The 227,993-nt window shown below is 62.9% G+C and carries 208 protein-coding genes, 1 other RNA gene and 33 pseudogenes (2 of these 242 cut by a window edge); 110 read left to right on the forward strand and 132 right to left on the reverse strand.

The window, feature by feature from the left end:
* Positions 1–518, forward strand: partial view of a MarC family protein gene (locus tag ACFQDL_RS08610; RefSeq protein ID WP_379908644.1) — the 3' portion only. Its footprint begins 91 nt before the window's first position; the window shows 518 of its 609 coding nt (coding positions 92–609); its start codon lies off the left edge, out of view; its stop codon occupies positions 516–518.
* Positions 519–594: 76 nt separating this feature from the next.
* Positions 595–783, forward strand: a complete 189-nt coding sequence (locus ACFQDL_RS08615; RefSeq protein WP_379908645.1) for a hypothetical protein — start codon at positions 595–597, stop codon at positions 781–783.
* On the opposite strand, the gene ACFQDL_RS08620 is transcribed toward ACFQDL_RS08615, so the two are convergent.
* The 8 genes from ACFQDL_RS08620 to grpE form a co-directional block, all read right to left on the reverse strand.
* Complete coding sequence (locus ACFQDL_RS08620; protein WP_379908646.1) at positions 777–3,062, reverse strand: bifunctional diguanylate cyclase/phosphodiesterase; 2,286 nt, start codon at positions 3,060–3,062, stop codon at positions 777–779. The two genes, ACFQDL_RS08615 and ACFQDL_RS08620, sit on opposite strands and share 7 nt — an antisense overlap.
* On the reverse strand, positions 2,969–3,649 hold the full coding sequence (locus ACFQDL_RS08625) for a cache domain-containing protein (protein ID WP_379908647.1): 681 nt from the start codon (positions 3,647–3,649) through the stop codon (positions 2,969–2,971). The genes ACFQDL_RS08620 and ACFQDL_RS08625 overlap by 94 nt, the downstream gene beginning before the upstream one ends.
* A 155-nt stretch (positions 3,650–3,804) precedes the next feature.
* On the reverse strand, positions 3,805–4,122 hold the full coding sequence (locus ACFQDL_RS08630; RefSeq protein WP_379908648.1) for a YqfO family protein: 318 nt from the start codon (positions 4,120–4,122) through the stop codon (positions 3,805–3,807).
* A 149-nt stretch (positions 4,123–4,271) separates the two neighbouring features.
* Entirely contained in the window at positions 4,272–5,075 is an 804-nt protein-coding gene (gene dapB / locus ACFQDL_RS08635) for a 4-hydroxy-tetrahydrodipicolinate reductase (protein WP_379908649.1), read from the reverse strand.
* 43 nt (positions 5,076–5,118) lie between these two features.
* Complete coding sequence (cysE, locus tag ACFQDL_RS08640) at positions 5,119–5,922, reverse strand: serine O-acetyltransferase (RefSeq protein WP_379908650.1); 804 nt, start codon at positions 5,920–5,922, stop codon at positions 5,119–5,121.
* 49 nt (positions 5,923–5,971) lie between these two features.
* Positions 5,972–7,102, reverse strand: coding sequence for a molecular chaperone DnaJ (gene dnaJ / locus ACFQDL_RS08645; RefSeq protein WP_379908651.1), 1,131 nt, complete (start codon positions 7,100–7,102; stop codon positions 5,972–5,974).
* A gap of 110 nt (positions 7,103–7,212) precedes the next feature.
* Positions 7,213–9,138 (reverse strand): molecular chaperone DnaK, encoded by a 1,926-nt coding sequence (gene dnaK / locus ACFQDL_RS08650; RefSeq protein ID WP_379908652.1) that lies wholly within the window; start codon positions 9,136–9,138, stop codon positions 7,213–7,215.
* Positions 9,139–9,259: 121 nt separating this feature from the next.
* Complete coding sequence (gene grpE, locus ACFQDL_RS08655) at positions 9,260–9,880, reverse strand: nucleotide exchange factor GrpE (protein ID WP_379908653.1); 621 nt, start codon at positions 9,878–9,880, stop codon at positions 9,260–9,262.
* 28 nt (positions 9,881–9,908) lie between these two features.
* Between grpE and ACFQDL_RS08660 the strand changes: the two genes are divergently transcribed.
* From ACFQDL_RS08660 to ACFQDL_RS08670, 3 genes are read left to right on the forward strand one after another with little or no spacing between them, the layout of a single operon-like run.
* Positions 9,909–10,058 carry a hypothetical protein gene (locus ACFQDL_RS08660; protein ID WP_379908654.1) on the forward strand — a complete coding sequence of 50 codons (150 nt, stop codon included), beginning with the start codon at positions 9,909–9,911 and terminating at the stop codon, positions 10,056–10,058.
* 7 nt (positions 10,059–10,065) lie between these two features.
* The gene (gene recN / locus ACFQDL_RS08665) at positions 10,066–11,313 is read left to right on the forward strand and encodes a DNA repair protein RecN (RefSeq protein WP_379908655.1); all 1,248 of its coding nucleotides are present in this window, start codon (positions 10,066–10,068) and stop codon (positions 11,311–11,313) included.
* On the forward strand, positions 11,301–11,732 hold the full coding sequence (locus ACFQDL_RS08670) for a DNA repair protein RecN (RefSeq protein WP_379908656.1): 432 nt from the start codon (positions 11,301–11,303) through the stop codon (positions 11,730–11,732). The genes recN and ACFQDL_RS08670 overlap by 13 nt, the downstream gene beginning before the upstream one ends.
* A 316-nt stretch (positions 11,733–12,048) precedes the next feature.
* Here ACFQDL_RS08670 and fur read toward each other — a convergent pair whose 3' ends face one another.
* The 5 genes and pseudogenes from fur to ACFQDL_RS08700 form a co-directional block, all read right to left on the reverse strand.
* Positions 12,049–12,474 (reverse strand): ferric iron uptake transcriptional regulator, encoded by a 426-nt coding sequence (fur, locus tag ACFQDL_RS08675; RefSeq protein ID WP_379908657.1) that lies wholly within the window; start codon positions 12,472–12,474, stop codon positions 12,049–12,051.
* 488 nt (positions 12,475–12,962) lie between these two features.
* A pseudogene (locus ACFQDL_RS08685) lies at positions 12,963–13,256 on the reverse strand (RnfH family protein); the annotation flags it as partial.
* A gap of 30 nt (positions 13,257–13,286) precedes the next feature.
* Positions 13,287–13,718, reverse strand: coding sequence for a type II toxin-antitoxin system RatA family toxin (locus ACFQDL_RS08690; protein WP_379908658.1), 432 nt, complete (start codon positions 13,716–13,718; stop codon positions 13,287–13,289).
* A 10-nt stretch (positions 13,719–13,728) separates the two neighbouring features.
* Complete coding sequence (locus ACFQDL_RS08695) at positions 13,729–15,093, reverse strand: sodium-dependent transporter (RefSeq protein WP_379908659.1); 1,365 nt, start codon at positions 15,091–15,093, stop codon at positions 13,729–13,731.
* Positions 15,094–15,178: 85 nt separating this feature from the next.
* A complete protein-coding gene (locus ACFQDL_RS08700) occupies positions 15,179–15,382 on the reverse strand; it encodes a hypothetical protein (protein ID WP_379908660.1) in 204 nt (67 codons plus the stop codon).
* Between ACFQDL_RS08700 and smpB the strand changes: the two genes are divergently transcribed.
* On the forward strand, positions 15,345–15,818 hold the full coding sequence (smpB, locus tag ACFQDL_RS08705) for an SsrA-binding protein SmpB (protein ID WP_379908661.1): 474 nt from the start codon (positions 15,345–15,347) through the stop codon (positions 15,816–15,818). The two genes, ACFQDL_RS08700 and smpB, sit on opposite strands and share 38 nt — an antisense overlap.
* Positions 15,819–15,949: 131 nt before the next feature.
* Positions 15,950–16,308, forward strand: a transfer-messenger RNA (tmRNA) gene (gene ssrA, locus ACFQDL_RS08710).
* Between the two features lie 243 nt (positions 16,309–16,551).
* Here ssrA and ACFQDL_RS08715 read toward each other — a convergent pair.
* The 9 genes from ACFQDL_RS08715 to ACFQDL_RS08755 all read right to left on the reverse strand — a co-directional run bounded on the left by ACFQDL_RS08715 (position 16,552) and on the right by ACFQDL_RS08755 (position 24,509).
* On the reverse strand, positions 16,552–17,568 hold the full coding sequence (locus tag ACFQDL_RS08715; RefSeq protein ID WP_379908662.1) for a hypothetical protein: 1,017 nt from the start codon (positions 17,566–17,568) through the stop codon (positions 16,552–16,554).
* A 102-nt stretch (positions 17,569–17,670) separates the two neighbouring features.
* A complete protein-coding gene (locus ACFQDL_RS08720; RefSeq protein ID WP_379908663.1) occupies positions 17,671–18,306 on the reverse strand; it encodes a DUF6680 family protein in 636 nt (211 codons plus the stop codon).
* Between the two features lie 329 nt (positions 18,307–18,635).
* Positions 18,636–20,252 carry a UvrD-helicase domain-containing protein gene (locus ACFQDL_RS08725; protein ID WP_379908664.1) on the reverse strand — a complete coding sequence of 539 codons (1,617 nt, stop codon included), beginning with the start codon at positions 20,250–20,252 and terminating at the stop codon, positions 18,636–18,638.
* Positions 20,253–20,257: 5 nt separating this feature from the next.
* Positions 20,258–20,899: an ATP-dependent endonuclease gene (locus tag ACFQDL_RS08730; protein WP_379908665.1), complete on the reverse strand. Its 642-nt coding sequence runs from the start codon at positions 20,897–20,899 to the stop codon at positions 20,258–20,260.
* Entirely contained in the window at positions 20,830–21,957 is a 1,128-nt protein-coding gene (locus ACFQDL_RS08735) for an ATP-dependent nuclease (RefSeq protein WP_379908666.1), read from the reverse strand. The genes ACFQDL_RS08730 and ACFQDL_RS08735 overlap by 70 nt, the downstream gene beginning before the upstream one ends.
* 866 nt (positions 21,958–22,823) lie before the next feature.
* Complete coding sequence (locus tag ACFQDL_RS08740) at positions 22,824–23,114, reverse strand: addiction module antidote protein (RefSeq protein ID WP_379908668.1); 291 nt, start codon at positions 23,112–23,114, stop codon at positions 22,824–22,826.
* A 118-nt stretch (positions 23,115–23,232) separates the two neighbouring features.
* Entirely contained in the window at positions 23,233–23,487 is a 255-nt protein-coding gene (locus ACFQDL_RS08745; RefSeq protein ID WP_379908669.1) for a hypothetical protein, read from the reverse strand.
* Positions 23,488–23,790: 303 nt separating this feature from the next.
* Positions 23,791–23,940 (reverse strand): DUF2798 domain-containing protein, encoded by a 150-nt coding sequence (locus ACFQDL_RS08750; protein ID WP_379908670.1) that lies wholly within the window; start codon positions 23,938–23,940, stop codon positions 23,791–23,793.
* 38 nt (positions 23,941–23,978) lie between these two features.
* On the reverse strand, positions 23,979–24,509 hold the full coding sequence (locus ACFQDL_RS08755) for a hypothetical protein (protein ID WP_379908671.1): 531 nt from the start codon (positions 24,507–24,509) through the stop codon (positions 23,979–23,981).
* 177 nt (positions 24,510–24,686) lie between these two features.
* Here ACFQDL_RS08755 and ACFQDL_RS08760 point away from each other — a divergent pair, with 177 nt between their 5' ends.
* The 6 genes and pseudogenes from ACFQDL_RS08760 (at position 24,687) to cynS (ending at position 29,460) form a co-directional block, all read left to right on the forward strand.
* Positions 24,687–26,009, forward strand: a complete 1,323-nt coding sequence (locus ACFQDL_RS08760) for a nitrate- and nitrite sensing domain-containing protein (RefSeq protein ID WP_379908672.1) — start codon at positions 24,687–24,689, stop codon at positions 26,007–26,009.
* Between the two features lie 348 nt (positions 26,010–26,357).
* A complete protein-coding gene (locus tag ACFQDL_RS08765; protein ID WP_379908673.1) occupies positions 26,358–27,200 on the forward strand; it encodes a formate/nitrite transporter family protein in 843 nt (280 codons plus the stop codon).
* A 51-nt stretch (positions 27,201–27,251) separates the two neighbouring features.
* Positions 27,252–28,424, forward strand: a complete 1,173-nt coding sequence (locus ACFQDL_RS08770) for a protein phosphatase 2C domain-containing protein (RefSeq protein ID WP_379908674.1) — start codon at positions 27,252–27,254, stop codon at positions 28,422–28,424.
* Positions 28,421–28,528: pseudogene (locus ACFQDL_RS08775) on the forward strand (protein kinase domain-containing protein); the annotation flags it as partial. The gene ACFQDL_RS08770 and the pseudogene ACFQDL_RS08775, both read left to right, overlap by 4 nt.
* 119 nt (positions 28,529–28,647) lie before the next feature.
* Positions 28,648–28,971, forward strand: a complete 324-nt coding sequence (locus ACFQDL_RS08780; protein WP_379913488.1) for a serine/threonine-protein kinase — start codon at positions 28,648–28,650, stop codon at positions 28,969–28,971.
* A gap of 39 nt (positions 28,972–29,010) precedes the next feature.
* Positions 29,011–29,460 (forward strand): cyanase, encoded by a 450-nt coding sequence (gene cynS, locus ACFQDL_RS08785; protein ID WP_379908675.1) that lies wholly within the window; start codon positions 29,011–29,013, stop codon positions 29,458–29,460.
* Between the two features lie 54 nt (positions 29,461–29,514).
* Here cynS and ACFQDL_RS08790 read toward each other — a convergent pair whose 3' ends face one another.
* The 3 genes from ACFQDL_RS08790 to ACFQDL_RS08800 are packed head-to-tail and all read right to left on the reverse strand — an operon-like array spanning position 29,515 to position 31,528.
* A complete protein-coding gene (locus ACFQDL_RS08790) occupies positions 29,515–29,928 on the reverse strand; it encodes a GGDEF domain-containing protein (protein WP_379912974.1) in 414 nt (137 codons plus the stop codon).
* Positions 29,847–30,362 carry a GAF domain-containing protein gene (locus ACFQDL_RS08795; RefSeq protein ID WP_379908676.1) on the reverse strand — a complete coding sequence of 172 codons (516 nt, stop codon included), beginning with the start codon at positions 30,360–30,362 and terminating at the stop codon, positions 29,847–29,849. The genes ACFQDL_RS08790 and ACFQDL_RS08795 overlap by 82 nt, the downstream gene beginning before the upstream one ends.
* Positions 30,314–31,528 (reverse strand): cache domain-containing protein, encoded by a 1,215-nt coding sequence (locus ACFQDL_RS08800; RefSeq protein WP_379908677.1) that lies wholly within the window; start codon positions 31,526–31,528, stop codon positions 30,314–30,316. The genes ACFQDL_RS08795 and ACFQDL_RS08800 overlap by 49 nt, the downstream gene beginning before the upstream one ends.
* A gap of 264 nt (positions 31,529–31,792) precedes the next feature.
* Here ACFQDL_RS08800 and ACFQDL_RS08805 point away from each other — a divergent pair, with 264 nt between their 5' ends.
* A complete protein-coding gene (locus tag ACFQDL_RS08805; protein ID WP_379908678.1) occupies positions 31,793–33,493 on the forward strand; it encodes a diguanylate cyclase domain-containing protein in 1,701 nt (566 codons plus the stop codon).
* On the opposite strand, the gene ACFQDL_RS08810 is transcribed toward ACFQDL_RS08805, so the two are convergent.
* Positions 33,488–33,949: a GNAT family N-acetyltransferase gene (locus ACFQDL_RS08810; protein WP_379908679.1), complete on the reverse strand. Its 462-nt coding sequence runs from the start codon at positions 33,947–33,949 to the stop codon at positions 33,488–33,490. The genes ACFQDL_RS08805 and ACFQDL_RS08810 overlap by 6 nt on opposite strands.
* Before the next feature lie 223 nt (positions 33,950–34,172).
* Positions 34,173–34,418: a YdcH family protein gene (locus ACFQDL_RS08815; protein WP_379908680.1), complete on the reverse strand. Its 246-nt coding sequence runs from the start codon at positions 34,416–34,418 to the stop codon at positions 34,173–34,175.
* Positions 34,419–34,737: 319 nt separating this feature from the next.
* On the opposite strand from ACFQDL_RS08815, the gene ACFQDL_RS08820 reads away from it, so the two are divergent.
* From ACFQDL_RS08820 to ACFQDL_RS08865, 10 genes and pseudogenes are all read left to right on the forward strand, one after another.
* Complete coding sequence (locus tag ACFQDL_RS08820) at positions 34,738–35,562, forward strand: HAD-IIB family hydrolase (RefSeq protein ID WP_379908681.1); 825 nt, start codon at positions 34,738–34,740, stop codon at positions 35,560–35,562.
* 27 nt (positions 35,563–35,589) lie between these two features.
* Positions 35,590–36,818, forward strand: a pseudogene (locus ACFQDL_RS08825) (glycosyltransferase family protein).
* Positions 36,815–38,554, forward strand: coding sequence for an alpha-amylase family glycosyl hydrolase (locus ACFQDL_RS08830; protein WP_379908682.1), 1,740 nt, complete (start codon positions 36,815–36,817; stop codon positions 38,552–38,554). The pseudogene ACFQDL_RS08825 and the gene ACFQDL_RS08830 overlap by 4 nt, the downstream one beginning before the upstream one ends.
* A gap of 95 nt (positions 38,555–38,649) precedes the next feature.
* Positions 38,650–40,437: an acetate--CoA ligase gene (gene acsA / locus ACFQDL_RS08835; RefSeq protein WP_379908683.1), complete on the forward strand. Its 1,788-nt coding sequence runs from the start codon at positions 38,650–38,652 to the stop codon at positions 40,435–40,437.
* A complete protein-coding gene (gene pdhA / locus ACFQDL_RS08840; RefSeq protein ID WP_379908684.1) occupies positions 40,434–41,432 on the forward strand; it encodes a pyruvate dehydrogenase (acetyl-transferring) E1 component subunit alpha in 999 nt (332 codons plus the stop codon). The genes acsA and pdhA overlap by 4 nt, the downstream gene beginning before the upstream one ends.
* Positions 41,429–41,910 (forward strand): annotated as a pseudogene (locus tag ACFQDL_RS08845) (alpha-ketoacid dehydrogenase subunit beta); the annotation flags it as partial. The gene pdhA and the pseudogene ACFQDL_RS08845, both read left to right, overlap by 4 nt.
* Positions 41,911–42,048: 138 nt before the next feature.
* Complete coding sequence (locus ACFQDL_RS08850) at positions 42,049–42,414, forward strand: transketolase C-terminal domain-containing protein (RefSeq protein ID WP_379912976.1); 366 nt, start codon at positions 42,049–42,051, stop codon at positions 42,412–42,414.
* A gap of 11 nt (positions 42,415–42,425) precedes the next feature.
* A pseudogene (locus tag ACFQDL_RS08855) lies at positions 42,426–42,623 on the forward strand (biotin/lipoyl-containing protein); the annotation flags it as partial.
* A gap of 302 nt (positions 42,624–42,925) precedes the next feature.
* Positions 42,926–43,582, forward strand: coding sequence for a 2-oxo acid dehydrogenase subunit E2 (locus tag ACFQDL_RS08860; protein ID WP_379908685.1), 657 nt, complete (start codon positions 42,926–42,928; stop codon positions 43,580–43,582).
* Positions 43,583–43,596: 14 nt separating this feature from the next.
* Positions 43,597–43,842, forward strand: a complete 246-nt coding sequence (locus ACFQDL_RS08865) for an acyl carrier protein (protein WP_379908686.1) — start codon at positions 43,597–43,599, stop codon at positions 43,840–43,842.
* A gap of 152 nt (positions 43,843–43,994) precedes the next feature.
* Here ACFQDL_RS08865 and ACFQDL_RS08870 read toward each other — a convergent pair whose 3' ends face one another.
* Both ACFQDL_RS08870 and ACFQDL_RS08875 read right to left on the reverse strand, forming a co-directional pair.
* Positions 43,995–44,570, reverse strand: a complete 576-nt coding sequence (locus ACFQDL_RS08870; protein WP_379908687.1) for an Hsp20/alpha crystallin family protein — start codon at positions 44,568–44,570, stop codon at positions 43,995–43,997.
* Positions 44,571–44,765: 195 nt separating this feature from the next.
* Positions 44,766–45,980, reverse strand: a complete 1,215-nt coding sequence (locus tag ACFQDL_RS08875) for a cyanate transporter (protein ID WP_379908688.1) — start codon at positions 45,978–45,980, stop codon at positions 44,766–44,768.
* A 195-nt stretch (positions 45,981–46,175) separates the two neighbouring features.
* Between ACFQDL_RS08875 and ACFQDL_RS08880 the strand changes: the two genes are divergently transcribed.
* The 6 genes from ACFQDL_RS08880 (at position 46,176) to ACFQDL_RS08905 (ending at position 49,445) form a co-directional block, all read left to right on the forward strand.
* Positions 46,176–46,727, forward strand: a complete 552-nt coding sequence (locus tag ACFQDL_RS08880; protein WP_379908689.1) for a LysR family transcriptional regulator — start codon at positions 46,176–46,178, stop codon at positions 46,725–46,727.
* Complete coding sequence (locus tag ACFQDL_RS08885) at positions 46,652–47,047, forward strand: LysR substrate-binding domain-containing protein (RefSeq protein WP_379908690.1); 396 nt, start codon at positions 46,652–46,654, stop codon at positions 47,045–47,047. Before ACFQDL_RS08880 ends, ACFQDL_RS08885 begins: the two co-directional genes overlap by 76 nt.
* A gap of 152 nt (positions 47,048–47,199) precedes the next feature.
* The gene (locus ACFQDL_RS08890; RefSeq protein ID WP_379908691.1) at positions 47,200–47,607 is read left to right on the forward strand and encodes a DUF6627 family protein; all 408 of its coding nucleotides are present in this window, start codon (positions 47,200–47,202) and stop codon (positions 47,605–47,607) included.
* A gap of 113 nt (positions 47,608–47,720) precedes the next feature.
* A complete protein-coding gene (locus ACFQDL_RS08895) occupies positions 47,721–48,599 on the forward strand; it encodes a PA2778 family cysteine peptidase (protein WP_379908692.1) in 879 nt (292 codons plus the stop codon).
* A 98-nt stretch (positions 48,600–48,697) separates the two neighbouring features.
* Complete coding sequence (locus ACFQDL_RS08900) at positions 48,698–48,907, forward strand: hypothetical protein (RefSeq protein ID WP_379908693.1); 210 nt, start codon at positions 48,698–48,700, stop codon at positions 48,905–48,907.
* A gap of 232 nt (positions 48,908–49,139) precedes the next feature.
* Positions 49,140–49,445, forward strand: coding sequence for a c-type cytochrome (locus tag ACFQDL_RS08905; RefSeq protein ID WP_379908694.1), 306 nt, complete (start codon positions 49,140–49,142; stop codon positions 49,443–49,445).
* Positions 49,446–49,572: 127 nt separating this feature from the next.
* Here ACFQDL_RS08905 and ACFQDL_RS08910 read toward each other — a convergent pair whose 3' ends face one another.
* Positions 49,573–50,502: a flagellar motor protein MotB gene (locus ACFQDL_RS08910; protein ID WP_379912978.1), complete on the reverse strand. Its 930-nt coding sequence runs from the start codon at positions 50,500–50,502 to the stop codon at positions 49,573–49,575.
* Between the two features lie 7 nt (positions 50,503–50,509).
* Positions 50,510–51,273 (reverse strand): annotated as a pseudogene (gene pomA / locus ACFQDL_RS08915) (flagellar motor protein PomA).
* 158 nt (positions 51,274–51,431) lie between these two features.
* Between pomA and ACFQDL_RS08920 the strand changes: the two are divergent.
* The 3 genes and pseudogenes from ACFQDL_RS08920 to dxs all read left to right on the forward strand — a co-directional run bounded on the left by ACFQDL_RS08920 (position 51,432) and on the right by dxs (position 54,345).
* Entirely contained in the window at positions 51,432–51,674 is a 243-nt protein-coding gene (locus ACFQDL_RS08920) for an exodeoxyribonuclease VII small subunit (protein WP_379908695.1), read from the forward strand.
* A 3-nt stretch (positions 51,675–51,677) separates the two neighbouring features.
* Positions 51,678–52,562: a polyprenyl synthetase family protein gene (locus ACFQDL_RS08925; protein ID WP_379908696.1), complete on the forward strand. Its 885-nt coding sequence runs from the start codon at positions 51,678–51,680 to the stop codon at positions 52,560–52,562.
* Positions 52,562–54,345, forward strand: a pseudogene (gene dxs / locus ACFQDL_RS08930) (1-deoxy-D-xylulose-5-phosphate synthase). The gene ACFQDL_RS08925 and the pseudogene dxs overlap by 1 nt, the downstream one beginning before the upstream one ends.
* Positions 54,346–54,492: 147 nt before the next feature.
* Here the strand turns inward: dxs and ribA are convergent.
* The 15 genes and pseudogenes from ribA to glyA form a co-directional block, all read right to left on the reverse strand.
* Positions 54,493–55,104 carry a GTP cyclohydrolase II gene (gene ribA / locus ACFQDL_RS08935; RefSeq protein ID WP_379908697.1) on the reverse strand — a complete coding sequence of 204 codons (612 nt, stop codon included), beginning with the start codon at positions 55,102–55,104 and terminating at the stop codon, positions 54,493–54,495.
* Between the two features lie 99 nt (positions 55,105–55,203).
* Positions 55,204–56,568: an ATP-binding protein gene (locus ACFQDL_RS08940; protein ID WP_379908698.1), complete on the reverse strand. Its 1,365-nt coding sequence runs from the start codon at positions 56,566–56,568 to the stop codon at positions 55,204–55,206.
* Between the two features lie 94 nt (positions 56,569–56,662).
* Complete coding sequence (locus tag ACFQDL_RS08945) at positions 56,663–57,325, reverse strand: response regulator transcription factor (protein ID WP_379908699.1); 663 nt, start codon at positions 57,323–57,325, stop codon at positions 56,663–56,665.
* Between the two features lie 16 nt (positions 57,326–57,341).
* A complete protein-coding gene (locus tag ACFQDL_RS08950) occupies positions 57,342–57,650 on the reverse strand; it encodes a PepSY domain-containing protein (protein ID WP_379908700.1) in 309 nt (102 codons plus the stop codon).
* A gap of 245 nt (positions 57,651–57,895) precedes the next feature.
* Complete coding sequence (locus tag ACFQDL_RS08955; protein WP_379908701.1) at positions 57,896–58,372, reverse strand: phosphatidylglycerophosphatase A family protein; 477 nt, start codon at positions 58,370–58,372, stop codon at positions 57,896–57,898.
* The gene (locus tag ACFQDL_RS08960; protein ID WP_379908702.1) at positions 58,372–58,716 is read right to left on the reverse strand and encodes a thiamine-phosphate kinase; all 345 of its coding nucleotides are present in this window, start codon (positions 58,714–58,716) and stop codon (positions 58,372–58,374) included. Before ACFQDL_RS08960 ends, ACFQDL_RS08955 begins: the two co-directional genes overlap by 1 nt.
* A gap of 41 nt (positions 58,717–58,757) precedes the next feature.
* Positions 58,758–59,234 (reverse strand): thiamine-phosphate kinase, encoded by a 477-nt coding sequence (locus ACFQDL_RS08965; RefSeq protein ID WP_379908703.1) that lies wholly within the window; start codon positions 59,232–59,234, stop codon positions 58,758–58,760.
* Positions 59,132–59,344 (reverse strand): hypothetical protein, encoded by a 213-nt coding sequence (locus tag ACFQDL_RS08970; RefSeq protein WP_379908704.1) that lies wholly within the window; start codon positions 59,342–59,344, stop codon positions 59,132–59,134. The genes ACFQDL_RS08965 and ACFQDL_RS08970 overlap by 103 nt, the downstream gene beginning before the upstream one ends.
* A 2-nt stretch (positions 59,345–59,346) precedes the next feature.
* Positions 59,347–59,814, reverse strand: coding sequence for a transcription antitermination factor NusB (nusB, locus tag ACFQDL_RS08975; protein WP_379908705.1), 468 nt, complete (start codon positions 59,812–59,814; stop codon positions 59,347–59,349).
* 4 nt (positions 59,815–59,818) lie between these two features.
* A complete protein-coding gene (ribH, locus tag ACFQDL_RS08980; protein WP_379908706.1) occupies positions 59,819–60,292 on the reverse strand; it encodes a 6,7-dimethyl-8-ribityllumazine synthase in 474 nt (157 codons plus the stop codon).
* A 12-nt stretch (positions 60,293–60,304) separates the two neighbouring features.
* Positions 60,305–61,420, reverse strand: a complete 1,116-nt coding sequence (gene ribBA / locus ACFQDL_RS08985) for a bifunctional 3,4-dihydroxy-2-butanone-4-phosphate synthase/GTP cyclohydrolase II (protein ID WP_379908707.1) — start codon at positions 61,418–61,420, stop codon at positions 60,305–60,307.
* 32 nt (positions 61,421–61,452) lie between these two features.
* Complete coding sequence (locus ACFQDL_RS08990; protein ID WP_379908708.1) at positions 61,453–62,124, reverse strand: riboflavin synthase; 672 nt, start codon at positions 62,122–62,124, stop codon at positions 61,453–61,455.
* Positions 62,125–63,262: pseudogene (gene ribD / locus ACFQDL_RS08995) on the reverse strand (bifunctional diaminohydroxyphosphoribosylaminopyrimidine deaminase/5-amino-6-(5-phosphoribosylamino)uracil reductase RibD).
* Complete coding sequence (gene nrdR / locus ACFQDL_RS09000) at positions 63,259–63,735, reverse strand: transcriptional regulator NrdR (protein ID WP_379908709.1); 477 nt, start codon at positions 63,733–63,735, stop codon at positions 63,259–63,261. The pseudogene ribD and the gene nrdR overlap by 4 nt, the downstream one beginning before the upstream one ends.
* 142 nt (positions 63,736–63,877) lie before the next feature.
* Complete coding sequence (gene glyA, locus ACFQDL_RS09005; RefSeq protein ID WP_379908710.1) at positions 63,878–65,134, reverse strand: serine hydroxymethyltransferase; 1,257 nt, start codon at positions 65,132–65,134, stop codon at positions 63,878–63,880.
* Between the two features lie 289 nt (positions 65,135–65,423).
* Between glyA and ettA the strand changes: the two are divergent.
* Positions 65,424–67,081, forward strand: a pseudogene (ettA, locus tag ACFQDL_RS09010) (energy-dependent translational throttle protein EttA).
* Between the two features lie 99 nt (positions 67,082–67,180).
* Entirely contained in the window at positions 67,181–67,549 is a 369-nt protein-coding gene (locus ACFQDL_RS09015; protein ID WP_379908711.1) for a PilZ domain-containing protein, read from the forward strand.
* 125 nt (positions 67,550–67,674) lie between these two features.
* Here the strand turns inward: ACFQDL_RS09015 and radA are convergent, their stop codons facing one another.
* Positions 67,675–69,054: a DNA repair protein RadA gene (gene radA, locus ACFQDL_RS09020; protein ID WP_379908712.1), complete on the reverse strand. Its 1,380-nt coding sequence runs from the start codon at positions 69,052–69,054 to the stop codon at positions 67,675–67,677.
* A gap of 132 nt (positions 69,055–69,186) precedes the next feature.
* Here radA and ACFQDL_RS09025 point away from each other — a divergent pair.
* Positions 69,187–70,462 (forward strand): annotated as a pseudogene (locus ACFQDL_RS09025) (O-acetylhomoserine aminocarboxypropyltransferase/cysteine synthase family protein).
* Between the two features lie 35 nt (positions 70,463–70,497).
* Here ACFQDL_RS09025 and can read toward each other — a convergent pair.
* On the reverse strand, positions 70,498–71,160 hold the full coding sequence (gene can, locus ACFQDL_RS09030) for a carbonate dehydratase (RefSeq protein ID WP_379908713.1): 663 nt from the start codon (positions 71,158–71,160) through the stop codon (positions 70,498–70,500).
* A 132-nt stretch (positions 71,161–71,292) separates the two neighbouring features.
* Positions 71,293–72,359 (reverse strand): annotated as a pseudogene (hemE, locus tag ACFQDL_RS09035) (uroporphyrinogen decarboxylase).
* Positions 72,360–72,549: 190 nt separating this feature from the next.
* Between hemE and ACFQDL_RS09040 the strand changes: the two are divergent.
* From ACFQDL_RS09040 to putP, 4 genes and pseudogenes are all read left to right on the forward strand, one after another.
* On the forward strand, positions 72,550–73,326 hold the full coding sequence (locus tag ACFQDL_RS09040; protein ID WP_379908714.1) for an AraC family transcriptional regulator: 777 nt from the start codon (positions 72,550–72,552) through the stop codon (positions 73,324–73,326).
* 267 nt (positions 73,327–73,593) lie between these two features.
* Positions 73,594–76,704 (forward strand): bifunctional proline dehydrogenase/L-glutamate gamma-semialdehyde dehydrogenase PutA, encoded by a 3,111-nt coding sequence (gene putA, locus ACFQDL_RS09045; protein ID WP_379908715.1) that lies wholly within the window; start codon positions 73,594–73,596, stop codon positions 76,702–76,704.
* Between the two features lie 22 nt (positions 76,705–76,726).
* Positions 76,727–77,428 (forward strand): 1-pyrroline-5-carboxylate dehydrogenase, encoded by a 702-nt coding sequence (locus ACFQDL_RS09050; protein WP_379908716.1) that lies wholly within the window; start codon positions 76,727–76,729, stop codon positions 77,426–77,428.
* Between the two features lie 118 nt (positions 77,429–77,546).
* Positions 77,547–79,075: pseudogene (gene putP, locus ACFQDL_RS09055) on the forward strand (sodium/proline symporter PutP).
* Between the two features lie 451 nt (positions 79,076–79,526).
* Here putP and ACFQDL_RS09060 read toward each other — a convergent pair.
* The 13 genes and pseudogenes from ACFQDL_RS09060 to pilM all read right to left on the reverse strand — a co-directional run.
* Positions 79,527–79,727, reverse strand: a complete 201-nt coding sequence (locus tag ACFQDL_RS09060; protein ID WP_379908717.1) for a DUF2061 domain-containing protein — start codon at positions 79,725–79,727, stop codon at positions 79,527–79,529.
* Between the two features lie 302 nt (positions 79,728–80,029).
* Positions 80,030–81,463 carry an FAD-dependent oxidoreductase gene (locus tag ACFQDL_RS09065; RefSeq protein WP_379908718.1) on the reverse strand — a complete coding sequence of 478 codons (1,434 nt, stop codon included), beginning with the start codon at positions 81,461–81,463 and terminating at the stop codon, positions 80,030–80,032.
* Positions 81,464–81,551: 88 nt separating this feature from the next.
* Positions 81,552–85,939, reverse strand: a pseudogene (gltB, locus tag ACFQDL_RS09070) (glutamate synthase large subunit).
* Positions 85,940–86,211: 272 nt separating this feature from the next.
* Complete coding sequence (locus ACFQDL_RS09075; protein ID WP_379908719.1) at positions 86,212–87,015, reverse strand: SPOR domain-containing protein; 804 nt, start codon at positions 87,013–87,015, stop codon at positions 86,212–86,214.
* Entirely contained in the window at positions 86,945–87,805 is an 861-nt protein-coding gene (locus tag ACFQDL_RS09080; RefSeq protein ID WP_379908720.1) for an AAA family ATPase, read from the reverse strand. Before ACFQDL_RS09080 ends, ACFQDL_RS09075 begins: the two co-directional genes overlap by 71 nt.
* Positions 87,806–87,813: 8 nt before the next feature.
* Positions 87,814–88,902 (reverse strand): 3-dehydroquinate synthase, encoded by a 1,089-nt coding sequence (aroB, locus tag ACFQDL_RS09085; RefSeq protein WP_379908721.1) that lies wholly within the window; start codon positions 88,900–88,902, stop codon positions 87,814–87,816.
* 30 nt (positions 88,903–88,932) lie between these two features.
* The gene (gene aroK, locus ACFQDL_RS09090; protein ID WP_379908722.1) at positions 88,933–89,451 is read right to left on the reverse strand and encodes a shikimate kinase AroK; all 519 of its coding nucleotides are present in this window, start codon (positions 89,449–89,451) and stop codon (positions 88,933–88,935) included.
* Positions 89,452–89,468: 17 nt separating this feature from the next.
* Positions 89,469–91,064 (reverse strand): type IV pilus secretin PilQ, encoded by a 1,596-nt coding sequence (locus ACFQDL_RS09095; protein WP_379908723.1) that lies wholly within the window; start codon positions 91,062–91,064, stop codon positions 89,469–89,471.
* Positions 91,013–91,579 carry an AMIN domain-containing protein gene (locus ACFQDL_RS09100; protein WP_379908724.1) on the reverse strand — a complete coding sequence of 189 codons (567 nt, stop codon included), beginning with the start codon at positions 91,577–91,579 and terminating at the stop codon, positions 91,013–91,015. Before ACFQDL_RS09100 ends, ACFQDL_RS09095 begins: the two co-directional genes overlap by 52 nt.
* Before the next feature lie 19 nt (positions 91,580–91,598).
* Positions 91,599–92,168 (reverse strand): pilus assembly protein PilP, encoded by a 570-nt coding sequence (locus ACFQDL_RS09105; RefSeq protein WP_379908725.1) that lies wholly within the window; start codon positions 92,166–92,168, stop codon positions 91,599–91,601.
* Positions 92,152–92,748 (reverse strand): type IV pilus inner membrane component PilO, encoded by a 597-nt coding sequence (locus ACFQDL_RS09110; protein ID WP_379908726.1) that lies wholly within the window; start codon positions 92,746–92,748, stop codon positions 92,152–92,154. The genes ACFQDL_RS09105 and ACFQDL_RS09110 overlap by 17 nt, the downstream gene beginning before the upstream one ends.
* A gap of 34 nt (positions 92,749–92,782) precedes the next feature.
* Positions 92,783–93,301: a PilN domain-containing protein gene (locus ACFQDL_RS09115; protein WP_379908727.1), complete on the reverse strand. Its 519-nt coding sequence runs from the start codon at positions 93,299–93,301 to the stop codon at positions 92,783–92,785.
* Positions 93,302–93,379: 78 nt separating this feature from the next.
* A pseudogene (gene pilM, locus ACFQDL_RS09120) lies at positions 93,380–94,300 on the reverse strand (type IV pilus assembly protein PilM); the annotation flags it as partial.
* 223 nt (positions 94,301–94,523) lie between these two features.
* Between pilM and ACFQDL_RS09125 the strand changes: the two are divergent.
* Positions 94,524–96,920 carry a penicillin-binding protein 1A gene (locus ACFQDL_RS09125; protein WP_379908728.1) on the forward strand — a complete coding sequence of 799 codons (2,397 nt, stop codon included), beginning with the start codon at positions 94,524–94,526 and terminating at the stop codon, positions 96,918–96,920.
* Between the two features lie 310 nt (positions 96,921–97,230).
* On the opposite strand, the gene ACFQDL_RS09130 is transcribed toward ACFQDL_RS09125, so the two are convergent.
* The 3 genes from ACFQDL_RS09130 to rpmE form a co-directional block, all read right to left on the reverse strand.
* Positions 97,231–98,499, reverse strand: coding sequence for a malic enzyme-like NAD(P)-binding protein (locus tag ACFQDL_RS09130; protein WP_379908729.1), 1,269 nt, complete (start codon positions 98,497–98,499; stop codon positions 97,231–97,233).
* A gap of 153 nt (positions 98,500–98,652) precedes the next feature.
* Positions 98,653–99,225: a thermonuclease family protein gene (locus ACFQDL_RS09135; protein WP_379908730.1), complete on the reverse strand. Its 573-nt coding sequence runs from the start codon at positions 99,223–99,225 to the stop codon at positions 98,653–98,655.
* Between the two features lie 216 nt (positions 99,226–99,441).
* Positions 99,442–99,657: a 50S ribosomal protein L31 gene (rpmE, locus tag ACFQDL_RS09140; RefSeq protein WP_379908731.1), complete on the reverse strand. Its 216-nt coding sequence runs from the start codon at positions 99,655–99,657 to the stop codon at positions 99,442–99,444.
* A gap of 305 nt (positions 99,658–99,962) precedes the next feature.
* Between rpmE and ACFQDL_RS09145 the strand changes: the two genes are divergently transcribed.
* The 10 genes and pseudogenes from ACFQDL_RS09145 (at position 99,963) to ACFQDL_RS09190 (ending at position 108,755) form a co-directional block, all read left to right on the forward strand.
* Positions 99,963–100,646 (forward strand): primosomal protein N' family DNA-binding protein, encoded by a 684-nt coding sequence (locus ACFQDL_RS09145; RefSeq protein WP_379908732.1) that lies wholly within the window; start codon positions 99,963–99,965, stop codon positions 100,644–100,646.
* Between the two features lie 50 nt (positions 100,647–100,696).
* A complete protein-coding gene (locus ACFQDL_RS09150) occupies positions 100,697–100,990 on the forward strand; it encodes a DEAD/DEAH box helicase (RefSeq protein WP_379912980.1) in 294 nt (97 codons plus the stop codon).
* Complete coding sequence (gene priA, locus ACFQDL_RS09155; RefSeq protein WP_379912982.1) at positions 100,987–102,060, forward strand: replication restart helicase PriA; 1,074 nt, start codon at positions 100,987–100,989, stop codon at positions 102,058–102,060. The genes ACFQDL_RS09150 and priA overlap by 4 nt, the downstream gene beginning before the upstream one ends.
* A 76-nt stretch (positions 102,061–102,136) precedes the next feature.
* Positions 102,137–103,896, forward strand: a pseudogene (gene argS, locus ACFQDL_RS09160) (arginine--tRNA ligase).
* A gap of 455 nt (positions 103,897–104,351) precedes the next feature.
* Positions 104,352–104,528, forward strand: coding sequence for an SPOR domain-containing protein (locus tag ACFQDL_RS09165; protein WP_379908733.1), 177 nt, complete (start codon positions 104,352–104,354; stop codon positions 104,526–104,528).
* 142 nt (positions 104,529–104,670) lie between these two features.
* Entirely contained in the window at positions 104,671–105,201 is a 531-nt protein-coding gene (gene hslV / locus ACFQDL_RS09170; RefSeq protein ID WP_379908734.1) for an ATP-dependent protease subunit HslV, read from the forward strand.
* Between the two features lie 22 nt (positions 105,202–105,223).
* Entirely contained in the window at positions 105,224–106,555 is a 1,332-nt protein-coding gene (gene hslU / locus ACFQDL_RS09175) for an ATP-dependent protease ATPase subunit HslU (RefSeq protein ID WP_379908735.1), read from the forward strand.
* 369 nt (positions 106,556–106,924) lie between these two features.
* Positions 106,925–107,275 carry a gamma-butyrobetaine hydroxylase family protein gene (locus tag ACFQDL_RS09180; protein ID WP_379912984.1) on the forward strand — a complete coding sequence of 117 codons (351 nt, stop codon included), beginning with the start codon at positions 106,925–106,927 and terminating at the stop codon, positions 107,273–107,275.
* Between the two features lie 72 nt (positions 107,276–107,347).
* Positions 107,348–108,106 carry a bifunctional demethylmenaquinone methyltransferase/2-methoxy-6-polyprenyl-1,4-benzoquinol methylase UbiE gene (ubiE, locus tag ACFQDL_RS09185; protein WP_379912986.1) on the forward strand — a complete coding sequence of 253 codons (759 nt, stop codon included), beginning with the start codon at positions 107,348–107,350 and terminating at the stop codon, positions 108,104–108,106.
* A 16-nt stretch (positions 108,107–108,122) separates the two neighbouring features.
* Positions 108,123–108,755, forward strand: a complete 633-nt coding sequence (locus ACFQDL_RS09190) for a ubiquinone biosynthesis accessory factor UbiJ (RefSeq protein WP_379908736.1) — start codon at positions 108,123–108,125, stop codon at positions 108,753–108,755.
* Between the two features lie 277 nt (positions 108,756–109,032).
* Here ACFQDL_RS09190 and ACFQDL_RS09195 read toward each other — a convergent pair whose 3' ends face one another.
* Positions 109,033–109,446 (reverse strand): CopD family protein, encoded by a 414-nt coding sequence (locus tag ACFQDL_RS09195; RefSeq protein WP_379908737.1) that lies wholly within the window; start codon positions 109,444–109,446, stop codon positions 109,033–109,035.
* A 149-nt stretch (positions 109,447–109,595) separates the two neighbouring features.
* Here ACFQDL_RS09195 and ACFQDL_RS09200 point away from each other — a divergent pair, with 149 nt between their 5' ends.
* The 3 genes from ACFQDL_RS09200 to ACFQDL_RS09210 all read left to right on the forward strand — a co-directional run bounded on the left by ACFQDL_RS09200 (position 109,596) and on the right by ACFQDL_RS09210 (position 112,396).
* Entirely contained in the window at positions 109,596–110,429 is an 834-nt protein-coding gene (locus ACFQDL_RS09200) for a pirin family protein (RefSeq protein WP_379908738.1), read from the forward strand.
* A gap of 177 nt (positions 110,430–110,606) precedes the next feature.
* Positions 110,607–111,137 (forward strand): hypothetical protein, encoded by a 531-nt coding sequence (locus ACFQDL_RS09205; protein ID WP_379908739.1) that lies wholly within the window; start codon positions 110,607–110,609, stop codon positions 111,135–111,137.
* Complete coding sequence (locus tag ACFQDL_RS09210) at positions 111,137–112,396, forward strand: di-heme-cytochrome C peroxidase (RefSeq protein ID WP_379908740.1); 1,260 nt, start codon at positions 111,137–111,139, stop codon at positions 112,394–112,396. Before ACFQDL_RS09205 ends, ACFQDL_RS09210 begins: the two co-directional genes overlap by 1 nt.
* A 213-nt stretch (positions 112,397–112,609) precedes the next feature.
* Here ACFQDL_RS09210 and ACFQDL_RS09215 read toward each other — a convergent pair whose 3' ends face one another.
* The 3 genes and pseudogenes from ACFQDL_RS09215 to ACFQDL_RS09225 form a co-directional block, all read right to left on the reverse strand.
* On the reverse strand, positions 112,610–113,353 hold the full coding sequence (locus tag ACFQDL_RS09215) for an SDR family NAD(P)-dependent oxidoreductase (RefSeq protein WP_379908741.1): 744 nt from the start codon (positions 113,351–113,353) through the stop codon (positions 112,610–112,612).
* 101 nt (positions 113,354–113,454) lie between these two features.
* Positions 113,455–114,116 (reverse strand): annotated as a pseudogene (locus ACFQDL_RS09220) (fumarylacetoacetate hydrolase family protein).
* Positions 114,117–114,179: 63 nt separating this feature from the next.
* Positions 114,180–115,372, reverse strand: a pseudogene (locus ACFQDL_RS09225) (MFS transporter).
* Positions 115,373–115,476: 104 nt separating this feature from the next.
* Here ACFQDL_RS09225 and ACFQDL_RS09230 point away from each other — a divergent pair.
* The 4 genes from ACFQDL_RS09230 (at position 115,477) to ACFQDL_RS09245 (ending at position 118,886) form a co-directional block, all read left to right on the forward strand.
* On the forward strand, positions 115,477–116,355 hold the full coding sequence (locus ACFQDL_RS09230) for a LysR family transcriptional regulator (protein ID WP_379908742.1): 879 nt from the start codon (positions 115,477–115,479) through the stop codon (positions 116,353–116,355).
* A gap of 320 nt (positions 116,356–116,675) precedes the next feature.
* On the forward strand, positions 116,676–116,957 hold the full coding sequence (ppnP, locus tag ACFQDL_RS09235; RefSeq protein ID WP_379908743.1) for a pyrimidine/purine nucleoside phosphorylase: 282 nt from the start codon (positions 116,676–116,678) through the stop codon (positions 116,955–116,957).
* A 161-nt stretch (positions 116,958–117,118) separates the two neighbouring features.
* Positions 117,119–118,351 (forward strand): phosphoglycerate dehydrogenase, encoded by a 1,233-nt coding sequence (gene serA / locus ACFQDL_RS09240; protein WP_379908744.1) that lies wholly within the window; start codon positions 117,119–117,121, stop codon positions 118,349–118,351.
* A gap of 97 nt (positions 118,352–118,448) precedes the next feature.
* On the forward strand, positions 118,449–118,886 hold the full coding sequence (locus ACFQDL_RS09245) for a host attachment protein (RefSeq protein ID WP_379908745.1): 438 nt from the start codon (positions 118,449–118,451) through the stop codon (positions 118,884–118,886).
* A gap of 630 nt (positions 118,887–119,516) precedes the next feature.
* On the opposite strand, the gene ACFQDL_RS09250 is transcribed toward ACFQDL_RS09245, so the two are convergent.
* The gene (locus ACFQDL_RS09250; RefSeq protein WP_379908746.1) at positions 119,517–120,482 is read right to left on the reverse strand and encodes an alpha/beta hydrolase; all 966 of its coding nucleotides are present in this window, start codon (positions 120,480–120,482) and stop codon (positions 119,517–119,519) included.
* 117 nt (positions 120,483–120,599) lie between these two features.
* Here ACFQDL_RS09250 and ACFQDL_RS09255 point away from each other — a divergent pair, with 117 nt between their 5' ends.
* The 4 genes from ACFQDL_RS09255 to ACFQDL_RS09270 all read left to right on the forward strand — a co-directional run bounded on the left by ACFQDL_RS09255 (position 120,600) and on the right by ACFQDL_RS09270 (position 127,008).
* Positions 120,600–123,860 carry a mechanosensitive ion channel domain-containing protein gene (locus ACFQDL_RS09255; protein WP_379908747.1) on the forward strand — a complete coding sequence of 1,087 codons (3,261 nt, stop codon included), beginning with the start codon at positions 120,600–120,602 and terminating at the stop codon, positions 123,858–123,860.
* The gene (locus tag ACFQDL_RS09260) at positions 123,861–124,271 is read left to right on the forward strand and encodes an acyl-CoA thioesterase (protein WP_379908748.1); all 411 of its coding nucleotides are present in this window, start codon (positions 123,861–123,863) and stop codon (positions 124,269–124,271) included.
* A gap of 24 nt (positions 124,272–124,295) precedes the next feature.
* Positions 124,296–124,679 carry a DUF4870 family protein gene (locus tag ACFQDL_RS09265; protein WP_379908749.1) on the forward strand — a complete coding sequence of 128 codons (384 nt, stop codon included), beginning with the start codon at positions 124,296–124,298 and terminating at the stop codon, positions 124,677–124,679.
* Between the two features lie 148 nt (positions 124,680–124,827).
* Positions 124,828–127,008 carry a malate synthase G gene (locus ACFQDL_RS09270; protein WP_379908750.1) on the forward strand — a complete coding sequence of 727 codons (2,181 nt, stop codon included), beginning with the start codon at positions 124,828–124,830 and terminating at the stop codon, positions 127,006–127,008.
* Positions 127,009–127,124: 116 nt separating this feature from the next.
* Here ACFQDL_RS09270 and ACFQDL_RS09275 read toward each other — a convergent pair whose 3' ends face one another.
* Entirely contained in the window at positions 127,125–128,726 is a 1,602-nt protein-coding gene (locus ACFQDL_RS09275) for a methyl-accepting chemotaxis protein (protein ID WP_379908751.1), read from the reverse strand.
* A 252-nt stretch (positions 128,727–128,978) separates the two neighbouring features.
* Here ACFQDL_RS09275 and ACFQDL_RS09280 point away from each other — a divergent pair, with 252 nt between their 5' ends.
* The 9 genes from ACFQDL_RS09280 (at position 128,979) to ACFQDL_RS09320 (ending at position 136,488) form a co-directional block, all read left to right on the forward strand.
* Complete coding sequence (locus tag ACFQDL_RS09280) at positions 128,979–129,464, forward strand: hypothetical protein (protein ID WP_379908752.1); 486 nt, start codon at positions 128,979–128,981, stop codon at positions 129,462–129,464.
* 130 nt (positions 129,465–129,594) lie between these two features.
* Entirely contained in the window at positions 129,595–130,440 is an 846-nt protein-coding gene (locus ACFQDL_RS09285) for an NAD-dependent protein deacetylase (protein WP_379908753.1), read from the forward strand.
* A 34-nt stretch (positions 130,441–130,474) separates the two neighbouring features.
* Positions 130,475–131,851, forward strand: coding sequence for an ATP-dependent RNA helicase DbpA (dbpA, locus tag ACFQDL_RS09290; protein WP_379908754.1), 1,377 nt, complete (start codon positions 130,475–130,477; stop codon positions 131,849–131,851).
* Between the two features lie 103 nt (positions 131,852–131,954).
* Positions 131,955–132,614, forward strand: coding sequence for a 2OG-Fe(II) oxygenase (locus tag ACFQDL_RS09295; protein ID WP_379908755.1), 660 nt, complete (start codon positions 131,955–131,957; stop codon positions 132,612–132,614).
* Positions 132,615–132,704: 90 nt separating this feature from the next.
* Positions 132,705–133,622, forward strand: a complete 918-nt coding sequence (gene osmF, locus ACFQDL_RS09300; RefSeq protein ID WP_379908756.1) for a glycine betaine ABC transporter substrate-binding protein OsmF — start codon at positions 132,705–132,707, stop codon at positions 133,620–133,622.
* The gene (locus tag ACFQDL_RS09305; protein WP_379908757.1) at positions 133,622–134,779 is read left to right on the forward strand and encodes an ABC transporter permease; all 1,158 of its coding nucleotides are present in this window, start codon (positions 133,622–133,624) and stop codon (positions 134,777–134,779) included. Before osmF ends, ACFQDL_RS09305 begins: the two co-directional genes overlap by 1 nt.
* 28 nt (positions 134,780–134,807) lie before the next feature.
* Complete coding sequence (locus tag ACFQDL_RS09310; RefSeq protein WP_379908758.1) at positions 134,808–134,939, forward strand: hypothetical protein; 132 nt, start codon at positions 134,808–134,810, stop codon at positions 134,937–134,939.
* On the forward strand, positions 134,897–135,751 hold the full coding sequence (locus ACFQDL_RS09315) for an ABC transporter ATP-binding protein (protein WP_379908759.1): 855 nt from the start codon (positions 134,897–134,899) through the stop codon (positions 135,749–135,751). The genes ACFQDL_RS09310 and ACFQDL_RS09315 overlap by 43 nt, the downstream gene beginning before the upstream one ends.
* A 2-nt stretch (positions 135,752–135,753) precedes the next feature.
* Positions 135,754–136,488, forward strand: coding sequence for an ABC transporter permease (locus ACFQDL_RS09320; RefSeq protein ID WP_379908760.1), 735 nt, complete (start codon positions 135,754–135,756; stop codon positions 136,486–136,488).
* Positions 136,489–136,492: 4 nt separating this feature from the next.
* On the opposite strand, the pseudogene ACFQDL_RS09325 reads toward ACFQDL_RS09320, so the two are convergent.
* From ACFQDL_RS09325 to ACFQDL_RS09340, 4 genes and pseudogenes are all read right to left on the reverse strand, one after another.
* Positions 136,493–138,036: pseudogene (locus ACFQDL_RS09325) on the reverse strand (GNAT family N-acetyltransferase).
* A gap of 106 nt (positions 138,037–138,142) precedes the next feature.
* A pseudogene (locus ACFQDL_RS09330) lies at positions 138,143–139,242 on the reverse strand (ABC transporter permease).
* Complete coding sequence (locus ACFQDL_RS09335) at positions 139,242–140,189, reverse strand: ABC transporter ATP-binding protein (protein ID WP_379908761.1); 948 nt, start codon at positions 140,187–140,189, stop codon at positions 139,242–139,244. The pseudogene ACFQDL_RS09330 and the gene ACFQDL_RS09335 overlap by 1 nt, the downstream one beginning before the upstream one ends.
* Positions 140,186–141,154 (reverse strand): HlyD family secretion protein, encoded by a 969-nt coding sequence (locus ACFQDL_RS09340; RefSeq protein WP_379908762.1) that lies wholly within the window; start codon positions 141,152–141,154, stop codon positions 140,186–140,188. Before ACFQDL_RS09340 ends, ACFQDL_RS09335 begins: the two co-directional genes overlap by 4 nt.
* Positions 141,155–141,321: 167 nt before the next feature.
* On the opposite strand from ACFQDL_RS09340, the gene ACFQDL_RS09345 reads away from it, so the two are divergent.
* From ACFQDL_RS09345 to ACFQDL_RS09365, 5 genes and pseudogenes are all read left to right on the forward strand, one after another.
* Positions 141,322–142,146: an ATP-grasp domain-containing protein gene (locus tag ACFQDL_RS09345; RefSeq protein WP_379908763.1), complete on the forward strand. Its 825-nt coding sequence runs from the start codon at positions 141,322–141,324 to the stop codon at positions 142,144–142,146.
* A gap of 533 nt (positions 142,147–142,679) precedes the next feature.
* The gene (locus ACFQDL_RS09350) at positions 142,680–143,591 is read left to right on the forward strand and encodes a DMT family transporter (protein WP_379908764.1); all 912 of its coding nucleotides are present in this window, start codon (positions 142,680–142,682) and stop codon (positions 143,589–143,591) included.
* Between the two features lie 357 nt (positions 143,592–143,948).
* Positions 143,949–144,267 (forward strand): annotated as a pseudogene (locus ACFQDL_RS32945) (hypothetical protein); the annotation flags it as partial.
* 360 nt (positions 144,268–144,627) lie between these two features.
* Positions 144,628–144,768 (forward strand): annotated as a pseudogene (locus tag ACFQDL_RS09360) (disulfide bond formation protein B); the annotation flags it as partial.
* A gap of 122 nt (positions 144,769–144,890) precedes the next feature.
* Entirely contained in the window at positions 144,891–145,082 is a 192-nt protein-coding gene (locus ACFQDL_RS09365) for a disulfide oxidoreductase (RefSeq protein ID WP_379908765.1), read from the forward strand.
* 36 nt (positions 145,083–145,118) lie between these two features.
* Here the strand turns inward: ACFQDL_RS09365 and leuA are convergent, their stop codons facing one another.
* Positions 145,119–146,798: a 2-isopropylmalate synthase gene (gene leuA / locus ACFQDL_RS09370; RefSeq protein WP_379908766.1), complete on the reverse strand. Its 1,680-nt coding sequence runs from the start codon at positions 146,796–146,798 to the stop codon at positions 145,119–145,121.
* A 566-nt stretch (positions 146,799–147,364) separates the two neighbouring features.
* On the opposite strand from leuA, the gene ACFQDL_RS09375 reads away from it, so the two are divergent.
* Positions 147,365–148,312, forward strand: coding sequence for a LysR family transcriptional regulator (locus ACFQDL_RS09375; RefSeq protein WP_379908767.1), 948 nt, complete (start codon positions 147,365–147,367; stop codon positions 148,310–148,312).
* Positions 148,313–148,543: 231 nt separating this feature from the next.
* Here the strand turns inward: ACFQDL_RS09375 and ACFQDL_RS09380 are convergent, their stop codons facing one another.
* From ACFQDL_RS09380 to ACFQDL_RS09500, 25 genes and pseudogenes are all read right to left on the reverse strand, one after another.
* Positions 148,544–148,900, reverse strand: a complete 357-nt coding sequence (locus tag ACFQDL_RS09380) for a glutamine amidotransferase-related protein (protein WP_379908768.1) — start codon at positions 148,898–148,900, stop codon at positions 148,544–148,546.
* A gap of 53 nt (positions 148,901–148,953) precedes the next feature.
* A pseudogene (locus ACFQDL_RS09385) lies at positions 148,954–149,247 on the reverse strand (type 1 glutamine amidotransferase family protein); the annotation flags it as partial.
* Positions 149,248–149,269: 22 nt separating this feature from the next.
* A complete protein-coding gene (locus tag ACFQDL_RS09390; protein ID WP_379908769.1) occupies positions 149,270–150,439 on the reverse strand; it encodes an iron-containing alcohol dehydrogenase in 1,170 nt (389 codons plus the stop codon).
* Between the two features lie 50 nt (positions 150,440–150,489).
* Positions 150,490–151,886 (reverse strand): annotated as a pseudogene (locus ACFQDL_RS09395) (aldehyde dehydrogenase family protein).
* Between the two features lie 14 nt (positions 151,887–151,900).
* Positions 151,901–153,280, reverse strand: coding sequence for a glutamine synthetase family protein (locus tag ACFQDL_RS09400; RefSeq protein WP_379908770.1), 1,380 nt, complete (start codon positions 153,278–153,280; stop codon positions 151,901–151,903).
* An 89-nt stretch (positions 153,281–153,369) separates the two neighbouring features.
* Positions 153,370–154,801: pseudogene (eat, locus tag ACFQDL_RS09405) on the reverse strand (ethanolamine permease).
* 425 nt (positions 154,802–155,226) lie between these two features.
* Positions 155,227–155,688, reverse strand: a complete 462-nt coding sequence (locus tag ACFQDL_RS09410) for a hypothetical protein (protein ID WP_379908771.1) — start codon at positions 155,686–155,688, stop codon at positions 155,227–155,229.
* A gap of 129 nt (positions 155,689–155,817) precedes the next feature.
* Positions 155,818–157,184 (reverse strand): annotated as a pseudogene (locus tag ACFQDL_RS09415) (NADH-quinone oxidoreductase subunit N).
* A 34-nt stretch (positions 157,185–157,218) separates the two neighbouring features.
* The gene (locus ACFQDL_RS09420; protein ID WP_379908773.1) at positions 157,219–158,670 is read right to left on the reverse strand and encodes a complex I subunit 4 family protein; all 1,452 of its coding nucleotides are present in this window, start codon (positions 158,668–158,670) and stop codon (positions 157,219–157,221) included.
* Entirely contained in the window at positions 158,667–159,128 is a 462-nt protein-coding gene (locus ACFQDL_RS09425; RefSeq protein WP_379908774.1) for a proton-conducting transporter membrane subunit, read from the reverse strand. The genes ACFQDL_RS09420 and ACFQDL_RS09425 overlap by 4 nt, the downstream gene beginning before the upstream one ends.
* Before the next feature lie 50 nt (positions 159,129–159,178).
* A complete protein-coding gene (locus ACFQDL_RS09430) occupies positions 159,179–160,297 on the reverse strand; it encodes an NADH-quinone oxidoreductase subunit L (protein ID WP_379908775.1) in 1,119 nt (372 codons plus the stop codon).
* The gene (locus tag ACFQDL_RS09435; RefSeq protein WP_379908776.1) at positions 160,294–160,476 is read right to left on the reverse strand and encodes a hypothetical protein; all 183 of its coding nucleotides are present in this window, start codon (positions 160,474–160,476) and stop codon (positions 160,294–160,296) included. The genes ACFQDL_RS09430 and ACFQDL_RS09435 overlap by 4 nt, the downstream gene beginning before the upstream one ends.
* Before the next feature lies 1 nt (position 160,477).
* A complete protein-coding gene (nuoK, locus tag ACFQDL_RS09440; protein ID WP_379908777.1) occupies positions 160,478–160,786 on the reverse strand; it encodes an NADH-quinone oxidoreductase subunit NuoK in 309 nt (102 codons plus the stop codon).
* On the reverse strand, positions 160,767–161,297 hold the full coding sequence (gene nuoJ / locus ACFQDL_RS09445) for an NADH-quinone oxidoreductase subunit J (protein ID WP_379908778.1): 531 nt from the start codon (positions 161,295–161,297) through the stop codon (positions 160,767–160,769). The genes nuoK and nuoJ overlap by 20 nt, the downstream gene beginning before the upstream one ends.
* A 9-nt stretch (positions 161,298–161,306) precedes the next feature.
* Positions 161,307–161,822, reverse strand: a complete 516-nt coding sequence (gene nuoI / locus ACFQDL_RS09450; protein ID WP_379908779.1) for an NADH-quinone oxidoreductase subunit NuoI — start codon at positions 161,820–161,822, stop codon at positions 161,307–161,309.
* Positions 161,823–161,841: 19 nt separating this feature from the next.
* On the reverse strand, positions 161,842–162,708 hold the full coding sequence (nuoH, locus tag ACFQDL_RS09455; protein ID WP_465264013.1) for an NADH-quinone oxidoreductase subunit NuoH: 867 nt from the start codon (positions 162,706–162,708) through the stop codon (positions 161,842–161,844).
* Between the two features lie 69 nt (positions 162,709–162,777).
* The gene (locus ACFQDL_RS09460; RefSeq protein WP_379908780.1) at positions 162,778–162,963 is read right to left on the reverse strand and encodes an NADH-quinone oxidoreductase subunit H; all 186 of its coding nucleotides are present in this window, start codon (positions 162,961–162,963) and stop codon (positions 162,778–162,780) included.
* Entirely contained in the window at positions 162,956–164,344 is a 1,389-nt protein-coding gene (locus ACFQDL_RS09465; protein ID WP_379908781.1) for a molybdopterin-dependent oxidoreductase family protein, read from the reverse strand. Before ACFQDL_RS09465 ends, ACFQDL_RS09460 begins: the two co-directional genes overlap by 8 nt.
* 75 nt (positions 164,345–164,419) lie before the next feature.
* A complete protein-coding gene (locus ACFQDL_RS09470; RefSeq protein ID WP_379908782.1) occupies positions 164,420–164,641 on the reverse strand; it encodes a hypothetical protein in 222 nt (73 codons plus the stop codon).
* 35 nt (positions 164,642–164,676) lie between these two features.
* Positions 164,677–165,768 (reverse strand): NADH-quinone oxidoreductase subunit G, encoded by a 1,092-nt coding sequence (locus ACFQDL_RS09475; protein WP_379908783.1) that lies wholly within the window; start codon positions 165,766–165,768, stop codon positions 164,677–164,679.
* Positions 165,769–165,991: 223 nt separating this feature from the next.
* Positions 165,992–167,278 carry an NADH-quinone oxidoreductase subunit NuoF gene (gene nuoF / locus ACFQDL_RS09480; RefSeq protein ID WP_379908784.1) on the reverse strand — a complete coding sequence of 429 codons (1,287 nt, stop codon included), beginning with the start codon at positions 167,276–167,278 and terminating at the stop codon, positions 165,992–165,994.
* 5 nt (positions 167,279–167,283) lie between these two features.
* Positions 167,284–167,802, reverse strand: a complete 519-nt coding sequence (gene nuoE / locus ACFQDL_RS09485) for an NADH-quinone oxidoreductase subunit NuoE (protein WP_379908785.1) — start codon at positions 167,800–167,802, stop codon at positions 167,284–167,286.
* Positions 167,803–167,936: 134 nt separating this feature from the next.
* A complete protein-coding gene (gene nuoC, locus ACFQDL_RS09490) occupies positions 167,937–169,691 on the reverse strand; it encodes an NADH-quinone oxidoreductase subunit C/D (protein ID WP_379908786.1) in 1,755 nt (584 codons plus the stop codon).
* Between the two features lie 2 nt (positions 169,692–169,693).
* Positions 169,694–170,335: an NADH-quinone oxidoreductase subunit B gene (locus ACFQDL_RS09495; RefSeq protein ID WP_379908787.1), complete on the reverse strand. Its 642-nt coding sequence runs from the start codon at positions 170,333–170,335 to the stop codon at positions 169,694–169,696.
* Complete coding sequence (locus ACFQDL_RS09500) at positions 170,332–170,745, reverse strand: NADH-quinone oxidoreductase subunit A (protein ID WP_379908788.1); 414 nt, start codon at positions 170,743–170,745, stop codon at positions 170,332–170,334. Before ACFQDL_RS09500 ends, ACFQDL_RS09495 begins: the two co-directional genes overlap by 4 nt.
* A 155-nt stretch (positions 170,746–170,900) precedes the next feature.
* On the opposite strand from ACFQDL_RS09500, the gene ACFQDL_RS09505 reads away from it, so the two are divergent.
* The gene (locus ACFQDL_RS09505) at positions 170,901–171,497 is read left to right on the forward strand and encodes a L,D-transpeptidase family protein (protein ID WP_379908789.1); all 597 of its coding nucleotides are present in this window, start codon (positions 170,901–170,903) and stop codon (positions 171,495–171,497) included.
* A gap of 85 nt (positions 171,498–171,582) precedes the next feature.
* On the opposite strand, the gene ACFQDL_RS09510 is transcribed toward ACFQDL_RS09505, so the two are convergent.
* From ACFQDL_RS09510 to tkt, 8 genes and pseudogenes are all read right to left on the reverse strand, one after another.
* Positions 171,583–171,795, reverse strand: coding sequence for a hypothetical protein (locus ACFQDL_RS09510; protein WP_379913490.1), 213 nt, complete (start codon positions 171,793–171,795; stop codon positions 171,583–171,585).
* A 99-nt stretch (positions 171,796–171,894) separates the two neighbouring features.
* Positions 171,895–172,170 (reverse strand): Lpp/OprI family alanine-zipper lipoprotein, encoded by a 276-nt coding sequence (locus tag ACFQDL_RS09515; RefSeq protein WP_379908790.1) that lies wholly within the window; start codon positions 172,168–172,170, stop codon positions 171,895–171,897.
* Between the two features lie 100 nt (positions 172,171–172,270).
* Complete coding sequence (locus tag ACFQDL_RS09520) at positions 172,271–172,513, reverse strand: L,D-transpeptidase family protein (RefSeq protein WP_379908791.1); 243 nt, start codon at positions 172,511–172,513, stop codon at positions 172,271–172,273.
* Positions 172,514–172,545: 32 nt separating this feature from the next.
* The gene (locus tag ACFQDL_RS09525; protein WP_379908792.1) at positions 172,546–172,776 is read right to left on the reverse strand and encodes a L,D-transpeptidase; all 231 of its coding nucleotides are present in this window, start codon (positions 172,774–172,776) and stop codon (positions 172,546–172,548) included.
* A 211-nt stretch (positions 172,777–172,987) separates the two neighbouring features.
* A pseudogene (gene fba / locus ACFQDL_RS09530) lies at positions 172,988–174,053 on the reverse strand (class II fructose-bisphosphate aldolase).
* 79 nt (positions 174,054–174,132) lie between these two features.
* Positions 174,133–175,298: pseudogene (locus tag ACFQDL_RS09535) on the reverse strand (phosphoglycerate kinase).
* Positions 175,299–175,385: 87 nt separating this feature from the next.
* Positions 175,386–176,416: pseudogene (locus ACFQDL_RS09540) on the reverse strand (type I glyceraldehyde-3-phosphate dehydrogenase).
* Positions 176,417–176,467: 51 nt separating this feature from the next.
* Positions 176,468–178,460: pseudogene (tkt, locus tag ACFQDL_RS09545) on the reverse strand (transketolase).
* A gap of 288 nt (positions 178,461–178,748) precedes the next feature.
* Here tkt and metK point away from each other — a divergent pair.
* Together metK and ald are read left to right on the forward strand one after the other, a co-directional pair.
* Positions 178,749–179,938, forward strand: a pseudogene (gene metK, locus ACFQDL_RS09550) (methionine adenosyltransferase).
* Between the two features lie 307 nt (positions 179,939–180,245).
* A complete protein-coding gene (gene ald, locus ACFQDL_RS09555; protein WP_379908793.1) occupies positions 180,246–181,364 on the forward strand; it encodes an alanine dehydrogenase in 1,119 nt (372 codons plus the stop codon).
* 304 nt (positions 181,365–181,668) lie between these two features.
* On the opposite strand, the pseudogene ACFQDL_RS09560 reads toward ald, so the two are convergent.
* Positions 181,669–182,578: pseudogene (locus ACFQDL_RS09560) on the reverse strand (ISAs1 family transposase).
* 253 nt (positions 182,579–182,831) lie between these two features.
* On the opposite strand from ACFQDL_RS09560, the gene ACFQDL_RS09565 reads away from it, so the two are divergent.
* The 12 genes from ACFQDL_RS09565 to ACFQDL_RS09620 all read left to right on the forward strand — a co-directional run bounded on the left by ACFQDL_RS09565 (position 182,832) and on the right by ACFQDL_RS09620 (position 193,046).
* On the forward strand, positions 182,832–183,566 hold the full coding sequence (locus ACFQDL_RS09565) for a 16S rRNA (uracil(1498)-N(3))-methyltransferase (protein ID WP_379908794.1): 735 nt from the start codon (positions 182,832–182,834) through the stop codon (positions 183,564–183,566).
* A gap of 81 nt (positions 183,567–183,647) precedes the next feature.
* Positions 183,648–184,607 carry a glutathione synthase gene (gene gshB / locus ACFQDL_RS09570; protein ID WP_379908795.1) on the forward strand — a complete coding sequence of 320 codons (960 nt, stop codon included), beginning with the start codon at positions 183,648–183,650 and terminating at the stop codon, positions 184,605–184,607.
* Between the two features lie 327 nt (positions 184,608–184,934).
* The gene (locus ACFQDL_RS09575) at positions 184,935–185,582 is read left to right on the forward strand and encodes an energy transducer TonB (RefSeq protein ID WP_379908796.1); all 648 of its coding nucleotides are present in this window, start codon (positions 184,935–184,937) and stop codon (positions 185,580–185,582) included.
* A 33-nt stretch (positions 185,583–185,615) separates the two neighbouring features.
* A complete protein-coding gene (locus tag ACFQDL_RS09580; protein WP_379908797.1) occupies positions 185,616–186,191 on the forward strand; it encodes a YqgE/AlgH family protein in 576 nt (191 codons plus the stop codon).
* A 9-nt stretch (positions 186,192–186,200) separates the two neighbouring features.
* Entirely contained in the window at positions 186,201–186,677 is a 477-nt protein-coding gene (gene ruvX, locus ACFQDL_RS09585) for a Holliday junction resolvase RuvX (RefSeq protein WP_379908799.1), read from the forward strand.
* Positions 186,658–187,167, forward strand: coding sequence for a bifunctional pyr operon transcriptional regulator/uracil phosphoribosyltransferase PyrR (pyrR, locus tag ACFQDL_RS09590; protein ID WP_379908800.1), 510 nt, complete (start codon positions 186,658–186,660; stop codon positions 187,165–187,167). Before ruvX ends, pyrR begins: the two co-directional genes overlap by 20 nt.
* Positions 187,168–187,181: 14 nt before the next feature.
* Positions 187,182–188,186 carry an aspartate carbamoyltransferase catalytic subunit gene (locus ACFQDL_RS09595; RefSeq protein ID WP_379908801.1) on the forward strand — a complete coding sequence of 335 codons (1,005 nt, stop codon included), beginning with the start codon at positions 187,182–187,184 and terminating at the stop codon, positions 188,184–188,186.
* A gap of 21 nt (positions 188,187–188,207) precedes the next feature.
* Entirely contained in the window at positions 188,208–188,522 is a 315-nt protein-coding gene (locus ACFQDL_RS09600) for an amidohydrolase family protein (protein WP_379908802.1), read from the forward strand.
* 8 nt (positions 188,523–188,530) lie between these two features.
* Positions 188,531–189,478 carry an amidohydrolase family protein gene (locus tag ACFQDL_RS09605; protein WP_465264014.1) on the forward strand — a complete coding sequence of 316 codons (948 nt, stop codon included), beginning with the start codon at positions 188,531–188,533 and terminating at the stop codon, positions 189,476–189,478.
* A 294-nt stretch (positions 189,479–189,772) separates the two neighbouring features.
* A complete protein-coding gene (locus ACFQDL_RS09610; RefSeq protein ID WP_379908804.1) occupies positions 189,773–190,282 on the forward strand; it encodes a putative pterin-binding protein in 510 nt (169 codons plus the stop codon).
* Positions 190,283–190,313: 31 nt separating this feature from the next.
* On the forward strand, positions 190,314–192,263 hold the full coding sequence (locus tag ACFQDL_RS09615) for a putative bifunctional diguanylate cyclase/phosphodiesterase (RefSeq protein ID WP_379908805.1): 1,950 nt from the start codon (positions 190,314–190,316) through the stop codon (positions 192,261–192,263).
* A gap of 69 nt (positions 192,264–192,332) precedes the next feature.
* Entirely contained in the window at positions 192,333–193,046 is a 714-nt protein-coding gene (locus ACFQDL_RS09620) for an SDR family NAD(P)-dependent oxidoreductase (RefSeq protein WP_379908806.1), read from the forward strand.
* On the opposite strand, the gene ACFQDL_RS09625 is transcribed toward ACFQDL_RS09620, so the two are convergent.
* The 4 genes and pseudogenes from ACFQDL_RS09625 to ACFQDL_RS09640 form a co-directional block, all read right to left on the reverse strand.
* Positions 192,939–193,448 carry a 2-amino-4-hydroxy-6-hydroxymethyldihydropteridine diphosphokinase gene (locus ACFQDL_RS09625; protein WP_379908807.1) on the reverse strand — a complete coding sequence of 170 codons (510 nt, stop codon included), beginning with the start codon at positions 193,446–193,448 and terminating at the stop codon, positions 192,939–192,941. The genes ACFQDL_RS09620 and ACFQDL_RS09625 overlap by 108 nt on opposite strands.
* Before the next feature lie 187 nt (positions 193,449–193,635).
* Complete coding sequence (locus ACFQDL_RS09630) at positions 193,636–194,841, reverse strand: MFS transporter (protein WP_379908808.1); 1,206 nt, start codon at positions 194,839–194,841, stop codon at positions 193,636–193,638.
* Positions 194,842–194,965: 124 nt separating this feature from the next.
* Positions 194,966–196,132, reverse strand: a complete 1,167-nt coding sequence (locus ACFQDL_RS09635; RefSeq protein WP_379908809.1) for a PilT/PilU family type 4a pilus ATPase — start codon at positions 196,130–196,132, stop codon at positions 194,966–194,968.
* Between the two features lie 27 nt (positions 196,133–196,159).
* Positions 196,160–197,193: pseudogene (locus ACFQDL_RS09640) on the reverse strand (type IV pilus twitching motility protein PilT).
* 92 nt (positions 197,194–197,285) lie between these two features.
* Here ACFQDL_RS09640 and ACFQDL_RS09645 point away from each other — a divergent pair.
* The 10 genes and pseudogenes from ACFQDL_RS09645 (at position 197,286) to hemW (ending at position 204,210) form a co-directional block, all read left to right on the forward strand.
* Positions 197,286–197,987 carry a YggS family pyridoxal phosphate-dependent enzyme gene (locus ACFQDL_RS09645; protein ID WP_379908810.1) on the forward strand — a complete coding sequence of 234 codons (702 nt, stop codon included), beginning with the start codon at positions 197,286–197,288 and terminating at the stop codon, positions 197,985–197,987.
* Positions 197,988–197,999: 12 nt separating this feature from the next.
* Positions 198,000–198,830 carry a pyrroline-5-carboxylate reductase gene (gene proC / locus ACFQDL_RS09650; protein WP_379908811.1) on the forward strand — a complete coding sequence of 277 codons (831 nt, stop codon included), beginning with the start codon at positions 198,000–198,002 and terminating at the stop codon, positions 198,828–198,830.
* Between the two features lie 93 nt (positions 198,831–198,923).
* Positions 198,924–199,091: a YggT family protein gene (locus ACFQDL_RS09655; protein WP_379908812.1), complete on the forward strand. Its 168-nt coding sequence runs from the start codon at positions 198,924–198,926 to the stop codon at positions 199,089–199,091.
* A complete protein-coding gene (locus ACFQDL_RS09660; RefSeq protein ID WP_379908813.1) occupies positions 199,088–199,465 on the forward strand; it encodes a YggT family protein in 378 nt (125 codons plus the stop codon). Before ACFQDL_RS09655 ends, ACFQDL_RS09660 begins: the two co-directional genes overlap by 4 nt.
* A gap of 1 nt (position 199,466) precedes the next feature.
* Positions 199,467–199,757 carry a DUF167 family protein gene (locus ACFQDL_RS09665; protein WP_379908814.1) on the forward strand — a complete coding sequence of 97 codons (291 nt, stop codon included), beginning with the start codon at positions 199,467–199,469 and terminating at the stop codon, positions 199,755–199,757.
* A 94-nt stretch (positions 199,758–199,851) separates the two neighbouring features.
* Positions 199,852–201,008 (forward strand): annotated as a pseudogene (metX, locus tag ACFQDL_RS09670) (homoserine O-succinyltransferase MetX).
* A gap of 1 nt (position 201,009) precedes the next feature.
* Complete coding sequence (metW, locus tag ACFQDL_RS09675) at positions 201,010–201,600, forward strand: methionine biosynthesis protein MetW (protein ID WP_379908815.1); 591 nt, start codon at positions 201,010–201,012, stop codon at positions 201,598–201,600.
* Positions 201,601–201,804: 204 nt separating this feature from the next.
* Positions 201,805–202,266 carry a DUF4426 domain-containing protein gene (locus ACFQDL_RS09680; RefSeq protein ID WP_379908816.1) on the forward strand — a complete coding sequence of 154 codons (462 nt, stop codon included), beginning with the start codon at positions 201,805–201,807 and terminating at the stop codon, positions 202,264–202,266.
* The gene (rdgB, locus tag ACFQDL_RS09685; protein WP_379908817.1) at positions 202,263–202,877 is read left to right on the forward strand and encodes an RdgB/HAM1 family non-canonical purine NTP pyrophosphatase; all 615 of its coding nucleotides are present in this window, start codon (positions 202,263–202,265) and stop codon (positions 202,875–202,877) included. Before ACFQDL_RS09680 ends, rdgB begins: the two co-directional genes overlap by 4 nt.
* A gap of 199 nt (positions 202,878–203,076) precedes the next feature.
* The gene (gene hemW / locus ACFQDL_RS09690) at positions 203,077–204,210 is read left to right on the forward strand and encodes a radical SAM family heme chaperone HemW (RefSeq protein WP_379908818.1); all 1,134 of its coding nucleotides are present in this window, start codon (positions 203,077–203,079) and stop codon (positions 204,208–204,210) included.
* 188 nt (positions 204,211–204,398) lie between these two features.
* Here hemW and ACFQDL_RS09695 read toward each other — a convergent pair whose 3' ends face one another.
* The 6 genes from ACFQDL_RS09695 to lptM are packed head-to-tail and all read right to left on the reverse strand — an operon-like array spanning position 204,399 to position 208,941.
* Positions 204,399–205,124, reverse strand: coding sequence for an HAD family hydrolase (locus ACFQDL_RS09695; RefSeq protein WP_379908819.1), 726 nt, complete (start codon positions 205,122–205,124; stop codon positions 204,399–204,401).
* Positions 205,121–206,017, reverse strand: coding sequence for a tyrosine recombinase XerC (xerC, locus tag ACFQDL_RS09700; RefSeq protein ID WP_379908820.1), 897 nt, complete (start codon positions 206,015–206,017; stop codon positions 205,121–205,123). Before xerC ends, ACFQDL_RS09695 begins: the two co-directional genes overlap by 4 nt.
* Positions 206,017–206,706: a DUF484 family protein gene (locus ACFQDL_RS09705; RefSeq protein ID WP_379908821.1), complete on the reverse strand. Its 690-nt coding sequence runs from the start codon at positions 206,704–206,706 to the stop codon at positions 206,017–206,019. The genes xerC and ACFQDL_RS09705 overlap by 1 nt, the downstream gene beginning before the upstream one ends.
* Positions 206,703–207,530 (reverse strand): diaminopimelate epimerase, encoded by an 828-nt coding sequence (dapF, locus tag ACFQDL_RS09710; RefSeq protein ID WP_379908823.1) that lies wholly within the window; start codon positions 207,528–207,530, stop codon positions 206,703–206,705. The genes ACFQDL_RS09705 and dapF overlap by 4 nt, the downstream gene beginning before the upstream one ends.
* Before the next feature lie 14 nt (positions 207,531–207,544).
* Positions 207,545–208,804, reverse strand: a complete 1,260-nt coding sequence (gene lysA, locus ACFQDL_RS09715; protein WP_379908824.1) for a diaminopimelate decarboxylase — start codon at positions 208,802–208,804, stop codon at positions 207,545–207,547.
* Positions 208,804–208,941, reverse strand: coding sequence for an LPS translocon maturation chaperone LptM (gene lptM, locus ACFQDL_RS09720; protein WP_417568590.1), 138 nt, complete (start codon positions 208,939–208,941; stop codon positions 208,804–208,806). Before lptM ends, lysA begins: the two co-directional genes overlap by 1 nt.
* A gap of 400 nt (positions 208,942–209,341) precedes the next feature.
* On the opposite strand from lptM, the gene cyaY reads away from it, so the two are divergent.
* Positions 209,342–209,665, forward strand: coding sequence for an iron donor protein CyaY (cyaY, locus tag ACFQDL_RS09725; protein ID WP_379908826.1), 324 nt, complete (start codon positions 209,342–209,344; stop codon positions 209,663–209,665).
* A 124-nt stretch (positions 209,666–209,789) separates the two neighbouring features.
* On the opposite strand, the gene waaA is transcribed toward cyaY, so the two are convergent.
* From waaA to ACFQDL_RS09740, 3 genes are read right to left on the reverse strand one after another with little or no spacing between them, the layout of a single operon-like run.
* Entirely contained in the window at positions 209,790–211,064 is a 1,275-nt protein-coding gene (gene waaA, locus ACFQDL_RS09730; protein WP_379908827.1) for a lipid IV(A) 3-deoxy-D-manno-octulosonic acid transferase, read from the reverse strand.
* Positions 211,064–211,405 (reverse strand): ATP-binding cassette domain-containing protein, encoded by a 342-nt coding sequence (locus ACFQDL_RS09735; RefSeq protein ID WP_379908828.1) that lies wholly within the window; start codon positions 211,403–211,405, stop codon positions 211,064–211,066. Before ACFQDL_RS09735 ends, waaA begins: the two co-directional genes overlap by 1 nt.
* Complete coding sequence (locus tag ACFQDL_RS09740; RefSeq protein ID WP_379908829.1) at positions 211,318–212,832, reverse strand: ABC transporter transmembrane domain-containing protein; 1,515 nt, start codon at positions 212,830–212,832, stop codon at positions 211,318–211,320. Before ACFQDL_RS09740 ends, ACFQDL_RS09735 begins: the two co-directional genes overlap by 88 nt.
* 206 nt (positions 212,833–213,038) lie before the next feature.
* Here ACFQDL_RS09740 and ACFQDL_RS09745 point away from each other — a divergent pair, with 206 nt between their 5' ends.
* The 6 genes from ACFQDL_RS09745 (at position 213,039) to ACFQDL_RS09770 (ending at position 219,074) form a co-directional block, all read left to right on the forward strand.
* Positions 213,039–214,208 (forward strand): nucleotide sugar dehydrogenase, encoded by a 1,170-nt coding sequence (locus ACFQDL_RS09745; RefSeq protein WP_379908830.1) that lies wholly within the window; start codon positions 213,039–213,041, stop codon positions 214,206–214,208.
* Positions 214,209–214,282: 74 nt separating this feature from the next.
* Positions 214,283–215,230: an LpxL/LpxP family Kdo(2)-lipid IV(A) lauroyl/palmitoleoyl acyltransferase gene (gene lpxL / locus ACFQDL_RS09750; protein WP_379908831.1), complete on the forward strand. Its 948-nt coding sequence runs from the start codon at positions 214,283–214,285 to the stop codon at positions 215,228–215,230.
* On the forward strand, positions 215,223–216,233 hold the full coding sequence (locus ACFQDL_RS09755) for a hypothetical protein (RefSeq protein WP_379908832.1): 1,011 nt from the start codon (positions 215,223–215,225) through the stop codon (positions 216,231–216,233). Before lpxL ends, ACFQDL_RS09755 begins: the two co-directional genes overlap by 8 nt.
* Positions 216,230–217,243: an N-acetylneuraminate synthase family protein gene (locus ACFQDL_RS09760; RefSeq protein WP_379908833.1), complete on the forward strand. Its 1,014-nt coding sequence runs from the start codon at positions 216,230–216,232 to the stop codon at positions 217,241–217,243. The genes ACFQDL_RS09755 and ACFQDL_RS09760 overlap by 4 nt, the downstream gene beginning before the upstream one ends.
* Entirely contained in the window at positions 217,240–218,391 is a 1,152-nt protein-coding gene (gene neuC, locus ACFQDL_RS09765; RefSeq protein ID WP_379908834.1) for a UDP-N-acetylglucosamine 2-epimerase, read from the forward strand. Before ACFQDL_RS09760 ends, neuC begins: the two co-directional genes overlap by 4 nt.
* Entirely contained in the window at positions 218,391–219,074 is a 684-nt protein-coding gene (locus tag ACFQDL_RS09770) for an acylneuraminate cytidylyltransferase family protein (RefSeq protein ID WP_379908835.1), read from the forward strand. Before neuC ends, ACFQDL_RS09770 begins: the two co-directional genes overlap by 1 nt.
* Here ACFQDL_RS09770 and ACFQDL_RS09775 read toward each other — a convergent pair whose 3' ends face one another.
* The 9 genes from ACFQDL_RS09775 to ACFQDL_RS09815 form a co-directional block, all read right to left on the reverse strand.
* A complete protein-coding gene (locus ACFQDL_RS09775; RefSeq protein WP_379912988.1) occupies positions 219,075–219,992 on the reverse strand; it encodes a sulfotransferase family protein in 918 nt (305 codons plus the stop codon).
* Positions 219,874–221,661, reverse strand: coding sequence for a hypothetical protein (locus ACFQDL_RS09780; RefSeq protein ID WP_379908836.1), 1,788 nt, complete (start codon positions 221,659–221,661; stop codon positions 219,874–219,876). The genes ACFQDL_RS09775 and ACFQDL_RS09780 overlap by 119 nt, the downstream gene beginning before the upstream one ends.
* Before the next feature lie 57 nt (positions 221,662–221,718).
* The gene (locus ACFQDL_RS09785; RefSeq protein WP_379908837.1) at positions 221,719–221,886 is read right to left on the reverse strand and encodes a glycosyltransferase; all 168 of its coding nucleotides are present in this window, start codon (positions 221,884–221,886) and stop codon (positions 221,719–221,721) included.
* The gene (locus ACFQDL_RS09790; RefSeq protein WP_379908838.1) at positions 221,865–222,683 is read right to left on the reverse strand and encodes a glycosyltransferase; all 819 of its coding nucleotides are present in this window, start codon (positions 222,681–222,683) and stop codon (positions 221,865–221,867) included. The genes ACFQDL_RS09785 and ACFQDL_RS09790 overlap by 22 nt, the downstream gene beginning before the upstream one ends.
* A gap of 143 nt (positions 222,684–222,826) precedes the next feature.
* Complete coding sequence (locus ACFQDL_RS09795; protein ID WP_379908840.1) at positions 222,827–223,852, reverse strand: ELM1/GtrOC1 family putative glycosyltransferase; 1,026 nt, start codon at positions 223,850–223,852, stop codon at positions 222,827–222,829.
* Positions 223,853–223,882: 30 nt separating this feature from the next.
* Positions 223,883–224,692: a polysaccharide deacetylase family protein gene (locus ACFQDL_RS09800; protein ID WP_379908841.1), complete on the reverse strand. Its 810-nt coding sequence runs from the start codon at positions 224,690–224,692 to the stop codon at positions 223,883–223,885.
* Positions 224,689–225,024: a glycosyltransferase gene (locus ACFQDL_RS09805; protein ID WP_379912990.1), complete on the reverse strand. Its 336-nt coding sequence runs from the start codon at positions 225,022–225,024 to the stop codon at positions 224,689–224,691. Before ACFQDL_RS09805 ends, ACFQDL_RS09800 begins: the two co-directional genes overlap by 4 nt.
* Positions 225,015–225,788: a glycosyltransferase gene (locus ACFQDL_RS09810; protein WP_379908842.1), complete on the reverse strand. Its 774-nt coding sequence runs from the start codon at positions 225,786–225,788 to the stop codon at positions 225,015–225,017. Before ACFQDL_RS09810 ends, ACFQDL_RS09805 begins: the two co-directional genes overlap by 10 nt.
* Entirely contained in the window at positions 225,785–226,588 is an 804-nt protein-coding gene (locus ACFQDL_RS09815; protein ID WP_379908843.1) for a mitochondrial fission ELM1 family protein, read from the reverse strand. Before ACFQDL_RS09815 ends, ACFQDL_RS09810 begins: the two co-directional genes overlap by 4 nt.
* Before the next feature lie 410 nt (positions 226,589–226,998).
* On the opposite strand from ACFQDL_RS09815, the gene ACFQDL_RS09820 reads away from it, so the two are divergent.
* Positions 226,999–227,993 carry the 5' portion of a branched-chain amino acid aminotransferase gene (locus ACFQDL_RS09820; protein WP_379908844.1) on the forward strand. Its footprint extends 1 nt past the window's final position, so 995 of the gene's 996 nt are visible here — the first part of the coding sequence; the start codon lies at positions 226,999–227,001; only part of the stop codon is in view: it crosses the right edge, with 2 bases visible at positions 227,992–227,993.

Genomic DNA, 227,993 nt, shown 5'->3' on the forward strand with positions numbered 1-227,993 from the left:
ACAGCCGCGCCGAACGACGCTCCATCGCCAACCGCGCTGTCTTCGCCGCCTTCTGCATCTGTCTGCTGCTGTTCTTCTTCGGCACGCCGATGTTCGAGGCGCTGGGCATTACACTGGATTCGTTCCGTATCGGCGCCGGCATCCTGCTGTTCCTGTCCGGTGTCAGCCTGGTGCGGGACGGCGTGCGCTCCCATGCCGAAGTGCCCAACGAGCAGCGCGACGATGTCGCGGTCGTGCCACTGGCCCTGCCGACCATTGTCGGCCCGGCCACCATCGGCACCATTCTGGTCTATGGCGCCGAGCTGCGCGGACTGGAACTGGCCTGGGGAATCGCCGGCATGATGCTGGCGCTGGGCTGCCTGCTCGTCTTCCTTCACATGGCCAGCGCCATGGAACGCCTGCTTGGGCGCACCGGCCTGAATATTCTCAGCAAGGTCACCGGGCTGATCCTGGCGGCCATGGCATCCCAGATCGTGCTGACCGGCATTCACGGTTTTATCCGCAGCAACAGCCTCTGAGCGGCCCGGACTCGCCGCGCGCCCGTCTGGCGTCTAGGCTGTATGCAGACGGACGGACAGGGAGCGCGGACTCGATATGCTGAGGTTGATGATGGTTGTGGCGGTGATCGCGGTCGGCTTTGTCAGCATGAAAAGCTGTGACAGCGCCGTGTCACTGAAAACCGAGCAGACCCTGATGCGCAAGGAAAAGCTGCAGCAGAAGGTGCAGGAGAGCGAGGATATCGCACGCGAACGCCTCGAGCAGGCACTGGAACCCACTCAGTAAGCCGGGATCTGCGCCTCGCGCATGAAATCGGTCGCCTGTTCGGCCGGCATGGGCCTGGCATAGAGATAGCCCTGCCCCTCGGCGCATCCCACCCCGTCGAGAAAAGCCTGCTGCTGCGGCGTTTCGATGCCTTCCGCCACTGTTTCCAGCCCCAGGTGGCGGGCCACATCCAGCATGGCCCGCACGATTGCCGTGTCGTCGCTATCGTCCGGCAGGCTCTGGATGAACGCACGATCGAGTTTCAGCTTGTCGAGCGGCAAGCGCTTCAGATAGGCGAGACTGGAATAGCCGGTGCCGAAATCGTCCAGCGCAATCCTGACCCCGAGAGCCCTGAGCTGCAGCAACATGGCAGCCGTCTGCTCCAGGTCCTGCATCAGCGCCGTCTCGGTCACCTCGATCACCAGCAGCCCGGCGGGCAGCCCGGTGGACTCCAGCGCCGACGCCACCAGATCCGGCAGGTCGTGCCGGAACTGGCACGCCGAGACGTTGACCGCGATCGCCACCTCCATGCCCTCGGCCCGCCAGCGCGCGCCCTGCTCACAGGCACTGCGCAACACCCATTCCCCGATCGGCGCGATCAGTCCGGTCTCCTCCGCCAGCGGAATGAAGCGGTCAGGCCCGACGTAGCCCAGCTCGGCCGAATGCCAGCGCAGCAGCGCCTCGAAACCGGTCAGGGCACCGGTACGCAGACTGTATTGCGGCTGATAATGAAGGCTCAGCTCGCGATTGCTCAACGCCAGGCGCAACGCCTGCTCCATCTTCAGCCGCTGCGAGATATGGTCATTGATCCCCGGCTCGAAGAACTGCAACCGGTGCCGTCCCTGCGCCTTGGCATGGTGCAAAGCGGCGGCGCCGTTGCGCAGCAGCGTCTGGACATCATCGCCATCGCCCGGGTAGGCGACGACACCGATGCTGGGCGTCACCACCAGATCGAGCCCGTTGTGGTGTATCGGGGCCGCCATCTGCGACAACAGCCGGCGCGACAGGTTTGCCGCCTCGACCGTCGACTGGTCGTCCTGTATCAGCACCGCGAAGACGTCGCCTCTGAGGCGGAACACCGTATCCTCGCGCCGCACCCGCCGGCACAGCCGCTGCGACAGCATCTTCAGCAGACGATCGCCGGCCTGATGGCCAAGGGAGTCATTGATGTATTCGAACCGGTCAAGCCCCACCAGCAACAGCGCAAAACCGAGTTCGGGATGACGCTGCGTCAGCGCAATGGCCTGACCAACGCGCTCCTCGAGCTGACGCCGGTTCGGCAGATCGGTCAGGGGATCGAAGTTCGCCAGATAACTGAGCCGCTCTTCGATACGCTTGTGTTCCGAGAGGTCACTGATGGTGGCGATATAATTTTCGACCTCGCCGGCATCGCTGCGACAGGCACTGATCGACAGCCATTCGGGATAGATCTCCCCGCTCTTGCGCCGATTCCAGACCTCGCCCTGCCAATACCCCTGGCTCTGCAACGTATTCCAGAGCTCACGATAGAATGCCTTGTCGTGGCGCCCCGAAGACATGAATCCCGGGTCCTGCCCAATCGCCTCGCCGGCACTGTAGCCGGTGATCGTCTCGTAGGCCCCGTTGACGGCACGGATACGATTGCCGGCATCGGAGATGATGATGCCTTCGCGGGAAGCATCGAACACACGCGCAGCCAGTTGCAACTGCTGGGCATTGCGCTCCAGCACCGACTGTTTTTCGTCGATGCTGGCCTGATAGCGGCCGAACAGTCCCCGCAACCAGCGTGCGTAGAGCAGCGACAGCAGCAGCGCCACCAGGGCGGCAACGCCCAGGGCCACCAGCAGCCGGGTTGCATTCTGGGTCAGATCGCCGCGCAGCTCGTCACGCTGCTGTTGCAGCAACGGACTGGCTTCGTTGCCGAAGATGCCGGCCACCAGCAACCAGCCGGCCTGCGGCAACGGCTCGACATGCAGCAGCACCGGCGCAGGGACATCCGTCAGCGGATGCCGCCACTGCTGCTCAACGAAGCCCCCGCCCGCCTCGCCCGCCGCGACCAGCGGTTCGAGTACCGCCGGATCGGCCAGCGCCTCGACCGGGTGGATCTCGTCCGAGCCGGATAGCCGTACATCGGGGAACCGGACCAGGCGACCGTCCGTACTCAGGACTGCGAAGAAGGCGCCCCGGTCGAGACGCCTCTCGGCCAGCCGCGCCAGTACGCTGCCTTTCAGATCGTCAAGAATGCGGAACAGGTAGTCACCGGTGCCGATGATCCAGCCCAGCGGCTCGAAATGGCGCACATAGGTGATTTTCTCCGACACCCGCTCTTCACTGCCGGGCACCCGCCAGTGATAACGGGAATAGCCGTCCTGCCGGGGGTGTCGATGGCGTCGAGAACACCCTGAATGGCCGTGCGCACTTCCCGGTCCGGGTGTTCGAGTAACTGTCGCCCCTCGAGGTCGGGCAGCACCGGCAGCAGAACCGACTTGCCGGCCAGGTCGGTGATGAAGAAATAGCCGCGTCCATGGAAGAAACGCTGGTCGCGCAGCGCCTCGGCGATAAGTTCGCCGGTTTCCCGGTCGGATCTTTGGCCCTGTTCGCGCCGGTATATCGACATGGCCATCGCATGGGCCTGGTCGACCCGTTCGCGGGTCTCGGTCATCAGGATCGATTCGGCACGATCAAAGACGAAAGCGGCGAAAGCGCGGATCGCACCGGTCTCATGCTGCAGCTGTTCCTGCATCTGGAGTCTGAATTCCCGGCCGCGCAGCTCCAGGCGCTGTTCGCGCTCCAGGTAGCTGGAGATCATCAGATAGCCGAGAATGCCCAGCAACAGCACCAGCACGGTGCCGACCATGCCGACCACGAGCAGGCGAGGCAGGGAAGAGGCGTCGATTCGTAAACGCATGCAGTAAAACAGCTTCCATCAGTTACGGCACGCGTCCCTCGCACCCGAAGATCCATCGGTCGCCGCCCGGGGCGGGATAAAGATGCCTTGAACCGGCCTTTTTACCAGAGCGGCGGGGCGTCGTCGAGTCGATGACAGCTGTTTATTGACGCCTGTCAGTCCTGGAAGGTTTCGAGCCGCCAGACATCATAGGCGACCTCCTCGTAGGGGTGGGTTCGTTTCAGTGCAGCGATGGCTTCGCGGATGTGGCCATCGGCGCAGACCATCTCGACCTTCCATTCATCGAGCTTTTCCAGCTCGCCATGGCTGCCGATATGGGGCCTGCTGCCGGCCAGCGGCCGGAACTGGCCATGGCCACGGGTCTGCCAGCAGCAGCAGTCATAATCGCCGATACGCCCGGCGCCGGCCTCGAACAGCGCCTGCTTGACCGTTTCCAGGTTCTCTTCCGGTACATAGAAGCAGAGTTTGTACATGGTGCGAGTCCTCGTCCAGTCCGGCGATGGTGCAGATACGTAGACTGGAATGAGCGAAGCGAATTCCGGAGCCGGTCGCCGTATCGATCGACCGTCGGAATTCGCTCCTTCGGATCTCATTCCAACCTACATAAACACAAGGTTACAGCTTAGCGCAGATTCAGCACATCCTGCATATCGTAGAGGCCGGGCGCCTGCTCGCCGAGCCAGCGTGCGGCGCGCACCGCGCCCTTGGCAAAGGTCATGCGGCTGCTCGCCTTGTGGGTTAGCTCGATACGCTCGCCTTCGGTGGCGAAGAGCACCGTATGGTCGCCGACCACATCGCCGGCGCGGATCGTCTCAAAGCCGATCTCCTTGCGGGTACGCGGGCCGATCTGGCCTTCGCGCCCGTAGACCGCGCATTCCCTGAGGTCGCGTCCCAGGGCATCGGCGACGACTTCACCCAGGCGCAGCGCAGTACCGGATGGCGAATCGACCTTGTGGCGGTGGTGCGCCTCGATCACCTCGACGTCGTAGTCGTCACCCAGGGTGCGGGCGATCAGGTCCAGCACCTTGAAGCAGACATTGACGCCAACGCTCATGTTGGGTGCGAACATGATCGGGATCTGGCGCGCACGCAGCTCCAGTTCACCCTTCTGGGCCTGATCGAGACCGGTCGTGCCGATAACGATCTTCTTGCCGTTCTGGGCGCAGAGGGCGACGTTTTCCATCGTGGACTGGGGGGTGGTGAAATCGATCAGCACATCGAAGTCATCGAGCACTTCACCGAGATCGCCGACAAGCGCAACGCCCAGGCGCCCAACGCCCGCCAGCTCGCCGGCATCGGCTCCGATCAGGGAACTGTTGGGCTCGACGATGGCGGCGCTCAGCTTGACACCCTCGGCCAGATGCAACGCCTCGATATTGGTCTTGCCCATTCGACCGGCCGCACCGGTCACCGCTACTCGAATCATCTGTTCACTTTCTCTGTCAGAAAAGGGTGGTTGAGGCGGCGCCTCAGACGTCGTCCTTCGGAAAGGACTGGTTCATATCGAGCGCCGGCTTGTCACAGCCCGGATGACCCACCACCCGCGCCGGCACGCCGACCACGGTGGTATGGGGCGGCACGTTTTCCAGCACCACGCTGCCGCCACCGACCTTGGCGCCGGCACCGATCTCGATATTGCCGAAAATCTTGGCGCCGGCGGCGATCAGCACGCCCTCGCGAATCTTCGGATGTCGGTCGCCGCTCTCCTTGCCGGTACCGCCGAGGGTCACGTTCTGCAGGATCGAGACGTCGTCCTCGACCACGCTGGTCTCGCCGATGACGATGCCGGTGGCATGGTCGAACATCACGCCGCGGCCGATCCGCGCCGCCGGATGGATATCCACCTGCATCACCGAACTGACGCGACTCTGAATGTAAGTGGCCAGTGCGCGCCGGCCCTCGCCCCAGAGATAATGCGCCACGCGGTGACACTGCAGGGCGCGAAAGCCCTTGAGGTACAGCAGCACGGTACAGAGACTGTCGACCGCCGGGTCACGGGTCGTCACCGCCAGCAGATCCTGGCAGGCGCAGTCGATAATGGCCGGATCCCGGGCATAGGCGTTCTCGATCAGCTCGCGCAACGACACCGCCGACATCACCTCGTCGGCCAGCTTCGACGCCAGCAGGAACGACAGCGCCGACGACAGGTCCTTGTGACTGATGATCGCGGCATGGTAGAAGCTGGCAAGGAAAGGCTCACGCTCCACTTCCAGCCGGGCTTCCTCCTGGATCCGGGCCCAGAGCGCTTCGGGCTCGACGGCTATGCTGTTCATGCTTCCCCCAGAATGGGTCGCCGGGGTGCCTGGCCGGCACCCCGCATTGTCAGGTCATGTCTTCGAAAAACTGCTTCACCGAATCGAAGAACGAGTGCTTTTTCGGGCTGTGCTTCTTGTTGCCCTCTTCGGTCGCCTGCTGGAACTCCTTGAGCAGTTCCTTCTGACGACCGGTCAGGTTGACCGGCGTCTCCACCACCACCCGCACCAGCATATCGCCGGTCGGGCCGCCGCGCACCGGGCTCACGCCCTTGCCGCGCAGCCGGAACAGCTTGCCGGTCTGGGTTTCAGCCGGCACGCGAAGCTTCACGCGGCCATCGAGGGTCGGTACTTCGAGTTCGCCGCCAAGCGCCGCGTCGATGAAACTGATCGGCACTTCGCAGTAGAGGTTGCGACCGTCGCGCTCGAAGATCGGATGCTGCAGCACATTGACCTGGACGTAGAGATCGCCCGCAGGCCCGCCATGGCTGCCCGCCTCGCCCTCGCCCGACAGACGGATGCGGTCGCCGGTATCGACACCGGGCGGAATTTTGACCGACAGTGTCTTGACCCGCTCGACCCGGCCGTGACCGTGGCAGCTGCCGCAGGGATCGGAGATCACCTTGCCTTCGCCGCGGCAGGTCGGACAGGTCTGCTGCACCGAGAAAAAGCCCTGCTGCATGCGTACCTGGCCGTGACCGCCACAGGTGCCGCAGGCTTTGGCGCTGGTGCCGGGCTTGGCACCGGAGCCGTCGCAGGTGTCGCAGGGCACCAGGGTCGGCACCTTGATGGTCTTCTCGACGCCGCGCACCGCCTCTTCGAGGCTCAGGTCGAGGTTGTAACGCAGATCGGCACCGCGCTGCACCGAGCTGCGACGCCGGCCACCGGCACCGCCGAAGATGTCGCCGAATACGTCGCCGAAAATATCGGAGAAGCTGCCGTCCATGCCACCGTGACCAAAGCCACCGGCGCCCTGGTCGACGCCGGCATGGCCGTACTGGTCGTAGGCGGCCTTCTTCTGCGCATCGGACAGCACCTCGTAGGCCTCGTTGACCTCCTTGAACTTGTCCTCGGCCTCGGCATCACCGGGATTGCGGTCCGGGTGATATTTCATGGCCATGCGGCGGTAGGCTTTCTTGATATCGCGGTCGGCGGTGTCGCGGGACACCCCCAGCACTTCGTAATAATCTCGTTTCGACATAAGCGGGTCTGTCATGTTTCAGCGGTCGGGGCCGCCGTGAACCGGACACGACAACGCGGGCTATCGCCCGCGCTGCCTCGTTTCAGAGCTTTTTGAACGCAGGGAACGACTTACTTCTTGTCGTCCTTGACCTCTTCGAACTCTGCATCGACGGCGTCATCGCCGGCTTTCTCAGACGCCTGCTCGCCACCGGCCTGGCCGGCTTCGGCTTCCTGCGCGGCTTCCGCGTACATCTTCTGCGCGATGCCGGAAATCGCTTCGGTCAGCGCCGCAGTCCTGGTCTCGATGGCATCCTTGCTGTCGCCCTTGAGCGCTTCTTCCAGCTCGGAAATCGCCTTCTCGACCTGCTCCTTCTCCTCGGCGGTGGCCTTGTCGCCCGCTTCGGTCAGGGTCTTGCGGGCCGAGTGGACCATGGCATCGCCCTGGTTGCGGGCCTGCGCCAGTTCCTCGAACTTCTTGTCCTCTTCGGCGTGGGACTCGGCATCGCGCACCATCTGGTCGATCTCGTCATCCGACAGGCCGGAGGACGCCTTGATCACGATGGACTGCTGCTTGCCGGTCGCCTTGTCCTTGGCGGACACGTTGAGGATACCGTTGGCGTCGAGGTCGAAGGTCACTTCGATCTGCGGCACGCCGCGCGGCGCGGTCGGGATATCGGCCAGATCGAAGCGACCCAGCGACTTGTTCTGCGCTGCCTGCTTGCGCTCGCCCTGCACGACGTGAATGGTCACGGCGCTCTGGTTGTCTTCGGCGGTCGAGAAGATCTGCGACTTCTTGGTCGGGATGGTGGTGTTCTTCTCGATCAGCGGCGTGGCGACGCCACCCATGGTTTCGATACCCAGGGTCAGCGGTGTCACGTCGAGCAGCAGCACGTCTTTCACGTCGCCGGACAGGACAGCGCCCTGGATCGCGGCACCGATGGCCACCGCCTCGTCCGGGTTGACGTCCTTGCGCGGTTCCTTGCCGAAGAACTCGGCCACGGAGCGCTGCACCATCGGCATGCGGGTCTGACCGCCCACCAGGATGATCTCGTCGATGGCGGATGCGCTCAGATCGGCGTCCTGCAGCGCGATGCGGCACGGCTCCAGCGAACGCTTGACCAGTTCCTCGACCAGGGATTCCAGCTTGGAGCGGGTCACCTTGACGTTGAGGTGCTTGGGCCCGGTGGCGTCGGCGGTGATGTACGGCAGGTTGACGTCGGTCTGCTGCGCGGAGGACAGCTCGACCTTGGCTTTCTCGGCCGCTTCCTTCAGACGCTGCAGCGCCAGCGGATCGTTGTGCAGATCGATGCCGGACTCTTTCTTGAACTCGTCCGCCAGGTAGTTGATCAGCTTGAGGTCGAAGTCTTCGCCGCCGAGGAAGGTGTCGCCGTTGGTGGCCAGCACTTCGAACTGGTGCTCGCCGTCGACATCGGCGATCTCGATGATGGAGATGTCGAAGGTACCGCCACCGAGGTCGTAGACGGCGATGGTGCGGTCACCCTTGCCCTTGTCGAGTCCGTAGGCCAGCGCCGCCGCGGTCGGCTCGTTGATGATGCGCTTGACGTCCAGACCCGCGATGCGGCCGGCATCCTTGGTGGCCTGACGCTGGGAGTCGTTGAAGTAGGCCGGCACGGTGATGACCGCTTCGGTGACCTTCTCGCCCAGGTAGTCCTCGGCGGTCTTCTTCATTTTCTTCAGCACTTCGGCGGAGATCTGCGGCGCGGCCAGTTTCTTGTCCTTGACCTCGACCCAGGCGTCGCCGTTGTCGGCTTCGATGATCTTGTACGGCACCATCTTGATGTCTTTCTGCACGACATCGTCGGTGAAGCGGCGACCGATCAGGCGCTTGATCGCGAAGAGAGTGTTTTTCGGGTTGGTCACGGCCTGGCGCTTCGCCGGCTGGCCGACCAGGGTTTCGCCATCGTCGCTGTAGGCGATGATGGACGGCGTGGTGCGATCGCCCTCGGCGTTTTCGATAACCTTGGTCTTGTCACCATCGAGGATAGCCACGCAGGAGTTGGTGGTCCCCAGGTCGATACCGATGATTTTACCCATTCGTCTTCACTCCAGTTTTGCAGTGGCCGCCCCGGGCGGCTCACGAAATCCGATTAAACTTGCTTGAATCTCTATATGAGTCCGACGCAGCCGGTTTCAAGGGCTGCCGCACAATCTTTGATCAGCCCTTAGCCACCATCACCATTGCCGGACGCAGCAGACGGCCGTTCAGGGTGTAGCCCTTCTGCACCACGGTGACCACGGTGTTGGCCGGGGTATCCGGCACTTCGACCAGCGACATCGCCTGGTGCAGCGCCGGATCGAATGCCTCGCCCTGGGGGTCGACCTGTTCGACGTTGAACTTCGACAGCCCGGACACCAGCATACCCAGCGTCATCTCGACGCCTTCGCGAATCGCCTTGGTCGCCTCGTCCCCGGCACTGCAGGCCTCGACCGCGCGCTCCAGGCTATCGACGATCGGCAGCATCTCGCCGGCGAATTTCTCAACGCCGAACTTGTGGGCCTTCTCGACATCCTGCTCGGCACGGCGACGGACGTTCTGGACGTCCGCCTGGCTGCGCAGCAGCTGATCGCGCAGCGTGGCCGCCTCGACCCTGGCCGACTCCAGCTCGGAGGCCAGCGTCGCGGCGTCGGGCAGATCATCAGCGCCGGCGCCCTCGGCGTCGGAGGCCGCTGCGGCGGCCGGGGTTTCCGCTTCGGCCGCTGCGGCCTGGGTCACGGATTCTTCGGTTGCCGGGGTCTCGGGCGCGTCGTCCGCCGGGTGCTTCTGTTGCTCTGCCATTCGTTTTCTCCACCACCAGGATGATTGGATGCGTTCATTACTGCCCCTGTATATGGGGTTATTCGGTGGCGATTCAAGCGTCGCGAAAGAAAAATTTTGCCGCCTTGCCGAGGCCCCGATTGCAACGGCCGTCGAAATGACCTATACAGTGAAATACTGTATGAAAACACAGGTGTGAACAGATCATGCTCAGTCAGCTGACAATCCGCAACTACGCCATTGTCGAAAGTCTGGACCTTGAACTGCTGCCAGGGATGACCGTCGTCAGCGGCGAAACCGGGGCCGGCAAGTCCATCATGCTCGACGCCCTCGGGCTCGCCCTGGGCGATCGCGCCGAAAGCGGCGCCGTGCGTACCGGCGCCGAAAGGGCCGAAATCGTCGCCACCTTCGACCTCGCCCAGCTGCCCGATGCGGCCGCCTGGCTGCGGGAACACGACCTGGATCTGGACGGCGACTGCCTGCTGCGCCGGGTCATCACGGCCGAGGGGCGTTCGCGCTCCTATATCAACGGCCAGCCCTGCCCGGTCAGCGCGGTGCGGGAGCTGGCCGACCACCTGGTCGACATCCACGGCCAGCACGAGCACCAGCGCCTGCTCAAGCGCGACTATCACCGCAGCCTGCTCGACGAGTACGCAGGCCAGAGTGAGCAGGCCGCCCGGCTGCGGGAGCACTTCAACCACTGGCGCCGGCTCGACCAGGAGCTGCGCACCCTGACGGAACAGAGCGAAGAACAGACCGCACGCCTGCAGCTGCTGAGCTATCAGACCGAAGAGCTGGACCAGCTGGGCCTGACCGACGGTGAACTCGAGCAGCTCGAGGAGGAGCAGAAAACACTCGCCAACGCCGGCCAGATCCTGCAGACCGGGCACCAGTTGCTGGAACTGACCGCCGACAGCGAGCAGGAGAACTGCCTCAGCCTGCTGGCCCACTGCGAGCAGCTGCTGGCCTCGATCGACAGCCAGTCACCGGCCCTGCAGCAGGCCGCGGATATGCTCGGCAGCGCCCAGATCCAGATCGCGGAAGCCAGCCAGGAAGTACGTCACTTCCTCGATCGTGTCGAGATCAATCCCGGCCGCCAGCAGGAGGTCGAGGAGCGCCTTTCGAGCATCTACGACATCGCCCGCAAGCACCGCATACAGCCGGAAGAGCTGACCGCCTTCCAGCAGCGTCTGCAGCAGGAACTCGACTCCCTGAGCCGGTCCGACGAGGAACTCGATGCGCTGGGTGCAGAAGTGGATGCCGCCTATACGGCTTATCTGAAGAGCGCGAAGGCGCTCAGCGCAGCCCGCCAAAAGGCTGCCCGCAGACTCGGCAAGGCCGTCGACGGCCAGCTCCATGAACTTGGGATGCTCGCAGCCCACTTCGAGGTCAGCCTCGTCGAGCTCCCGGCCGAGCGCCAGGCCCTCACGGACTGGAAGAGGTGGAGTTCCTGATCACCGCCAACCGCGGCCAGCCGCTGCGCCCGCTCGCCAAGGTCGCCTCCGGCGGCGAGCTGTCGCGCATCAGTCTGGCGATCCAGGTGATCACCGCCGAAACCTCGGCGACGCCGACCCTGGTGTTCGACGAAGTGGACGTCGGCATCGGCGGCGCCATCGCCGAAGTGGTCGGGCGCAAGCTGCGTCAGCTGGGCGAGCGCGCCCAGATCCTCTGCGTCACCCACCAGCCGCAGGTCGCCTCCCAGGGCCACCAGCACCTGTTCGTCAGCAAGAACGCCGGTGCCGCCAGAACCCACACCCGCATTCGCAACCTCGGCCGCGACGACCGTGTACAGGAAGTTGCCCGCATGCTCGGCGGCATCGATATCACCGAACGCTCGGTGGCCCATGCGAGGGAAATGCTTGGAATGGGGTGAGGAGGAAAGACGTTACAGGTTAGGCGTGACGGTTGACGCGTAAAAGCCCCCTCCAGACGTCCCGGATCCACGGACGGGAGGGTGGGTGAAGCGATGCGGCAGTACGGATTTGACCGTTTGGGGCATGGCCTGGGCATCGCGAGAACCCGCCATATCGATCGCTGTACAGATCGATTGATTTCGGTTGGCATTGTGCACCCCGATGCCTCCGGTGTTGGGTTACGAGCCTCCGGCCCACCACCCAACCTACGATTCGGGGGCGTTATAGCGCACAAAAGCCGGCAATCGCCGGCTTTTGTATTTATGCCTCATACCCTTATTTCTTCTCGCAGCCGTCCTTGCAGACCCCGTACAGATAGAGCGTACGGTCGGTAATGTGGAAACCGAGCTCTTCGGCAATCTCATTCTGGCGCCGCACCAGGTCGGGGTCGAAGAACTCCCGCACCTTGCCGCATTTGACGCAGACGACATGGTCGTGATGCTCGTCGCGCGCCAGTTCGAAAACCGAATGACCACCTTCGAAGTGGTGGCGGGAAACGAGGCCGGCGGCCTCGAACTGAGTCAGCACGCGATAGACAGTCGCCAGACCGACATCCTCTCCGTGCTCCATCAGCAGCTTGTAGATGTCTTCGGCACTGAAATGATCACCCTCACCGGCACGTTCCAGAATCTGGTAGATCTTGACCCTAGGAAGGGTGACTTTCAGTCCTGCTTTGCGCAGTTCCTGATTTTCGAGCGACATATTGATTCTCTATGCTGTTCGCGTTTTGAAGTGACTGAGTCCTTGAACAAATTGACACCCAACCAGCGTCTCCTTAGACTCCATTATCTTTATTTATGCACGAAAGTGGAAGTTAATTGCAGATGCGAAAGTTTCTTATCAGCATCGCCGCCAGTCTTCTGATCGCCGGCTGCTCCGAATTCCCTGGCGTCCACAAGATCGATGTCCCCCAGGGCAATGTCGTGACCCAGGAGATGGTCGATCAGTTGAAGCCCGGCATGTCCCGCAGCCAGGTCCGTTTTATCATGGGCACCCCGCTGGTGACCGACACTTTCAGCCCGGACCGCTGGGACTATATCTACAGCCTGAAGAAAGGCGGCGAAGCCCGGTCTCAGAAAACCGTCTCGCTGTTCTTCGACAATGACAGCCTGACACGCATCAGCGGCGACTACCGCCCCGGCGCCAGCCAGTAAACCGGAGGTGCCGCCCGGCACCTCTGGCCTAGCCCCCGCTTCCTTTTTCGCTTTCATCTTGGCGGCACGTTTCGCACGGGCCTCCTTCGGATCCGCGATCAGCGGCCGGTAGATTTCCACGCGTTCGCCGTCCCGCAGCACCTGGCTTCTGGGGTCCCGCATCGCCTTGCCGAAGATACCCATTGGCGCGTGCGCCGGATCGATCTCCGGAAACAGCTCCACGATGCCCGAACGCACCACCGCTTCATGGGCGGTACAGCCCTCCTCGACCTGCATCGAGATGATTTTCTGCTCGTGCGGCAAGGCGTAGGCGACTTCGACTGTGATCATGATCTGCTTCCTTTGTTAATCGTCGCGCCATCAACCATACAGCTGGTCGGCCCGTACCACGAAGGCATCGACCAGCGTCGTGGCCACCTGATTGAAGACCTTGCCCATTGCCAGCCCCGTCAGCTTACCGGTGAAGTCGAAGCTCAGATCCAGGCTGACCTTGCTGGCTTCGTCGCTCAGCGGCTTGAAGGTCCAGATGCCGCTGAGGGACGAAAAAGGCCCTTCCACCAGCTCGATCTGCATCCGGTCCGGACGCTCGAGGCGATTGCGGGTGGCGAAGCTGTACTTCAACCCGGCCTTGGACAGGTGCAGCCGGGCCACCAGTTCGTCGTCGTGCTCGCTGATCACGTCGACCGAGGCACACCAGGGCAGAAACTCCGGATAGCGCCGGACGTCGTTGATAAGGTCGAACATCTGTTCGGCACTATGAAACACCAGCGCGCTGCGCTCGACTCGGGTCATGGTTCTCTCTTCAGGCCAGTTTCTCGTAGAGATTCAACGCGAAAATAATGGCGACTGCAACCGGCGCGACGAAACGCAGCACCAGGTACCAGATCTGGAAATACCGGGCGTTTACGACCGCAAGCTCATTCTCGGCGACCGCTTTTTTCATGAACCAGCCGACATAGAGCGCGAGGAAAAGCCCGCCCATCGGCAGCATGATATTGGCGGTGATGAAATCGAGGAAGTCGAAGGTATTCATCCCCATCAGCTTGAAGTCCGACAGGAAATTGAAGGAACCGAGACAGGCGATCCCGACCGCCCAGCCCGCCACGCCCAGCAGCATGCAGGCCGGCAGGCGCTCCAGGTCGAACCGCTCCACCAGCCAGGCCGTTGCCGGCTCCATCAGCGAGATCGCCGAGGTCCAGGCGGCGACGCCGACCAGCAGGAAGAACAGGAAGCCGAATATCTGTCCGCCCGGCATCTGGCCGAAGGCCACCGGCAGAGTGATGAACATCAGACCGGGACCGGCACCGGGGTCCAGCTCGTTGGCAAATACGATCGGGAAGATCGCCATCCCCGCCACCAGTGCCACGACCGTATCGAGCAGGCCGATCGTCAGCACGGTACCGCCGATCGAGGCATTCTTCGGCATATAGGCGCCATAGGCCAGGATCGCCCCCATCCCCAGCGACAGTGTAAAGAAGGAATGCCCCAGCGCCACCAGCACACTGTCCCAGGTCAGCGCCTCGGGCGAAAAGCTGAACAGGAAGCTCAGACCCTCACCGAAGTGACCGGTGGTAAAGGAGTAGCCCAGCAACAGCAGCAGCAGCACGAACAGCGCCGGCATCATGATGCGGGTCGCGCGTTCCAGCCCCTTGTTGACGCCGCCGGCCACGACCAGCATCACCAGCACCACGAAGACCGAATGCCAGATCACCATGGTTTCCGGCGCGGCCAGCAGGGCCTCGAACCGGCCGCCGGCCTGGTCGCGACCGATATCCACGAAATCGCCGGCAGCCATGCCGGCAATGTAATGCAGCACCCAGCCGGCGATAACGGAATAGAAGGTGAAGATAAGGAAGCCGGCCAGCGCGCCCATCCAGCCGACCAGCTGCCAACGGCTCGACAGTCCGGACTCGCGTGCGGTCTCTTTCATCGAGTTGATCGGGCTGCAGCGGCCGCGCCGCCCCACCAGCACCTCGCCCATCATGATCGGAATACCGACCAGCAGGATGCAGAACAGATACACCAGCACAAAGGCACCACCGCCGTTTTCGCCGGTGATGTAGGGAAACTTCCAGATATTGCCGAGCCCCACCGCCGAGCCAGTCGCCGCCAGGATGAAGATCCAGCGATTAGCCCAGGTACCATGTATCGATTGTCTTTCCTGCATACTCCCCTCTTCAAGCCGCTATAACCGGTAAACGCTGCTGCCCGGTTCCCTGGGCGGCTGACCATCCTCCGATCAGGATGCCTGTTCAGCGCAAAGCCGGGCATTGTTCATATTTCAGACGGATCAGGCAACTCTTTTGCGCAATTCCCGCCGGGCGAAGGCTCGCCGGACGCAGCCGGTACCACAAAAGCCCGCCGAAACCGCGGTCGCTCTCTTTCCAGTCACCCTGCACGCCGATATAATCGCCCGCCATGGCAAAGAAAAAATCACAGAACAGCAGCTCGACCATCTGTCTCAACAAGAAGGCGAAGCACGAATACAGCATCGAGGAAAAATTCGAGGCTGGAGTCGCACTCACCGGTTGGGAGGTGAAGAGCCTGCGCGAAGGCCGCGGCCAGCTCGTGGACTCCTACGTAGTGCTCAAAAACGACGAGGCCTGGTTGGTAGGTGCCCATTTCACGCCGCTCATCAGCGCCTGCACCCATGTGGTGGCCGACCCGCGACGTGACCGCAAGCTGCTGCTGCACCGCCGCCAGATCGACAAGTTGAGCGCGGCGGTCCAGGCCAAGGGCTACACCTGCGTGGCGCTGGCGCTGTACTGGAAGCAGGGTCGCGTCAAATGCGAGATCGCCCTGGTGAAGGGCAAGAAACTGCATGACAAGCGTGCCGCCGAGAAGGAAAAGGACTGGGACCGCGAAAAACAGCGCGGCCTGGCCGCCCACTGATTTTTTTTCGCCGGCGCTGAACTTTCCTCAACGACCCGTTGTCATATTAACAACGCTGGAGAATGGGACTCGCGCAGATCCACCGGGGGATACCACCGGAGCTGCAAATCCCGTATACTGGCGTCCAGTTCGGGGGTGACTTGGCTTCGACGCCGATTGCGAACCCTTGGGTGCATGTCGAGTTTGTAGTGAATCTCGTAAATCCGTCACTACACAGTTATAGTTGCTAACGACGATAACTACGCTCTAGCTGCTTAAGCCAGCTAGCGCCGCGCTCTAAGGTGTCTGTAACTCAGAGATTTTGCGGTGTCATACGAGACAGAATCGCCCGGATGCTTTGTCTCAAGCTGAACGGTTAAAACTAAAGAGGCTCGCCCACAGCACCCTGGCTCTCGGGTCGCGACGGGTTAACTAAATAGAGATGCCTAAACATGTAGAGCTTAAGGCAGAGGATTGGCGGACGCGGGTTCGAAACCCGCCACCTCCACCAAACACCGAAAGATAAAGGCCTGTTTTTACAGGCCTTTTTCTTTTCTTGCCCCACTCTAATCGCCGAAGTGTCGAAATAGTGTCGATACCGACTGCTGAGTCGTACAATGGCTAGGCGAATCCAACGACCCAGAGGCCCTGAGGCCCTGAGGCCCTGAACCTGAACCTGAACCTGAACCTGAACCTGAACCTGAACCTGAACCTGAACCTGAACCTGAGCCTGAGCCTGAACCTGAACTAGTTGCTATGAGCCGTTCTCAGCATCACATCCCCATTCTTCCCTAGTCAACAGCAGTGGTTCCCCTTCCGGACCATTCATCCAAGTTGAGACCAGATCAGGGGGAACAAACACACTATCCAGGGCAACCTCTCCCCTCAACCAAGGACGTATATGGCACAGCAGACATTCGGCAAATTCTTGTTGGTCCCACTTTCGTATTGGCCCGCCCGCAAACGTTGATGTCACAGCCTCATTCTTGCCCTCAGTATGGCTACTCGTTATATACTTAAGCGAATACTCCACAAGACTTAACTGATAACACACTTTAGCATACAACTCATCAAACTGTATGGGGTGGAGTTTTCGCCCTCTTATCTCTTCAACGTAGCGCCCAAAAGTTGAATCAATTAACCCAGCATCTTCAAAGCTTACTATTACCCCCACCTCGCCCATTCTAATTGCAATAGAGAAATTCAAAAAATCGTCTTTAAAGTGGTAACTTAGTCCAGAACCAAGATCATGAAGATTGCAAATTAGTACTGTATATGGAGTTTGACCATTAAAACGAAGCTTATGTCTTGCAGCTTGAAGAAATAGATGAAGATTGTCGAACGACCTCATGACTTTCTCATTAATAATAGGACCTTTACCGGCTTCTTTTTGATCAGCCAACAAAGTCATCTCTTTTCTCAAAACTGAATAAAAAATCTTACCTGCCCACAAATACCAATCCAAAGAACTAGCACTAACTGATTCTTCGTAACCAGCATGAACAGCCTGTCTAATCCTATTCTCAATTGAAGACAAGTGCTCATTATTACATTCTGAACAACATGGAACCTTTAACTTTTTATATTGAATCAATGTGCGATTCAATAAAGTCAATCTTTCCGTCCACAGATTATATTTTTTTTGCAGCCATTTTGGAAAAATATGCTCTTGAGTAATATCTGCAGAGCTCGACCCACAAAGAAAACAGCAGTCTTCCTGAAACAATTGCATCCCATATTCGCTGTGGAGCATTTCACGGAAAGAGTCCATCGTCTTTCTACCTCCTAAGAGCCACAGCTGATATGAAAAGCCGAACTCACCAGTCTAATAAAGGACATAATCTTAGCTTTCCAACAGTATATTTATCTAAACCTATCGACTTCCATCGACTGGCGTTTCGTCCGCCGCCCCTGTGCCTTCTCCTTCGGCTACACTTTGTTCCGACGTTCCTTCCATGCCAGGAAAATATGTAACAGCCATTGGAAACGATCTTTCATTTTTTAAAACACTGGCGAAACCAGTAAGCACATCTAATTGAGCATTCTCAATGTTCACATGCGCTTCAGGACGATAACAATCTCGCTTCAACTGCACCTCATCGAAGTCGTACCCTAAAGCCACAGACATTTGATATAAAACTTTAGTGCACAATGTATCACCATCCCTAACCCAAGAGTCCACTGAGTCATATTCACTTCTTCTGTTTAGATGATCATTGTAGTTCTTCCAAGCATTTGTAACATTCTTTTCCGTTGGCATTTGATAACGAGTACCCAATATCCGACGCCCATAAAACTCGATATCAATCATATTTAACGATTGTACATGTTCCTTAGAGAGCCTCTCTGCTCGAGTAGACATAAGCGTCTTAAATATTGTAAGACGACGAGAGCGGCGCTCCCTTAAAGCCTCGAGAAATTTCTGAGCTTGTACGGCTAGAACAGGACCCAATAAAACCGCACCAACTGTAACCCAGTCCTTCGTAGCCATATCTAATGATTCAAACACCGTTCTTCCCCATAAAATAATGTACACCTCTAAAATAGGAATAAACCTATACATAGGGCTATGGGGTCAGGTATTGCCTTTTTCCTTTCTGATCCAAGGCTGGAGTAAAAGACAAGACATGCCCCATTTTATTGTGTTGTCAACCACTAAGACTCCTGAACCAATTTAGAGGCCTCAACAGAAATAACCATAACGAGATTTATAGGGTCATGAAACTGATCCCAGTCTCTTTCATTGCCAAATTTTTGAATATGCTCTTGTATAGCTTTGATATCCATAAGCTTACCTATCCCTACAACCACTAAAATTAAAATTCATACCAATCTGAATTACCTATATAGACCCTCTAGCTCTTTCAGACCTAAAAAATAAGATGGCTGTGAATTCTTATAATATCCTTGTGAATTTCTTCTTAGAGTTGTTCTAATTAATATACAACAGTCAATCGCTCTTGTAATACCAACGTAATGTAAATTTGTATCCTGATCCAAACTTGGATAATTTATATCATCCCAATTAACACCAGGAATACGATGAGGAAAAGACCATTCTTCAAGATCAAAATGCATTACTACTTTAAACTCCAATCCTTTCGACTTGTGAAGCGTCATAATCTGCACTTCATTATCATTTAACGGCCGATATAAATTAATTAGCTCCTTGCTATTTAGAATTAATAAAATTGCCTCATCAGACCTCCGAGTATCAATTATAGAAAGCATGGACGCTAGCTTTCTAAACTTATCAAGCACCGCTTCAATAGAATGAAAATTTCTAATTTCTTTTATATTTTTCCTTAGCTCCGAAATCTTGAAATTCCTACTATTAAGTAGATAAAAGTAATGCTTATCTATTATTTCCTGAATGGTATCAATTAGCCTAAATTTATATGCCATCAAATCTGAATAAAGATCTGAACAAGGATTACCAATCTTATCAAGCGGAGACTCCGTATAAAGACGGTATTTGATAAGCATGCCATCAGCAAGCTCTTTAATCGAGCCCTCCTTTTTGCCCAAAAGAGCGACATCAGATTCTTTCGAAATAGTACCGTCTTTTAGCCACTCACTTGTCCATCCAGAAACTACCTTACCTGCATCCCGCAAATTACCATTTAGGAGTCGCCGATAGACCCTAATATCATCTTCATCACAGACCAACAATTTAGAATCTGGGTCAGCTAGCCTTGCAGCATAGTTAATTATAGACGGATGTGATCTATGGTTAATATCTATGGCAAAACTCTTAAATCTCTCAGAGTCCTCGGATAGTTCCAGTAAGTATTCCGGTTTACTACCTCGAAACCCATATATAGACTGATCTACATCTCCTACTGCGACCGATATTAAACCCAACTCAAAAATCTTTAGAAAGAGTTTATGCTGTGACTCCGAGGTATCTTGATACTCATCAATAAATACATGTGAATATCTTGCCTTAATATATCGCTGCGCAGCAAGTGACTCCTCCAATATCAAAAGCGCGATAGCTGAAAAAGACGACATCCACAAAAATCCATCGTGGTAAAGATTCTGGAAACCATCATCTTTCAATATGTCACTAAGCGTTGGCGATTTATAATGTTCAGAAAAATACCCCTTTTGCTTTTCATCCAGCTTCTTAACTATCTGACATTCAGAAATATCTCCGCCCCAATGCCTTGATATAAAAGGCACTATGATTTCATTTAAACAAAAACTATCGATTGTACCAAAGAAACTTTGTTTTGTATCATGGCCATCCTTTTTACAACGCTCCTTTAATTCCTGGCTGGATTTTATTGTAAATGTAATCGCGATCACACCTTTATACGCAGGCAGATTGCATGTAATACGCCTAATCTTTTCTTTTATTACTGTTGTTTTACCACTTCCCGGGCATGCAGATATAATCATACTACCATCATATTCAATGGCTTTTATCTGCTGTGATGTAAATTGATGCATTATATTTAGTCCTTAGAACTTATATTAGTAAGACAAAAAAGAGGCTTTGCGATTTCCCCACTTTTTAGCCGCATCAAATCACCACCTATGCCTTTAAGCAACTCTCGCATTCTTATCGCTTTCTTACTCTGAAGATAATCCACAGACGCTTTTTCACTTGTCTTCCCAAGCGACTCCAATATAGGCCCTGGCAATTCGGAAACTAAATCATTTTCCAAATCAATTTTCGATAAGAATATTCCTTTACAGTTAACAATATCAGAGACCGCCTTCCAACTACCATTACTCAAAAGCTCAAATGAGGAAATTAGCTTATTACTATGTGTAAAGGATTCATAACCAGCCAAAGAAAGACACCTATTTATACCAGAGTATTGCCATAAATCTTTATTTGGTAATTTTGATACGTCATTATCCGTTCGCATTACCCATGGAATCTCCAAAGCATTTAGAATATTTACATAAACACTAAATGATATTCCATCAACAGATAAAATTGTTAGATTTAAAAAGTCGAGATCTATACCAAGTTGATTTGCAAGCTCGTGGTAGAAAAGAACTTCTGATGGCCCCTCAACTAGAAAAACTCCATTTGAAAAAAAGATTCTGCTGGTAAAACACTCATCCGATAACTCATTTTCTCCCAACTATCTGCAATACAAGGCGAGCAACCTTCACTAGCTGCCACAGTTGCAGCATTCTTCAAAAGTAGCCTTATTATAGAGTCAGGCGAGAATTTAGCTGCAATCTGAGGCGAATGCGAAGAGATAATTGACTGTCCAGGAAGTTCATCAATCAAATAGCTTGCAAGCTTTCTCTGTTGATGCGGATGTAGGTGGGCTTCAGGTTCTTCAATTACATAGAAAACAACTTCATTATCAAGATCATGCTCTCTAGCACTTTTTGCCTTCCACAAAGCTAGAAGAATTTGGTTATTTCGACCATCGCCACCAAGCATAACACTTGAACCATTGTTGTTAGCGCCTAACTTTAACCTATCAATAAAGTCGCTAACTTGTATAGCTCCAGTGTCCAGCTGAACTTCATAGTCTGAATAATGATGCGCCAACTTTTTCAGTTCATTATTTACATCTTTGGTAGCTCTATCCACATAAACAAGCTGAGATATTTTATCATTCAGAGTCACCAAATCCCGACTAATCTCAGAGAAAAGATCCTCATCCTCTTTAATTTCATCATCTGTTAGTGACTGTTGTGCAATCTTTAGCAGCTGTCTTTTCTCTCTACTAATGAAGCGCTCGAGATCTCGCTGAGATTCAATATATTTTAGATTGACGTACTTAAGATAAAATCTACTATTTATTGCCTGTAGCTCATCTAACGAATACCCCAAAAGAATTTGGAAGCTCAAATCACTTCGATTAGCAACATAACGAATGTATACTTCTCCATCATCACTTACATTTCCCTTTAATACCGATAGAACGGCATCTTCCACAACATCAACGAAATGGATTGTAATTTCAGCCTTATCACAGACGCCGCTACCTTTTATATGAAAATCCAGTTCCGATGGTTCTAGTTCTGTCTCAGATATACTCTTATCTAGAAGTATTCTAAGAGCATGTAACATATTGCTTTTCCCTATATCATTTCCTCCGATAATAAGGGTACTATCGTTAAACCTGACTAAAGCGTCGTTAAAGTTTCGGAATCCTTTCAAACTTACTGATGAGATTTTCACAATATTCCCTTATGAACTCTAAAAACAATCAATCTTTAAATGCAAGACAAACAAAAAACACTATAGAAGTAAAAATGCTTTAGTTAATTATTCATAAATATCTCACTCGTTTAATATACATAAACCAAACAAAAACTATACTAAAGTTAAAACACTACTGCCTTATAAAAAATAGGCAGCAACGTTCTAGAATGATTATTTGGCAAGCAATACATTATAGCTAACTCCCCATACATTTATGAACATTAATTGGCTAGACTTAAATATTAGACTTTATAATTATCAGCCAATTCTAGTACTTGACAGGTCTTAAATCGAGCAAAAAATAAACACTAACTAGATATAGAACCACTAATCTTTTTACATGACATCTTAATCTTATCCATATTTCTGAATTTTCTTATTGTTCTGTTTTTTTTAGCAATGATGAACGAGTCTTAAGGGGCTTAGTTTCATCGCGTCTTGAAGGTGGTCGGGCGCAAGATGAGCATACCTCATTGTTACTTTTACTGATGAATGCCCCAAGATGCGCTGCAATGTAAGGATGTTACCTCCCCCATCACGAAGTGTGACGCAAAGGTGTGGCGCAGCACGTGGGAAGCTTGGCCGTCAGGGAGTTGTATCGACGTTCGCTCCAGAACACGCCGGAATGCCCCAATACTGCTGGAAAAGGGGCCATAAGCGACCCAGTGAGCATGCAACCTTTCCTCCAGCTCCCTCGCAATGGGCACAGTCCGAACCTTCCCCGTTTTTGTGTTAGTAAAGGTTACTGTGGGTAATGTGGGTAATGGGGTCATGGGTAATGGGGTCAGGTCTTGTCTTTTGCCTTTCAAATATAGGGCCTGCCCCCAGTTTCCACAGCCCTTTCAATGCGCCTTATGCGGATGCGCCGACAGATCGACACCCAATGCCAAAACCACCGCCAGGAAGCTTTGCAGCGTAGGATTCCCCTTCTCGCTGAAGGAGCGATACAACTGCTCACGGGACAGGCCAGTTTGTTTCGAAACGGCGCTCATCCCCTTGGCACGGGTAACGACGCCCAGTGCCTTGGCGATATACTGGGCGTCGCCGGTTTCAAGGGCATCTGACAGAAATTCAGCAACAGCCTCAGGACTGTCCAGGTGCTCTGCCGGATCGAATCCTGTAAATTTGGTCATCGCTGAAACCTACACTCTTTCAACACTTCATGCGCCGCATCGATGTCGCGCTGCTGCGAACCTGTGATTCCAATAAATCGTTGGCTTATTCCCGCCCACGGCTTATCGGCATTATCCGTTACTGGCTTGGACGACGATACAGCGTGAGCACCAAAGCCGCCGCCGGGACGTAGCGTGGGCCATCCGGCACCAGGGTGCCGGCCTCGATCAGTGCCAGGGCCTCGCTCGCGTGCGCCGCTTGCATCGGTACCGCATCCTCGATCCCGTGGCCTATATGCCCAATCCAATACGGCGTCCCATCGTCATCGAGCGCGACATGGAACTGAAGCCCGGTGCGGTCGTCGAGAATCTCCAGCACGGTCAGGGATTTCATAGCTGCTTCCATCAACTATAACGGTTGTTGGCAATGGGGCCTTTCGACAGGACGATTGACGTTTGGAGCGGTCAAGAAAGCCGCGATACCGGACCGGGCTCAACTGCAGCCGGAAGATGTTCGCACATCCCTCTTCGTTACCCTGGCCGACGACGATCCAGTATAGATTGCACTGCCGTCTCCCATCATGAAAAGAAATGCACAGCCATCTTCAGCAGCGGGTTCGGGTACTCGATCTTCTGGTGAAGCCGCCAGTCGCTGCACGCGTTTGCCGATTATCGCAATGAAGGTGAAGGCGATCGGTCAGGCGACCCGGTAGGCGCCCGCCCAGCGGGCGATGAAGTCGCCATCGATTCCGGAGTTGTAGCCGGTGATGATCGCGGTCATGACGAACACCATCAGTATCGACATCAGCAAGGGCGTCACGATCGGCAGGTATTTTTTCGGCAGCATCAGAGGGTCTCAAAAAGACCCCCAATTTCCCCCAAAGCTCACTCCTGAGCGGCAATCTTGACCATTATGTGGGCGTATGGTGTTCCTTTCCACATCACATAGACGGGATCATTCGGATTGGTCGACAGGCCCTCGAGCATGGCGCTGTCGGGTACGATGATCATGAGGTGCGGACCTTCCTTGACCCAGTCGTCAGTCGATTCGGGATCACTGGCGTAGGGGTCGCTATTGCTCAAACCGATCGCCGTGCCTTCACCGGCGAGCATGTAGGACACACTGAGCTTGTCGGGCTTGAAGTCCTCCTTGTTCATCATCGCGCTGATCAGCGCATCCCAGATCGGCTCATTGCACATCGGGCCAATCGCTTCCTGCTGTGGATAACAGCTGTAGCCGTTCGAGCCTTCCCGCAGAACGGTGCCATCGGGGGCCTTGATGGTTGCATTCGCTGTGACGGACGGTGGACCTGCGCTTTCTGCACTGGCGATCATGGCGTCCTTGTCGCTTGCCAGGAGCAGACTACTTCCAAGCAGACCCATGCACGCACAAGCGATAATGGACTGGCTGTACATGGTAGTCTCCATTTGGGAATGATTTTGACGTGCTCGACCAGAGCACTCATGCAAAAGTATAGGAGACCGCCTCAGCTTATTGACCTGGCGGCAGACCACCGATAAGCCTTCCTCAATACCCATAAAAGGTACAAGCCTTGCATAGACACCCTGTCATCACCCGACAGGCGGATTCCCATGCATGGACATCTCAGGACTGCAGAAGATTTCTTCCTCGCATCCAGGCGATCGGAGATCGCGTCACTCAGGCAACTGACGGCCAGTTGCGAGCTGGTTACCCGGGTCAGCGCGCTGATTCACGAACTGCAGCGCGAGCGCGGCCTGTCGAATGTCTATCTGAAGTCCCGGGGTGCCCGCTTTCGTCAGCAGCGCGCGGGACAGATCGACGCCTGCGTGCGGGCGGAAGCGCAGCTCAGGCAGGGGCTGCAGACACTCGATTTCGACGACTCCCCGGCGGCCGCACGCGCACGCCTGTTCAACACCATCGCCTATTGCCTGCACGGCCTCGATGCGCTCCCCGGGCTGAGAACGGAAGTCGACCGGCTTGCTCTCAGCGCGACGGACAGTACCCTGGCGATGGGCCGTCTGATTGCAGGGCTGCTGAGCCTGATCTTCGAGACGGCCGACCTTTCTGACGACCCTCAGATCACCCGTGCCCTGGTGGTCAAGTTCAATTTCCTGCAGGGCAAGGAGTATGCGGGACAGGAGCGGGCCTGGGCCGCGATCGGTTTCGCCGCGGGGGAGTTCACCGAAATACAGCTCGACCATCTGGCCGGGCTCGTCGAGCTACAGGGCGGCAGTTTCCGGGTTTTCGAGGAGCTCTCCGAACCGGAGCCGATCAGGCTCTGGCGTGAAACCGAACACGCCGAAAACACCCGGGAACTCGACCGCCTGCGCCGGGTGATCAGTCGGACCGAGGCCCGGCAACCGGTTCCTTCGGCCCTCAGCGAGGTCTGGTATGAGCTGGCGACGGCGCGTATCGACTCGATGCAGCGGATCGAGGAGCTGCTTTCGGCTTCGCTGCTGCGGTTGTGCCAGCGGCGCCTGAGCCTGGCGGAAGCGGAACTGGCGCGGCACCAGGACTGCCTGCAGCAGCTCGCGTCCCTGGCAGCGCCGGCGGGGACGCCGCTGATCCGGCGGCCCGGGCGCGAAGGCGCGCACCTGCGGACGCCGGATGATGCTGCTGCCATCCAGGCCCATTACAGCCGGGAGCTGGTCAGGTCCCTGCACGATCTGGTCGAGCAGCAGTCGGAAAGACTCGACCGCCTGGGAGACGAGTTGACCGAAGCACGACAATCCCTGTCCGAGCGCAAGCTGATCGAACGCGCCAAGGGGTTGCTGATGCAGCACCAGGGCCTGGACGAGGAACAGGCCTACCGGACACTGCAGCTGACCTCGATGCGGCTGAACCGACGCCTGGCCGAGGTTGCCGAAAGCCTGATCGGCAATGCCACACAGCTGAACATCACAGCAGCGGATGGCAACCTGACGACTGACTGAATAAGCGAACATTTTGCGGGCATACCGCGGTTGCGCTGCACAGTTGCGGCGCACAGCCTGGTTCGAAATCCTCCCCTTTTCTATCAACTTGTTGATTTTTATAGACTTTAAAAGCACTGCCTTTCTGGTACGTCAATTGCTTTGTACTGAATACCCTTAGGGCCAGGGCAGGCCCTGACAGTTCGAGAGTTTCTGGATAACGGCGTCCAGCACTGACCTGCTACAGGCGGGAAAGGTGCGGGCGCCGTTTTTTTGGCTCCGGTCTGTCCAGGCATCAATGAAGCCGTTGCTGCAGTAAGCCGGCATCGAATGAACCTGTAGATTTCCAACGCTGAACGAGGCAATAACATGGCTTATTTAATTCCGTCAGAATTTGTAACCAAGATGGTGGATGCGGGTGAATCCAAGGTCTTCATGTCGACCCGGGATACCCTGATCCGAGCCTATATGGCCGGCGCGATCCTCGCCCTGGCCGCGGTATTCGCGGTCACCGTTGCGGTGCAGACCGGCGTCTTCCTGATCGGCGCGATCCTGTTCCCGGTCGGATTCTGCATGCTCTACCTGATGGGCTTCGACCTGCTGACCGGTGTCTTCATGCTGACGCCGCTGGCCTGGCTCGACAAGCGTCCCGGCGTCACGCCCCCGCAGATCCTGCGCAACTGGGGCCTGGTGTTCGTCGGCAACTTCGCCGGTGCACTGACCGTGGCCTTCATGATGTCCTATATCTTCACCTATGGGTACAACACCGACGGCGGCGCCATTGCCGAGAAGGTCGCGGGTATCGGCGAAGCCCGCACCCTGGGTTATGCGCAGTACGGTCTGGATGGCTGGCTGACAATCTTCATCCGCGGCATGCTCTGCAACTGGATGGTGTCCCTGGGTGTTGTCGGGGCGATGATCTCCACGACCGTCAGCGGCAAGGTGCTGGCGATGTGGATGCCGATCATGCTGTTCTTCTTCATGGGTTTCGAGCACTCCGTGGTCAACATGTTCCTGTTCCCGTTCGGCCTGATCATGGGCGGTGACTTCTCCATCATGGACTACTTCATCTGGAACGAGATCCCGACCGCGCTGGGCAACCTGGTGGGCGGCCTCGCCTTCACCGGCCTGACCCTGTACAGCACCCACGTCCGCACCGCGGCCAAACGCCGGGTCGAAGCGACCGGCGCCACCCGGCCCGCGAACGCCTGAATCGGCTTCCCGACCTCAGCCACCTCCGGCGGCTGAGGTCGGGCGATGACCATGAGCAGTCGACTCAACGTCAGCCTCGGCCAGTGCTCCGACAGGGGCCTCAAAGAGCACAATCAGGATTTCCACGGCGCCCTTGTTCCCGCCGAACCTCTGCTGAGCCTCAAGGGTGTGGTCCTGGCGATGGCCGACGGCATCAGTACCAGCACTGTCAGCCAGGTCGCCAGTGAAACCGCCGTCAAATCCTTTCTCGATGACTACTACTGCACATCCGACGCCTGGACCGTGCGCAATGCCGCGCAAAGGGTTCTGACCGCCACCAACAGCTGGCTCCACGCGCAAACCCGTCGCAGCGAATTCCTCTACGACAGGGACAGGGGATATGTGTGCACCATCAGCGCGCTGGTGATCAAGGCCGCCACCGCGCACCTGTTTCATGTCGGCGATACCCGCGTCTACCGCGTGCACGGGAATGCACTGGAACAGCTGACCAGGGATCACCGGCTCTGGGCCTCGCGGGAGCAGAGCTGCCTGAGCCGCGCGCTCGGCATGGACGAACAGCTGGAGCTGGACTATCAGGCGGTTCCGATCCAGCCCGGCGACATCTTCATTCTGGCGACCGACGGCGTCTACGAGCATGTCGATGCCGGGTTCATGACCCGCTCGATCCGCGACGGTGGCGCCGACCTGGACGCCGCGGCCCGGACCATCGTCGAGCAGGCCCGCGAGCGGGGCAGCCCCGAAAATTTGAGCATCCAGATCCTGCGCATCGACAGCCTTCCCGGGCACGAGGGTCCGGACCTGCAGCTTCAGGCCGAGGCGCTGCCGTTGCCCCCGATGCTGGAGCCGCGCATGCACTTCGATGGCTACCGCATCCTCCGCGAGGTCCACGCCAGCAGTCGCAGCCACGTCTTTCTGGCACTGGACGAACAAAGCGACACCGAGGTCATTCTCAAGATCCCGTCGATCGACCTGAGCACCGATCCGGCCTATCTGGAGCGTTTCCTGATGGAGGAGTGGATCGCCCGTCGCCTCAGCAGTGCACAGGTGCTCAAGGCGGCTCTCCCGTCACGGCCGCGCAACTATCTCTATACGGTCACCGAACATGTCGACGGCCAGACACTGGCGCAGTGGCTGGTCGATCACCCCCGCCCCGATCTGGAAACCGTACGCACTATCGTCGAGCAGATAGCCAGGGGCTGCGGGCTTTCCACCGCATGGAGATGATTCATCAGGACCTGAAGCCCGACAACATCATGATCGACCGCAGCGGCACGGTGAAGATCATCGACTTCGGCTCCACCCGCGTCGCCGGCATCGTCGAATCCGCCCGGACACCCGACCAGCCGCATCTGCTCGGCACCGCGCTCTTTTCCGCCCCCGAGTATTTTCTCGGCGAAAGCGGCAGCCCCGCTCGGACCAGTATGCCCTTGGCGTCATCACCTACCAGATGCTGTCGGGGCGCTTTCCCTACGGCACCCAGGTGCCGAAGGCGAAAACGGCGGCGGCTCAGCGCCGGCTCAGCTACCGGTCGGTTCTGGATGAGGAGCGGGAGATTCCGGCCTGGGTCGACGAAACGCTGAAAAAGGCCGTACATCCCGATCCCTGGAAACGTTATGACGAGCTGTCGGAGTTCGTCGTCGACCTGCGCCGGCCCAGCCAGGCATTTCTGAACAGGACCCGGCCACCGTTGCTGGCGCGCAATCCGGTGCTGTTCTGGCAGGGCGTCTCCCTGACGCTGTCGCTGGTGATCGTCCTGCTGCTTGCACAATGAAACCGAGTCAACACCGCAATCGAAACCGAGGAAGCCACCATGATCAGTTGTCGTGAAGAAGTAACGCAGATGATACTGGCCGCCAGGGTCAGCAAGGGAATCAGCTGGAGCGAGGTTGCCGCCGCCGTCAATCTGTCCAAGGAGTGGACGACCGCAGCCTGCCTGGGGCAGATGACCTTCGACAGGGAGCAGGCCGCAATCGTCGGCCGGCTGTTCGATCTTTCGGACGAAGCGATCGCCTGGCTGCAGATAGCGCCGTCGAAGGGCTCGCTGCCCACCGCCGTGCCAACCGATCCGCTGATCTACCGCTGGTACGAAATCGTGAGCGTCTACGGCAGCACCATCAAGGAGCTGATCCATGAAGAGTTCGGCGACGGCATCATGAGCGCCATCGATTTCTCCCTCGATATCCGGCGCGAAGAGGATCCGAAGGGCGATCGCGTCCAGGTCCTCATGTCGGGCAAGTTCCTGCCATACAAGCGCTACTGAGCCACGAGAGGACAGGCGCCAGCCGGGCAGGAAGCCCGGCACTGAAACGATGCTCTAACCGTTCAGGGCCGTTGCGGTATCGCTGCCCATCACGCGATTGCGGCCCGCGTTCTTGGCGCGGTAAAGCGCCTGATCGGCCCGGTTGTAGAGGCTCTTGAAATCGTCGTCGGCTCTGAATTCCGACACGCCGATACTGATGGTGACGCCGACCTCGCCGGCCCGGGTCGGAATCACCCGCAGCGCGACCTGCCCTCTGAGTCGTTCGCTTACGGCTCTGGCTTCACGCTCGGTGGTACTGGGCAGCAGCGCGGCAAACTCCTCTCCGCCGACACGGGCGAAGAGGTCACAGTCGCGCAGCGTTTCCTGACACAAACGGGCGACCGCTCTCAGCGCCTCGTCTCCGGTCTGATGCCCGAAGCGATCGTTGACCGCCTTGAAGTGGTCGATATCGAGCAGCAGCATCGACAGCGTCTGGTCGTAGCGCCGGGCCCGGCTGAGCTCCTGCTCGACGGCCTGAACAAAGACCCCCGGCTGCTGACGCCGGTCAGGGAATCGGTCGTCGCCAGTCTCTTCAGCTCGTCGAGCGAGTGCTCCTCGGCGATCGACACCCCGACCCAGCGACCCAGCAGGCGCATGAATTCGAGGTCGCTGGCATCGAAGTGCCGCTCGTAGGGTTTGGACGATGAAAAGTTCAGGGTACCGTACAGCTCGCCATTCACCCAGACCGGCACGCCGATATAGCACTCCAGGCGAAAGGCGTCGAAACAGGGGTGCCCGGCATACTCCGACTGGCTCATGTGATCAATGGCGATGACGTCGCCGGACGCAAGCACCATCGAACAGTAGGTGGTGCTCAGCTCGAAATCGTCGCCGTTACGCAGCGCGGCACCCGGCGGTGCCACGCAGGCCTCGACACGATAAAGCCCCCGGCGACCTGGCTGATGATACCGAACTCGACGCCGAGATGACGACAGCCGAGCGTCAGCGCCCGCTGCAGCTTGGCAGCCAGATTGTCGCCGGAGTGGGTCGCGATGTCATTCAGGGTCCGCAGGCTGTCGTTGGCAAACTGCAGCCGTGCCTGCTGCTCCACCAGCCGGTTCTGGTAACGCTGTTGGAAACGCAGCGACCGTGCCAGCAGATAGCCGCCAACGAACATCAGCAACGAGATCAGGCCGGCCCCCAGTTGGTAATAACGCCAGCGCTGCTCGTGGGCGGCGAACACCTCATCGACCGCCTTGGTCACCGCCACCACCATCGGATAGTCCGCAACCTGGCGGTAGCTGATCAGCCGCTCGATACCGTCAACGGAGCTGCGTACCCGATAGTATCCGGCAGCAGGCGCATCGGCTTGCATGAAGGGCCGGCCGGGTGGCACCGATCGGCCGATAGCCTCGACGTCCATCTGCGACCGACTGCCCCGGGCGCGGAAAATGCCGTCGGTACCGATCAACGCGATGGAGCCGTTCTCGCCGAGATCGATGGTGGCAAAGAATTCGGAGAAATAGTCCGGGCTCAGCGAGATCACCAGCACGCCGCCGAAGCCGCCCCTTTCGTTCGGAATCGGCCGGGTCATCTGGATGCTGTAGCGTCCCGACACCCGGCCCTTCACCGGCTTGCTGATAAAGAGGGCATCTTCCGTGCGATCCTTATGGACACGGAAATGCTCGCGATCGCTCAGATCGACCGGCTTCGCGTCCGGATCGAGATTCGAGTAGGCGAGCCTGCCGCCGGGGCCGATCACAGCAATCTGCACCAGCAGGGCTTCGTCATACGCCTCCCCCAGCAGCCGCACCCACTCCTCGAAGGTACCACGGTCGGTCTCCCAGGCTCTGCGCAGCAATAGCAGGGCCGCATCGACATCGTGGAAGGTGCGAACCACATGTTCCTCGAAGGTACGGGTCAGGTTCGCCGCCCCGTTCAGTGCCTCGCGCTCGACGGCTTCGCGATTGCGGGCCTGCTCATACATCAAGACCAGCCAGAGCAGAGCCACCAGGACCAGGGTGACGATGCGGATCGTGCAGGGGCGGCCAATAAGCGGATGTCGGGGTGGCGCCGGCGGTTCTGACATCGGTATTTCTATGACCTTGTCGGCTGTAGGGGCAAGTTGAGACCGCTAGCTTAGCCAAATTCAGGTGTAGATGTCATACATTGATCAAGGACTCAGACTTTAGTCGAATATCCCGTTCTGCGGCGACCATGGCGCCTCAGGAGCCTACGGCCTCCGGGTGTCGCCGGTTCCCCGCTCCGGGACAAGGTCTGCGACTTGTGCGACCGGAAAGCTTGCCGGTATGCTCACAACTTGATCGGACGGACGCGTAGCAGGTTACCGCCAATGGAGCTGGGATGGGTATTGGTACTGTTGTTGTCACTGCTGCTGGCACACCGGCTTTGGCGACGGCAGGGCGCTGCAACGAGTCCGCCCCCGGAGATCGCGGACTATCTGGCGGACGCGATCCTGACAGTGGAGGCCGATGGCCGGATAGGTTACGCCAACCCTGCGGCTTCGCATCTGCTCGGCTACGATCGACAGGAGCTGATCGGCCTTTGCGTGGAGAGGCTGGTACCGGAACAGCAGCGCCACCACCACCAGCATTGGCGCAGCGCCTTTGCCGCAACCGGACAGTCGCGTCCGCTGGGGCAGTTGAATGCCCTGGCGGCACGTCATAAATCGGGCCGCTCCATTCCCGTGCGTATCAGCCTGGTATCGTTGCCCCGCCAACAGGACCCGCTGCATCCGATACTGGTCACCCTCTATCCGGCGCTGGACAACGAGGAGGTCTTCGAGCAGGTGCAGCAGGATGCAGGCGTCGGCACCTGGGAGTGGGATATCGAGCAGGACAGGCTGAGCTGGTCACGCAGTGTCTTCAATATGTTCGGACTGGACCCGAACCGTTTCAAGGCCAGCTACGATGCCTACCTCGGTGTTGTCCACCCGGATGATCGCGAACGCGTCGACCGGAGCGTGCAGGGATCTCTCGACAGCGGCACACCCTATCAGATCGAATATCGTATCATCCGCAACGGCGAGGTCCGCCGGCTGCTGGAACGCAATTACCTGCATCGTGATGCCCAGGGCGTGTTGCGCCATATGTGGGGCAGTGTCGTCGATGTGACCGAGAAACGTCGCGCCGAAGCGCGTCTGCAGCTGGCGGAGACGGTATTCAGCCACTGCGCCGAAGGTATCGCAGTGTTCGACAGTTCGCAGCAGGTCGTCAGAACCAATGCGGCACTGCTGGACATCACCGGTTGCGACGAGCCCGGCGTCAGCCGGCTGCTGGACCGCGACCTTCTGTTTCAGGCGGATGCCGGGACGCCTGTCTCGCTGCCGGACCTGCTCGAAGAGCCTGGCGCTAAAGACGGCGAGTGGCGCGGCGAACTGATCCTCAAGCGTCGCGACGGCGACTGCATACCGGTACTGGCGTCGGTCTCGTCTATCGGCGGGAACAACGCCGAAGTCAGCGAGTACGTGCTGGTTTGCAGTGATATCCGGCAGCTCAAGGAACAGCAACGGCAACTGCAGCACCTGGCAATGCACGACAGCCTGACCGGCCTGCCCAACCGGCGTCTGTTCGCCGAGCACCTGGAGCGGGCCCTTGCCCGCAGTCAGCGCTCGGGCGAACGCCTGGCGGTGATCTTCGCCGATCTCGACGGCTTCAAGCTCGTCAACGACCGCTTTGGCCATGAAGCCGGCGACGAACTGCTGTGCCAACTGGCGACGCGCTTCGAGGGCCTGCTGCGCAGCAGTGATACGGTCGCCCGTATCGGCGGCGACGAGTTTGCCTTCATTCTGCCCGACTGCGGCAATGACGAGGCACTGGCGGCGCTCCTGGCAAGGCTTATCAGCGATGGCGCCTGCCCTCATCGTGGCATCAGTGTCACGCTGAGCCTCGGTGCGGCCTGCTATCCGGATCATGGAACGGAGGGCGCCGAGCTGCTGATAGTGGCGGACCAGACCATGTACCGGGCCAAAAACAGCGGCAAGAACCGCTTCCAGATCGCCCCTGACGAGCGACCGCGCACCGTCTCCTCATAGCATCAGTTCGTAATGCAGAAACTCTTTGTCCTCGACATATCCCTGCGCCTCGTACAGGCGGCGCGCCCCGAGGTTCGCTCGCGCCGTGAACAGCTCCACCAGACAGCAGCTTTGCCTTGTCGCCGCCTGCCGTGTGGCCTGCAGCAGCGCGCGGGCCACGCCCTGCCGGCGCGCCTCTGCAACGACGAAAAGATCGCTTAACAGCCAGCTGGGACGGCATTCAAGCGACGAATAGCCCGCATAACACTGAACAAACCCGACGGCCGTCGGACCTTTGCGAGCCAGCAGTAAAAGACTGTCCTGTGCCTCGAAGCGTGCCCGCAAAAACCGCTCTGCCTTCGTCAGGTCGCCGTCATACCCATAGAACTGCCGGTACTGATCGAACAGCGGGGCAAGATCCACGATATCGTCACGGCACGCTTCTCTGACAGTCAGCTGTTCCGGTTGGATGGACATAGCGATCTCCGGTGTCAGGGCACGATGATAGGCAGCATCGGGCAAGGTACTCGTCCGCACGCCGTATCGCAATCAGTCAGGGCAAGGTTGCCTCGCCCCCCGACCCAAGACTGTCCTGGACCGCGCTGCTCAAGCACATCGATTACTCGAGCGTTGCACTGAACCGAAAAAGACAGGGCCCGCCAATGGCGGGCCCTGTCGTGATGGCTGACCGCTGGAGCGATCAGTTGCGGCTGGCGCGCAGCATCGCATAGAGCTCGTCCTTGAGCTGCAGGCGCTTGAGCTTGTAGTCCTCCTCGACACGGGTCGCGACCGGTTCGATCTCGGCCTGCATACGCTCCACCTCTTTGGTGATGTCGTGGTATTCATCGAAAAGCCGGGCGAAGTGGGCATCCTTCACCTTCAGTTCGTGGATGGCGTCGCGGAATTCCGGCAGCTCGTGTACCAGGTCATGATGTTCGATGGTCATTGAACGCTCCTTCTGCGTTGATTCCCTGTATTGAGGCCACTATTCATCATTCCCGCCCTCGCCGTATTGATATCGATCAATCGCCCGCTGAATCGGACGGTCGTCGTCACCAGAACGCCTGCGCCGGGCCACGGCGACCGGAGCCAGAGCGGTGCAACAGGCTTCCCGCGCATGCACCATTGCGGCGCATACGGCATGCAATCCGCTGTTTTGGCTGCGTGAAAAGGGGTTGCCGGCACCGTATAGCGGCGCTGGCATTTGACTTGCAGGGGCTTACCCGACGCAGACAGCTCCTGTCGGCCCGCCAGACGAGGTGTTCATGATGCGATTGCTGATATCCACCGATCTCGACGGTACCCTGCTGGATCACTACAGCTATAGTGCTGCCGCCGCCGAATCCCAGCTCCGGACGTTGCAGACGCTGGACATCCCCTGGATTCTCAATACCAGCAAGACGCTGGCGGAGCTGGAGCCGCTGCGACAGTGCCTCGGACATCGGGACCCCTTCGTCGTCGAAAACGGTGCGGCCGTCTACATCCCGGCAGAGTTGCCGGTGGCGACGACAACTTGTCCACAGATCGACGGCCGTTACCGGCGTCAGACCTTCGGTCCCGACCGCAGCCGAATCCTGAATGCGCTGGCGCCGTTGTCGCGCCGCTATCGCTTTACCGGCTTTGCCGCCATGACCACGGACAGCATCGTCCGGCTGACGGGGCTGGCACCCGAAGCGGCCGCGCAGGCACTGCAGCGGCAGTTCACCGAACCGCTGGTCTGGCAGGACTCGGCAGCGGCACTGGACGATTTCGCCGCCGAGCTGGCCCTGGTGGGACTGCAGATACAGCGTGGCGGGCGCTTCGTGCATGTGATGGGGCACTGCGACAAGGCCGCGGCCATGGGCTGGCTCGCCGGTCGGTACGGCGAGCTCTGGAACGAGCCCGTCACGACGCTGGCCCTGGGTGACGGCGAGAACGATATCGGCATGCTGCAGCAGGCCGATATCGCGGTACTGGTGCGCTCGCCGGCCCATCCGCCTCCGGCCGTGCCGGGACGCGCCGATATCCGGCTGACCGACGAGACCGGTCCGGCCGGCTGGAGCCAGGCCGTGAAACAGACCCTGACCGAACTGGGCCTCGGCGGCCCATGAACCTCCTCACCCGAACCAGGAGCGAGCATGGGCGACTTTTACCAGAACGGCATCATCACCACGCTGCACAACCTCTCGCAGCGACCGCTGGAAGCACTGGAGCAGGAACTGCTGACATTTTCCAGGGCCCGCCCGATGGCCCTGATCCTGCCCTGCCTCTACTCCGAGCTCGAAGGCGAGGCGATGCCCCGGATCCTCGGGCATCTGCAACAGGTGCCCTACCTGTCCGAGATCGTCATCGGACTCGACCGGGCCGACGAGCAGCAGTACCGCGACGCGCTGCGCTTCTTCTCCGCCCTGCCCCAGCGCCACCGGGTGCTCTGGAACGACGGCCCGCGCCTGCGCGCCATCGACGGCACCCTCAGGGGCGAGGCGCTCGCGCCGCTGCAGCCGGGCAAGGGCCGCAACGTCTGGTTCTGCATGGGCTACACCCTGGCGGCCGGCCGCGCCGAGTCCATCGCCATGCACGACTGCGATATCCTGACCTACGACCGCGAGCTGCTCGCACGACTGATCTACCCGGTCGCCAACCCGAATTTCAATTACGAGTTCTGCAAGGGCTTCTACGCCCGGATCGCCGATGGCAGGATCAATGGCCGCGTCAGCCGCCTGCTGGTCACGCCGCTGCTGCGGGCACTGAAGAAGGTCTTCGGCAACCTGGACTACCTCGAATATCTCGACAGCTACCGCTACCCGCTGGCCGGCGAATTCTCGTTCCGGCGCGATGTCATGAGCGACATTCGCATTCCCAGCGACTGGGGCCTGGAGATCGGCGTGCTCAGCGAAATGACGCGCAACTACTCCAACAACCGTCTCTGCCAGGTCGATATCGCCGCCACCTACGACCACAAACACCAGGACCTGTCGCCGGACAGCGACCAGGGTGGGCTGTCGAAAATGTCGATCGACATCACCAAGGCGATCTTCCGCAAACTGGCCACCAACGGCATTGTCTTCAGCCAAGAAACCTTCAGGACCATCAAGGCGACTTACTTCCGCATCGCGCTGGACTTCGTCGAAACCTATCGCAACGACGCCGAGATCAACGGTCTCGACCTCGACGTGCACCAGGAGGAGCAGGCGGTCGAACTCTTCGCCCGCAATATCGTCAAGGCCGGCAGCCACTTTCTCGACAACCCGATGGAGGCGCCGTTCATCTCCAGCTGGAACCGCGTGATCAGCGCCTTCCCGGGGTGCAGCAGCAACTGCTGGCCGCCGTCGAAGCCGACATGGCCGAATACGGGGACCCGCGATGACGGCTCCGGCAACACCGCTGGAACAGCGGCTGGCGGCACACCTGCAGCAGCTCTACCCGGAACGGGACGCAGCCGGGCTGGCCCGTGAATGCCTGCAGCGTCTGGGACTTGCGGCCGACACCCCGTCACCGGCGCCGCACCGCAACCTCTGGGACCAGAGCGACATCATGGTCATCACCTATGGCGACAGCCTGCGGTCGGACTCTGAACCTCCACTGCGGACCCTTTCCGGCTTCCTCGAGGCCCGCTTGCAGGACTGCATCTCGAGCGTCCATATCCTGCCGTTCTTTCCCTACAGCTCGGACGACGGCTTCAGCGTGATGGACTACACCACGGTCAATCCGTCACTGGGCGACTGGGACGATATCACGGCGATCAGCCGGCAGTTCAAGGTGATGGGCGACCTGGTGATCAACCACTGTTCCAGCCGCAGTCTCTGGTTCGAGAACTACCGTGCCGGACTCGAACCCGGCGCCGGTTATTTCGTCGAGGTCCCGTCGGAGGCCGACCTCGGTGCCGTGGTAAGGCCGCGCACCTCGCCGCTGCTGCGCGAGGTGAAGACGCCGGGAGGCGAACGCCATGTCTGGTGCACCTTCAGCCACGACCAGGTCGATCTCGACTTCCGCAATCCCCGGGTGCTGCTCGAATTTCTCGGCATCATTCGCCTCTACCTCGACAGGGGCATCCGCTGGTTCCGCCTCGATGCGGTCGCCTTCCTGTGGAAAATTCCGGGCACCCCCTGCATCAACCTGCCCGAAACCCACGAGGTGATCCGGCTGCTGCGGCTACTGATCGAGCACCATTCACCCGATGCGGTGATCGTCACCGAAACCAATATTCCCAATCGCGAGAACCTGACCTATTTCGGCAACGCCAACGAGGCGCACCTGATCTACAACTTCTCGCTGCCGCCGCTGCTGATCAATGCGCTGGTCAGCGGCTCCTGCAAACACCTGAAAAGCTGGCTGATGACGATGCCGCCGGCGCAGTACGGCACCGCCTACCTGAACTTCATCGCCTCCCACGACGGCGTCGGACTGCGCCCCGCCGAAGGCCTGCTGAGCGACTGGGAACTCCAGACGCTAATCTCGACGATGCAGCGCTTCGGCGGGCGGGTCAGCTCGCGCACCACCGCCGGCGGCGAATCCTGCCCCTACGAGATCAACATCAGTCTCTGGGACGCGCTGCGCGGTACCAACGCCCGGGGGCCTGATCAGTGGCAGTTTGCCCGCTTTCTGTGCGCCGCCGCGATCATGGCGGCGCTCGAGGGGGTGCCGGCCTACTATATCCACAGCCTGGTGGCGACCGGCAACGACCAGGCACGCGTCGATAATACCGGCAGTTTCCGCTCGATCAACCGTCATATCTGGCGGTCCGAGGACCTGGAAGCCGCCCTCGACAGCGACAGTCATCACCACCGGGTGTTCGAGGCGATGCGCAGGCTGCTGCGCCTGCGCCGCCGGCAGCCCGCCTTCCACCCCAACGCAACCCAGTACACGCTGCACACCGGCGAGGCGCTGTTCTCGTTCTGGCGCCAGAGTATCGACCGGCGTCAGAGTATTTTCGCTATCCACAACGTCAGCGACCAGCCACAGAGTGTCAGCCTGTCGGAGCTGAACCTGATCCTCACCGACCAGTGGCTTGACCTGACCAGCGGCGAAACCTTCGAAAATCATCTCGCCCAGATCACCCTGATGCCCTATCAGTTTCTCTGGCTGACCAACCAGAGTCCCTGATCGCGGAACCCGGCCCATACCCACATTTACACAAGGGTTAAATCCTGATCTATGCTGCCTGTAACCCATCCGCCCCAGGTATTGGCGGTGATTCTGTGCGCTTGACCGTTCAGTGGAGCCATGACCGTGCCCTTTCATGCCATCACCAAGCCCCCGAAAACCTCGCCCGCGCGCCCAACCTGCAGGACTACGACAGCTTCACCGCCGGCTACGGTCTCGATCAGGCCCGGGCCCTGGTGGAGGGGCTGCCACAGGGCGGGCTCAACATCGCCCACGAGGCGGTCGACCGCCATGTTCATGCGGGCCGGGGCGACAGGATCGCGCTGCGCTGGCTGGGCAAGGACGACAGCGTCCGCGAGTACAGTTATCGCCAGCTGATGGCCGAGAGCAACCGCTTCGCCTCGGTGCTTTCAGGCCTCGGCATCGGCCGCGGCGAGCGGGTATTCAGCCTCTGCGGCCGGCAGCCCGAGCTCTATATTGCCGCGCTCGGCACCCTGAAGAACGGCTCGGTGTTTTCGCCCCTTTTCGCCGCCTTCGGCCCGGAGCCGGTGCGTTCACGAATGGAAATCGGCGAAGCACGGCTGCTGGTGACCACCGCCAGCCTCTACCGCAAAAAGGTTCTGCCCTGGCGCAACGAACTGCCCTCGCTCGGGCAGGTACTGCTGATCGATGCCGGCGACGACCTGCCGGACGGCTGCCTCAGCCTGGCCGCACTGATGGCCGACGCCGACCCCGGGCATGCCGTTGCCGCGACCCGGCCCGATGACATGGCGCTGCTGCACTTCACCAGCGGCACCACCGGCCGGCCCAAGGGCGCGATCCATGTCCATGAAGCGGTCGTCTTTCACACCCTCACCGGCCTCTATGCACTGGACCTGCACCCGGACGATATCTACTGGTGCACCGCCGACCCCGGCTGGGTCACCGGCACCTCCTACGGCATCATCGCGCCGCTGAGCCTGGGCGTGACCCTGATCGTCGACGAGGCGGAGTTCGACGCCGAGCGCTGGTACCGCATACTCGAGCAGCAACGGGTCGCGGTCTGGTATACCGCGCCGACCGCGATCCGCATGCTGATGAAGGCCGGCAGCGAGTTCGCACAGCAGCACGACCTCTCGGCGCTGCGCTTTCTGGCCAGCGTCGGCGAACCCCTCAATCCCGAAGCGGTGGTCTGGGGTCAGCGCACCTTCGGCATCCCGTTCCACGACAACTGGTGGCAGACCGAGACCGGCGGCATCATGATCGCCAACTACGCCGCCGAGACGGTCAAGCCCGGTTCCATGGGCCGTCCGCTGCCCGGTATCGAGGCGGGCATCGTCCGGCGCACCGATACCGGTGTCAGCGAAGTGACCGCTGCCGGCGAGGTCGGCGAACTGGCACTGAAGCCCGGGTGGCCGTCGATGTTCCGTGGCTACCTGCACGAACAGGCCCGTTACGAAAAATGCTTCGCCGGCGGCTGGTACCTCAGCGGCGACCTGGCCAGCCGCGACGAGGACGGCTATTACTGGTTCGTCGGGCGGGCCGACGATGTGATCAAGTCCGCCGGCCACCTGATCGGCCCGTTCGAAGTCGAAAGCGCACTGCTGGAACACCCGGCCGTCGCCGAGGCGGCCGTGGTCGGGATACCGGACGAGGTCGCCGGCGAAACCATCAAGGCCTACGTCGCCCTGAAGCCCGGCTTCTGTGCGTCCGGGGAGCTGCGCCGGGAGATTCAAGGCCTCGCGCGCAAGCGTCTCGGAGCGGCCGTGGCGCCGAAGGCGATCGCGTTTCGCGAGAACCTGCCCAAGACCCGCAGCGGCAAGATCATGCGCCGGTTGCTGAAGGCGCGGGAGCTGGGGCTGCCGGAAGGCGACATTTCCACCCTGGAGAGCGATGAACGATGAGCGGTCAGTCGAGCGGCAAACCCCATATCAATCGCGACCATCTGCTGGCGCTGCTGACCGGCATGGTTCGCGTCAGACGCTTCGAGGAGAAGTGCGCCGAACTCTATACCCGGGAAAAGATCCGCGGCTTTCTGCATCTTTATATCGGCGAAGAGGCGGTCGCCGTCGGCATCAACCAGGCCCTGCGCCCGGAGGATGCGCTAATCTCGACCTACCGCGAGCACGGTCATGCCCTGGCCCGCGGCATTGCGATGGGACCGGTAATGGCCGAGATGTACGGCAAGGTCAGCGGCTGCAGCCACGGCCGCGGCGGCTCGATGCACCTGTTCGATGCCGAACACCGCTTCTACGGCGGCAATGCCATCGTGGCCGGAGGCCTGCCGCTGGCGGTGGGCCTGGCACTGGCCGACCGGATGCGCGGGCAGAACCGGGTGACGGCCTGTTTCTTCGGCGAAGGCGCCGCGGCCGAGGGCGAGTTCCACGAGAGCCTGAACCTGGCAGCGCTCTGGAAGCTGCCGATCCTGTTCGTCTGCGAGAACAACCTTTATGCCATGGGCACGGCACTGGAGCTCTCCGAATCGGAAAAGCACATTTACCTCAAGGCCCGCAGCTACGGTATCGAGGCCTGGCCGGTGGATGGCATGAACGTCGTCGATGTCGAGGCCGCGGCAACCAAGGCCTGCGACGCCATACGCGAGGGTGGCGGACCACGCTTCCTCGAATGCAAGACCTACCGTTTTCGCGGCCATTCGATGTTCGACACCCAGCTCTACCGCGAGAAGGAGGAGATCGAACGCTGGCAGAAGCAGGGCCCCATCGTGCGGCTGCAGGACTGGATGCAGGCCAACCGGCTGCTGCACGAAGGTGATCTGCCGGGCATCGAAAAAATCGTCGACGCCGAGGTCGAAGAGGCCGTGGCCTTCGCCGAGTCCGCCGCGTTCGAGCCGGAAAGCGAGCTCGGGACCAATGTCTACACCCCGAGGGTCGACGCATGAGCCAGGGCAGCGAAACCACCTACCGTGAAGCCATTCGCGAAGCGATTCGTGAGGCGCTTCAGGACGATGACCGGGTCTTTCTGATGGGCGAGGATGTCGGTCATTACGGTGGCTGTTATGCCGTCACCAAGGGTCTGCTGCAGGAGTTCGGCCCCGAGCGCATCCGCGATACGCCGCTGTCCGAATCGGGCTTCGTCGGCGCCGGCGTCGGCGCCGCACTCGGCGGCATGAGACCCATTGTCGAGATCATGACGGTGAACTTCAGCCTGCTGGCGCTGGATCAGATCGTCAACAACGCCGCCACCATCCGCCACATGTCCGGCGGGCAGTTCAGCGTGCCCTGGTGATCCGCATGGCGACCGGCGCCGGTCGCCAGCTGGCCGCCCAGCATTCCCACAGCTTCGAATGCTGGTACGCCCATGTCCCGGGGCTGAAGGTACTGGTGCCCGGCACCCTCGACGACGCCCGCCATATGCTGAAAATGGCGCTGGCCGACCCGGATCCGGTGATCATCTTCGAGCATGTGCTGCTGTACAACCGGACCGGCGAGTTATCCACAGCCCCGCCACCGCCGATGGAACAGGCGGCCGTGCGCCGCCAGGGGCGCGACGTTTCGATGATCACCTACGGCGGCAGCCTGCCCAAGGCCCTGGAGGCGGCCGGGCAGCTGGCCCGGGACGGCATCGAGGCCGAGGTCCTGGACCTGCGCTGCCTGCGCCCGCTCGATACCGCCGCAATCATGGCAACGGTCGGCCGTACCCGTCGCGCCGTCGTGATCGACGAAGGCTGGCGCAGCGGCAGCCTGGCCGGCGAGATCAGCGCCCTCATCATGGAGCAGGCGTTTTGGGAACTGGACGCACCGGTGGCCCGGGTCTGCAGCGAGGAGGTGCCGATCCCCTATCCGCAGCATCTCGAGCAGGCCGTACTGCCGCAGGTACCCGATATCATCGCCGCGGTCAGCCATCTGATGGAGCGCTCATGAGCGAGCTGAAAATGCCCTCCTTCGGCGCCGACATGGACGCCGGCACCCTGGTGCAGTGGCATGTTAAGCCCGGTGACAGAGTCGCCAGGGGCGACATCGTTGCGGTGATCGAGACCCAGAAGGGTGCCATCGACATGGAAGTGTTCGATGCCGGCACGATCGATGCGCTGCTGGTGCAGGAGGGTGAAAAGGTACCGGTCGGCACACCGATCGCATCCATCGACAGCGGCAGCGGGGTCGCGCAAGCGAGCGCCGAAGCCGCAGCGGCGCCCGCCGAACCGCCCGCCCCCTCGGCACCGGCTATCGGAAAAGCCACAGAGCAGGCACCCGGCCCTCGCATCAAGGCCTCCCCCGGGCCCGGGTTCTGGCCTGTGCCGGCAACCTCGACCTGGCCAGGATCAGCGGCAGCGGTCCCGCAGGCGCCATACTGGAAGCCGATATCGAGCGTGCTCTCGGCAAACCGCAAGCCCCTGCAGGGACAGCGAAGCAGGGACCCTTCGAGCCGGCCAGTATGCGCCGGGCCATCGCTGCGGCGATGAGTCGGTCGAAACGGGAAATCCCCCACTACTATCTCGAGCACAGTATCGATATTTCGAAGGCTCAGGACTGGCTGCAGGCCCACAATGCCGAGCGGACGCCGGAACAGCGGCTCCTGCTCGGTGCGCTGCTGGTCCGGGCAGCCGCGCTGACGCTGAAACAGACGCCCGAGCTCAACGGCTACTATACCGACGGCCGCTTCGATCCCAGCTCCTCGGTCCATATCGGCATGGCGATCAATATCCGCGGCGGCGGTCTGGTGGTACCGGCCCTGCTCGATGCCGACCAGGCCTCTCTGGAGCAGTTGATGGAGCGGCTGAAGGACCTGACCGGGCGCGCCCGCCACGGTGGCCTGCGCAGCTCGGAGATGAGTGCGGCGACGGTCACCCTGACCAGTCTGGGGGACAGGGGCGTGGACAGCGTCCTGGGGGTGATTTTCCCGCCCCAGGTCGCCATCCTGGGATTCGGCACCCCGGTGCTGCGCCCCTGGATCACGGATACGGGCAGCGTCGAGGCGCGCCCGGTGCTCAGGGTGACGCTGGCCGCCGATCACCGCGTCAGCGACGGCCACCTCGGCGCCCGCTTTCTGCGCGAACTGACCAGAAAACTGCAATCCCCCGAATCCCTTTGAACGGAGTTCCAGGCATGGAGCGAGCGACACTGTACCGGATCCTCAGCGAAGAGCTGCTCAATATCGCACCGGAAGCCGAACTCGATTCGGTGGACGAAAACGCCGATCTCCGCGAGGAGCTCGATCTCGACTCGCTGGACTTCCTCAACCTGATCATCGCCCTCGGCAAAAGGGTCGGCGTGCAGATTCCGGAGGCGGACTACGGCCGCATCCACAGCCTCAGCGCGCTGCTGGATTACCTGGAAAATCGTGAGGCGTGAGGCGTGGGGGCCACAATACTTGTAGGGTGCTGGTAAGCGAAGCGCACCGCACCGCCATCCGAAATGGTGCTGTTCGCGTTGCTCACCGGCACCCTACGAAATGATAATGGCTTGCAGAGGCCACCGGCAGGCGGCCCCAGCTTCGCATTGTCTCAGTCGCCGATCTCGACGCTCTTGACCGTGCCCTCCGCCACTTCGCGCCGCGGAATGCGGATCTTCAGTACGCCATCCTTCATATTGGCCGCGATGGCGTCGATATCGGCATCGTCGGGCAGCGACAGCACCCGCTGGAACATGCCGTAACGGCGCTCGACGCGGTAGTAGTGCTTCTCCCTGTCTTCCTGCTCCTCGCGCTTTTCGCCGCGGATGGTCAGCACGTCGCCCTTGATATCGAGCGACAGGTCCGACCGGGTCATCCCCGGCGCCTCGAGGCTGACCTCGTAGCTTTTCTCGTCGCTGGAAACATTCAGCCGCGGCCGGAACGTCGCGTCGTCCGCCATCCCGGACCAGTCGGGGATGGAAGGCAGCGACCGCAGGCCGAAGCCCCTGAACGCCTCGTCGAACAGGCGGTCGATCTCCCGATGCAGCTGCATCATCGGGTGGCTGGCACTGCCCGCCGTCGGCGGATTGTCGACGGACGAGCGCTGTATCGGTATCTGACTGTCGGCCGCGGGAGTCCCTTCCTCGTGCTTGAACCAGTTCCAGGGATTCAGTTTCTGCAGATTCATCACCCTACCTCCTGACAATACGGTTACATCGGCGCAGGCAGAAAATCGCTCCTGCAATTTCTGCACAAAGGCCATCCCTAGCCTAGCCCTGTTTCAGTCCACCTGCCCATGACCGGTATCAGGCTCCGGTAATGTTCACCCGCCTACGCAATGGTCAGGGGCTTCATTATCGAGATAGGTGCGAACGGGCAGATTTCAAGCCACCGGGACGCGCATCGCACGGGGATAACCGACGGGATCGAAGCGCATGCTGACCAGCAGCATCGCCACGGCCAGACAACCGTGCAGCCCCCAGGCGCTGGTGAAGTCACCACCGCCGTCGAGCAGCGCGCCGACCAGCCAGGGGCCCGTTGCGGTGATCAGAAATCCGAGGCCCTGAACGAAGGCGGTCAGAGCGCCGGCGGCCCGGGAATCGGGCAGATGGTCGAGACTGAGAATCAGACTCAGCGAAAAGCAGCCGCCGAGACCCCCGCCCGCCAGGGCGATCCAGAGCAATGGCGCCTGCAGCGGGGCCAGTACGAAGCCGGCAAAGCCCAGTGCCTGCAGCAGCATCACGGTATAGAGCCCGCGACGGCGATCGGAACTGCCCCTGACCCACAGCGGCATCAGCAGCGCCGCCGCAGCCTGGAACAGCGCCATCCAGGCCAGCAGATTGCCGCTTTGCTGCGCCGCCAGGCCAAGGTCGCGATAGAAGGAGGGTAGCCAGGCCACCAGGCTGGCATAACCGCTGTTGGCGAGCCCGAAATAGACCGCCAGAAGCCAGGCGCGCCGGTTCCTCACAAAGCCCCGGACAGACATCCGGGCCGAGGCGGCCTCCTGCAGCGGCACCGGCGGAGCCTGCCAGAACCACAGCAGCACGGCCGCCAGCGCGGGAAACGCCCAGACCGCCAGGCCCCAGCGCCAGCTCGACGTCGCTGCCGCCAGCGCCGGGCTGACCAGGGCTCCAAGAGCCCCGCCGCCCACCAGCGCGGCCGAATAGAGCCCCATCGCCAGGGCAATACGGTCGCTGAACCAGCGCTTCGCCACGCCGGGCATCAACGCCTGCACCGTGGCGACACCGGCACCGGTCAGGATCGCGGTCAATATCAGTCCGGCGCCGCTGCCGACCTCCAGCCGGGCGCCGCAGCCGGCCGCCAGCACCAGCAACGCACCCAGCAGGACAGGCTGCTCGCCGAAACGATGTACCAGCCCGCCACCGAGAAAGGCCAGCAGCCCCATCAGCACGAAAGGCAGGGTCGTCAGGATGGCCGCCGCGCGATAATCCAGGCCGGTGTCACTGCGCACCAGGTCCAGTACCGGCCCCAGCGAGGTCAGGAAGGGACGCAAATTAAGCCCGATCAGCACCAGCAGCAGCAGACCACCGATTCGCAGTGCCGGTTGCGTTGCGGCCACATCCGACTGCGTGCTCATGCGCCGGCCCGCAACCGCAGCAAAACCCGCTGCAGGAGGTTGCTGTCGTTATGCATCCCTATTCTCCGTCTGTTGTCACAATCCCGAGCCGCAAAGACTCAATACTGGTCGCTCTGGTTACTGGTCACAGTCTACCGAGCCGGGCTAATATTCAGTAATTAAATATCTAACTACCTGTCAGTGGGAATTCGAATAATGTTTTCAACCCTGGATCCGGTACTGCTGCGCAGCTTCGTCGCCGTCGTCGAAAGCGGCAGCTTTACCCGGGCCGGGGACAGGGTCCACCTCAGCCAGTCCACGGTCAGCCAGCAGATCCGGCGCCTCGAGGAGCAGCTGGGCTGCGCCCTGCTCGACCGTCATGGCCGCTACGTCGCCACCACCGAACAGGGCCAGCACCTGCTCGGTTATGCACGCCGGCTTCTGAACCTGATGAACGAGGCGGTCGAACAGTTGCAGCAGGGGCAACGGCAGAACGAACTGCGAATCGGCGTGCCCGAGGATTTCGCGGCCGAGCGCCTGACACCCACCCTGGCGGGCTTTGCCCGGGACCACCCCGATACCCGCCTGGAAGTGACCAGCGATCTGAGCAGCCGACTCTGGCAGCAGTTTTCCGCCGGCGCCTTCGAGCTGGTACTGGTCAAGCAGCGCCGCGGGCAAGCGCCGGCGCAGGCATGCTGGCCCGAGCCCTGGCCTGGTTCGACAGCCTCCGGACACCGGTACATTGTCGCGACCCGCTGCCGCTGGTGATGTTCCCGGTCGACGGGCTCTATCGTGACGAGATGGTGCACGCGCTGGAAAGTGCCGGCCGGCGCTGGCGTGTCAGTTATATCAGTGCCAGTCTCGCCAGCCTGCGCTCGGCGGTCGCCGACGGTCTCGGCGTCAGCCTGTTGCCGCGGCGCCTGGCCCATGAGGGTCATCTGCGGCTGGAGGCCGGCGATGGTTTTATCGCTCCGGCCTCCATCGAACTGGCGTTGCATTACCAGAGTCCAGCCCCGGCACGGGTGCAGGACCTGGCGGACCGGCTGCGACGGCTCTGTGCAGCTACGGCCCTGCCCGCCGGCACTTAAGGCCCCGCCCCCCGATCGGCAATTCTGAAGCCCGCGGGACCGCCACGGACTGCGGCGGTCCTCAGCCTGTTGGAGCAAGAATTAATCTCATATTCATTCATCTGTGACTAAGCTAGAAGTTGCACGGAATTCATTCATCCAGGAGGTCTCCCATGTTGATGTACTCATCCAGATTTCTGCGTGCCATCCTGGCGCGTATCCTGATGGCCGCGATGCTGCTGTTCCCGGTACTCGCCCAGGCCGCGCCCGTCTCCACTTCGTCGCTGATGCAGGCCGACAGCGCCGTCAGCCTCGATGCCGACCGGGAAAAACTGCTGTCGCTGATCGAGCGCGAGGACGTCGCCGAGCAGCTCGGCGCCCTCGGTGTGGACAGCGCCGACGCCAAGCAGCGCGTGGCCGACATGTCGGCCGCCGAAGTCGCCGAACTGAACCAGCAGATCGACGACCTGCCGGCCGGCAGCGGCGTCGTTGGCGTCATCGTGCTGATCTTCATCGTTTTCATCATTACCGACGCCATCGGCGCGACCAACGTGTTCAACTTCGTCCACCCGGTTCGTTAGACAGCAGCGGTGCCGGCACAAGCCTTCGCATAACAGTCCTGCTGATCGGCTTTCTGCTGATCAGCGGCTGTGCCAGCCGCCTGCCGACCGAGCAGATAGACAGGCTCGCCGAAGTGCTGCCCGCCCGTATGGAGCTGACCCAGGTCCCCTTTTATCCCCAGGAGCTTTACCAGTGCGGACCGGCTGCGTTGGCGACCGTGCTGAACCATCACCGGCGCCCCGTTGCGCCCGCCACGCTGGTGCCACAGGTCTATATCCCGGAACGCCAGGGTAGCCTGCAGATCGAGATGAAGGTCGCGGCACGCCGATACGGCCTGCTGGCATTCGAGGGGCCCCGGAGTATGGAAGGCCTACTGACTGAAATCGCCGTCGGGCGACCGGTCATCGTGCTGCAGAACCTCGGCTTCGACATTGCACCGCAATGGCACTATGCCGTTGTCGTCGGCTATGACCTCGGGCAGCAGATCCTGATTCTGCGCTCCGGCACCGAACGACGCCTCGAAACACCGTTCGGCCTGTTCGAACGGACCTGGGCCCGCAGCGGTCACTGGTCGCTGCTCGCACTGCCCCCGTCGCTACTGCCTCGGGAGACCCGCCCTGCGACGGTCATCCGTGCGGCCCTCGATATCGAACCGGTCGATGCCGTGGCGGCCCGTGCTACGCTGCGGGCCGCGGCCGAACGCTGGCCCGACCACTTCCTGGTCAATATGGCCGCCGGCAACGCCGAACTGGGTGCCGGCCGGGCCGACAGCGCCAGCGCCCGCTTTCGGCACGCCCTGAGGTTGCAGCCGATGGCCGCCGAGGCCTGGAACAACCTGGCCTATAGCCTCGAGGGTGAGGGCTGTCGGGACCAGGCTCGAAGCGCTATCGCCTGCGCCGTTCGACTCGCTCCCGACAACCCGGACCTGCGCGACAGCTTCCGCGAACTGTCGGGGACAACGACGACGGACTCCGGTCGCTGCCCGCCGCTGCCGGCCTGCCCCGCTCAGTAAACCGCCGCCAGACCGCAATGAGCCTTGGCCGTGCCCCTGCAATAAAACCGCAATGAATCCGCTGTATCCTGATCGGAACAATAAAGGAGGATGACATCATGGCTCACCACGACCTGAGCACTCAGCTGAAGCAGTTGCTGAAACGGGGCTACTCGATCGAGGATATCCGCAATCTGGTGATCGCACCGCGGGCCGAACTCGAGCGCGCCATTCTGGATTTCGAACACCAGCAGCGACTGGAACGACAGCAGGCCAGAAACCTGCGTGGCCAGGCCGACTTTGCGATGGGCCTGCGTCGACATCACTGAATTTCCCTCCCCGCTCGGGCCCCACGCCGGTAAATCTGCTTAATATCAAGGCGCCGCCGTTCAGCAATCATTCAACCTGAATGACTTATTTACTTTAAGGACGATCTGGTCCTAAACTTCGGTGGCTTTTGACAGGAACCACTGAACGAGTCGCAAAGGGCCTCGCCGGGGCCTGACTGACTCCCTTTGGCGGCTCCCTGAGCCGACTTACGAGCACTGAGGGAACAATGATATGAAGAAACTGATGATTCTGGCCGCAACCGCCGTCCTGGCGCTGCCGCTGACCGCCAACGCCGAACGCAGCGGCGAAGAGATCTACAACGCCAAGTGCAGCGTTTGCCACGCCGCCGGCGTTGCAGGCGCACCCAAGTTCGGCAATGCCGAAGAGTGGGCACCGCGTGCCGAAAAAGGTTTGGACGCCCTGCTGGCAACCGCCAAGAGCGGCCTCAATGCCATGCCCCCGATGGGCACCTGCATGGACTGCAGCGACACCGAAATGCAGGCTGCCATCCAGTACATGTTGGATGCCGCAAAGTAAGGTCGCCTGATCCGATTAAAGAACCGCCGAATTTCGGCGGTTTTTTTGCATGGATCGGCATGTGTAGGAGCCCGGCTTCCGGGCGAATTCTTCTGAATATTCGCCCGGAGGCCGGGCTCCTGCATGATCAGAAAATCTCGCCCGGCGCCAGCCGCTCGCCTTCGCTGTCGCCGTCCGGCCGCGCCTGAATCGGCTCCAGCAGCTCCTGGTCGCGGCCCTTCTGGATCACGATCTCGACCCGGCGGTTGCGGGCACGATTCGCGGATGTGTTGTTCGGCACCAGCGCATGGGTGTCGGCCAGGCCGCTGACGGTGAAACGCGACTGGTCCATGCGCGGATCGGAAAACAGCTCATGGGCCACTGCCAGCGCGCGGGCGGCGGACAGGTCCCAGTTCGATTCGAAGCGGGTCCCCCCATAGGGCACGTTGTCCGAATGCCCCTGCACCTCCACCTTGCCTTTCACGCCCAGCAGCACGTCACGGATCTTGGCGATGACCGGGATGGAGTCGAATTTCAGCTCCGCCGAGCCGGAGTCGAAGGATCCCTTTTCCTTGACCCGGATAATGATGCGCGAGCCATCGGTTTCGACCTCGACGGCTCCCTCCCCGATCTCCTTGGACAGCGCCATGGCGAACTCGACCGCCTCCTGTTCCGCCTCCTGCTCGAGCAGCTCCATCAGCGCCTCGATATCCTCCCTGACGGCATCGCGGGTGTTCTGCTCCCCTTCCCGCGAGCGGATATCGAGGGTGTTGAGGTCATTGTTGACCGTCATCTGCCGCACTTCGTTGAGCGGTGTCGGCTCGGGACGGCCCGGGCTGAATTCCTGGGCGATCACCGAGGTACCCTTGGGAATATCATCGACCTTGATCTGATTCTGCACGCCGAACGCTTCGCGCATCGAGCCGGCCAGCTGTTTGAACTTCAGCACGTCCATCTCGGAAAAGGACAGCAGCAGCACGAAAAAGCACATCAGCAACGACATCAGGTCGGCGAAGGTCGCCATCCAGGCCGGCAGGCCCGGCGGACATTTGCAGCCCTTTTCGTCTTCGTCTTCCATCATGAAATCAGGCGGCGGCTTCTTCGACCGAGCGTTTCTTCTCGGGCAGGTAGTTGCGTAGCATCTGCTCGATCACCCGCGGGTTCTGACCCGCCTGGATCGCCAGCAGGCCATCGATCACCAGCGCCTGGTTCAAGGACTCCTGGTCCCTGCGCACCGCGAGCTTGTCGGCAATGGGGATCGCGATCATGTTGGCGATCATGGCGCCATAGAGGGTGGTCAGCAACGCCACCGCCATCGCCGGGCCAATCGACTTCGGATCGCTCATGTTCGACAGCATCTGCACCAGCCCCACAAGGGTGCCGATCATGCCCATGGCCGGCGCCACGTCGCCCATCGCACGGAAGATGCTGCTGCCAAATTCGTGTCTCTCGGACGTCAGGCGCTGTTCCTTGTTCAGCAGCATCCTGACCACCTGGGGATCATGCCCGTCCACCAGCAGCTGAATTCCGCGCTGCATGAAAGCGTTCGCGACCTCCTTTTCCTCCAGCGACAGCAGACCGCCCTTGCGCGCCGCATCGGCCAGCTCCACGGTCTCGCCGATGATCTCTTCGGGGTGCTGGGTCTTAAACATGAAGGCCTTGGCGGCGATCTTGCCGGCGGCCAGAAACTGCGGCAGCGTATACTTCATCAGCACCACCAGCAGGGTACCGCCCACGACAATCAGCAGTGACGGGGGTTGACGAAAATGCCGACATCGCCGCCGAGCACCATCGCGGCAATGATGATGCCCATCGAACCGATCAGACCGACAAGCGTTGCGATATCCACAGATTTCTCCTTAAAAGCGAACAGGCGTATTATCGGCTAGCACGGATGATACCAGAATTAGACCAAGGCACACCTGCCTGCACGCCGGCTTTTGGCCTCATTGACCCTGTTGGCGCCGTCTAGTACTTTTTACGCCTCATTGACCACAGGTGGAACCGATGGCCCGCACGAAAAAGACCCCTGACTTCGAAGCTTCGCTGAGCGAGCTGGAACAGCTCGTCAACCGGATGGAGCAGGGAGACATGCCGCTGGCGGACGCCCTCCAGGCCTTCGAGCAGGGCATTGCCCTGACCCGCGAATGCCAGGCGATTCTGGACCAGGCGGAGCAGAAGGTCAGGATGCTGGTCGAAAAGGACGGCGAGCTGCAGACGGTGCCTTTTCACGAGCCCGAGGACAGCTGAGCCGTGACCCTGAACACACAGCTGCAGGAGTACGCCCTGCGGGTCGAGTCCGCGCTGGACGCCCGGCTGCAACACCGCAGTATAGAACCACGCCTGCAGGAGGCGATGCAGTATGCGCTGTTCAACGGCGGCAAACGCATCCGCCCCTGCCTGGTCTATCTGAGCAACCAGCTGCTGGGGGGCGATGTCCGGAACGCAGACCCGGCCGCCTGCGCCATCGAAGCCGTCCACAGCTACTCCCTGGTCCATGACGACCTGCCGGCGATGGACGACGACGACCTGCGTCGCGGCAAGCCGACCTGCCATATCGCCTTCGACGAGGCCACCGCCATTCTGGCCGGCGATGCACTGCAGTGCATCGCCTTCGAGTGGCTCAGCGACGATGACAGCGGCCTCGAGGCGGCGCAGCGGCTGCAGATGGTCCGCACCCTTGCCCGCGCCGCCGGCGACAGGGGCATGGTCGCCGGACAGGCTTTCGACCTGGCCCATGTCGGCCGGCCCCTGACGCTGGAGCAACTGCAGCAGATGCACAGCCACAAGACCGGTGCCCTGCTGACGGCGGCGGTCGAACTCGGCGCACTCTCGGCCGGTATCGACAGTGGCGACGCCTGGCAGGCCCTGAAGCGCTATGGCGATGCCATTGGCCTGGCATTCCAGGTGCAGGACGACATTCTCGATATAGAAGGCGAAACGGTGACCCTGGGCAAGCCGCAGGGCTCCGACCTTGCGCAGAACAAGCCCACTTTTCCGGCCCTGCTGGGACTGACGCAGGCCAAGGCCAAGCTGCAGCACCTGCATCGGGAGGCCCTGGCCGCACTCGAACCTTTCGGAGCCGACGCCACCGCACTGCGTCAGCTCGCCGATTACATCGTCAGCCGGGACCACTGATGTTTCAGCAGATACCCCTTGAGCGGCCCGCGACGCCGCTGCTCGATCGCATCGAATCTCCGGCCGACCTGCGCACCCTCGAAGCCGGCCAACTGCCACAGCTGGCCGAACAGCTGCGCGCCTTTCTGCTTTACAGCGTCGGCCAGACCGGTGGACACTTCGGCGCCGGTCTCGGCGTGGTCGAACTGACCATCGCCCTGCACTACCGGCTGCAGACCCCGGACGATCACCTGATCTGGGATGTCGGCCACCAGTGCTATCCACACAAGATTCTCACCGGCCGGCGCGAACGGATGCTGAGCATGCGCCAGCAGCACGGCCTGTCGCCCTTCCCGAAGCGCGCCGAGAGTCGCTACGACGATTTCGGTACCGGCCATTCCAGCACCTCGATCAGCGCCGCCCTGGGGATGGCGCTGGCGGACCGGTTGCAGGGGCGCAAGCGCCGTTCGGTGGCGGTGATCGGCGATGGCGCCATGACCGCCGGCATGGCCTTCGAAGCGCTGAACCACGCCGGCCACACCGGCGCGGACCTGCTGGTGATCCTCAATGACAATGACATGTCGATCTCCCACAACGAAGGGGGCTGGCGACCTATCTGGCGAAGAACCTCAAGAGCCGCACCGACCGCGAAGTGGCCGCACCGCTGTTCGAGGCGCTGGAGTTTGCCTATACCGGCCCCGTCGACGGTCATGATTTCACCCAGCTGCTGCCGGCCCTGGAACGGGTACTGAACGCGCCCGGCCCGCAGTTTCTGCATATCGTCACCCGCAAGGGCAAGGGCTTCGCCCCGGCCGAGGCCGATCCGGTCGGGTACCATGCGATCACCAAGATCGAGCCGGTGGCCAGGTCCAGGCCTGCGCCTGCGGCTAAACGAAAGTTCGCCAATATCTTCGGTCGCTGGCTCTGCGATCTCGCCAGCCACGACACTCGCCTGGTCGGCATCACTCCGGCGATGCGCGAAGGCTCGGACCTGGTCGCCTTTTCCGAACGTTTCCCCGAGCGCTATTTCGATGTCGCCATCGCCGAGCAGCATGCACTGACGCTGGCCGCGGGCCTGGCCTGCGGCGGAATGAAACCGGTGGTGGCGATCTACTCGACCTTCCTGCAACGGGCCTACGACCAGTTGGTGCACGATATCGCCATCCAGCAGCTCGACGTGCTGCTGGCGGTCGACCGCGCCGGTCTCGTCGGCGAGGACGGCGCCACCCATGCCGGCGTCTTCGATATCGCGCTGCTGCGTACCCTGCCCGGCATGCTGATCATGACCCCGGCGGACGAGCCGGAGCTGCGGGCGCTGCTGCAGACCGGCTACGCGCATCCGGGACCGGCCGCGGTGCGCTATCCGCGCGGCGGGGGCCCCGGCCTGCCCGAAGGCGAGACGCTGGAGACGGTGGCGGTCGGTCGCAGCCGCACCCTGCGCGAAGGCGCGCGGGCCGCGCTGCTGAATTTCGGACCGCTGCTGCCCTGTGCACGGGAAGTCGCCGAAGCATTGGACCTTACGCTGGTCGATATGCGTTTCGTCAAGCCGCTGGACGAAGACCGGATCAGGGAACTGGCCGCCAGCCATGAGCTGCTGGTGACGCTGGAGGATCATGCGGTGGAGGGCGGCGCCGGCTCCGCAGTCGCCGAGTGCCTGCAGGCCGGGCGCCTGCACACCGAGCTGCTCTGCCTCGGCATCCCCGATCGCTGGATCGAGCACGGCACCCGCGCCCAACAGCTCGAGGACTGCGGCCTAGGCGCCGCTCAGATCAAAGCCGCCATCGAGGCCCGATGGAATAGGTAAAACCGTAGCCTGGAATGAGCCTAAGGCGAACTCCGGGATTCGCATGTCGGAATCGACGCATACCGAACCGCCCGGGCGTCGTCGACGTCAAATTGCCGGCGCGTTGCGCCGGCTGTCGGAATTCGCCCCTTCGGGGCTCATTCCAACCTACTCTTCTTCGCGGAAATGGTGCTCGGTCATCATGTGCCCGAGCTTGCCCATCTTGGTGGCGAGATACTGTTCGTTATGGCGGTTCTTGCCGACCTGCAGCGGCACCCGCTCGGCCACCGCGACGCCATACTGCTCCAGCGCCTTGACCTTGCGCGGATTGTTGGTCATCAGACGCACCTGCTTGATGCCAAGGTGCTCGAGCATCGGCAGGCACATGCTGTAGTCGCGCATGTCGGCGGCAAAGCCCAGCTGCTCGTTGGCTTCGACGGTATCGGCACCGCCATCCTGCAGGTGGTAGGCCCGGATCTTGTTCAGCAGGCCGATGCCACGGCCTTCCTGGCGCAGATAGAGCAGCACGCCGCTGCCGTTCTCGCTGATGCGCTTGAGCGCTTCCTGCAACTGGAAGCCGCAGTCGCAGCGCAGGCTGAACAGCGCATCGCCGGTCAGGCACTCGGAATGCACCCGTGCCAGCACGGGGCTGTCCCCCGCGACCTCGCCAAACACCAGGGCGACATGCTCCTTGCCGCTGGTTTCATCCTCGAACCCGACCATGGTAAAGGTACCCCAGGGGGTAGGCAGCTTGGACGACGCTACATATTTGACAGACACTGATCCGATCCTCAACGCACGAAGGCGAGCATTTTACCAGCCGCCCCCGCCCCGTGCGAGCTTCGGCAATCTCTGGTAAATGGTGGCATTGATGTGCTTTTACAAGGGGCCAGCACCCGCTGTCAGCTCCAGCCCGGGGCGAAGCGGCAGCAGCACCCGCACTTCGAGGCCGCCTCCGGCAGCCTCTCCCAGCTCCAGCCGCCCCTCGTACTGGCGCACGATTTCGCTGACGATGCTCATGCCCAGTCCATGCCCGGCGCGGGACTCGTCGAGCCGGGCTCCCCGCTCGAGCAGGCCCTCGCGCTGTTCCGGAGGAATCCCGGGCCCATCGTCTTCGACGCGCAATTCCAGACAATGTTCATCCATGGCCCCGCTGACGCCGACCCGGTGCCGCGCCCATTTGCAGGCATTGTCGAGCAGGTTGCCGAGCAGCTCGACCAGGTCGTCACGCTCCCCGGGAAAGAAGCTGCCCGCCGAGACCGTGGTTTCGATCTCGATATCCCGCTCGCGGTAGATCGCCCGCAGCGTGCGTACGAGCTTCTCGATCTCCTGTTGCAGGTAGATGCGCTGCCCCGGCAGGGCGGCACCGGCGATCCGGGCGCGGCGCAGTTCCCGCTCCATCAGTTCGCGCAGACGCCGGGACTGCTCGCGCAGCGGCGCGGCCTGCTCCGGCGCGGTCTGCGCCAGGGTTTCGATCTGACGGTCCAGCACCGTGAGCGGCGTCTTGGCGGCATGGGCCAGGTTGCCGAGCGCATTGCGCGAACGGGTCAGACGCATCTCCATGCTTTGCACCAGGTAGTTGATCTCGGTCACCAGCGGCTCGACCTCGGCGGTGTCCGCCTTCGGCAGCTGACGGATGTCCCCCTGCTTGAGACGGTTGAGCTGACCGCCGACCCGCACCAGCGAGCGCAGGCCATTGCGGATCACCAGCATCTGGGCCAGCAACAGGCCGCCAAGAAAGAGCGCCACCACCGCCATCATGGTCCAGCGCAGTCGCGCCAGGCCCGCCTCTATATGACTGACATCGGCGGCCAGCAGCAGTCGCAACGGGCGACCGTCCTTGGTGAAGCGTTCCTCCCGTACCAGCCAGGGCTTGTCATGCTTGTAGACCAGCCGCAACCCCTGCTCGTCGAGGGCCTTGCCGCCCACCAGCGGAATGGATTCGTCCCAGAGCGAACGGGAGTGGTACCAGGCCGGATCCTGGCCTACCTGGAACTGGAAATAGTGCCCCGACATCGGCTGTTCGTAGACCGGCGCGACGTACTGCGGATTGATGCGCCAGCCGCCGCTTTCGTCCATTTCGACCGATTTCAGCAGCACGTAGGCTTCGCTGCCGAGACTGGCGCTGACGAAATCGTAGGCGGTCTGACGCAGGAACCAGCTGTAGGAAACCCAGAGGGTCATGCAGAGCACCAGGGTAATGAGAACGAAGGCGCTGTTGAGGCGGTGCTGGATCGATTTCACGGCCGGAACACCCAGCTGCAGGAAACCCGGACGGTCACGCAGAGCACCAGGGTAATGAGAACGAAAGCACTGTTGAGGCGGTGCTGGATCGATTTCACGGCCGGAAAACGTAGCCCTGACCACGCCGCGTCTCGATACGGTCGTGGCCGACCTTCTTGCGCAGCATCTTGATATAGGCCTCGATGACGTTGCTGTCGTTCTCGACGCCATCGTCGTAAAGATGCTCCACCAGCTGCAGCTTCGACAATACCCTTCCGGGGTTGTGCATGAAATAGCGCAGCAGCCGGTATTCAGTGCCGGTCAGACTCACCGGTTCCGCTCCCTGCGGCACCACCGACTGGGTCTTCTCGTCGAGTCGCAGACCCGCGACCTCGAGGCCGACCGCGCCGGCCTGCTGATGCACCCGGCGCAACAACGCACTCATCCGCGCCAGCAGTTCCTCGGTATGGAAGGGTTTGCAGAGATAATCGTCGGCGCCGGCCTCGAAGCCGTCGACCCGCTCCTGCCAGGCCGAGCGCGCGGTCAGGATCAGCACCGGCAGCGCATTGTGACGCTTGCGCCAGTGCTGCAGCACCTCGAGCCCGGGCCGCTGCGGCAGCCCCAGATCCAGCACGGCCAGGTCATAGATATCCTCGTAGCCGGCGGCTTCGGCATCGATACCGTTGTCGACCAGATCGACCGCATAGCCGCTGCGCGCCAGTTCCGCTTTAAGCTCCGGCCCCAGTACCGGATCGTCCTCCACCAGCAGCACACGCATCCTTTTCGAGCCTCCGTCAGAAATCGACCAGCACACCGGTGCGCGCATCGACATAGAGCATGCGCACCACGCCGTCGATGCCGGCCACTTCGAGTTCGTAGATATAGTCGTCATCCGACTGCAGCAGCACACTGTCGAGCAACTGACCGCCGGACAGCGCCTCGACCCGGGCCATCAGCTCCATCATCGAGAGGATAGCCCCGGCCTCCACCAGTTGGCGGCAGCGCTCGAGCGACAGCTGCGTCATGCCCTCTGCACCGGCGCCGATGGCCAGCGCCCGGCCGGCGAACAGGCAGGTCAGCAACAAAAGGGTCGTTCGCTTCATGGTTCCTCCAGACACCGTAGGATGGGGCAAGCGATGCTGTGCACGACCTTCCTGTTACCTCGCGACCCGGGCATCGCGGCCCCATCATGTCTGTCGACATGCAGATCGATTGCTCTCGGTGCATACGACTGTCGGGTCCGCTTCTTCGTCGCTTGACCCAACCTACAGGTTATCCATCCGCACTTTCGCGAAATACGGCTACAGGCATCAGCCTATCCCGCCAGTCTGAAACCGGGCTGAAACGGTCAGCCGGCGAGATAAACCAGCAGTTGCAGCACCAGCCATGCATAGAGGCCGGCCAGGATATCGTCGAGCATGATGCCGAAACCGCCGGATACTCGCCGGTCCGCCAACCGCACCGGCCAGGGCTTCCAGATATCGAAGAGCCGGAACAGCGCGAAGCCGGCCACTATCCAGTACCACTGCAACGGCACCGCCAGCATGGTGATCCAGAAACCGACGAACTCGTCCCAGACGATGCCCGGATGATCGTGCACGCCCAGATCCCGGGCCGTGCGGTCACAGAGGAAAATACCCAGCGCCGTGGCCAGTACCAGCACCAGCAGATAAACCGGCAACGACAGCGGCGCCAGCAGCAGATAGAGCGGGACAGCAGCCAGGGTACCAAAGGTGCCCGGCGCCTTCGGGGCGAGGCCGCTGCCGAACCCGAAGGCCAGCAGATGAATCGGGTTGCGCAGTACCTGCGCGGCCAGCCTTTGCATCAGGATTCCTTGTCATCGCCACCGGCGAAATGGTTGTAGCCGGCCTCGGGCAGTTCAAGGCGCCGTCCGCCATCTTCGAGTTGCAGACCGGCAGCCGCGGGCAGCACCTCGCCGACGCAGGTCACCGCCACGCCGTGGCCCCGCAGCGCCTCCGCCAGAGCCTCCCAGCGGCTTTGCGGCACGGTGAAGCAGAGTTCGTAGTCCTCGCCACCCCCCAACGCCCAGTCCCGCGCCTGTTCGAGACCGCAGTAGTCGATCAGCGCCGGCGACAGCGGCAGACGCTGCCGCTCGACCCGCGCGCCGACGCCACTGGCTTCGAGAACATGGCCGAGATCCGCCAGCAACCCATCGGAAATATCGATGCAGGCGCTGGCGTAACCGGCAATCAGCTGGCCGGTGGCCAGCCGTGGCCGGGGGCGAAGAAGCGTTCGAGCAGATGATCGTCGATACCCTCGACAGGCTTGAGCAGACACTCGAGTCCGCCGCGGCTGTCACCCAGGGTGCCGGTGACGCAGATGCGGTCGCCGACCGCCGCGCCGCGCCGGTGCAGCCCCTTGCCTGCCGGGACCCAGCCGTGGGCCTGGACGCTCAGCGTCAGCGGGCCGCGGGTGGTGTCGCCGCCGATCAGGCGGATGCCGAAGGTACGCGCGCTGCGCCCGAGCTGTTCGGCGAAGGGCGCCAGCCAGGCCTCGTCGGCAGCCGGCAGTGTCAGCGCCAGGGTGAACCAGGCCGGCGTGGCGCCCATCGCCGCCAGATCGCTCACCGCCGCCCCCAGCACCCGGCTGGCGATGCGCCCCGGTGCGGTGCCCGGCAGGAAATGGGTGCCCTCGACCAGGGTATCGATCGAGACCACCAGGTCCATGCCGGGGGCACCCGCAACTGGGCGCAGTCGTCGCCGATGCCGAGGACGATGCTGTCGTCGGCTTCGGTCAGGGCGCTGAAATAGCGGCCGATCAGCGAGAACTCGTCCAAGGTCAGCCTTTCCTGGCGCGAATCTCGGCGTAGCGCACGCGCTGGGCGAGCTTGTCGAGCACGCCGTTGACGTAGCGGTGGCTTTCGGTCGCACCGAACACCTTGGCCAGTTCGACGCTTTCGTTGATCGCCACCCGGTAGGGCACTTCGGGACGCTGCATCAGCTCGTAGGCGCCGATGCGCAGCACCGCCAGCTCGATCGGGTCCAGGTCCTCGACCGCCCGGTCCAGGTAGGGCGCGAAGGCCGCGTCCAGTTCGCTCTTGCAGCGGGCGACACCGTGCAGCAGCTCGGAGAACATCTGCACGTCGGTATCGCGCATGTCGTTGTCGACGCGGAACTGGGCATCGATCTCGGTCAGCGGCTGGCCGGCGATCTGCCACTGGTAGATCGCCTGCAGCGCGAAGCTGCGGGCGGAGCGGCGCTTTTCGGTCAGCGACGGTTTCTTGCGCTTGTGGGGAGCCTCGGACACGCGCTTAACCCTCGAGCTGTCGCAGCAGGCTGACCATTTCCAGCGCCGACAGGGCCGCTTCCGCGCCCTTGTTGCCGGCCTTGGTGCCGGAGCGCTCGATCGCCTGCTCGATGCTGTTGACGGTGAGAATACCGTTGGCCACCGGGATGTCGTAGTCCATCGACACCTGGGCCACGCCCTTGGAGCTCTCGGCGGAGACGTACTCGAAATGCGGTGTGCCGCCCCGGATCACGGCGCCCAGGGCGATGATCGCATCGTCCTGCTTCTGCGCCGCGACGCGCTTGACCGCCAGCGGGATCTCGAATGCGCCCGGCACCCGCACCACGCGGATATCGCTTTCCTGAATGCCATGGCGCTTCAGGGTATCGATCGCGCCCTCGAGCAGGCTTTCGACGACAAACGCATTGAAACGGCCGACAACGATCGCGTACTTGCCGGCGCCGCTGACAAAGTCACCTTCATAAACAGTTACAGACATCTTGAGTCCCGATTAATCTTCGTAAGGGATGTATTCGTCGATCTCGAGGTCGAAACCGGAGATCGCGTTGAACTTCATCGGCGAGCTGAGCAGACGCATCTTGCCCACACCCAGATCGCGCAGTATCTGCGAGCCGGTACCCACGGTGAGGTAGGCGCCGGACGCGCTGACATTGACCTTGGATTTTTTCGGCCCCTGCAGCATCTGCTCCAGAGCATCGCCAAGGTCGATCTTGTTGGCCACATCGAGCAGCAGCACCACACCCTTGCCCTCCTCGGCCACCCGGCGCAGGGCGCGGCGCATGGTCCACTTGACGGTATCGCCGGGGTTGGCGCCGACCACGTCGCGCAGCACCTCGGTGCGGATGTGCACGCGCACCAGGGTCGGGTCTTCCTTGCTGATCTCGCCCTGGGTCAGGGCCAGATGGGTGCAGCCCTGGATCTCGTCACGGTAGGTAACATAGTTGAAATCGCCGAACTCCGTCGGCAGCACCCCTTCGCTCTCCCGTACCACCGTGTGCTCGTTGGTGGTGCGGTAGTGGATCAGGTCGGCGATGGTGCCGATCTTCAGGCCGTGCTTCTCGGCGAACTTCTCCAGATCCGGACGGCGCGCCATGGTCCCGTCCTCGTTCATGATCTCGACGATCACCGAGGCCGGGAACAGCCCGGCCAGGCGCGGCAGGTCACAGCCGGCTTCGGTATGCCCGGCACGGCTCAGTACACCGCCCGGCTGCGCCATCAGCGGGAAGATATGTCCCGGCTGGACGATGTCCTCGGGTTTGGCGTCGTGCTTGACCGCCACCCGCACGGTGTGGGCCCGGTCCGCCGCCGAGATGCCGGTGGTGACCCCTGTCGCCGCTTCGATCGACAGGGTGAAGTTGGTCGAGAACTGGGCGCCGTTGCTCTGTACCATCAGCGGCAGCTTGAGCTGCTCGCAGCGGCTGCGGGTCAGGGTCAGGCAGATCAGGCCGCGGGCATGGGTGGCCATGAAGTTGATGTCTTCGGCCCGCACCATCTCGGCGGCGATCACCAGGTCGCCCTCGTTTTCGCGATCCTCGTCGTCCATCAGGATGACCATCTTGCCCTGACGAATGTCCTCGATCAGTTCCTCGGTCGTATTCAGCTGCATCGATCTTTTCCTGTCTCGTTCTTTTTCAGCCGTTATCGGCGGCCGCCGAAACCGTATTCGGCCAGTTTATCCAGTGTCAGGCCACCCTGCTGCGGTTCAGCGGTCTCTCGCGGATCGAACTGCAGCAGACGCTCCAGGTAGCGGGCCACGATATCGATCTCGAGATGGACCCGGCTGCCCGGCCCATAGCCGGCAATGATGGTCTCGGCCGCGGTGTGCGGCACGATGTTCAATTCAAATTCACGCCCGTCGACGGCATTGACGGTCAGGCTCACGCCATCGACGGTGACCGACCCCTTGGCGGCAATATAGCGCGCCAGCGCCTGTGGCGCCCGGATCCTCAGCCGGATCGAGCGGGCATCGTCATTGCGCTCGACCAGCTCGCCGATGCCGTCGACATGGCCTGTGACGATATGACCGCCGAGCCGGCTGCTGGGCATCAGCGCCTTTTCCAGATTCACCGCTTCGCCGACGCCAAGGGTCTCGAAGCGGGTATGCGCCAGCGTCTCGCGTGACAGGTCGGCCCAGAAGCCGTCGCCGGTCAGCTCGACCACGGTCAGGCAGACGCCGTTGGTGGCGATACTGTCGCCAAGCTTCACGTCCGCGAGATCAAGGTCGCCGGTCTGCACACGGAGACGCATATCGCCCTGCTGCATTTCGATGGCCGCGACCCGGCCGACGGCTTCCACTATACCGGTAAACATTCAGTTCGGGTCCTTGTATCGGGGCTTCAGGTTCAGACGCAGATCATCGCCCAGTTGGCGCATCTCCGCCACCTCGAGGGGGATCTGCTGCGCCATGGCGTCGAACGGCAGCGCCAGCAGCGGCCGGCCGGACGACCCCAGAAGCTTGGGCGCCATGTAGACCACAAGCTCGTCGACCAGCCCCGCCGCGACGAAGGCACCGGCCAGGGTCGCACCGGTTTCCACCAGCAATTCGTTGCACTGCTCCGCCGCCAGCCAGGCCAGCAGCGCGGCGAGGTCGATCCTCCCCCGTTTTCCGGCAGCACCAGCAGCTCGGCCCCCGCCGCCCGGAGCGCGGAACTCTTTTCAGCATCGTCGCGACAGGTCACCACCAGGGTACGCCCGGGCTGCCTGAGTATGCGGGCCGCGACCGGCATTCTCAGCTGACTGTCGAGCACCAGTCGCAGCGGCTGCCGCTCGCCGACCGCCTGACACTCCTCGGCGCTGAAACCGGCTTCGGCCGGGCGCACTGTCAGTGACGAGTCATCGATCAGTATCGACTCCACACCGGTCAGGATCGCCGAGCTGCGGGCTCTCAGGCGCTGCACGTCGGCGCGCGCCGCGGGCCCCGTGATCCATTGCGATTCGCCGCTGGCCATCGCGGTGCGGCCATCCAGGCTCGAGGCCAGCTTGAGCCGCACCAGCGGACGGCCCGACTCCATGCGCCGGATGAATCCCGAATTGAGTTCTCTTGCCTGGGCTTCGAGCAGACCGCTTTCGGTCCCGATACCGGCCTCGCGCAGGCGCTGCAGCCCGCGACCGGCCACCTGGGATTCGGATCGACCATCGCCGCGACAACCCGGGCGACGCCGGCCTCGACCAGCGCATCGGCACAGGGTGGCGTGCGACCCTGGTGACTGCAGGGTTCCAGGGTGACATAGGCGGTGCAGCCACGCGCCCGTTCACCCGCCTGACGCAAGGCATTGACCTCGGCGTGACCCTTGCCGGCCCGGACATGGTAGCCCTCGCCGACGATCTCGCCGCCCTTCACCAGCACACAGCCGACCCGCGGATTGGGATCGGTGCTGTAGAGCCCCCGCCACGCCAGCCGGATCGCCCGCGCCATCAGCTCATGGTCATCGCGACTGAAACGGCTCATGCAGACTCCTCGCCGTTGTCACTCTGGGACGACAGCCGGTCGATCTCTTTCTTGAATTCATTGACGTCCTGAAAGCTGCGATAGACCGAGGCGAAGCGCACATAGGCCACCTGGTCGAGCTTGCGCAGCTCCGCCATCACGGTCTCGCCGACCAGACGCGACGGCACCTCGCGCTCGCCGGTGGCACGCAGACGCTGCTTGATGCGGTTGATGGCCGCCTCGATCGCCTCGATCCCGACCGGCCGCTTTTCCAGCGCCCGCTGCACGCCGGCCCGCAGCTTCTCTTCGTCGAAAGGCTGGCGCATGCCGTCGGTCTTGATGATCCGCGGCATCAGCAGCTCGGCCGCTTCGTAGGTGGTAAAGCGCTCATGGCAGCCGATGCATTCCCGCCTGCGCCGGACCTGCTGGCCTTCGGCGACCAGGCGGGAGTCCACCACCTTGGTTTCGTTGGCGCCGCAGAAGGGACAATGCATAGGAAACGATCCTGCCAGTAAAGAGCGTGAGGCTGCATACGAGGCGTATGCATGCCGTTGAAGTCTGAAACTGGGTGACGCGTAACGCGTAACCCATAATAAAAAGGGCGGCTACCTGAGCCGCCCGGGGATTCTAACCGATTTACTTGTAGACCGGAAAGCGTGCACAGATATCGAGCACCTTGGCCTTGACCGCCTCGATGGTCTGCTCATTGTCGATATCGTCGAGCACATCGCAGATCCAGTTGGCCAGATCGGTCACTTCGGCTTCCTTGAAGCCGCGACGGGTCACCGCCGGCGTGCCCAGGCGCAGGCCCGAGGTGACGAATGGCGAACGCGGATCGTTCGGTACGGCATTCTTGTTGACGGTGATGTTGGCACGGCCCAGCGCCGCATCCGCATCCTTGCCGGTGATGTCCTTCCTGATCAGGTCGACCAGGAAAAGATGGTCATCGGTGCCGCCGGAAACGATATCGATCCCGCGGTCGAGGAACACCTTGACCATCGCCTGGGCGTTTTTCACGACCTGCGCCTGGTATTCCTTCCACTCCGGCTCCAGCGCTTCCTTGAAGCAGACGGCCTTGGCCGCGATGATGTGCATCAGCGGGCCGCCCTGGGATTCCGGGAAGACGGCGAAATTCAGTTTCTTCTGCAGCTCCTCGTCGGCGCGGGCCGAAAGGATCAGGCCGCCGCGCGGACCGCCCAGGGTCTTGTGGGTGGTGGTGGTGACGACATCGGCAACACCCATTGGGCTCGGGTAGACGCCCGCCGCGACCAGACCGGCGATATGGGCCATATCGACGAACAGGTAGGCACCGACCTTGTCGGCGATATCGCGGAAGCGCTGCCAGTCGATGACGCGGGAGTAAGCCGAGAAGCCGGCGACGATCATCTTCGGCTTGTGCTCCAGGGCCAGACGCTCGACTTCATCGTAATCGATCTCGCCGGTTTCCGGGTTCAGGCCGTACTGCACCGCATTGTAGATGCGACCGGAGAAGGAGACCGCCGCACCGTGCGTCAGGTGACCGCCATGGGCCAGGCTCATGCCCAGCACGGTGTCGCCCGGCTTGCACAGCGCCATGTAGACGGCGGCGTTGGCCTGAGAGCCGGAGTGCGGCTGAACGTTGGCATAGGTGGCACCGAACAGCTGCTTGGCACGTTCGATGGCCAGTTCCTCGACGATATCGACATATTCGCAGCCGCCATAGTAGCGCTTGTGGGGGTAGCCCTCGGCGTACTTGTTGGTCAGACCGGAGCCCTGGGCTTCCATCACCCGCGGGCTGGTGTAGTTCTCGGACGCGATCAGTTCGATGTGTTCTTCCTGGCGGCGCTCTTCCGCCTGCATCGCGGCCCAGAGATCCGGATCGAATCCGGCGATGGTCATCTCTTTGCTAAACATACTGTCCCCCGTCGCATTGCAAAGATTTCGGCGCGGCGATAAATCCCGAATACCGCAGCACCCTGGAAAAGGGCGCCATTATAGTCGAAAAGCCGGGAACGGCGCACTTGAAAGTGGATCACGGCAAATGGAGTGGAATTCACGACGGCGGCTGCTGCGAAAGCGGTGCGGTGCTCTTCGCTTCGCTTCGTTTACCGGCACCCTACCCATTTACCTCTTACTGCATTGGCCTTCGAGGAGGCTGATCGGCTAAAATTGCCGCCAACGCAGAACTGACAGGTCCTGATTAATGGCTCAATACGTTTACTCGATGAACCGCGTCGGCAAGGTCGTGCCGCCCAAGCGTGAAATCCTCAAGGATATCTCCCTTTCCTTCTTCCCCGGGGCCAAGATCGGCGTCCTCGGCCTCAACGGCGCCGGCAAGTCCAGCCTGCTGCGCATCATGGCCGGCGTCGACAAGGACTACATCGGCGAAGCGCGGCCGATGCCGGGCATCAATGTCGGCTACCTGCCGCAGGAGCCGCAGCTCGACGAGAATAAGACCGTGCGCGAGATCGTCGAGGAGGCGGTCGCCGACGTCAAGGCAGCCCTGGACGGCCTCGATGCCGTCTACGCCGCCTACGCCGAGCCGGACGCCGACTTCGACGAACTGGCCAGGAAGCAGGCCGAGTTCGAGAACCTGATCCAGGCGAAGGATGGTCACAACCTGGAAAACACCCTCGAGCGTGCCGCCGACGCCCTGCGCCTGCCGGCCTGGGATGCCCAGGTGAAGCACCTCTCCGGCGGCGAGCGCCGCCGTGTCGCCCTCTGCCGGCTGCTGCTCGACAAGCCCGACATGCTGCTGCTGGACGAGCCGACCAACCACCTCGATGCCGAATCGGTGGCCTGGATCGAGCGCTTCCTGCAGGAATACCCGGGCACTGTCGTGGCGATCACCCATGACCGCTACTTCCTCGACAATGCCGCCGGCTGGATTCTCGAGCTGGACCGCGGCCGCGGCATCCCGTACGAAGGCAACTATTCCTCCTGGCTGGAGCAGAAAGAGCACCGCCTGGAAATGGAAGCCAAGCAGGAAGCCGCCCACCACAAGGCCGTCGCCGCCGAGCTGGAGTGGGTGCGCCAGGGCCAGAAAGGCCGTCAGGCCAAATCCAAGGCACGCCTGAAGCAGTTCGAGGAGATGAACTCCCGCGAATTCCAGACCCGCAACGAGACCCGGAGATCTACATTCCGCCGGGTCCGCGCCTGGGCGACAAGGTCATCGACGCCAACGGCATCTCGAAGGCCTATGGCGACAAGGTGCTGTTCGAGGACCTGAGTTTCTCGATCCCGCCCGGCGCCATCGTCGGCATCATCGGCGGCAACGGTGCCGGCAAGTCGACGCTGTTCCGCATCATCGCCGGTGAAGAGCAGCCGGATGCAGGTACTGTCGAGCTGGGCTCCACCGTGCAGCTGGCCTACGTCAACCAGAACCGCGAGCTGAACGGCGACAAGACCGTCTTTGCCGAGATCTCCGACGGCCAGGACATCATCACCGTCGGCAACTACCAGACACCGTCACGCGCCTACTGCGGCCGCTTCAACTTCAAGGGTTCCGATCAGCAGAAACTGGTCAAGGACCTGTCCGGCGGCGAGCGCAACCGCCTGCATATGGCCAAGCTGCTGAAGGAAGGCGGCAACGTGCTGCTGCTCGACGAACCGACCAACGATCTGGATATCGAGACGCTGCGTGCCCTCGAGGAAGCGCTGCTGGCGTTCCCGGGCTGCGCCGTGGTGATTTCCCATGACCGCTGGTTCCTCGACCGCATCTGTACCCACATGCTGGCGTACGAAGGCGAGTCGAAGGTGGAGTTCTTCGAGGGCAACTACACCGAGTACCAGGCGGATTACAAGCGCCGCTACGGCAAGGAGCACCAGCCCGAGCGCATCAAGTACAAGCGGATCGCATAAAAGCGTGACGGGTGACGCGTAACGCGTCACCCGTCACCGATGTACGAGCCATCGCTGTCTGTACTAAGATGCTCTGAGCCCCTCACCGAGGATCCCGCCATGGTGGAACAGAACGCAGAACGCCGCCGCTTTACCCGCATCCCCTTCGACGCCGAATCCGAACTGCACACGGCCAACGCCACCCTCATTGTCCAGCTGGCGGATATCTCGCTTCACGGGGTGCTGATCGAGTCGCAGAAACCGCTGTCCATTGCCCCTGGCGAAACGGCCGAACTGCGTATCTACCTGAGCAGTGACGTCCTGATCCGCATGCCGGTCATACTGACCCACAGCAAGCCACCCGGTTACGGCTTTCGCGCCGGCGAAATGGACCTCGACAGCATCAGCCACCTGCGCCGGCTGGTGGAGCTGAACCTCGGCGACGAGTCGCTGCTCGAGCGGGAGTTGGATAATCTGGTGAGTGGGTAGGGTGCTGCTGACCACCATGGATGGTGGAAATCCTGAAAACGCAGGAGCAGTTTTCAGGGGAGTGCAACGAATCGCACCGAAAACGGCGGTGCGGTGCGCTTCGCTTACCAGCACCCTACGTTCTTTCAAAGCGCATCGAGCGCTTCGGACAGGCGCGTAACCCCGATCACCTCCATCCCCTCGGGCGCGGTCTTGGGTACGTTGCCCTTCGGTACAATGGCACGACGGAAACCGTGCTTGGCCGCTTCCCGGATACGCTCCTGACCGTTGGGCACCGGCCGGATCTCGCCGGACAGCCCCACTTCGCCGAACGCCATCAGGTCCTGCGCCAGCGGCCGGTCGCGATAGCTCGAGACCACGGCCAGCAGCAGCGCCAGATCCGCACCGGTCTCCAGTACCTTGACGCCACCGACGACGTTGACGAAAACATCCTGGTCGCCGGTATGGAGACCGCCGTGGCGGTGCAGCACCGCCAGCAGCATCGCCAGACGGTTGTGCTCCAGACCGACCGCGACCCGGCGCGGGTTGTTCATGTGACTCTGATCCACCAGCGCCTGCAGCTCCACCAGCAGCGGCCGGGTACCCTCCCAGACCACCATCACCACGCTGCCGGGACTCGGCTCCTCGGCACGGCTGAGGAAAATGGAACTGGGGTTCTTCACTTCGCGCAGGCCATTCTCCAGCATCGCGAAAACACCGAGTTCGTTGACCGCGCCGAAGCGGTTCTTGTGGGATCTGAGGGTGCGGAAGCGGCTGTCGGACGAACCTTCGAGTTGCAGCGAACAGTCGATCATGTGCTCCAGCACCTTGGGACCGGCCAGGGTGCCGTCCTTGGTGACATGGCCGACCAGCAGCAGTACCGTGCCGGTCTGCTTGGCGAAGCGGGTCAGGTAGGCGGCGGTTTCGCGCACCTGGGCCACCGAGCCCGGCGCCGACTGCACATCGGCGATATGCATCACCTGGATGGAGTCGATCACCATCAGCTTGGGCTGCAGCTGCTGAGCCGTGGCGCAGATCGTCTCGACCGCGGTCTCGGAGAGCATTTTCAGGCTGCCGGCATCGAGCCCGAGCCGCCGCGCCCGCATCGCCACCTGCTGCAGCGACTCCTCGCCGGTGACATAGAGCGCCGGTTTTTGCGCCGCCAGGTGACACATCACCTGCAGCAGCAGGGTACTCTTGCCGGCCCCGGGATGGCCACCGATCAGGATCGCAGAGCCCGGCACCAGGCCGCCGCCCAGCACCCGGTCAAGCTCCTGGGTACCGGTGGAGAACCGCGGCATCTCGCCCAGCTCGACCTCGGCCAGGCTCACCACCCGGCCCTGAGTGCCGGTCTGGGCGCCGGCATAACCCTCGAAGCGGGCCGCGCGCGCGCCGCCGCCGGCGGCTGCCGCCAGCCGCACCTCGGTCAGGGAATTCCAGCAGCCGCAAGCGCTGCACTGCCCCTGCCACTTGCTGTAGTCGGCGCCACAGTCGTTGCACACATAGGCGGTCTTGGCCTTGGCCATCGCGGAATCCTCTGCATCGGCGGATAGGCTGCGCATTCTAGCCCAATGACCGGAGTTGCCCAAACAGGCTTTCTTTTCCGACCCCAGTCTCTAGAATCAGACGTCAAACAAAACGCACACAAGGACAATGCAATGAAACTGGAAACGATTGCGGTGCATGGCGGCTATCAGCCGGATCCCACGACCAAGGCGGTTGCCGTGCCGATCTACCAGACCACCTCCTATGCATTCGACAACGCCCAGCATGGCGCGGACCTGTTCGACCTCAAGGTGCAGGGCAATATCTACACCCGCATCATGAATCCCACCACCGACGTGCTGGAGAAGCGCGCGGCGGAGCTGGAAGGCGGTATCGCCGCGCTGGCGGTGGCCTCCGGCATGGCGGCCATCACCTACTGCATCCAGACCCTGGCGGAGACCGGCGACAATATCCTCTCCACCAGCGAGCTGTATGGCGGCACCTACAACCTCTTCGCCCATACACTGCCGCGCCAGGGGTCGAGGTTCGCTTCATCGACAAGAACGACTTCGCCGGCATCGAGGCCCGCATCGACGACCGCACCCGCGCGCTCTACTGCGAAAGCGTCGGAAACCCGTCCGGCAGCATCGCCGATATCGAAAAGCTCGCGGAACTGGCACACCGCCATGGCATTCCGCTGATCGTCGACAACACCGTACCGACTCCGGTTCTGTGGCGGCCGATCGAGCAGGGTGCCGACATCGTCGTGCAGTCCGCCACCAAGTACATCGGCGGCCACGGCAACAGCATCGGCGGCATCATCATCGACAGCGGCAACTTCCCTGGGCCGATCACAAGGACCGCTTTCCGCTGCTGAACGAGCCGGACGTCTCCTACCACGGCGTGGTCTATACCGAAGCCTTCGGGCCCGCGGCCTTCATCGGCCGCTGCCGCGTGGTACCGCTGCGCAACATGGGTGCTGCCCTGTCGCCGATGAACGCCTTCCTGCTGCTGCAGGGCATGGAAACCCTGTCGCTGCGCATGGAACGGATCTGCGACAATGCGCTGAAGGTCGCCCGATTCCTGGAGGGGCACGAGGCGGTCAGCTGGGTCAGCTACGCGGGGCTCGAAAGCCACAAGGATCACGCCCTGGCCCGGAAATACATGCAGGGGCGCGCCTCCGGCATCCTCAGCTTCGGCCTGCACAGCGGTCGCGAGGGCACCCGACGTTTCTACGATGCGCTGAACATCTTCGTGCGGCTGGTGAATATCGGCGATTGCCGTTCGCTGGCTTCGATCCCGGCGGAAACCACCCACCGTCAGCTCAACGAAGAGGAGCTCAAGTCCGCCGGCGTGAAGCCGGAAACGGTGCGGCTGTCGGTCGGTATCGAGCATATCGACGACCTGATCGAGGACCTCGGGCAGGCACTGGCGAAAGCAGTGGCTTAAAGGAAGGCAAAGGGCCCCGCGGGGCCCTTTGCGAATCAGGCGCGTTGCTTTGCCGCGATGGACGCGACCGCTTCCTGATACTGGCTGCCGATCTCGTCGGCACTGCTGACACAGAAGTTCAGGTCCCGCAGCTCGCCGTTGTCCAGGCCGTAGATCCAAGCATGGATGGCCAGTTCCTGGCCGTTGCTCCAGGCTTCCTGCACCATGGTGGTGTTGCAGACGTTGCTGGCCTGCTCGATCACGTTCAGCTCGCAGAGCCTGTCGAGCATGAAGGCCTCGTCATCCTGCCACTGCTCGAGTATCTCACGATGCTTGAAGTAGACATCGCGGACATGTCGCAGCCAGTTGTCGATCAGGCCCAGATGGGTCGGACCCAGCGATGCCTTGACGCCGCCGCAACCGTAATGGCCGACCACCATCACATGCTTCACTTTCAGGACCCGCACCGCATACTGCAGCACCGACAGGCAGTTCATGTCGGTGTGTATCACCAGATTGGAGACATTGCGGTGCACGAAGACATCACCGGGCAGCAGGCCGATGATCTCGTTGGCGGGCACGCGACTGTCGGAACAGCCGATCCAGAGATACTCCGGCGCCTGCTGCTTGGCCAGAGTCGGGAAGAATTCCGGATTGAGCCGGGAAATGCGTTCCGACCAGGCCCGGTTCTGTTCGAACAGTTTTTCTAGTTTCTTCATCTTGTCTACCGCTTAACCCAAAGTCCGAATAGTAGAAAGTGGCAAGCAGGCCATTCGCCCGGTGACCGGGCTCCTACAATACTTGCGGATCCTGTGGAAGCCCACTCCGTGGGCGAACAGGCCTTTACACATTCACTGCTGATGATACTTCGCACTCAGCTCGTGGACGGCATCGACGAAGACCCGCGCATGCTCGGGATCGGCATACTGGTGGATGCCATGACCCAGGTTGAAGACATGACCGTTTCCGGGCCCGAAACCGGCCAGAATCGCTTCGACCTCGGCACGAATGCGCTCGGAGGGCGCATAGAGCACCGACGGGTCCATATTGCCCTGCAGCGCGACCCGGTCGCCGACGCGGCGGCGGGCATCGCCGATATCGGTGGTCCAGTCCAGCCCCAGCGCATCGGCGCCGGTATCGGCGATCGCCTCGAGCCACTGCCCGCCGTTCTTGGTGAACAGGATCACCGGCACACGGCGTCCTTCATGTTCGCGGATCAGGCCGGCACAGATCTGCTGCATGTATTTGAGGGAGAATTCCCGATACATGGGACCGCTGAGCACCCCGCCCCAGGTATCGAAGATCTGCACCGCCTGGGCACCGGCACGGATCTGCTCGTTGAGGTAGGTGGTGACCGACTGCGCCAGTTTGTCGAGCAGTGCATGCAGCACCTCCGGAGTGGCGTACATCATCTGCTTGATATGACGGAAGTCCTTGCTCGAGCCGCCTTCGACCATATAGGTGGCGAGCGTCCAGGGCTGCCGGAGAAGCCGATCAGCGGTACGCGACCTGACAGGGCGCCACGAATTTCCCGTACCGCCGCCATGACGTAATCGAGGTCGGAGGCCGCATCCGGCACCGGCAGTGCCGCCACATCGGCTTCGGTACGGATGATCTTGCGAAACCGCGGCCCTTCGCCGGCTTCGAAATAGAGCCCCAGACCCATCGCATCGGGTATGGTGAGGATGTCGGAGAACAGGATGGCCGCATCCAGATCGAAGCGTTCCAGCGGCTGCAGCGTCACTTCGCAGGCCAGCTCGCGGTTCTTGCACAGGCTCAGGAAATCGCCCGCCTGGGCCCGGGTTGCCCGGTATTCCGGCAGGTAGCGCCCGGCCTGACGCATCATCCATACGGGGGTCACATCCACCGGTTGGCGCAACAGCGCGCGCAGAAAACGATCGTTTTTCAGTTCAGCCATCAGACTCAGCCATTGGTTAGCCATTAAAAGAATCGCGCCATTTTAACTTTTTCCCCGCACAATTGCGCCTCAGTCTGCACGCGCCTGACGAAAGTCTGCAGGGGAGTTGTAGGCCGTCGAGGCACCGGTATAATAGATCGAATACTGATCAGCAAAGGTGATCAGTGCCTTTGCGGGTACTATTCGATTCATGTCCATGGTCAAAACCGCCGACATCCTGACGCTGCCCGACAGCGCCCATACGCACGATCACAACTATCACCAACTGGTACTGGGGCTCGAGGGCGACACCGCCTTCGAACTCGAGGGCCTGGGTCAGCGGGTCGGACCGGGCACCGGCTGCCTGGTACCCTCGTCCACCGCCCACGCCTTCTGCGGCATTGGGCGCAACAGCATCCTGGTGGTCAACCTCGCGATGAAGCCGGCCGGCAACCGTGAAGAGCGCGAGCGCATCAACCGACTGTTCGACCAGGCCAGCTATTTCGACATGAGCAGCCACCTGCAGGTGCTGGCCAGCGCGGTAAGCCGCGAAATCCGCCAGTTCCCGGACGACCCCATGCTGGCGCAGGCCTGCAGCAACATGCTGCTGTGTACCCTCGGCAACCATCTGTCGCTGAAACAACCCTGCCGCAAACCGGGCATGATCGATCTCGAACTGATCGACGACTTCATCCGCGTCAATCTGCAGCGCAAGATCAGCGTCGCCCACCTCGCCAGCCTCGCCTGCCTCAGCAGCAGTCAGTTCCATGAACTGTTCAAGCGCCAGACCGGCATGACGCCGCACCAGCACCTCCTCGAGAAACGCCTGAGCGCCGCCCACGACCTGCTCGAACAGGGGCACCCGGTGGCCCGGGTCATCGAGCTGTGCGGCTTCGCCAATCAGAGCGCCTTTACCCATGCCTTCCGCCGCCGCTTCGGCATCACCCCGGCCCGCTATCGCCAGCAGGCCGCGCTGACCTGCGATTAAGCCCCGGGAAGTCTCGGGCTGCCTACGCAAGCCGGAGTTTTCGACAAAAACTCCGGAAATATCGGCAAGACCTCCGCGGGAACTGTCACTAAAGTGTCAGGATTCACCGATGCGCCCGGTAAACCCCATGCTGCCGGAAGCCCGGAAAACGGCTTTCGGCCACAGTGATTCAGCCAGCCCCTTCTCGATGCACTAAGCTGACGTAATCACCGGCTCCCGTAAACCGACGCCCGTCCTTCAACTACAGGACCCCGAGGTACGCTGATCATGTTCAAGGCTACAGATGTACTCAACCCGGACTTCATCGCCCGTAAACCGGCCGAGCTCTGGGACGAAATCTCGCCGCTGTACAGCATCGATGAAGAGAGCTGGCTGCGCGAACTGCTGCCCCTGGCCGAGCCCGGCCAGGACGAGCTCGACAACACCACTCGCAGCGCCACCACGCTGATCGAACAGGTGCGCGCCGATGACGGCGCCATCCACATGATCGACGCGCTGCTGCTGGAGTACAGCCTCGATACGCGCGAAGGCATTCTGCTGATGTGCCTGGCCGAGGCCCTGATGCGCATCCCGGATGCCGAAACCGCCGACGCGCTGATCCGCGACAAGCTCAGCGTCGCGGACTGGAAAACACACCTGAAGAATTCCGACTCCCTGTTCGTCAACGCCTCGACCTGGGGCCTGCTGCTGACGGGCAAGGTCGTGGCCATGGACGAAAAGGAGGACGGCACGCCGTCCAACGTCATCAACCGACTGGTCAACAAGTTCTCGGAACCGGTAATCCGCAAGGCCATGTACCAGGCCATGAAGATCATGGGCCACCAGTTCGTGCTCGGCCGCAATATCGGCGAAGCGCTGAAGCGCGGCCGCAAGTACCGCGATCTGGGCTACACCTACTCCTTCGACATGCTGGGAGAGGCGGCACTGACGTCGCGCGATGCCGACAAGTATTTTGCCGATTACATCAGCGCGATCGAAGCGGTCGGCAAGGATACCTACGGCCAGGGCAAGACGCCAAAGCCGACCATCTCGATCAAGCTGTCTGCGCTGCACCCGCGCTATGAAGTGGGTCAGCAGGCACGCGTCCTGACCGAGCTGTACGCGCGCGTCGTCGAACTCATCAACAAGGCACGCGCCCTCGATGTCGGCATCACCGTCGATGCCGAGGAGGCAGACCGCCTCGAGCTGTCCCTCGAGCTGTTCGAAAAGATCTACCGCGATCCGGCCTGTCAGGGCTGGGGCAACTTCGGCCTCGTGGTCCAGGCCTATTCCAAGCGTGCCCTGCCGGTACTGGCCTGGCTGACGGCACTGGCCGGCGAGCAGGGCGACCGCATTCCGGTGCGGCTCGTCAAGGGCGCCTACTGGGATGCCGAGATCAAGCTCTGCCAGCAGCACGGGTTCGAAGGCTACCCGGTTTATACCCGCAAGGAAGCGACCGACACCTCCTACCTGGCCTGCGCCCGCTTCCTGCTGAGCCAGCCGGTACGGGGCAAGATCTATCCCCAGTTCGCCAGCCACAATGCCCATACCGTCGCCGCCATTCTGGCGATGGCGCCCCATGGCGACTTCGAGTTCCAGCGCCTGCACGGCATGGGCGATGCGCTGTATAACACCGTACTGAAGAACCAGTCGGTCAATGTGCGCATCTACGCCCCGGTCGGCAGCCACAAGGACCTGCTGCCCTACCTGGTGCGGCGCCTGCTGGAAAACGGTGCCAACAGCTCCTTCGTGCACCGCCTGGTCGATGCCCGGCACCCGATTGTCGACCTGGTGCACCATCCGGTCGAAACGCTGAAAAGCCGCGCCTCCCTGGCCAACCCGCATATCCCGCTGCCGGCGGATATCTATGGCGAAGAGCGCCGCAACTCCTACGGCCCCAATATCGAGATCGAGAGTGAATGGCGCCCATTCCGCGAAGCGGTCGAGGGCTTCATGGGCCGGCAGTGGCTGGGCGGTCCGATCATCGGCGGCCAGTTGCGCCAGTCCGGGGAGCCCCGTGCCGTCACCGCACCGCAGGATCGCCGCATCCAGGCGGGCTCGGTACACTGGGCAGGAACAGAAGAGGTATCCGAAGCCCTCGACCAGGTCGGTCAGGGTTTTGCCGGCTGGAACGCAACCCCGGTCGACGAGCGCGCCGGCTGCCTCGAGCGCCTGGGCGACCTGCTGGAGGAAAACCTCGCCGAGCTGGTGGCACTGTGCCATCTCGAAGCGGGCAAGACCATCCAGGACAGCATCGACGAAGTACGCGAGGCCGTGGACTTCTGCCGCTATTACGCGGTACAGGCACGCAAGGGCATCGGCCAGACCCAGCTCGGCACCACCTTCGATGGTCGCGAGCGCCAGTACCGCCTCGAGGGCCGCGGTGTCTTCGCCTGCATCAGCCCCTGGAACTTCCCGCTGGCGATCTTCCTCGGCCAGGTCAGCGCGGCCCTGGTGACCGGCAACACCGTGATCGCCAAACCGGCGGAACAGACCAGCCTGATCGCCTTCCGCGCCATCCAGCTGGCGCTGGACGCCGGCATACCGGCGGATGCCATTGCGCTGCTGCCGGGCGACGGTGCCACCGTCGGCGCACCGCTGACCTCGGACCCGCGGGTCGCCGGCGTCGCTTTCACCGGCTCCACCGAAACCGCACAGCTGATCAACCGTGCGCTGGCAAAACGGGATACCGAAGTCGTGCCGCTGATCGCCGAGACCGGCGGCCAGAACGCCATGCTGATCGACTCCACCTCGCTGCCCGAACAGGTGGTGCGTGACGTGGTGCGTTCGGCCTTTGCATCGGCCGGCCAGCGCTGCTCGGCACTGCGCGTGCTCTACGTGCAGCAGGACGTGGCCGACCGCATCACCGAGATGTTGCGCGGCGCCATGCAGGAACAGGTAGTCGGAGACCCCAGCCTGCACAGTACCGATGTCGGCCCTGTGATCGACACCGAAGCCCAGCAGGGACTGCTGAACCACATCGAGAAGATGAAGCGCAGTGCGCGCCTGATCGCCCAGACGCCGCTGCCGGCGAATGCCGGCCAGGGAACCTTCGTCGCGCCGACGGCGTTCGAGATCGATGATATCGCCCAACTCGAGCGCGAACAGTTCGGTCCGATTCTGCACGTCGTACGCTACAAGGCCTCGGACCTCGACCGCGTGATCGACAGCATCAACGCCACCGGCTATGGCCTGACCCTCGGCGTGCACAGCCGCAACGAGGAGACCACGCGCCATATCGCGCATCGCGTGCGGGTCGGCAACATCTACATCAACCGTGACCAGGTCGGTGCAGTGGTCGGCGTCCAGCCGTTCGGCGGTCAGGGTCTGTCGGGTACCGGCCCCAAGGCCGGCGGTCCCCGCTACCTGCTGCGTTTCACCCGTGAAGTGACGCTTTGAGCCGCCAAAGGAGTGCCTAGAAATGACTCAGAAGATCAATCTTGAACAGGCAGCCCAGGCTGCACTCGACGCCTGGGAAGGCTGGAACGGACTCGGTGTCGCCGGTCGCGCCCAGCTGCTGCAGAATTTCGTCGGCCAGCTCAGCGACAGCCAGGCACGCATGGCACAGTGGCAGATCGACCAGGCGCTGCGCCTGATCGGTGGCGAACTGGAGCTGCCGGGCCCGACTGGCGAGTCCAACGTGCTTTACACCTCGGGACGCGGGCTCTTCATTTGCACCAGTGACGAGAACGCCAGCGAAGTCGCCATTATCGGCCAGCTGGTCGCTGCCCTGATCGCCGGCAACGTGGTGCTGCTGGCGCCGGCCCCGTCCCATACCGGCTTCTGCCGCTACCTGCTGCGCCTGCTGGTGGCCGGCAGCTGCCCGGCCGCGGTGGTCCAGCTGATCGAGAACAGCTCGCTGGAAACCCTCGGCGGATGCCCGTCCATTGCCGGCTTCGCCTGCATTTGCAGTGAAGCCGGTGCCCGCGAGCTGAACCGCAGGCTGGTGAGCCGTGACGGCGTGCTGGTGCAGCTGGTCGCCGAAACCGATCCGGAGAATCTCGACATCATCGGTGGCGAATACTACCTGTCGCGCTTTATCACCGAATCGGTGCGCACCACCAACACCACTGCGGTCGGCGGGAACGCCACTCTGTTGGAACTCGGCGGCAAAGCCGAGTAGCAGCAACGGCAGCCGGCCTCGACGAAGGCCGGCTGCCGTTTTTCTTTTCAGCCATTGCCGGCTCGAATCCTAAAACAAAAACAACCTATCCAGGTCATTCACCCAAGAGGCCCAATTGATGATTGCAAACAGTGCCGCGATAATCGGTACCTTTCTCGTTTACCTTGTCGTTATGCTTGGTATTGGACTTTATGCCTACAAACGCACGTCGAGCTCTTCCGACTACTTCCTCGGCGGTCGCTCGCTAGGCCCTGGCCTGCGGCACTTTCCGCCGGCGCCTCCGACATGAGCGGCTGGTTGCTGCTGGGGCTGCCCGGTTATGCCTTCGCCTCGGGCATGGAAGCGATCTGGCTCGGCGGTGGCCTGCTGCTTGGCACCTGGCTCAACTGGCTGCTGGTCGCCAAGCGCCTGCGCACCTACAGTTACGAGGCCGACAACTCGCTGACGCTGCCGGAGTTCTTCTCCAACCGTTTCGAGGACGGCAGCAAGCTGCTGCAGGTGATCTCGGCCTTCTTCATCCTGCTGTTCTTCCTGTTCTATACCAGCTCCGGCCTCGTCGCCGGCGGCAAGCTGTTCGAAACCGTGTTCGGTCTCGACTACAGCATCGCCGTGGTGGTCGGCACCCTCGCCGTTGTCTCCTATACCCTGTTCGGCGGCTTTCTGGCGGTCTCCTGGACCGACCTGGTGCAGGGTCTGCTGATGGCGGCGGCACTGGTGATCGTGCCGGTGATCGCGATGCAGACCGATGGCGGCATCGGCGCGCTGTTCAGCGCCCTCGAAGCCAAGAATCCCGAGCTGCTGACCCTCTGGAACGACGCTAGTGGTACGCCGCTGACCTGGATCGCCATCGTTTCGCTGGCGGCCTGGGGCCTGGGCTACTTCGGCCAGCCCCATATCCTGGCGCGTTTCGCCGGCATCCGTGACAAAGACGACGTGCCGACGGCGCGCCGCATCGCCGTGACCTGGTCGGGGCTGTCGATGGCCGGCGCCTTCCTGGTCGGCCTGGCCGGTATCGTCTATGTGGACAACCAGCTGGGCGGCGCCCTGGGTGACGGCGAAACCATCTTCATGGTGCTGGTCAACGCCCTGTTCAACCCGGTCGTCGCCGGTATCCTGCTCGCCGCCATCCTGGCCGCGATCATGAGCACCGCCGACTCCCAGCTGCTGGTCTCCTCGTCCGCCCTGGCCGAAGACTTCTATCGCCAGCTGTTGCGCAAGGATGCCAGTCAGAAGGAGATCGTCATGGTCGGCCGCGTGGCCGTGATAGGCCTGTCGGTCGTGGCACTGATACTGGCGATGAACCCGGACAGCACCGTACTGGGCCTGGTGTCCTACGCCTGGGCCGGTTTCGGCGCCGCCTTCGGCCCGACACTGATCCTGTCGCTGTACTGGAAACGCATGAACCGAGCCGGCGCCCTGGCCGGCATCCTGATCGGCGGCATCACCGTGGTGGTCTGGAAGCAGCTTTCGGGCGGCATCTACGACCTCTACGAGATCGTGCCGGGTGTCATCTTCGCCACCCTCGCCATTGTCGTCGCAACCCTGGCGACCAGCGCGCCGCCGGCGACCGTTCAGGCCCGTTTCGACGTCTATCGCAGCAAGCTCGATGGCGTCGCCCCGGCCAGGCCGCAGCCACAGCGGTCCTGACCACCCCTTGCCGGGTGGAACCGCACACTCCAGCCGGCAAATCTCACTCCACTCTAACAGCCCTCCGGGGCTGTTTTTTTGTACAGGGATGTACTTATCCTGCGAGTGCATGGATGCACAGGAGCAGGGTTTATGTACAGGATGTACGGCCAAAAACCGCTCCTGCGTTTTTGGCATTTCAGCCATCCTTGGCTGTCGTACGTCGCGGGCGCCTGGATGCGCACGACTACAGGGACGTGGGAGGTAGAGCGAAGCAGGATGCCAAAGCCGAGGAGCGACGGGTTTCAGAACGCACTGAATCTGAAGGTTACGCGTGACGCGCATCCCGTAGGGTGCCGGTAAGCGAAGCGCACCGCACCGCTCGTTTCGGTGCGCTTCGTTTCACTCCCCTGATATTTGCTCCTGCAATATCAGGATTTTCACCATCCGTGGCGGTCAGCAGCACCCTACGTCAGGCCCTGACCATGCCACCCAGCACTTTCGAAGCGCGCCTGCGGCTCCAGAGCTTTTCATGGAAGAAATACGCCACGCTGTTGATCGCCGGCTCGACTAGCGCCAGGGTGCCGCCAATCAGGATATCGCCGGTCAGCAGCCAGGCGACAGTAAAGGCGATGCAGAAGTGCATCAGTGCGAAACTCAGCGTTTTCAACATGGTCGCCTCCATTGGTCCGCGCTGCCATTTACGCAAATGATAGGCGTTATCGTTTGTGGCATAAAATCAATTAATGATATGCCGGTGTTAGTGGTTGGCTATGGAGAGAGGCGTGGGGACGTGAGGACGTGAGGACGTGAGGACGTGAGGACGTGAGGACGTGAGGACGTGAGGACGTGAGGACGTGAGGACGTGAGGACGTGGGTATTGTACGCGTTACGCGTAACGCGTCACCCGTCACCCGTCACCCGTCACATGCAAGCAGGCCGCCCGAAGGCGGCCTGTTTCAAGCAGTAACCGGCTTAGACCTCGAGATAGTCGAGGATGCCTTCAGCCGCGGAACGGCCCTCGGCAATCGCGGTCACGACCAGGTCGGAGCCACGCACCATGTCGCCGCCGGCGAATACCTTGGCGTTGCTGGTCTGGAACGGGAAACGCCCCTGCTCGCGCGGTGCTTCCTCGGCCTGGATGCGGCCGTCCTGATGCAGTTCGATGCCGAAGTCGGCGAACCAGGGCGCCGGGCTCGGACGGAAACCGAAGGCGACCAGGACGACATCGGCTTCCAGCACCTGTTCGGAACCCGGCACCACTTCGGCGCGGCGACGGCCGTTCTCATCCGGCTCGCCCATGCGGGTGGTGACCAGCTTGACGCCGACGACCTTGCCGTTTTCGCCGACGATTTCGACCGGCTGGCGGTTGAACAGGAACTGCACGCCCTCTTCGCGGGCGTTTTCCACTTCCTTGCGCGAGCCGGGCATATTGGCTTCGTCACGACGATAGGCACAGGTGACGCTCGCGGCGCCCTGACGGATCGAGGTGCGGTTGCAGTCCATCGCGGTATCGCCACCGCCAAGGACGACGACGCGCCGGCCCTTCATGTCGATGTATTCGGACGGATCCTTCTCGAAGCCCATGCAGTGATTGACGTTCGAGATCAGGAACGGCAGCGCATCGAATACGCCGTCCAGCTCCTCGCCCGGGAACCCGCCCTTCATGTAGGTGTAGGTACCCATGCCGAGGAACACCGCATCGAACTCTTCGATCAGCTGCTGCATGGTGACATCCTTGCCCACCTCGGTGTTGAGTCGGAACTCGACACCCATCTCCTCGAAGATGCGACGACGCAGCTTGATCACATCCTTCTCGAGCTTGAACTCGGGGATGCCGAAGGTCAGCAGGCCGCCGATCTCCGGATGACGGTCGAACACCACCGGGGTGACGCCGTTGCGCACCAGGATATCGGCACAGCCGAGGCCAGCGGGACCGGCACCGATGACCGCGACCTTCCTGTCGGTGCGGATCACCTTGGACATGTCCGGGCGCCAGCCCATGGCGAAGGCGGTATCGGTGATGTATTTCTCCACCGAGCCGATGGTCACGGCACCGAAGCCGTCATTCAGCGTGCAGGCGCCTTCGCAGAGACGGTCCTGCGGACAGACACGACCGCAGACTTCCGGCAGCGAGTTGGTCTGATGGCTGAGCTCGGCCGCTTCGAGAATGTTGCCTTCCGACACCAGCTTGAGCCAGTTCGGAATGTGGTTGTGCACCGGGCACTTCCAGGAGCAGTAGGGGTTGCCGCATTCGAGGCAGCGGTGCGACTGATCCGACGCTTCCTCTGCCTTGAACGGCTCGTAGATTTCGGCGAACTCGCGCTTGCGGACCTCGGCATGGATCTTGGCCGGCCCTTCGCGCTCGACGTCGAGGAACTGAAAATCGTTGTTCGGACGGTTAGACATGGTCCCACCTCATTCTGGGCACCCGCCGCCTGGCGGCGGGTGCTCGTTAGTCTGTCATCAAGCTTGTTACAAGAAAAAGGATCGCTACTTATTCCGGGCGCTTGCGGATGTTGTCCAGCAACGCGTTGAGGCTCGCGGCCTTGGGCTTGACCAGCCAGAATCGGCCGATGTAATCGAAGAAGTTATCGACGATCTCCTGGCCCCAGGCGCTGCCGGTTTCCCTGACAAACTCGATGATCACCGAACGCAGGTGGTTCTTGTAGGCTTCCATCTGCTCGGTATGGATACGATGGATCTCGACCAGTTCGTGGTTGTACTTGTCGACGAAGTTGTTTTCCAGATCCAGCACATAGGCGAAGCCGCCTGTCATGCCAGCACCGAAGTTGTAGCCGGTGGAACCCAGCACGGTGACGTGACCGCCGGTCATGTACTCGCAACAGTGGTCGCCCGCGCCTTCGACGACCGCATGGACGCCGGAGTTGCGCACCGCGAAACGCTCGCCGGTACGACCTGCCGCGAACAGCTTGCCGCCGGTGGCGCCGTACAGACAGGTGTTGCCCATGATGGAGGTTTCGTTCGACTTGAAGGTCACCTCCTTGAACGGGTACAGCACCAGCTTGCCGCCGGCCATGCCCTTGCCGACATAGTCGTTGGCATCGCCTTCGAGGATCAGATTCTGACCGCCGGCGTTCCAGACGCCGAACGACTGACCGGCGTGACCGCGGAAGCGGAAGGTGACCGGCTCGTCGGCCATCCCCATGTTGCCGTAGCGCCTGGCGATGGCGCCGGAGGTGCGGGCGCCGACCGAACGGTCGCAGTTGCAGATCGCCAGCTCCCAGTCGCCGCCACGCTTGGCCTCGATCGCTTCGCCGGCCAGTTCCAGCATCGCGGTATTGAGCTCGCCCTTGTCGAACGGTTCGTTGCGTTTTTCCTGCACGGTGTGCGGATACTCCGCCGGCACGCCGCCGTCGCTGATGATCGGGCTCAGGTCCAGCGCCCGCTGACGCGGCGTTTCGCCTTCGACGATGGTCAGCAGATCGACACGGCCGACCAGCTCTTCAAGGCTGCGGATACCCAGCTGAGCCATCCACTGCCGGGTCTCTTCGGCGACGAAGCGGAAGTAGTTCTTGACCATCTCGACGGTGCCGCGGAAGTGATCCTTGCGCAGCTTGTCGTTCTGGGTCGCGACGCCGGTGGCGCAGTTGTTGAGGTGGCAGATGCGCAGGTATTTGCAGCCCAGCGCCACCATCGGCATGGTACCGAAGCCGAAGCTCTCGGCACCCAGCATCGCCGCCTTGACGACGTCGAGGCCGGTCTTGAGACCGCCGTCGGTCTGCAGGCGGATCTTGCCGCGCAGCTGGTTGCCGCGCAGTGACTGATGGGCGTCGGACAGGCCCAGCTCCCACGGCGAACCGGCATAGTGGATCGAGGTCAGCGGCGATGCCGCGGTACCGCCGTCGTAGCCGGAAATGGTGATCAGGTCGGCATAGGCCTTGGCGACACCGCAGGCGATGGTGCCGACACCGGGGCGCGATACCAGCTTGACCGAAACCAGTCCGTCCGGGTTGATCTGCTTGAGGTCGAAGATCAGCTGCGCCAGGTCCTCGATCGAGTAGATGTCGTGGTGCGGCGGCGGCGAGATCAGGGTCACGCCCGGCACCGAGTAGCGCAGGCGCGCGATCAGCTCGTTGACCTTGCCGCCCGGCAGCTGGCCACCCTCGCCGGGCTTGGCGCCCTGGGCGACCTTGATCTGCATGACATCGGCGCTCATCAGGTATTCCGGCGTCACACCGAAACGGCCCGAGGCCACCTGCTTGATCTTGGAACGCTTCATGGTGCCGTGACGGGCCGGGTCTTCGCCGCCCTCGCCGGAGTTGGAGCGACCGCCGAGCTCGTTCATCGCCACGGCCAGCGCTTCGTGGGCCTCCGGCGACAGGGCGCCGAGGGACATCGCCGCCGAATCGAAGCGCGGGAAGATGTTCTCGACCGGCTCCACCTGATCCAGCGGAATCGGCTTGACGTCCGAACGCAGCGCCAGCATGTCGCGCAGGGTCGCGATACCGCGGTTGTTGACGAGATCCGCGTACTGCTGGTACCTGGCCGGATCGCCGCTTTCGACCGCCTCGTGGATGGCACGTACCACATCGGGGTTGTAGGCGTGGTATTCGCCGCCGTGCTTGTACTTCAGCAGGCCGCCGGCCTGGATCGGCTTGCGGGCGGTCCAGGCTTCCTTCGCCAGCAGCTGCTGCTCGTACTGGAAGTCCTCGAAACGCGCACCTTCGATACGGCTGGTGACGCCCTTGAAGCAGAGATCGACGACCTCGGAGTTGAGACCGATCGCTTCGAACAGCTGGGCGCCACGGTAGGAGGCAATGGTCGAAATGCCCATCTTGGACAGGATTTTCAGCAGGCCCTTGTTGATACCCTTGCGATAGTTCTCGTGGGCATCGAGCGGCGCCATCTGCAGTTCGCCGCTGGCGCACAGGTCGTTCAGTACGCGGTAGGCGAGGTACGGGTATACGGCGGTGGCGCCGAAGCCGAACAGTACCGCGAAATGATGCGGATCGCGGGCGGTGCCGGTTTCGACGATCAGGTTGGCGTCGCAGCGCAGTCCCCTGTCGACCAGGCGGTGATGGACAGCGCCGGTCGCCATGGCGGCGTGAATCGGCAGTTTGCCCTGCTCGATACCGGCATCGGACAGCACCAGCAGCACCTTGCCGTCGCGCACGGCCTGCTCGGCCGCGTCGCACAGCTGCTGTACCGCCTGCTCGAGGCCGATGGCCGGATCGTAGTTCAGATCCAGGTGCACCTTGTCGAAGCCCGCTTCTTCATTGTCGCGGATACGGTAGAACTTGCTCGCGGACAGCACCGGCGTGGTCAGGATCACGCGGCGGGCATGTTCCGGTGTATCTTCGAAGACGTTGCGCTCGGCCCCCAGGCAGGTCTCGAGCGACATCACCACGGCTTCGCGCAGCGGGTCGATCGGCGGGTTGGTGACCTGGGCGAACTGCTGACGGAAATAGTCGTAGAGCGAACGCACGCGGTACGACAGCACCGCCATCGGCTTGTCGTCGCCCATAGAGCCGACCGCTTCCATTCCGGTCTCGCCCAGCGGACGGATGATCTGGTCGCGCTCCTCGAAGCTGACCTGATACATCTTCATGTGCGTCTTGACTTCGTCGGCCGACATTTCCGGGAAGGAGCGCGACTCCTCGGCGAAGCTCATGGTCGTTTCCAGACGCAGCGAGTTTTCCTTCAGCCACTGCTTGTACGGGTGCTGCGCCTTCAGGTAGTTGTCGACGTCCTGAGTGTGGAGCACATCGCCGTTGCTGGTGTCGATCGCCAGAATCTGGCCCGGTCCGACGCGACCCTGGGCCACGATATCTTCCGGCTTGTAGTCGAATACGCCGATTTCGGACGCGGTGCAGATGTAGCCTTCGCGGGTCATGACCCAGCGCGACGGGCGCAGGCCGTTGCGGTCCAGCATACAGACGGCATAGCGGCCGTCGGTCATGACCATACCCGCCGGGCCGTCCCAGGCCTCCATGTGCATGGAGTTGTACTCGTAGAAGGCCCGCAGTTCGGCATCCATGGTCTCGACGTTCTGCCAGGCCGGCGGCACGATCATGCGCACGGCACGGTAGAAGTCCATGCCACCGACCATCAGGAACTCGAGCATGTTGTCCATGCTGGAGGAGTCGGAGCCGCTGGTGTTGACGATCGGCTGCAGCTCGTCGAGATTCGGCAGCTGCTCGGTGACGAATTTCGGCGCCCGGGCCTTGGCCCAGTTGCGGTTGCCGTCGATGGTGTTGATCTCGCCGTTATGGGCCAGGAAGCGGAACGGCTGTGCCAGCTGCCAGCGCGGTGCAGTATTGGTGGAAAAACGCTGATGATAGGTACAGACAGCGGTTTCCAGGCGCGGATCGGCGAGGTCCCTGTAGAACACCGGCAGATCGACCGGCATGGTCAGCCCCTTGTAGGACAGAACCTTGTCGGAGAGGCTGCAGATATAGAAGTCTTCGTCGTCGGCAAGCGCGATCTCGGCCTTGCGACGGGCGACGTAGAGACTGATCGCCAGCTCACGCTCGCTTTTGCCCTCGGCATTGACCAGCACCTGCTCGATCAGCGGCAGCGTGTCGCGGGCGATGGGCCCGAGGCAGCTCTCGTCGGTCGGCACCGGCGCCAGCCTGCAATCGCAAGCCCCTGGGCCTGTAATTCTTTGTTGAGGATGTCACGGGCAGCCTGCGCCGGCGCCTGGGCGCGGGGCAGAAAGACCATGCCCACCGCATACTGCTCGCTAAGCTCGGCGCCCAGCTCTTCCCGGGCCACCGCCCGCAGGAAGGAGTCCGGTTTCTGCATCAGCAGACCGCAGCCATCGCCGGTTTTGCCATCGGCGGCAATACCACCACGATGCGTCATACACGCCAGCGCTTCGATGGCCTTCTCAAGCAGGTCGTGACTCGGATTACCCTGCATGTGGGCCATCAGCCCGAAGCCGCAGTTATCCTTGAACTCACCGGGGCGATACAGACCTTTACTCATAGCCAATCTCACTCAAAAGTTCTTTTATATCAATACGTTACCACCAACCCTGTCACCGCAGCCGCACAACTCTGGCAAAAAGGGACGATCATTCTACACATGGAGCAGGCATGGTACAAATTTTGCCCATTCGGACAAGGGGCAGGAAACGCCGCCTCGACGCGCCGCGAAGCGGTTTAAGTGAGCCAGGCGCTTGCGGCTTGCGACTACCGGCTTTTCTTGCGGATGTCGGCCTTGACGCTCTGAATGCTGCGTGCCCAGGGCTTGAGCTGCCGCAGTTCGGCCGGCAAAGCGGCAACCGCCTCGACCGCGGCCCTGCGGCTGTCATAGCGACCGTGGACAACGACATGCCAGGGCTTTCCTTTATAGAGCGTCGAGAAATAATGAAAAGCCCCCGGGTCGACCTGGGAAGCGATAAAGTCGCGGGCCGTTTCGGCCTGACGCGCCCCCAGCATTTGCAGGGTATAACCCTGATCCGGCCAGTTCAGCAACAGTGCCTCTCCCGTGCTCGAATCCCCTTTCCCGGCCATCGCCTGCAGGGTTGCTACTTCCGACCCGACCGACTCCCGGACATCACCGGGAGCACCGGACGTTTCGTCGGACGCCTCGCCGACTGTCGGTTGAGACGGCCGCTCCGGCACGGGTTCGGGCTCAGCCGACGGCTGCATTGCCACCGCAGGTTCCGGCGGCGCCACAGGCTCGGGCGCCGCGACCGCAAGACGCTCCACCGGGCCCGGCGTTTCGGCAGGGCCATCGTTCTGTTCCGGGGCCGGCAGCGCCCTAGCGGGCCCCAGGGGCGCCGGTTCTACCCCTGTAGGACGAGGAGCCGGAAGCTCAGGAGACGGTACCTGCACGGGCGCCGTCTCGACGGCGACCTCGACCACCGGCGCCTCGACCGCAGCCGGCATCACCGGCACCGCAAGCGGAACCGATACACGCTCACTGATCCGGGTTTCGGGGGACGGCTGCCACCAGATCCAGCCCGCCATACCCAGCAGCAGGACCAGCACCAGGCCGACGGCCGAAAGGTGCGCAATCGGCAGCCCGCTGCGTGGTCTGGCCGCCGCCGGCGCGCGCGCCCCCGAGACGCAACGCGTCCCCGGCCAGGCGCTCCAGCGAGCCGGGCAGCCCGTCGCTTCGCTGAACCAGCTTCTGCAATCTGCGGCCGTCGAACACCTCCAGCGCAGGATAGCAAAGACGGATGAAGTCCTCGGCCTCGTCACTGTCGAACGGCTTGAGTTCCTCGCGGTGCCAACGCCCTTCGAGCAGCTCGTCCAGCCCCAGCCCCTGCAGGCGCGCCAGCACCGACTGATCGGCCAGCACCAGCCTCAGCTGGCGCGATGCCGCCCGCTGAAAATTCAGCAACAGTTGCAGCGCCTCGTCATCCAGCAGCCCGGCATTGTCGATCAGCAGCAACCACTGCTGCCCGGTCTCCTCGAGCAGACGGGCCTGGGTATAGAGCTGCTCGAGCCAGGCGCCCTCAGTTTCGACCGAGGGCGGCTCCAGGTCCGAGGCCTCGCCGACCCGGCGCAAGAGGGCGGCGGTGCCGGTCACTTCCTGCAGCCTGAGCCGGGCGCTGCGCCCACCCTCGGTCTGGCGGCGCAACTGGCGCAGCAGGGTGGTTTTGCCACTGCCCGAAGGGCCTTCGAGCAGTATCAGGAAATCGGAAAAACGGATCAGGTGATGCAGCTTGTCGAGCAACTGCATCCGGGACGGAGGCTCGAAATACTCGGCCCGCTGGTCCGCGACCAGCGGCGACCGGGTCGATGCAAGCCCTGCTGCAGGATGCCGGGATCCCATGGTGCCGATCAGCCCCGAGCGAGATTCAGACGATGCTGCAGCGTTTCGCGCAGAGTATCGGCCGGAAAGTCAGATGTGACCAGGGCCTCGCCGATGCCCTTGAGCAGCACCAGCCTCAGGCGACCATCGAGCACTTTCTTGTCCACAGCCATCAGCGAGAGGAAGGCATCGGGCGTCATGGCTGCCGGCGGCAGGACCGGCAGCGCGGCCGCTTCATGGATCGCCTCGATTCGCGCCAGCTCGGCCTCGCTCAACCAGCCCAGCCGGCAGGAGAGGTCCGCCGCCAACAGCGTGCCGGCCGCCACCGCCTCGCCATGGAGCCACTGGCCGTAGCCCTGATCGGCTTCGATGGCGTGGCCAAAGGTATGCCCCAGGTTGAGCAGCGCCCGTATGCCGGACTCCTTTTCATCCTGAGCCACCACTTCCGCCTTGATCTCGCAGGAGCGGTATATTGCCTGCGCCAGCGCATCGGGATCACCGGCCATCAGCCGGGGCATGGACGCTTCGAGCCAGTCGAAGAAGGCGGCATCGTAGATCAGGCCATACTTGATCACCTCGGCGATGCCGGCCGACAGCTCGCGCGGCGGCAGCGACGCGAGCACGGCCGTATCGGCAATCACGCAGCGCGGCTGATGGAAGGCACCGATCATGTTCTTGCCCAGCGGGTGATTGACGCCGGTCTTGCCACCAACCGAAGAGTCGACCTGCGACAGCAGCGTGGTCGGCACCTGCACGAAGTCGACGCCACGCTGGTAACAGGCGGCAGCGAAGCCGGTCATGTCACCCACGACTCCGCCGCCAAGGGCTATCAGGGTCGTGGTACGGTTGTGCCGGCACTCGAGCAGACGGTCGAAAATCAGGTTGACCGACTCAAGGGTCTTGTACTGCTCGCCGTCCGGCAGCACCACCCTGTCGACGAGGAGCCCATCGAGACTCCGCTCCACGGCTTCGAGATAGAGCGGCGCCACGGTTTCGTTGGTCACGATGCAGACCTGCCGTCCCCGGATACAGGGGCGCACCAGGTCCTGCTGCAGCAGTCCTGCGCCAATGTGGATCGGATAGGCGCGATCGCCGAGGTCGACATTCAGTGTCTGCATGGGCACTGGCTCCTGTCTGTTGGAAAAATCTCAGTTTAACAGTCCGCGGCGGGTCAGCTGGCGCACAATTTCGCTCACCACCGCCTTGGGATGGCGCCGGTCGGTGTGCAGGGTAATATCGCAGGTCTGGCGGTACAGCGGATCCCGCTGGCGCATCAGCTGCTGCAGTATTTCACCCGGGTTCTCGGTCTGCAGCAGTGGACGGTTCTTGTCGCGCGCCGTGCGCTCGAGCTGCTGCTCTACCGTGGTATGCAGATAGACGACAACGCCATGCGCCTGCAGCGCCTTGCGGTTCGCTTCGCGCAGCACCGCTCCACCGCCGGTGGCCATGACGATATTGTCGCGCTCACAGAGTTCGTGAATGATGTTCTGCTCACGCTCCCGGAATCCGGCTTCCCCCTCGACATCGAAAATCCAGGGGATATTGGCCCCGGCCCGGGCCTCGATTTCCCGGTCGCTGTCGATAAACTCCAGATGCAGCTCCTGAGAAAGAAGACGCCCTATGGTGCTTTTTCCAGCACCCATAGGGCCAATAAGAAAGATGTTCAAATTGTAACTAACCCCGATTACTGAACTGCCAGCGACTCCCTGATCAGTTTCGGCGTAATGAAGATCAACAGCTCCGTCTTGGTGTTGGACGTCTCACGCTTCCGGAAGAAGTTCTTGATCACCGGAATATCACCGAAGAACGGCGTTTTGCTGATATTGTTGACGGATTCGTTGCGGAATACGCCGCCCAGTACGATGGTATCGCCATCCGCCACATTGACCGTGGTCTGCAGCTGGTTCGTGTTGATGCTGACCTCGCCATTGGGCAGAACCGCGCCGACCGAATCCTGGGTGATATCCAGGTCCAGCGTGATACGGTCGCCCGGATTCAGCTGGGGTGTGACTTCCAGCTTCAGGGTCGCATCCTCGAACTCGATGTTGACCTCGCCATCCTCGACGGTCTGGAACGGAATCTGCACGCCGGACTCTATCAGTCCCGGCTTGCCGTTGGTGGTGATCACCTTCGGTTGCGATACGATCTCCGCCTTGCCTTCGGTCTGCAGTGCCGACAGCTCGGCCGACAACAGGAATCCCGGGCGCAGGTAGCTGAACACAATCGAGGACTGCGGCGTCACGCCCAGATCCACCATCAGGTTCGAGTTGCCTGTATCCGGGAAGCCCTCCACGAACTGCGGCGTATTGCTCGGAGAGCCACCATCGATAACAAACTGACTGTCTCCACGTCGCTCATCTCCGGCAAAGCCCCAGCGAATCCCCAGATCCTTCTGGAAGTCGGCCGAGGCCGAGACAATCCGCGCCTCGATCAGAACCTGCGCCACTTCTACGTCGAAACGACGCAGTGTATCACGGATTTCTTCTATCTGGGCCGCGGTTTCGCGCACCATCAGTACATTGGTTTCGTCGTCTGACATGATAAAGCCGCGCTCGGAGATCAGCTTGGCCTCTTCGACCCGGGTCTTCATTTCCGACGCCTTGCGGAAGTCGACCTGGATGAACTCGGTCAAAAGCGGAGCCAGCTCCTCGACCTGCTTCTGCGCTTCCAGCTCGGCCCGTTCGCGCTCGGCGATCGTGCTGGCCGAACCGACCAGCATGACGTTGCCGACTTCGCGCTTGGCCAGACCGTTGGTCTTTAGCACCAGATCCAGCGCCTGATCCCAGGGCACGTTTTTCAGGCGCAGGGTGATATTGCCGCCGACTTCGTCACCGACCACCAGGTTCATCTCGGCGACTTCGGCAATGATCTGCAGCACCGAGCGGATTTCGACCGACTGGAAGTTCAGGTCGATTTTCTCGCCGGTATAGGGGAAGCGATCCTTCTTGCGGCGCTCCTCCTCGGCATAGCTCAACGGCTGGAAATCCAGCACCAGTTGGTTGCCGGTCTGGTACGCCATGTAGTCGTAGGGCGAAGCGCCCGGCTTGATCAGAATGGTGGTGTTGTTGCCGCTGCTCATGGAATCGATAAACATCACCGGCGTGGCGAAATCCTGCACATCGACCCGCTGCTCGAGCGCACCGGCCAGAGTCGCCCCCAGAAGATTGACGACGACATTGTTGCCTTCTTCGACAATATCGAGACCGGCCTTGTCATCGGAGAGGGTAATCAGCACCCGGCCGTGACCGCCGTCCATACGCTCGAAATCGATGCCCTGCACCCGGGTACCGCGAACGGCCGGCGCGGAATCCGATGCCAGCGCCTCGATCCTGGAGGTGCGCTGCTGCAGCGGCGTCGCCGCCGGGCCGCGGCGGAACCGCCGAATACCATGAACAGCGAATTACCTTCGGTGTAGGTTTCGTAGCCGACCATCTGATTGAGGTTGGCGACGATACGCAGGCGACCTTCGGTTTCGGCCAGGCTCAGGCTGTCGACCTGGCCGGTCTTGATATCCAGCTGACGCCGCCCCAGATCATTGCTGGCACCGAACAGGTCGAGCACCAGCCGCGGCGGGCTGTCGATTGCGTAGGCCCGTGGCGAGGGCGGCGGCATATCGAAATCCAGCCGCACTTCGAGCTTGTGCCCCGGCAGCGCCACGAAGGCTGAGTCCTTCAGCATCACGTTCTCGGCCTGAGCGCGCACCGTAATCAGACAGCATGCCACCAGCATCAGCACCAGCTGCCACCCAAGACTCCGTGAACGGGAGTGTTCCCTGCAGTTGCTGTAAGTCTTCATATCCCTAGCTGTCCTTTGGTCATTCTTCTTCAGGCAAGGCGATCGAACGCGGGCGCTTCATCCAGCCGCCCCGGCCGTTCTCGATTATTTCCACCAGCTCGATACCCTGTTCCGAGACGGCTTCGACCTGGCCATAATCCAGCCCCAGGTGATCGCCGTTACTGACGCGATGTACCTCGCCTTTGGGGTCCTTGAGCAGTGCCCAGAGGTTTCCGCCATCAAGACTGGTAATGGTCCCGACCATGCTCAGGCTGTCGATCGGAAAGGTCTCCAGATAGTCCTTGGGCCTCTCGGTGTCGGGCTTGAGGTCCGAAGGTGGCGGCGCCTCCTCCTCCTCGACCACCAGCTCAATCAGCGGCTGGAAGGGATCGCGCAAGCTCGCCCCCTGATAGATGAAGGCCTCGTAGGGCTTGAACTCCGGCAGCGGCTTGATCTTGCCTGGAGGTCGGGCCTGGGTCTGCTGCACGTACATCCGCAGATCCGAGGTATCGTCGACCCAGATGCAGCCGCCGGTGAAGGCCGCCAGCAGCGCCAGGGTCGCGATCCGTCCGCCCGTCATTGCCGCATTGCGCTTACTTGGTATCGTCATAGCGGTACGTCTTCGCCTGGATTGTCATCGCCAGCCGGTCGCCGCCCGGCCGAATGCTGTAATCATGCAGAGTGACTATGCGCTTGATCGCCGCCACGCCACTGACGAACTGTCCCAGTTCGTGGTAGGTGCCGTTGACCTGGATATTGATCGGCAGCTCGATATAGAACTTGCTCTTGCGCTCCGGTTGCAGCGCGATACTGTTGATGGTGAGTCCCGCTCCGCGGCCGATATCGGAGATATCCTCGAGCAGTCCCGGGACCTCCTGGTCGGTCGGCAGCTGCGTCAGCAGTTCTGCGAACCGGCCCTCGACATCGGCCATCTGCTTGCGCAGCGCCGGCAGGTTGGCCACCTGGAAGGCTTTTTTCTGGAATTCGGTCTTGAGCGGCGGCTCCTTGGCGATTTCCCGCTCCAGCGCAATGTGCTGATCGTTGATGTAAAAGTAGATCGCCGCGGCGACCAGCAATCCGAACAACAGCAGGTAGACGATGGCCTTGACGCCGACCGGCCAATTGCCGGCCTCATTGACATCGAGGTTGTTGATATCGAATCCCTTGAAGGCATTTTTCAGGGCATCCATTACTGCTGCCCTCCTTCTTCATTCCTGGGCCGGGTCAGCGGCACACTGAGATTGAACTGGCGGTTTTCACCAGCCCCCGCACCTGCGACAGATTCGGCTCGCCGAACCAGATGGAGGCATCCATGTTGCGCATCAGATTGGAGACATCCCTGTTCTCGTCGGCCAGGCCGTTGATGGCAACGCTGTCACCGCTGCGCCCGACAGAGGAGTAATACAGCTGATCCGGCAATACCCGCACCAGCTCATCGAAGTAGCGCACCACCAGCGGCCGGTTGCCCTGCAGCTCCTGGATGGCATTGAGACGTTCCAGCAGGCGCTCTCGCTGGCGCTCGAGTTCCCTGATCTCCTTGATCTTCTCATCGAGCTTGGCGATCTCCGCCTTCAGATAGTTGTTGCGCGCCTGCTGGCGGTCCATCTGAACGTTGTAGTAGTAGCTGATGCCAAAGGACACGATGCCCGCCAGAACGGCCGTCGACAGCAGGTTGGTGACAAACTGCTTCTGCCGGGCGGCATTCCGCTCTTCGCGCCAGGGTCGTAGGTTAATCCGCGCCATAAGTTATCCCTATTGATCAAATGAGCGCATTGCCAGTCCGCAGGCTTTCGCCAGCAGAGGTGCATCGGCGGCCAGTCGCTGCTGATTCAGTTTGTTGCTGACCCTCATCGCGGCGAACGGGTTGGCGACCTGAACGGGAATGCCAACCTCGTCTTCCATTACCTTGGCAATGCCCTCGATCGAAGCAGTACCGCCGGAGATAAAGAGCCGCGACAGCTGCTGCTGCACGCCGGACGAGTAAAAAAACTGCATCGAGCGTGAAACCTGCTGCGCGATTGTCTGTCGGAAGGGCATGACAAGCATGTTCCGGATATCATCACTCAGTTCGTTATGACGCAGCGCCTGCTCGACCTCATCCACCGCCATGCCGTACTGCTGATGGATCGCATTGACCAGATCATTGCCGCCGAAGGCCTGCTCGCGACTGTAGATGATGGCACCATCCCTGAAGACATTCAGCGTCAGGGTCGAGGCACCGATATCCGCCATGGCCACGAGCTCGCCCGGCTTGACCTCGTCGCCGACCAGCAGCGGATAGACCCGCTCCATCGCGTAGGTGTCGACATCGATGATCTCGCACCGGAGACCGGCACCGTTAATCGCCTCCTCTCGCTGGTCGACATCGCCGCGACGACAGGCGACGACCAGAATTTCGTTGAGATTGGCGACGCCCGTGACCGGCCCGAGCACTTCGAAATCGAGGGAGACCTCATCGAGCGGGTAGGGGATGAACTGGTCAGCCTCCACCCTCACCTGGTCTTCCAGCTCAATATCGGTAAAGACGTTGCTGATATGCAGCTTTTTGGTGATAACCGCCGAAGAGGGTACGGCCGTGACGGCCGAGGTGAGTTTCAAGCCGGTCTTTCTCAGCGCTTTCTCGATGGCGCCCGAGACTTCGGCTATCTGTTGCAGATTCCCGTCGACCACCGCTCCGGCAGGCAGCGGCATGACGGCGTAGGCATTTAGTGTGCACTCTGAACCCGATTTGGTCAGGGCCACCAGCTTGACGGAAGAGGACCCGATATCGACGCCGACCCATGCTCCCGATTTTTTCCTAGCAAGCTGAACACTGCTTTATTCCTTTGCAGACTGCAGGGTTATCCATTGCACCTAAGCAACTCTAACTATAAACCACGCAAAATAAAACTGCGCAACGCTAGAGTGGCCGGGCAGCCAGCCGATATAATGACGGCAACCCACTAACGGTTTATTCAAAGGTAGCATGGGCGTGTTTCTTTCGCTGGCAAAATTTCTGCTAAAACTGGCCCTGGCGGGTTTCGTACTGGTGCTGCTGGCAGTTGCCGGCGTTTACTACAGCCTGGCTCCAGAGCTCCCGGAGGTCGATACGTTGCGGGAAGTGCAGTTCCAGACCCCGCTGAGAATCTACTCGAGCGACAGCAAGCTGATTGCCGAATTCGGCGAAAAGCGCCGCACTCCGGTCGCCTACGACAGCATCCCCACAGACTTCGTCCAGGCCTTCCAGGCCGCAGAGGACAGCCGCTTTTTCGAGCATATCGGCATCGACATCAAGGGACTGGCGCGCGCCGCAATGCAGCTGGCCACAAGCGGCCAGATTCAGAGCGGCGGTTCCACCATCACCATGCAGGTGGCAAAGAACTTCTTCCTCACCCGCGAGCGGACCTTCACCCGCAAGTTCAACGAGATTCTGCTGGCTTTGCGCATCGAGCAGGAGCTGACGAAAGAGGAGATCTTCGAGCTCTACGTCAACAAGATCTATCTTGGCCAGCGCGCCTACGGCATCGAGGCCGCCGCCAACGTCTATTACGGCGCCAGCATCGATGAACTGACGCTGGCACAGAAGGCGATGATCGCGGGACTGCCCAAGGCTCCGTCCGCCGACAACCCGATCAGCAACCCGAACCGGGCACTGGAGCGCCGCAACTGGATTCTTCAGCGCATGCACGGCCTGGGCTACATTTCCGACCAGGACTACGAAGAGGCCGCGGCCTCGCCATTGACGGCACGCTACCATGGCGCCGACATCGAGCTCGACGCGCCCTACATCGCGGAGATGGTCCGCAGCGAGCTGTTCGAGCAGTACGGCGAAAACCTCTACAACGACGGCTTCCGCGTCTACACCACCATCAACAGCGGCATGCAGGAAGCGGCCAACAGGGCTCTGCGCGACGGACTGCTGGCCTACAGCGAGCGCCATGGCTACCGCGGGCCCGAGTCGCAACTCGACACGGCCCCCACCCCTGAACTGGTCGCCAGCACCCTCGCGGGCATGACCAGCTACGCCGGTCTCGAGCCGGCCATCGTGACCGAGGTGATGGACAAGAGCATTCGCGCCAGCCGGCGCAACGGCGAGGAGACGGTCGTCGAGTGGCCGGAGCTCGAATGGGCCCGCCGTTACCGCAGCAGCAACCTGGTCGGCCCCGCCCCCAGGACAGCCACCGACATTCTGTCCGTCGGCGACGTCATCCGCCTACAGGCGACCGACAACGGCTGGCGGCTCAGCCAGCTGCCCCAGGTCCAGGGCGCCTTCGCCGCGCTGAAACCGAACGACGGCGCCATCCAGGCCCTCGCCGGCGGCTTCAACTTCAACCTCAACAAGTTCAACCGCGCCACCCAGGCCCTTCGCCAGCCGGGCTCCAACTTCAAGCCCTTCGTCTACGCGGCGGCACTGGAAAACGGCTTTACCCCGGCCAGCCTGATCAATGATGCGCCGGTGGTTTTCCATGACGCCAGCCTCGAGAGCAGCTGGCGTCCCGAGAACTATAGCCGCCAGTTCTACGGCCCGACGCGCCTGCGCGAAGGTCTGTACAAGTCCCGTAACCTGGTCTCGATCCGGCTGCTGCGGGCCATCGGCATCGAGACCGCTGTCGACTATATTCAGGGCTTCGGTTTCGACCCCGAGCGCCTGCCCCGGAACCTCTCGCTGTCGCTCGGCACCGCCGACCTGACGCCGCTGGAGATCGTCACCGGCTATGCCGCCCTGGCCAACGGCGGCTATCGCGTCTCTCCCTACCTGATCCAACGCATCGAGGACCCGTACGGCAACCTCATTCAGGAGGCGCGCCCGGCGCGGGTCTGCGAAGACTGCGACACCGGGACGGAGCCGGCAGATGCCGCTGCGCAACCGACAGAAGCAGCGGCGCAGCCGGTGGCACCGCGCGTTATGGACCCGCGCACGGCCTACCTGATGTACAACATGCTGCAGGACGTTATCCGCCAGGGCACCGCGACCCGCGCACGGGTGCTCGAACGCGGCGATCTGGCCGGCAAGACCGGCACCACCAACGACCAGAAAGACGCCTGGTTCACCGGTTTCAACCGCGATCTGGTCGCGACCACCTGGGTCGGTTTCGACCAGCCACAGACGCTCGGCCGGCGCGAGTTCGGCAGCACCGCCGCGCTGCCAATCTGGATAGACTTCATGCAGAGCGCCCTGGCCGACGCACCGGAAAACGGCCCGACCCAGCCGGACGGCATTGTCCGGGTCAAGATCGACCCGAGCAGCGGCCTGCTTGCCTATCCGGGACAGAACAATGCGATCTTCGAGGTATTCCGCGCGGAGGACGTACCGACCCAGCCGGCACACGGCACCGCGGGCAACCGCAGTGGCGGCGCCCTGACCACTGACGATATTTTTTGACGGTGAGCGGCAAGTCGTAAGGGGCGAGTCGAGGGATGTGGCTGATCGCAGATCGTAGGATGGGCGGAACGACGCATGGTTACCAGATATCCGATTCTTCCACAGCCAGAGCGTCGTGAACCCCATCTCTGGGTATCAGACAAGCACCGCAGAAACCGGTGTCATTGATGGGTTACGCCGCATATGATTCCCGGCGCACTGGCAGTACAGTGCCATTGCGGCTTCACCCATCCTACGGTTCTTTTAGGGTTACGCGTAACCCTAAAAGAAACCCGGCCGAAGCCGGGTTTCTTGTTGACTTACCGACGCATCACTTCTTGAGGTCGGCAACGGTCGTCAGCGGGTAGTGCGCCGGAATCGGCAGGCGGGCAACACCGCTGTCGACGGCGGCCTGGGCCACAGCCATGGAAACGGCACCGAACAGACGGCTGTCGGTCGGTTTCGGAATGATGTACTCCGGGCCGAATTCCAGCGACTCGAGCTCGTAGGCGTCCAGCACTTCCTGGGTGACTTCCTGCTTCGCCAGATTGGCAATGGCGTGCACCGCCGCCTCTTTCATGGCTTCGTTGATCTCGGTCGCGCGAACGTCCAGCGCGCCGCGGAAGATGAACGGGAAGCCCAGGACATTGTTGACCTGGTTCGGGAAGTCGGAACGACCGGTCGCCATGATCACATCGCTGCGGGTGGCATGGGCCAGTTCCGGACGAATTTCGGGGTCCGGATTGGCGCAGGCGAAGACGATCGGGTTGGAGGCCATTTTCGCCAGCTGCTCGGGCGCCAGCAGGTCCGGTCCGGACAGGCCGACGAAGACGTCGGCGCCTTCGATCGCATCATCCATGGTACGCAGTTCGGTTTCGGTGGCGAAGGCAGCCTTCTCCGGGCTCAGATCGTTACGGCCCGAGTGGATCACGCCCTTGCGGTCGATCATGTAGATGTTCTCGACCCTGGCGCCCATGTTGACCAGCAGTTTCATGCAGGCAGAGGCGGCGGCGCCGGCGCCCAGGCAGACGATGCGGGCTTCTTCGATTTTCTTGCCGGCCACTTCCAGTGCGTTGATCATGCCGGCGGCCGTGACGATGGCAGTGCCGTGCTGATCGTCATGGAAGACCGGGATGTGGCAGCGTTCGATCAGGGTGCGCTCGATTTCGAAGCACTCCGGCGCCTTGATATCCTCGAGGTTGATGCCGCCGAATGTTTCGGCGATGCGCGCCACGGTATCGATGAAGGCCTGCGGACTTTCGGCATCGACTTCGATGTCGACCGAGTCAATACCTGCAAACTTCTTGAACAGCAGCGACTTGCCTTCCATTACCGGCTTGGACGCCAGCGGACCGAGGTCGCCCAGTCCCAGAATCGCGGAGCCGTTCGAGATGACGGCGACGAGATTGCCCTTGGCGGTATAACGGTAGGCGTTGTCCGGATCCTTGGCGATTTCGCGGACAGGCTCAGCAACACCCGGGCTGTAGGCCAGCGCCAGATCACGGGCGGACTCTGCAGGGGTGGTAATTTCCACGCTGATTTTACCCGGACGCGGAAACTCGTGATAATCGAGCGCTGCTTTCTTGAACTGTTCAGACATGGTTGCGGGTTCCAACAGGTTGTAAATTTGCGGGCCTAGCATCATATAGAAAAGGCCTTATAGCTACAATAACCCCGAACTGATGCGAAATCGTCGCCTGCTGTGCCTAACAGGCAGGGTCAGGCGGACCTGAACCGGGACGGAACAGGCGCCTCAGTCAACCGGACTCAGGTGGCGCGGGTCCTGGATATCGAGCAGCCAGCGCAGACGCCCGCTGTCGAGTTTTCGCCCTCCTTGCCGACGATCGATGAGCCAGCCCCTCAGCTCGACGACCCGACCTTCGAGCTGCCGTGCCCGGGCCGGTAAATCACCCGGCCCCAGCCTGACGAAAATGCGCTCCTCCAGCTCCAGCCAGGCGCCCCGTGCGGATCCGCCGACACCGCTCACGCGGCCGCGCCAGACACCGAACCCCGAACGCAGCGGCGGCTTTGCGTCGAGCCGGACCACCGGAGACCGCTGCCAGAGCCCGCGCCGCTGCAGGCGCGCCTGCCGCTCGACGGTAAAGAGACAGCCCGCGAGACGGGTATTGGGCGGTATTGCCAGCGCAAATCCCAGGCCCGACGCGATCAGGGCTTCGGACAGCAGGCGACCATCGCCATCGACCAGGTGTGCCAGGGTCCTGCCATACCGGTCCAGATCCTGCGCCCCCATACAGCCGCAGGCCGGCGCCCCGGCCGGCCAGGCGCTGCAGCAGCTGATGCGCCTCCCGGGCAAGGGGCTCGGCACCGCGCCCCCTGCCCGCCATCTCGGGCGTGTTGACGCCGATGAGTCGCACATGACGTCCGTCGGCCAGCACCAGGGTGTCACCATCGAGCACCTGCCGCACGCGCACCGCCGAACCATCACCGCCCGGCAGGCAGGCCCCATGGGCCAGCGACACGGCAACAAAAAAGGCACTCGCGAGGAGTGCCTTTTTCAGAATTCCGGGAGGAACCGTCCGCATCAGCTGGACAGCTTGCGACCACCGAAGCGCTTGTTGAAGCGGTCGATACGGCCACCGCTGGTCGCTTCTTTCTGCTTGCCGGTGTAGAAAGGATGGCACTGGCTGCAGACGTCCACGTGCATGTTCTGGCACATAGTGGAACGGGTCTTCATCTCGTTACCGCAGGAGCAGGTCACGGTAACGTCTTCGTATTTCGGGTGGATACCAGTTTTCATGGGAAACCTCGATAAACCGTGCCGCCACCCGATCTCTATGCGTCGGGCACCGCACTTTCGTTCTGTGGATGTCTGTTGCAAGCTTGCAACCAAGGGGGCGCATTATACGCGCACGCCCGTGGAGCTGCAATACAAACGCCTTCATAACGCGGGCCAAACCACCTACACTGGACGGCTTCAGGAGCAGACGCCGACACCATGAGCATCCTTCGCATCGCACTTCCGACGCCACTGCGCCGACTGTTCGATTATCTGCCGCCGGAACCGGCGCCGGACAGCCCCCGACGCCGGGCGTCAGGGTGCGGGTGCCATTCGGCCGGCGCCAGCTGGTTGGCGTGCTGCTCGAGGTGACCGACGAGTCGGACCTGCCGCGGGACCGCCTCAAGCCCGCGCTCGAAATCCTCGACCGGGAACCGCCGCTGCCCATGCACCTGCTGGAGCTGGCCTGCTGGGCGGCGGACTACTACCAGCATCCGGTCGGAGACGTCCTGCACCAGGCCCTGCCGGTACTGTTGCGCAAGGGTGCTGCTACCGACGCGGAACCCGAGCCCTGCTGGCGCGCCACCGCTGGCGCCAGCGTCGACGCCATCGGCGCCCGGGCCCGGCGCCAGCGCGAACTGCTGCAGCGACTGCTGGAACAGCCTGAAGGGCTTGATGGCGACGCCATACGTGCGGCCGGCTTCAGCCCCAGCCAGCTGAACGGACTGGTCGAGAAGGGACTGGCCGAGCGCTTCGACAGGGCGCCGCACGACAACGACGGCTCCGGGACACAGGGGGTGCTGCGCCAGCCCGCGCTGGCCCTGAACGACGAGCAGCAGCAGGCGCTGGAGCAGATTTTCCACAGTGACGGCTTCAACCCGGTACTGTTGCAGGGCGTCACCGGCTCCGGCAAGACAGAAGTCTATCTCCAGGCCATCGACCGGGTGCTGTCGCAAGGCCATCAGGCCCTGGTGCTGGTGCCCGAGATCGGTCTTACCCCCAGACCCTGAGCCGCTTTCGCACCCGTTTCGGGGTGCCGGTCCAGGCCCTGCATTCGAGCATGACCGATCGCCAGCGTCTCGAAGCCTGGCGCCAGGCACGGGAGGGGCGGGCGCGCATCGTCATCGGCACCCGCTCGGCGCTGTTCACGCCGCTGCAGTCCCCCGGCATCATCATCGTCGACGAAGAGCACGACACCTCCTTCAAGCAGCAGGAAGGCTTTCGCTATTCCGCCCGCGACCTGGCCGTGATGCGCGCCCGCTCGGAGCGGACGCCGGTGGTACTCGGCAGCGCGACACCCTCCTCGAAACCCTGCACAATGCCCTCGCCGGCCGCTATCGGCATGCCCGCCTGACCCGCCGCGCCGGCAACGCCCGGCCGCCGGCCTTCGAGCTCTACGATATCCGTCAGCAGCCGCTGCAGGACGGCCTGTCGCAGGAGGTGGTCCGGCGTATCGGCGCGGAACTGACACAGCGCAATCAGGTACTGGTGTTTCTCAACCGCCGCGGCTTCTCACCGGCGCTGATGTGCCACCAGTGCGGCGAAACGCTCGGCTGCGACCGCTGCGATGCCCGCATGACACTGCACCGCAGCCCGCCCCACCTGCATTGCCACCACTGCGACCATCAGCGACCGATCCCGCGCCGCTGCCCCGGCTGCGGCAGCGAGGAGTTCAAGCCCCAGGGCGCCGGCACCGAACGTACCGAAGGGGCCCTGCAGCGCCTGTTCCCGGACACCGAGGTGATCCGTGTCGACCGCGACAGCACCCAGCGCCGTCACGCGATGCAGGAAATCATGGACCGCGTCCACAAGGGCGAACCCTGCATCCTGGTCGGCACCCAGATGCTGGCCAAGGGTCATCATTTCCCGGCCGTGACCCTGGTGGTGATTCTCGATGCCGATGCCGGTCTGTTCAGCGCCGACTTTCGCGGCATGGAACGCACCGCCCAGCTGATTCTGCAGGTCGCCGGCCGGGCCGGTCGCGCAGAGCGCCCCGGGCGCGTACTGATGCAGACCCACCACGCCGACCATCCGACGCTGATGCGCCTGGTCGACGAGGGCTACGAATCCTTCGCGACCCGCGAGCTGGCACTTCGCCGTGACAGCGCACTGCCGCCGTTCATCCATTACGCGCTACTGCGCACCGAGGCCACGAAGCCCGGCCGGGCCGAGGCCTTCCTCAGTGCGCTCTGCAGCCAGCTCGGCGCGTCCCGGCAGTTGCCCGCCGACGTCCACTTGCTGGGCCCGATCCCGGCGCCGATGGAAAAACGCGCCGGACACTACCGCGCGCAGTTGCTGCTGCAGAGTTACAACCGTAGGGCCCTGCAGCAGTTGCTCACGGAACTCTGCCCCCTGCTCGAGCAGTTACCGCAGGCGCGCCAGGTACGCTGGAGCCTGGATGTGGACCCCGTTGACAGCTTTTGACCCTTAACAACGGCGCGCCGAAAAGCGATAATGCCCGGTCGATTCTTATACACTCTGAACCGGTAACGGATAGCTGATGAAACAACATATTGCGGATCTGATCGATTCTGCGCTCGCCACCCTGGTTGCTGACGGCACCCTGCCCTCCGACACCGAGCCCAAGGTGATGGTCGAAAACACCCGTGACAAAAGCCACGGTGACTTCGCCTCCAATGTCGCTCTGACTCTGGCCAAGGCTGCCCGACGAAACCCGCGTGAGCTGGCCCAGGCCATCGTTGCCGCACTGCCCGCCTCGGCGCAACTCGACAAGGCCGAGATTGCCGGGCCCGGTTTCATCAACTTTTTCATGAATGCCGATGCCGCCAACCGTGTCGTCGAGGAGATCCTGAACGCCGGCGAACGGTACGGCCGTCAACCCGCCGGCAGCGGCGAACGCGTCCAGGTCGAGTTCGTCTCCGCCAACCCGACCGGTCCGCTGCACGTCGGTCACGGTCGCGGCGCGGCCTACGGGGCCACCGTCTCGGACCTGCTGGAAGCCGCAGGCGTCCAGGTACACCGCGAATACTACGTCAACGATGCCGGCCGGCAGATGAACATCCTCGCCGCCAGCGTCTGGCTGCGCTATCTCGAGCAGTGCGGCGAACACTTCGCATTCCCGAGCAACGGCTACAAGGGCGACTACATCCATGACATCGCCCGCGAACTCAAGCGACGCCAGGGCGACAGCCTGCGTCATTCGGCCACCGACGTCTTCGCCAACATCCCGGCGGACGAACCGGCCGGCGGCGACAAGGAACTGCACATCGATGCGCTGATCGAGCGCTGCCGCGAGCTGCTGGGTGACGAAGGCTACGGCCGGGTATTCGATGCAGGCCTGGACGCCATCCTGACCGATATCCGCGACGACCTCTCGGGCTTCGGCATCGAATATCAGGAGTGGTTCAGCGAGCGCTCCCTGACCCGCAACGGCGACGTCGAAAGCGCGCTGCAGAAGCTGCAGGAAAAGGGCTTCCTCTATGAGGAAGAGGGCAACCTCTGGTTCCGTTCGACCCGCTTCGGCGACGACAAGGACCGGGTCGTGCGTCGCGCCAATGGCCAGACCACCTACTTCGCCTCCGATATCGCCTACCACATGAACAAGTTCGAGCGTGGTTTCGACAAGGTGGTCAATATCTGGGGCGCCGACCACCACGGCTACATCACCCGCGTCAAGGCGGCGCTCGAAGCCATGGGCTACGACCCGGAACGCCTGGTCGTGCGCCTGGTGCAGTTCGCCATTCTCTACCGCGGCGAGGAACGGGTGCAGATGTCGACCCGCTCCGGCTCCTTCGTGACATTGCGCGAGCTGCGCGACGAAGTCGGCAACGATGCCTGCCGCTTCTTCTACGTCACCCGCAAGTCCGAACAGCACATGGACTTCGACCTGGAGCTGGCCAAGTCCGAGTCCAAGGACAACCCGATCTACTACATCCAGTACGCCCATGCCCGCGTATGTTCGGTGCTGCGCAAGCTGGACGAGGCCGGCTGGTCCTGGAACCGCGAAGCCGGTCTGGCGCGCCTCGATCTGCTGGATACCGAGCACGAGAAGGACCTGATCACCAAGCTCGGCAAGTATCCGGAAACCCTGCAGAATGCGGCGCTGAACTTCGAGCCCCATGTGCTGGCCAACTACCTGCGCGAGCTGGCCAATGACTTCCACTCGTACTACAACGCCCACAAGATGCTGATCGACGAGACCGAGCTGCGCAACGCCCGCATCACCCTCAGCGCCGCCGTGCGCCGGTGCTGGCCAACGGTCTGCGCCTGCTCGGCGTCTCGGCCCCGGAACAGATGTAATACGATGGCATCGCGCAAGGACTTCGCCCAGAAAAACCGCCGCTCTTCGGGCGCCAGCCGCAGTCGCGGCAGCGCCCCGTCCCGACCGGCCAAGGCCGCCCCGCCACCCGTGCGCGGGCCCCGTGTCCTGCTGCTGGTGACGCTGGTCGCGGTCGGCGCCCTGGGGTACGGCCTCTATGCGCTGACCGGCCTGCAGTCCGGCGCACCGGCGCCGGTCGCGGTCCCAGGGCACCGGAGCCGAAAGCGCCGGTGCCGGCCAAGGCTGCGCCGCAACCGGCGCCGGCGGCCGAAGAGACGCCTCAGCAGAGTCGTTTCGAGTTCTACGAGATGCTGCCCAAGAGCGAAGTCGAGGCGCCCAAGGTCGAAGCCTACAAGTCGACCCCCGCACCGCCAAACTGGAAAGCAGCTACCTGCTGCAGGCCGGCTCCTTCCGCGAACAGGCCGACGCCGAACGCATGCGGGCCCAGCTGCTGCTGGCAGGCCTGCCGAATGTCCACACCAGCCGGGTCGAAGGCAGCAGCGGCACCTGGTACCGCGTCCGCACCGGCCCGTTCATCACCTACCAGGAACTGAGAAAGGCCGAGAGCAAGATGGCGAAGATGAACATCCAGCCGATGCAGATCAAGCAGTAGGAGCTGCGCCCCGCAGCGAATGTCCTCGCGCCCCTTTTCGCGGCGAGGCGCCGCCCTGCGTGCGCTTATTTCCCCTCCCAAGCTTGAAATTCGGCCTGCCGCCTCAATCTTCTGCGTAATACGCTTACAGCAGGAGCAACTGATGACAACGATCGTTTCCGTGCGCCGGGGTGACAAGGTAGTCGTGGGCGGCGACGGCCAGGTATCCCTGGGCAACACCGTAATGAAAGGCACGGCCAAGAAGGTCAACCGTTTGCCCAAGCACCAGGTCATCACCGGTTTCGCCGGTTCCACCGCCGATGCCATCACCCTGCGGGACCTGTTCGAGCAGCAGCTCGACAAGCATCAGGGCAATATCGTCACCGCCGTCATCCACCTGGCGCGGGAATGGCGCAGCGACCGCGTATTGCGGCGCCTGGAGGCGCTGATGCTGGTCGCCAACAGGGACAAGACCTATCTGATTTCGGGCAGCGGCGATGTCATCGAGCCGGAAGACGGCATCATCGCCATCGGCTCCGGTGGCAACTATGCCCTGGCCGCGGCCAAGGCGCTGGTCGCCAATACCGAGCTCGGGGCGCGCGATATCGTCGAGAAGAGCCTGCATATCGCCGCCGATATCTGCGTTTTCACCAACGACAACCTGACCATCGAAGAGCTGGATGCCGCGGTCTGACCGGCATGGCTAGGAGAGAAAGATGTCCAACATGACTCCGCGTGAAATCGTCCACGAGCTCGACCGTCACATCGTCGGTCAGGATGCCGCCAAACGCTCGGTTGCCGTCGCGCTGCGCAACCGCTGGCGCCGCATGCAGCTGAACGAGGAACTGCGCGCCGAAGTGTCGCCCAAGAATATCCTGATGATTGGCCCGACCGGTGTCGGCAAGACCGAGATCGCCCGGCGCCTGGCGAAGCTGGCCAACGCCCCCTTCATCAAGGTCGAGGCGACCAAGTTCACCGAAGTCGGCTATGTTGGCCGCGATGTCGAAACGATTGTCCGCGATCTGGTCGACATGGCAATCAAGATGGTCCGTGAACAGGAGATGGACAAGGTGCGCTTCCGTGCCGAAGAGGCCGCCGAGGAGCGCATTCTCGATGCCCTGCTGACGCCGGCCCGCAGCGACGGCTCCGACTCGGCGCCGTCCCGCACCGACAGCGCCACCCGCCAGATCTTCCGCAAGAAGCTGCGCGAGCATCAACTCGACGACAAGGAGATCGAAATCGAGGTCGCCCAGCCCAGGACCGGCGTCGAGATCATGTCGCCTCCGGGCATGGAGGAGATGACCAGCCAGCTGCAGAACATGTTTGCCAACCTTGGCAGCAACCGCAAGCAGAGCCGGCGCCTGAAGGTGAAGGAAGCCTTCAAGCTGTTGACCGACGAGGAAGCCGCGAACCTGGTCAAGGAGGAAGAGATCAAGCAGAGTGCGGTGAACCTGGTGGAGCAGAACGGCATCGTCTTCCTCGACGAAATCGACAAGGTCTGCAAGCGCACCGAGAATACCGGTGGCGACGTCTCCCGCGAGGGCGTACAGCGCGACCTGCTGCCGCTGATCGAAGGCTGCACCGTCAGCACCAAGTACGGCATGGTCAAGACCGATCATATTCTCTTCATCGCCTCCGGCGCTTTCCATCTGGCGCGCCCGTCGGACCTGATTCCGGAACTGCAGGGCCGGCTGCCGATCCGCGTCGAACTCAACGCCCTGACGCCGGAGGATTTCCGCCGCATCCTCACCGAACCCAATGCCAGCCTCACCGAGCAGTATCGCGAGTTGCTGAAGACCGAAGGCGTCGAGGTGGAGTTCAGCGACGATGCCATCCACCGTATCGCCGAGCTGGCCTACCAGGTCAACGAGCAGACCGAGAACATAGGCGCCCGCCGGCTGCATACGATGATGGAGCGCCTGCTCGAGGAGCTGTCGTTCGGCGCCTCGGACCTGAACGGCCAGAAACTGCTGATAGATGCGGCCTACGTCGACAAGTATCTCGGCGAACTGAGCCAGGACCAGGACCTGAGTCACTATATTCTGTAAGAGCTTCGATCGTAGGTTGGGTGGAGGCCCGCAGGGCCAAAACCCAACAATAAAGGTGCCGACCGACACCAATCGATCTGTACTGCGATCGATATGGCGGGTTCCCTGAAAACCGCTCCTGCGTTTTCAGGATTTCCACCATCCCTGGCGGTTTCGTGATGCCCAGACCGCCCGGACGACGTTGAGCTCGTGCCGATGCATCCCTCTACCCACCCTCCGGTCTTGCCTGTCGCAGGTTGGGTGGCGGCCCGCAGAGCCGAAATCCAACAATATCGCTAAGCTAGACAGTAGCTTCAACCTGCAAGCGGCAAGCTAATCCATCCACTGCTCCTGGAATAACAGCATGAACTCCACCCTCTTCCCTCCGATATCAAGCTGCACCTGAAGTCCCGCACCCTGGAACTTTTCTATCCTGACGGCAGTTTCGAGCTGACCGCCGAGTTTCTGCGCGTCCATTCGCCGTCGGCGGAGGTGCGCGGCCACGGCATCGGTCAGGGCGTGCTGCAGACCGGCAAGAAACTGGTCGGCATCAAGCAGGTGGTACCGGCCGGCAACTATGCGCTGAAGATCGTTTTCGACGACGGTCACGACAGCGGCCTCTATACCTGGGAGTACCTCTACGACCTGGCCCACGACCAGGAGCGCTACTGGCAGGAGTACCTGCGTCAGCTCGAGCAGGCCGGAGCGTCCCGCGACGGCGGCATGATCGCGCGGGGCTGACAGGGTATTTTCATACCGGGTTCATAGCGCGGTACAATGCCGGTATTCATCTTCAAGCAGCGAACGGCGACCATGAGCGACCAGAAGCAAGACAGCACCACCCACTTCGGCTACCAGGAAGTCCCGGTCGAGGACAAGGCCCGCCGCGTGGCCGACGTATTCCATTCCGTCGCGGCCAAATACGACATCATGAACGACCTGATGTCTGGGGGCATCCACCGGCTCTGGAAGCGCCTGACCATCGAGCAGAGCGGCGTGCGCCGCGGGCACCGGGTACTGGATATCGCCGGCGGCACCGGCGACCTGACGCTGCGCTTTTCGCGTCTGGTCGGCCCCGAAGGCGAAGTGGTGCTGGCCGATATCAACGACTCCATGCTCAAGGTCGGCCGTGACAAGCTGCTCGACCACGGCGCCACCGGCAACATCGAGTTCGTCCAGGCCAACGCCGAAGCCCTGCCCTTCCCCGACAACCATTTCGACGTCATCACCATCGCCTTCGGCCTGCGCAACGTCACCGACAAGGACGCGGCCCTGCGTTCGATGGCGCGGGTGCTGAGACCCGGCGGCAAGCTGATGGTGCTGGAGTTTTCCAAGACCGACAACCCTGCGTTGACCCGGCTGTACGATTTCTATTCGTTCAACATCCTGCCGCAGATGGGCAAGGTCATTGCGAACGATGCCGAAAGCTACCGCTACCTGGCCGAGTCGATCCGCATGCACCCGGACCAGGAAACCCTGAAAGGCATGATGGAAGCGGCGGGACTGGTTCAATGCAAGTATCAAAACATGACCGGCGGCATCGTCGCGCTGCACACCGGCATCAAACCCTGAGCCCGGAGAAAGCCCCATGCCACTGCCGATGCTGAGCGCCACCCTGCTGACCGTTGCCGAAGAGAGTCTCAATGCGCTGTTGCGGCGCGACCCGGTCACCCTCAGAGCCCTGGCCCAGCTCGGCGGCCGCGTGGTCGCCGTTGAGGTCACTTCGCCGGCGATCAGCCTGTTTCTGATTCCGAACGCCGAGGGGCTGCAGTTGCAGCAGCATTATGGCAGCGAACCCGATGCGCGCCTGCGCGGCAGCGCCAGCGCGCTGCTGCGCCTGGTGAGCGCGGACGACAAGGCGTCCGCCCTGTTCGGCAAAGGGGTTGAAGTCAGTGGCGACAGTGGCCTGGCGACACGTCTGCAGCAGGTGCTGGCCAGCGCCGATATCGACTGGGAAGGCCTGCTGGGCGATCTGATCGGCGACCTGCCGGCACACCAGGCGACCCGCTTCCTGCGCTGGCAGCGCAGTTACTGGCGCCAGGCCGGCGACAGCCTGATGCACAACATGGGTGAATATCTGCAGGAGGAAGCCCGCCTGCTGCCGCCCCGTCCGGAACTGGACGCCTTCATGGCCGAGGTCGACGAGCTTCGCCAGCACAGCGACCGCCTCGAAGCGCGCCTGCAGCGGATTCTGAGCCGGCTGGACGGTGATGAATCGTAGGATGGGTGGAGCCGCAATGGCGTTTTTCTTTCGGATCCCGCCAGGCTGGCGCGGCGTAACCCATCACAGGCGCCAACGGCGCGTTGGTCGCAGGTGGCACGGCAGTATCCGTCAATAGAGCCGTGATGCAACAGCGGTGCCGGCTCCAACGAATCGATCTGGAATACGATCGATATGATGGGTTGCGCGATGTCCATACTTCGCGGTCACCGTTGAAATACATGCGAATGCATCGCTCCACCCATCCTCCAATTCTTACCAGCCCCTCCGCCAAGACTCAGAATGGTTTTACGACCACCAGGACCAGGATCGGCACGAAGATCAGCAGCGGCAGTTCGTTGAACAGCCGGAAATAGCGCCCGCTGCGGTCCAGCGTTCCGGCCTGCATGCTCTTCAGATAGGCCCGGCACCAGCCGTGGTAGCCGATCAGCAATGCGACGAACAGCAGTTTGGCGTGCAGCCAGGCGCCGCTGAAGCCGTACCCGAGCCAGAGCCAGAGGCCCAGTGCCAGCGTAAAGAGCGCCATAATGGTCATGAAACCGTAGAGTTTGCGCGCCATGATCTCCAGCCGCGCCACATCCTGTCCGGCTTCGCGCCCCTCGACGTAGTGCACGAAGATGCGCGGCAGATAGAAAATGCCGGCCATCCAGCTGGTCATGGCCAGGATATGAAAGGTCTTGACCCAAAGCATGCCCATCTCCCCCAGGTAGGTCTCTGTTGTGGCTGCCGCATGATACGCAGACCGTGCAGAAAAACTGAATACTGGACACAGTAATTTCCGCTTTTTCGCCATCCCCGGCGCAGCTAAGCTGCTGTACATCAACTGCAGGAGGATCTCCGATGAAAGAACGTACCCTGAAACGACGTATCCAGGGCATGCCCGCCTCGGACGGTGCCGGCGTTCGCCTTAACCGGGTGATCGGTACGCCGGCGCTGCGCAATCTCGATCCTTTCCTGATGCTGGACGAGTTCAAGTCCGACAGCCCCGACGACTATATCGCCGGTTTTCCGGCGCACCCCCACCGTGGATTCGAAACCGTGACCTATATGCTCGCCGGCCAGATGGAGCATCGCGATCACCTCGACAATGTCGGTCGCCTCGAGGCCGGCGGCGCCCAGTGGATGACCGCCGGACGCGGCATCATCCATTCCGAGATGCCGAAACAGGAACAGGGACTGATGTGGGGCTTCCAGCTCTGGATCAACCTGCCGGCGGCCGAAAAGATGCAGCCGGCCCGTTATCGCGACCTCGCCCCCGGGGACATCGCCGAAGCCACCGACGGGCAGGGCGTCCTGCGCCGCATCATCGCCGGCGAGTCTCTGGGGGTCAGGGGACCGGTCGGCGGTATCAGTGTCGACCCGCTGATGGTCGACCTGCGCATGCCCGCCGGCACAACGCTTGAGCATCCGGTTGCTGCCGGACACCAGGCCTTTGTCTACGTCTATCGCGGCGCCGTCAGGCTGGGCGGCGAACCGCTGCAGGCCGGTGAACTCGGGGTGCTGAGCGATGGCGACGGCATCCACCTGAGTGCCGCCGAGGACAGCGGCGTGCTGCTGCTGGCCGCCCGCCCCATCGGAGAACCCGTGGTGCAGTACGGCCCCTTCGTGATGAACAGCTCCGAGGAGATCGAGCAGGCGCTGCGGGATTACCGCGACGATCGCCTGACGGACTGAGATCGAAGGGGCTTGGCAATTGCTGCCGATGGACTAAACTCAGGTAACGTCAAACGGATGTTTGATCTGAACTCCAGCAGAGGGACCTGATATGCTCCGCCGATTCGCCACTGCCCTTCCCGCGCTGCTCGCCCTCGGCGCCTGCAGCAGCCTGCCCCCTCCACGCCGGTCGACCGGGTGGTCTGGCTCGAACAGGGCGACGACTGGCGCGGCAGCCAGCGCGACTGGTTTCATCACGTCAGCCAGGGTACCGCCACCCTGCCGATTCCATTCGAATGGTTCATGGCGCTGGAACAGCCCGGCGTCAACCTGTTCGGGGCCGGCGAACTGGTTTCGGCACCGGACTATCTCGCCCGGCTCGGCTTCATTCCCGGCGAGATCTCGCGCTTCAACCAGAGCGGCCTGCCGGTCGGCTTTGCCGTCGATTACGGCGTCACCAGCCCGGTGGACGGCCGCCGCTACAATGCCATCGGCTTCACCTGTGCGGCCTGCCACACCGGCCAGATGACCTACAGGGGCACCTCGATCCGCTACGATGGCGGCCCGGCGATGACCGATATCACCGAATTCACCATCGTGCTCTTCCTGGCGATGTTCGAGACCCGCTACAGCGAGGTTCGCTTCGACCGCTTTGCCGCCCGGGTGCTCGGGGAACGCAATACCGGGGCCAACCGCCGCGATCTGAAAAAGCCTTCTCGACCAACCTGATGGAACTGATCGACCTGCAGCTCGAGACCATCGAGGCCGAGGAGCAGCGGGACATCGCCCGCGAACTCGATACCAGCGGCGAGAGCCGCACCCTCAAGGATATTGCCAAGGGTCTGAAGGCCAGCCTGAAAAACACCGAAGGCTTCACCCGCCTCGATGCGCTGAACCGCATCGGCAACCAGGTCTTCGCGCTCGACGCCAACAAGCCGCACAACTTCGTCACGCCCAATGCGCCGGTCAACTACCCCCATATCTGGACCTCGTCCTGGTTCGAATGGGTGCAGTACGACGGCTCCATCATGCAACCGATGGTACGCAATGCCGGCGAGGCCCTCGGGGTGGCCGCCCTGGTCAACCTGGAGGACGACGAACAGCGCTTCGACTCGACGGTCAAGGTCGACGAACTCCATCGAATCGAGCAGATGCTGGCCGGTACCGAGGCTCCGTTCCGGGCCAGAACCTTCACCGGTCTCAAGGCCCCGGCCTGGCCCGAGGCGATTCTTGGCGTCATCGACAGGGAGCGTGCCGCCGAAGGCCGCAGCCTGTACCGGCAGCACTGCCAGGGCTGCCACCTGCCCGCCACCGACGACCCGGCCTTCTGGAGCGAACGTTACTGGTCCGTCCGGAACGACAACGGCGAGCGCCTGCTGCGCCTGAAAATCATCCCGGCCGGCGAGATCGGCACGGACCCTGCGCAGTCGCGGGTATTGGCCGATCGCCGGGTCGATACCACGGGCCTCGGTATCGACACCGTCGTTTACCGGGGCCAGGACTGCACACCGCTGCAGATAAGCGATTCGAGCGATGCCTCTTTCGCCTTCTCGCTGGGCGCCGTGGTGCAGGAAACGACCGATTACTGGTACCGCCAGCACGGTATCGGCAGTGACGGGCAGCAGCGCATGAACGGCTTCAGGCCGAACTGCCTGCAGGCCCCCGGCGGCTACAAGGCGCGGCCGCTCAATGGCATCTGGGCCACGGCACCGTTCCTGCACAACGGCTCGGTGCCGAACCTCCATGCACTGCTGTCGCCGGCTTCCGAAAGGCCGGAACGTTTCTGGCTCGGCAACCGCGAATTCGACCCGGTCCGGGTCGGCTACGAGACCGGTGAAGCGGCCGGACTGACAGAACTCGATACCCGGTTGCCCGGCAATCACAACGGCGGGCACGAATTCCGCGACGGCGAGGGCCCCGGCATTATCGGCCCGCTGCTGAGCGAATCGCAGCGCATGGCGCTGATCGAGTATCTGAAGACCCTGTAGCCTGTTTGACGTAAGGCGTAAGGCGTAAGGCGTAAGGTGTGATGCTGTCGGATTCGTAGGTTGGGTATAGGCCCGGCGGGCCGAAACCCAACACCAAACTGCTCAGCCAAACGCACCGCCGGTGACGGGTGACGGGTGACGGGTGACGGGTGACGGGTGACGGGTGACGGGTGACGGGTGACGGGTGACGGGTGACGGGTCAATTGGAATGCGTCACCACGGCAGCTCGCTACCGTCCCAGCTCAGAAAGCGCCCGCTTTCGCCGCCGCGATTGTCTTCGAGCACCTGCAAAAGCTGATGCACGGTGCACTCGACACTGAAGAGCTTTTCCCGCGGAACCCGGGCACTGAAGGGCTCGGACAGTTCGGTATCGGTGGTACCCGGGTGCAGACAGAGCAGCTGCAGATGGGGAAAACGCCGGCCCATCTCGATCGCGGCGGTTTTCATCAGCATGTTCAGCGCCGCTTTCGAGGCCCGATAGCTGTACCAGCCACCCAGCTGGTTTTCGGTTATGCTGCCAACCCGGGCCGAGATCACCGCGTACTGGCTGGACGTATGATGCACCAGCAACGGGTGCAGATGCTTGAGCAACAGCAGGGGGCCGAGCCCGTTGACGGCCATCGAGCGCTGAAACCAGTCCGGTGAAAGCTTCGCCAGACTCTTTTCCGGCCTCTGGTCGCCTTCGTGCAGCAGCCCGGCACAACAGAGGCCCAGCTCCAGCGGCTCGAGCAGCTCTGACTCGATCTGCGCGACGGTGGCGCGAATGCTGTCTTCATCGGTGAGATCGAGCGGCACCTGCCGCAGCTGCCCGGGATGGCGCCTGGACAGCTCATCCAGGGCCTGGGCACTCCCGGCGTGGCGGTAGCTGGCATAGACGCTCCAGTCGCGCTGCAGCAGCGCTTCGACGAACCCCCGCCCTATTCCCCGGGTGGCCCCGGCCACCAGCGCTGTCGGCATCGGCTGTTCTCCCGGCAGGTTCAACGGGACGGAGCGGACCGGCATCCCCCCGTCAATCACAGTGTATACGTCACCTGCCGGATATGCCGATCATTCGGCGTTCAGCGCACCGAGGTTTCCAGCCGCAGGATATCCACCAGCTCGACGTCGAGCCGGTCGCCGGAATGGATGGAGCCAACACCGGCGGGGGTGCCGGTCAGCACCACATCGCCGGGCTCGAGGGTGAAATACCGCGAGATGTAACTCAGCAGCGGCAGTACGGGGTTCAGCATGAAGCGGCTGTTGCCGTCCTGACGCGTTTCACCGTTGACCTTCAGCCGGATCTGCACATCCTGCAGATCGGCGACCCCGACCGCGGGAACGAAGGCCGACAGCGGACAGGCGCCGTCAAAGCCCTTGGCCTTTTCCCAGGGTGTCCCTGGCGCTTGAGATCATCCTGCAGGTCACGCAGCGTCAGATCCAGCGCAAGTCCCACCCCGGCAACGGCGTCCGCCGCCTGAGCCTCGCTGGCCCGGCACAGACGCTGGCCGATCAGGATCGACATCTCGGTCTCGAAATGCACCCGCCCCTGATTGGCCGGAATTTCGAACGGCTCGTCCAGTGGCACCACCGCAGTTGCCGGCTTGATAAAGAGCATCGGCACGGTGGGTACCGGGTTGTTCAGCTCCGCCGCGTGATCGGCGTAGTTGCGTCCGACGCAAACCACCTTGCCCAGCGGCAGCTCGATGGTCGTGCCATCGGCAAAACGGTGTTGGTATTTCATGCTCCACTCCGAAAACGCGAAAGCCCGATGATAACCCCGGTTGCCGGCGGCATCCAGGCCGCTTCAGGCCGCCAGCGCCCGCCGCAATTCGGTCCGCAGCAGCAACAGGCTCACGGCCAGCGTCAGACAGAGCACCAGCAGCGATGCCAGGACCACGCCCGGCCAGCCGAAGTGGTGCCAGAACGGCGCCAGGTAGAAGCCACCACAACTGGCACCCAGATAGTAGAACACCAGATAGAGCGACGACGCACTGGCTCGGGCATGCTCGGCCTGGCGGCTGACCCAGCTGCTGGCCGTCGAATGGGCAAAGAAAAAGCCGAAGCTGTTGATCAGAAAACCGGCAATGATTGCCGGCAGCGAGGGAATAAGCGTCACCAGCGTGCCGCACATCAGCAGCAGAATGCCGAGCGCCATACACAGCGGTTGCGACAGCCGCTGCGCCACCCGCCCCGACAACGCCGAGCCGACAGTGCCGCTGAGATAGGTCAGGAACAGCATGCCCAGGAACTGGGCCGACAGCTGATAGGGAGCCTCGGCCAGCATGAAGGTCGCGTAGCTGTACTGGTTGATGAAGATAAAGAAGTTCAGCCCGCCCACCAGATAGGCCCCCAGCAGCAGCGGGTTGCGCAGGTGCCCGAGCAGGTCACGCACCATCAGCGCCGGGCGCAGCGGCTTGGGGCTGAAGCCGCTGGAGCGGGGCAGCAGCAGCGCGACCAGGACCAGCAGCACCGCACTGATCGCGGCCATCGCCAGAAAGGCCCGGGACCAGCCGAAATGCTCTCCGACGAAGCCGCCCACCAGGCGCCCGCCTACACCGCCGAGCGTATTGCCGCTGATATAGAACCCCACGGCCAGCATCAGCGCCCGGCGACTGAACTCGTCCCCCATGTAGGCGATGGCGATGGCTGGCAGACCGCCCAGGAAAAAGCCCTGCAACGCCCTCAGCGCCAGCAGCATGCCGTAACTCTCGACCCGCGACAGCGCCAGGGTCGTGACCGCAACGCCCCCAGCGTCAGCAGCATGATGCCGCGGCGACCGAGGGCATCGGACAGCGGACCGTAGAACAGCAGCGACAGTCCCAGCGTCAGGGTCGTCAGGGTAAAGCTCCAGCCCGCTTCCAGCGGCGAAATGTCGAAAGACGTCGCGATCATCGGCAACAGTGGCTGGGTGACATAGACGTTGGCGAATATCATCACCGAGCCCAGACAGAGCGCCAGAGTTGCCTGCCAGAACGCCCGACTGCCTGCTTCGATCATTTCGACACCTCAGGGTGATGGTCAATTCGAAACCCAGCTTAGCGCTTCAAGCATCATCATAAAAATATATACTTGTTATCACATCGATAAGAGACCCTTATGCAATGGATATCAAGCCGCTGCGTTATTTCGCCGAAGTCGCGCGCCAGCACAGTTTCACCCGGGCGGCCGAGACACTGCATGTCGCACAGCCGGCCGTCAGCATGGCAATCCGCAAGCTCGAAGCCGAGCTGGAGCTGACGCTGTTCCACCGCCAGGACCGCAAGGTCAGCCTCACCGACGAGGGCGCGCGGCTGTTTCAGCACGCCGGACGTATTCTCCAGGCCGTCGATAACGCCCGACTGGAGATGGACGAGTTGCGGGGTCTGAGCCGCGGCGAAGTGCGCGTTGGCATCCCCGGCATGCTGGGGTCCTATTACTTTCCGCCGATCCTGATGGCCTTTCGCCATCGCCACCCCAACCTGAGCCTGAAAGTCGTCGAAGCCGGCACGGGAAGCCTGCAGCAGATGGTCGAAACAGGCGAGCTGGACCTTGGCGTCATCGTCGCCGAACAGGTCCCCGAGGCGCTGGAGTCCCGTGTTTTCCTGCGTGAACAGATGATGGTAACGGTATCCCGCGACCACGCCTTCGCCCGCCAGGCGCAGGTCCGCTATGAGGACTTTTTCCGGGAAGAGCTGGTCATGTTTCAGCAAGGCTATTTCCATCGCAGGGTGGTCGACCGCCTCGCGCACCGTAGCGGCCTGACGCCCAATATTGGTTTCGAGACCAACCTGTTGCCACTGATCAAGTCGATCGTGAAGCAGGGCTTTGGCATCTCGACGCTGCTGGCGATGGTGCTGCGCGACGACCCGGACCTGGTGGCGGTCCCCTTCGACGAGCCGGTCTGGCTCGACCTGTCGATCGCCTGGCGCCGCAACGGCTACCTGTCCCGCGCCAACAGCGCCTTCGTCGATTTTGTGCTGAAACAAACGCATCAGGTGTAGGTTGGGTGGAGCGGCGCAGCCGCGAAACCCGACACAGGTACCAGCCGAAGGCAATCGATCTGTAAAACGATCGATATGACGGGTTGCGCGATGTGGTTCCTCGTAGGTTGGGTGGAGCGGCGAAGCCGCGCAACCCAACACCAACGCCTGCTGCCGGCCGACGCCAATCGATCTGGAATACGATCGATATGATGGGTTACGCGATACCCGCACTCAGGCAGTATTCTGCGACTCGATGGAAATGCATCGCTCCACCCATCCTACCTGTTAACTTCTGCCTCTTACCTCTATGATGCTGGCTTTCAATCGGAGGACCCAGAATGTTGCACGTTAACGAGTATTTCGAAGGCAAGGTCAAGTCCATCGGCTTCGAAAACAGCGAAGGCCGCGTCACGGCCGGCGTGATGGAAGCCGGTGAGTATGAATTCGGCACCAGCGAGAAGGAACGCATGCAGGTCTGCAGCGGCGAGCTGATTGTCAAGCTGCCCGGCAGCGACGAGTTCCAGCGTTTTCCGGCCGGCAGCGAATTCAATGTCGATGCCCATCAGAAGTTCCAGCTTAAGGTCGAACAGGCCACCGCCTATCTCTGTTTCTACGGCTGAACCGACGCGGCCGGTTCCCCCTGTCCGGCCGCAGCTTTGCTCATCTCAAGTTGAATAAATTTCCAGCAACTCCCAACTGTGCGCCAAACTCATTCATGTAAGTCTGTGCTACTATAGCGAGCCTCAAACGCCCGCTATCTTATCTAACGAGTCTCACAGACATGAGCAAGACCACTTCTCTGGAAAAAAGCAAGATCAGGATTTTGCTGCTGGAAGGCGTACACCAGTCAGCGGTCGAAACCCTGAATGCACAAGGCTACAGCAACATCGAATATCTCACCGGTTCCATCCCGGAAGAGGAACTGATCGAAAAGATCAGGGATGTTCACTTCATCGGTATCCGTTCCCGTACCCAGCTGACCGAGAAGGTACTGGACGCGGCGGAAAAACTCGTCGCTATCGGCTGTTTCTGCATCGGCACCAACCAGGTCAACCTGGGTGCGGCCACCGAACGCGGTATCGTCGTCTTCAATGCGCCCTACTCGAACACCCGCTCCGTCGCAGAGCTGGTGCTTGCCGAAGCGATCCTGCTGCTGCGGGGCGTCGCCGAAAAGAACGCCAAGGCCCATCGCGGCGTCTGGCTCAAGTCCGCCAAGAACGCCTACGAAATCCGCGGCAAGAAGCTGGGCATCGTTGGTTACGGCAGCATCGGCTCCCAACTCAGTGTACTGGCCGAGTCTCTCGGCATGCTGGTCTACTTCTACGATGTCGTGACCAAGCTGCCGCTGGGCAACGCCACCCAGGTCGGCTCGATGCAGGAACTGCTCTCCACCTGTGACGTGATCTCGCTGCATGTGCCGGAAACCGGCGCGACCAAGGACATGATGGGCGCCGAGCAATTTGCCCAGATCAAAGAAGGCGCGATCTTCATCAATGCCGCCCGCGGTACCGTCGTTGATATCGACGCGCTATGCGCAGCCCTTGCAAGCGGTCGTGTGCTGGGTGCAGCGGTCGACGTCTTCCCGGTCGAGCCCCGCAGCAACGATGACGAGTTCGTCTCGCCGCTGCGCGAATTCGACAATGTCATCCTGACCCCGCATGTGGGCGGCTCGACAATGGAAGCCCAGGAAAACATCGGTTACGAAGTGGCCGAGAAACTGGTCAAGTACAGCGACAACGGTTCGACCATCACCTCGGTCAACTTCCCAGAGGTGGCGCTGCCGGCCCACGCCAACGTGCACCGTCTGTTGCATGTTCACCGCAACGTTCCGGGTATCCTCGGCAAGATCAACACCGTCTTCTCCGAGAACAACATCAACATTTCCGGCCAGTACCTGCAGACCAACGAGAAGGTCGGTTACGTGGTGATCGACGTTGATGCCGACTACTCCGAAGTCGCGCTCGAGAAGATCAGCGAAATCGAAGGCACCATCCGCGTACGTCGCCTGTTCTGATCCCCCTGCGCGGCGGCCACCCGGCTGCCGCGCGCTTTGCATCCCAGCAACTATACTGCCTCTGGTTCCATCAGAACGGATACGGAGACAGTTCATTATGCCCACTACCTGGATACTCGCGGCGAACCGCAGTCACGCCCGCATTTTCAGTGCCGACACCCCCGCGGCAGGACTGACCGAAGTCGAAAGCCTGCTGCATGAAGAAGGCCGCCTGCACGAGGGAGATCTGGTCAGCGACGGCCCCGGTATCAGTTCCGGCGTGGCCGGCCGTGGCGGCAACCAGATGAACAGGGACGAAACGGCACGCCATCAGGAGGCCCAGCAGTTCGGCCGCCAGATCTGCGGCCTGCTGGACGAAGGCCTGCGCCAGAAACGCTTCGACCAGCTCTATATCCTCTGCGAACCGGGCTTCCTCGGCCTGATCCGGCCCATACTGTCGCCGGGTCTGAAACAGCACCTCAAATCGGAAATCCAGAAAAACCTGGTGGCCCAGACGCCCGAAGAGATACGTTCGGCACTGCCGCAGTATCTCTGACCTCAGGCCGCCCGCTGCACCCGGCTGAGCAGACGTCCGATCGGCGCGAATGCCTGCTCAGTCGGATCTGAAACAGCACCTCAAATCGGAAATCCAGAAAAACCTGGTCGCCCAGACGCCCGAAGAGATACGTTCGGCACTGCCGCAGTATCTCTGACCTCAGGCCGCCCGCTGCACCCGGCTGAGCAGACGTCCGATCGGCGCGAATGCCTGCTCAGCCGGGTCTGAAACAACACCTCAAATCGGAAATCCAGAAAAACCTGGTCGCCCAGACGCCCGAAGAGATACGTTCGGCACTGCCGCAGTATCTCTGACCTCAGGCCGCCCGCTGCACCCGGCTGAGCAGGCGTCCGATCGGCGCGAATGCCTGCTCAGCCGGATCTGAAACAGCACCTCAAATCGGAAATCCAGAAAAACCTGGTGGCCCAGACGCCCGAAGAGATACGTTCGGCACTGCCGCAGTATCTCTGACCTCAGGCCGCCCGCTGCACCCGGCTGAGCAGACGTCCGATCGGCGCGAATGCCTGCTCAGTCGGATCTGAAACAGCACCTCAAATCGGAAATCCAGAAAAACCTGGTCGCCCAGACGCCCGAAGAGATACGTTCGGCACTGCCGCAGTATCTCTGACCTCAGGCCGCCCGCAGCACCCGGCTGAGCAGGCGTCCGATCGGCGCGAATGCCTGCTGCCGCAGCGCCAGCGTTTCGTTGACAAGATGGTGTCGGGCCTCGTCGATCAGTTCCAGCTGCAGCGACGGATAGAGTCTCTGCAGTACCTGGACATTGTGACGCCAGTCCACGGTGCCGTCCAAGGTCCCCTGTACCACCAGCGGCTCGCCCGGCAGCGGCGTACTCGACTCGATCTGCCCGATCCATTCGAGCATGGCCCCGACCCAGCTGACGGCGACATAAGGGTGCTGCAACGGGTCCTCCTCGCGCACAAAACGTACGAACGCCGGGTCGCCTGAATTCTCGCTGTATATACGCTTGACGTACTTCAGGAAACGTCCGAACCAGCGGTACTTGCGCTGAATCATCTCCAGCATCATCGGCCTGACCAGCGGCGCCAGGTAGATACGGCCCGCCACCGGCCACTGCCGGGATGCCGCCGTGGCGGTGCGCTGCTGCTCCATCAGAATGGCGGCGCCGGTACTCTGTCCGATCATGACCCAGGGACCCGCCAGCCCGTCGCGGTGGCGTTCCAGCAATGTCGACAACTGGCTGGCGTAGGTGGAAAAATGATCGATCGAGAGTGCGCCGCCACCGGACAGGCCATGACCGGGCAGGTCATAGATCAGCACGCGCCAGTTGTGCTGCAACAGATAGTCGACCAGGTGGCGATAAAGACCGGCGTGATCCATATAGCCGTGCACCAGGATGGCGGTGCCGTAGGCCGGCCGCAGCGGTCGATACAGCTGTACGACCAGCGACAGCGGCCCGATCCGCTCGATCCCCATGCCATAGCGGCAGCGGGACATCAGTGGCGTCAGGCCATAATGCGCCAGGTACGCCTGCAGCGGCGGTGCACAGAGGGTGACATCCTGGGGTGAGAAGGCATCGAGGCCGTCGCGGATCTGTTTCGGATCGAATACTGTCATGGCGCCTCCCGGGCGGCGGGTCCAGTTCCCCCGGCTTCGTCAGCTGTTAACCCGTCGCTAAGCTCTTCAATTCAAGACTATATTGAACTCAACCCATTAGCACGGCCTTACAGCAATATGAAAGATTGGTTGCCGATTCTGCTGCTGGCACTGTCCCTGATCGCTCCGGTACGAGCAGACGTGGCCGACACTATCGACCAGATCAACAGCCGCCTGCAGCGCTACGAAGGCAAGACGCTGAGCCCGGAGGAGGAACAGGCCAAAAACGACTACAGCGAAGTCCTCACGGCGCTGCAGGACCAGAAGGCGCAGCTGGAAAAAGTCGCCGCGCTGCGCCAGGAGCTGGTCGAGCAACCCCGTCAGATCAGTGCGCTGAAGCAAAAACAGCAACAGGACACACAGGCGGAAAAGCCGCTGCCACCTCTGGAGAAGCTCGGCAATGACGAACTGCAGCAACGCCTGACCCTGACGAAGGCCTCGCTGCTGGAACAGCAGAAGGCCCGGGATCAGCTGGAACAGGATATTGCCCATGCGGAAAAGCAGCAACTGGCGCTTCAGCAACAGCTGGCGGAGTTGAAGCCGGCTCTGGAAAACGGCGCGGCCCCCACCGCATCTTCAGGCAGCGAAACCGCCCAGATGCTGTACGAGGCGCGCCTGGAAGCGCGCAACCTGCGCAAGCAGGCACTGGAACTCGAATTGCTGACGCTGCCGGGGCGCGCCGAACTGCACCGTATGCAGCTCGAGCAACTGAACACCGCCATCGCCCACAACGAAAGCGATCAGGAAAAACTCGAGTCCGCCATTCGAACACGGCTGCGCAGCCAGACCGAAGAAGCGCTCAGTGACCTGCGATCCCGGGAGCAGCGGGACAGCAACCCCATCGTGCAGCAGGCGAACGAGCAGAATATCCGTCTCAGCGAGCAGATGCACGACACCCTCTCGGCCATCGAGCGTACCGACCACCAGCGCCGGCAACTGGAGCAGCACCTCAAGGCCGTCGATGAAGCCTATCGCACCATTTCCCAGCAGCTCGAGCTGGAGATCCGGTATGTTGGCACCGAACTGCACCGGCTGCAGGCCAGCCTGATGCAGCGGCTGAAAACCGACACCACAAGGGCACGAATAAACGAACTGCGTCTGGAAAACCTGCAGCTGAGCAGGGACCTGATCAGCACCGAGCAGCAACTCGGCGGCGACGGCAGCCCCCGGATAGCTGACCTGCCGGCGCAGGCCCTGCCCCGTTACCGGCAGGCACTCAACGAGCGCATCGAACTGATCGGCCAGCTGCGAGACGCACACCTGAACCTGATCAGCGAGCTGTCGACGCTGCTGTCGGTACAGGCCAACATCAACGAACGCACCGCCCAGGCCCGGGACCTGATCGGCCGCAAGCTGCTCTGGCTGCCCAGCGTCGCACCGGTCGGCCTCGACTGGTTCGACGAGATCGCCCGCAGCCTGCCGCTCCTGGCGGAACGCTGGCGCCAGCGCGAAGACGCACCGTTGCTGCGTTACAGCGCCGGCCTCACCCTGACGGCGACGGGCCTCTGCGCCCTGACGCTGGCGGCGCTGCTGCTTTACTTTTACCAGAAGCGCAGGATGCCGCTGTGGAAACAGCAGATCGGCAATGTGATCCAGGACCGCTTCTGGAACCCGATCCGGCTGCTGCTTTTCGCCCCGCTCATCGCCGCCCCGCTGCCGCTGCTGCTGGTAATCGTGGCGACTCAGGCCCTGAATCCGGACCACCCCGCCTACCTCTCGCTCAGACCGGTACTGCTGGCGGCCGCCACGACGATCTGGGTGGTTCACAGCCTCAGGCTTTGGCTCGCGCCCGGGGCCGGGCTCTTCATCAGCCACCTCGGGCTCGAACCGGGACTGGCCCGCAGCCTGCGCCAGCGCCTGCTGTCGCTGCTGCTGATCTGCGGTCCACTGCTGCTGCTGCTGATCGTTATGTCCCACACGCCGCTCATCTCCATTACCGTCAAGTCGGGCCTCGAGCGCCTGCTGATGCTGGTCCTGACCGGCTGCATCACACTACTCTGGGGCAGTCTGCTGCCATCGGCCCCGCTGATCAACCGGCTCACCAGCAGCCGACGCTGGTGGAGCCAGGCGGAGATCTGGCTGGTTGCCCTGGTGATCTCAAACCTGATCATGATGGGCCTGATGCTCACAGGCTATGTGTTCACAGCCCAGGTGCTGATGCTACAGCTGCTGCTGGTGCTGCTGGCCTGCCTGGCCGTGTTCATCTACTACCGCCTCGGCATCCGCTGGCTGCTGATCGCCGAGCGCCGGCTGACCTTCGACCGCGCTCTGGCCCGCCGCGCCGAGATACAGGCGGCGCGGGAAAAGAATGAAGAGGAACCACCGGTCAAGACCGACTATCTCGATATACAGACCATTTCCGAGCAGTCCCGCAAGCTGCTCGCCACCCTGAGTCTGCTGTTGCTGTTCCTGCTGCTCTGGCTGATCCTGAGGGACTTCATGCCGGCGCTCGACATCCTGGACCGGCTGGTGCTCTGGTCGAGCCTGGACAACACCGTGGAAGGCGATTTCCTCACCGAGGTCACCCTCAAGGACCTGCTGTTCGGCCTGCTCTGGCTGGGTCTCAGTATCTTCGCCGCTTCCAACCTGCCGGGGCTGCTGGAACTGATCCTGCTGCGGCACCTGACCCTGAGTCCCGGCACCGGCTATGCGATCACCACCCTGATCAAGTACCTGCTGATCGTGATCGGCATTCTGGTCAGCACCAACACCCTCGGACTGCAGTGGTCCAAGCTGCAGTGGCTGGTGGCGGCGCTCGGCGTCGGCCTCGGTTTCGGCCTGCAGGAGATCGTGGCCAATTTCGTTTCCGGCCTGATCATCCTGTTCGAGAAGCCGGTACGCATCGGCGATACCGTCACCATCGGCGGCGTCAGCGGTACCGTCACCCGGATCCAGATCCGCAGCACCACCATCGTCGACTGGGACCGCAAGGAAGTGATCATCCCGAACAAGACCTTCATCACCGACCAGTTGATCAACTGGTCCCTGACCGACCCCACCACCCGGGTGGTGATACCGATCGGGATTGCCTACGGGTCCGATACCGACCGCGCCCGCGCGCTGATGATCGAGGCCGCACGGGATACCGAGCGGGTGCTTGACGAGCCTGCACCCGAAGCCTTCTTTGTCGGTTTCGGTGCCAGCACCCTGGATCTCGAACTGCGCCTGTTCGTCAGCGCCATGGCCGACCGCCTCGAAGTCACCCACCGGGTTAACACCGCCATCGCATGCAAGTTCCGCGCAGCCGGCCTCGAGATTGCGTTTCCGCAGCTGGACGTGCATCTTTATCCGGCGGATGGATCCACTACCGCACTGAAACCGCAACAGGGGGAATCCTGAATGTCGGCACCCGGCAAACTGATGCACAGCTGCACCCTGCCCCTGCGCTGGGGAGATATGGATGCCTATGGCCATCTCAACAACGTCGTCTATATCCGCTATCTCGAGGAGGCGCGGGTACAGTTGCTGCTGGGCTTGGGGGCCGGCCTGCAGCAGGAGGAGCAGGCTCCGGTCGTCATCAATGTCGGCTGTACCTTCCTGCGCCCGCTGGTCTACCCGGACAGCGTGCGAGTCGAATGCTATGTGTCGGAGCCCGGCCGCTCGAGCTTCATGATCCGCTACCGCCTCTACGGCGAGTCGGCCCCGGGACAACTGGCAGGCGAAGGCTATTCCAAGGTCGTATGGATGGACCAGAGCAGCGGCCGCTCGGTGCCGCTGCCCGACGCCATCCGCAGCCAGATCGAAGCCTGAGGGCAATGGAAAAGGAGTTTCAGGATGCCCAAGACGATCCCAATGGAACAGGACGGCGGCTATGCCCGGATCATCTACATTCTCTACCTGGTCAGCCTGGTCGTCGGCGTCACGGCACTGATCGGCGTGGTGATGGCCTATGTATACAGAGGCGAAGCGTCACCCTGGCTGCAGGACCATTATCGCTGGCAGATACGCACCTTCTGGATAGGACTTATGTATACAGTACTGGGCGCAATCCTGTCCGGTATCGGCATCGGCTTTCTGGTTCTGCTGTTCGCACTGGTCTGGTTCATCGTCCGCTGCGTCAAGGGGCTGCAGCGGCTGGAACGCCGCCAGCCCCCGCAAACCCCGCCAGCTGGTGGTTCTGAGGCCCGCCGGAAGGCGCATTTCGAATTGAATATTTAATTCAATTCTCATACTTTAGGGGCAATGGGGGCGACAAGCCACCAGAATTCGGTTAAATTACCGCGTCGCACAAAAGACAAGACATAGCCCAGTATCGGGTGCCTCGCCCCGTTCGGGACAGAAAGAACAATCAGAGAGGCAGTAGATAATGACTCTAAGGGTACAAAGCGGTGGCCTGCAGGTCGCCAAAAGTCTGTATGACTTCATCAATAATGAGGCGATGCCGGATACCGGTGTAACCGCAGAGCAGTTCTGGACGGCATTCGACAAGATTGTGCACGATCTTGCACCCCGTAACCGTGAACTCCTGACGAAGCGGGACCAGATTCAGGCCCAGATCGACAACTGGCATCTCGAGCGCAGAGGCCAGGCTTTCGATTATTCCGAGTACAAGTCCTTCCTCAGCGAGATCGGCTACCTGCTGCCCGAAGGGGAAGATTTCAGCGTCACCACCAGTAACGTCGATCCCGAGATGGCCACCATGGCCGGTCCGCAGCTGGTCGTGCCGGTGATGAACGCTCGCTATGCACTGAATGCCGCCAATGCCCGCTGGGGCAGCCTCTACGATGCCCTCTACGGCACCGATGCGATTCCCGCCGATGGCGGCGCGGAAGCCGGCAAGGGGTACAACCCGGTGCGCGGCGAGCGGGTCATCGCCTATGCCCGCGAGTTCCTCGACCAGGCCGTCCCGCTGGCCAGTGGCTCCCACAAGGATTCCACCGGCTACAGCATCGACAACGGCCAGCTGGTCGTGAGCCTCGCTGACGGCAGCAGCAGCGGCCTTCGGCAACCGGAAAAACTGTGCGGCTATCTCGGCGAAGACGCCGCGGCGCCGGCGTCCATCCTGCTGCGCAACAATGGCCTGCATTTCGAGATCCAGTTCGATCCGGGCACACCGGTGGGTCAGAGCGATGCTGCCGGCATCAAGGACATCGTCCTCGAAGCGGCGCTGACCACCATCATGGACTGCGAAGATTCGGTCGCCGCCGTCGATGCGGACGACAAGGTGCTGGTCTACCGCAACTGGCTGGGGCTGATGAAGGGCGACCTGTCCGAAGAGGTCAGCAAGGGCGACCGCACCGTCACCCGTCAGCTGAATCCGGACCGCGAATACCGCGGCCTCGACGGCCAGACGGTGACGCTGAAAGGCCGCAGCCTGATGTTCGTGCGCAACGTCGGTCACCTGATGACCAACAGCGCCATACTCGACCGCGACGGCAATGAAGTGCCCGAAGGCATCATGGACGGCATGGTCACGACCCTGATCTCGATCCACGACCTCAAGGGCAACGGTCGCTTCAGCAACACCACCACCGGCTCGACCTATATCGTCAAGCCGAAGATGCACGGCCCCGAAGAAGTGGCCTTCGCCAACGAACTGTTCGGTCGCATCGAGGAAGCCCTGGGGCTGGCACCGTTCACCATGAAAGTGGGCATCATGGACGAGGAACGTCGCACCTCCGTCAACCTCAAGGAGTGCATCCGCGCCGCCAGGGACCGTGTCGTCTTTATCAACACCGGTTTCCTCGACCGCACCGGCGACGAGATCCACACCTCGATGGAGGCGGGCCCGATGATCCGCAAGGGCGACATGAAGGGCGCCAAGTGGATCCAGGCCTACGAAGACTCCAATGTCGACATCGGCCTGGCCTGCGGCCTGCAGGGCCGTGCCCAGATCGGCAAGGGCATGTGGGCGATTCCGGACCAGATGGCGAACATGCTCAAGGCCAAGGTCGCACACCCGATGGCCGGCGCCAATACCGCCTGGGTACCGTCGCCGACCGCGGCGACGCTGCATGTGATGCACTACCACCAGGTGGATGTCTTCGCCCGCCAGGACGAACTCAAGAGCCGTGCGCGCGCCAGCGTCGACGATATCCTGACCATTCCGGTCGCGGACAACCCGAACTGGTCCGCCGAGGAGATCCAGCAGGAGCTGGACAACAATGCCCAGGGCATTCTCGGCTATGTGGTGCGCTGGGTCGACCAGGGCGTCGGCTGCTCCAAGGTGCCGGACATCAACGATGTCGGCCTGATGGAGGACCGCGCAACGCTGCGCATCTCGGCACAGCACATCGCCAACTGGCTGTACCACGGCATCTGCTCCGAAGCGCAGGTTATCGAAACCCTGCAGCGCATGGCGGCAGTGGTCGACCGTCAGAACAGCGATGACCCGCTGTACCGCCCGATGGCGCCAAACTTCGATGACAGCGTCGCCTTCCGTGCCGCCTGCGAGCTGGTGCTCAAGGGGCGCGAACAGCCGAGCGGCTACACCGAGCCGGTCCTGCACCGCCGCCGCATCGAGGCCAAGGCCAAGTACGGCGCCTGACGGGCGCATGCGATAAAAAGGGCGACCCTCAGGTCGCCCTTTTTCATGGTGACGCGTGATGCGTTACGCGAGAGCGGAATTGACACGTCACGCGTAACTTGTAACCTGTCACCGTCTCAATTCAGCGTCCGGAAGCGTGCCAGTATCTGATTCAGCTGCTGCATCTCCTCGCGGATCTGGCCGGTCGAGTCGACCACCGCGGCGGTATCCTCGCGGGTGTGGCCGGCCACGTCCGAGATACTGATCACGCGCTGGTCGATATCGGCGGCGACCTGGCTCTGCTGCTCCGCGGCGGTCGCGATCTGCAGACTCATGTTGCTGATGGTATCCACGGCATCGACAATCCGTCGCAGTGCCTGCTGGGCCAGCTGGGCCGAGTCAACGCTGGACCGTGCCTGACCGGTGCTCTGTTCGATCGACTCGACCGCGCGCTGCGCCTGCTGCTGCAGCCTCTCGATAATGGTACGAATTTCCAGCGTCGAGGCCTGGGTACGCTGCGCCAGGGTCCTGACCTCGTCCGCCACGACCGCGAACCCGCGACCGTGCTCGCCTGCGCGGGCCGCCTCGATCGCGGCATTGAGCGCCAGCAGGTTGGTCTGCTCCGCGACACCGGTAATCACCGTCAGCACCTTGTCGACCTCGGCGGTCTCCTGCGCCAGCAGCCGCATGTTTTCCGCCGACAGCTCCAGACTCCGGGACATTTCGCCGATCTGCTCGGCCGAGCGGTTGACGACGCTGTCACTGTTGCGCGCCTCCTCGTCGGCACAACGAGCCGCGTCGGCCGTCTGGCTGGCATTGGCCGCCACCTGCTGCACCGTGGTCGCCATTTCGGTCATCGCCACCGCGACCTGGTCGATCTCGCTGTACTGGCGCTGCACACCCTGATCGGCATCGGCCGTCGCCCGGGCGACGCTGTCGATATGCTCGCCCGAACGGCTGGCCGCACTGCGTACCTGCTGCACCAGATCCGCGATCTGCTCGCTCATGCCATTGAAAGACTGGAACATCCGCCCGACTTCATTATCCCCGTGCTCGATTTCGAAGCGGTGGCGGAAATCACCGGCGCCAACTTCGGCCAGATGCCGCTCCAGACGGACGATATTCTGCATCAGCATGCGCATGCCGAAGACCCGCCCGAGCACCACCAGCACCAGTATCAGCAGCACGCAGATAAAGGCGATCAGCAGGTTGTTGCGCAGATTGCTGTCGGAGGCGACCGTCAGCAGCGTGACGGCCTCGTTCATTTCACCCAGCAGGCTCTCGGACTGGCGCTGCAGCCCAGCCATCAGCCCGGGCTGAGGGTTATCCACATACTGCAGCAACTGGCGGCGATATTGCTGCCAGCTGCTGTCGACCACCTTCATCTGGTCGACGATCCGGGCATCGGTGAGCCGGTTCATGCCCTGCCCGGCATTGCCGTCGATGATATCGCGGTGCGAATGTTCGAACAGCGCTATGGTCTGATCCAGCTTCGCCCGCTGCTCGACGCCGGCGGCCACCAGCATCGCCTCCTTGGTCATTTTCTGGCTCAGCATGCGCTGGCGCCCGGCGATATTGATGGTCTGCGGATTGATCGACAGACTCAGATAGAGGGCTACACTGGAGGCAACGGCCAACAGGAAAATCAGTCCGTAAGACAACAGAAACTGGCGATCCAGCGTCTTGCATCCAAGCAGTCGCAGGGTTCTGTCAATGGTTCTGGCAACACTCTGATACATCCCGATTTCTCCTTTCGGCGCGGCACTGGGCAACGGCATTATCACTGTCCTGTTATCGGTATCACAGTGTGGCCCGATCTGACTCTACTACTTTAGACGCTGACATCGTTCGTTGCGTTGACAGGGGTCAGTTCCGCACAGCTCCCGGCCGGACCTGAAGCGGGTTGTCCGGGCATTCAGTCGGGCGACAGCCTTATGGACAGCCGACTCGGCCGCCTCTCGGGGCTGGAGACCATGAACATAGAGAGACCCATGACGATGCCAGAACAGTACCTGATCCGCCGCCTGAACGAACTGTTGCAACTGGCGGTGGAATCCAGCCTGGTGGAAGTATACGGTCCTCCCAGCCATCTCTATCACTGCGGTCTGTACAGCAACCAGACCAGCCTCTGGAGCCACTCCCCGGGTCTGCTGGAACCGCCGGACAGGGGCTACCTGATCACCGCCACCCCGAAAAGCGTCCTGCGCCTGGCAATCCTCAGCAATGAAGCCGTCAAGCCGCTGTTCGATGAGCAGGTAGCCAATCCGGAAGGCCTCGGACGCGCCCTGGAAACCATCTGCGGGACCATCGAGTACTACTGCCCGCTGTGCGGTCTCGACGGCTTTGCCCTGACACCGCTGGACGGCGGCATCCATTACCGTCATATCGTGCTGTTCCGCCCGCTGGATGCGCTGAATCTCTACGATATCGAGCCGTTGGAGCCTAAGGCGCAACGTGACGGTGACGGTGACGGGTGACGGGTCGCCGCCAGGGATGGCGGCTGTGCCTGCAATGCAGGAGCAGTTGTCGGTAGACGGTTGACTGTATCCAAACCACGGATGCGCGTTAAAGTAAGATCTTTCCTTTAGCCAATCGACCCGTGCGTCCATGACCGAGACAGAACTGCAACACACCTGCGCCCGGCTGCAGGACTTCATCGACCGCCACCCGCGGCTGTTCGTGCTGACCGGGGCCGGCATCAGCACCGAGTCCGGCATTCCCGACTACCGGGACCATCAGGGCAACTGGAAGCGCCAGCCGCCGGTCGATCATCACGACTTTGTCGGCAACCCGGGCTGCCGGCAGCGTTTCTGGGCCCGCAGCCTGGCCGGCTGGCCGCTGATGGCCGCGGCCAGGCCCAACGATGCCCATCAGGGGCTGGCACGGCTGGAACAGCGGCAACGCATCGAGCTGCTGGTCACCCAGAACGTCGACGGACTCCACCAGCAGGCGGGGCACACAAACGTCCTGGACCTGCACGGCCGTTCCGACCGCGTGATCTGCCTTGGCTGTGGCCAGCGCTATGCCCGCGACAGCATCCAGCAGCGCCTGTCCCGGGACAACCCGCACTACGATGGCCAACCGGCAGCCGCTGCGCCCGACGGCGATGCCGACCTGGAAATGGATTTCAGCGCTTTTCGCGTCCACGACTGCGAACGGTGCGGCGGCATCCTCAAGCCCGATGTGGTGTTCTTCGGCGATCAGGTGCCACGACAACGGGTGACCGAGGCGCTGGCCGCCCTGGAAAGAGCCGATGCGATGCTGGTGGTCGGCTCGTCGCTGATGGTGTATTCGGGTTTTCGTTTCTGCCGCCAGGCCGCCGCACTGGGCAAGCCTGTCGCGGCGCTCAACCTCGGCCGAACCCGCGCCGACGCGTTGCTGGCACTCAAGCTCGAGGCGCCGGCAAGCCCTGTGCTCGGACGGCTGAGCGCGCGGACCTCGAATCCACTATAATGGCCGCTTTCACCCAGCCCATTGCGAGAATCCCTTGACGTCCACGCCGTTCAACACCCTGCCACTGCCACCGGCGCTGCTCGATAACCTCAGTGCCATCGGCTATCACAAGATGACCGAGATTCAGCGCCAGAGCCTGCCGCTGCTGCTGGCCGGGCGCGACCTGATCGCCCGGGCCAAGACCGGCAGCGGCAAGACAGCGGCCTTCGGCATCGGCCTGCTATTGCAGCTGGACCCGGCCCGCTACAGCCCACAGTCGCTGGTCCTCTGCCCGACCCGCGAGCTGGCCACCCAGGTCGCCCAGGAACTGCGCCGCCTGGCCCGTTTTCTGCCGAACATCAAGATCCTGACGCTCTCCGGCGGCACCCCGATCGGTCCTCAGATCGGCTCCCTCGAGCACGGTGCCCATGTCATCGTCGGCACGCCCGGACGCATCCGCGACCATCTGCGCAAGCAGACGCTGAAGCTCGACCATATCCGCACCCTGGTGCTGGACGAGGCCGACCGCATGCTGGACATGGGTTTTCGCGACGAGATACGCCAGATTGCCGCCGAAACCCCGGCCGGGCGCCAGACCCTGCTGTTCTCGGCCACCTACCCGGACGAGATTCAGCGCCTCTCCGGTGACTTTCAGCGCGACCCGGCCCAGGTCATCCTAGAGGAAGCGCCCAGCCCTCTGCAGATCCAGCAGTGCTTCTTCGAGACCGACCGGGACGGTCAGTTGGGCGCACTGCACCGACTGCTGCTGCACTATCAGCCCGAGGCCGCGGTAATCTTCTGCAATACCAAACAGAGCTGCAACGATGTCGGCGACTACCTCAACGGTCACGGCTTCAGTGCCCTGGTGCTGCACGGGGATCTGGACCAGCGCGATCGCGACCAGGTCCTGGTGCGCTTCGCCAACCGCAGCTGCCCGCTGCTGATCGCCACCGACGTCGCCGCCCGCGGCCTCGATATTGAGGACCTGCCCTGCGTCATCAACTTCGAACTGACACGCAGCGCCGATACCCATACCCACCGTATCGGCCGCACCGGACGTGCCGGTCGCGAAGGCCTGGCGCTCAACCTGGTGCTGCCGTCGGAGGCCCACAAGGTCAATGCCATTGCCGACCAGCTGCAGCTGGATCCCGAGTTCCTGGCACTGCCGGCGGAAAGCGTCGACCAGAGACCGGCCCCTGCACCGATGGCGACCCTGGCGATCAATGGCGGACGCAAGAACAAGATCCGTCCGGGCGATATCCTCGGCGCCCTGACCGGCGACGCCGGCATCGCCGGCAACCAGGTCGGCAAGATCGATGTGTTCGACTTCGTCACCTATGTCGCGGTGCAGCGTAGCGAAGCGTCGAAGGCCCAGGACCGCCTGCAGAAGGGCACCATCAAGGGCCGCAAGTTCCGGGTAAGAAAGCTGTAGGGGTGGTGACGCGTAACGCGTCACCCGTCACCAGCGAAAACAATGGACAAACCGTCCATTCCGGCGTATATCGTGCGCTCTGATCACTTTCCGAGCAACGCGCTTGAATACGATATACACCCCGCCTGTCGATACCGAGGCCCTGTTCGACCGGATCGCCGACGCCCTGACCACCACCGGCTACTGCATTTATCCACAGGCGCTGCCTGTCACCCTGACCGAAGCGCTGCGCGACTATCTGCTCCGGCTCGACGACGAGGAGTTCCGCCGTGCCGGTATCGGACGCGATCAGGAGCACCAGCTGAACCGGTCGGTGCGCAGCGACAAAATTCGCTGGCTGACACCGGCCAACCCGCGCGAAGCACTCTATCTGGAGTGGATGGAGGCTCTGCGCCTGGGGATCAACCGCCGGCTGATGATGGGGCTGTTCGATTACGAGTGCCACTTCGCCCGCTACCCGGAAGGGGCCTTCTACCGCCGCCATCTCGATGCCTTCCAGGGTCGCACCAACCGGGTCCTGTCGACTGTCTTTTACCTCAACCCCGGGTGGACGGAAGCGGATGGCGGCGAGCTGCTGATCTACGCCGATGAACAGAGCCGGGAACCGGTCGAACGGGTGCTGCCGAGCTACGGCACCCTGGTGGTCTTTCTCAGCGACCGCTTCCCCCACGAGGTGCTGCCGGCCGGCCGCGAGCGCCTCAGCCTGACCGGCTGGTACCGCATCAACAACAGTCTCGGCGGACAGGTGGATCCGCCGCGCTGACAGTCCTTTGACAAAAGGTATGGGTTTACCTCGGCGCCCGGTGCTCTATCATGTAGAGCATTGAGCACTGGATCAGGTAACCAAGGAGAGATGAACATGATCAGGACCTATCTGGCGGCCGGGCTGATGGCCCTGACCTTGCTGGCCGGGGGCGCGCGGGCCGCCGACCCGGTCGTGGTCTCGTCGAAGATCGATACGGAGGGGTCGGTGCTCGGCAACCTGATCCTGCTGACGCTGGAGCAGGCCGGCATTCCGGTCGAAAACCGCATTCAGCTCGGCGGCACCAGTATCGTCCGCGGTGCGCTGCTGGCCGGCGAAATCGACATCTACCCCGAGTATACCGGCAACGGCGCCTTCTTCTTCGACATGGCCGACAATCCGGTATGGAAAAGTGCCGCCGAGTCCTATGCCCTGGTGAAGGAGCGCGATCTGTCGGAGAACGGCATCGTCTGGCTGACGCCGGCGAATGCCAACAATACCTGGGCCATGAGTGTCAGGGGCGACCTGGCACGGGCGCAGGGACTGGAAAGCCTCGAGGATCTGGCCGGCTACCTGAATAATGGCGGCGAGTTCAAGTTCGCCGCCAGCAGCGAATTCATCGAATCCCCCAGTGCCCTGCCCGCCTTCCAGTGGGCCTACGGCTTCGAACTGAGCAGCGACCAGTTGGTGGTGCTGTCCGGCGGCAACACCGCCGCCACCATTCGCGCCGCGGCCCTGGGCACCAATGGCGTCAACGGCGCCATGGCCTATGGTACCGATGGCGGCCTCGCCGCACTGGATCTGAAGGTACTCAGGGATACCCAGGGCGTGCAGCCGGTCTACCAGCCCACGCCGATTGTGCGCCAGGCGGTGCTGGAGACCTACCCGCAGATCGCCGAAGTCCTGAAACCGGTGTTCGAGGCTCTCGATCTGGAAGTCCTGCAACAACTCAACGGCGATGTCGCGGTCAATGGCGCCGATCCGCGTCAGGTCGCCGAGCGCTTCCTCGCGACACTGCCGGCGAATTGATGCCGGCAGCCGCCGCCAACCGGGTCATACAGGTCCTGTGCCTGCTCGCGCTGGCGGCCCTGCTGGGCCTGAGTTTCGGCAGCGTCCAGCCCAACCGCATCGTCCCCGGTACCGATTTCGGGATCTTCGCGGCCCTCGGTCCCGCCGCTGCCGCCCCGGTGGCGCTGCTGGGCCTCGTCACGCTGCTCGCCTGGCGCCCCAACCCGCGGCGCTACTGCCTTGTCCTGACCGGCTGCATTCTGCTGCTCGGGGCCCTGCCCTGGGCACTGGCCTGGTTCGCACAGCAAAAAGTGCCGCCCGATCTGCCCTATGCCCGCGCCGGCACGGGCGCGGCCGTCTGGTGCCTGGCGTTTCTGCTGCTGCTGATCGCGGGCGAGGCCCTGCAGCGATTGCACAGCGGCTGGCTGAAACTGCCGCTCATCCTGCTGCCGTTGCTGTCGCTGCTGCTCTGCGCCGGCAATGGCGGACTCGAGCCACTGGCACTGATGCGCGAGTACAGCAGTCGCAGCGACCAGTTCGGCCGCGAGCTGCGCACGCACCTGCTGCTGGTGGCCGCCACCATCGGCTTTGCCCTGCTGCTCGGCTTTGCCCTCGGCGTGCTGGCAAGCCGCTCCGCCCTCTGGCGCCGGCCGATTTTTGCCGTCGTCAATTTTCTCCAGACCATTCCGAGCCTGGCCCTGTTCGGCCTGTTGATGGTGCCTCTGAGTTACCTCTCGGCCCATTCACCCTGGCTGCAGCAGCTCGGTGTCCGCGGTATCGGCTGGGCACCGGCGCTGCTGGCACTGATCGCCTACAGCCTGCTGCCGATGGTGCGCAACAGCTATGTCGCCCTGACCGAAGTCCCACCGGCGCTGATCGAAGCCGCCCGCGGCATGGGCATGAGCCGCAGACAGATCTTTCTCCAGGTCAGACTGCCGCTGGCGCTGCCGGTGATCTTCGAGGGCCTGCGGGTGACGACGGTCCAGGCCATCGGCCTGACCACCGTCGCAGCGCTGATCGGGGCCGGTGGCCTCGGCACCTTCGTGTTTCAGGGGCTGGGCCAGGCGGCCATGGACCTGGTACTGCTCGGCGCCATTCCGACGATCCTGCTGGCCCTGCTGGCGGACGTGCTGCTGGGCAGTTGCGCCGGGATATTCCGACACGGAGGCCGCGCATGACATCCCTATTGCAGAAGGCACCTTCGCCATGATTGAACTGATCAACGTCAGCAAGGGCTACGGCGATAGCTGGGCGGTGCAGGATCTGTCGCTGACCATCGAGCCGGGGAGTTCTGCGTGCTGGTCGGCACCTCCGGCTGCGGCAAGTCCACCACCCTGAAGATGATCAACCGGCTGATCCCGCTCAGCCGTGGTGAAATCCGTATCGACGGCGAGAATATCGAGCGCTGCGACGAGCAGACCCTGCGCCGCCGCATCGGCTATGCCATCCAGCATATCGGGCTCTTCCCCCACTGGACGGTCGCACGCAATATCGCGCTGGTACCACGCCTGCTGAAGTGGGACGAGGCGCGCATCAGGGACCGGGTCGAGGAGCTGCTGACCCTGTTCGGGCTGGAGCCCGCGCGCTTCGCCGACCAGCATCCGCACCAGCTGTCCGGCGGCCAGGCCCAGCGCGTCGGCGTCGCCCGGGCCCTGGCGGCCAACCCCAACATTCTGCTGATGGACGAGCCCTTCGGCGCCCTGGACCCGATCACCCGGGAAAACCTCCAGGCCGAGCTGCTGCGCATCCAGTCGCAGATACACAAGACCATCATCTTCGTCACCCACGATATCGACGAGGCCCTGAAACTGGCGACGCGCATCGCGGTGATGGACAAGGGCCGGCTGATCCAGTACGACACCCCGGAGCGGATTTTGCTCAACCCGGCCAGCGACTTCGTCGAGCGCCTGATCGGCAGCGACGAGCGGGGGCTGCGGGCGGCGGCCTGCACGCGCGTATCGGAGCGGCTCGAACCGCTGCTGGGGGAGCTTGAAACACCCGAAGGCTATGCGCTGCATCCGGGCGACAGCCTGAAGCTGGCGCTGTCGCGGATGCTCTGGCTCAAATCCGAACGGCTGCCGGTACTCGATGACGAGGGCCGGATGCTGGGCCAGGTTTCGCTGCGCCAGCTGATCGCGCGGGGGCGCTGAGCATGCCGGTCGCTGCCCGCTCGGCCGGCCTGCTGCTGTTGCCGGCGCTGCTGCTGACGCTCTGCGTCGGCATGGACTGGTTCGAGCCCTGGTTCGCGCTGATCGAAACCGACAGCCGCACTCTGATCTACGGTCGCGACAGCTTTCTCGCGCTGCTGCTGAGCCACTGTACGCTGGTGCTGCTGTCCAGCGCCCTGGCGGCACTGGTCGGGATCGCCATGGGCATCCTGGTGACGCGTCCCTCCGGTCGGGATTTCCTGCCCTTTGTCAGCCAGCTGGCGTCGGTCGGCCAGACCTTCCCGCCGGTGGCGGTGCTGGCGCTGGCGGTGCCGTTGCTGGGATTCGGCACCCTGCCGACCCTGGTCGCGCTGTTTCTGTACGGCCTTCTGCCGATCGTGCGCAACTGCATCGCCGGCCTCGACGGCATTTCCGCAAGTGTTCGGGAAGCCGCCCGCGGCATGGGGATGTCGCCGCTGCAGATCCTGCGTCAGGTGGAACTGCCGCTGGCGGCAGCGGTGATCCTGGCCGGCGTGCGCACCTCGGTGACACTGAACATCGCCACCGCCGCGCTAGGCTCCACCGTCGGCGCCCGCACCCTGGGCGATCCCATCATCGCCGGGCTGATCAACGGCAATGTCGCCTATGTGCTGCAAGGCGCCATCCTGGTGGGCCTGCTGGCACTGGCCACCGACCAGCTGTTCGACGCCTTGCAGCGGCGCCTCGACGTGCGCCGCTGAGCCCTCAGCGCTCGACCGGCTCCGCTCCCTTGCGCATCGACAGCTGATAGAGATCCTGACGGCGATCGCGCAGGTTGGTCACCGAGCCCTCGGCCCGCACCACCTTGAGCTTGTCGAGATCCAGATCCGAGAACATGATCATCTCGGTGTTAGGCGTGGTTTCGTTGAGCACCGCATCGTGGGGGAACATGAAGTCGGACGGTGAGAACACCGCCGACTGCGCATACTGGACGTCGAGGTTGTCGACGCTCGGCAGGTTGCCGACGCTGCCGGCGATGCAGACATAGCACTCGTTCTCGATCGCCCGCGCCTGGGCGCAGTGGCGTACCCGCAGATAGCTGTTCTTGGTATCGGTCCAGAAGGGTACGAACAGCACTTCCATGCCGCCGTCGGCCAGCAGCCGCCCCAGCTCCGGGAACTCGACGTCGTAGCAGATCAGGATGCCGATCTTGCCGGCGTCGGTATCGAATACCTGCAGCCCCTCGCCACCCTCGATGACCCAGTCGTTGCGCTCGTGGGGCGTGATATGCAGCTTGCGCTGCTCCTCGCAGCGACCGTCACGGTGACAGAGGTACGACACGTTGTAGAGACGCTCCTCCTCCAGCAGCGGCATGGAACCGGTGATGATATTGATGTTGTAGCTGACCGCCATCTGCAGCATCGCCTCGCGGAACTGCTCGGTGTAGCCGGCCAGGTAGCGGATCGCCTCGGTGCGCTGGGCCTGGTTGGTCAGTCCCATCAGGGCACCGTTGAAGAACTCCGGGAACAGCACGAAGTCGCTCTCGTATTCCGATACCGTGTCGACGAAATACTCCACCTGCTGCAGGATATCCTCGACCGAACGGATGGTACGCATCTGCCACTGCACCGCCCCGACCCTGATCTGGGTCTTGCGGGTACTGATCGGCAGCTCTTCCGGCTCGTAGAGTATATTGTCCCACTCCAGCAGCGTGGCGTAGCCGGCGGATTTCTCGTCCTCGGGCAGGTAACGGCGCAGCAACCGCTTGACGGTGAAGTCGTTGGCCAGCTGGAAGCTCAGGATGGGGTCGTGGATCTCCTTGCGCGCGACCTTGCCGATATACTCCTTGGCCGAGATCTCGTCGCTGTACTGGTGGTAGTTCGGAATTCGCCCCCTGCCAGCACCGCCCGCAGATTGAACTGGCGGCACAGCTCCTTGCGGGCGTCGTAGAGCCGCCGGCCGAGCCGGTAGCCGCGGTAGTCGGGATGGATCAGCACATCGAGACCGTAGAGGGCGTCGCCCTCGGGGTCGACATGAATCTCCTCCTTACGACCGATCAGGTCGTCGTAGGTATGGGGATTGCTGAACTTCTCGTAGCTGACCAGGGCCGTCAGCGCGATACCGACCACCTGTTCGTTATCGACGATACAGATCTGCCCTTCCGGAAACTCCTCGACGAGCTGACGGATGGTGGACTCGGGCCAGGCACCGCCAATATCGGGATAGACCAGGTCCATCAGTTTCTTGATCTGGGGATAGTCGTCGGTGGCGATATTCCGTAAACCGAGCTTGAGATCTTCGAGACTCATACTGCCTCCACTGTCATCCTTGCCGGCAAGCGCCGGGCTGCTGTATCAATTCAGAGTAATGGCTGCCACCGAAGTTGCAAGGCCGCAATGCCGGCGGCGCCCGCTATCAGTCCAGCCGCTTGCGAAAGCGCAGTACCGCCGCGGTCATGGTCAGCAGGAAGAAGCCGAGCAATATCGCCACTTCCGGCCATAGCAGCTCCAGACCGGCCCCGCGCAGCATGATGCCACGGATCAGCCGAACAAAGTGGGTCAGCGGCAACACCTCGGCGACCCACTGCGCCAGCACCGGCATGCCGTCGAACGGAAACATGAAGCCGGACAGCAGGATCGACGGTAGAAAAAGAAGAAGGTCAGCTGGGTGGCCTGGAACTGGGTTGCGACCTGCGTCGAGATCAGCAGCCCGAGCCCCAGGTTCGAGGCGATGAAGAGCAGCGATGCCAGGTAGACGTCCAGTAATGCGCCATTGACCGGAACATGGAACAGCAGGGCACCGATCCCGACGATCAGCGATACCTGGATCAGCCCGATCAGCACATAGGGCAGTATCTTGCCGACCATCAGTTCCAGCGAGCTGACCGGCGTATTGATCAGCAGTTCCAGGTTGCCGCGCTCGCGCTCGCGCACGACCGCAACGGCGGTGAACATCACCATCGTCATGGTCAGGATCACCCCGATCAGCCCCGGCACCACGAACACCGACGAGCGCCGTTCGGGGTTATAGAAGTTGCGTACCTCGAACAGTGCCGCATCGGCCTCGCGCCTTGGCGCGGTATCCATCTCCAGCTTCATCGCCGTCAGGCTGCGCGCCGTACCGAGAATGATCGGGTCGCTGCCGTTCACCATCAGCTGCGCCGCCGGGCGCACGACCTGCTGCAGACGACGGCCGAAGTCCGGCGGGATCAGCACCCCGACATCGATCTGCCCCTCGTCCAGCAGCCGCTGCAGCTCGGCGCCGGTCGCGACCCGCTGACGGACCCTCAGCACCTGGGAGGCTTCGAGCTGCTGCACCAGCTCGCGGGACAGTTCGGTGCCGGACTGGTCGGCAATCGCCGCCGAGAGGTGGCGCACATCGGTATTGATGGCATAGCCGAAAAGGATGATCTGCATCATCGGGATGCCGAAGATCATGCCGAAGGTGAGGCGGTCGCGCCGCAATTGCAGCACCTCCTTGCCCAGGATCGCCAGCAGCCGCTGCAATGCGCCCATCAGCCCTCTCCCCGGCCCGCGGCGGTATCCCGGGTGACGGCGACGAACACATCCTCGAGGCTCGGCGGCACTTCGAGGCTTGCAGCCTGGAGTCCGGCATGGCGCAGCCGACTGGAGACATGGCGGGCCGGTTCATCGACGCGGCGGGCCACCAGCACCCGCTGCCGGGTGCCGAGCTGGGTAATGCTGAGAATATCGGGGTCATCCGACAGTGTACGCTGCACGGCCCGGGGTTTTTCCGACTCCACCTGCACCACCCGGCAATCCATCTCCGACATCAGCCGGGCCGGCGGCCCGTCGGCCGCCAGCACGCCCTGATCGAGAATGGCCAGACGGTGGCAGCGCTCGGCCTCGTCCATGTAGTGGGTCGAGACCAGGATGGTCGTACCCTGCTCCACCAGTTCGAACAGCGCGTCCCAGAAATCGCGCCGGCTCTGCGGGTCCACCGCACTGGTCGGCTCGTCGAGAAGCAGCAGTTCCGGCCTGTGCAGCGTCGCCGCAGCCAGTGACAGCCGCTGGCGCTGGCCGCCGCTGAGGGTGCCGGCGAAGTGCCGGGCAAATCCCTCGAGCCGATACTGCTTCATTGCCTCGTCGATGCGCTGTCGGCGTTGCATGCGCGACAGGCCATAGATCCGGGCGATAAAACCGAGGTTCTCCAGCACTGTCAGGTCTTCATAGAGCGAGAAGCGCTGGGTCATGTAACCAATCTTCTGTTTCAGTTGCTCGGCTTCGCCGGGCACCTCGTGGCCGAGTACCCGGGCCGAGCCCTCACTGGGCATCAGCAGGCCGCAGAGCAGCCGTATCGTGGTCGACTTGCCGGATCCGTTGGGACCGAGGAAGCCATAGACCATGCCCCGGGGCACCTTCAGACTGAGATGGTTGACCGCCACCAGGTCGCCAAAGCGACGGGTGAGACCGCGGGCCTCGATGGCCGGCTCCGCGCTCATGGTCGCGGTGTCCGGAAGGTGACGCGCACCGGCAGCCCCGCCGGCAACGCTGCGGCGCTATCGCCACCGAGTTCGATTTCGGCGACATAGCTCAGGCGCGAGCGATCCCGCTCGGTCAGCGAGTAGAAGGGTGTGAAGCTGGCTTCGGAACTGATGCGACGGATGCGCCCCTCAAAGACCCCGTCGATGCCGTCAACCCGCACCAGAGCCTCGCTGCCGACCTGAAGACCAGCCCGCATCGGCTCGGGGACATAAACCCGCGCATAGGGAGCGGACCCCGCCAGCAACACCGCCACCACCTTGCCGGCCGGCGGTCGCTCGCCGACCTCGAACAGCAGTTCGTCGAGCCGGCCCGGTCCCGGCGCCACCAGCTGCAGACGTTCCAGTGTCAGTTGCAGCTGCTCGATCCGGGCCTGTGCCTGGGCCACCAGGGCTTCGGCCTGCTGCAACTCCTCGCGGGTGCTGCCGTGCAGCAGTTCGTTCAGCTCGGCGCCGGCAACCTCGACCGCGGCCCTGCCGGCCGAGAGCCGGGTCTGCGCGGCATCGACCGATTCCTCGCTGGCCAGCCGCCGGGGCTGCAACTTCTGCAGGCGCTGCAGCTCCCGGGCGGCATTCTCAGCCTCGGCCCGGGCGCCCGCCAGCCGGGCGCGGGCGGCCTCGATACGCTCGGGTCTGGGGCCACGGCGCAGTTCCGCCAGCCGGGCTCGCGCCTGATCGAGCGCCCCCTGCGCTTCGGCCAGGCGCGCCTTCAGGGTACGGTCGTCCTGCTGCAGAATCGGATCGCCCGGCTGAAGCCGCTCGCCCTCCCGCGCCTCGAGGCGCAGAATCGGCTCATCCAGCTCCGCGATCAGCTCTATACGGTCCCAGGCCAGCAGGCCGTTCAACGCCTCCTCCTCCTGCCAGGGACAGCCGGACAGCCCCATTGCCACCAGCAGCCAGAATGCCAGTCGCCGCCAATTCCTCATTGAATTCTCCCTGTCCGATGCTCCAACCTTACCCGATCCGCGGCGCCTGTCCATGTCCGCTCGCAAGCGGCCGAAAAAATAATACCGCAGGCACTGCGAGACTATTCCCGACACCCCGTTCTCTGTATAGAATTCGCGCAAATTCTGGCTATTGAGCTTGCCCATGTATGAAACTGGTGTCCTTCGACGCTTTCCGCACCTTGCGCCTGACTGAAGCCCGCTATATCAAGCCGGAGCTGTTCTTTACCCATCTGAATGAGGTCGGCGAAGCGGACTGGGTGCTGTTTCCCGAATACTGGCAGGTCAACTCCATCGTTTTCGGACAGAAGAAACGCATTTTCCCGAGCCTGGCGTCCTATCTGATCGGACACAACAAGATCGAGATGACCCGGGCGTTCATGACCGTGGCCCCCGAGCATGTGCCCTGGACCCTGATGGCTCCGAACGAGCCGACCGCAGCCGAGGACCTCTGGAACCGGATGGCATTGCCCTTCGTCGCCAAGATTCCCAAAAGCTCCATGGGCGAAGGTGTCTTCCTGATCGAGAACCGGGACGACTGGCAGCGCTACCTGGGCCTGACCACCAGCCTCTACGTCCAGGAGTGGCTGCCGATCGACCGCGACCTGCGCATCGTCTGGGTCGGCGACCGGGTACTGGGCGGTTTCTGGCGCCGGCAGTCCGACCAGGGCTTCCACAACAACCTGTCGCGCGGCGGTCAGATCGACAACAGCCCGCTGCCGGAAGCCGCCCTGGCGCTGGTCAGGCGCCTGGCCACGGCACTGGAGATCGACCACGCCGGCTTCGATATCGCCATGGTCGAGGGTTATCCCTTCGTGCTGGAGTTCAACCGACTGTTCGGCAACCGCGGCCTGGGATCGCTGAACAACGATATTCCGGGCGTGATTCTCGATTATCTGCAGCGACGCAGCGACTGCAACGATCCCGACGACGACCCGCTGCACCCCACTCCGGTCTGGCCTGTGGCGGTCTGAGAGTCCGGCAGTCGCGTTTGCGACTGCCGCCGACGTTTCCGGCATCCCCCGACAGCATCTTACCCCTTAATCTGCGTTCGATCCTGAAGACCGGTACCCGAAGCACCAAAAGGGTGCAGGACGGTATTGACCGGGCAGTCAAAAACAGCGCATGATGCGGGTTCCCTGAACTGGAAATCGTTATGAACCCGACTCTGCACACGCGACCGGTTACATCTGTCCGCCTGGCCCTGGTGGCCCGCTGGCTGCCGTCGCCTGCGACCGGGGAACAGGGTTTCTAGTCTGGAATCCGGGTTTCCGAAGCCGCAGCGCTCACCGCCTGCGGCTTTCGTGTTTTTGGGCCCCGGACGCCGCTGACGGCACCGGAAACAGGACGTTTCCATCTGTACCGAGGCTGGACTTCGGCCGCCATTCGCCCTGGGCCATTCTGTATCCGGCGGTATTCGGCTCGCTGATCGGCTTCGTCAGTTACTTCCACATCCTCAGCGGTCCTGAGCCGGTCCCGGGTACAGATTTCCGAGAGAATCGAGACAATGCAGAAAACCGAAACCCTGACCATGCCGCTGTCGCAACAGAGCAGCGACCACGCCCGGGGCATGTTGATCGCGGCGACCGGCGTGCTGATACTGAGCTTCGATGCGCTGCTGATCCGCCTGGCCGACAGCTCGGTCTACAATGTCGCCTTCTGGCGCGGCGCCCTGACCTGTCTGGCGACGCTCCTGCTGACCATCTGCCTGCGTCGCCGGCAGCAGTGGCCCAACAGCGCCGCGCTCTGGGCCGCCGGTGCCGCCGCCGGCATCTGCTACGGCCTCAATACCTGGCTGTTCGTGTTTTCGATCAGCCATACCAGCGCCGCCAATACGGTGGTGATCCTGGCCAGTGCACCGCTCTTCGCGGCGCTGTTCTCGCGCCTGTTTCTCGGCGAACGGGTTTCGCGTCGCACCCTGGTGTCGATCTGCGTCTCGATCGGCGGGGTGCTGCTGGTATTCGCCGGTTCCAGCGGTGAGGGCAGCAGCTGGCGGGGCGACCTGGCGGCGCTGATACTGGCGGCCAACATGGGTGTGATGTTCACCCTGCTGCGCCGGTTCCCGACGGTGCCGCGACTGCCGCTGATCGCATTTTCGGGCGCCTTCGCGGCGCTGATCAGCTGGCCCATGGCAACGCCGCTGTCGCTGGAGGCCTCCAGCTACGGCTGGCTGGCGCTGATGGGCCTGATCCAGATACCGCTGGCCACGGTGCTGATCATGACCGCCCCGCGCTATCTCCCGTCGGCCGAAGTCAGCCTGTTCATGCTGATCGAAACCGTGCTCGGGCCGGTCTGGGTATGGATGGCGCTCGGCGAGACCACCGGGGTTCATACCCTGCTCGGCGGTACCGCGATACTCGGCGCCATCGCCACCAATACCTGGCTGGCGCTGCGCCGCAGCAAGGAGCGCTATGGCTGAAGAAGTGCGGTGCGGTACGCTACGCTTCCCCGGTAATTGCTCCTGCATTACCGGGATTTCCACCGCCCATGGCGGTTACCTGCACCCTGGGAGTCATAGTCAAGTCCATGGCCTGAAGACGGGCAGGGCAATCGCACTATGGCGAGGCGATGACAAGATCGTCAGGGTCGATGTGGTCGGGCCTGTCTGACACGCCGTGAACTCGTCCCTGAGGGCTCGGCTGCCGCCGTCCTGGCGGCAGACGGTCAGCCAGACCCGACCACATCAGCCTCGGAGAGCCCAGTGCCGGTACGAAAACTGCTTAGTTCCGGCATTTGCAGAAACCGTTGCCATGCTGCCGAACCCCAAGCCTTGGGCGGTGGCGACTATGTGCTGGCCCTCAAGGGGAACCAGAGCACCTTGCATGACGATCATGGACACCGAAGCCAAACACCATCCCCAGGGCCACGCCGACGCCGTGGAGAAAGACCACGGCCGGATCGAAACACGCCGCATCTGGGTCAGTGACGAGATCGACTGGCTGGCGCAGAATCTGGCCCTCATCCGGCGCTTCGCCCTGAACCTCCTGCGCCAGGCCAGGGGCTCCAAACTCGGGGTCAAGAATAAGCGGCTGCGTGCTGCCTATGACGGCGCCTTCCGGGCCTCGGTGCTGCAGCTGACGCCGCGAGTGCACTGAGGGTTCTCGCCGCCGGTTTGCCTGGCCATTGTCGGGTAGCAAACCGGGTTCGGTGCGTCTGTCGGTTGGCACCGCGCTGTCGAGGGGTGGGGGTACCGCTTCAGGGCGACCGTCTGCCGCCATGGAGGGCGGCAGCCGAGCGGTCAGGGACGACGTAAAGCGTGTCGCCCGGAAACGGTACCGCCGGCCCGGACTGGCACTCACAGTAGTCAGGTACTGCGATTGCCCTGCTGAAGACGGGGCTATGGAACCCGGCCCGGCTTTTGTGATCTGATAGCGCAATCCCGATCAATCCAAAGGACTCTCCCTATGCTCAACCGGCTCAATACGCTCGGACGCAGCGCCTGGTACTGGCTGGCCATGATCGCGCTCGGACTGAGCCTCGAAGCCGTCGCACTCTATTATCAATACGAGCTGGGCTACGGCCCCTGCGTGCTCTGTGTACATGTGCGCCTCTGGGTCGCAGCCCTGCTCCTGGTCGGCGTGCTGGGACTGGTCGGCCGCGGCTGGAAGCCGTTGCGGCTGACGGCGCTGCTGCTCGGCTTCGGTGCCAGCCTGGGCATGCTCGAGCGCTCTGGCAAACCCTCGGCATCGAGCGGGGCTGGCTCGAAGGCAGCTGCAGCATGGACTCCGGGCTACCGGCCTGGTTCGCGCCGGACCAGTGGTGGCCCTGGATGTTCGAGATCTGGGAACCTTGCGGCTATACCCCGGAAATGCCGTTCGGCATCACCATGGCCGAGGCGCTGGTCGGCCTCGGCGGTGCGCTGGTGGCGGCGACGGCATTGATGCTGATCGCAGGCTTGCGGCGGGATTGAAGTGAAGAAGTGACGCGTTACGCGTAACCTGCCCATTCAGGCCGCACTGGCGGAAGCGTCCTCCCGGGCGCGGTCCAGCGCATCGAGGATGGCGTTCAGCGATGCCGTGACGATATCCTCGCTGACCGCCACGCCGCTGAAGCGGCTGCCACCCACACTGGCCTGTACATAGGCGATCGCCTCGGCACCGGCGCCATGGTCGTCGCCGAATGCATGTTCGCTGTACTCCACCAGTACCAGCGGCTGGGCCAGCTGCTGGTTGAGAGCGTCGACGAAAGCCCCGACCACACCGGTGCCGCAACCGGCCACCGACAGCGTTTCGCCGAACCAGTCGACCTCGGCGCTGAGCCGGTCCTGACCGTTGTCGCGCCGCAGCTGGTAGTCGCGAATCCGGCAGTTTGCCGACGTTTTCAGGTAATGCTCATCGAAGATCCGCCTGATCTGCTCGCCATTGAGTTCGCCGGCGGACGCTTCGGTGGCACGCTGCACCAGGGCACTGAACTCGATCTGCAGCCAGCGCGGCATCTGAATGCCGTACTCGCGCTCCAGCACATAGGCGACGCCGCCCTTGCCGGACTGACTGTTGATACGGATCACCGCCTGGTAGTCGCGGCCCAGGTCCTCCGGGTCGATCGGCAGGTACGCCACCTGCCAGGGATCGCTGTCCTGGCGCCGCGCCAGACACTTGCGGATCGCATCCTGGTGGCTGCCGGAAAAGGCGGTGAACACCAGCTCGCCGGCGTAGGGATGGCGCGGATGCACCGGCAGCTGGGTGCAGGCTTTGACGCATTCGACGATCTCGTCCATGTTGGACAGATCCAGCCGCGGATCGATACCCTGGCTGTAGAGGTTCAGCGCCATGGTGACGATGTCCATGTTGCCGGTACGCTCGCCGTTGCCGAGCAGGGTGCCCTCGACGCGGTCGGCGCCGGCCATCACCGCCAGTTCCGCCGCCGCCACGCCGCAGCCGCGGTCGTTGTGGGTATGGACGCTGATGATCAGCGCCTCGCGCCGGGCGATATGGTCGCAGACCCATTCGATCTGGTCGGCGAAAACGTTCGGCGTCGCCATCTCAACGGTCGCCGGCAGGTTGATGATCGCCTTGTTGTCCGGGGTCGGCTGCCAGACCGCGGTCACCGCATCGCAGACCTCGACCGCATAGTCGAGTTCGGTACCGGTGAAGCTCTCGGGCGAGTACTGGAAGGTCCAGTCGGTCTGCGGATACTTCTGTGCTTCGCGCTTGACGATCTCGGCACCGCGAACGGCGATCGCCTTGATGCCGTCGCGGTCGAGACCGAACACCTGCTCGCGCTGCACCGTCGAAGTCGAGTTGTAGACATGAACCACCGCCCGCCTTACCCCGCGCAGTGACTCGAAGGTGCGCCGAATCAGCTCTTCGCGCGCCTGGGTCAGCACCTGGATGCAGACGTCGTCGGGAATCAGATTCTCTTCGATCAGGGTACGGACGAAGTCGAAATCGGGCTGCGACGCGGCCGGAAAGCCCACCTCGATTTCCTTGAAGCCCAGCTTCACCAGCTGCTCGAACATCCGGCGCTTCTGCACCACGTTCATCGGCTCGATCAGGGCCTGGTTGCCGTCGCGCAGATCGACGCTGCACCAGAGCGGCGCCTGCTCGATCACCCGGTCGGGCCAGCGGCGGTCGGCCTTGCGGATTGGCGGGAAGGGGCGGTATTTACGGTGGTCGAAACGGTTCATCTGGGTCTCTCCGGTAGCTCGATCAAAAGGTTGTGGCCATCAATCAGCTGCCGGGCACCACAGTAGTCTCTAGGAATCGAAAGGATTCCAGGCCCGGCAACTGCGTCGCAGTCGTAGCGATAGCATCAGGCTGTACTTGAACATTGCAGCCACCTGTATGAAGAGGGGTTGGGAAGCGAAATGCTGAGCACCCCCGGCCTGTGGATAACAGCCTCTGTACCGCGCCTTGTGGGATCGGATCGCGCCGGCAGTGCCTTTGCCCTGTTCGGGCCTGGGGTGACGGCGACGCTGAGGCGATCAGCGATTTCGTTAGGAGCCATTGTAGGGATAATCCGGCAGTGAATGTGTGCAAACTCGACCTGATTCACTTTAATTTAAGCTGACAACACCCAACAAAAAGGAGATTATTAGTTTTAAAGTGCACGCAAAGTAAAAAATATGATTACGACCGTCAAATATGGCAGCTTTCACGCCGTCATCCGCTCCGGAATGCTCGGATAGCTTCGACACCGAACCAGGCCCCGCAGACGCCAACGTTCCGGCAGGCCGTTATTCAGAGAGATCCCATGTCCTCATCCTTCGGATTCGATCTACGCACCCTCGAGGTATTCGTCCAGATCGCCAAAACAGGCAACCTCACGGCCGCCGCCCGGCGTCTGGGCATGAGCCAGTCGTCGCTGTCCCAGATTCTCACCAACCTCGAGGCCGAGATGCGGGTCGAGCTCATGGACCGCAGCGTGCGCCCGATGGAAGTCACCACTGCCGGGCGTTATCTGCTCGATCGCGCCCAGAGTCTGTTGCACGAAGCGCGTCTGACCAGTCTGAAAATGCGCAAGGCCGACTACAAGCTGTTGCGCCATGTGAAGATCGCCCTGGTCGACTCCATCATCACCGCGGTCGGCAAGCCGCTGATCGATGTGCTGCGCCAGCGCACCCAGGACTGGTCCGCCATTACCGGCCAGTCCCATCTGCATGCCCATCTGCTGCTGTCGCGCCAGGCCGATATCGTCATCTCCGACGATCCGCTGGCCGAGCATTCGGATCTCGACCGCCACCGCATCCTGCGCGAACCCTTCGTGCTGGCGGTGCCCAACGACTATCGCGGTCCGAAGTCGCTTGACGAGATCCTTGAACGACTCGACTTCATCCGCTACAGCACCGGATCGCTGATCGGCCAGGACATCGAGCGCTTCCTGCGCCGCGTCCCGCTCGAGCCGCCGCTGCGGCTGCAGCTCGACAACTCCTTCGCCGTGGTCTCGGCCGTTGCCAGCAGTATCGGCTGCACCATCACCACGCCACTGTGCCTGTTCCAGAGCGGCATCCGCCAGCACCAGGTCACGCTGTTGCCGCTGGGACATGCCTTCTTCCGCGAAATCACCCTGACCACCCGCAAGGGCGAACTCGGCGACCTGCCCGGGATGATCGCCCGCGACTGCCGCCGTATTCTGCAGGAAAGTTTCCTGGCCGAGATCGGCGCCGAATACGACTGGCTGCTGCCGCAGATAGAGGTTTGAGAAATGTGGGAGATTCTATGGTTCATGGCCACCCCTGATCGTGGCAGGTGCCATGGCCGATATTGCGCAGGAGCCTCGCCCCGAGGCGGAAGGCTCCGGTACCGAGGCTGTTCGCACCGGGGGCGGCGCTCCTACGGCGGGCGCTGAAATTTCCGTGGGAGCGGCTTTAGCCGCGAAAGAAAAAGGCTCCGAAGCCATTCGCCCACAGAGTGGGCTCCCACAGATACCGGTCTAGCGATCGTAGAAAAAGTTCAGGATCCAGCGCATCATCAGCAGATCGTCGACCCGGGCGTTGAGCGAATGCAGCGCCTCACGCACCCGGTTCGGCGGAATCCGGTCCCGACGCTTCATGGTCAGCGCCCGGGAATAGTCACGGGAAAACTCCGGATGCCCCTGGACACTGATGAAGTGATCCCCATGCTGCAGCATGTAGTAGGGACAGAAGGCGCTGCTGGCCAGCACCTCGACACCCTCGGGCAGACGGCTGACCTGGTCCTGGTGACTGACCACCAGATCGAGCTCTGGCTGAAACGGCTCCATCCAGGGTTTGCGCTGGCCGACCTGGTTGAACGAAACGCCGACCCCCAACCACGCGACGAGTGCTCGACTTCGCCACCCAGCGCCTTCGCCATCAGCTGATGACCGAAACAGATGCCGGCAAACTTTCTGCCCGCCGCATCAAGCCGGCGGATAAAGTTCTCGAGTTCGGCGACCCAGGGCAGGCCATCGAGCACGCCGTGCCGGCTGCCGGTGGTGATATAGGCATCGCATTCGTCGAGCTCGGCCGGGTACTCGCCCCGACGCACGTCATAGACGGCAAACTCGAGTTTCGGGTCGGCCTTCAGCATCAGCTCCCGCAGCATCTGCGGGTAATTGCCGAAGCGCGGCTGCAACTCCTCGAGTACATCGTCGCACTGCAGTATGCCGATCTTCATCGCCTTCTCCTTTGTTGGCTGCTTAGAGCTCGCCACGCAAGGCCCGGCCGCAAAGTGCCGTATACTGGGCCGCGCTGAATTGCACCGGATTGCCGCCGGCCGAGGGGTCCTCGGTGGCCATGCGGCCGATCGCCTCCAGCCGAGTGTCGTCGATGCCGATTTCCGCCAGGCTATGGGGAATTCCGACCTTGCGGCGCAGGTCCAGCACCCAGGCGAGGAAGCCGTCGAAGCTGGCATCCTGCAAGCCAATATAGCGTGCGGCACGCTCGATCCGCCCGCCGATCACTTCGCGGTTGGCCTTCAGCACGTAGGGCATCAGGATGGCGTTGAGCAGGCCGTGATGGGCATCGTAGAGCGCCCCCAGCGGGTGGGCCAGCGCGTGCATGGCGCCAAGGCCTTTCTGAAAGGCCGTCGCCCCCATCGTCGAGGCGACGAGCATCTGCATCCGCGCCTCGATATCCCGGCCGTCGGCCACGGCACGGGGCAGGTAATCATGCACCAGCCGGATGCCCTCGATGGCGATGCCTTCGGCCATCGGATGCCAGAACGGCGAGCACAGCGCCTCGAGATTGTGGGACAGCGCATCCATGCCGGTCGCGGCAGTGACCTTCGGCGGCAGGCCGACCGTCAACTCGGGATCGAGAATGACGATCGCCGGCAGCATCTTCGGATGGAAGATGATCTTCTTGACGTGGCGCGCCTCGTCGGTGATCACCGAAGCCCGCCCCACCTCGGAACCGGTACCCGCAGTGGTCGGCACCGCGACGATCGGCGCGATGCCGCTTTCGTCGGCCCGGGTCCAGTTGTCGCCGACGTCCTCGAAGTCCCAGAGGTCGCGACTCTGCCCCGCCATCAAGGCCACCGCCTTGGCGGCATCGAGGCCCGAGCCGCCACCGAAGGCAATGATGCCGTCGTGACCGCCGGCGCGGTAAGCCGCCAGGCCGTCGCGCACATTCTGTCCGGTCGGATTGCCCTTGATATTGCTGAACAGTCCGATGGCAAGGCCCGCATCGCGACAGCTCGCCAGCGCCTCCTCGACCATCGGCAAGCCCGCCAGCCCGGGATCGGTGACCAGCAGTGGCGCTGTCATGCCCAGCGCCCGGCAGCTGTCGGCCAGCTCGGCGATACGCCCTTCGCCCGCGCGGATGCTGTTGGGGTAGTTCCAGTTGCCCGTCAGGGTTTCGTAGCTCATCTTGTCAGTCTCGTTTCGGGGCAGCCGGCCCGAGGGTCGGCCGCCGGTCATCAGGCTCGGATCTCGGTCTTGAGATGAAAGGACTTGGGCCGGGTCAGGTGTTCGAAGCCCAGCACCGACAGGGTGCAACCGCGGCCGGAATGCTTGACGCCGGTCCAGGCCAGGGCCGGATCCAGATAATCGCAACGGTTGATGAAGAAGGTGCCGGTCTCGATCTGCTCGCCGATCGCCACGCCCGCGGCGACATCGCGGGTGAAGACCGAAGCGGTCAGGCCGAACGCGGAATCGTTCATCAGCCGGACCGCTTCCTCGTCCGAGGACACCTTCTGGATAGCCACCACCGGGCCGAAGGTCTCTTCGGTCATCACCCGCATGCCGTGATCGACCCCGGTCAGCACCGGGGCGCCAGGTAGGCACTGCCCGGCGCATCGAGCGGAAACTCTGCCGGATCGATATGGGCGACGGCGCCGGCGGCCACTGCTTCGGCGATCTGGTCACGAATGAAGTCGGCGGCGCTGGCCCGGACCACCGGCCCCAGGGTGGTTTCGGGATCGTCGGACCGACCCAGCCGGTACTCCCTGACCAGCGCCACCGCCTGGTCGACGAAGCGATCGTAAAGGGATTCGTGAACATAGATGCGCTCGATGCCGCAACAGGACTGGCCGGAGTTGAAGAAGGCACCGTCGATCGTGGTCGCGACCGCATGGTCGAGGTCGGCATCGGCACGGACGTAGGCCGGATCCTTGCCGCCGAGCTCGAGCCCGACGCCAATGAAGCGCCCGGCCGCCGCACGTTCAACCATCTCGCCGCCCGGCACGGAACCGGTAAAACAGACATGGTTGACGCGCGCGTCCCGTATCACCCCTTCGGTATCGGCATGGGCCAGGTGCAGGTACTGGAATACGCCCTCCGGTAGGCCGGCCGCCTGGAAGGCCTCGGCGAAGCGCTCGGCACAGAGCGGCGTCTGCGCCGAGTGTTTCAGCACCACGCTGTTGCCGGCCAGGATCGCCGGCACGATGGCATTCACCGCCGTCATGTAGGGGAAGTTCCAGGGCGCGATGACGAATACCGTGCCCAGGGCTTCACGGCTGATATAGCGGCTGAAGCCCGGCTTTTGCGGCAGTTCGATCGGTTTCAGCGCCTCGGCCGCGACCGAGATCATGTAGCGGGCCCGCTCCTCGACGCCGTTGATCTCGCCGGCGGCATAACGGATCGGGCGCCCCATCTGCCAGCACAGCTCGGCGGCGATCTCGACCCGGCGGGCGACGAAGGCGTCGACCATGCGACTGCAGATCTCGATGCGCTTTTCCAGCGGCGTGCGTTTCCAGGCCCGCTGCGCCTCGGCGGCACGGGCCAGGGTTGCCTCGATCTCGGCACCTGCGGCGTACTCGCGCACCACGTATTCGGAGCCGTCGATCGGGGACAGGGTGATCAGCTGGTTGCTCATATCGGTACTCGTCCTCAGATAATTTCGAAATATCGCTGCAGTTCCCAGTCGGTGATGTGCTTGCGGAACTCCTGACACTCCCAGAGCCGGGTCGCGGCGTAATGCTCGACGAAGGCGGCGCCGAACAGCTCCTTCGCCACCTCGGAGCGGTGCAACTCCCGGGCGGCATCGGCCAGCGACAACGGCAGCGACAGACTCTCCGGGTGTTCCTGAGCGTAGGCGTTGCCGATCACCTCGTCCTCGGGCTCGAGTTCGTTCTCGATACCCCAGAGCCCGGCTCCCAGCGCCGCCGCCAGTGCGATATAGGGATTGGCGTCGGCCGAGCCGAGGCGGAATTCGACCCGCTGCGACTTGTCCGAGCCCGGGATCACCCGCAGTGCCGTGGTACGGTTTTCCACCGCCCAGGTGGCATCGGTCGGTGCCCAGAAGCCCGGAATCAGGCGCGAATAGGCATTGACGGTCTGGGCCATCATCGCCAGCAGCTGCGGCATCAGCTTCTGCTGGCCGGCGATGAACTGGCGCTGCAGCCGGCTCATGTGTTTCGGCCCGTCGGGATCGAAGAAGGCGGAGCCCGAGCCGTCCCGATGGCGCAACGACATGTGGATATGGCCGGACTGACCGGGATAGTCGTTGGACCACTTCGCCATGAAGGTGGCCATCATCTCGTTGCGCTGGGCCCAGACCTTGACGAAGGTCTTGAACAGCGCCGCCTTGTCGGCGGCATTGGCCGCGCCGTCGACCATCAGTGCCGCCTCCAGCACGCCCGGACCGGTTTCGGTATGCAGCCCCTCGATCGGAAAATCCATTCGTCGCGCCAGCTCCAGCAGTTCCTGGTAGAGCTCGGCATGGACGGAGTTGCGCAGCATCGAGTACCCGAAAAAGCCCGGCGTGATCGGCTTGAGATTGCGGTAGCCCTTCTCGCGCACCGAGTCCGGGGTCTCGTTGAACAGGAAAAATTCGTACTCGAAGGCCGCGTAGGCGTCGAAGCCCAGACCCTCGGCCCGTTGCAGCACCCGTTGCAGCACATTGCGCGGGCAGATGCTGGCCGCGGCGCCGTCGAACTCGCACAGGAACAGCAGCATGTCCGGCTCGAACGGCACATCGCGACAGCTATGGGGCAGCACCCGTACCGGCGCATCGGGATAGGCCGTATGCCAGCCGGTGTACTTGACCCCGACGTTTTCGTACAGCTGGTCGTTGGAGTCCCAGCCCAGCACCACATCGCAGAATGCGAAGCCGCTTTCCAGCGCACTGAAAAACTTCTCCTTGCACATGTACTTGCCACGCATCACGCCATCGACATCGTACAGACCCACTTTGACGTCGCTCAGGCCGCGCTCTTCGACGATCTGCCGGGCATCGGCGATCGTCCTGACATCTCTGGGATTCATCATCGTTTCGTTCTCTCGGTTCGGGGGTGCTGTTCGCGCCCTCTAATTGTTGTCCCGGACAGAAGGGCGCGCCAGCGGCAAGCCCTCCGGTCTCAGCTCAGTTCCGCCTCGGCGGCCGCAATCGCTTCGAATTCCTCTTCCGGTGCCTGGGCCACCAGACGGTGGCGGCTGTAGAAGGCGAAGTAGGACAGCATCACCGCGTAGAACACCGCGCTCCAGATCGCCGCTTCGGTGCTGACCAGGAAGGTCGAGGCGAAGGCCGCGATCGACAGCACCAGGGCGATGCCCGAGGTCAGGGTGCCGCCCGGCGTCCGGTACGGCCGCTCCAGATCCGGCTCCTTGCGGCGCAGGATGATGTGCGACAGCGTCATCAGCGCATAGGAGATGGTGGCGCCGAACACCGCCATGGTGATCATCAGGTCGCCCTCGCCGGTCAGCGACAGTCCGAAGCCGATCAACCCCGGCACGACCAGCGCCATCGTCGGCACCTTGTGGCGGCTGGTGACCGACAGCCAGCGCGGCAGATAGCCTGCCCGGGACAGCGCGAACACCTGGCGGGAATAGGCGTAGATGATCGAGAAGAAGGACGCGATCAGGCCGAACAGCCCCACCACGTTGACGAAGGTGGCGGCGCTCGAATCGGCGCCATATACCGCCTGCAGTGCCCCCACCAGCGGTGCGCCATGGTCCTTCATCAGGTCGGCGCCGGCGACGCCCGGCGCCGGAACAGCACCAGGGTGCCGAAGATCAGCAGCACCACCATCGCGGTGATGATGCCGCGCGGCATGTCGCGGGCCGGATCTTCGGCTTCCTCGGCCGCCAGCGGCACGCCCTCGACCGCCAGGAACAGCCACATCGCGAACGGCAGCGCCGCCCAGATACCCAGGTACCCCTCGGGCAGGAAGCTGCTGGCGCCGGCCGCAGCGGTATTGACGCTGACGTCGAAAAGATTGTCGACGCTGAAATAGGGCAGCGTGCCGAATATGAACACCAGAATCGCCGCCACCGCCAGCGCCGTGATCGCCATCATGATCTTCAGCGCCTCGCCGGCCCCCAGAGATGAATGCCGACGAAAACGGCATAGAAGGCGGCATAGACGGCCGGGCCGTTGAGGCCGAACAGCTCGTTGACATAGCCGCCGATAAAGATCGCGATGGCGGCCGGCGCGATGGCGTACTCCAGCAGGATGGCGGTACCGGTGAGGTATCCGCCCCAGGGTCCCAGGGCGCGGCGGGCGAAGCTGTAGCCGCCGCCGGCGGTCGGCAACGACGCCGAGAGTTCCGCCAGCGTCAACACCTTGCAGCTGTACATCAGCGCCATCAGGATGGTGGCGATCAGCATGCCGCCGAAGCCGCCCTGGCCGAGGCCGAAGTTCCAGCCGGCGAAGTCACCGGAAATAACGTAGGAAATCCCGAGACTGGCCAGCAATATCCAGCCGGCGGCGCCTTTCTTCAACTGACGCTTCTCGAGATAGTCGTGCGAGACGGATTCGTATCCGACGCTCGCGGTGGTGGTATCGGTCATTGTTGTTATCCTCTCCAGCCCTGTACCGGGCTGCCGTTGCTTCATTGTTATTGTGCGCATGCCGGCCAATCGGCCGGCGGGAAAGGTACGACCCCACTCTAGACCGACGACCGCCAATAGACCCAGACAGCTTCAGATACGCCGATAGGTTATTATCGAAAAAATTAATACTATTCAGTTTTCCTTTTAATTTCAGTCTATTAACGAACAGGCAGGCAGCATTCGCTGACCCCTGAAGGGGCCGGGGCAGGGTCACGGAAGCAAGCCTTTGCAAGGCCGACATGCAGCGGCGGAACCCGGGAAGCTTTCTACGGGTCTTGAGGACAGGGGATAAGGCAGGGTGAGCAGGCGGCCGCGGGATACGGCAAGGCCCGCCACCGGTTGTGCGGAACGGGCAGCAGCGGCCCTAGCAGGCCTTCCCTGGCCTAGAGGTCGTGCAGCGAGTTGAGTGTCTGGCTCAGCTTGCGCCTCTCCAGCGCTTCGAGATCCATCAGATCCTTCAGATAGTCGATCGCCTTGGGCGCGTCGATCTCCTTGCGCGCGCCCTCGAAAAGTTCGACCAGGTAGCCGTCGACCCGCAGACCGATATCGCAGACCTGATCGGCCGTGGGGCTCGGAAATTCGGCTTCCAGCGATGCCATATAGGATTTCGGAGGCTCTTCCAGGGTGTACTGGATATAGGTGCCGAGCACGCCGTCCGAGCCGGACTTGCGCAGGTTCGCAAGGCTGGTTTCCATCTGCTGCTCATGCTTGATCATGAAGTCCAGCAGTATCTGGGCCCGCTGATCTTCGCTGCGCTGCCTCAGCTGCCGGTACAGCGCTTCAGCGCCCCTGTGTGTGGCGATGGCATTGTCGACCACATCCCTAATGGTTTCGAAGCTCTTCATGCTTGTCTCCCCGAATAGTCTCCCGGTTCACCCGGAGTCTTTTAACTATAATCCGTTTTCCGCCCTACAACAGCGGCAGCCACTGCATCACCGGCAGCGGATAAATGCCCAGCAGCAGCAGCAGCAGTGTCAGCCCGTATACCAGCCAGAGGCCGCTGTGCGGGTCACCGCTGCCGGCCCCTGCGCCAGCAGCAACAGTATTATTCGCAAATAGTAGTAGAGCCCGATGGCGCTGCCGACAATCAGGGCCCCAAGCAACCACCAGAGTTCGGCCCGGACACCGGCGGCAAAGATGTAGAACTTGCCGATAAAGCCCACGGTCAGCGGAATTCCGGCCAGGGACAGCAGAATCAGGATGAAACTGCCGCCGAGCCAGGGCGCCCGCCACATCAGGCCGCTGTAGGCTTCGAGGCGATAATCGGCCCGGCCGGCCCCGTCGGAGACGCAGGCGATCACCGCGAAGGCTCCCAGGGTGGTGAGGCTGTAGGCCAGTACATAGAAAGCGCCCGCCTGTAGCGGAAGCCCGCCATCGCTGCCGCCGACGGCCAGCAGTACCACCAGCAGGTAGCCCAGATGAGCGATCGACGAGTACGCGAGCAGCCGCTTGATATCGTTCTGGCGCAGTGCCAGCAGATTGCCGGCCAGCATCGACAGCACCGCCAGCACCGACAGCACCGCCACGACCCCTGCGAACTGCAACGCCCCGCTCTGGTGCAGGTAGCGCAGCAGCACCGCGACGAGGGCGCCCTTGGACAGGGTCGACACCAGTGCGGTAATGGGCGTCGGGGCCCCTGGTAGACATCGGGCGACCAGAGGTGAAAAGGTACCAGCGCCAGCTTGAAGGCGATGCCGATCAGCAGCAGCGCCAGCCCCGGCAACAGCAGTGTCGCCTCGCCGGTCTCGCGCAGCGGTGCAAAGTCCAGCGTGCCGGACTGCAGATAAAGGCAGCCGATGCCGAACAGCAGGAAGCACGAGGCCACCGCCGACAGCAGCAGATACTTGAGCCCCGCCTCGAGGCTGTCCGGCTGCGCGGGATCCCGGCCCGGTGCGGCGCCGCAGGGATAGGCCACCAGTGCGAAACTGGCGACGCTCATCAGTTCGAGACCGATGAAGAGTGCGGCAAAGTGACGCGCCGCGCTCAGCACCAGGGCGCCGAGCAGACAGACGGCCAGCAGCACATAACTTTCCTCCGCTCGCACCTGCTGCCCGTCGCGACCGAAATGGCGGGCGCTCATCAGCCCCAGGACCATCGCCACCAGGATGAACAGCGGGGCGAAAAAGCCGAAGAAACCGTCGATCCGCAGCAACGGCGTCACGTCGAGCCCCGGCTGGGGCAGAGCCCAGGGCAGCGACAGCAATGCCAGCAACAGCCCGAACTGATACCAGCCCAGCAACAGCTGCCGGTCACGGCAGAAGCCTGCCAGCAGCATCGCCACGACGGCGGTCAGCGCGACGAGGACCAGCGGCGACAGGGCCTGGAATTCAGCCATGTTCATTGCCTCGCCCTCCCCTCCGGCACCTCGACGACGATCACCGGCACTTCGAGTATCCGCGCCACCGGAAGACGCACCAGATCCAGAACAGGCTGCGGATGCAGTCCGAAAAAGAACAGCGCCAGCGCCAGCGCGGACAGCACGCCCCACTCGCGCAGCGAGCAGTCCGCCCGGGGCTCCAGCGCCGCCCGCTCCCCCAGAGACTGCGCTGCACCAGCAGCAGCGAGTAAAGGGCAGCACCGGCCAGCCCCAGGGCCGCCACCGCCGTCAGCGGCCAGTGACGCTGGAAGGCGCCGGCCAGAATCAGGAACTCGGCGACGAAGTTCGCCAGACCCGGCAATCCGAGGGACGCCAGCGCGAACAGCAGGGTGAAGCCCGACAGGCGCGGCAGCAGCGCCCAGAGGCCGCCGAGGCGGCGCAGGTCCCGGGTGTGCCAGCGCTCGTAGAGCATGCCGACGATGATGAAGAGTGCGGCGGTACTGAAACCGTGGGCCAGCATCTGCATCACCGCCCCCTGCAGTGCCAGGCCGTTCAGCGCATAGATACCCAGCAGTACGAATCCCATATGGCTGACGCTGGTGTAGGCCACCAGCCGCTTCATGTCGTCCTGGGCGAAAGCCAGCTTGGCACCGTACAGCACGCCCAACGCGCCCAGCCCCATCGCCACCGGCGCAAAGCCGGCACTGGCTTCGGGAAACAGCGGCAGTGAAAAACGCAGCAGACCGTAGGCACCGGTTTTCAGCAGGATCGCCGCCAGCAGCACGCTGCCGGCGGTCGGGGCCTCGGTATGGGCATCGGGCAGCCAGGTATGCAGGGGCACTATCGGCAGCTTGACGGCAAAGGCGACGAAAAAGCCCAGCATCAGCCACCAGGCCAGCGCCGGGTCGAGCGACAGACGCAACAGCGCGTCCCGGTCGAAACTCAGTGTACCGGTCTGTTGCTGATGGCTGAACGCCAGGCCCAGGATCGCCACCAGCATCAGCAGGCTGCTGGCCTGGGTGAAGATAAAGAACTTGGTCGCGGCATAGCGGCGGTTGTCGTGTCCCCAGATCGCGATCAGCAGCACCATGGGTATCAGCATCAGCTCCCAGAACACGAAGAACAGGAACAGGTCGAGGGCGAGGAAGACCCCGACGATGCCGGCCACCGACAGCAGCAGATTGACGTGAAAGAAGGCCACCCGTTCGCTGATCTCGCGCCAGGAGATCAGCACCGAAACCAGGGCGAGTGCGACGGTCAGCCAGAGCAACAGATAGCTGAGGCCATCCAGCGCCAGGTGCCAGCCGATGCCCAGCATCGGCAGCCATTCGGCCCGCTGCTGCAGCCACCAGTCGCCGCTCTCCTGTGGCCCGAGAAACAGCAGCACCAGGGCCTCCAGTGTCAGCACCGCCAGGCTCAGCCAGCGGCTGCCGTGGCGCTGCCAGTGCTCGGCGGGCTGAGCCAGCAGGGCGCCGAGCAGCGGGATCACTATTAACCACAGCAGCATCATAGGGTTACCACCGCGAGTGTTAACACCGCACCGACGACGATGCCGGCGGCGTAGCGACGCAGGCGCCCGCTCTGCAGGGCGGAGAGGCCGGCATGGCCGGCGCGACCGAGGCGGTCGATCAGCAGCACCGGCTGATCCAGCAGATCGCGCCGGTTGAGCAGCGCCAGCACCAGCAGGGGTTTGACCAGCAGGCCGTCATAGAGGGCGTCGAAGCCCCAGCCCGCCCGCCACCAGCGCGCCAGCCAGCTATCACCCAACCGCCGTCGCCAGGCGCCGCCGTAACGCCAGACCAGCAGCCCGGTCGCGAGTCCCAGCCAGGGCATCGCCAGCACCGCCAGATGCACCGCGGCGGGCACTTCGAATACGGGCAGCAACGGGAATACATCCGCCAGCGGCTGCGGGATCAGGGCGCCGAACAGCGCCAGCAGGCAGAGCAGCGCCAGCGGCAATGCCAGCAATGTGCGGCGATCCGGCGCAGGCTCTATCCTGCGCTCTCCGAGGAACAGTTTCAGGAACAGCCGCAGACTGTAGAGCGCCGTGACCAGGGCGCCGGCCAGCGCCAGCCACCAGGCAAAGCCGCCGCCATGCAGCCCCAGGCCTGCAGCAGGATCGCGTCCTTGCTGTAAAAGCCAGAGGTCAGCGGTAACGCCGCCAGCGCGGCACAACCGATGGCGAAACAGAGAGCACTGAACGGCATGGGACGCAGTAACCCGCCCATGCGCCGGATATCCTGCTCGTGATGCAGACTGAGGATTACCTGGCCGGCCGCCATGAACAGCAGCGCCTTGAAGAACGCATGGGTCATCAGGTGAAAGATGGCGGCGGCAAAGGCGCCGTTGCCGAGGGCGAAGAACATGTAGCCGATCTGGCTGATGGTCGAATAGGCCAGGACCCGTTTCAGGTCCTGCTGCACCAGGGCACTGCAGGCCGCCAGGAACAGCGTCAGGGCACCGACCAGCGCCACCAGCTCCATCACTTCCGGCGACAGCAGAAAGAGCCCCTGGGTACGGGCGATCAGGTAGACTCCGGCGGTCACCATGGTGGCGGCATGAATCAGTGCACTGACCGGCGTCGGACCGGCCATCGCATCGGGCAGCCAGGTTTGCAGCGGCAGCTGGGCCGACTTGCCGACCGCCCCCAGCAGCAGCAGCGCCACCCAGGTCGCCCAGTCGGACTGCACCCACTGCAGCTGCGCCAACTCCACGATGTCCTGGATCCGGAGCGTTCCGAACTGCTGAATCAGGATCAGCAGCGCCAGCGCCAGAGCGATATCGCCGATGCGGGTGACGACGAAAGCCTTGCGTGCGGCATAGCCGTTCTCCGGCTCGCGATACCAGAAGCCGATCAGCAGGAAGCTGCACAGGCCGACGCCCTCCCAGCCCAGATAGAGCAGCAGGAAGTCCCCGCCCAGCACCAGAATCAGCATGGCACCGACGAACAGATTGAGATAACCGAAAAAGCGGGCAAAACCCTCGTCCCCGGCCATATAGGCGACGGAGTACAGATGGATCAGCAGACCGACACCGGTGATCACCCCGACCATGACGGCGCTGAGGCCATCGAAATAGAGGCTGAAGCCGACAGTCAGCCCGGCACTGCTGAGCCAGGGCAACAGCTCGACACTCAATGCGCTGCCGTCGGAGGCGACGAAGCGGGCGATGGCCAGCCCCCGAGCAGGCCCGCCAGCAACACCGAGCCGACCCCGACCAGGCCCGACAGCCGCTCTCCCAGCCGTTTTCCGAACAGCAGCAGCAGCAGACTGCCGAGCAGAGGCAGTATCGGAATCCACGCCAGCCAGCTTCCCATGCTATCCCCTCATTCTGTCCAGAACATCGACATCCAGGCTGCGGTGTCGCCGGTAGAGGTGCAGCACCAGCGCCAGCGCGATGGCGACCTCGGCCGCCGCCAGTGTCAGAATCAGCACGTACATCACCTGACCGTCGGCATTGCCGTGCGCCGCACCTCCGAGCACAAACACGAAGGCGACCGCGTTGAGCATCAGCTCCAGCGACATCAGCACGAAGATCAGGTTGCGCCGCAGCAACACGCCAGCCAGGCCGATGCAGAACAGCAGCGCTGCGAACAACAGGCCCTGTTCAACCGGTATTACAGTCATCCCCGGACTCCTCTTCCCTGTGTTTTCGCAGCGGCCGGGCCAGGTGCCAGGCGGCAACGAGGGCGGCCAGCAGCAGCATCGATGCCAGCTCCACCAGCAGCAGGTAGGGACCGTAGAGGGCGCGCCCCACGGCGGCGGCATCGACCAGATGCCCTTCGCCGCCGGGCGCGGCCGGCAGCAACAGATAGGACAGCTCCGCCAGCAGCAGCGCACAGAGCAGTGTAGGGCCGCGCCAGTTGGCGCCCGACAGCCAGACACGCTCCTGACCGACGACGGCCTCGCCCTGGTTCAGCATCATGATCACGAACACCATCAGCACCATGATGGCGCCGGCATAGACGATGACCTGAAGCGCCGCCGCAAACGGCGCCCCGAGCTGGAAGAACAGCAGCGCCATTGTCAGCAGCGTCACGACCAGGTACAGCAGCGCATGCACGGCATTGACGCCGCGAATTACCTGCAGCGCCGCCAGCAGGGCGATCAGCATGTTCAGATGGAAAAGTCCCTGCATCGCGACTCCCTAGGGCAACAGACTCTTGGTGTTGATCGGCTCGGCCTCATGCTCGGCCTGCCCCTTGTCCTTGCCGCCGATCGCCTTGCCGGCGAAGCGGTAGAAACTGTAGTCGTGATACTTGCCCGGGCCGCTGATCAGCAAATCCTCCTTTTCGTAGACCAGATTCTGGCGATCGTACTCGCACATTTCGAAATCCGGCGTCAGCTGGATCGCCAGGGTCGGACAGGCCTCCTCGCAGAGGCCGCAGAGAATGCAGCGGGAGAAGTTGATGCGGAAAAACTCCGGGTACCAGCGGCCGTGCTCGTCCTCGGTTTTCTGCAAGGCGATGCAGTCCACCGGGCAGGCGACCGCACAGAGATTGCAGGCCACGCAACGCTCTTCGCCGTCCGGGTCGCGGGTCAGCACGATTCGGCCGCGGTAGCGCGGCGCCAGATAGGGCTTTTCCTCCGGATACTGCACCGTCTCGCGCGGACGGACGCTATGCTGCAGCACCTTCCAGATCGTTTTCAGTTCACTGAACATGGGCTACTCCGTTTTGAGCTCATAGCAGCACCAGCCCCGTTACCGTCAGATTCAGTAACGCCAGCGGCAACAGGCACTTCCAGCCCAGCGCCATCAGCTGGTCGTAGCGGGGCCTCGGCAGGGACGCCCTCAGCAACACGAACAACGATACAAACAGGGCCGTCTTGAGCAGGAACCAGAGCCAGGGCGGCAGCAACGGGCCCAGCCAGCCGCCGAAGAACAGCGTCGTCATCAGCGCCGAGATCAGGATCACGCCCAGGTACTCGCCGACGAAGAACATGCCGAACTTCATGCCGGAATATTCGGTATGAAAACCGGCCGTCAGTTCGTGTTCGGCCTCGGGCAGATCGAACGGCAGGCGGTGGCTTTCGGCAATACCGGCGATAAAGAACAGCACCATGCCGAGAAACTGCGGAATGCAGAACCAGAGCCCGCGCTGTGCCTCGACGATCGCACCGAGACTGAAGGAGCCGGCCTGCAGCACCACCCCGAGCAGCGACAGGCCCATGAATACCTCGTAACTGAGGGTCTGGGCCGCCGAGCGCAGGGCCCCGAGCAGCGCATACTTGTTGTTGGAGGCATAGCCACCCAGCAGCACCGCATAAACCGCCAGCGACGACATCGCCAGGAAGAACAGCAGGCCGATATTGAGATCGGCGAGCGGAAAGCCCGGCGCGAACGGCACCACGACAAAGGCCATCAGCATGGTGAACATGGCGATTGCCGGCGCCAGAACAAACACCGGACGATCGGCGAAGGGGGGATGAACTCCTGCTTGCCCAGCAGCTTGAGCATGTCGGCGACCACCTGCAGAACGCCAAAAGGCCCGACGCGATTGGGCCCGTAACGGTCCTGCCAGAGCCCCAGCAGCCGGCGCTCGACCCAGGTCAGCAGGGCCGCCGAGAGCACCAGCAGCCCCAGCAGCGAAACGACTCGCAGACCTATAAGCGACAGTTCAGCCATTATCACAGTCCTGTGCCAGAAGCCTGCCGAAAGGGCTTACACAATGCCGATTGGGCCCGTAACGGTCCTGCCAGAGCCCCAGAAGCCTGCGCTCGACCCAGGTCAGCAGGGCTGCCGAGAGCACCAGCAGTCCAAGAACGGACACCACCCGAAGTCCGATCCAGCCGAGTTCAGCCATCCCACGCCTCCCGGTCGGTCGCGATCAGCTGCGGTGGCCGCGGCAGCGGCTCGACGGCCGGTTTCAGCGCCAGCTCCGGCGAGGGGTCGGCCGCGGCACACCAGAGCCCGGCCCGCTGCGGTATCGCCAGCGACGAAGGCGGCAGACTCGGATCGACCCGGACATGCAGGGTCTGCACCTCGCCGGCATAATGCAGCTCGAGGCTGTCCCAGCTACCCAGCCCGAGTCGGCTGGCGCCGGCGCTGTCGATGCCGAGCACCGCGGCACCGGCCCGCTCACGGATCGCCCCGGCACAGTCGCTCAGCGCTTCGCCGGCGAAGACCTCGAAACGGGGAATCAGTTGCCAGCTGCCACTGACGGCGACCGCATCCCGATCGACAACCTCGCGGGGCTGAAGCCACAGAAAATTCAGCCATGACCGGGGCCGGGAGTCGCGCCAGTCGCCGCCCAGCTCCCGCTGAAACTTGCCCAGTGCCTGCACCGAGTTCCACCCCGGCGCCCAGACCGCGGCCCGCCACTCACCGATACCCTCCGAGCCTTCCATCGAAAAGTTCCAGGGCGAGTCGGGGTCCTCGGGCGGCGTCGTTTCCCGGACCTCGACTCCGGCTCTGATCGCGGTACGGCCGCCATAGCGCGGTCCCTGGCGCGCCAGCCTGCGCCCCTGGATGCGAAAACCGGCTTCAGGCCCCGTGACGACGATCTCGCCGAACACCGGCGCCACCGCGGCCAGATCGGCACGCAACTGGTCCGCGTTATGCCACTGCGCAAGCCAGGACCAGGCCTCGATACCGGGGTCATCCGCCTTGTACCGGGACCGCCTGACGGCATCGGCGAATTGTCGCCAGGGCGATGCGCTTTGCGCCGACATCACGGCTTCGGCACGTTGCAGCATGCCCGCCGCATTGACCAGGGTTCCCTGCTGCTCGAACTGCGTCGGCACCGCCACGGCGGCATCGGCCAGCTGCGTGGTTGGCGTCTCCAGGCCATCAAGCACCAGCCAGCGGTCGCAGCGCCGGCGCAATTCCCTCATCGCCTGCGGGGCCAGGCGCCGCTGCAGGTCGTTTTCCAGCACCACCAGTGTCGTCGTCCGTCCCTGCTTCTGCGCGTCGTCCAACGCCTGAAGCAGGTCGTCTAGGCCCCGGCTGCACAGCGCCGCAAGGCCCAGGCTGTTACTTTCGGCCGCCGCCAGATAGAGTTTCGGGCTGCTCTCATCGCCCTGCAGCGCCGCCGCGATCGCCGCCGCCGCGCGCAGCTGCCGCGGGTCGGCCAGACCACAGCCGGCCACCAGCAACGGCTGCCGGGCCGCGCGCAACATCTGCGCCGCCGCTTCCACCCAGGCCTGCTGCTGCGGCTCCAGCTCTCTGCCTCTCGGTGCCGGCAAGGCGCTCAGCCAGCGCTTCGGCCAGACGACTGATGGTCTGCGGCGTGTCGAACCACTGCTCGTCGCTGATGTCGCTCAGGGCATTGTCGCAGGGCACCAGTTGCCAGAGGGGCTGCGCAGCGACTGCCCGATCCCCCGTACCGCAGCATCCTGCCAGGGAGCGATCTTCTGTTCCGCGGCCAGGGCGAAGCTGCGGTTGCGTACCAGTTGGCGCAGCGACAACGCCAGCCGCGGCGCCGTGGCGGCGATATCCTCGCCAATGACCAGCGCCGCATCGCACTGCTCGACCTGCTGCAAGGTCGCGAAGGGCTGCTCCCGCCCGGCGCCGGCATTCAGAATCTGCTGCAGGCACTGCCACTCCCGGCTCGCGATACCGGCGTGGAACCGCGCCTCCCCGACCAGGCACGCCAGGGCGAAATTGTTCTCCAGCGAAGTCCTCGGCGAGCCGACGGCCAGCACCAGCTGCTGCGGGTCGGCGATGCCCTCGAGCAGTTCATCGAGCAGCGTTTCGGCATTTTCCGGCCGGACTTCGCCATCTTCCCTGCGGTACCCCCCAGCAGACGCCCCGGTGCATTCTGGTAGTCGTAACCGAACCGGCCACGATCGCAGAGGAAGTAGCCATTGAGGTCCGGCTGAAAACGGTTGCCGATGCGGATGATGCGGCCGTATCGTTCGGCCGGCAGGGTGTTGCAGCCTACAGCGCAGTGGGCGCAGACGGACGGCGCGCACTGCTGGTCCCATTTTCGGCTGAAGCGGCGGCTGTAGGTGCGGTCGGTGAAAACGCCGGTCGGGCAGATCTCGACCAGGTTGCCGCTGAAGGTGCTTTCGAGTACACCGTCTTCGGCGCGGCCGAAATAGACATGGTTGTGGGCGGCCTGGACACCGAGATCGCGTCCGCCGGCATAGTCCTGGTAGAAGCGCACACAGCGATAGCAGGCGATACAGCGGTTCATCTCATGGTTGATGAAGGGGCCAAGGTACTGATTGCGATGGGTGCGCTTGAGACCGCGGTAGCGGCGGAAAGTATGACCACTCATCTCGGTCATGTCCTGCAGATGGCACTCGCCACCCTCTTCGCAGACCGGACAGTCATGGGGGTGATTGGTCATCAACGCCTCGATCACGGTGGCGCGGAACGCCTGCGCCTGGGAGACCTCCAGTCCGATGCGCATGCCGTCCTCTACCGGCGTCATGCAGGCCACCACCAGGCGGCCGTGCCGGTCCTCCTCGTCCTTGTACTGCAGCACCGCGCACTGGCGGCAGGAGCCGACGGAACCGAGTTCCGGATGCCAGCAGAAATAGGGCAGGTCCAGACCGAGCGACAGTATCGCCTGCAGCAGGTTGTGCTGCGGGTTGACCTCGTACTCCTTGTCGTCGATCAGAATCCTGCTCATGGCGACCTCGGTGGCGTTGAGCGTATGCATAAGCGTAGCTGCATAAAAGGCACCTCGCCGCGAAGGATATCAAGGTTGAAATTCCTTTCTCCTTACGACGTGCCAACCGACACCCATCGATCTGCACTGCGATCGATCTGACGGGTTCCGCGATGCCCGTCACCCGCTGCAAGCGTAAAGCCTGCTGCAGTGCATCGCTGCCCCCATCCTCCGGTCCGGGAATTCGGTCGTGGCCGGTGCCTGTCCTTGCGCCTTAGGCCTCAGCCTTGCGATAGGGACAACATCCCTCCCGGATATGGCGTTTGAAATCCTCGCGAAAATATTTCAGGGCACTCTGCAGCGGCTCCATCGCCCCGGGCGCGAGGGCACAGAACGTCTTGCCCGGTCCCATGAAGCGACAGTGCTCTTCGAGGGTGTCCAGATCCTCTGGCCGGCCGCTGCCGTCCTCGATCGCCTCGAGCAGCTGCCGGGTCCAGGGCAGACCGTCCCGACAGGGGGTACACCAGCCACAGGACTCCTGGGCAAAGAAGCGCTCGAGATTGAGCACCATGCCGACCGGACAGGTGCGGTCGTCGAGCACGATCAGGGTCCCGGTGCCCATGCGACTGCCGGCCTTGCCGATGCTCTCGTAGGTCATCGGCAGATCGAGGTGCTCCGGCAACAGAAAGTCGGTGGAACCGCCGCCCGGCAGAAACCCCCTCAGAGCGTAGCCGTCGCGCATGCCTGCGGCACAGTCCTCGAATATCTCCCGGATCGGCGTGCCCATCGGCAACTCCCAGACGCCGGGTTTGCGGACGCGGCCGCTGACACCGAACAGCTTGGTGCCGGACTCCTCCTCGAGACCGAGGCCATGGTACCAGGCGGCGCTGTTGCGGATGATGTGCGGCACGTTGCACAGAGTTTCGACGTTGTTGACCACCGTTGGCTGCCCCCAGGCACCGCTGATCTGCGGAAACGGCGGCTTGGCCCGTGGCGTGGCACGCTTGCCTTCGAGGGCATTGATCAACGCGGTTTCCTCGCCGCAGATATAACGCCCGGCGCTGATGTGCAGGTGCAGCTCGAGACTGAAATCGCTGCCCTGTATCCGCCGCCCCAGCAGTCCGGCGTCACGGGCTTCGTCGATCGCGACGCGCAGCCTTCGGGCGGCATCGACATATTCGCCGCGCAGAAAGATATAGGCGACGTCGGCCTCGATCGCAAAGGCCGCCAGGATCATGCCCTCAAGCAGCTGATGCGGGTTGCGCTCGAGCAGCAGCCGGTCCTTGAAGGCGCCGGGCTCCATCTCGTCGGCATTGGCGACGAGATACTTCGGATGGGGCGCGCCCTCGCCACGCGGCACCAGGCTCCATTTGACACCGGTGGGAAAGCCCGCGCCGCCACGCCCGCGCAGATTCGCCTCCTTGACCTGCTCGACCACCGCCTCGGCACTCATTCCCGCCAGTGCCTTCTTCAGCCCTTCATAGCCACCGGCTGCACGGTATTCGGCCAGCGTCAATGCCGTGCCGTCCTGTTTCAGATGCTCTGTCAGCGGGCGTTCCATGGCCTCTACTCCTCCGTACCGCGGTCATTGCCCAGCAGCTCGCTCAGCCGCGCGGAATCGAGATCGTGGTAATGACGGTCGCCGATCATCAGTGCCGGGGCATGATCGCAGTCGCCCAGACAGGTGATCGGCAGCAGCGTATAGGCGCCGTCTCCGGTGGTCTCGCCGAAGTCGATGCCCAGCTCGTCACGGATGCGCGCCCGCAGAGATTCGCAGCCGAGCATCCAGCAACTGACGCTGTTGCACAGGTAGATGACCTGACGCCCGACCGGCTCGCGGAAGATAAGGTTGTAGAAGGTCGCCACGCTCTCGACCTGGGCCGCGTCGACCCCGAGGTAGTCGGCGATCGCCGCGACGCTCTCGTCCGAAACCCAGCCGCGGTGCTGCTGCACGATGCGCAGCGCCTCGATGCAGAGCCCCTCGCGGCGAGGATAGCACTCGGCCTCGTGCTCGATTTCCGCACGCTCCTGCTCGCTCAGGTAGGCCTGCGACCAGCCGCGGTCGCGAGCGAAAATTTCACTCATAGGTCACCTCCATTCCGTGCGCTCTCGAACCTTTTGCGTAGGATGCGGCGGAGCGCAGCGAAGCCCATCACCTCCAATGTCGGAATTCGCAAGCTCATTCCAACCTACAATCCAGCCACCTTCGTGCCGGGCGCTCACCGATCCACATCCGCCATCACGAAGTCGATGCTGGCGATGATCGCGATCAGGTCGCTGACGAAAAGGCCGCGGCTCATCAACGGGATCATCTGCAGATGAGGGAACGAGGGGGTACGTATGCGCGTCCGGTACGACATCGTGCTGCCGTCACTGACCAGGTAATAGGCGTTCATGCCCTTGGTCGCCTCTATCATCATCGCGGCTTCGCCGGGCGGAATCACCGGCCCCCAGCTGCTGTTGACGAAGTGCTGTATCAGGGTCTCGATATCCGCCAGGGTGCGATCCTTGGGCGGTGGCGTCGTCAGCGGATGCCGGGCCTTGTAGTCGCCTTCCGGCATGTGGTCGAGGCACTGGCGGATGATGCGCAGGCTCTGGCGCATCTCTTCGACCCGCACCCGGCAGCGGTCGTAACAGTCGCCACCCGTCGCCGTCACCACCTCGAAATCGTACTGTTCGTAGCCGCTGTAGGGGCGCTTCCTGCGCAGGTCCCAGTCCAGGCCGGTGGCCCGCAGGCCCGGCCCGCTGGCGCCCCAGGCCAGGGCTTCGGCCGTGCTGTAGACGCCGATGCCGCGGGTGCGCCGCTGCAGCATGCGATTGTCCAGCACCATCGCATCGTATTCGTCGAGCCTGGCCGGCAGGTAATCGAGGAATTCGCGGATCATGCGGTCCCAGCCGGCTGGCAGGTCCTGGGCCACGCCGCCGATGCGGAACCAGGCCGGATGCATGCGCCCGCCGGTGATCGCCTCGACGATGCCGAACAGCCGCTCTCGGTCGGCGAACATGTAGAACACAGGCGACATCTGGCCGACGTCCTGGGCGAAGGTGCCATAGAACACCAGGTGGCTGGCAATGCGGAACAGCTCGGCCATCATCACCCGGATGCACTGGGCCCTTGGCGGCACCTCTATGTCGGCGAGCTTCTCGACCGCCAGCACATAGGGCAGGTTGTTCATGACGCCGCCAAGGTAGTCGATGCGGTCGGTGTAGGGGATGTAGCTGTGCCAGGCCTGGCGTTCGCCCATCTTCTCGGCACCGCGGTGATGGTAGCCGATGTCGGGTACCGCCTCGACGATCTCCTCGCCGTCGAGCTGCAGCGCGACGCGGAAGACGCCATGCACGCTGGGATGGTTGGGGCCAAGATTCAGAAACATGAAATCGCTGTCGTCGCTCTGGCGCCGCATGCCCCATGCCTCGGGGCTGAAGCGCAGCGCCTCCTGTTCGCGATCCTGACGCGCCTCGTCGAGACTGAACGGATCGACCTCGGTGGCGCGGGCATAGTGGTCCTTGCGTAGTGGGTGGCCGTTCCAGGTCGGCGGCAACAGGATGCGGCGCAGGTGCGGGTGACCGCTGAAGCGGATGCCGAACAGGTCCCAGACCTCGCACTCGTACCAGTTGGCATTGGGCCAGACCGCGCAGAGGCTGGGCAGCGACAGATCGTCCTCCGGCAGCGCAACCTTGATGCGAATATCGCGATTGCGGCTGACCGACAGCAACTGATAGACGAGCGTGAAATCCGACGCCGGCTGGCCGTCGCGATGTTCACGCGTGCGCTCGTCGATTGCCGTCAGGTCGAACAGCATCTCGAAGCCTTTCTTGTCCCGCAGATGACGCATCAGGACCGCCAGGTCGTCACGCGCGACCCAGAGGGTTTCGATGGCGTCCGCGGTCGGCTGGACAACGGGGGACAGGCCCTTCGGCAGAGGTGTGGGCACAGATTCCGGCTCGCGGCTTGCGGCGGGTGGTTCGAGCATGTTCAGAATCCTTCAGACACTGTCGGGGGCCTCAGCGTGGTGACCTGGCGGCGTTCCTCGCGCCAGCGATCCCGCTGGGAGTCCTGCGGGGCGCGATACACCTCCTGCCCGTCCACCACCCAGCTCAGCGGCCGGCGTTCCTCGCCGATTGCATCCTGCAGCAGCGTCAGCCCCTGCAGCAGCGCTTCGGGCCTGGGAGGACAGCCAGGAACGTAGACATCCACCGGCAGAAAACGGTCGACGCCCTGCACCACGCTGTAGATATCGTACATGCCGCCGGAGTTGGCACAGGAGCCCATCGAAATCACCCAGCGCGGCTCCAGCAGCTGCTCGTAGAGACGCTGGATCACCGGCGCCATTTTCATGAACACGGTGCCGGAGATCACGATCAGGTCGGCCTGGCGCGGTGTCGCCCGGATCACTTCGGCGCCGAAACGGGCGATATCGTGGCGCGGGGTAAAGGCGGTGGCCATTTCGACATAGCAGCAGGAGAGGCCGAAATTGAACGGCCAGAGCGAATGCTTGCGGCCCCAGGACATCAGCTCCTCGAGACGCGCCGTCAGTACGCTGTGTTTGACGAACGCCTCGATGCCGCTGTCCCGGTCGGTGGCGATGGTATCGGCCCTGCTCAGGTGCCAGCTCATTGTCCGCGCTCCCGCGGGGCGAGACTTCGTTGCCGCGGCCCCCAGTCCAGCGCGCCCTCGCGCCAGAGGTAGGCCAGGGCCGCCAGTAGAATCAGGATGAACACCAGTGCCTCGATGAAACCGGCCACGCCGACCGTCTCGAATGCCACCGCCCAGGCGTAGAGGAAGATCACCTCGAGGTCAAAAATCACGAACAGGATGGCGATGACGAAATAGCCGATTGACAGCCGCAGCCGGCCCGAGCCGACGGAGACAATGCCCGATTCGAAGGGCTCGTCGGTGGCCCGGTCATGACGCTGCTGCCCGAGCAGGTGCGACAGCATCAGCATCATCGCGATCAGCAGCAGGACCGCCAGCGTATAGAACGTCATTGACCAGAACTGTTCCGTTGTCATATCCATGGCATACATGGCGGATACCTCTTCCGATCTGCAGGGGAGCCTGCGAGCAGATCCCGGCTGTCCTCTGCGGGGCATCACGCGCAGGCTCCCTAACTATAGAAGTCCCCTCGCCATCCTGCCGTCAGCGATGGCACTGTGGCATTTTTGGCGTTAGGATCCCATCCATGAACAACCGCAATCTGAGCAGCCGCTGGCTGCCACGCGCTATCGGGCTGCTGGCGGGACTCGCCGCGGCCCTGCATGTCGGCGCAGAAACCTTTCCGCTTCCGCCGTCCGGTCAGAACGTGGTCGGAGAAATCCGCCTGACCCGGGCACGGCAGGAGGACACGCTGCTGGACATCGCCCGCGCCTTCGGCCTCGGTTACGAGGAGATCGTGATGGCGAACCCGGATGTCGATCGCTGGCTGCCCGGCGAAGGCACCGAGGTGGTGCTGCCGAATCGCTTCGTGCTGCCCGACGCGCCACGCGACGGCATCGTGCTGAACGTGCCGGAAATGCGGCTCTACTACTATCCGAAAACGACGTCCGGCGAGACGCCGGTGGTGATCACCCACCCGGTGAGCGTGGGACGCATGGACTGGCAGACGCCGCTGGGCAAGACGTCGGTGATCCAGAAACAGGAAGACCCGCCCTGGTATCCGCCGCAGTCGATCAGGGACGAGCACGCCCGCAACGGCGACATCCTGCCGGATGTGGTGCCCGGCGGTCCGGGCAACCCCTGGGCCGCTTTGCACTGCGCCTGGGGCTCCCCGGCTACCTGATTCACGGCACCGACAAGGAGTTCGGTATCGGTATGCGGGTGACCCACGGCTGCGTGCGCCTGTACCCGGAGAACATTGAAAGTCTCTACCGGCAGGTGCCCTGGGCACCCCGGTCTATATCGTCAACCAGCCGGTCAAGGTGGGCTGGTCCGGCCGGTCGCTGCTGATCGAGTCCCACCCGCCACTCGACGAGGACCCGCCGCTCGACGAAGCGGCACGCGCCGCGGTACTGCTCGATATCGCCGCAGCCGCCGAGCAGCTCGGTGCTGATATCTCGCCGTCCCGGTATGGCTGGCAATGTCCAGGGCCGACGGCATTCCGATGCTGGTCGGCCGCTGATGCCCCGGACCACGGGCGCGGCGGCAGGCCCGCCAGGTGCCCGGGCCCGGACGGGTACCTATTTCATCATCGACCGCTGGAACATGCGGTTGATCTTTTCTTCGGTCGCCATGCTGCGCTGATTGGCCTCGTTCGCCACGCGCAGGGCTTCGGCCGCGGTCGCCCGGGCTTCGTCGGCACTGGCCTTGGCCTCATTGGCCACGGCCATGGCATCCTGCATGTCCTGTGCATGCATATCCTTCAGCGCCTGCATGTCGCCGGTGCTGGCGCAGCCAAAAGTCAGGGCGGCCAGTACTGCCAGAACCGGGACTTTCAACAGATTAGCGATTCTCATCGTGATGACTCTCCTGATAGACATAGGGGGCGCAACCGCGAGGGCTGCCGCTGAAAGCATAGCCCAGCGCCGGGGATTGAACCCTGGATGGAGCCGGGTTTCAGAGTATTTCCACGCGGGTGCCGCGATTGACCCAGCGCGCAAGACGCTTTACTTCGGCATCGGTCAACGCGACACAGCCATTGGTCCAGTTGAACAGCTCATGCACATCGGGATCGCCGCCACCGAGGCCATGAATACCGATCTGGCCACCGAGCGGGGTGTCCTGGGGCGGAACCAGCCCGAGATCGAGCGCGCTGACGATGCGCAGGTAGGTGCCCCGGTCGATGCGCCCGTCACGCAATCCCCGCTCCGCATAGGTCCGCGTCGGGTAATTCAGCCCGATAAAGAGGCCGAATCGGCTGCGGGGTTGAACCAGGCGACCCGGAAAGTCCCCAGCGGCGTTTTGTCGTCGCCTCGTCGATGCTTGATTCCCGCGCCGGCGACGCCGAGCGCCACCCGATCGAAATGCTCCAGTACCCGGAGGTCGTCCAGTACCGTCAGGGTCTGCCGGCGGGTATCGACCAGCACCCAGGTTTCGGCACGGCACAGCGATGCCAGCAACATCAGAACGGCGAACCATCCCCACAGCCGCCCCGGCCTGGAGCGACGAGACCGATAAAGATTTTTCCCCATCCTGCTATGGGCTCCCACGACCGACCGCAAGCCACGACAGCTTACGCCAAAGGGGAAAACCGGCACAATCCAAAGAGTAAAACGAAAAAGGGCGGTCGCTGGTTAGGCGCCGCCCTGTTCCTCTGCAGCTCGCTGCTTTCTCTTACTTCACTTTCGCATCCAGCTCGCCGCGCTCGTAAAGGGCGGACATGCCTTCGAGGCTGATCGCCCGGATCTTGCTGGCGTTGCCGGCGGTGCCGAAGGCCTCGTAGCGGGCGACACAGATGTCGCTCATCGCCTTGATGGTTTCCTTCAGGTATTTGCGCGGATCGAACTCGGACGGGTTCTGCGCCAGGAAGCGGCGCACCGCGCCGGTCGAGGCCAGGCGCAGGTCGGTATCGATGTTGACCTTGCGCACGCCGTGCTTGATGCCTTCGACGATCTGCTCGACCGGCACGCCGTAGGTTTCCGGGATATCGCCGCCGAATTCGTTGATCACCGCCAGCCACTCCTGCGGCACCGAGGAGGAGCCGTGCATCACCAGATGGGTGTTGGGGATGCGCTCGTGGATCGCCTTGATGCGATCGATCGCCGAGGATGTCGCCGGTCGGCGGACGGGTGAACTTGTAGGCGCCGTGGGACGTACCGCAGGCAATCGCCAGGGCGTCGACGTTGGTCTTCTTGACGAAGTCTGCCGCCTCGTCCGGATCGGTCAGCATCTGGTCATGGCTGAGGATGCCTTCGGCACCGATACCGTCTTCTTCACCGGCCTGCCCGGTCTCCAGCGATCCCAGGCAGCCCAGCTCACCCTCGACGGATACGCCGCAGGCATGTGCCATTTCGACGGTGCGACGGGTGACATCGACGTTGTATTCGTAGCTGGCCGGGGTCTTGCCGTCCTCGCCGAGGGAGCCGTCCATCATCACCGACGAGAAGCCCAGCGCAATGGAGCGCTGACAGACCGCCGGCGAGGTGCCGTGATCCTGGTGCATGCAGACCGGAACATCGGGGAACTCGTCGATGGCGGCCAGGATCATGTGGCGCAGGAAGTTGGAGCCGGCGTATTTGCGCGCACCGGCGGAGGCCTGCACGATGACCGGCGAGTCGGTCCTGGCGGCCGCTTCCATGATGGCGCGCATCTGTTCCAGGTTGTTGACGTTAAAGGCCGGAATGCCGTAGCCCTGTTCGGCGGCATGGTCCAGCAACTGACGCATGGAGATGAGAGCCATGGTGTTACCTTTCGTTGCGTTCGGGGGCCGCGCTGACGCCGCGGCCCGGATTCATAAAACTGTCCGGCAGGATACCGCTTCAGGCGCTGCCGCGCGACTCCAGTATCGCGACCGCCGGCAACTGTTTGCCCTCGACGAATTCGAGGAAGGCGCCGCCACCGGTGGAGATGTAGGAGACCTTGTCGGCGATGCCGTACTTGTCGACGGCCGCCAGGGTGTCGCCGCCGCCGGCAATGGAGAAGCCCCGGTTTTCGGCGATCGCCAGCGACAGTGCCTTGGTGCCCTCGCCGAACTGGTCGAACTCGAAGACGCCGACCGGACCGTTCCAGATGATGGTGCCGGCGTCTTTCAGCAGCGCGGCCAGGCTGGCGGCCGACTGCGGTCCGATATCGAGGATCATCTCGTCGTCGGCGACATCGTCGACCGACTTGACGGTGGCGGCGGCGCTCTCGGCGAACTCGGTGGCCACGACCACGTCGACCGGCAGCGGGATCTTGACCTTCTCCATCAGCGCCTTGGCCACAGGAATCAGGTCATGCTCGCACAGGGAATTGCCGACCGGCTTGCCGGCCGCGGCCAGGAAGGTGTTGGCGATCCCGCCGCCGACAATCAGCTGATCGACCTTGTCGGCCAGCGCATTGAGCACCTCGAGCTTGGTCGAGACCTTGGAACCGCCGACGATGGCCGCCAGCGGACGGGCCGGCTTGTCCAGCGCCTTGCCGAGGGCCTCCAGCTCGCCGGCCAGCAGGGGGCCTGCGCAGGCCACTTCGGCGAAACGGGCGACGCCGTGGGTCGAGGCCTGGGCACGGTGCGCGGTGCCGAAGGCATCCATGACGTAGACATCGCACAGCGTCGCCATCTTGCGGGACAGGCCCTCGTCGTCCTTTTTCTCGCCGACGTTGAAGCGCACGTTCTCGAGCAGCACCAGCTCACCCTCGCCGACCTCGAAGCCGCCGTCGACCCAGTCCTTGATCAGCGGCACCTCGCGCTGCAGCAGCTTGCCCAGATGGGCCGCCACCGGCGCCAGGGAATACTGCTCCTCGTATTCGCCTTCGCTCGGGCGCCCAGGTGGGACATCACCATGACCTTGGCACCGGCCTTGAGAGCCCGTTCGATGGTCGGCAGCGCGGCCCGGATGCGGGCATCCGAAGTCACCTGGCCATCCTTGACCGGAACGTTGAGGTCCTCGCGAATCAGAACGCGCTTGCCCGCCAGGTCCAGATCCATCATTTTCAGTACGCTCATAGAGTGTCCTACCTATGTTTTCAAGAAGTTGTAAACTGTAAGCCAACCAAGCGCCGCTTGAAGTCTGCAGCCCGGGTCCTTAACCGACTATGTACGGCCCTGTTCGCTGGAGCGCAACCAATGCCGCGAGACATCCAGCATCCGGTTCGCGAAGCCCCACTCGTTATCGAACCAGCACAGCATCTTCACCAGGGTGCCGCCGCTGACGCGGGTCTGGGTGCCGTCGAAGATGCCGGAGCGCGGGTCATGGTTGAAATCCACCGAGGCGTGGGGCTCGTCGGTATAGCCCAGCAGCCCTTTCAGGGGACCCGCCGCCGCCTCGCGCATCATCGCATTGACTTCGGCCGCCGAGGTGGCGCGACGCACATTGATCGACAGGTCCATCGCCGAGACGTTGATGGTCGGCACCCTCAGGTGCAGGCACTCGAAACGCCCCGCCAGGTGCGGCAGCAGACGGTCGATGCCGCGGTCGAGCCCGGTATCGACCGGGATGATCGACTGCAGGGCACTGCGGGTCAGGCGCAGGTCGGTCTGGTGGTAGCTGTCGATCACCGGCTGGTCGTTCATCGCCGAGTGCACCGTGGTGGTGACGCCGCTGTCGATGCCGAAAGCGCGGTCGAGCAGGTCCAGTACCGGCACCACGCAGTTGGTGGTGCAGGAGGCCGCCGAGACGATCCGGTGCTCCGGCCGCAGCCCTTCGTGGTTGAGGCCGAAGACGATGGTCGCATCGACCTCCGCGGTCGCCGGCTGGGAGAACAACAGCCGCGCCGCCCCTTGGCCAGGTGCAGCTCGGCCGTGTGGCGGTCCTTGAAGGAGCCCGAACACTCCAGCACCAGATCGACGCCCAGCGCCTTCCAGGGCAGGTTGCGCGGATCGGCCTCGTTCAGCACCCGGATGCGGTCGCCGTCGACCAGCAGATCCCGGCCATCGTGGCTTACCGGCAGCGGGAAGCGGCCGTGGGTGGTGTCGTACCGGGTCAGATAGGTCACGGTCTCGAGATCCGACAGCTCGTTGAGCGCCACCACTTCGAAGTCGCGGCGAAAGCCGCACTCGTAGATGGCGCGCAGCACAGACTGTCCGATACGGCCATAGCCGTTGATAGCGACGCGGTATTTCATCGGTACTCGACGACAACAGAGAGGGCCGGCAAAAGCCGGCCCTCGAATGGTTTAGAGAATGGACTTGACGGTTTCGGCGACGTTCTCGACGGTGAAGCCGAAGTACTTGAACAGTTCGCCGGCCGGCGCCGACTCGCCGAAGCTGCGCATGCCGACGATGGCACCGTTGAGGCCCACGTACTTGTACCAGTAGTCCGCCTGGGCGGCTTCGACGGCGACCCGGGCGCTGACATCGGACGGCAGCACGGATTCGCGGTAGGCCGCATCCTGGGCTTCGAAACGGTCGGTAGACGGCATCGAGACGACGCGCACCTGCTTGCCTTCGCCGGCCAGCAGTTCGGCGGCGTCCATCGCCAGCGACACTTCGGAACCGGTGGCGATCAGGATCGCATCGGGCTTGCCGGCGCAGTCGCGCAGGATGTAGCCGCCTTTGGCGATGCTGGCCAGCTGTTCGTCGCTGCGGGCCTGATGCGGCAGGTTCTGGCGCGAGAAGATCAGCGCGCTCGGACCGTCGGTGCGCTCCAGCGCGGCCTTCCAGGCCACCGCGGACTCGACCGCGTCGCAGGGACGCCACAGGCTCATGTTCGGGGTGTGGCGCAGGTTGGCGATCTGCTCGACCGGCTGATGGGTCGGGCCATCTTCGCCCAGACCGATGGAGTCGTGGGTGTAGACGTGGATCACACGCTGCTTCATCAGTGCCGCCATGCGCAGGGCGTTGCGGGCATATTCCATGAACACCAGGAAGGTGGCGCCGTAGGGAATGAAGCCGCCATGCAGCGCGATACCGTTCATGATCGCCGACATGCCGAACTCGCGCACGCCGTAGAACAGGTAGTTGCCGCTTGCATCGTCCTTGCCGACACCCGGCACCGGACCAGAGGGTCAGGTTGGAACCGGCCAGGTCCGCCGAGCCGCCGAGCAGTTCCGGCAGCATCGGGCCGAAGGCATTGAGAGCGTTCTGCGAGGCCTTGCGCGAGGCGATGGTGTCGCCCTTGTCCGCCACGTCGCGGATCCAGGCATCGGCCTGCTCGGCGAAGTCGGCCGGCAGCTCGCCACTGATGCGGCGCAGCAGCTGGTCGGCCAGCTCCGGATACTCGGCACGGTAGGCGGCGAAGCGCTCGTTCCACTCGTTTTCGGCATGGCTTCCGGCTTCGCGGGCATCCCAGTCGGCGTACAGCTCTGCCGGCACTTCGAACGCCGGGTGGTTCCAGCCCAGGCGCTCGCGGGTCAGCGCGATCTCGTCGTCGCCCAGCGGCGCACCGTGACACTCTTCCTTGCCTTCCTTGTTCGGCGATCCGAAGCCGATGATGGTCTTGCAGCAGATCAGGGTCGGCTGGCGGGTATTGGCCTGTGCCTGCTCGATGGCGGCGCGGATCTGATCCGGATCGTGGCCGTCCACGCCCGGAATCACCTGCCAACCGTAGGCTTCGAAACGCTTCGGGGTATCGTCGGTGAACCAGCCCTCGACCTCGCCGTCGATGGAGATGCCGTTGTCGTCCCAGAAGGCGATCAGCTTGCCGAGTCCGAGGGTGCCGGCCAGGGCGCAGGCTTCATGGGAGATGCCTTCCATCATGCAGCCGTCGCCCATGAAGGCGTAGGTATGGTGATCGACGATGTCGTGACCGTCACGGTTGAACTGGGCCGCCAGCACCTTTTCGGCGACGGCGAAACCGACGGCATTGGAGATGCCCTGCCCCAGCGGGCCGGTGGTGGTCTCGACGCCCGGGCAGTAGCCGTACTCCGGATGGCCGGCGGTCTTGGAATGGAGTTGACGGAAATTCTTGATGTCCTCGATGCTGACGTCGTAACCGGTCAGGTGCAGCAGCGAGTAGACCAGCATCGAGCCGTGGCCGTTGGACAGGATGAAGCGGTCGCGGTCGAACCACTGCGGATTGGACGGGTTATGTTTCAGAAAATCGTTCCAAAGCACTTCGGCGATATCGGCCATGCCCATCGGGGCTCCGGGGTGGCCGGATTTGGCCTTCTGGACGGCGTCCATACTCAGCGCGCGAATGGCGTTGGCAAGTTCTCTGCGAGAGGACATTAAAGCAACTCCTGGGATTGACCCGAACAAGTAAGACGGTGGAGGACAGAATTTTAGGAGGCGTAATTTTCGCCTGTTTGGCGGCCGGCATCAAATGGGAATCTGTTTTTTTTGTGTGCAAATGAGGTAATTTCATATGAAAACCGGAAATTTTCATCCAATTTGCAGGCGTCAGTCATGCAATTTGCATCCATGATCGGTAAAATGCGGCCCTTTAAAATTGCCTGCCTGGCCGTTCGGGTCCGGGCCTCCGAACCTTACCCCTTGTAAAGAGGATGCTTAGCTGAGATGAGCGAATACGGCTTGTTCACGTCCGAATCCGTGTCTGAAGGTCATCCGGACAAGATTGCGGACCAGATTTCCGACGCGGTGCTCGACGCCATTATCGCCGAAGACAAGTACGCCCGCGTGGCGTGCGAAACCATGGTCAAGACCGGTGTCGCCATCGTCTCCGGCGAAATCAGCACCAGCGCCTGGATCGATCTGGAGAACCTGGTTCGCGACGTCATCTGCCACATCGGCTACACCTCTTCCGATGTCGGTTACGACGGCGAAACCTGCGGCGTCATCAACATCATCGGCAAGCAGTCCGTCGATATCGCCCAGGGCGTCGACCGCTCGCGACCGGAAGACCAGGGCGCCGGCGACCAGGGACTGATGTTCGGCTACGCCTCCAATGACACCGACGTGCTGATGCCGGCACCGATCACCTATGCTCACCGCCTGGTCGAGCGCCAGGCCGAAGCGCGCCGTTCGGGCCTGCTGCCCTGGCTGCGTCCGGACGCCAAGTCCCAGGTGACCTTCCGTTACGAGAACGGCAAGCCCTGCGGCATCGATGCGGTGGTGCTGTCGACCCAGCACAACCCGGACGTGCACCAGGACGACCTGCGTGAGGCGGTCATGGAGCTGATCATCAAGCATGTGCTGCCGGCCGAGTGGATCAGCCGCGACACCCAGTTCCATATCAACCCGACCGGCAAATTCGTCATCGGCGGACCGGTGGGCGACTGCGGCCTGACCGGCCGCAAGATCATCGTCGACACCTACGGCGGCATGGCCCGTCACGGTGGTGGTGCCTTCTCCGGCAAGGATCCGTCCAAGGTCGACCGTTCCGCCGCCTATGCCGGCCGTTACGTCGCCAAGAACATCGTCGCGGCAGGCCTCGCCGACCGCTGCGAGATCCGGGTGTCCTACGCCATCGGCGTGGCCGAACCAACGTCGGTGTCGATCAACTGCTTCGGTACCGGCAAGATCTCCGACGACAAGATCATCGAACTGGTGCGCCGCAACTTCGACCTGCGCCCGTACGCGATCACCCGGATGCTGGACCTGCTGCACCCGATGTACCGCGCCACCGCGGCCTACGGCCACTTCGGTCGCGACCCCTACGAAATGACGGTGGGCAACGACACCTTCACCGCCTTCCCCGGGAGCGCACCGACAAGGCCGAAGCGCTACGCGCCGAAGCCGGGATCTGAGAGTCGTAAAAGGGCCGCCTTCGGGCGGTCCTTTGCCTTATCGCGGACGCCCGATCCTCCGGGTGAATCCCTTGATCCCGGAAATTCGCCCACAGAGTGGGCTCCCACCGGCCAGGCTTCACCCCCGCGTTATCCACCCGTTATAACCCCTTGATTTTCCTGACCATTACGGCAGCGCAAAAATACATCCTCCGGCAAAACCGCAGCTCTTCAGAAAATAATCCCGTATATAACCGAAGATCAAAGACATTTTCGGCCCATTCTCCCCTAGCATCGAAAAAACAGCCAACACAACGGGAGAATAACAATGATTATTGGCGTACCGAAAGAGATCAAGAACCACGAATACCGCATCGGCATGACCCCGGCGGGTGTGCGCGAGCTGATCAGCAACGGCCACGAAGTACTGATCCAGAAGGACGGCGGCAAGGCTATCGGCCTGACCAACGAGCTCTACGAAGCGGCCGGGGCCCGCATCGTCGATACGGCCGCCGAGATCTTTGCAACGGCTGCAATGATCGTCAAGGTCAAGGAGCCGCAGCCGGAGGAGTGCCGGATGCTGCGCGACGGCCAGGTCCTCTTTACCTACCTGCACCTGGCGCCGGATCCGCAGCAGACCGAACTGCTGGTCGAATCCAGAGCCGTCGCCATCGCCTACGAGACCGTCACCGATGCCCGCGGCGGCCTGCCGCTGCTGGCGCCGATGAGCGAAGTGGCGGGCCGGATGTCGATCCAGGCCGGCGCCCACGCCCTTGAGAAGGCCCAGGGCGGCAACGGCACCCTGCTCGGCGGCGTGCCGGGCGTCGCGCCGGCCAAAGTGGCGGTGATCGGCGGTGGCGTGGTCGGTACCCATGCCGCACGGATGGCGATCGGCCTCGGTGCCGACGTCACCGTGCTCGACCGTTCCCTGGCCCGGCTCAAGGAGCTGGACAACCTCTACGGTCCGGCGATGAAGACCCTCTATTCGACCACCGACGCCCTCGAGGCCTGTGTGCGCGAAGCGGACCTGGTGATCGGCGCCGTCCTGATCCCGGGCGCGGCGGCGCCGAAGCTGGTGACCCGCGACATGCTCAAGCAGATGCGCCCCGGCGCGGTATTGGTCGACGTCGCCATCGATCAGGGCGGCTGCTTCGAGACCTCGAAAGCCACGACTCACCAGGAGCCGACCTACGAGGTCGACGGTGTGGTGCACTACTGTGTCGCCAACATGCCCGGCGGCGTCGCCCGCACCTCCACCTTCGCCCTCACCAACGCAACGCTGCCCCATGTCATCGCCCTGGCAAACAAGGGCTACAGGCAGGCACTGCAGGACGATGCCCATCTGCGCAACGGCCTCAACGTCCATCGCGGCAAGATCACCTGCGAAGCGGTCGCCGAGGCGCTCAATTACAACTATCAGAGCGCGGAAGAGGCTCTTTCGGCATAGAACGCGAAAGGGCCGCCGACCGGCGGCCCATTCGCACCGCCTGGCTTTCCTCCGGACCGGCACACTGCCCCCTCCAGGGCAATCGCACTACCTGACGACTGTGAGTGCCAGTCCGGGCCGGCGGTACCGTTTCCGGGCGACACGCTTTACGTCGTCCCTGACCGCTCGGCTACCGCCCTCCATGGCGGCAGACGGTCGCCCTGAAGCGGTACCCCCACCCCTCGACAGCGCGGTGCCAACCGACAGACGCACCGAACCCGGCTCGCTACCCGACAATGGCCAGGCATGCCGGCGGCGAGAACCATCAGTGTACTCGCGGCGTCAGTTGCAGCACCGAGGCCCGGAAGGCGCCGTCATAGGCAGCACGCAGCCGCTTATTCTTGACCCCGAGTTTGGAGCCCCTGGCCTGGCGCAGGAGGTTCAGGGCGAAGCGCCGGATGAGGGCCAGATTCTGCGCCAGCCAGTCGATCTCGTCACTGACCCAGATGCGGCGTGTTTCGATCCGGCCGCGGTCTTTCTCCACGGCGCCGGCGTGGCCCTGGGGATGGTGTTTGGCTTCGGTGTCCATGATCGTCATGCAAGGTGCTCTGGTTCCCCTTGAGGGCCAGCACATCGTCGCCACCGCCCTCGGTGATCTGCCGGGCCACCGTTTTCTGACAGCCGATAGCGTCGATCGTCACCGTGACGACGTCCAGGTCGAACAAGGACAGGATCTCGGGCAGGGCCGTGATCTCGTTCGCCTTCGCGTCCACCCGGCGTTGAGCCACCAACAGGCGAGCCTCACAGGACCAGGCATGAAGCAGGTGCAGTGCACGAGCCGCTGAACCACGATGGGAGCGGCGGACGGCTTTGCCGTCCAGTGCCAGTTGATCCAGCCTGTCGCCGCCGATTCGGGCATGGGCGGCCCAATCGAAAAACGCCGCCTCGAACGCCTCCGGGTCGATCAGGGAAAAGACGCGCCCGAAGGTGTCGTGGGAGGGGATGCCGTTGGGCAGCGGCAAGAATTGTCGCGACCAGTCCTCCTTGGCACGGCCAAATTCTGCCATGGCTTCCCAGTCATCCATGCCGGCGGAGAGTGTTGCACAAAGGGCGATACTGAGGATGTCCGACAGCCCATGCAGCTTGTTTTGCGTGGTCCGGCGCGGATCGGGGAGGGATTCGAAGAAAGGCTTGGGGTTCGGCAGCATGGCAACGGTTGCTGCAAATGCCGGAATTAAGCCGTTTTCGCACCGGCACCGGGCTCGCCGAGGCTGATGTGGTCGGGTCTGGCTGACCGTCTGCCGCCAGGACGGCGGCAGCCGAGCCCTCAGGGACGAGTTCACGGCGTGTCAGACAGGCCCGACCACATCGACCCTGACGATCTTGTCATCGCCTCGTGATAGTGCGATTGCCCTGCCCCCTCTGAACCCAGTCTCCAAACCGGGCCGCTATGGCATAATGGGCGTTTTTCCGGATGGAGCCCCTCCCATGCGCATCCCGAGATGCTACGAACCCCAGCCCCTGGTCCCCGGCGACAATCTGCTGCTCGGCGACGGCAATGTCCAGCACCTGGCCCGCACGCTGCGCATGCGCCCCGGCGACAAAGTGTTGCTGTTCAACGGCGACGGGCGGGAATACGACGCCGTACTGGTCGAGGTCGAAAAGCGCCGCGTGCTGGCCCAGATCGACGACGCCAGGGAATCGGGACGGGAACCGGTACTGCCGGTTCATATCGGCCAGTGTCTGTCCCGCGGCGAGCGTATGGACTACGCGGTACAGAAAGCGACCGAAATGGGCATGATGCAGATGACGCCGCTGTTTTCCGAACGCTGCGAGGTCCGGCTCAACAGCGAACGCCAGGACAAGCGCGTACGCCACTGGCAGCAGGTGGCCATCAGCGCCTGCGAGCAGAGCCTTCGCTGCAGCGTGCCCGAAATCGCTGAACCGGCACCGTTGCAGGACTGGGTTCGCACCGTCGACGCCGACCTCAAGCTGGTGCTGCATCACCACAGTGCCGTCCCCCTCGGCACCCTGCCGCGCCCGGACTCGGTCGCGCTGCTGATCGGCCCGGAAGGCGGCCTCAGCGAAACGGAAGTCGAAATGGCCGTGGCGGCCGGTTTCCAGCCGGTCCGTTTCGGTCCCCGGGTGCTGCGCACTGAAACCGCACCGGTCGCCGCCCAGGCCATATTGCAGTATCTGTGGGGAGACCTGGGTAACGCCTAACGCGTCACCCCCTTACCCCTCATCACTTCCTCTGAGGTACACTTGCGGTAATCCGCAGGCTTTAAAAAGGATGCACCGTTCATGACCATCAAGGTTGGCATCGTGATGGACCCGATAGAGTCCATCAACTTCAAGAAAGACAGCTCCCAGGCGATGCTCTGGGCGGCCCAGCGCAAGGGCTGGGAACTCTGGTACATGGAGCAGCAGCACCTGTTTTCGCGCGACGGTCTGGTGATGGCCGAAATGGCGCCGCTCGAGGTGAAGATGGACCCGCAGTGCTGGTTCAGCCGCGGCGAATACCGCATCGCCCCGCTGGCCGACCTCGATGTCATCCTGATGCGCAAGGACCCGCCGTTCAACAACGAATACATCTACAGCACCCATCTGCTCGAGCAGGCCGAGAAACAGGGCGCGCTGGTCGTCAACCCGCCGCAGCGGCTGCGGGACTTCAATGAAAAGCTGTTCGCCACCCATTTCCCGCAGTGCTGTCCGCCGGTGCTCGTGACCCGCCGTGCCGACCTGCTGCGCCGGTTCCATGCCGAGCACCGTGACGTCATCTTCAAGCCGCTGGACGGCATGGGCGGCAGCCAGATCTTCCGCATCCAGGACGATGGCGTGAACCTCGGCGTGATTATCGAGACGCTGACCAGGGATGGCCGCGAAACCATCATGGCGCAGAAGTACATTCCCGAGATCCTGGACGGCGACAAGCGCATCCTGATGATCGATGGCGAGCCGGTGCCCTATGCCCTGGCGCGCATTCCGATGGCGGGCGAAACCCGCGGCAACCTGGCGGCCGGCGGTACCGGCGAAGGTCGTCCGCTGACCGATCGCGACCGCTGGATCTGCGAACAGGTCGGCCCGACGTTGCGCGAACAGGGCCTGCTGTTCGCCGGCCTCGACGTGATCGGCGACTACCTGACGGAAATCAACGTCACCAGCCCGACCTGCATTCGCGAACTCGACGACCGGTTCGGCCTCGATATCGGCATGCAGCTGATGGATGTGATCGAACGCAAACTGGGAGACAGGGCCGCGTGAACCGGCTGACCGAAACGCCGCCAGTGCGCCCTGCGACAGGCCTGCAGCCTGCCGTCGGAGCGCTGGACCGTTTCGGCTTCACCCTCTTCATGGCGGTGGCCGTCCATGCCATCCTGCTGCTCGGGATCGGATTTTCCGCCCCCGAGTACAAGCCGCCGCGCAAGGTGATGGACATCACCCTGGCCCGCTTCGAAACGGAAAAGGCGCCCAGGAAGCCGATTTTCTGGCCCAGGCAAACCAGGAAGGCAGCGGCACCTGGAAGAGGCCCGCGCGCCCTCGACGCTGGAGGAAGCGCCCTTCCACAGCGACGAGCTGCAGCAGCAGGCGATGCAGCAGACCCAGCCGACACCCGTACCCGCCGAAGTGATCCAGCCGGCTCCGGTTCCGGAGCCCGCGCCGGAAGTGGCGGAGCAGCCGTCGCCGAAACGCGAGATCCGTCCGGAAAAGGTCGTGACCACCGTGGCGCCGGCACCGCGCAAGCAAAGCCGCGAAGAGCCCAGTCCCGAGGCGGCACAACCCACGCCGGCACCGGGCGCCTCCTCGTCGCTGCTGGCGCGCAGCCTCGAAATCGCCAGCCTGCAGGCCAAGCTCGACCTGCAGCAGGAGCGATACGCGAAGCGGCCCAAGGTCCGCCGCTTCACCAGCGCCTCGACGCTGAAGCACAGCGAAGCGGCCTACTTCGACAACTGGAAGCGCCGGATAGAGGATGTCGGCAACCGGAACTACCCGAGCGAAGCCCGCGACCGCAGCATCTACGGCAGCCTGCGCCTGCTGGTCAGGATACTGCCCGACGGCAGCGTGGACAGGATCGAACTGCTGCAGTCGTCCGGCTATCGGGTGCTCGACGAAGCCGCCATGCGCATCGTGCGGCTGGCCGCCCCCTTCCAGCCGTTCCCGGTGGAAATGCGCAAGACCACCGACGTACTTGAAATAATTAGAACCTGGAAATTTGAGAATCAGGCCCGGCTGTACTAATCCTTAGGTGAAACCCCTTAGTGGCGCACGCCCATGTCCTCCAAGCCAAGCAGTCTGCGGGATCACTTCCTGATCTCGATGCCCCACATGCACGATCTGCACTTCGCGCAGACCGTCACCTATATTTGCGACCACAGCGAGTACGGGGCCATGGGCATCGTCATCAACCGTGCCATCGACCTCCACCTCGACGACCTGCTGAAACACCTGGATGTCGAAAAGACCCTGCAGGTGCATGACAACCGCCAGATCTACGCCGGTGGCCCGGTACAGGGCGAACGGGGGTTCGTCCTCCATCGCCTGCAGACAGAAGCCAGCCCCTGGCTCGCCAGCTACCAGGTGACCGACGAGGTCTGCCTGACCACGTCCATCGATATCCTCGAAGCCATCGCCAGCGGCGCCGGTCCCGGGGATGCTCTGATCGCACTGGGCTACGCCGGCTGGGGTGCCGGCCAGCTGGAAAAGGAAATCAGCGAAAATGCCTGGTTAAGCTGTCCCGCCAATTTGGATATAATGTTCCGCATTCCGGCCGACGAGCGTTTGCAGGCGGCCGCATCCACTCTGGGTATCAACCTGGACCTTCTCACTGCCCAGGCGGGGCATGCATAACGAGACTGAATGAGCGCAGACTGCCAGCAGGCACTAGCCTTTGATTTTGGAACCGGCCGGATCGGCGTTGCCGCAGGCCAGGCTCTCACCGGCACGGCCACGCCACTTGCACCCATCAGCGCCCGGGACGGCATCCCCGACTGGTCCGCACTGGATTCGGTGATCGCCGAATGGACACCCGACGCTCTGGTCGTCGGCATCCCCCTCAATATGGACGGCAGTATCAGTGAAATGGCGCGACGCGCACGCAAGTTCGCCAACCGCCTCCAGGACCGCTACCAGCGCCCCTGCTACCTGATCGACGAACGTCTCAGTACCGCCGAGGCCAAGGAGATCCACCGCGCCGCCGGCGGTGGCAGCAACTATCGCAAGGAGTCGGTGGACGGTATTGCCGCCCGGCTGATTCTCGAAAGCTGGTTCGCCAGCGCAGATCGCATTCCCAGCTCTACCCGACTGGAGGACCTCTATGACATCGGGAAGTCTTAGCGTCGATGCCCTGCTCGACAAGATGGGCACTGAACTCAAGGAGCTGCTGCAGCAGCGTCATATTGACAATCCGCTGATCGTCGGCATCCGTACCGGGGGCGTCTGGATTGCCGAACGCCTGCAACAGCAGCTGGGACAGGAAGGCCCGATTGGCATCCTCGACATATCGTTCTACCGCGATGACTTTACCCAGAAGGGATTGAACCCGAGCGTACAGCCGTCGCAGCTGCCGGGCGATACCGAAGGGCGTCACATCGTTCTGATCGACGATGTCATCATGTCCGGTCGTACCGTACGCGCCGCCCTGAACGAGCTGTTCGACTATGGCCGCCCGGCTTCCGTTACCCTGGTGACGCTGCTCGACCTGCAGCGCCGTGAACTGCCGGTACAGGCCGATGTCGTCGGCGGCACCCTGGCGCTGGGTCCCAACCAGCTGGTCAAGCTCAGCGGCCCCGAGCCGCTGGAACTCACTATTCGTCAACGAACCTGATCCGAGCCGACAAGATGTTTGAGCCGCAAGATCCAAACCGGATCCAACTGAACAGCCAGGGCCAACTGAGGCACTTCCTCACCACCGAAGGCCTGTCGCGCGAACTGCTGACCGAAATCCTCGATACCGCCGACTCCTTCATCGACATGGGCGCCAAGCAGATCAAGAAGGTGCCGCTGCTGCGCGGACGCACCGTCGTCAATCTGTTCTTCGAGGCCAGCACCCGCACCCTGAGCACCTTCGAGCTGGCGGCCAAGCGCCTCTCGGCCGACGTGCTGAATCTGAATATCAGTACCTCCTCGACGTCCAAGGGCGAAACCCTGAAGGACACTCTGATGACCCTCGAGGCGATGCATTCGGACATGTTCGTGGTGCGCCATGCCGACAGCGGCGCAGCCCACTTCATTGCCAGCCAGGTCACCCCCGAGGTGGCGGTGATCAATGCCGGCGACGGTCGCCATGCCCACCCGACCCAGGCGATGCTCGACATGCTGACCATCCGGCGCCACAAGGGGGCGTTCGAGCCGCTGAAGGTCGCCATCGTCGGCGACATCCTGCACTCGCGCGTCGCCCGGTCCCAGATTCATGCACTGCGCACGCTCGGCGCCGCCGAGATCCGCGTGATCGCACCCAAGACGCTGCTGCCGCGTCATATCGAGGCGATGGGCGTCAAGGTTTTCACCGATATGAAAACCGGCCTCGATGACGTCGACGTCATCATGATGCTGCGCCTGCAGAAGGAACGCATGAACAGTGCCCTGCTGCCCAGCGAATCCGAGTTCTACAAGCTCTACGGCATGACCACCGAGAAACTGGCCTATGCCAGCCCCGATGCGGTGGTGATGCATCCCGGTCCCATCAACCGCGGCGTCGAGATCGAGTCGGCCATCGCCGATGGCCCGCGTTCGCTGATCCTCGACCAGGTCACCAACGGCATCGCCGTGCGAATGGCCGTGATGTCGATGGCCATGAGCGGCCAGATGGTCGAGAAACAGAAACACAGCGTACAGGCCCAGTGACCGGATAAGGAGCCACTCGAAATGAACATCAGGATTACCGGTGGGCGCGTGATCGACCCGAGCCAGCAGCTCGATCAGCAGACCGACCTTTACATCAGCAACGGCGTCATCGCGGGAATCGGTGCCGCTCCCGACGGTTTTCAGCCCGACGAGACCCTGGATGCCACCGGCCAGATCGTCTGCCCGGGCCTGGTGGATCTCTGCGCCCATGTACGCGAACCGGGCTACACCCACAAGGGCAGCATCGACCGGGAAAGCGCCGCCGCCGCGGCTGGCGGCGTCACGACTCTCATCACCCCCCGACCACCAGCCCGATCGTCGACACTCCCGCCGTAGCGCAGCTTATCCAGGACAAGGCCCGCGACGCAGGCCTCGCCCGCGTGCTGCCGATGGGTGCCTTGACACGCGGGCTCGAGGGCGAACAGTTGTCCCCGATGCACGCTCTGGCCAGCTCGGGTTGCATCGCCTTCAGCAACAGCCGCCAGCCTATCCGCAGCAGCCTGGTACTGATGCGCTGCCTCGAATATGCCGCCACCCACGACCTGCTGGTGCTGTTCCAGGCCCAGGATGCCGAGCTGTCCCGCGGCTGCATGCACGACGATACCACTAGCACCCGCCTGGGCCTGCAGGGTATTCCGGAAGCCGCCGAAACGGTCGAGGTCGCCCGCTGCCTGATGCTGATCGAGCAGACCGGCGCGAGAGCTCACTTTGGCCAGATCTCCTGTGAACGCTCGGCACGCATGATCATGGAGGCGCGCAGCCGTGGCCTCAATGTCAGCGCCGATGTCGCCATTCACCATCTGCTGCTGAGCGACGTCAACGTCGACGGCTTCGACAGCAGTTTTCATGTCATTCCGCCGCTGCGCAGCCAGCTGGACCGTGCCGGTTTGCGCCAGGCCCTGCTGGCCAACGGCATCCAGGCGATATGCTCGGACCATCAACCCCAGGATGCCATTGCCAAGCAGGCGCCTTTTGCCGCCACCGAGCCGGGCATGAGCGGCCTCGAAACGCTGCTGTCCCTGAGCCTGATGCTGGTCGTCCAGGATCTGCTCGAACTGCCGCGACTGATCTCGAAGCTGACCGCCGAACCGGCCGCCATCCTCGGCATCGAAGCCGGCACCCTGCAGACGGGCGCAACGGCCGACATCTGTATTTTCGACCCCGACGCGACCTGGACTCCAACCGCGCAAGGCACCCGCTCCGGCGGCAGCAACAGCCCCTTCATGGGCGTCGAGCTCAGGGGGCGCGTGACCCGTACCCTGCTGGGCGGCCGGGTCGTATACGCACTCTGATAGCGTCCCTTTCGACATCTCGCCGCCACTGGCCGGCGAGATGTCATCAAACCGCGCGCCCGCCAAAACACGGACCCGACCTGAGAACAGTCCCGGGAGCGGTTCAAACGCTAGTTTCAATAAATGCCGCTTAGGGGTCTCTTTGGGCTTTGCTTTCCCTTTTGATTCCTCTAGGCTAGGCCGTTACAACAAGAATCAGGATGGCCCTATCCGCTGCGCCAGAAGGAACTGGACCGAGGATCTAGACCCGGTTATCCACCGCAACAACATGGAATCAGCACAAGGAATTCGCATATGCACATCGTCAGACAGCTGCCTGCCGTTTTCAGCCTGCTGCTCAGCTGCATGCTGGCAACCCTCGCCCTGGCCGGCGATGCCCCGACCGGCAAGCCTATACTGACGGTAACGGGGCAGATTGACGAAACCAACCAAAATGCCAGTTTCGTCTTCGACAAGGCCATGCTCAAGCAGCTTCCCCAGTACAGTTTCACCACCGGAACGCCCTGGCATCCGGAAAAACACCGTTTCACCGGCCCGCTGTTGCGGGACGTACTGCAGCGGGTTGGCGCCAGTGGCGACAATATTCAGGCCATCGCCCTGAACGACTACAAGGTCGACATTCCCAAGGTGGACAGCGAGAAGTTCGACATGATCATCGCGCTGCTGATGGACGACGAGCCGATGTCGGTGCGCAACAAGGGGCCTCTGTTCGTGCTCTACCCGTTTGACCTGCAGCGCGAATCCCAGTCCCAGATCTACTACAATCGCGCGATCTGGCAGCTCAAGGCCCTTCACATAGAATAATCAACGGCACAGAAACAGACCGATCACCCACATGCAGGCGACCAGAAATACGAAGTACTGGCTAATCCTGATCAGCGCCGCCCTGCTGCTGGTGTTTTCAGTGGTCCTTTATATCCAGTATCACCAGAGCCGTCTGCTCAACAGCACCGTCCAGTACAACGAAAGCAATGTCAGCTGGAACGTGTTTCAACTCGAAGCCGAGTCCCTGCGCTTCGGCACCTATCTGCAGAATGCCCTGGACCCTGCTTCGCCGGATAGCCTGGACGAGCTGCAGCTGCGCTACGAGATTTTCTACAGCCGGGCCGATGTACTGAAAAACAACCCCTCGGCCCCTCTGTTACTTGACGAAACCGCGTACAAGGCGGTGCTGCAGAACATCTACCGTTTTCTCGACGATATAGCGCCCTACTTCGAGACGATCAGCACAGCCGGCCGGCAAGCCGCGCCACTGCGCCTGATCCTGGACCAGCTCGCACCGATTCAGCACCAGCTGCACGACCTGTCGCTTGAATCGGTGCAACGCTCCAGCATGCATGCAGAAACGCGTGCCGCCGAGGTGGAACGGCAGATCCTGATCAGTACCGGGCTGATCGTCTTTCAGCTGCTGCTGACACTGCTGTTCTTCTTTATCGTCATACGTCAGATACGCCAGTTGCAGACCAGCCGCTCGCAGTTCAGCAATCTCGCCAACTTCGATCCACTGACCGGGCTGCCCAACCGCCGCCTGTTCCGTGACCGCCTGGAGCAGGAGATCAAGAAGACGCAGCGGACCGAGGGCCGGCTGGCCCTGCTGTTTCTCGACCTCGACCACTTCAAGGATATCAACGACACCCAGGGCCACGATGTCGGCGATATACTGCTCAAGGAGGCGGCCAGACGCCTGAAGCATTGCGTGCGGGACTCGGATACGGTTGCGCGCCTGGGCGGCGACGAGTTCACCATCATTCTCAGCGGACTCGAGGATACCGGCAAGGCCGCCCAGATCAGCCAGAGCATCCTGCAGTCGTTCGCCGAGCCGTTCGACCTGGGAAGCCGCAAAGACTACGTCTCCGCCAGCATCGGCATCACCTTCTATCCCGACGATGCCGGCGACCTGAACACCCTGCTGAAAAACGCCGACCAGGCCATGTACGTGGCGAAGGAGGAAGGCCGCAATCGCTTCCACTATTTCACGGCCTCGATGCAGGAGGCCGCACAGGCACGGGTAGAGCTGATCAACGACCTGCGCGGCGCTCTGCAAAAGAACGAGTTCCGCCTGCTCTACCAGCCGATCGTCGACCCCGGCAGCGGCCGGGTACACAAGGCCGAAGCACTGATCCGCTGGCAGCACCCGGAGCGCGGACAGGTGAGCCCGCTGGACTTCATACCGATCGCCGAGGAGACCGGGCTGATTGTCGAGATCGGCAACTGGGTGTTTCGCGAGGCAGCCAAGCAGGCCCGGGTGTGGCGCCAGTGCCACTCCCCGGACTTCCAGATCAGCATCAATACCTCTCCGCTGCAGCTGCATGCCGAAGGAATCTGCACCGGCGAATGGTACGACTATCTGCAGGCGCTGGAACTGCCGGGAGCCGCGATCGCCATCGAAATCACCGAGGGGCTGCTGATGGAAAACAGCTTTGCCACGCGGCTGCTGGAGATTCAGCGCCTCGGCATCGAGGTTTCACTGGATGATTTCGGTACCGGCTACTCGTCGATGTCCTATCTCAAGAAGTTCGATATCGACTACCTGAAAATCGACAAGTCGTTCGTCCGCAACCTCAGGCCCGGCAGCAGCGACCATGCGCTTTGCGAGGCGATGATCGTCATGGCGCACAAGCTCGGTCTCAAGGTCATTGCCGAGGGCATAGAAACGTCCGCGCAGCTGGGCCTGCTCAGCGACACCGGCTGCGACTACGGCCAGGGATACTATTTTGCCAGACCGATGACGCAGACCGAGTTCGATGACTACCTGAAGAAATCCACGGCCCCGCTGCTTACGTAAGCATCTCCACGCCGGACGCCTGACCGTTCGAAAGCAACCCATCAACCCATCCGATCGGAAACCATCCAGATGCAAACTGTACTGATAACCGGCGCGAGCCGCAGGCTGGGACTCTTTCTGACCCGGGCATTCCTGGACGACGGTTTCAGGGTCATCGCGCTGACACGCAGCCCCGGCACCGAACTCAACGCCCTGGCCTGCGACAGCCTGCAGATCATCGAGACCGACTATGGTTGCCAGGCATCGCTGCAGAGTGCGGTGGAACACATCCGGCAAAGCAGCTCCTCGCTGCGACTGCTGGTGCATAACGCGTCACTGTTCGAGAAGGATGCCGTGCATGCCGACGACCTGTACCGGTTCTATGACGCGCTGTACGCCGTCCACATGAAGCTGCCGGCCTTTCTCAATGAATCCCTCGGGGACCTCCTCCACTGCGAGGAAGACCCGGGCTGCATCGTGCATATGACCGATATATACGCCGAGAATCCGAACCCGGCTTTCGGCCTCTACTGCAGCACCAAGGCCGGGCTTGAAAATCTCAACAAAACCTATGCCAAGAAATATGCACCCGGTATTCGCGTCAACGCCATTGCACCGGGGCCCCTGATGTTTCTGCCCGATCACAGCGCAGAAGATAAAGCCGCCGTTTTCAGCGAAACCCTGATCAAGGTCGAATCAGGCTTCCACCCGATTTTGCAGGGTATTCGCTTTATACTGGATAACCGCTTTATCACCGGCACCACCCTGAAAATAGATGGCGGCCGGTCGATCGGAAAACTTTAAGCCGTATATCGAGACCTCAGCTTTTGCGGAGGTCCTGGACAGAACCTGCTGCAAATAGGATTCGTGACACTGCTCGAAGTAGGCCGGCGAGCAGTGTCGACTACTGTGCAGTATATCGATATCGCAGGTACGATCCTTGTAGCTGCGCCGGCTGTCGGAGCGGTCCCGCCCCAGGGCTTCCTCGATCTGACAGAAAAGCCGCTTCAGCTCGACCTCCTCCTGGTCGCTCTCGATAATCAGCAGGGTATTGAGAAAAACATGATCGCTGTCGATCTTTTCCGGTGCTGTATAGGTGCAGGGAAAGAGATAGGCGATATTGAAGTGCGTCAGCAGGGTTTCAATACAGCGGGCGATATTGGTTTCGGGGTCGATATTGGAGCCGATCGAAAGGTAGTAATACATTTTGCTTCAGATCCCTGAAACAGCGGTTAGTTGTAATTATTGAGCCGGCCCGGATTTCCGTTTTTTCTGCTTTTTGCAGGACATTTCCGAATTTACAATAATAGGCCGATGACCCGGGCAGGACCTTTCCATTCAAGCACAGCTCGAAAACGGAATCCATCCCCGGGGCCCTAACCGATGCGGCCGGTCAAAGCGCGCGATTGCGTCGGGCCATCAGGAGCACCACCAGCGCCCCCAGCAACGCCGAGAAGATCAGCACCGGACGAAAGCCAAACAGATCCGCCGAGGCGCCGATAACGAAAGCGCCCACCGCCGGCATCCCCAGACTGACCACTGTCCAGATGCTGAGCACGCGCCCCCGGTACTCGTCGGCGACACTCAGCTGGATAAGCGCCTGACAACCCGTACCGATCATGGTCACGGCCATGCTGAGCATCATGATCACCGCCCCCAGTCCAGGCAGCGCCCGCACCGCCGCCACCGGCAGCAGTACAGCCGAACAGATCAGCAGCGACCCCAGCACCAGCCTCAACAGCGTGCGTTCGCGCCCCCTCAGACGCGACACGAGCAGTCCACCGAGAATGGAGCCGACACCGGCCAGCGCAGTCAGCGTTGCCAGGGTTGCCGCATTCCCCTGGATCAGCTGACCGGAGATGGCCGGCAGCAGCTCCATAATGCTGCGCCCCAACAGGCCGTCAATCGCCGTCAGGATGAGCACCAGCCGGATCAGCGGCACCGATAGCGCGAAACGGACACCCTGCAGCAACGCCCTCAGCACGGTCTGCGTCTGCTCGGCGGGTCGATACTCGGGCAGGCGGATCCGCAGAATCAGCAATACCCCCAGCAGGAACAGCAGCGAAACGGTGACAAAGGCACCGGCCGCCGAGACCTGCAACAGCAGCCAGGCTCCGAGGGCCGGCCCCAGCACGCGCGACGCGTTGTAGGTGGTCGAGGCCAGACCGATGGCACTTGACATCAGCGCGCGATCCACCAGACGCGGCAGCAGCACCAGGCGCATCGGATGCTGGGCGGCGGACAACGCCCCCAGCAGCAGGGCCAGCACCAGGATCCAGCCCAGGGAGAACAGGCCCTGCAGGTTCGCAGCAGCCGTCGCCAGGGTCAGCACGGCTTCGCTCAGGTGCGCCAGCAGGATGCCGGTACGGGGATTGACGCGGTCGGCCAGCACACCGAAGAAGGGTGACAGGAACAGCGTCGGCACCAGCATCAGGGCACTGACGACGCCGACCCAGAGCGCCGACCCGGTCAGGTCCCAGGTCATCCAGCCAATCAGGAAGCGGGTCATCCAGGTCGCCAGGGTCAGAAAGGCGCTGGCGGCGAAGTAATAGTTGAAGGCGGCCGACGAGAAGGCCGTGTTTTTCTTGTTATTACGCATGGGGGTTCCATGAATGCCGATGTCCGAGGCTAGCCACTCGTTACGCGTTACGCGTCACCCTGGACATCCGACACGAAAACGGGGCCCCGGAGGGCCCCGTTTCTGCAAAGGTACAGAGAGCCACTTACATGCTCTTGATATCGATATCGCCCTTGTGCGAGAGGTAGTCGTCCTCATCCTGCAGCAGGAAGGAGTTGTCCTCGGGAGGTGCCGCCAGATCCGGATTGGTGTCGGCGCTGAGCTTGATCATCAGGCGCAGGTCGTTGGCCGAGTCGGCATGGGCCAGGGCCACATCGTAGGTAATGATGCCCTGCTTGTAGAGTTCGAACAGCGCCTGGTCGAAGGTCTGCATGCCAAGGTTGGTGGACTTCTTGATGACGTCCTTGATCTCGTGCACTTCGGCCTTGCGGATCAGGTCCTGGATCAGCGGTGTATTGATCATCACCTCGATGGCGGCGCGGCGGCCCTTGCCGTCCTTGGTCGGCAGCAGCTGCTGCGCGACGATCGCCTTGAGGTTCAGCGACATGTCCATCCAGATCTGGTTATGGTGCTCCGGCGGGAAGAAGCTGATGATGCGGTCCAGTGCCTGGTTGGCGTTGTTGGCGTGCAGCGTCGCCATACAGAGGTGGCCGGTCTCGGCGAACGCCAGGCCGTACTGCATGGTGTCCTTGGAACGGATCTCACCCATCAGGATCACATCGGGCGCCTGACGCAGGGTGTTTTTCAGTGCCACGTCGAAGGATTCGGTATCGATGCCCACTTCACGCTGGGTGATGATGCTCTCCTTGTGATCGTGGATATACTCGATCGGGTCCTCGATGGTGATGATATGGCCGCGGCTGTGACTGTTGCGGTAATCGATCATCGACGCCAGCGAGGTGGACTTACCGGTCGAGGTACCGCCGACGAAGAGGATCAGGCCGCGCTTGGTCATCGACAGATCCTTCAGCACCGGCGGCAGGTTCAGCTCTTCCATCGACGGGATGCGGGTGGCGATGCGGCGCAGCACCATCCCCGGCGAGTTGCGCTGCATGAAGGCACTGACACGAAAACGCCCCATTCCCCTGGCACTGATGGCGAAGTTGCACTCGCTGGTGCCCTCGAACTCGGCCAGCTGCTTGTCGTTCATGGTGCTGTAGACCAGCGAACGAACCTGAGACGGCGTCAGCGGCTCCTTGGTCAGCGGTTTGATCGTGCCATCCACCTTGATACTGGGACGGGCGCCGGCGGTGACGAAAAGGTCCGAAGCGTCGCGGTCGATGACCACCTTGAGTAGTTGTGTAAAGTCCACGGTCTATTTCCCCAAGCCTGGTGCCCGTCAGAAGCTCTGCGGACTCTTTGCTTTTTCCCGCGCGGCTTCGCGCGATATCAATCCCTTTTGCAGCAACTCCAGCAACGACTGGTCCAGGGTCTTCATGCCGAAGGCCGCGCCGGTCTGGATTGCCGAATACATCTGCGCCACCTTGTCCTCCCGGATCAGGTTGCGGATGGCCGGCGTGCCGACCATGATCTCATGGGCCGCCACACGACCGCCATTGGTTTTCTTCAGCAGCGTCTGGGAAATGACGCCCTGCAGCGACTCCGACAGCATGGAGCGCACCATGTCCTTTTCCGCCGCCGGAAAGACGTCGATGACACGGTCGATGGTCTTGGCCGCCGAGGTGGTGTGCAGGGTTCCGAACACCAGGTGGCCGGTTTCGGCCGCGGTCAGCGCCAGACGGATGGTCTCGAGGTCACGCATCTCGCCCACCAGAATCACGTCCGGGTCTTCACGCAGTGCCGAGCGCAGGGCGTTGGCGAAACTGTGGGTATCGCGGTGCACCTCTCGCTGGTTGATCAGGCACTTCTTGCTTTCGTGCACGAATTCGATCGGATCCTCGATGGTCAGGATATGGTCGGTACGGTTGTCGTTGATGAAATCGACCATCGCCGCCAGGGTCGTGCTCTTGCCGGAGCCGGTGGGCCCGGTGACCAGCACCAGACCACGGGGCTTTTCGGCCATGTCCTGGAACACCTTGCCCATGCCGAGATCCTCGAGGGTCAGCACCCGGCTCGGAATGGTACGGAAAACCGCGGCGGCGCCTCGGTTCTGGTTGAAGGCGTTGACACGAAAACGCGCCAGGACGGCACCTCGATCGAGAAGTCGACCTCGAGGTTGTCCTCGTACTCCTTGCGCACCTTGTCGTTCATGATGTCGTAGATCAGCGACTGAACGGCCTTGTGATCCAGCGCCGGGAGCTTGATGCGACGCACGTCGCCGTCGACACGAATGACCGGTGGCATTCCGGCAGTGATATGCAGGTCGGAGGCTCCCTGCTGCACCGTAAACGACAAGAGTTCGGTAATGTCCATAGTCCCAGGTACCCGATATCACTTCCATTAAAGACCCTATTTCTAGCAGAATACCCGGGTCAATCCAATGGCCGGGCAGTCTGAATCAGGGTATGAACAGCATAGCAGACAATATTTGTGCAGTGCGCCAGCAAATCGCCGAGAGTGCAGCCCGCTGCGGCCGCGCGCCCGACAGCGTGCGGTTGCTGGCGGTCAGCAAGACCCGTAGTGCCGACGAACTGCGCCAGGCCTGTGAGGCCGGCCAGCGCGCCTTCGGCGAAAACTACCTGCAGGAAGCGCTCGACAAGATCGAGGCCCTGAAAGACCTTGCGCTGGAATGGCATTTCATCGGCCCGATCCAGTCCAACAAGACCCGCCCGATCGCCGAACACTTCGACTGGGTGCACAGCGTCGACCGCATCAAGGTCGCCCGCCGGTTGTCCGAACAGCGGCCGGCCGGACTGCCGCCGCTGAATGTCTGCCTGCAGGTCAATATCAGCGCCGAGGCGAGCAAATCGGGCTGCCTGCCCGACCAGGTCGCGGAACTTGCACGGGAAGTCGCTTCCCTTCCCGGCTTGCGCCTGCGTGGCCTGATGGCCATTCCCGAAGCCAGCGGCGTCCCCGCGGAACAGCGCCGCCCCTTTGCCGCGCTGCGCCAGTTGCTCGAGCAGCTGCGCGAGGAACTCCCGCAGCTGGATACCCTGTCGATGGGCATGTCCGGCGACATGTCGGCAGCGATCGAAGAAGGCGCAACCATCGTGCGCATCGGCACAGCCCTGTTCGGCCCCCGCGACTACAGCCGCCCCAACCCATGAAAGGAACCCGTTATGACCAAGAGCACTCAACCGACCGTTGCCTTTATCGGCGCCGGTAACATGGCCCGGGCCATTATCGGCGGCCTGCTGGACAACGGCTATCCGGCGAACCTGATCTGGGCCACCGGCACCCGCGCCGAGAAACTGGCCGACCTCGAGGCCCGGGGCCTCAACACCGGCACCAACAACGATGCGGCCGTTCTTGCCGCGGACATTCTGATCCTGGCGGTCAAGCCGCAAATCATGAAGCAGGTCTGCGAGCCAATGCGCGCCACTGTACAGCAACGCCGGCCACTGATCGTCTCGGTCGCGGCCGGTATCGGCTGCGACAGCCTGGATCAGTGGCTCGGCGGTAGTCATGCGGTGGTACGCTGCATGCCCAATACGCCGTCCCAGGTCCAGAGCGGCGCCAGCGGTCTCTACGGCAACGAACGCGTCAGCGACGAGCAGAAGGCTCAGGCCGAAAGCCTGATGAGCCATGTCGGTCTCGCCCTCTGGGTCGAGCGGGAGGAACTGCTGCATGCGGTCACCGCCGTTTCCGGATCCGGCCCCGCGTACTATTTCCTGTTTATGGAAGCGATGATGGCGGCCGGCGAAAAGCTCGGCCTCGGGGCGGATACCGCGCGCCGCCTGACCCTGCAGACCGCGCTCGGTGCCGCCCGCATGGCCAGCGCCAGTGAACTGGACCCGGCCGAGCTGCGCCGCAACGTGACGTCGCCCAAGGGGACCACCGAGCAGGCGATACTGTCGTTCCAGGCCGCCGGCCTCGAAAAAATCGTCGAAGAAGCGATGCAGGCCTGCGCGCAACGTTCCCGGGAGCTGGCGGAACAGCTCAGGGACTGAGTGGTGCGCGCCGGCCTCGCGGTTCATTCGGCCCGGGAAAGGCTCTATACTTGCCGCTAAATCAACAGCTTGAATGGAAGGCAGCGAACAGCCATGGGACAGGACCCGATCCTACTGATCATCCGCACAATCGGTGAACTCTACGCCTTTATCGTCGTGTTGCGTTTCCTGCTGCAACTGGCCCGGGCGGATTACTACAACCCGATCTCCCAGGCTGTCGCGCGCCTGACCAATGCCCCCTGCGCCCGCTGCAGCAGTTGATCCCCCGCGCCGGCCGTATCGATCTGTCGCCACTGGTGCTGGCCTACGCCGTCAAGCTGGCGACGCTGTTTGCGCTGATCTGGGTCGCCGGCCACAGTCTCGGCGTTGTCAGTCTGCTGATCTACGCCCTCGTCGGCCTGTTCAACACGGTGCTCACCATCTATTTCTGGGCCGTGATCGGCGCAGTGATCATCAGCTGGGTCGCGCCCAACAGCTACCATCCGGCCCCGCAGCTGATCCTGCAGCTGACCGAACCGCTGTTCGCGCTGGCACGCAAGGTGATTCCGCCGATCGGCGGCCTCGACCTGTCACCGATCCTGATTTTCCTGGTCATTCAGATCATTCAGTCCCAGATCGGACGGCTGGTGATGTAGCGTGACCGCCTTCTACCGCTGGCAGGGCGACGACCTGATTTTGAGCTGCCACCTGCAGCCCAGGGCATCGCGGGATGAGTTCTGCGGCCGCCACGGCGACAGCCTGAAGATACGCATCCAGGCACCGCCGATCGAGGGCCGCGCCAACGACCGGCTGATCCGCTTCCTCGCCCGCCAGTTCGGCGTCGCCAAAAGTGCCGTCGAGATCCTCGGCGGCGAACTCGGGCGTCAGAAACGGGTCCGGATTGCCGCCCCCGAACGCCTGCCGGAAGAGCTGGGCATCGAACGATAAGCACCGAAGCCCGCTGCAACGTCTACGCTTGCAATACGGGACCCGGGATGGCAAACGGCCGTCTCGATCATATTCTGCCTGCGGATGGCCCCTGATGCCGACAACCTTTGCCGACGATTCGGTCGGACTCGTCGCCCCCGGCGACTTCATTTCGACCAGCCGCTGCAACTGGCCAGCGGACGCGTGCTGGAACAGTACGACCTGGTGATCGAGACCTATGGCAAGCTCAATGCCGACCATTCCAATGCCGTGCTGGTCTGTCATGCGCTGTCCGGCAACCATCATCTGGCCGGCTACCACAGCACGGACGACCGCAAGCCGGGCTGGTGGGACTCGGCGATCGGGCCGGGCAAGCCGATCGATACCGACCGATTTTTCGTCGTCGGCCTCAACAACCTCGGCGGCTGCCACGGCTCGACCGGTCCCAACCAGATCAACCCGGAGACCGGAAAGCCCTATGGCCCCGACTTTCCCATCGTCACGGTACCGGACTGGGTCGAAAGCCAGGCCAGACTGGCCGACCGTCTCGGTATCCGCCAGTGGGCGGCGGTGATCGGCGGCAGCCTGGGCGGCATGCAGGCGCTGCAATGGGCCATCGATTACCCCGACCGGCTGCGTCACTGCCTGGTGATCGCGGCGGCGCCGAAACTGACGGCGCAGAACATCGCCTTCAACGAGGTGGCGCGCCAGGCGATCTCCCGCGACCCGCAGTTCCATGACGGGCATTACTACGAACAGGATGCGCTTCCCAAAACGGGGCTGATGCTGGCGCGAATGCTGGGCCATATCACCTATCTGTCCGATCATGGCATGCGCGAGAAATTCGGCCGCGAACTGAAGAGCGGCGCCCTCAGTTTCGACTTCAACCCCCAGTTCGAGGTCGAGTCCTATCTGCAGTATCAGGGCGAGCGCTTTTCCGCCAGTTTCGATGCCAACAGTTATCTGCTGATGACCAAGGCGCTGGATTATTACGACCCGGCGGCGGCCTGCGGCGACAGCCTGAGCGAGGCCCTGGCCGGCGTGCAGTGCCGCTTCATGGTGATTTCGTTTACCAGCGACTGGCGCTTTTCGCCGGAGCGGTCACGCGAAATCGTCGATGCGCTGATCGATGCACGCAAGGCCGTGAGCTATGTCGAAATCGACGCTTCCCATGGCCACGATGCCTTCCTGATTCCGATCCCCCGCTACATGGAAGTACTGCACGCCTACATGCAGCGGGTGCTGGCCGGGCTCCCGGCGGAGGGCCACTGAGATGCGCGCGGATCTCGATATTATCCAGGCCTGGATCCAGCCCCACAGCCGGGTACTGGATCTCGGCTGCGGCGACGGCGAGCTGCTGGGCTACCTGAATCGGCACAAGCAGATCGAGGGCTACGGCCTGGAATACGACCATGACAACATCACGGCCTGTATCGAGGCCGGCATCAACGTTATCGAAAAGAATATCGACGAGGGGCTGGCGTCGCTGCGCGATAACAGCTTCGATGTCGTGATCATGACCCAGGCGCTGCAGGTCATGCACAGTCCGGACCGGATCGTCGACGAAATGCTGCGGATCGGGCGGGAGTGCATCGTCACCTTTCCGAACTTCGGCCACTGGCGCGCCCGTGGCTATCTCGGGTTTCGCGGCCAGATGCCGGTGTCGAAGTTCCTGCCCTATACTTGGTACAACACACCCAACATCCACTTCTGCACGTTCAAGGATTTCGAACGCCTCTGTGTCGAGCGCAATATACATATCCGGGAGCGGACCGTGGTGGACCATGAACACAGGGACCGCTGGTGGCAACGCCTGTGGCCGAACATGCTGGGTGAGATCGCCATTTACCGGATAACGCGGTGATCTGCAGGAGCGGCGAAGCCGGAGGGCACTTCCCCGCCGCGAACAGGCACGCCACCTGTAGGAGCGGCGCCCCGCCGCGAATGGTGAGTAGACGGCTTGCTGCAAGCGTAGGGTGCTGGTGAGCGGCGCGAACCGCACCACTATGTTAAGAGATAGCAAGAGACCAGCGAACCGGCCAGCAGGCCGGCAATGGAAGGAGAGACCATGAGAGCAATCAACCTATCCCCTGTGGGCGCGGCTGCCAGCCTGGCCGCCCTACTGCTGGCGGCGACACCGGCCGTCAATGCCGATCAGTCCGTCTCCTATGGCGACTACGAGGTTCATTACAACGCCTTCAACAGCACCTTCCTCGAGCCCGACGTCGCCGAGAGTTACGGCCTGACCCGCAGCGGCAACCTGGCACTGATCAATGTCTCGGTGCTGCAGAAGCAGGCCGACGGCAGCATGAAGCCGGTCACGGCGGACATCAACGGTACCGCCAACAATCTCATCGGGCAATCGCTGAAGCTCGACTTTCAGGAGATTCGCGAAACCGATGCGTTGTACTATATTGGCGGACTGCGCTTCGCCGGCGAGCAGCTGATGCGGATAAACCTCGAGGTGCAGCCCGAGTCCCATCCGTCCCCTTACAGTATCCAGTTTGAACAGACCTTTTATCCAGAATGAGCCACCAGAGCATCCACAAGATCGTGCTGGCCAGCGGCAACGCCGGCAAGCTGCGTGAATTCAGTCAGGTTCTCGCCCCGCTCGAGATCGAAGTCGTACCCCAGTCGGCATTCCGGATCTCTGATGCCGACGAGACCGGACTGAGTTTTGTCGAAAATGCCATCATCAAGGCCCGCCATGCCTGCCGCCACAGCGGATTGCCGGCGTTGGCCGATGACTCGGGCCTGGAGGTCGATGCACTGAATGGCGCGCCGGGCATCTATTCGGCGCGCTTTGCCGGCCCCGGCGCCAGCGACGCCGAAAACTGCGAACGCCTGCTACACCAGCTCGCCGGCATCGCAGACGCCCAGCGCAGCGCCCGGTTTCGCTGCGTGCTGGTATTCATGCGCCATGCCGAAGACCCGACACCGTTGATCAGCATCGGCACCTGGGAAGGCAACATTCTCCATGCTCCGAGAGGCGACGGCGGCTTCGGTTACGACCCGCTGTTCCTGGTACCGGAACTGGGTCTCAGTGCGGCGGAGATCTCGCCCGAGCAGAAGAACCGCCTCAGCCATCGCGGCCAGGCAGTGGCCAGGCTGGCCGAACAGATCGGGCCCTACCTGAAGTAGTGACGACATTACCGGCCACCCGTGGGATAATTGGCTGGGTTGTAGGGTGGAATGAGCGAAGCGAATTCCACCGGTGCTTTCAGGTCGCGCCGCGGTTTATGTTGATTGACCCCGCTGCTGTCTGGGATCACCGGTGGAATTCGCACCTTCGGTACTCATTCCACCCTACAAACTGATCACCACTTAAGACTCGCCATTGATGCTACTGCCACCGCTGTCACTTTACATCCATATCCCCTGGTGCGTGCGCAAGTGCCCGTACTGCGACTTCAATTCCCATGCGGTGCGGGACGAGCTGCCCGAGGCGGATTACGCCGCCGCGTTGATGGCGGACCTCGAGGCGGAACTGGCCGATGTGCAGGGCCGCGAGATCGGGACGGTCTTTATCGGCGGCGGCACTCCGAGCCTGTTCTCGGCCAATGCCATCGGAAAAATTATCGAAGGCGTCGCGGCCCGAACGCCCCTGGCCCCGGATGCCGAAATCACCATGGAGGCGAATCCCGGCACCTTCGAACAGGCGCGTTTCGCCGGCTTTCGCGAGGCCGGTGTCAACCGGCTGTCGGTCGGTATCCAGAGTTTCAGCGACGAGCAGTTGCGGGCCCTGGGCCGCATTCACAGTGCCGACGAGGCCTATCGCGCTGTTGCCAGCGCCCGGGCCATCGGGTTCGACAACATCAACCTGGACCTGATGCACGGTCTGCCGCAACAGGACCTGGCCGGCGCGATGCACGACCTGGAAACGGCAATCGGCCTGCAGCCGGAGCACCTTTCCTGGTATCAGCTCACCATCGAGCCCAACACCGAGTTCAACGCCCGCCCGCCGACCCTGCCGGTCGACGAGCTGCTGTGGGATATCCAGGAGCAGGGCCAGCAGAGACTGGCGCAGCACGGCTTCCGCCAGTACGAGGTCTCGGCTTATGCCCGGGCTGGACGGGAAGCGGCCCACAACCTCAATTACTGGCGTTTCGGCGACTACATCGGCATTGGCGCCGGCGCCCACGGCAAATTGACGCGGGCCGGCGAAAACAGCATCCTGCGCCGCTGGAAGCAGCGCCAGCCGGCGGCCTACATGGACCCGACCCGCCGCCTCGGTGGCGAAAGCCTCATCGAGCAAGACGAGCTGGCGTTCGAGTTCATGCTCAATGCGCTGCGGCTGGTTGAGGGTGTACCGGTTGCGCTCTTTACCGAGCGCACCGGTCTTGCCCCGGACGGTATTCATTCCCGGATCGAAAGCGCCGTGCGCAAGGGACTGCTTGAAGCCGACGTGCACCTTATCCGCCCGACGTCACAGGGCCGGCTGTTCCTCAATAACCTGCTCGAAATGTTTCTGTGACGGGTGACGGGTGACGGGTGACGGGTGACGGGGGGATCGTAGGGTGCTGGTTATCGCCATGGATGGCGGAAGGCCGCCCCGCATGAATCCGAACGCGGCCCGCCTGTCAATGCAGGAGCAATTGCCAGGAAGCGAAGCGCACCGCACCGCTCGACCTCGATGGTGCGGTTCGCAGGCTCACCGGCACCCTACAGGGTGACGCGGGAGGCGGCGATCTCGGCGATTTCGGTCAGCGCCCGGGGCACTTCGCTCAGGCAGCGTACGGTCTGATCCGGTGCCGGACCGCCGGGCCAGGCCTGGGCGTTGAGGTTGACCCAGATGGTCCAGTAACCGGCATTGTGGGCCCCCTCGATGTCGGCAACCGGATTGTCGCCGACATGCACCACCTGCTCAGGCCTCAGGCCGGTCTTTTCCAGCGCCTGTTCGAACATCAGCGGGTGCGGCTTCTCGGTACCGGTACCGTCGGCATTGAACTGGAAGTCGAAGTACTGCCCCAGTCCGACCCGGTCGACATCGGCATTGCCGTTGCTCAGCGCGCCGATCATCAGACCGCGTTCGCGCAGGATCTGCAGCATGGTCACGGCATGTTCGAAAAACTCGACCTGATTGCGGCCATCGAGAAACACTTCGAACGCCTGCAACGCCAGCGCCTCGGCCCGGGGCTGTGAATAGCCGGCCGTGAGCAACCCCTGCTCCAGCAGACGCAGCCGGATCTGGGTGACGCTGTGCGCTATCTCCGGATGACGTTCCAGCACCTCGCTGCGCAACCGCGGCAGGTCGGCCAGCGAGAACTGGCGGGTAAAGAGCTCGGCATTTCGAGCCAACCAGTCGAACAGCGAACGGTTCGCCGCTTCGATCACCGGGTCCACGGCCCAGAGGGTATCGTCCAGATCGAAGGTGACACACTTGATCATTTTTTCTTCCGTGCTCTTGGATGGGCCCTGTCGTAGACATCGGCCAGATGCTGAAAATCCAGGTGCGTATAGACCTGGGTCGTTGCAATATCGGCATGCCCCAGCAGCTCCTGGACGGCTCGCAGATCGCCACTGGACTCCAGCAGATGGCTGGCGAAGCTGTGGCGCAGGCGATGAGGATGAACCTGCCCCTCGGTCGCCTGATGTCGGCCCCAGTGTTCCAGCCGCTGCTGCACGGCCCGGGTGCTGATGCGCCCGCCACGGCTGCTGACGAACAGCGCCGGGTCTTCGCCCCGCACCAGACCCGGACGCCAGTCCAGCCAGACATCGAGGGCCGCCAGCGCCTTGCCGCCGACCGGCAGCATACGGGTTTTGCGGCCCTTGCCGGTCACCACGAGGCTTGCATCACGAAAGTCGATATCGCCGAGGTCGAGACTGACAAGCTCCGCCAGCCGTAGCCCTGATGAATAGAGTAGCTCCATCATGGCGCAATCGCGCGCTGAAACTGCATCGCTGACCGGTATCTGCATCAGCTGGCCGACCTGATCGGCATCCAGGGTCTTCGGCAGACGGCGCGGAGCCCGGGGCGCACTGATGCCAAGCCCGGGGTTCCGGGCGCAGAGCCCTTCGCGGTTGAGGAAGCGATAAAAGGTGCGGATCGCGGACAGCAGGCGCTGAATGCTCTTGCCGGACAATCCCTCGCGGTGAGCCCCGGCGACAAAGGCCCGCACATCGCGGGGCATGATGGCATCCCAGCCGGCCAGGTTGTTGTCGGCGGCGTAGCGGCTCAGGCGTTCGAGGTCGCGACGATAGCTGGCCAGGGTATGCTCCGAGCACTGGCGCTCGCTGCGCAGATAGCGCAGAAAAGACTCCAGTTCGGCGGCGGTGTCCATCAGCCCCGGTTCAGGATGCGGGACAGCACCCGGCTCAGCACCTCCCCGACATAGCTGAGGAAGAGCGTGCCCTGGCTGCTCTGGAAATAGTGCGGATCATAGCTGCCGATCGCCAGCAGGCCCAGGGTTTCGCCCTGCACCAACGGCACCACGGCACCGGATTGCACGCGGAAGGCCTGCTCCTGAAAAATACAGGCATGCAGGGTTTCCGGCAGCCGGCCACAGCTTGGCAGGCTGGTTTCGAGCAGCGGCTCCAGCAGCTGCAACTCGTCGGCGTCCAGCTGACGCAGATTGTTGGCATCCGCCGGTATTTCGCCCAGCAGCAACAGCGACGTCGTATCGCCGTGGAAGTCGCCGCACAGGCTTTCGTCGATGGCGATGGCGACATCGTCCAGGGTTTCGCAGCCGAGCAGCGCCAGTACCATGCGCTTGGTCTTCTCGAACTGGATATCGTTGTGGCGCGCCACCTCGATCAGATCCGACAGATGGGTGCGCAGCTGCTGGTTCTTCTCCCGCAGCACGCCGGTCTGGCGCGCGACCAGGGAGACTGCCGTACCGGTTTCGTGCGGCACGTAGAGCTTTTCCAGCAGGTGGCTATGGCGGGAAAAGAAATCGGGATTGTCGGCCAGGAAATCGGCCACCTGCTGCTCGTCCGGGGTCGCCGGCAGCGGCTTGGCTTGTTCGCTCATAGGAAAATCTGCCCTTCGAATACGGTCGTCGCCGGTCCCGTCATCATCACCGGCTCGCCGTCACCGGCCCAGCGGATGCGCAGCTCCCCCGGCAGATGCACCCTGACGTCGTCGTCGAGCAGCCCGCGCAGGCGCCCGGCCACCACGGCAGCGCAGGCGCCGGTACCGCAGGCACGGGTTTCCCCGGCGCCCCGCTCATAGACGCGCAGCCGGATCTCGTTGCGCGAGACCACCTGCATGAAGCCGATATTGGCGCGGGCCGGAAAGCGGGGATGGGACTCCAGCTGCGGCCCCAGCGTCTCCACCGGCGCCCGGGCGACATCGTCCACCAGCAGCACGCCGTGGGGATTGCCCATCGACACGGCGCCGACCTCCAGGGACCGGCCCTCGACCTCGATATCGTAGGTAATCGCCCGCTCCGCCGCCTGGAACGGAATCTCGACCGGCTCCAGCTGCGGCGCCCCCATATCGACCTCGACCTGACGATCCTCGAGCACCCTCAGCACGGCCCTGCCCTTGGCGGTCTCGACGGCGATGACCGGCTTGATCGTCAGACGCTTGTCGCGCACGAATTTGGCGAAACAGCGGGCGCCGTTGCCGCAATGCTCCACCTCGGAGCCATCGGCATTGTAGATACGGTAACGGAAATCCATCTGCGGATCCGTCGGCGGCTCGACGATCAACAGCTGATCGAAGCCGATGCCGACATGGCGGTCGGACAGCCGGCGCACCAGGGCCGGCGTGATCCTGGCCCGCTGGGTCACGAGGTCGACGACCATGAAATCGTTGCCCAGGCCGTGCATTTTGGTAAAGCGTACCAGCATAGTCTTTCCGTTTCTCAGTGGGGGTCCTTAGGCAGCAGCTGTTCGCCGTGCAGCAGATCGCCCAGGCTTTCCCGCTTGCGCACCAGATAGGCCTGATTGTCATGCACCATCACCTCGGCCGGACGCGGGCGGGTGTTGTAGTTGGAGCTCATGACGAAACCATAGGCGCCGGCGGAACAGACCGCCAGCAGGTCGCCCGGCTGGAGGTTGAGCTGCCGGTCCTTGCCGAGGAAGTCGCCGGTCTCACACACCGGTCCCACCAGATCGTAGTTCAGGGTTTCACCTTCCTCGCGCAACGAGACCGGAATGATCTCCTGATAGGCACTGTAGAGGGATGGCCGGATCAGATCGTTCATGGCACCGTCGATGATCGCGAAATGCTTGTCGCCGTTGCTCTTGAGAAACTCGACCCGGGTCAGCAGCACGCCGGCATTGGCCGCGATCGAGCGGCCCGGCTCGAAGATCAGGCTCAACTTGCGATCGCCAAGCTTCTCGAGCACCGCCTCGATGTAGGACTGGGGCGTCGGCGGCTGCTCGTCGGTATAACAGACGCCGAGACCACCGCCCAGATCCAGGTGACGGATCTGGATACCGTCGGCGGCGAGTTCGTCGACCAGCACCAGCAAGCGTTCAAGCGCATCGAGGAAGGGGCGGGTCTCGGTCAGCTGGCTGCCGATATGGCAGTCCATGCCGACCACCTCGACGTTGTCCAGCGTCGCCGCATGGCGATAGACGTCGCGCGCCCGCTCGATGGCGATGCCGAACTTGTTCTCCTTCAGCCCGGTGGAGATATAGGGGTGGGTACCGGCATCGACGTCCGGATTGACGCGAAAGGACACGGGCGCCACGGCACCGACTTCGGCCGCCACCGCATTGATGCGCTCGAGCTCCGCCTCGGACTCGATGTTGAAACAGTGAATGCCGACTTCCAGCGCACGCAATATTTCCTGCGGCTGCTTGCCGACACCGGAAAAGACCACCTTGGCCGGATCGCCACCGGCCTTCAGGACCCGCTCGAGCTCGCCCTGGGAGACGATGTCGAAACCGGCGCCCAGACGCGCCAGCACGTTGAGCACCGCGATATTGCTGTTGGCCTTGACTGCATAGCACACCAGCGCATCACGGCCTTCCAGAGCCTGGGCATAATTGAGGTAGGCTCGCTCCAGGGCGTCGCGGGAATAGACATAGAGCGGTGTGCCGTATTCGTCAGCGATCCTGTCGAGGCTCATCTCCTCGCAGTACAGACGGCCGTTGCGGTATTCGAAACTATCCATTACTCAACCCGTTCATCGTTTTCAGGATGCTGTTGCTGTTCGCTGGTCTGGGGAGCCTGATCCGGCAGGTAGAGCGGTCCCTTCTGACCACAGCCCGTCAGAGCCGCCATCGCGACGACCATCGCGACCCAATGTATCCAGAATCCGCGTTTCACGATCGCCGCCCCCTTATCAAGTCGATCCAAACGGTCGATTATACAGCTCTTTCGGGTAGTAATGTCACTCTCAGCCGTCTTTGCTGCGTTTGCGGCAAGGCGCGAATCGCGCCGTGTAATGAATCTACATAAGCGATGAGCAACACAGCCGCGGACGCAGCAAAGGCGGCCCTGCGGGAGCCCCGGCAAGCGCCGCTGGCGGCGTTGCAGCCGCGCGACATGGAGCCACCATGCCTTTGCGACTGCGCCTTGCCGATCGGCGCTTTCCGGGGCTCTGAGTTCTGACATTACTATCCGAAAGAGCTGTTGGATGAGTAGCCGCAGAAACTCGGATATACTGCCGGCACGAAATCCCGGCCGACAGCAGAAGGACGCCCGATCCATGACCGAATCCGAATTCAACGACCGCGTCGACGAAACCCTCGGGACCATCGAGGAGATTCTCGACGAAGCCGACAGCGACCTGGATTACGAAAGCCAGGGCGGCATGCTCACCGTGAAATGCGAAAACGGCAGCCAGGTCATCTTCACCCGCCAGCCGCCGGTCACCCAGCTCTGGGTCGCGGCCCGAAACGGCGGTTTCCACTTCGATTTCGATGCCGGATCCGGCCGCTGGCTGCGCGACAGTGACGGTGCGCCGCTGGCGGAAGTGCTCGCAGAGATATTCAGACTGCAGGCCGGCGAAGATTTTGCCTTCCCGTTTTGATCGGCTGCCGGGCGGCAATATTGCCGTAGCCTGGAATGAGCCGGTAGGCGAATTCCGGGGAATCCGGTCCATTGAGACAGGGTGGTAGCCGGCATGATGGCGTCGGAATTCGGCCCTTCGGGGCTCATTCCAACCTACGATCGAGCATCGTTTCGACTTCCTGGTACAGCCGCTCGAGGGCACCGCGGTTGCGCTCGACGAATTCGCGGGCGGAGCTGCCAAGCTGCCTGCAGTACCCGGGCTCGTCCAGCAGGCGCCGGCACTCCCGCTCCAGTTCAGCGCCATTGGCGACCCGCACCAGACCACCGACCGCCTCGAGCTGGTCGCAGATCGCCTGGAAATTGAACACCTCCCGCCCCATCAGCACCGGCTTGCCCAGCGCAGCCGGCTCCAGCGGATTATGGCCGCCCCGGGGCACCAGACTGCCGCCGACAAAGGCGATATCGGCAGCGGCGTAAAAGCCCATCAGCTCGCCCATGGTATCGCCCAGATAGACCGACACCTGCGCATCCACCGGCTCCTGCCGGCTGTGGCGCGCCACCTTGCAGCCGGCATCGGTGCAGAGGCGGTAAACGCTGTCGAAGCGCTCCGGATGGCGCGGCACCAGTACCAGCAGCAGATCCGGATGCGTTTTGCGCAGCGCTGCGAGAGCATCCAGCAGCAAGGCATCCTCGCCTTCATGGGTGCTGCCCGCCACCAGCACCGGGCGCGCCTCGCCCCAGCCCCGGCGCAGACGCCCGCCGGCCTCCAGCCACTCGGGCCTGACCTCGATATCGAACTTGATACTGCCGCTGATGCCCAGACGCTGTTGCGGCAGCCCCAGCCCGAGAAAACGCTCGCCATCGGCGGCATGTTGCGCAACGACCCGGGTCAGCTGCTGCAGCATCGGTTTCGTCAAGCCAGCGAAGCGCCGGTAGCCCCGGGCCGAACGGGCCGAGAGCCGGGCATTGGCGAGCACCACCGGGACGCCGGCAGCATGGCAATGGTGGACAAGATTCGGCCAGAGCTCGGTCTCGACGGTGATGCAGGCCAGCGGCCGTACCCGGCGCAAAAAGCGGTCGAGGGCCCCGGGCAGGTCCCAGGGGCAGTAGGCATGGCGCACCCGATCGCCGAACAGGGTCCGCACTCGTTCGGCGCCGGTCGGCGTCGTGGTCGTCAGCAGGATCGGCAGGTCCGGTCGGCGCGCCAGCAGCAGTTCGACCAGCGGGGCTATCGCGACCGTTTCGCCGACCGATACCGCATGGATCCAGAGCGGCTGCCGTTCGCTGGCGGCGACATATCCCAGCCGCTCACGCCAGCGCTCGCGATAGGCCGGCGCCCGGCGGCCCCGCCACCAGAGGCGCACCAGTATCAGGGGCAGCGCCAGATAGAGAAACAACGTATAGAGGCGACGTGCCATCAGGCCGGACTCAACTGTCCGCAAACTGCATGCGATAAAGTGCCGCGTAGGCCCCCCTGCTCGAGGAGTTCCCGATGACTGCCCTGCTCGATGATACGGCCATGATCCAGCACGACGATGGTATCGGCCTTTTCCACCGTCGACAGCCGGTGGGCGATGACCAGGGTGGTACGCCCCTTCATCACCAGCTCGAGCGCCTCCTGAATATGGCGCTCGGATTCGGTATCCAGCGCCGAGGTCGCCTCGTCGAGGATCAGGATGGGCGCATCCTTGAGAATCGCCCGGGCGATGGCGATACGCTGGCGCTGCCCGCCCGAGAGCAGCAGACCGCTCTCGCCCACCTCGGTCTGGAGCCCCTGGGCAGGCGGTTGGCGAATTCCATCACATGGGCCGCTTCGGCCGCCGCCTCAATCTGTTCCTGACTGCAGCCGGCCATCGCACCGTAGGCGATATTGTCGGCGATGGTGCCGTTGAACAGCACCACCTGCTGGTTCACCAGCGCAATCTGCTGGCGCAGGTTCTCGAGTTGGTAGTCCTCCAGCGGTACGCCGTCCAGCAGTATCTGGCCGCTCCAGCCGGCATTGAAACGTGGCAGCAGCGATGCCAGCGTCGACTTGCCGCTGCCGGAGCGCCCGACCAGCGCCACGGTCTGCCCGGGGGCCAGGTGCAGGTCCACATCATGCAGTACCACGCTGCCATTGCTCGCATAGCTGAAGCTGACCTTGTCGAACTGCAGATCGCCGCGTACCCGGTCGACGCGATGGTGCCCGCTGTCCTGCTCCGGCTCCTCGTCTATCACCGAAAACACCGACTCGGAAGCGGCGATCCCCTTCTGGATAATGGTGCTCAGATCGGTCAGGGCCCGCAGCGGCTTGGTGATCAGACCGGCGGCCGTTAGAAAGGCGACAAACTCGCCGGTGCTCATACCGCCCATCACCGTGGGATTCATGGCGACATACAGCAGACTGGCCAGCGCCATCGCGATCAGGAACTGCACGGTCGGGGTATTCAGCGACTGGGTCACGACCATCTTCATGAACTGACGCCGGTTACGGTCGCTGGCCGCATGGAAACGGCTGCGCTCGAACTCGGTGCCGCCGAAGATGCGTACGATCTGGTAGCCCTTGATGGTTTCGGACGCGGCACTGGTGATATCGCCAACCGACTGCTGCAGACGGCGGCTCAGCTTGCGCATCCGCTTCGACGCCACCGCCACCACCACGGCGATAAAGGGCGAGGCGGCGATAAAGATCAGCGTCAGCTTCCAGTTGAGGTAGAAGAGGTAGGCGAACAGCCCGACCACGGTCAGACCTTCACGCAACACTGTCTTGACCGCATTGGTGACGGCACCGGTGACCTGCTCGACGTTGTAGGTCAGCTTGGCCAGCAACTCGCCGCTGGCGGTCTGGTGGTAATAGCTGCTCGGCAATGTCAGCATGCGGTCGAACAGTTCGGTTCGCAGGCTGTGCACGACCTGGCGCGCGACATGACTGATGCTGAAGTTGCCGACGAAGGTACCCACCCCGCGCATCGCGAAGATGCCCAGCACCGCCAGGGCCAGGAGGCCGCGTTGCTGCAGCTCGCCCTTTTCGACCGCATCGACCACATGCTGCAGCCACTTGGCCGACAGCGCCTGGGATGCGCCGAATACCGCGAAGGCGGCGAAACTGACGACGAAGGCAAACCAGTAGGGCTTCACATAGACCAGCAGGCGCTTGTAGAGCGTCCAACTGCCGGGTTCGGTTGCCGGTACTTGCTGTTTATTCATCTCAGACCGCATTGTTCCGTATTTTGGCGCACATTATACATGGACAACCGCCGCCTGCCTCTCCGGTCGGTCTTCCCCATCCATCCCCATCCCGCCTGTCTGCGCTCTGAGCCCTCGGCAACAAAAGATAGCGGTCAGCGATACGCCAGCCCCAACTAGGCGTTATCATTCAGGGGAACACAGCTACAGCCCACTACAGAAAGCCTATGAAAATCGCAGTTGCCGGAACCGGTTACGTTGGCCTGTCCAATGCCGTACTGCTCGCGCAGCATAACGAAGTCGTCGCACTCGATATCGTCGAAACGAAGGTAGAGCTGATCAATGCACGACGCTCGCCGATTGCCGATGCCGAGATCGAAGCCTACCTGCAGGATAAACCGCTCAACCTGCGAGCCACCCTGGACAGGGAGGAGGCCTACAGCGACGCCGATTTCGTCATCATCGCCACGCCGACCGACTACGACCCGCAGACCAACTATTTCAACACCAGCAGCGTCGAAGCCGTGATCCGCGATGTGATGGCGATCAGCCCGAACACGGTGATGATCATAAAATCCACCATCCCGGTGGGTTACACGGCCGAGCTGAAACAGACCTTCGCCACCGACAACCTGATCTTCTCGCCGGAGTTCCTGCGTGAAGGCAAGGCACTGCACGACAACCTTTATCCGTCCCGGGTCGTCGTCGGCGAGCGCAGCAAGCGCGCACGGGTCTTCGCCGCGTTGCTGCAACAGGGTGCCATCCAGAAGGACGTGCCGATACTGTTCACCGACAGCACCGAAGCCGAGGCGATCAAGCTGTTTGCCAACACCTACCTGGCGATGCGCGTCGCCTACTTCAACGAGCTGGACAGCTATGCCGAAACCCATGGCCTGGACAGCCGCCAGATCATCGAAGGCGTCTGCCTGGACCCTCGCATCGGCAGCCACTACAACAATCCGTCATTCGGCTACGGCGGCTATTGTCTGCCCAAGGATACCAAACAGCTGCTGGCGAATTACGCCGACGTACCGAGCAACCTGATCCGCGCCATCGTCGACGCCAACACCACACGCAAGGACTTCATCGCCGAGTCGATCCTTCGCCGACAGCCCAAAACCGTCGGCCTTTACCGCCTGGTCATGAAAGCCGACTCCGACAATTTCCGCGCCTCGGCGATTCAGGGCGTCATGAAGCGGATCAAGGCCAAGGGCGTGGAAGTCGTCGTCTACGAACCGGTACTGCAGGAGGACGAATTCTTCCACTCTGAAGTGATACGCGATCTCGAAAACTTCAAGGCCCGTGCGGACTTGATCGTCGCCAACCGCATGACGCCCGAGCTGCGGGATGTCGAAGCCAGGGTTTATACCCGCGACCTGTTCGGCGGCGATGCGTAGCCCGGGACACTGGCCGCGGTTTGCCGCCGCGGCCGCGGGGCCTTAAAATGCAGCGAAATTCCGGGCGATGGACCATGGCGCGCAAAGACGAATCCCAAGACTCTTTCTCACACCCCCGTTTCTGGCTGACCTGGAGCGGCATGGGGCTGCTGTGGCTGCTGAACCGCCTGCCGTACCGGGCACAGCTCGCTGCGGGAAAAGCGCTCGGACTTGGCCTTTATCACCTGGCCCGCGGCCGCCGTCATGTTGTCGAGGTCAATGTCCGGCTCTGCTTTCCGGAACTGCCGGCCGAGGAGCGGAAACGACTGGTACGGGAGATCTTCATCAACAACGGTATCGGCGTTTTCGAAACTGCAATGGCCTGGTGGTCGCCGGCCGACTGGTTCCGCGACCGCATCGTCTTCAAGGGCCGCGAGCACCTGGAGGCCGCGCTCGCCCAGGGCAACGGCGTGATACTGCTCGGCGCCCACTTTTCGACTCTCGATCTGGGCGGCCTGCTGTTTGCCCGGTTTTATCCGGTGGATGCGATGTATCGTCGCCACAACAGCCCGCTGATGGAGAAGATCATCACCCGGGGCCGCAGCCGCTATTTCGGCCAGTCGATCGAGCGCTCCGATATCCGCTCGGTGATCAGGGCGCTGCGCAAGAACCATATCATCTGGTACGCTCCGGACCAGGATTTCGGTATCAGGCAGTCGGTCTACGCCCCCTTCTTCGGCGTGCCGGCGGCGACCATCACCGCCACCAGCCGTCTGGTGAAGCTCAACAACTCACCGATCCTGATGCTGGCCCAGCACCGCCTGCCGGATGGCCGCTACGAGCTCGAACTGTTCCCGGTCATCGCGCCTTTCCCGACCGGAGACGAGGAAGCGGATGCAGCCCGCATCAATGCCGAACTGGAGCGCGCCATCCGCAAGGATCCCGCCCAGTACATGTGGGTGCACAAGAGGTTCAAAACTCATCCGAAGGGCAAGAACTACCTCTATCGCACGGCGCAGCCAGAGCTGTCTGCCCATGAATGACGCCGCGGGCCCGATCAACCTGTTCGTCTCGCGCACGCCGCTGCAGCTGCTCAACTGCATCGAGGCACGGGACCGCTTCCACGGCACCGGCAGTACGCCCAATGTGCTGTTGCTGACCTATCGCAAGCCGGCCGACCTCGCGCTCTGCGAGCCGCTGCTCGACGGGGGCTGGAATCGCGTCATCCGTTTTCGCCTCAATGCGTTCAGCCGCTATTGCTATCCGCTGCTGCTCTGGCGGGCGCTGGCCGACAGCCGCATCGACCACTACTACAGCGCCTGGCTGAAGCACCTGCACGCCCATATCTTCAACACCTGGCGGCCGGCCCGCACCCTGTTGATCGACGATGGCAACGAGGTACTGATCCAGTCCAGCCGCATCGAGAAGGGCGAACTGTTCGGCATGCAGAAGGCGTCCTGGCTCGATCGGCTGCTGCGCCGACGCCGCAGCATAGCGGCCGACGTGCGCCCGGCCTACTTCACGCTCTACGAGCTGCCCTGGGTTCCGGCCGGGCGGCACATCCTCAACGACTACCGGGCACTGAGGGAAAAGGGCGGCCAGCTGGAGCGCCGGGATCTGGTACTCTTTATCGGTTCCAATACGCATCCGAAGCATATCCGCGACGCCGCGGTCTTCACCGGCCTGTTGCGACGGGTCCGGACCCACTTCGGCGATCGCCGCCTGCTCTACGTGCTGCACCGCTACGAGGACGCACAGCGGGTCCGGGCGCTGGCGGAGCCTCTGGGCTTCGAGGTGGTCCGCTTTGACAGCATTCTCGAATGCGTCCCGCTGGCCGAAGGCTGGCTGCCGCAGGAGGTGGCGACGTTCAACTCCTCGGCCGCCGATACCCTGCACCAGCTCTACGGTCTGCCGGTGACGGTCTTCGAGATCGCCCTGGACCGGCTTGGCCCGGACTCCAACCGGGACAAGTGGCAACAGCTCTACCGGGAGCTCGCCGCCCGCCACCCCAACTTCATATGCGACAACGGACAGGCCCTGCCATGAAACAGTCGACCTTCATCATCGCCGAAATCGGCCAGGCCCATGACGGCAGCCTCGGCATCCTGCACTCCTATATCGATGCCGTCGCCCAGACCGGCGTCGACGCGATCAAGTTCCAGACCCATATCGCCGAAGCCGAAAGCAGCGCCCTCGAACCCTTCCGGGTGAAGTTTTCCTACGTCGACAGCACCCGCTACGACTACTGGCAGCGCATGTCATTCAGCGCTGCCCAGTGGCGCGAAATCCGCGAGCACTGCGACACCGTCGGCCTCGAGTTCATGAGCTCGCCCTTTTCCAATGCCGCCGTCGACCTGCTGGAGGCCGTCGGCATCAAGCGCTACAAGGTCGGCTCCGGCGAAGTCACCAACTTCCTGATGCTCGAGCGCCTGAGCCAGACCGGCAAGCCGGTAATCCTGTCGTCGGGGATGAGCAGCTACGCCGAACTCGATGCCGCCGTGAGCTACCTGCAGGAACGGGGCACCGAGGTTTCGGTGATGCAGTGCACCACCAGCTACCCGACGCCGGCCGAGCGCCTGGGTCTCAACGTGATCGACGGACTGAAACAGCGCTACGGCCTGCCCACCGGCCTCTCGGACCACTCCGGCACGCCCTATCCGGCCATCGCCGCCGCCGCCCTGGGCGCCGAACTGGTCGAGGTCCATGCCGTGTTCGACAAGCGCATGTTCGGGCCCGACAGCCGCTCGTCGCTGACGCTTGACCAGCTCGCTCAGATGGTGGAGGGTATCCGCATGGTCGATACCGCCGCGCAGCACCCGATCGACAAGGACGATCTGGCCCCCTACCGGGAACTCAAGGGCATGTTCGAAAAATCCCTCTCGGTCAACAAGGACCTGCCGGCCGGTCACCGGCTGCGCTTCGAAGACCTCGAAGCCAAGAAGCCCGCCGGCCAGGGCATGGCGGCCCGCGACTGGCAGCAGGTGATCGGACAGCCGCTGAAACGCCCGCTGAGCCAGTGGGCTTTCCTGAATTCAGAAGATTTGGATAACGCATGAAACGCAAAGTCTGTGTCGTCGTCGCCAGCCGCGCCAACTACGGCCGCATCAAATACGTCATGAGGGCGGTGCAGCAGCATCCGGACCTCGAACTGCAGCTGATCGTCGGCGCCTCGACGCTGCTGGAGCGCTATGGCCGTTCGGTGGACATCATCCGCCGCGAAGGCTTCGAGCCGGACCGCAGCATCTTCTACGTCGTCGAAGGCGAGACGCCGCTGACCCAGGCCAAATCCACGGGTCTGGGTATCGTCGAACTGTCGACGGCCTTCCAGGACCTGCAGCCCGACATGGTGGTCACCGTCGCCGACCGCTACGAAACCATGTCCTCCGCCATTGCCGCCAGCTACATGAATATCCCGCTGGTGCACGTCCAGGGCGGTGAAGTGAGCGGCAATATCGACGACCGCGTGCGCCATGCCATCACCAAGCTGGCCGACATCCACTTCCCCTGTACCGAGCAGTCGCGCGAGCGTCTGATCCGCATGGGCGAAGACGAGCACCGGGTGTTCAATCACGGCTGCCCGGCGATGGACGTCATCGCCAACGAGGACACCTCGATCGACAACGAGATCATGGCCGGCTACGGCGGCGTCGGCACCAGCATCGACTGGACCCGGCCCTACATCCTGATGGTGCAGCACCCGGTCACCACCAGCTACGGCGACGGCATGAACCAGGTGATGGAAACCCTGCACGCCCTGTGCGAGTTCCCCGGGCACCAGAAAGTCGTGCTCTGGCCGAACTCGGATGCCGGCAGCGAAGACGTCGCCAAGGGGATCCGCGTGTTCCGCGAGCGTGGCGAGGCTTCCGGCTTCCACTTCTACCGCAACTTCTCGCCGGAAGACTATGTGCGCGTACTGGCCAACGCCAAGGCCTGCGTCGGCAACTCGTCGTCGTTCATCCGCGAAGGCAGCTTCCTCGGTGTTCCGGCCGTGGTGGTCGGCGACCGCCAGCGCAACCGCGAGCACGGGGGCAACGTGGTCTTCGCCGACTACACCCAGGCGTCGGTGAAAGACGCGATCGAGCGTCAGCTGGCGGCCAGGGCCTACGAGCACGACAGCCTCTTCGGCTTCGGCGATGCCGGCAGGAAGATCGCCGATACGCTGGCGACCATCGATCTGAACTACCAGAAGAGCAACAGCTACTGATGAGCACCCTGGCCGTCATCCCGGCACGCGCCGGCTCCAAGGGCATTCCGAACAAGAACATCCACCGGGTCGACGGTGTCAGCCTGCTGGAACTTGCGGTCCGCGCCGGCCAGCAGTCCGAACTGATCGACCGCCTGCTGGTGTCGACGGACAGTCCGGAATACGAACGCATCGCGCTCGAGGCCGGTGCCGAAAGCCTGGGCCTGCGCCCGCAGGCGCTGGCCGGGGACAGGACCACGACCTTCGAGGTGATCGCCGCGCTGCTGGAACAGCTGCCGGAGTGCTCGCAGGTCGTGTTGCTGCAGCCGACGTCGCCGCTGCGGGACGGCCAGCTGATCGACAGGGCCATCCGCGCGCTCGAGGACCATCCTGCCGCAGTGACCGTCTGCCGGCTGGAAGAACCGCATCCCTACAAGCTGTTCCGGATCGAAGCGGAAGGCTCGCTGGCCCCCTTCATCGAAGGCGCGCGCAGCGATGTGCCCCGCCAGTCGCTGCCGCCGGCCTATCAGCTGACCGGAGCGGTCTACGCCATCCGCCGCAAGGCCCTGCTGGCACAGGGCCGCTTCGTGCCACCGGGCACCGCCGCGATCGAATCGGAACACTTTATCAATATCGATCGCCCGGAAGACCTGGTGCTGCTGGACTACCACTATCGCAACGGCGCCCTGGCCCACCTCTATTGATCAGAGACCACGCTGCCGGCGGAATTTCCGCTTCTTGCGCCGGTTAAAGGCACCGAACACCGGCACCGAGAGGCGGGCCCATGCCCCCGCCAGCGACCTGCCGGGGGTAACCGGCGGGTAATCGAACGCCACCATGGCCTCGCCGCAGTGATGTTCGATTATCGCCAGCGCCCAGGCCGGCCACTTCCGGTAGGCACTGATCCTCGAGCGGTCCAGCTCGCCACTCAAGCGGGCATGGGCGCCCCGGGACGCAGTGGACAGTACCGGATCGTTTTTACGCGCCTGGCTGCTGAGCATCATTGGGTCGAACTCCATTTCCAGCGACCGGCACAACGCCCTCATCCCCGTTTCAGGATCTTCGACCAGGTCCTCGTAGCGCAGCGCCAGCCAGCGTCCCGGCTTAACCCGCCGGGCGTTGTCGAGCGCGACACGGTTCCACAACGCCCACTTGTAACCTTCGATCTCCAGGGTCCGTGCCAGCGCCACTGGCTGACGAATGCGCAACCCGTCCGCCTGCTCCTCCACCAGCTTGCGCTTGACCGCCAGCGACAGCAGTACAGACCGCGGATCACGGACCACGGAGACAAATACAGCTTCGGGGTAAAGCCGGCTCAGCGCTTCGACGAAGAAGTTGTTGTTCAGGCTTTTCTCGCCCCAGATCGGAGCCTCGGGTCGCGGCAGCAGGGTTTCGTACAGTTCCCGGATCGACAGGTCGCCCCTGCGCTCACGCAATTTCTCCACCCGCTCCGGCGTCAGTCCTTCAAGGTGTTGTCGGCAGAGCCCCACCACGCCGAGTTGCTCAATCACCTCCCCGGGATCCGCGCCGGCCAGTCCCTGTTGCAGGTAGCCGGCACGGTACAGCGCATAGATCAGTTCGGGCTCGTTGATCATGGCGATATCGGGATGAGCGCCAATCAGCGCCCGCAACAAGGTGGTGCCCGAACGCGGGAAACCGACAACGAAAACCGGTCCTTTCATACCACTCCGCCTGTTTCGCTTGCCCGTGCGGGCGCCGCCACTTCGATACTGGCCAGTTTTTCGCCTGCAGCCAGCAGTTCGACCAGCGCCTCGATATTGTCGTCGGTATCCAGCGGCTGGGAGCGAATCCGGGTACTGATGCTACAACGCACGCAGGCGTGGTGGATCGCCAGCAGGAAGCGGTGGATATCCGCGATCTCGACCCGGGCGCCGGCCGCGATGTCGGCCAGCAGTCGCCGCAGTTGCGCAGCGTCGACATCGGCGTTGTAGACACCGGGGCAGTCGCGGTACCAGGGGCGCCGAACACCAGGGCAGGCCGGCCCCGCACCACGGACTCCCAGCCCGCCGTACCGGTCACCGTCGCCACGGCCCGGGCCTTGTCGGTCAGCAGGAAGGGATCCAGGCTCATGTCGACCAGTTCCACGTTGGGCAGTGCCGCCAGGTCGTCGTAGTATCCCGGCGGACGCAGCATGTGGCCGCGCCCGGCGTGGGAGGAGCCGAGGAAGGACGCCGGGTGCTCGCGAACATAAACCTTCCAGCCCTGCGGCAGCGCCGCCGACAGATTCGCGATTGCCAGGCGCTGGTCGACGAACCAGCCGCCGTCCGGGCAGGTCGAGCGCTCCGGCTGAAAGTGCAGCGGGAAGTAGATGAAGGGCACCTCCAGATCCGGCAGGCCGGCTACCCGCTCGTAGGCGCGCTCGTTGCCGTAGCGCAGGCGCCGCCCCTGCAGCTTGGCCGCCTTGTACTGGTAGCGCGTCATCCACTCCCGCGGCGACGCGGCTTGCGCCGCTTTCAGGTAGGTGGTCCGGTGCGGCTTGTCGCCGAACAGCGTTTTGCGCAGCCAGTCCAGCCGCAGCCGCACGCCATCCTTGAACAGTCCGGCCCGGTGCCGCAGCTGTTGATGCTTGCGCGCGCGCTGGTAGCTGTCGATCTGGGCCTTGGCGGTCTTCTCCATCCCCGAACTGAAGTCGCCCTGGATGCGCTCGACCTCGGCCAGCAGCTCGGCCGAAAGCTGCGAGCGTAGCTGCTCGTCGGACAGGGCCTGCGCTTCAAGCGCCCGCATGCTCTGACGTATCGCTTCGGGCCCCTTCTCGAACCCCGAGGTCGGAGCAACGTAGTCGCCGACCTTGGTGCGCACGAACATCAGCGTGCGAATCTTGCGGTAGCGGCAAAGCGCATAGAGCGCGTAGTCGTAGATAACGTGGGGTGACTCGAGAAACACCACCAGGTCTGGCTCGAGCGCATCGAGGACCCGCTGCCAATACGACAGCAGACCGTGAAAATAATCCATCCGCTGCTCGGCCGTGAAGGCGGCGCCGTCGTTGTCCATACGCGCCATCATCTTGATCGCCTGCAGCTGGTAATACGCCGTCGCATCGAGCAGCTCGGGGCCGACGACCGCGCGACCGCTGTCGATGCCGGCCGGCGGTGCCAGGCGGACCGCATCGACGCGGTTGAGGAAGCGGCACCCGGGAAAGGTGTGCGTGACCGGCGCCTGCAGGGTCTGTTCGGCGACCCAGAGCACGGGTTGCCAGGCCCGCGTCTGCTGCAGCCGCTCGACGGCCCGGACCCAGGCGGGATCGGAGAATTCGCTCAGAATAACTTTCATTCAGGATCTTTCCGGAAAATTGCTTTAATGCGATCCGTGGCCACACCCCTCGTCGGGCTAACGCCCCGTGATCCTGCGGTAGAACTCCACGTATTCGTTGACGATGTGCGCCCGGCTGTAACCTTCGGCGTACACCCGGCTGGCGCCTTCGATCAGCCCCTGTCGCAGATCGGGACTTTCCAGCACCGAGCGGATCGCGGCCGTCAGTGCGCGGGCGTCGTCCACCGGGGTGACGAGTCCGCTGAGACCATCGGTGATGACTTCGCCGGGCCCTGGGAGTTGGTGGCGACGATCGGGCAGCCGTGGGCCCAGGACTCCATCACGATGGAGCCCAGCCCCTCGTGACGGGACGGGCAGACGAACAGGTCCGCCGTGCGCATCAGCGTGGTGACGTCGTCCCGCCAGCCCAGGAAGCGCACGCGCTCGTCCAGTCCCAGCTGACTGCACAGTGCCTTGAGGCTGGTCTCTTCCGGCCCGGAACCGGCCAGCCACAGCATGACATCGGGCAGGTCCGCCAGGGCGTGCAGCAGCACGTCGAACGCCTTGTTGACGTGCAGCCGCCCGGCCGCCAGTATCAGGGGGCGGTCGGTCGGGGTGTCGAAGCTGTCGCGCGGCAGCGGTTCCACCGGGGTCTCGTCGGCGAAATTGGGGATCTGAACCACGCGGTCGGCGGGGATACCGCCGTCGATCAGGTGCTTGCAGATCCCCTTGCTGATGCCGACCCAATAGTCTGCGTGGCGGTAATACTTGAGGTTGTAGTAATGGCCGAGTCGGTTCACCAGCAGGTATCTGTTCGACTTCGGCGTGCTGATGCTGGCGCGGTTCATCCAGGTCATGACGACCTCGGGTTCGAATGCATCCAACGCCTGCCGGTAGGCCCGCCGTCCCAGCACGTCCAGCTTGCCGCCGAAGCGGAAACCCTGCGTCGTCACGCCGCTTTGGCGCAGCGCCTCCACGCGATGGGCGTGGTTGCGGATAAAGGCGTTCACCTCGAGCTCGGGCCGCTCGTTCAGACCGGCCACCAGGCGTACGAAAAGTTCTCGGCACCGCCCACGGCGGCGCCCGCCAGTACCTGCGCGACTCTAATCGGTGTTGTCTTCATGGCCTGTCGTCTGTTCCCTTGCCGGTGATCTGAAGCGGCGTTGCCCATGGGGCCCACAGTTTACTATGAATCCAGTGCCAGCTGGCGCGCGAGTGCGTCCAGCAGCCGGTCCCTGATGTCCCGACAGGCGGGTGCCTGGGCGTCGACCATGGGCAGAGGCTGCCCCAGCCGGTGGTGGCGGCAGTAGTTCGCCGCGATGAAGCGCTCCATCGCACCACGGTAGCGCGCGTCCGGCTGCGCCCCGGGTGGCTCAAGCAGCAGAGTGGGTTTGCCGCTGGCGATGCATTCGTTGATCATCGACATACTGTCGGCCGTGACGAACACCGCGTCCGCCGCTCCCAGGTAGGCGCTCATGACCTTGCGGGGCGCCTCGTGCCACCAGACGGCGTCGGCCAGCAGACCCTCGTCCAGATTCGCCTTCAGGACGGTTTCGGCCGCGACACCGGTGCGCCGGGAGGTGGTCAGCAGCCAGCGGCACCGGTCCCGCGCCGAAAGTTCCGCCACCAGCCGGGCCAACTGCTGCCAGGCGCCCTCGTCGTAATCGAAACCTGCGCCGTTACCCCCGATAACCAGCGCATAGAGCTTTTCGCCGGCAGCGACATTTAGCTCGCGGCGCAGCGCCCCGCCCGCCTCCCGCTGCGCCTCGACATCGGTCGGGGTCGGCACCAGCTCCATGATGATATTGTGGGGTTCACCCGTCGGCTCCAGCGTCAGATGGGCGGCAAAGTCGTCGGACCGCAGCCGTCGCTTCGAACCGAGAAAGATATTGGGCACCCGCCATTTGCGTGACAGAGCGACGTTGAGAAAGGAGGTATTGCCGCCGGCCGAAATGATCAGCTGCGGCCTGTCCAGCGCGCTTTTGGGTACATCATAGAAGCGCGCGGCAAGCGCGGCCCCCGGCCTTCCCATTCGCAACAGCCAGGGCAGCAACAGCCTTGCCAGGGCCCGCATGCGCAACTGCACCCCGATCTCGATGCAATCCACCCGGTAGCGACTGGACAGCCACTGGACCAGCCCCCGCGCCTGATTGGCATGGCCGGGAAGGCCGTCCGAGAGCAGCAGGATATGCAACCGGGACTCTCTGGTCATGTTCGCTCCTGTGGCCATTTCACGCCGCCCTCAGCTCCTGCGCCCGCTGCGCATGCGCAAGCGGAACGCCAGCCGGTTGTCCTTGCCGGAAATTTTCACCCGCCGCAGTTCGAAGCGGCGCTTGCGGATATCGTCATCGATCCCTTCCACCGTGGTCACCGCGTTGTCGAACCCGGCCTGCTCGGCCAGCTGCACATCCTGTTCATCATAGATGCCGAACGGGTAGGCGAAGGAAGGCACCGGCACGCCGAAGCGCTGCTCGAGCTGCTCCCGCCCGCCACGGATCTCGGCCTCCTTGCCGGCCGCGTCAAGCCGGGCGAGGTTGGCGTGGGTCAGGGTATGGCCGCCGAGCTCCCAGCAGCCGGAGGCCAGCATTTGCCGTACCTGGTCATCGCTGAGCTTGGGCTCGTGCATCAGCTCGCCGCTGTCGTGGTGCGCCTTCTTCGCCGTCGACCAGTCGCGGTCAAAACGGTCCACCACCAGATAGAGCGTCGCGCGGGCGCCATATTTTTTCAGCACCGGATGGGCGTTGCGGTAGTTGTCCTCGAAGCCGTCGTCGAACGTCAGCACGACGGTTTTCGCCGGCAGCTTTTCAGGCCTGGCCAGCTCCGACATCAGCGCGAAGTGCCAGCCGTTGCGCTGCAGCCAGCGGATCTGCTGCTCGAACCGGGACGGCCGCACCCGCAGCTTGTTGAACTTCGCCCCGGGACGGTGTTCGCTGACCATGTGGTACATCAGGATACGCGGCCGCTTCGGATCGACGGCCGGACGCCACCAGGCATAGCGATGGCTGAAGACCAGCCCCGCCAGCGCGGCCGCAGCCACCAGCCCCCAGATCATCGGCACAGCTCCCGGTAGACGGCCAGCGTCTCGCCCAGCATGGTATCCAGGCGGAATATCGCGTTGCCGGTCGGCCGCTCGTCGGCGCTCAGCAGCTGCTCCACCCGCTGCCGCAGCGCGCCGGTATCCTGCAACGGCACGGCGCCCTGCGGGTAAAGGGCTTCGAGGATTTCACCGACACCACCATGGGCATAGCCGGCAACGGGCACGCCCAGACTCAGCGCCTCGGCCACCGTGCGACCAAAGGATTCGGGCTTGGTCGAGAGCGACAGCACCAGATCGGATACAGCGAAGATATCGCGGATATCGGCACGATTGCCGGTCAGGGTAATGTCCTGGCCGAGCCCCCGGCGGCGATGCGCCGGCGGATCTCGGCGGCATAGGCCTGGCGCTTGGGGTCCTCGCCGCCGACGATCAGGCCATGAACCGGCAACCCGTCGGCCCTGAGCGCCGCCATCAGGTCGATAAAGTCGTGATGCCCCTTGAGGCGGGTCAGACGCCCGGGCAGAGTAAGCACTCGCCTACCCTGTAATAGCGGGTATTCGTTTTTCCAGCGCTCGAGCCACTTGTCCACGGGCCGATAGCCAAAGGGAAATTCCTGCGGATCTATACCGCGGTAGATCAGTCGCACCCGCCCCATATCGGTATCCGGGTAGTTGCGTGAGATGTAGTCCTGAACCGTTTTCGACACCGCGATGACACGTTCGCCCCGGCACATTACTTCGCTGTAGCGGCTGACCGAATAAAGGCCATGTACGGTGGTCACCAGACCGGGGCGCTCGCCGACAGGAAGACCTTTCCAGGCATGCCAGGCCACCCAGGCCGGCATGCGCGAGCGCAGGTGCAGGATATCGGGCCGTTCGCGGCGCAGCCAGCGGCGCAGCGCCCAGATATGGCGCAGGGTCATGGGCGACTTGCGCCCCAGATCCCAGCTGACATGGCGGCTGCCGTCACGTTCGAGGGCTTCGACCAGGCGGCCGCCGGCCGAGATCACGATCGACTCGTGCCCCTGCCCGACCAGGTACCGCGCCACCTCGAGGGTGCCTTTTTCGACGCCTCCACCTTCCAGATCCGGCAGCAGTTGCACCACTTTCATAAATGCAGACGTTCCTCTATCAGCCTTGCACAGCGCTCGGCTTCATTGAATCGTTGTGCCGGGGCAACCAGGGCTTCGCCCTGCCAGTGGCTCATCGGCGTGGCCAGTCCCTGTTCGATCGCCTGCCTGACACCTGCCCCGACGCGACTGCCCGGCTCGGCGTCCAGCTCGAGCAGACCGACGGCACAGCCGGCACTCAGCGCCTCGAACAGCATCGAAACGCTGTCGGCACTGACCCAGCAAAGTTCCGCCGACGCCAGGCGTGCCGGCAGCCAGTCCGGTCCGGTCTGCCCGGCCGGCACCAGTTCGATGCCCGGCAGTTGCGCCAGCGCCGGCAGCAGCGATGCCGGTGTGCGGCGGGAGGTCGTCAGTGTCCAGCGGCGCGGGTCCTGCGCGATCAGCCGTCGCAGCTGCGTCAGGATGCGATCGTCGTCCCAGCGGAAATGTTTCGACGGACCACCGAGCAGAATCAGGCCCTCTCCGGGAGTCTTGTCGCCGGGCCGCATGCGGTTCAGCGCGCCCCGGGTGAGGATCACATTGCCTTTCGGAGCCGGCCGGTCATGTTCGGGAACCAGACAGAGGTCAAAACAGCCATAGGGCAGGCTCGGGCGCATCAGCACTACCACCGGCGCCCCGGTGGCACGCTTGAATGCCAGCAGGCTCAGATGGGTCGCGCGCCCGGCGCCGATCAGCAGTGTCGCCGGGGGCTCGTGCAGTCTGCCGAGAAAAACCCGCAACAGCTCGGCACAGGCCAGGGGCGCACGTTCCCGGATAGACAGTCCGGGCCGCAGCCGTTGCAATGCTTCCGCCAGCCCCTGGACTGATTCAGGTGCCCGGGCTTGCCGTCGCTGATAATGCAGATTTCTGTCACTGATTTATGACCCGGAGCCCTCTGCCCCTGGAGCAGGCCGTTGTCGGCCGGCGCTATTGGCCGTTCATGATAATCAAAATTGCGACCGACAGAAAATTACACCTGCATATTTGAGGCAGGAAGATCGCAGGCAGCGAAGCACAGTCACTGTAAACTGGTAACTATTACCCGCCGTCCCTGTCCTGCCCCCTGACGTCGGTATGACTTTTTCGCCGGCAGGCAATTCCATTTTCTGCCGGGATGCTTACAATCTACGGTCCTGTACACCGCAACATCCGGGTGTTTTCCTGTCCTGCTTGTGCCGGGACCCTTGATCAGACTCAGTTTGGGATATTCAGTATGGCGGCTTTCGGCTCTGTTTTTATGCCTGAAATGGCAATTTCCTGGTTTGACGGCTCTGACTGGAGTGAGACTCAGGTCGTGCCGAGCGACAGCCTCCAGCTGCATCCCGGCGCCCATGTGCTGCATTACTCCAGCACCTGCTTCGAGGGTCTGAAGGCGTTTCGCCACGAAGACGGTTCCATCAGGATTTTCCGCATGGACCGCAACATCGCCCGTTTCGCCCAGAGCAGCCATCTGCTGGCACTGCCGGCGATCGACGAAGCGGCCACCGAGAAAATGATCAGGGATATCGTTGCCCGCTTCGCCGACGAAGTGCCGGAGCCGCCGGGCTCGATGTACATCCGCCCGACCCACATCGGCACCGAGCCTGCGATCGGCAAGGCCGCCGTGCCGTCCCTGACCTCCTGCCAGTATGTTCTGCTGTCACCGGTCGGCGACTACTTCGCCGGTGGCGACAAGGCGCTGCGCCTGCTGGTCGACGATCAGGGCATGCGTTGCCCGCCGCACATGGGCATGGTCAAGAGCGGCGGCAACTATGCCGGCGCGCTGCGCCCGATCATGAAGGCACGGGCCGAGTACCAGGCCGACCAGGTCCTGTTCTGCCCGGGCGGCGATGTCCAGGAAACCGGCGCCGCCAACTTCCTGCTGATCGACGGCGACGAGATCATCACCAAGGCGCTGGACGAAAGCTTCCTGCACGGCGTGACCCGCGACTCCATTCTGACCCTGGCCCGCGACAAGGGCATGAAGGTCTCCGAGCGTCAGCTCACCGTCGAGGAACTCCTGGAACGCGCCGCCAAGCCGGGCTGCGAGGCGGCCCTGTCCGGCACCGCCGCCGTCCTGGCACCGGTCGGCACCCTGATCTACAGAGGCCAGGAATTCAGCATCGGCGACGGCGGCATCGGCGCCACCACCGTGATGCTGCGCCAGGCCCTGAACAACATCCAGTGGGGCAAGGCCGAAGACACCCACGGCTGGCTGACCAGCCTCTG

Origin of the sequence: Marinobacterium aestuariivivens (genome assembly GCF_042661465.1) — a bacterium.
Classification (GTDB): domain Bacteria; phylum Pseudomonadota; class Gammaproteobacteria; order Pseudomonadales; family Balneatricaceae; genus Marinobacterium_A; species Marinobacterium_A aestuariivivens.

Excerpts from the sequence above, each read along its gene's own strand:
- ACFQDL_RS08615 (WP_379908645.1), top strand. The coding sequence starts at position 595 with ATGCTGAGGTTGATGATGGTTGTGGCGGTGATCGCGGTCGGCTTTGTC.
- ACFQDL_RS08625 (WP_379908647.1), bottom strand. The coding sequence starts at position 3,649 with ATGCGTTTACGAATCGACGCCTCTTCCCTGCCTCGCCTGCTCGTGGTC.
- ACFQDL_RS08630 (WP_379908648.1), bottom strand. The coding sequence starts at position 4,122 with ATGTACAAACTCTGCTTCTATGTACCGGAAGAGAACCTGGAAACGGTC.
- dapB (WP_379908649.1), bottom strand. The coding sequence starts at position 5,075 with ATGATTCGAGTAGCGGTGACCGGTGCGGCCGGTCGAATGGGCAAGACC.
- cysE (WP_379908650.1), bottom strand. The coding sequence starts at position 5,922 with ATGAACAGCATAGCCGTCGAGCCCGAAGCGCTCTGGGCCCGGATCCAG.
- dnaJ (WP_379908651.1), bottom strand. The coding sequence starts at position 7,102 with ATGTCGAAACGAGATTATTACGAAGTGCTGGGGGTGTCCCGCGACACC.
- dnaK (WP_379908652.1), bottom strand. The coding sequence starts at position 9,138 with ATGGGTAAAATCATCGGTATCGACCTGGGGACCACCAACTCCTGCGTG.
- grpE (WP_379908653.1), bottom strand. The coding sequence starts at position 9,880 with ATGGCAGAGCAACAGAAGCACCCGGCGGACGACGCGCCCGAGACCCCG.
- ACFQDL_RS08660 (WP_379908654.1), top strand. The coding sequence starts at position 9,909 with ATGCGTTCATTACTGCCCCTGTATATGGGGTTATTCGGTGGCGATTCA.
- recN (WP_379908655.1), top strand. The coding sequence starts at position 10,066 with ATGCTCAGTCAGCTGACAATCCGCAACTACGCCATTGTCGAAAGTCTG.
- fur (WP_379908657.1), bottom strand. The coding sequence starts at position 12,474 with ATGTCGCTCGAAAATCAGGAACTGCGCAAAGCAGGACTGAAAGTCACC.
- ACFQDL_RS08690 (WP_379908658.1), bottom strand. The coding sequence starts at position 13,718 with ATGACCCGAGTCGAGCGCAGCGCGCTGGTGTTTCATAGTGCCGAACAG.
- ACFQDL_RS08695 (WP_379908659.1), bottom strand. The coding sequence starts at position 15,093 with ATGCAGGAAAGACAATCGATACATGGTACCTGGGCTAATCGCTGGATC.
- smpB (WP_379908661.1), top strand. The coding sequence starts at position 15,345 with ATGGCAAAGAAAAAATCACAGAACAGCAGCTCGACCATCTGTCTCAAC.
- ACFQDL_RS08700 (WP_379908660.1), bottom strand. The coding sequence starts at position 15,382 with ATGGTCGAGCTGCTGTTCTGTGATTTTTTCTTTGCCATGGCGGGCGAT.
- ACFQDL_RS08715 (WP_379908662.1), bottom strand. The coding sequence starts at position 17,568 with ATGGACTCTTTCCGTGAAATGCTCCACAGCGAATATGGGATGCAATTG.
- ACFQDL_RS08725 (WP_379908664.1), bottom strand. The coding sequence starts at position 20,252 with ATGCATCAATTTACATCACAGCAGATAAAAGCCATTGAATATGATGGT.
- ACFQDL_RS08740 (WP_379908668.1), bottom strand. The coding sequence starts at position 23,114 with ATGACCAAATTTACAGGATTCGATCCGGCAGAGCACCTGGACAGTCCT.
- ACFQDL_RS08745 (WP_379908669.1), bottom strand. The coding sequence starts at position 23,487 with ATGAAATCCCTGACCGTGCTGGAGATTCTCGACGACCGCACCGGGCTT.
- ACFQDL_RS08750 (WP_379908670.1), bottom strand. The coding sequence starts at position 23,940 with ATGCTGCCGAAAAAATACCTGCCGATCGTGACGCCCTTGCTGATGTCG.
- ACFQDL_RS08755 (WP_379908671.1), bottom strand. The coding sequence starts at position 24,509 with ATGTACAGCCAGTCCATTATCGCTTGTGCGTGCATGGGTCTGCTTGGA.
- ACFQDL_RS08760 (WP_379908672.1), top strand. The coding sequence starts at position 24,687 with ATGCATGGACATCTCAGGACTGCAGAAGATTTCTTCCTCGCATCCAGG.
- ACFQDL_RS08765 (WP_379908673.1), top strand. The coding sequence starts at position 26,358 with ATGGCTTATTTAATTCCGTCAGAATTTGTAACCAAGATGGTGGATGCG.
- ACFQDL_RS08770 (WP_379908674.1), top strand. The coding sequence starts at position 27,252 with ATGAGCAGTCGACTCAACGTCAGCCTCGGCCAGTGCTCCGACAGGGGC.
- ACFQDL_RS08780 (WP_379913488.1), top strand. The coding sequence starts at position 28,648 with ATGCTGTCGGGGCGCTTTCCCTACGGCACCCAGGTGCCGAAGGCGAAA.
- cynS (WP_379908675.1), top strand. The coding sequence starts at position 29,011 with ATGATCAGTTGTCGTGAAGAAGTAACGCAGATGATACTGGCCGCCAGG.
- ACFQDL_RS08800 (WP_379908677.1), bottom strand. The coding sequence starts at position 31,528 with ATGTCAGAACCGCCGGCGCCACCCCGACATCCGCTTATTGGCCGCCCC.
- ACFQDL_RS08805 (WP_379908678.1), top strand. The coding sequence starts at position 31,793 with ATGGAGCTGGGATGGGTATTGGTACTGTTGTTGTCACTGCTGCTGGCA.
- ACFQDL_RS08810 (WP_379908679.1), bottom strand. The coding sequence starts at position 33,949 with ATGTCCATCCAACCGGAACAGCTGACTGTCAGAGAAGCGTGCCGTGAC.
- ACFQDL_RS08815 (WP_379908680.1), bottom strand. The coding sequence starts at position 34,418 with ATGACCATCGAACATCATGACCTGGTACACGAGCTGCCGGAATTCCGC.
- ACFQDL_RS08820 (WP_379908681.1), top strand. The coding sequence starts at position 34,738 with ATGATGCGATTGCTGATATCCACCGATCTCGACGGTACCCTGCTGGAT.
- ACFQDL_RS08830 (WP_379908682.1), top strand. The coding sequence starts at position 36,815 with ATGACGGCTCCGGCAACACCGCTGGAACAGCGGCTGGCGGCACACCTG.
- pdhA (WP_379908684.1), top strand. The coding sequence starts at position 40,434 with ATGAGCGGTCAGTCGAGCGGCAAACCCCATATCAATCGCGACCATCTG.
- ACFQDL_RS08850 (WP_379912976.1), top strand. The coding sequence starts at position 42,049 with ATGATCACCTACGGCGGCAGCCTGCCCAAGGCCCTGGAGGCGGCCGGG.
- ACFQDL_RS08860 (WP_379908685.1), top strand. The coding sequence starts at position 42,926 with ATGCGCCGGGCCATCGCTGCGGCGATGAGTCGGTCGAAACGGGAAATC.
- ACFQDL_RS08865 (WP_379908686.1), top strand. The coding sequence starts at position 43,597 with ATGGAGCGAGCGACACTGTACCGGATCCTCAGCGAAGAGCTGCTCAAT.
- ACFQDL_RS08870 (WP_379908687.1), bottom strand. The coding sequence starts at position 44,570 with ATGAATCTGCAGAAACTGAATCCCTGGAACTGGTTCAAGCACGAGGAA.
- ACFQDL_RS08875 (WP_379908688.1), bottom strand. The coding sequence starts at position 45,980 with ATGAGCACGCAGTCGGATGTGGCCGCAACGCAACCGGCACTGCGAATC.
- ACFQDL_RS08880 (WP_379908689.1), top strand. The coding sequence starts at position 46,176 with ATGTTTTCAACCCTGGATCCGGTACTGCTGCGCAGCTTCGTCGCCGTC.
- ACFQDL_RS08885 (WP_379908690.1), top strand. The coding sequence starts at position 46,652 with ATGCTGGCCCGAGCCCTGGCCTGGTTCGACAGCCTCCGGACACCGGTA.
- ACFQDL_RS08890 (WP_379908691.1), top strand. The coding sequence starts at position 47,200 with ATGTTGATGTACTCATCCAGATTTCTGCGTGCCATCCTGGCGCGTATC.
- ACFQDL_RS08900 (WP_379908693.1), top strand. The coding sequence starts at position 48,698 with ATGGCTCACCACGACCTGAGCACTCAGCTGAAGCAGTTGCTGAAACGG.
- ACFQDL_RS08905 (WP_379908694.1), top strand. The coding sequence starts at position 49,140 with ATGAAGAAACTGATGATTCTGGCCGCAACCGCCGTCCTGGCGCTGCCG.
- ACFQDL_RS08910 (WP_379912978.1), bottom strand. The coding sequence starts at position 50,502 with ATGGAAGACGAAGACGAAAAGGGCTGCAAATGTCCGCCGGGCCTGCCG.
- ACFQDL_RS08920 (WP_379908695.1), top strand. The coding sequence starts at position 51,432 with ATGGCCCGCACGAAAAAGACCCCTGACTTCGAAGCTTCGCTGAGCGAG.
- ACFQDL_RS08945 (WP_379908699.1), bottom strand. The coding sequence starts at position 57,325 with ATGCGTGTGCTGCTGGTGGAGGACGATCCGGTACTGGGGCCGGAGCTT.
- ACFQDL_RS08950 (WP_379908700.1), bottom strand. The coding sequence starts at position 57,650 with ATGAAGCGAACGACCCTTTTGTTGCTGACCTGCCTGTTCGCCGGCCGG.
- ACFQDL_RS08955 (WP_379908701.1), bottom strand. The coding sequence starts at position 58,372 with ATGCAAAGGCTGGCCGCGCAGGTACTGCGCAACCCGATTCATCTGCTG.
- ACFQDL_RS08965 (WP_379908703.1), bottom strand. The coding sequence starts at position 59,234 with ATGGACCTGGTGGTCTCGATCGATACCCTGGTCGAGGGCACCCATTTC.
- ribH (WP_379908706.1), bottom strand. The coding sequence starts at position 60,292 with ATGTCTGTAACTGTTTATGAAGGTGACTTTGTCAGCGGCGCCGGCAAG.
- ribBA (WP_379908707.1), bottom strand. The coding sequence starts at position 61,420 with ATGCAGCTGAATACGACCGAGGAACTGATCGAGGACATTCGTCAGGGC.
- ACFQDL_RS08990 (WP_379908708.1), bottom strand. The coding sequence starts at position 62,124 with ATGTTTACCGGTATAGTGGAAGCCGTCGGCCGGGTCGCGGCCATCGAA.
- nrdR (WP_379908709.1), bottom strand. The coding sequence starts at position 63,735 with ATGCATTGTCCCTTCTGCGGCGCCAACGAAACCAAGGTGGTGGACTCC.
- glyA (WP_379908710.1), bottom strand. The coding sequence starts at position 65,134 with ATGTTTAGCAAAGAGATGACCATCGCCGGATTCGATCCGGATCTCTGG.
- ACFQDL_RS09015 (WP_379908711.1), top strand. The coding sequence starts at position 67,181 with ATGGTGGAACAGAACGCAGAACGCCGCCGCTTTACCCGCATCCCCTTC.
- radA (WP_379908712.1), bottom strand. The coding sequence starts at position 69,054 with ATGGCCAAGGCCAAGACCGCCTATGTGTGCAACGACTGTGGCGCCGAC.
- can (WP_379908713.1), bottom strand. The coding sequence starts at position 71,160 with ATGAAGAAACTAGAAAAACTGTTCGAACAGAACCGGGCCTGGTCGGAA.
- ACFQDL_RS09040 (WP_379908714.1), top strand. The coding sequence starts at position 72,550 with ATGTCCATGGTCAAAACCGCCGACATCCTGACGCTGCCCGACAGCGCC.
- putA (WP_379908715.1), top strand. The coding sequence starts at position 73,594 with ATGTTCAAGGCTACAGATGTACTCAACCCGGACTTCATCGCCCGTAAA.
- ACFQDL_RS09050 (WP_379908716.1), top strand. The coding sequence starts at position 76,727 with ATGACTCAGAAGATCAATCTTGAACAGGCAGCCCAGGCTGCACTCGAC.
- ACFQDL_RS09060 (WP_379908717.1), bottom strand. The coding sequence starts at position 79,727 with ATGTTGAAAACGCTGAGTTTCGCACTGATGCACTTCTGCATCGCCTTT.
- ACFQDL_RS09065 (WP_379908718.1), bottom strand. The coding sequence starts at position 81,463 with ATGTCTAACCGTCCGAACAACGATTTTCAGTTCCTCGACGTCGAGCGC.
- ACFQDL_RS09080 (WP_379908720.1), bottom strand. The coding sequence starts at position 87,805 with ATGGGATCCCGGCATCCTGCAGCAGGGCTTGCATCGACCCGGTCGCCG.
- aroB (WP_379908721.1), bottom strand. The coding sequence starts at position 88,902 with ATGCAGACACTGAATGTCGACCTCGGCGATCGCGCCTATCCGATCCAC.
- ACFQDL_RS09100 (WP_379908724.1), bottom strand. The coding sequence starts at position 91,579 with ATGAAGACTTACAGCAACTGCAGGGAACACTCCCGTTCACGGAGTCTT.
- ACFQDL_RS09105 (WP_379908725.1), bottom strand. The coding sequence starts at position 92,168 with ATGACGATACCAAGTAAGCGCAATGCGGCAATGACGGGCGGACGGATC.
- ACFQDL_RS09110 (WP_379908726.1), bottom strand. The coding sequence starts at position 92,748 with ATGGATGCCCTGAAAAATGCCTTCAAGGGATTCGATATCAACAACCTC.
- ACFQDL_RS09115 (WP_379908727.1), bottom strand. The coding sequence starts at position 93,301 with ATGGCGCGGATTAACCTACGACCCTGGCGCGAAGAGCGGAATGCCGCC.
- ACFQDL_RS09125 (WP_379908728.1), top strand. The coding sequence starts at position 94,524 with ATGGGCGTGTTTCTTTCGCTGGCAAAATTTCTGCTAAAACTGGCCCTG.
- ACFQDL_RS09130 (WP_379908729.1), bottom strand. The coding sequence starts at position 98,499 with ATGTCTGAACAGTTCAAGAAAGCAGCGCTCGATTATCACGAGTTTCCG.
- rpmE (WP_379908731.1), bottom strand. The coding sequence starts at position 99,657 with ATGAAAACTGGTATCCACCCGAAATACGAAGACGTTACCGTGACCTGC.
- ACFQDL_RS09150 (WP_379912980.1), top strand. The coding sequence starts at position 100,697 with ATGACCGATCGCCAGCGTCTCGAAGCCTGGCGCCAGGCACGGGAGGGG.
- ACFQDL_RS09165 (WP_379908733.1), top strand. The coding sequence starts at position 104,352 with ATGCGGGCCCAGCTGCTGCTGGCAGGCCTGCCGAATGTCCACACCAGC.
- hslV (WP_379908734.1), top strand. The coding sequence starts at position 104,671 with ATGACAACGATCGTTTCCGTGCGCCGGGGTGACAAGGTAGTCGTGGGC.
- hslU (WP_379908735.1), top strand. The coding sequence starts at position 105,224 with ATGTCCAACATGACTCCGCGTGAAATCGTCCACGAGCTCGACCGTCAC.
- ubiE (WP_379912986.1), top strand. The coding sequence starts at position 107,348 with ATGAGCGACCAGAAGCAAGACAGCACCACCCACTTCGGCTACCAGGAA.
- ACFQDL_RS09190 (WP_379908736.1), top strand. The coding sequence starts at position 108,123 with ATGCCACTGCCGATGCTGAGCGCCACCCTGCTGACCGTTGCCGAAGAG.
- ACFQDL_RS09195 (WP_379908737.1), bottom strand. The coding sequence starts at position 109,446 with ATGCTTTGGGTCAAGACCTTTCATATCCTGGCCATGACCAGCTGGATG.
- ACFQDL_RS09200 (WP_379908738.1), top strand. The coding sequence starts at position 109,596 with ATGAAAGAACGTACCCTGAAACGACGTATCCAGGGCATGCCCGCCTCG.
- ACFQDL_RS09210 (WP_379908740.1), top strand. The coding sequence starts at position 111,137 with ATGGAACTGATCGACCTGCAGCTCGAGACCATCGAGGCCGAGGAGCAG.
- ACFQDL_RS09215 (WP_379908741.1), bottom strand. The coding sequence starts at position 113,353 with ATGCCGACAGCGCTGGTGGCCGGGGCCACCCGGGGAATAGGGCGGGGG.
- ACFQDL_RS09230 (WP_379908742.1), top strand. The coding sequence starts at position 115,477 with ATGGATATCAAGCCGCTGCGTTATTTCGCCGAAGTCGCGCGCCAGCAC.
- ppnP (WP_379908743.1), top strand. The coding sequence starts at position 116,676 with ATGTTGCACGTTAACGAGTATTTCGAAGGCAAGGTCAAGTCCATCGGC.
- serA (WP_379908744.1), top strand. The coding sequence starts at position 117,119 with ATGAGCAAGACCACTTCTCTGGAAAAAAGCAAGATCAGGATTTTGCTG.
- ACFQDL_RS09245 (WP_379908745.1), top strand. The coding sequence starts at position 118,449 with ATGCCCACTACCTGGATACTCGCGGCGAACCGCAGTCACGCCCGCATT.
- ACFQDL_RS09250 (WP_379908746.1), bottom strand. The coding sequence starts at position 120,482 with ATGACAGTATTCGATCCGAAACAGATCCGCGACGGCCTCGATGCCTTC.
- ACFQDL_RS09255 (WP_379908747.1), top strand. The coding sequence starts at position 120,600 with ATGAAAGATTGGTTGCCGATTCTGCTGCTGGCACTGTCCCTGATCGCT.
- ACFQDL_RS09260 (WP_379908748.1), top strand. The coding sequence starts at position 123,861 with ATGTCGGCACCCGGCAAACTGATGCACAGCTGCACCCTGCCCCTGCGC.
- ACFQDL_RS09265 (WP_379908749.1), top strand. The coding sequence starts at position 124,296 with ATGCCCAAGACGATCCCAATGGAACAGGACGGCGGCTATGCCCGGATC.
- ACFQDL_RS09270 (WP_379908750.1), top strand. The coding sequence starts at position 124,828 with ATGACTCTAAGGGTACAAAGCGGTGGCCTGCAGGTCGCCAAAAGTCTG.
- ACFQDL_RS09275 (WP_379908751.1), bottom strand. The coding sequence starts at position 128,726 with ATGTATCAGAGTGTTGCCAGAACCATTGACAGAACCCTGCGACTGCTT.
- ACFQDL_RS09280 (WP_379908752.1), top strand. The coding sequence starts at position 128,979 with ATGACGATGCCAGAACAGTACCTGATCCGCCGCCTGAACGAACTGTTG.
- ACFQDL_RS09285 (WP_379908753.1), top strand. The coding sequence starts at position 129,595 with ATGACCGAGACAGAACTGCAACACACCTGCGCCCGGCTGCAGGACTTC.
- osmF (WP_379908756.1), top strand. The coding sequence starts at position 132,705 with ATGAACATGATCAGGACCTATCTGGCGGCCGGGCTGATGGCCCTGACC.
- ACFQDL_RS09305 (WP_379908757.1), top strand. The coding sequence starts at position 133,622 with ATGCCGGCAGCCGCCGCCAACCGGGTCATACAGGTCCTGTGCCTGCTC.
- ACFQDL_RS09310 (WP_379908758.1), top strand. The coding sequence starts at position 134,808 with ATGATTGAACTGATCAACGTCAGCAAGGGCTACGGCGATAGCTGGGCG.
- ACFQDL_RS09320 (WP_379908760.1), top strand. The coding sequence starts at position 135,754 with ATGCCGGTCGCTGCCCGCTCGGCCGGCCTGCTGCTGTTGCCGGCGCTG.
- ACFQDL_RS09335 (WP_379908761.1), bottom strand. The coding sequence starts at position 140,189 with ATGAGCGCGGAGCCGGCCATCGAGGCCCGCGGTCTCACCCGTCGCTTT.
- ACFQDL_RS09340 (WP_379908762.1), bottom strand. The coding sequence starts at position 141,154 with ATGAGGAATTGGCGGCGACTGGCATTCTGGCTGCTGGTGGCAATGGGG.
- ACFQDL_RS09345 (WP_379908763.1), top strand. The coding sequence starts at position 141,322 with ATGAAACTGGTGTCCTTCGACGCTTTCCGCACCTTGCGCCTGACTGAA.
- ACFQDL_RS09350 (WP_379908764.1), top strand. The coding sequence starts at position 142,680 with ATGCAGAAAACCGAAACCCTGACCATGCCGCTGTCGCAACAGAGCAGC.
- ACFQDL_RS09365 (WP_379908765.1), top strand. The coding sequence starts at position 144,891 with ATGGACTCCGGGCTACCGGCCTGGTTCGCGCCGGACCAGTGGTGGCCC.
- leuA (WP_379908766.1), bottom strand. The coding sequence starts at position 146,798 with ATGAACCGTTTCGACCACCGTAAATACCGCCCCTTCCCGCCAATCCGC.
- ACFQDL_RS09375 (WP_379908767.1), top strand. The coding sequence starts at position 147,365 with ATGTCCTCATCCTTCGGATTCGATCTACGCACCCTCGAGGTATTCGTC.
- ACFQDL_RS09390 (WP_379908769.1), bottom strand. The coding sequence starts at position 150,439 with ATGAGCTACGAAACCCTGACGGGCAACTGGAACTACCCCAACAGCATC.
- ACFQDL_RS09400 (WP_379908770.1), bottom strand. The coding sequence starts at position 153,280 with ATGATGAATCCCAGAGATGTCAGGACGATCGCCGATGCCCGGCAGATC.
- ACFQDL_RS09410 (WP_379908771.1), bottom strand. The coding sequence starts at position 155,688 with ATGAAGAGCTTCGAAACCATTAGGGATGTGGTCGACAATGCCATCGCC.
- ACFQDL_RS09420 (WP_379908773.1), bottom strand. The coding sequence starts at position 158,670 with ATGATGCTGCTGTGGTTAATAGTGATCCCGCTGCTCGGCGCCCTGCTG.
- ACFQDL_RS09435 (WP_379908776.1), bottom strand. The coding sequence starts at position 160,476 with ATGGGAAGCTGGCTGGCGTGGATTCCGATACTGCCTCTGCTCGGCAGT.
- nuoK (WP_379908777.1), bottom strand. The coding sequence starts at position 160,786 with ATGACTGTAATACCGGTTGAACAGGGCCTGTTGTTCGCAGCGCTGCTG.
- nuoJ (WP_379908778.1), bottom strand. The coding sequence starts at position 161,297 with ATGCAGGGACTTTTCCATCTGAACATGCTGATCGCCCTGCTGGCGGCG.
- nuoI (WP_379908779.1), bottom strand. The coding sequence starts at position 161,822 with ATGTTCAGTGAACTGAAAACGATCTGGAAGGTGCTGCAGCATAGCGTC.
- ACFQDL_RS09460 (WP_379908780.1), bottom strand. The coding sequence starts at position 162,963 with ATGGCTGAACTCGGCTGGATCGGACTTCGGGTGGTGTCCGTTCTTGGA.
- ACFQDL_RS09475 (WP_379908783.1), bottom strand. The coding sequence starts at position 165,768 with ATGCATACGCTCAACGCCACCGAGGTCGCCATGAGCAGGATTCTGATC.
- nuoF (WP_379908784.1), bottom strand. The coding sequence starts at position 167,278 with ATGGAACGCCCGCTGACAGAGCATCTGAAACAGGACGGCACGGCATTG.
- nuoE (WP_379908785.1), bottom strand. The coding sequence starts at position 167,802 with ATGAGTGAAATTTTCGCTCGCGACCGCGGCTGGTCGCAGGCCTACCTG.
- nuoC (WP_379908786.1), bottom strand. The coding sequence starts at position 169,691 with ATGCTCGAACCACCCGCCGCAAGCCGCGAGCCGGAATCTGTGCCCACA.
- ACFQDL_RS09495 (WP_379908787.1), bottom strand. The coding sequence starts at position 170,335 with ATGAGCTGGCACCTGAGCAGGGCCGATACCATCGCCACCGACCGGGAC.
- ACFQDL_RS09500 (WP_379908788.1), bottom strand. The coding sequence starts at position 170,745 with ATGTATGCCATGGATATGACAACGGAACAGTTCTGGTCAATGACGTTC.
- ACFQDL_RS09505 (WP_379908789.1), top strand. The coding sequence starts at position 170,901 with ATGAACAACCGCAATCTGAGCAGCCGCTGGCTGCCACGCGCTATCGGG.
- ACFQDL_RS09515 (WP_379908790.1), bottom strand. The coding sequence starts at position 172,170 with ATGAGAATCGCTAATCTGTTGAAAGTCCCGGTTCTGGCAGTACTGGCC.
- ACFQDL_RS09525 (WP_379908792.1), bottom strand. The coding sequence starts at position 172,776 with ATGTTGCTGGCATCGCTGTGCCGTGCCGAAACCTGGGTGCTGGTCGAT.
- ald (WP_379908793.1), top strand. The coding sequence starts at position 180,246 with ATGATTATTGGCGTACCGAAAGAGATCAAGAACCACGAATACCGCATC.
- ACFQDL_RS09565 (WP_379908794.1), top strand. The coding sequence starts at position 182,832 with ATGCGCATCCCGAGATGCTACGAACCCCAGCCCCTGGTCCCCGGCGAC.
- gshB (WP_379908795.1), top strand. The coding sequence starts at position 183,648 with ATGACCATCAAGGTTGGCATCGTGATGGACCCGATAGAGTCCATCAAC.
- ACFQDL_RS09575 (WP_379908796.1), top strand. The coding sequence starts at position 184,935 with ATGCAGCAGACCCAGCCGACACCCGTACCCGCCGAAGTGATCCAGCCG.
- ACFQDL_RS09580 (WP_379908797.1), top strand. The coding sequence starts at position 185,616 with ATGTCCTCCAAGCCAAGCAGTCTGCGGGATCACTTCCTGATCTCGATG.
- ruvX (WP_379908799.1), top strand. The coding sequence starts at position 186,201 with ATGAGCGCAGACTGCCAGCAGGCACTAGCCTTTGATTTTGGAACCGGC.
- pyrR (WP_379908800.1), top strand. The coding sequence starts at position 186,658 with ATGACATCGGGAAGTCTTAGCGTCGATGCCCTGCTCGACAAGATGGGC.
- ACFQDL_RS09595 (WP_379908801.1), top strand. The coding sequence starts at position 187,182 with ATGTTTGAGCCGCAAGATCCAAACCGGATCCAACTGAACAGCCAGGGC.
- ACFQDL_RS09600 (WP_379908802.1), top strand. The coding sequence starts at position 188,208 with ATGAACATCAGGATTACCGGTGGGCGCGTGATCGACCCGAGCCAGCAG.
- ACFQDL_RS09610 (WP_379908804.1), top strand. The coding sequence starts at position 189,773 with ATGCACATCGTCAGACAGCTGCCTGCCGTTTTCAGCCTGCTGCTCAGC.
- ACFQDL_RS09615 (WP_379908805.1), top strand. The coding sequence starts at position 190,314 with ATGCAGGCGACCAGAAATACGAAGTACTGGCTAATCCTGATCAGCGCC.
- ACFQDL_RS09620 (WP_379908806.1), top strand. The coding sequence starts at position 192,333 with ATGCAAACTGTACTGATAACCGGCGCGAGCCGCAGGCTGGGACTCTTT.
- ACFQDL_RS09625 (WP_379908807.1), bottom strand. The coding sequence starts at position 193,448 with ATGTATTACTACCTTTCGATCGGCTCCAATATCGACCCCGAAACCAAT.
- ACFQDL_RS09630 (WP_379908808.1), bottom strand. The coding sequence starts at position 194,841 with ATGCGTAATAACAAGAAAAACACGGCCTTCTCGTCGGCCGCCTTCAAC.
- ACFQDL_RS09645 (WP_379908810.1), top strand. The coding sequence starts at position 197,286 with ATGAACAGCATAGCAGACAATATTTGTGCAGTGCGCCAGCAAATCGCC.
- proC (WP_379908811.1), top strand. The coding sequence starts at position 198,000 with ATGACCAAGAGCACTCAACCGACCGTTGCCTTTATCGGCGCCGGTAAC.
- ACFQDL_RS09655 (WP_379908812.1), top strand. The coding sequence starts at position 198,924 with ATGGGACAGGACCCGATCCTACTGATCATCCGCACAATCGGTGAACTC.
- metW (WP_379908815.1), top strand. The coding sequence starts at position 201,010 with ATGCGCGCGGATCTCGATATTATCCAGGCCTGGATCCAGCCCCACAGC.
- ACFQDL_RS09680 (WP_379908816.1), top strand. The coding sequence starts at position 201,805 with ATGAGAGCAATCAACCTATCCCCTGTGGGCGCGGCTGCCAGCCTGGCC.
- rdgB (WP_379908817.1), top strand. The coding sequence starts at position 202,263 with ATGAGCCACCAGAGCATCCACAAGATCGTGCTGGCCAGCGGCAACGCC.
- hemW (WP_379908818.1), top strand. The coding sequence starts at position 203,077 with ATGCTACTGCCACCGCTGTCACTTTACATCCATATCCCCTGGTGCGTG.
- ACFQDL_RS09695 (WP_379908819.1), bottom strand. The coding sequence starts at position 205,124 with ATGATCAAGTGTGTCACCTTCGATCTGGACGATACCCTCTGGGCCGTG.
- xerC (WP_379908820.1), bottom strand. The coding sequence starts at position 206,017 with ATGGACACCGCCGCCGAACTGGAGTCTTTTCTGCGCTATCTGCGCAGC.
- ACFQDL_RS09705 (WP_379908821.1), bottom strand. The coding sequence starts at position 206,706 with ATGAGCGAACAAGCCAAGCCGCTGCCGGCGACCCCGGACGAGCAGCAG.
- dapF (WP_379908823.1), bottom strand. The coding sequence starts at position 207,530 with ATGCTGGTACGCTTTACCAAAATGCACGGCCTGGGCAACGATTTCATG.
- lysA (WP_379908824.1), bottom strand. The coding sequence starts at position 208,804 with ATGGATAGTTTCGAATACCGCAACGGCCGTCTGTACTGCGAGGAGATG.
- cyaY (WP_379908826.1), top strand. The coding sequence starts at position 209,342 with ATGACCGAATCCGAATTCAACGACCGCGTCGACGAAACCCTCGGGACC.
- waaA (WP_379908827.1), bottom strand. The coding sequence starts at position 211,064 with ATGGCACGTCGCCTCTATACGTTGTTTCTCTATCTGGCGCTGCCCCTG.
- ACFQDL_RS09740 (WP_379908829.1), bottom strand. The coding sequence starts at position 212,832 with ATGAATAAACAGCAAGTACCGGCAACCGAACCCGGCAGTTGGACGCTC.
- ACFQDL_RS09745 (WP_379908830.1), top strand. The coding sequence starts at position 213,039 with ATGAAAATCGCAGTTGCCGGAACCGGTTACGTTGGCCTGTCCAATGCC.
- lpxL (WP_379908831.1), top strand. The coding sequence starts at position 214,283 with ATGGCGCGCAAAGACGAATCCCAAGACTCTTTCTCACACCCCCGTTTC.
- ACFQDL_RS09755 (WP_379908832.1), top strand. The coding sequence starts at position 215,223 with ATGAATGACGCCGCGGGCCCGATCAACCTGTTCGTCTCGCGCACGCCG.
- ACFQDL_RS09760 (WP_379908833.1), top strand. The coding sequence starts at position 216,230 with ATGAAACAGTCGACCTTCATCATCGCCGAAATCGGCCAGGCCCATGAC.
- neuC (WP_379908834.1), top strand. The coding sequence starts at position 217,240 with ATGAAACGCAAAGTCTGTGTCGTCGTCGCCAGCCGCGCCAACTACGGC.
- ACFQDL_RS09770 (WP_379908835.1), top strand. The coding sequence starts at position 218,391 with ATGAGCACCCTGGCCGTCATCCCGGCACGCGCCGGCTCCAAGGGCATT.
- ACFQDL_RS09780 (WP_379908836.1), bottom strand. The coding sequence starts at position 221,661 with ATGAAAGTTATTCTGAGCGAATTCTCCGATCCCGCCTGGGTCCGGGCC.
- ACFQDL_RS09795 (WP_379908840.1), bottom strand. The coding sequence starts at position 223,852 with ATGACCAGAGAGTCCCGGTTGCATATCCTGCTGCTCTCGGACGGCCTT.
- ACFQDL_RS09800 (WP_379908841.1), bottom strand. The coding sequence starts at position 224,692 with ATGATCTGGGGGCTGGTGGCTGCGGCCGCGCTGGCGGGGCTGGTCTTC.
- ACFQDL_RS09810 (WP_379908842.1), bottom strand. The coding sequence starts at position 225,788 with ATGAAAGTGGTGCAACTGCTGCCGGATCTGGAAGGTGGAGGCGTCGAA.